This is a genomic window from Pleomorphomonas diazotrophica (assembly GCF_002844595.1).
GTDB classification, from domain to species: Bacteria; Pseudomonadota; Alphaproteobacteria; order Rhizobiales; family Pleomorphomonadaceae; genus Pleomorphomonas; species Pleomorphomonas diazotrophica.
In genome coordinates, this window is record NZ_PJNW01000002.1 from 1 (window position 1) to 224402 (window position 224402).

General features: G+C 66.1%; 213 protein-coding genes, 1 tRNA gene, 1 other RNA gene and 1 pseudogene. 123 read left to right on the forward strand and 93 right to left on the reverse strand.

The genetic code is table 11. The features are described 5' to 3' along the window. Positions 1-171: 171 nt before the first annotated feature. Positions 172-822 carry a DUF2306 domain-containing protein gene (locus CXZ10_RS00960; protein WP_210199818.1) on the forward strand — a complete coding sequence of 217 codons (651 nt, stop codon included), beginning with the start codon at positions 172-174 and terminating at the stop codon, positions 820-822. On the opposite strand, the gene CXZ10_RS00965 is transcribed toward CXZ10_RS00960, so the two are convergent. Further along, positions 819-1178: a response regulator gene (locus tag CXZ10_RS00965; RefSeq protein WP_180335817.1), complete on the reverse strand. Its 360-nt coding sequence runs from the start codon at positions 1176-1178 to the stop codon at positions 819-821. The two genes, CXZ10_RS00960 and CXZ10_RS00965, sit on opposite strands and share 4 nt — an antisense overlap. A gap of 142 nt (positions 1179-1320) precedes the next feature. Here CXZ10_RS00965 and CXZ10_RS00970 point away from each other — a divergent pair, with 142 nt between their 5' ends. Continuing rightward, positions 1321-2055: a Crp/Fnr family transcriptional regulator gene (locus CXZ10_RS00970; RefSeq protein WP_101287093.1), complete on the forward strand. Its 735-nt coding sequence runs from the start codon at positions 1321-1323 to the stop codon at positions 2053-2055. Positions 2056-2078: 23 nt separating this feature from the next. On the opposite strand, the gene CXZ10_RS00975 is transcribed toward CXZ10_RS00970, so the two are convergent. From CXZ10_RS00975 to CXZ10_RS01020, 10 genes are all read right to left on the reverse strand, one after another. Next, on the reverse strand, positions 2079-2768 hold the full coding sequence (locus CXZ10_RS00975) for a pentapeptide repeat-containing protein (RefSeq protein WP_180335818.1): 690 nt from the start codon (positions 2766-2768) through the stop codon (positions 2079-2081). A 28-nt stretch (positions 2769-2796) separates the two neighbouring features. Beyond that, entirely contained in the window at positions 2797-3324 is a 528-nt protein-coding gene (locus CXZ10_RS00980; protein WP_101287094.1) for an adenine phosphoribosyltransferase, read from the reverse strand. A 165-nt stretch (positions 3325-3489) separates the two neighbouring features. Further along, complete coding sequence (locus tag CXZ10_RS00985) at positions 3490-4347, reverse strand: cytochrome c1 (RefSeq protein ID WP_244617246.1); 858 nt, start codon at positions 4345-4347, stop codon at positions 3490-3492. Positions 4348-4367: 20 nt separating this feature from the next. Continuing rightward, positions 4368-5660: a cytochrome b gene (locus CXZ10_RS00990; protein WP_101287095.1), complete on the reverse strand. Its 1293-nt coding sequence runs from the start codon at positions 5658-5660 to the stop codon at positions 4368-4370. Positions 5661-5684: 24 nt separating this feature from the next. After that, on the reverse strand, positions 5685-6248 hold the full coding sequence (gene petA, locus CXZ10_RS00995; protein ID WP_101287096.1) for a ubiquinol-cytochrome c reductase iron-sulfur subunit: 564 nt from the start codon (positions 6246-6248) through the stop codon (positions 5685-5687). A 350-nt stretch (positions 6249-6598) separates the two neighbouring features. Then, complete coding sequence (locus CXZ10_RS01000) at positions 6599-7432, reverse strand: cytochrome c3 family protein (protein WP_101287097.1); 834 nt, start codon at positions 7430-7432, stop codon at positions 6599-6601. Then, positions 7429-8163, reverse strand: a complete 735-nt coding sequence (locus CXZ10_RS01005; protein ID WP_101287098.1) for a hypothetical protein — start codon at positions 8161-8163, stop codon at positions 7429-7431. The genes CXZ10_RS01000 and CXZ10_RS01005 overlap by 4 nt, the downstream gene beginning before the upstream one ends. Before the next feature lies 1 nt (position 8164). Next, a complete protein-coding gene (locus CXZ10_RS01010; protein WP_101287099.1) occupies positions 8165-9424 on the reverse strand; it encodes a 2Fe-2S iron-sulfur cluster-binding protein in 1260 nt (419 codons plus the stop codon). A gap of 86 nt (positions 9425-9510) precedes the next feature. Further along, positions 9511-10248 (reverse strand): DUF305 domain-containing protein, encoded by a 738-nt coding sequence (locus CXZ10_RS01015; protein WP_101287100.1) that lies wholly within the window; start codon positions 10246-10248, stop codon positions 9511-9513. A gap of 161 nt (positions 10249-10409) precedes the next feature. Continuing rightward, positions 10410-10730 (reverse strand): hypothetical protein, encoded by a 321-nt coding sequence (locus CXZ10_RS01020; protein ID WP_143741448.1) that lies wholly within the window; start codon positions 10728-10730, stop codon positions 10410-10412. A 237-nt stretch (positions 10731-10967) separates the two neighbouring features. Between CXZ10_RS01020 and CXZ10_RS01025 the strand changes: the two genes are divergently transcribed. Both CXZ10_RS01025 and CXZ10_RS01030 read left to right on the forward strand, forming a co-directional pair. After that, the gene (locus CXZ10_RS01025) at positions 10968-11327 is read left to right on the forward strand and encodes a hypothetical protein (RefSeq protein ID WP_143741449.1); all 360 of its coding nucleotides are present in this window, start codon (positions 10968-10970) and stop codon (positions 11325-11327) included. Between the two features lie 143 nt (positions 11328-11470). Then, positions 11471-12925 carry a multicopper oxidase family protein gene (locus CXZ10_RS01030; protein ID WP_101287103.1) on the forward strand — a complete coding sequence of 485 codons (1455 nt, stop codon included), beginning with the start codon at positions 11471-11473 and terminating at the stop codon, positions 12923-12925. 37 nt (positions 12926-12962) lie between these two features. Here CXZ10_RS01030 and CXZ10_RS01035 read toward each other — a convergent pair whose 3' ends face one another. The 3 genes from CXZ10_RS01035 to CXZ10_RS01045 all read right to left on the reverse strand — a co-directional run bounded on the left by CXZ10_RS01035 (position 12963) and on the right by CXZ10_RS01045 (position 15741). Continuing rightward, entirely contained in the window at positions 12963-13481 is a 519-nt protein-coding gene (locus tag CXZ10_RS01035) for a GNAT family N-acetyltransferase (RefSeq protein ID WP_101287104.1), read from the reverse strand. Between the two features lie 3 nt (positions 13482-13484). After that, positions 13485-13784: a type II toxin-antitoxin system TacA family antitoxin gene (locus CXZ10_RS01040; protein ID WP_101287105.1), complete on the reverse strand. Its 300-nt coding sequence runs from the start codon at positions 13782-13784 to the stop codon at positions 13485-13487. 64 nt (positions 13785-13848) lie between these two features. After that, positions 13849-15741: an ABC transporter ATP-binding protein gene (locus CXZ10_RS01045; RefSeq protein ID WP_244617247.1), complete on the reverse strand. Its 1893-nt coding sequence runs from the start codon at positions 15739-15741 to the stop codon at positions 13849-13851. 206 nt (positions 15742-15947) lie between these two features. Here CXZ10_RS01045 and CXZ10_RS01050 point away from each other — a divergent pair, with 206 nt between their 5' ends. Then, positions 15948-16448, forward strand: a complete 501-nt coding sequence (locus CXZ10_RS01050) for a GFA family protein (RefSeq protein WP_101287106.1) — start codon at positions 15948-15950, stop codon at positions 16446-16448. Positions 16449-16644: 196 nt separating this feature from the next. Here CXZ10_RS01050 and CXZ10_RS01055 read toward each other — a convergent pair whose 3' ends face one another. Then, positions 16645-17100 (reverse strand): MarR family winged helix-turn-helix transcriptional regulator, encoded by a 456-nt coding sequence (locus CXZ10_RS01055; protein WP_101287107.1) that lies wholly within the window; start codon positions 17098-17100, stop codon positions 16645-16647. A gap of 177 nt (positions 17101-17277) precedes the next feature. Between CXZ10_RS01055 and CXZ10_RS01060 the strand changes: the two genes are divergently transcribed. Both CXZ10_RS01060 and CXZ10_RS01065 read left to right on the forward strand, forming a co-directional pair. Further along, entirely contained in the window at positions 17278-17724 is a 447-nt protein-coding gene (locus tag CXZ10_RS01060) for a VOC family protein (protein ID WP_101287108.1), read from the forward strand. Positions 17725-17793: 69 nt separating this feature from the next. Beyond that, entirely contained in the window at positions 17794-19005 is a 1212-nt protein-coding gene (locus CXZ10_RS01065) for an MFS transporter (protein WP_101287109.1), read from the forward strand. Between the two features lie 78 nt (positions 19006-19083). Here CXZ10_RS01065 and CXZ10_RS01070 read toward each other — a convergent pair whose 3' ends face one another. Then, a complete protein-coding gene (locus CXZ10_RS01070) occupies positions 19084-20964 on the reverse strand; it encodes an ABC transporter ATP-binding protein (RefSeq protein WP_101287110.1) in 1881 nt (626 codons plus the stop codon). Between the two features lie 343 nt (positions 20965-21307). Between CXZ10_RS01070 and CXZ10_RS01075 the strand changes: the two genes are divergently transcribed. From CXZ10_RS01075 to hemF, 4 genes are all read left to right on the forward strand, one after another. Further along, a complete protein-coding gene (locus CXZ10_RS01075) occupies positions 21308-21772 on the forward strand; it encodes a tRNA (cytidine(34)-2'-O)-methyltransferase (RefSeq protein ID WP_101287111.1) in 465 nt (154 codons plus the stop codon). 89 nt (positions 21773-21861) lie between these two features. Continuing rightward, positions 21862-22515 (forward strand): glutathione S-transferase family protein, encoded by a 654-nt coding sequence (locus tag CXZ10_RS01080; RefSeq protein ID WP_101287112.1) that lies wholly within the window; start codon positions 21862-21864, stop codon positions 22513-22515. 74 nt (positions 22516-22589) lie between these two features. Beyond that, a complete protein-coding gene (locus tag CXZ10_RS21955; RefSeq protein ID WP_101287113.1) occupies positions 22590-23024 on the forward strand; it encodes a BA14K family protein in 435 nt (144 codons plus the stop codon). A gap of 109 nt (positions 23025-23133) precedes the next feature. Continuing rightward, positions 23134-24051 (forward strand): oxygen-dependent coproporphyrinogen oxidase, encoded by a 918-nt coding sequence (gene hemF / locus CXZ10_RS01090; RefSeq protein WP_101287114.1) that lies wholly within the window; start codon positions 23134-23136, stop codon positions 24049-24051. Positions 24052-24199: 148 nt separating this feature from the next. On the opposite strand, the gene CXZ10_RS01095 is transcribed toward hemF, so the two are convergent. Next, entirely contained in the window at positions 24200-24922 is a 723-nt protein-coding gene (locus CXZ10_RS01095) for an SDR family oxidoreductase (RefSeq protein ID WP_101287115.1), read from the reverse strand. A 75-nt stretch (positions 24923-24997) separates the two neighbouring features. Between CXZ10_RS01095 and CXZ10_RS01100 the strand changes: the two genes are divergently transcribed. The 4 genes from CXZ10_RS01100 (at position 24998) to CXZ10_RS01115 (ending at position 28124) form a co-directional block, all read left to right on the forward strand. After that, positions 24998-25693 (forward strand): TetR/AcrR family transcriptional regulator, encoded by a 696-nt coding sequence (locus CXZ10_RS01100; RefSeq protein ID WP_101287116.1) that lies wholly within the window; start codon positions 24998-25000, stop codon positions 25691-25693. A 115-nt stretch (positions 25694-25808) separates the two neighbouring features. Further along, positions 25809-26579: a DeoR/GlpR family DNA-binding transcription regulator gene (locus CXZ10_RS01105; RefSeq protein ID WP_101287117.1), complete on the forward strand. Its 771-nt coding sequence runs from the start codon at positions 25809-25811 to the stop codon at positions 26577-26579. Positions 26580-26593: 14 nt separating this feature from the next. After that, positions 26594-27733 carry an MFS transporter gene (locus tag CXZ10_RS01110; RefSeq protein ID WP_101288305.1) on the forward strand — a complete coding sequence of 380 codons (1140 nt, stop codon included), beginning with the start codon at positions 26594-26596 and terminating at the stop codon, positions 27731-27733. Between the two features lie 7 nt (positions 27734-27740). After that, positions 27741-28124, forward strand: a complete 384-nt coding sequence (locus tag CXZ10_RS01115; RefSeq protein WP_244617248.1) for a VOC family protein — start codon at positions 27741-27743, stop codon at positions 28122-28124. 4 nt (positions 28125-28128) lie between these two features. Here CXZ10_RS01115 and epmA read toward each other — a convergent pair whose 3' ends face one another. Further along, the gene (epmA, locus tag CXZ10_RS01120) at positions 28129-29178 is read right to left on the reverse strand and encodes an EF-P lysine aminoacylase EpmA (protein ID WP_101287119.1); all 1050 of its coding nucleotides are present in this window, start codon (positions 29176-29178) and stop codon (positions 28129-28131) included. Between the two features lie 107 nt (positions 29179-29285). Between epmA and efp the strand changes: the two genes are divergently transcribed. The 18 genes and pseudogenes from efp to ftsZ all read left to right on the forward strand — a co-directional run bounded on the left by efp (position 29286) and on the right by ftsZ (position 49887). Continuing rightward, entirely contained in the window at positions 29286-29855 is a 570-nt protein-coding gene (efp, locus tag CXZ10_RS01125; RefSeq protein ID WP_101287120.1) for an elongation factor P, read from the forward strand. A 300-nt stretch (positions 29856-30155) separates the two neighbouring features. Beyond that, entirely contained in the window at positions 30156-30317 is a 162-nt protein-coding gene (locus tag CXZ10_RS01130) for an entericidin domain-containing protein (RefSeq protein WP_101287121.1), read from the forward strand. Between the two features lie 606 nt (positions 30318-30923). Then, positions 30924-31379, forward strand: a complete 456-nt coding sequence (mraZ, locus tag CXZ10_RS01135) for a division/cell wall cluster transcriptional repressor MraZ (protein WP_101287122.1) — start codon at positions 30924-30926, stop codon at positions 31377-31379. Next, positions 31376-32386 carry a 16S rRNA (cytosine(1402)-N(4))-methyltransferase RsmH gene (gene rsmH, locus CXZ10_RS01140; protein ID WP_101287123.1) on the forward strand — a complete coding sequence of 337 codons (1011 nt, stop codon included), beginning with the start codon at positions 31376-31378 and terminating at the stop codon, positions 32384-32386. Before mraZ ends, rsmH begins: the two co-directional genes overlap by 4 nt. After that, complete coding sequence (gene ftsL, locus CXZ10_RS01145; protein WP_101287124.1) at positions 32383-32760, forward strand: cell division protein FtsL; 378 nt, start codon at positions 32383-32385, stop codon at positions 32758-32760. Before rsmH ends, ftsL begins: the two co-directional genes overlap by 4 nt. Next, positions 32757-34487, forward strand: a complete 1731-nt coding sequence (locus CXZ10_RS01150; RefSeq protein ID WP_210199819.1) for a peptidoglycan D,D-transpeptidase FtsI family protein — start codon at positions 32757-32759, stop codon at positions 34485-34487. Before ftsL ends, CXZ10_RS01150 begins: the two co-directional genes overlap by 4 nt. A gap of 121 nt (positions 34488-34608) precedes the next feature. Next, positions 34609-36030: pseudogene (locus CXZ10_RS21720) on the forward strand (UDP-N-acetylmuramoyl-L-alanyl-D-glutamate--2,6-diaminopimelate ligase); the annotation flags it as partial. A gap of 24 nt (positions 36031-36054) precedes the next feature. Continuing rightward, positions 36055-37482, forward strand: coding sequence for a UDP-N-acetylmuramoylalanyl-D-glutamyl-2,6-diaminopimelate--D-alanyl-D-alanine ligase (locus tag CXZ10_RS21725; protein ID WP_425298956.1), 1428 nt, complete (start codon positions 36055-36057; stop codon positions 37480-37482). A gap of 95 nt (positions 37483-37577) precedes the next feature. Beyond that, positions 37578-38681: a phospho-N-acetylmuramoyl-pentapeptide-transferase gene (gene mraY, locus CXZ10_RS01160; RefSeq protein ID WP_101287125.1), complete on the forward strand. Its 1104-nt coding sequence runs from the start codon at positions 37578-37580 to the stop codon at positions 38679-38681. Between the two features lie 13 nt (positions 38682-38694). After that, positions 38695-40104, forward strand: coding sequence for a UDP-N-acetylmuramoyl-L-alanine--D-glutamate ligase (murD, locus tag CXZ10_RS01165; RefSeq protein WP_101287126.1), 1410 nt, complete (start codon positions 38695-38697; stop codon positions 40102-40104). Continuing rightward, a complete protein-coding gene (locus CXZ10_RS01170) occupies positions 40104-41261 on the forward strand; it encodes an FtsW/RodA/SpoVE family cell cycle protein (RefSeq protein ID WP_101287127.1) in 1158 nt (385 codons plus the stop codon). The genes murD and CXZ10_RS01170 overlap by 1 nt, the downstream gene beginning before the upstream one ends. A gap of 2 nt (positions 41262-41263) precedes the next feature. Continuing rightward, the gene (murG, locus tag CXZ10_RS01175; protein WP_101287128.1) at positions 41264-42391 is read left to right on the forward strand and encodes an undecaprenyldiphospho-muramoylpentapeptide beta-N-acetylglucosaminyltransferase; all 1128 of its coding nucleotides are present in this window, start codon (positions 41264-41266) and stop codon (positions 42389-42391) included. Continuing rightward, positions 42388-43803 carry a UDP-N-acetylmuramate--L-alanine ligase gene (gene murC / locus CXZ10_RS01180; protein WP_101287129.1) on the forward strand — a complete coding sequence of 472 codons (1416 nt, stop codon included), beginning with the start codon at positions 42388-42390 and terminating at the stop codon, positions 43801-43803. Before murG ends, murC begins: the two co-directional genes overlap by 4 nt. Next, positions 43800-44744 (forward strand): UDP-N-acetylmuramate dehydrogenase, encoded by a 945-nt coding sequence (gene murB, locus CXZ10_RS01185; protein ID WP_101287130.1) that lies wholly within the window; start codon positions 43800-43802, stop codon positions 44742-44744. Before murC ends, murB begins: the two co-directional genes overlap by 4 nt. 53 nt (positions 44745-44797) lie before the next feature. Then, positions 44798-45721 carry a D-alanine--D-alanine ligase gene (locus tag CXZ10_RS01190; protein ID WP_101287131.1) on the forward strand — a complete coding sequence of 308 codons (924 nt, stop codon included), beginning with the start codon at positions 44798-44800 and terminating at the stop codon, positions 45719-45721. Continuing rightward, positions 45718-46626, forward strand: coding sequence for a cell division protein FtsQ/DivIB (locus tag CXZ10_RS01195; RefSeq protein WP_244617253.1), 909 nt, complete (start codon positions 45718-45720; stop codon positions 46624-46626). Before CXZ10_RS01190 ends, CXZ10_RS01195 begins: the two co-directional genes overlap by 4 nt. A 29-nt stretch (positions 46627-46655) precedes the next feature. Further along, positions 46656-47939: a cell division protein FtsA gene (ftsA, locus tag CXZ10_RS01200; protein WP_244617254.1), complete on the forward strand. Its 1284-nt coding sequence runs from the start codon at positions 46656-46658 to the stop codon at positions 47937-47939. Between the two features lie 127 nt (positions 47940-48066). After that, entirely contained in the window at positions 48067-49887 is a 1821-nt protein-coding gene (gene ftsZ, locus CXZ10_RS01205) for a cell division protein FtsZ (RefSeq protein ID WP_101287133.1), read from the forward strand. A gap of 73 nt (positions 49888-49960) precedes the next feature. Here ftsZ and CXZ10_RS01210 read toward each other — a convergent pair whose 3' ends face one another. The 5 genes from CXZ10_RS01210 to CXZ10_RS01225 form a co-directional block, all read right to left on the reverse strand. Continuing rightward, a complete protein-coding gene (locus CXZ10_RS01210; protein ID WP_101287134.1) occupies positions 49961-50260 on the reverse strand; it encodes an AzlD family protein in 300 nt (99 codons plus the stop codon). Next, the gene (locus CXZ10_RS01215) at positions 50257-50979 is read right to left on the reverse strand and encodes an AzlC family ABC transporter permease (protein WP_101287135.1); all 723 of its coding nucleotides are present in this window, start codon (positions 50977-50979) and stop codon (positions 50257-50259) included. The genes CXZ10_RS01210 and CXZ10_RS01215 overlap by 4 nt, the downstream gene beginning before the upstream one ends. Positions 50980-51104: 125 nt before the next feature. Next, the gene (gene pncA, locus CXZ10_RS01220) at positions 51105-51728 is read right to left on the reverse strand and encodes a bifunctional nicotinamidase/pyrazinamidase (RefSeq protein ID WP_101287136.1); all 624 of its coding nucleotides are present in this window, start codon (positions 51726-51728) and stop codon (positions 51105-51107) included. Between the two features lie 94 nt (positions 51729-51822). Next, a complete protein-coding gene (locus CXZ10_RS21730; protein ID WP_244617249.1) occupies positions 51823-52065 on the reverse strand; it encodes a GNAT family N-acetyltransferase in 243 nt (80 codons plus the stop codon). Further along, entirely contained in the window at positions 51974-52285 is a 312-nt protein-coding gene (locus CXZ10_RS01225) for a GNAT family N-acetyltransferase (RefSeq protein ID WP_244617255.1), read from the reverse strand. The genes CXZ10_RS21730 and CXZ10_RS01225 overlap by 92 nt, the downstream gene beginning before the upstream one ends. Positions 52286-52408: 123 nt before the next feature. Between CXZ10_RS01225 and CXZ10_RS01230 the strand changes: the two genes are divergently transcribed. Next, a complete protein-coding gene (locus tag CXZ10_RS01230) occupies positions 52409-53248 on the forward strand; it encodes a helix-turn-helix transcriptional regulator (protein ID WP_101287137.1) in 840 nt (279 codons plus the stop codon). A gap of 87 nt (positions 53249-53335) precedes the next feature. Here the strand turns inward: CXZ10_RS01230 and recN are convergent, their stop codons facing one another. The 4 genes from recN to CXZ10_RS01250 form a co-directional block, all read right to left on the reverse strand. After that, positions 53336-55000, reverse strand: coding sequence for a DNA repair protein RecN (gene recN, locus CXZ10_RS01235; RefSeq protein WP_101287138.1), 1665 nt, complete (start codon positions 54998-55000; stop codon positions 53336-53338). 9 nt (positions 55001-55009) lie between these two features. Further along, positions 55010-55837: an outer membrane protein assembly factor BamD gene (locus tag CXZ10_RS01240; protein ID WP_101287139.1), complete on the reverse strand. Its 828-nt coding sequence runs from the start codon at positions 55835-55837 to the stop codon at positions 55010-55012. Positions 55838-56066: 229 nt separating this feature from the next. Beyond that, a complete protein-coding gene (gene lpxC, locus CXZ10_RS01245; protein ID WP_101287140.1) occupies positions 56067-56996 on the reverse strand; it encodes a UDP-3-O-acyl-N-acetylglucosamine deacetylase in 930 nt (309 codons plus the stop codon). Between the two features lie 215 nt (positions 56997-57211). Next, complete coding sequence (locus tag CXZ10_RS01250) at positions 57212-59026, reverse strand: aminopeptidase P family protein (protein ID WP_101287141.1); 1815 nt, start codon at positions 59024-59026, stop codon at positions 57212-57214. Positions 59027-59355: 329 nt separating this feature from the next. Here CXZ10_RS01250 and CXZ10_RS01255 point away from each other — a divergent pair, with 329 nt between their 5' ends. Beyond that, complete coding sequence (locus CXZ10_RS01255) at positions 59356-59568, forward strand: hypothetical protein (protein WP_101287142.1); 213 nt, start codon at positions 59356-59358, stop codon at positions 59566-59568. 143 nt (positions 59569-59711) lie between these two features. Here CXZ10_RS01255 and CXZ10_RS01260 read toward each other — a convergent pair whose 3' ends face one another. From CXZ10_RS01260 to CXZ10_RS01305, 10 genes are all read right to left on the reverse strand, one after another. After that, positions 59712-60623, reverse strand: coding sequence for an ABC transporter permease (locus CXZ10_RS01260; RefSeq protein WP_101287143.1), 912 nt, complete (start codon positions 60621-60623; stop codon positions 59712-59714). Beyond that, the gene (locus tag CXZ10_RS01265) at positions 60620-61714 is read right to left on the reverse strand and encodes an ABC transporter permease (RefSeq protein ID WP_101287144.1); all 1095 of its coding nucleotides are present in this window, start codon (positions 61712-61714) and stop codon (positions 60620-60622) included. The genes CXZ10_RS01260 and CXZ10_RS01265 overlap by 4 nt, the downstream gene beginning before the upstream one ends. Continuing rightward, complete coding sequence (locus tag CXZ10_RS01270) at positions 61711-63219, reverse strand: ABC transporter ATP-binding protein (RefSeq protein WP_101287145.1); 1509 nt, start codon at positions 63217-63219, stop codon at positions 61711-61713. Before CXZ10_RS01270 ends, CXZ10_RS01265 begins: the two co-directional genes overlap by 4 nt. A gap of 6 nt (positions 63220-63225) precedes the next feature. After that, positions 63226-64323 (reverse strand): BMP family ABC transporter substrate-binding protein, encoded by a 1098-nt coding sequence (locus CXZ10_RS01275; RefSeq protein ID WP_101287146.1) that lies wholly within the window; start codon positions 64321-64323, stop codon positions 63226-63228. 26 nt (positions 64324-64349) lie between these two features. Next, positions 64350-65729: an amidohydrolase gene (locus CXZ10_RS01280; protein WP_101287147.1), complete on the reverse strand. Its 1380-nt coding sequence runs from the start codon at positions 65727-65729 to the stop codon at positions 64350-64352. Between the two features lies 1 nt (position 65730). After that, positions 65731-66393 (reverse strand): glutathione S-transferase family protein, encoded by a 663-nt coding sequence (locus CXZ10_RS01285; protein ID WP_101287148.1) that lies wholly within the window; start codon positions 66391-66393, stop codon positions 65731-65733. Further along, positions 66390-67235 (reverse strand): aromatic ring-hydroxylating oxygenase subunit alpha, encoded by an 846-nt coding sequence (locus CXZ10_RS01290; protein ID WP_101287149.1) that lies wholly within the window; start codon positions 67233-67235, stop codon positions 66390-66392. Before CXZ10_RS01290 ends, CXZ10_RS01285 begins: the two co-directional genes overlap by 4 nt. Further along, positions 67232-67861, reverse strand: coding sequence for a Rieske (2Fe-2S) protein (locus tag CXZ10_RS01295; protein WP_101287150.1), 630 nt, complete (start codon positions 67859-67861; stop codon positions 67232-67234). Before CXZ10_RS01295 ends, CXZ10_RS01290 begins: the two co-directional genes overlap by 4 nt. A gap of 201 nt (positions 67862-68062) precedes the next feature. Further along, positions 68063-68314 (reverse strand): acylphosphatase, encoded by a 252-nt coding sequence (locus CXZ10_RS01300; protein ID WP_101287151.1) that lies wholly within the window; start codon positions 68312-68314, stop codon positions 68063-68065. Between the two features lie 95 nt (positions 68315-68409). Then, entirely contained in the window at positions 68410-69282 is an 873-nt protein-coding gene (locus CXZ10_RS01305) for a 50S ribosomal protein L11 methyltransferase (RefSeq protein ID WP_101287152.1), read from the reverse strand. 156 nt (positions 69283-69438) lie between these two features. Here CXZ10_RS01305 and CXZ10_RS01310 point away from each other — a divergent pair, with 156 nt between their 5' ends. The 4 genes from CXZ10_RS01310 (at position 69439) to CXZ10_RS01325 (ending at position 75083) form a co-directional block, all read left to right on the forward strand. Beyond that, complete coding sequence (locus tag CXZ10_RS01310; RefSeq protein ID WP_101287153.1) at positions 69439-70077, forward strand: TetR/AcrR family transcriptional regulator; 639 nt, start codon at positions 69439-69441, stop codon at positions 70075-70077. A gap of 114 nt (positions 70078-70191) precedes the next feature. Next, positions 70192-71274, forward strand: coding sequence for an efflux RND transporter periplasmic adaptor subunit (locus tag CXZ10_RS01315; RefSeq protein WP_101287154.1), 1083 nt, complete (start codon positions 70192-70194; stop codon positions 71272-71274). Continuing rightward, a complete protein-coding gene (locus CXZ10_RS01320; protein ID WP_101287155.1) occupies positions 71271-74345 on the forward strand; it encodes an efflux RND transporter permease subunit in 3075 nt (1024 codons plus the stop codon). Before CXZ10_RS01315 ends, CXZ10_RS01320 begins: the two co-directional genes overlap by 4 nt. 66 nt (positions 74346-74411) lie before the next feature. Then, complete coding sequence (locus CXZ10_RS01325) at positions 74412-75083, forward strand: hypothetical protein (protein ID WP_101287156.1); 672 nt, start codon at positions 74412-74414, stop codon at positions 75081-75083. Between the two features lie 95 nt (positions 75084-75178). Here the strand turns inward: CXZ10_RS01325 and CXZ10_RS01330 are convergent, their stop codons facing one another. Then, entirely contained in the window at positions 75179-76813 is a 1635-nt protein-coding gene (locus CXZ10_RS01330; RefSeq protein ID WP_101287157.1) for a bifunctional metallophosphatase/5'-nucleotidase, read from the reverse strand. Positions 76814-76949: 136 nt separating this feature from the next. Next, positions 76950-79367: an ATP-dependent helicase gene (locus tag CXZ10_RS01335; RefSeq protein WP_101287158.1), complete on the reverse strand. Its 2418-nt coding sequence runs from the start codon at positions 79365-79367 to the stop codon at positions 76950-76952. 164 nt (positions 79368-79531) lie between these two features. Here CXZ10_RS01335 and CXZ10_RS01340 point away from each other — a divergent pair, with 164 nt between their 5' ends. Both CXZ10_RS01340 and CXZ10_RS01345 read left to right on the forward strand, forming a co-directional pair. Next, complete coding sequence (locus CXZ10_RS01340; protein WP_101287159.1) at positions 79532-80320, forward strand: RDD family protein; 789 nt, start codon at positions 79532-79534, stop codon at positions 80318-80320. A 236-nt stretch (positions 80321-80556) separates the two neighbouring features. Next, on the forward strand, positions 80557-80772 hold the full coding sequence (locus CXZ10_RS01345) for a hypothetical protein (protein ID WP_143741450.1): 216 nt from the start codon (positions 80557-80559) through the stop codon (positions 80770-80772). 202 nt (positions 80773-80974) lie between these two features. Here CXZ10_RS01345 and ligA read toward each other — a convergent pair whose 3' ends face one another. Beyond that, on the reverse strand, positions 80975-83131 hold the full coding sequence (gene ligA, locus CXZ10_RS01350) for an NAD-dependent DNA ligase LigA (protein ID WP_101287161.1): 2157 nt from the start codon (positions 83129-83131) through the stop codon (positions 80975-80977). 68 nt (positions 83132-83199) lie between these two features. After that, a complete protein-coding gene (locus CXZ10_RS01355; protein ID WP_101287162.1) occupies positions 83200-83769 on the reverse strand; it encodes a hypothetical protein in 570 nt (189 codons plus the stop codon). 148 nt (positions 83770-83917) lie between these two features. Between CXZ10_RS01355 and CXZ10_RS01360 the strand changes: the two genes are divergently transcribed. The 7 genes from CXZ10_RS01360 to CXZ10_RS01390 all read left to right on the forward strand — a co-directional run bounded on the left by CXZ10_RS01360 (position 83918) and on the right by CXZ10_RS01390 (position 92986). Beyond that, a complete protein-coding gene (locus CXZ10_RS01360; RefSeq protein ID WP_101287163.1) occupies positions 83918-87709 on the forward strand; it encodes an AsmA family protein in 3792 nt (1263 codons plus the stop codon). Continuing rightward, on the forward strand, positions 87706-88230 hold the full coding sequence (locus CXZ10_RS01365; protein WP_101287164.1) for a GNAT family N-acetyltransferase: 525 nt from the start codon (positions 87706-87708) through the stop codon (positions 88228-88230). The genes CXZ10_RS01360 and CXZ10_RS01365 overlap by 4 nt, the downstream gene beginning before the upstream one ends. After that, complete coding sequence (locus CXZ10_RS01370; protein ID WP_101287165.1) at positions 88227-88742, forward strand: dihydrofolate reductase; 516 nt, start codon at positions 88227-88229, stop codon at positions 88740-88742. Before CXZ10_RS01365 ends, CXZ10_RS01370 begins: the two co-directional genes overlap by 4 nt. A gap of 205 nt (positions 88743-88947) precedes the next feature. Further along, a complete protein-coding gene (gene hflK, locus CXZ10_RS01375) occupies positions 88948-90072 on the forward strand; it encodes an FtsH protease activity modulator HflK (RefSeq protein ID WP_101287166.1) in 1125 nt (374 codons plus the stop codon). Then, positions 90072-90986 (forward strand): protease modulator HflC, encoded by a 915-nt coding sequence (gene hflC, locus CXZ10_RS01380; RefSeq protein WP_101287167.1) that lies wholly within the window; start codon positions 90072-90074, stop codon positions 90984-90986. Before hflK ends, hflC begins: the two co-directional genes overlap by 1 nt. A 7-nt stretch (positions 90987-90993) precedes the next feature. Further along, entirely contained in the window at positions 90994-91182 is a 189-nt protein-coding gene (locus tag CXZ10_RS01385) for a DUF2065 domain-containing protein (protein WP_101287168.1), read from the forward strand. Between the two features lie 253 nt (positions 91183-91435). Further along, positions 91436-92986 (forward strand): Do family serine endopeptidase, encoded by a 1551-nt coding sequence (locus CXZ10_RS01390; RefSeq protein WP_101287169.1) that lies wholly within the window; start codon positions 91436-91438, stop codon positions 92984-92986. 79 nt (positions 92987-93065) lie between these two features. Here CXZ10_RS01390 and CXZ10_RS01395 read toward each other — a convergent pair whose 3' ends face one another. Then, on the reverse strand, positions 93066-94082 hold the full coding sequence (locus tag CXZ10_RS01395) for a DUF4424 domain-containing protein (RefSeq protein ID WP_101287170.1): 1017 nt from the start codon (positions 94080-94082) through the stop codon (positions 93066-93068). Next, positions 94079-94873, reverse strand: a complete 795-nt coding sequence (locus CXZ10_RS01400; RefSeq protein ID WP_101287171.1) for a thymidylate synthase — start codon at positions 94871-94873, stop codon at positions 94079-94081. Before CXZ10_RS01400 ends, CXZ10_RS01395 begins: the two co-directional genes overlap by 4 nt. Positions 94874-94980: 107 nt before the next feature. On the opposite strand from CXZ10_RS01400, the gene ssrA reads away from it, so the two are divergent. The 5 genes from ssrA (at position 94981) to CXZ10_RS01425 (ending at position 97377) form a co-directional block, all read left to right on the forward strand. Continuing rightward, positions 94981-95347: a transfer-messenger RNA gene (ssrA, locus tag CXZ10_RS01405) on the forward strand. Positions 95348-95493: 146 nt separating this feature from the next. Next, a complete protein-coding gene (locus CXZ10_RS01410) occupies positions 95494-96111 on the forward strand; it encodes an SspB family protein (RefSeq protein WP_101287172.1) in 618 nt (205 codons plus the stop codon). A 7-nt stretch (positions 96112-96118) separates the two neighbouring features. After that, positions 96119-96328, forward strand: a complete 210-nt coding sequence (locus CXZ10_RS01415; protein ID WP_101287173.1) for a DUF4169 family protein — start codon at positions 96119-96121, stop codon at positions 96326-96328. Then, positions 96325-96561 carry a ribbon-helix-helix domain-containing protein gene (locus CXZ10_RS01420; RefSeq protein ID WP_101287174.1) on the forward strand — a complete coding sequence of 79 codons (237 nt, stop codon included), beginning with the start codon at positions 96325-96327 and terminating at the stop codon, positions 96559-96561. The genes CXZ10_RS01415 and CXZ10_RS01420 overlap by 4 nt, the downstream gene beginning before the upstream one ends. A 27-nt stretch (positions 96562-96588) precedes the next feature. Beyond that, positions 96589-97377 carry a TSUP family transporter gene (locus CXZ10_RS01425; RefSeq protein WP_101287175.1) on the forward strand — a complete coding sequence of 263 codons (789 nt, stop codon included), beginning with the start codon at positions 96589-96591 and terminating at the stop codon, positions 97375-97377. Positions 97378-97542: 165 nt separating this feature from the next. On the opposite strand, the gene serB is transcribed toward CXZ10_RS01425, so the two are convergent. After that, positions 97543-98433, reverse strand: a complete 891-nt coding sequence (gene serB, locus CXZ10_RS01430; protein ID WP_101287176.1) for a phosphoserine phosphatase SerB — start codon at positions 98431-98433, stop codon at positions 97543-97545. Positions 98434-98447: 14 nt separating this feature from the next. Here serB and miaA point away from each other — a divergent pair, with 14 nt between their 5' ends. The 4 genes from miaA (at position 98448) to CXZ10_RS01450 (ending at position 102684) form a co-directional block, all read left to right on the forward strand. After that, positions 98448-99383 (forward strand): tRNA (adenosine(37)-N6)-dimethylallyltransferase MiaA, encoded by a 936-nt coding sequence (miaA, locus tag CXZ10_RS01435; protein ID WP_244617250.1) that lies wholly within the window; start codon positions 98448-98450, stop codon positions 99381-99383. A 249-nt stretch (positions 99384-99632) separates the two neighbouring features. Next, positions 99633-101399, forward strand: a complete 1767-nt coding sequence (locus CXZ10_RS01440) for an acetolactate synthase 3 large subunit (RefSeq protein WP_101287178.1) — start codon at positions 99633-99635, stop codon at positions 101397-101399. 60 nt (positions 101400-101459) lie between these two features. Next, entirely contained in the window at positions 101460-102017 is a 558-nt protein-coding gene (gene ilvN / locus CXZ10_RS01445; RefSeq protein ID WP_425298952.1) for an acetolactate synthase small subunit, read from the forward strand. A gap of 10 nt (positions 102018-102027) precedes the next feature. Next, complete coding sequence (locus CXZ10_RS01450) at positions 102028-102684, forward strand: VOC family protein (RefSeq protein WP_101287179.1); 657 nt, start codon at positions 102028-102030, stop codon at positions 102682-102684. On the opposite strand, the gene CXZ10_RS21310 is transcribed toward CXZ10_RS01450, so the two are convergent. Then, positions 102671-102973 (reverse strand): hypothetical protein, encoded by a 303-nt coding sequence (locus tag CXZ10_RS21310; RefSeq protein WP_143741451.1) that lies wholly within the window; start codon positions 102971-102973, stop codon positions 102671-102673. The genes CXZ10_RS01450 and CXZ10_RS21310 overlap by 14 nt on opposite strands. Before the next feature lie 168 nt (positions 102974-103141). Here CXZ10_RS21310 and CXZ10_RS01455 point away from each other — a divergent pair, with 168 nt between their 5' ends. Next, positions 103142-103891 carry a pyridoxine 5'-phosphate synthase gene (locus CXZ10_RS01455; protein WP_101287180.1) on the forward strand — a complete coding sequence of 250 codons (750 nt, stop codon included), beginning with the start codon at positions 103142-103144 and terminating at the stop codon, positions 103889-103891. A 76-nt stretch (positions 103892-103967) separates the two neighbouring features. On the opposite strand, the gene CXZ10_RS01460 is transcribed toward CXZ10_RS01455, so the two are convergent. Continuing rightward, positions 103968-104681: an aspartate/glutamate racemase family protein gene (locus CXZ10_RS01460; protein WP_101287181.1), complete on the reverse strand. Its 714-nt coding sequence runs from the start codon at positions 104679-104681 to the stop codon at positions 103968-103970. 163 nt (positions 104682-104844) lie between these two features. Here CXZ10_RS01460 and CXZ10_RS01465 point away from each other — a divergent pair, with 163 nt between their 5' ends. The 3 genes from CXZ10_RS01465 to CXZ10_RS01475 all read left to right on the forward strand — a co-directional run bounded on the left by CXZ10_RS01465 (position 104845) and on the right by CXZ10_RS01475 (position 107737). Then, positions 104845-105309 (forward strand): Lrp/AsnC family transcriptional regulator, encoded by a 465-nt coding sequence (locus CXZ10_RS01465; RefSeq protein WP_101287182.1) that lies wholly within the window; start codon positions 104845-104847, stop codon positions 105307-105309. A 114-nt stretch (positions 105310-105423) separates the two neighbouring features. Further along, a complete protein-coding gene (locus tag CXZ10_RS21675; RefSeq protein ID WP_188129108.1) occupies positions 105424-107109 on the forward strand; it encodes a methyl-accepting chemotaxis protein in 1686 nt (561 codons plus the stop codon). A 118-nt stretch (positions 107110-107227) separates the two neighbouring features. After that, complete coding sequence (locus CXZ10_RS01475) at positions 107228-107737, forward strand: DUF1993 domain-containing protein (RefSeq protein ID WP_101287184.1); 510 nt, start codon at positions 107228-107230, stop codon at positions 107735-107737. 4 nt (positions 107738-107741) lie between these two features. Here the strand turns inward: CXZ10_RS01475 and fumC are convergent, their stop codons facing one another. Then, positions 107742-109136, reverse strand: coding sequence for a class II fumarate hydratase (gene fumC / locus CXZ10_RS01480; RefSeq protein WP_425298953.1), 1395 nt, complete (start codon positions 109134-109136; stop codon positions 107742-107744). A gap of 217 nt (positions 109137-109353) precedes the next feature. Here fumC and CXZ10_RS01485 point away from each other — a divergent pair, with 217 nt between their 5' ends. The 4 genes from CXZ10_RS01485 (at position 109354) to CXZ10_RS01500 (ending at position 114301) form a co-directional block, all read left to right on the forward strand. Next, positions 109354-109977 carry a TetR/AcrR family transcriptional regulator gene (locus CXZ10_RS01485; RefSeq protein ID WP_101287186.1) on the forward strand — a complete coding sequence of 208 codons (624 nt, stop codon included), beginning with the start codon at positions 109354-109356 and terminating at the stop codon, positions 109975-109977. Positions 109978-110053: 76 nt separating this feature from the next. Continuing rightward, positions 110054-111073 (forward strand): ketol-acid reductoisomerase, encoded by a 1020-nt coding sequence (ilvC, locus tag CXZ10_RS01490; RefSeq protein ID WP_101287187.1) that lies wholly within the window; start codon positions 110054-110056, stop codon positions 111071-111073. 557 nt (positions 111074-111630) lie between these two features. Continuing rightward, on the forward strand, positions 111631-113304 hold the full coding sequence (locus CXZ10_RS01495; RefSeq protein ID WP_101287188.1) for a methyl-accepting chemotaxis protein: 1674 nt from the start codon (positions 111631-111633) through the stop codon (positions 113302-113304). Between the two features lie 286 nt (positions 113305-113590). Then, entirely contained in the window at positions 113591-114301 is a 711-nt protein-coding gene (locus tag CXZ10_RS01500) for a hypothetical protein (protein ID WP_101287189.1), read from the forward strand. A 75-nt stretch (positions 114302-114376) separates the two neighbouring features. Here CXZ10_RS01500 and CXZ10_RS01505 read toward each other — a convergent pair whose 3' ends face one another. Continuing rightward, positions 114377-114814, reverse strand: coding sequence for a BA14K family protein (locus tag CXZ10_RS01505; protein WP_101287190.1), 438 nt, complete (start codon positions 114812-114814; stop codon positions 114377-114379). A gap of 184 nt (positions 114815-114998) precedes the next feature. Between CXZ10_RS01505 and CXZ10_RS01510 the strand changes: the two genes are divergently transcribed. The 4 genes from CXZ10_RS01510 to CXZ10_RS01525 all read left to right on the forward strand — a co-directional run bounded on the left by CXZ10_RS01510 (position 114999) and on the right by CXZ10_RS01525 (position 117896). After that, on the forward strand, positions 114999-115910 hold the full coding sequence (locus CXZ10_RS01510; RefSeq protein WP_101287191.1) for a PhzF family phenazine biosynthesis protein: 912 nt from the start codon (positions 114999-115001) through the stop codon (positions 115908-115910). Between the two features lie 244 nt (positions 115911-116154). Next, positions 116155-116230 (forward strand) — tRNA-Lys (locus tag CXZ10_RS01515). 154 nt (positions 116231-116384) lie between these two features. After that, positions 116385-116936, forward strand: coding sequence for a TetR/AcrR family transcriptional regulator (locus CXZ10_RS01520; protein WP_101287192.1), 552 nt, complete (start codon positions 116385-116387; stop codon positions 116934-116936). Positions 116937-117110: 174 nt separating this feature from the next. After that, a complete protein-coding gene (locus CXZ10_RS01525) occupies positions 117111-117896 on the forward strand; it encodes an SDR family NAD(P)-dependent oxidoreductase (protein ID WP_101287193.1) in 786 nt (261 codons plus the stop codon). 128 nt (positions 117897-118024) lie between these two features. On the opposite strand, the gene CXZ10_RS01530 is transcribed toward CXZ10_RS01525, so the two are convergent. From CXZ10_RS01530 to CXZ10_RS01540, 3 genes are all read right to left on the reverse strand, one after another. Next, complete coding sequence (locus CXZ10_RS01530; protein WP_101287194.1) at positions 118025-119377, reverse strand: GGDEF domain-containing protein; 1353 nt, start codon at positions 119375-119377, stop codon at positions 118025-118027. Positions 119378-119451: 74 nt separating this feature from the next. Next, positions 119452-122262, reverse strand: a complete 2811-nt coding sequence (locus CXZ10_RS01535) for a cation-translocating P-type ATPase (RefSeq protein WP_101287195.1) — start codon at positions 122260-122262, stop codon at positions 119452-119454. Between the two features lie 169 nt (positions 122263-122431). Further along, entirely contained in the window at positions 122432-124126 is a 1695-nt protein-coding gene (locus CXZ10_RS01540) for a methyl-accepting chemotaxis protein (RefSeq protein WP_143741452.1), read from the reverse strand. Positions 124127-124483: 357 nt separating this feature from the next. Here CXZ10_RS01540 and CXZ10_RS01545 point away from each other — a divergent pair, with 357 nt between their 5' ends. Beyond that, positions 124484-124978, forward strand: coding sequence for a DUF305 domain-containing protein (locus CXZ10_RS01545; RefSeq protein ID WP_101287196.1), 495 nt, complete (start codon positions 124484-124486; stop codon positions 124976-124978). 47 nt (positions 124979-125025) lie between these two features. Here the strand turns inward: CXZ10_RS01545 and CXZ10_RS01550 are convergent, their stop codons facing one another. Continuing rightward, positions 125026-125481: a DUF411 domain-containing protein gene (locus CXZ10_RS01550; RefSeq protein WP_101287197.1), complete on the reverse strand. Its 456-nt coding sequence runs from the start codon at positions 125479-125481 to the stop codon at positions 125026-125028. A 91-nt stretch (positions 125482-125572) separates the two neighbouring features. Continuing rightward, complete coding sequence (locus CXZ10_RS01555) at positions 125573-125917, reverse strand: hypothetical protein (protein ID WP_101287198.1); 345 nt, start codon at positions 125915-125917, stop codon at positions 125573-125575. Between the two features lie 164 nt (positions 125918-126081). On the opposite strand from CXZ10_RS01555, the gene CXZ10_RS01560 reads away from it, so the two are divergent. Further along, positions 126082-127098: a 2-hydroxyacid dehydrogenase gene (locus CXZ10_RS01560; protein ID WP_101287199.1), complete on the forward strand. Its 1017-nt coding sequence runs from the start codon at positions 126082-126084 to the stop codon at positions 127096-127098. A gap of 4 nt (positions 127099-127102) precedes the next feature. On the opposite strand, the gene CXZ10_RS01565 is transcribed toward CXZ10_RS01560, so the two are convergent. Next, a complete protein-coding gene (locus tag CXZ10_RS01565) occupies positions 127103-128206 on the reverse strand; it encodes a M24 family metallopeptidase (RefSeq protein WP_101287200.1) in 1104 nt (367 codons plus the stop codon). A 153-nt stretch (positions 128207-128359) separates the two neighbouring features. Here CXZ10_RS01565 and pxpB point away from each other — a divergent pair, with 153 nt between their 5' ends. Both pxpB and CXZ10_RS01575 read left to right on the forward strand, forming a co-directional pair. Further along, positions 128360-129013: a 5-oxoprolinase subunit PxpB gene (pxpB, locus tag CXZ10_RS01570; RefSeq protein WP_244617251.1), complete on the forward strand. Its 654-nt coding sequence runs from the start codon at positions 128360-128362 to the stop codon at positions 129011-129013. Next, positions 129010-129966, forward strand: a complete 957-nt coding sequence (locus CXZ10_RS01575; protein WP_101287201.1) for a 5-oxoprolinase subunit C family protein — start codon at positions 129010-129012, stop codon at positions 129964-129966. The genes pxpB and CXZ10_RS01575 overlap by 4 nt, the downstream gene beginning before the upstream one ends. Here the strand turns inward: CXZ10_RS01575 and CXZ10_RS01580 are convergent. The 3 genes from CXZ10_RS01580 to CXZ10_RS01590 are packed head-to-tail and all read right to left on the reverse strand — an operon-like array spanning position 129951 to position 131535. Further along, positions 129951-130328, reverse strand: coding sequence for a biotin/lipoyl attachment domain-containing protein (locus CXZ10_RS01580; RefSeq protein ID WP_101287202.1), 378 nt, complete (start codon positions 130326-130328; stop codon positions 129951-129953). The two genes, CXZ10_RS01575 and CXZ10_RS01580, sit on opposite strands and share 16 nt — an antisense overlap. Beyond that, the gene (locus tag CXZ10_RS01585) at positions 130325-130756 is read right to left on the reverse strand and encodes an acetyl-CoA carboxylase biotin carboxyl carrier protein (protein ID WP_210199821.1); all 432 of its coding nucleotides are present in this window, start codon (positions 130754-130756) and stop codon (positions 130325-130327) included. The genes CXZ10_RS01580 and CXZ10_RS01585 overlap by 4 nt, the downstream gene beginning before the upstream one ends. Then, positions 130753-131535: a LamB/YcsF family protein gene (locus tag CXZ10_RS01590; protein ID WP_101287204.1), complete on the reverse strand. Its 783-nt coding sequence runs from the start codon at positions 131533-131535 to the stop codon at positions 130753-130755. The genes CXZ10_RS01585 and CXZ10_RS01590 overlap by 4 nt, the downstream gene beginning before the upstream one ends. Before the next feature lie 155 nt (positions 131536-131690). Here CXZ10_RS01590 and CXZ10_RS01595 point away from each other — a divergent pair, with 155 nt between their 5' ends. From CXZ10_RS01595 to CXZ10_RS01605, 3 genes are all read left to right on the forward strand, one after another. After that, positions 131691-133154, forward strand: coding sequence for an MDR family MFS transporter (locus CXZ10_RS01595; RefSeq protein ID WP_101287205.1), 1464 nt, complete (start codon positions 131691-131693; stop codon positions 133152-133154). A 40-nt stretch (positions 133155-133194) separates the two neighbouring features. Next, entirely contained in the window at positions 133195-133503 is a 309-nt protein-coding gene (locus CXZ10_RS01600) for a Dabb family protein (protein WP_101287206.1), read from the forward strand. Positions 133504-133650: 147 nt separating this feature from the next. Then, positions 133651-134427, forward strand: a complete 777-nt coding sequence (locus CXZ10_RS01605) for a trehalose-phosphatase (RefSeq protein WP_101287207.1) — start codon at positions 133651-133653, stop codon at positions 134425-134427. Positions 134428-134484: 57 nt separating this feature from the next. On the opposite strand, the gene CXZ10_RS01610 is transcribed toward CXZ10_RS01605, so the two are convergent. Both CXZ10_RS01610 and CXZ10_RS01615 read right to left on the reverse strand, forming a co-directional pair. After that, positions 134485-135312, reverse strand: a complete 828-nt coding sequence (locus CXZ10_RS01610; RefSeq protein WP_101287208.1) for a hypothetical protein — start codon at positions 135310-135312, stop codon at positions 134485-134487. A 36-nt stretch (positions 135313-135348) separates the two neighbouring features. Next, positions 135349-136275, reverse strand: coding sequence for a LysR substrate-binding domain-containing protein (locus tag CXZ10_RS01615; RefSeq protein ID WP_101287209.1), 927 nt, complete (start codon positions 136273-136275; stop codon positions 135349-135351). Between the two features lie 563 nt (positions 136276-136838). Here CXZ10_RS01615 and CXZ10_RS01620 point away from each other — a divergent pair. From CXZ10_RS01620 to CXZ10_RS01635, 4 genes are all read left to right on the forward strand, one after another. Continuing rightward, a complete protein-coding gene (locus tag CXZ10_RS01620) occupies positions 136839-137096 on the forward strand; it encodes a YjhX family toxin (RefSeq protein WP_101287210.1) in 258 nt (85 codons plus the stop codon). 398 nt (positions 137097-137494) lie between these two features. Beyond that, positions 137495-138151, forward strand: coding sequence for a ribulose-phosphate 3-epimerase (gene rpe / locus CXZ10_RS01625; RefSeq protein WP_101287211.1), 657 nt, complete (start codon positions 137495-137497; stop codon positions 138149-138151). Further along, positions 138148-138810, forward strand: coding sequence for a phosphoglycolate phosphatase (gph, locus tag CXZ10_RS01630; protein WP_101287212.1), 663 nt, complete (start codon positions 138148-138150; stop codon positions 138808-138810). Before rpe ends, gph begins: the two co-directional genes overlap by 4 nt. 66 nt (positions 138811-138876) lie before the next feature. Next, complete coding sequence (locus tag CXZ10_RS01635) at positions 138877-139686, forward strand: HAD-IA family hydrolase (RefSeq protein ID WP_101287213.1); 810 nt, start codon at positions 138877-138879, stop codon at positions 139684-139686. 9 nt (positions 139687-139695) lie between these two features. On the opposite strand, the gene CXZ10_RS01640 is transcribed toward CXZ10_RS01635, so the two are convergent. Next, complete coding sequence (locus CXZ10_RS01640) at positions 139696-140172, reverse strand: Lrp/AsnC family transcriptional regulator (RefSeq protein ID WP_101287214.1); 477 nt, start codon at positions 140170-140172, stop codon at positions 139696-139698. A 128-nt stretch (positions 140173-140300) separates the two neighbouring features. Here CXZ10_RS01640 and CXZ10_RS01645 point away from each other — a divergent pair, with 128 nt between their 5' ends. Then, the gene (locus CXZ10_RS01645) at positions 140301-140717 is read left to right on the forward strand and encodes a DUF2000 domain-containing protein (RefSeq protein WP_101287215.1); all 417 of its coding nucleotides are present in this window, start codon (positions 140301-140303) and stop codon (positions 140715-140717) included. A 4-nt stretch (positions 140718-140721) separates the two neighbouring features. Here the strand turns inward: CXZ10_RS01645 and CXZ10_RS01650 are convergent, their stop codons facing one another. After that, on the reverse strand, positions 140722-141276 hold the full coding sequence (locus tag CXZ10_RS01650; protein WP_180335821.1) for a DNA-3-methyladenine glycosylase: 555 nt from the start codon (positions 141274-141276) through the stop codon (positions 140722-140724). Further along, complete coding sequence (locus CXZ10_RS01655) at positions 141273-142169, reverse strand: LysR family transcriptional regulator (RefSeq protein ID WP_210199822.1); 897 nt, start codon at positions 142167-142169, stop codon at positions 141273-141275. The genes CXZ10_RS01650 and CXZ10_RS01655 overlap by 4 nt, the downstream gene beginning before the upstream one ends. Before the next feature lie 128 nt (positions 142170-142297). On the opposite strand from CXZ10_RS01655, the gene CXZ10_RS01660 reads away from it, so the two are divergent. Continuing rightward, positions 142298-143227 (forward strand): NAD-dependent epimerase/dehydratase family protein, encoded by a 930-nt coding sequence (locus CXZ10_RS01660; protein ID WP_101287217.1) that lies wholly within the window; start codon positions 142298-142300, stop codon positions 143225-143227. A 53-nt stretch (positions 143228-143280) separates the two neighbouring features. Here the strand turns inward: CXZ10_RS01660 and CXZ10_RS01665 are convergent, their stop codons facing one another. Then, positions 143281-144306: a zinc-dependent alcohol dehydrogenase family protein gene (locus tag CXZ10_RS01665; protein ID WP_101287218.1), complete on the reverse strand. Its 1026-nt coding sequence runs from the start codon at positions 144304-144306 to the stop codon at positions 143281-143283. A gap of 103 nt (positions 144307-144409) precedes the next feature. On the opposite strand from CXZ10_RS01665, the gene CXZ10_RS01670 reads away from it, so the two are divergent. Beyond that, positions 144410-145315: a LysR family transcriptional regulator gene (locus CXZ10_RS01670; RefSeq protein WP_101287219.1), complete on the forward strand. Its 906-nt coding sequence runs from the start codon at positions 144410-144412 to the stop codon at positions 145313-145315. 64 nt (positions 145316-145379) lie between these two features. On the opposite strand, the gene CXZ10_RS01675 is transcribed toward CXZ10_RS01670, so the two are convergent. The 6 genes from CXZ10_RS01675 to CXZ10_RS01700 all read right to left on the reverse strand — a co-directional run bounded on the left by CXZ10_RS01675 (position 145380) and on the right by CXZ10_RS01700 (position 151593). Beyond that, entirely contained in the window at positions 145380-146372 is a 993-nt protein-coding gene (locus CXZ10_RS01675; protein WP_101287220.1) for a peptide ABC transporter ATP-binding protein, read from the reverse strand. Then, positions 146369-147385: an ABC transporter ATP-binding protein gene (locus tag CXZ10_RS01680; protein ID WP_101287221.1), complete on the reverse strand. Its 1017-nt coding sequence runs from the start codon at positions 147383-147385 to the stop codon at positions 146369-146371. The genes CXZ10_RS01675 and CXZ10_RS01680 overlap by 4 nt, the downstream gene beginning before the upstream one ends. Continuing rightward, positions 147385-148269 carry an ABC transporter permease subunit gene (locus CXZ10_RS01685; RefSeq protein ID WP_101287222.1) on the reverse strand — a complete coding sequence of 295 codons (885 nt, stop codon included), beginning with the start codon at positions 148267-148269 and terminating at the stop codon, positions 147385-147387. The genes CXZ10_RS01680 and CXZ10_RS01685 overlap by 1 nt, the downstream gene beginning before the upstream one ends. A gap of 4 nt (positions 148270-148273) precedes the next feature. Beyond that, complete coding sequence (locus CXZ10_RS01690) at positions 148274-149284, reverse strand: ABC transporter permease subunit (protein WP_101287223.1); 1011 nt, start codon at positions 149282-149284, stop codon at positions 148274-148276. Positions 149285-149293: 9 nt separating this feature from the next. After that, positions 149294-149791, reverse strand: a complete 498-nt coding sequence (locus CXZ10_RS01695; protein ID WP_180335822.1) for a GNAT family N-acetyltransferase — start codon at positions 149789-149791, stop codon at positions 149294-149296. Positions 149792-150000: 209 nt separating this feature from the next. Further along, positions 150001-151593 carry an ABC transporter substrate-binding protein gene (locus CXZ10_RS01700; RefSeq protein ID WP_101287225.1) on the reverse strand — a complete coding sequence of 531 codons (1593 nt, stop codon included), beginning with the start codon at positions 151591-151593 and terminating at the stop codon, positions 150001-150003. 288 nt (positions 151594-151881) lie between these two features. Between CXZ10_RS01700 and CXZ10_RS01705 the strand changes: the two genes are divergently transcribed. From CXZ10_RS01705 to thiD, 6 genes are all read left to right on the forward strand, one after another. After that, on the forward strand, positions 151882-153396 hold the full coding sequence (locus CXZ10_RS01705; RefSeq protein WP_180335823.1) for a CYTH and CHAD domain-containing protein: 1515 nt from the start codon (positions 151882-151884) through the stop codon (positions 153394-153396). 252 nt (positions 153397-153648) lie between these two features. Further along, a complete protein-coding gene (locus CXZ10_RS01710; protein WP_101287227.1) occupies positions 153649-154527 on the forward strand; it encodes a dienelactone hydrolase family protein in 879 nt (292 codons plus the stop codon). Between the two features lie 100 nt (positions 154528-154627). Then, a complete protein-coding gene (locus CXZ10_RS01715; RefSeq protein WP_101287228.1) occupies positions 154628-155554 on the forward strand; it encodes a DMT family transporter in 927 nt (308 codons plus the stop codon). A gap of 213 nt (positions 155555-155767) precedes the next feature. Continuing rightward, entirely contained in the window at positions 155768-156793 is a 1026-nt protein-coding gene (locus CXZ10_RS01720; protein WP_101287229.1) for an FAD-dependent oxidoreductase, read from the forward strand. 28 nt (positions 156794-156821) lie between these two features. Further along, positions 156822-157430, forward strand: a complete 609-nt coding sequence (locus tag CXZ10_RS01725; protein WP_101287230.1) for a thiamine phosphate synthase — start codon at positions 156822-156824, stop codon at positions 157428-157430. Next, positions 157427-158224 carry a bifunctional hydroxymethylpyrimidine kinase/phosphomethylpyrimidine kinase gene (gene thiD / locus CXZ10_RS01730; RefSeq protein WP_101287231.1) on the forward strand — a complete coding sequence of 266 codons (798 nt, stop codon included), beginning with the start codon at positions 157427-157429 and terminating at the stop codon, positions 158222-158224. Before CXZ10_RS01725 ends, thiD begins: the two co-directional genes overlap by 4 nt. A 105-nt stretch (positions 158225-158329) precedes the next feature. Here thiD and CXZ10_RS01735 read toward each other — a convergent pair whose 3' ends face one another. Further along, entirely contained in the window at positions 158330-159187 is an 858-nt protein-coding gene (locus CXZ10_RS01735; RefSeq protein ID WP_101287232.1) for a LysR family transcriptional regulator, read from the reverse strand. Between the two features lie 86 nt (positions 159188-159273). Between CXZ10_RS01735 and CXZ10_RS01740 the strand changes: the two genes are divergently transcribed. The 5 genes from CXZ10_RS01740 to CXZ10_RS01760 all read left to right on the forward strand — a co-directional run bounded on the left by CXZ10_RS01740 (position 159274) and on the right by CXZ10_RS01760 (position 164795). Continuing rightward, positions 159274-159861 (forward strand): cysteine hydrolase family protein, encoded by a 588-nt coding sequence (locus CXZ10_RS01740; RefSeq protein ID WP_101287233.1) that lies wholly within the window; start codon positions 159274-159276, stop codon positions 159859-159861. A gap of 153 nt (positions 159862-160014) precedes the next feature. Further along, positions 160015-161658, forward strand: coding sequence for a glucose-6-phosphate isomerase (gene pgi, locus CXZ10_RS01745; RefSeq protein WP_101287234.1), 1644 nt, complete (start codon positions 160015-160017; stop codon positions 161656-161658). Between the two features lie 236 nt (positions 161659-161894). After that, the gene (pgl, locus tag CXZ10_RS01750) at positions 161895-162587 is read left to right on the forward strand and encodes a 6-phosphogluconolactonase (protein WP_101287235.1); all 693 of its coding nucleotides are present in this window, start codon (positions 161895-161897) and stop codon (positions 162585-162587) included. Positions 162588-162942: 355 nt separating this feature from the next. Further along, complete coding sequence (locus CXZ10_RS01755) at positions 162943-163746, forward strand: UDP-2,3-diacylglucosamine diphosphatase (protein ID WP_101287236.1); 804 nt, start codon at positions 162943-162945, stop codon at positions 163744-163746. Next, positions 163743-164795: a glycosyltransferase family 4 protein gene (locus tag CXZ10_RS01760; protein ID WP_101287237.1), complete on the forward strand. Its 1053-nt coding sequence runs from the start codon at positions 163743-163745 to the stop codon at positions 164793-164795. The genes CXZ10_RS01755 and CXZ10_RS01760 overlap by 4 nt, the downstream gene beginning before the upstream one ends. Before the next feature lie 31 nt (positions 164796-164826). On the opposite strand, the gene CXZ10_RS01765 is transcribed toward CXZ10_RS01760, so the two are convergent. Continuing rightward, positions 164827-165015: a putative motility protein gene (locus CXZ10_RS01765; protein WP_101287238.1), complete on the reverse strand. Its 189-nt coding sequence runs from the start codon at positions 165013-165015 to the stop codon at positions 164827-164829. Positions 165016-165059: 44 nt separating this feature from the next. Further along, positions 165060-166379 (reverse strand): protein phosphatase CheZ, encoded by a 1320-nt coding sequence (locus CXZ10_RS01770; protein ID WP_101287239.1) that lies wholly within the window; start codon positions 166377-166379, stop codon positions 165060-165062. Between the two features lie 151 nt (positions 166380-166530). Between CXZ10_RS01770 and CXZ10_RS01775 the strand changes: the two genes are divergently transcribed. Continuing rightward, positions 166531-167730, forward strand: coding sequence for an MFS transporter (locus tag CXZ10_RS01775; protein ID WP_101287240.1), 1200 nt, complete (start codon positions 166531-166533; stop codon positions 167728-167730). On the opposite strand, the gene dgcA is transcribed toward CXZ10_RS01775, so the two are convergent. After that, positions 167731-168711, reverse strand: coding sequence for an N-acetyl-D-Glu racemase DgcA (gene dgcA, locus CXZ10_RS01780; RefSeq protein WP_101287241.1), 981 nt, complete (start codon positions 168709-168711; stop codon positions 167731-167733). Positions 168712-169080: 369 nt separating this feature from the next. Between dgcA and CXZ10_RS01785 the strand changes: the two genes are divergently transcribed. From CXZ10_RS01785 to CXZ10_RS01800, 4 genes are all read left to right on the forward strand, one after another. After that, positions 169081-170196 carry an ABC transporter permease gene (locus CXZ10_RS01785; protein WP_244617098.1) on the forward strand — a complete coding sequence of 372 codons (1116 nt, stop codon included), beginning with the start codon at positions 169081-169083 and terminating at the stop codon, positions 170194-170196. Positions 170197-170199: 3 nt separating this feature from the next. Next, complete coding sequence (locus tag CXZ10_RS01790) at positions 170200-170994, forward strand: ABC transporter ATP-binding protein (protein ID WP_101287243.1); 795 nt, start codon at positions 170200-170202, stop codon at positions 170992-170994. Positions 170995-171002: 8 nt separating this feature from the next. After that, complete coding sequence (locus tag CXZ10_RS01795) at positions 171003-172655, forward strand: MlaD family protein (RefSeq protein ID WP_180335824.1); 1653 nt, start codon at positions 171003-171005, stop codon at positions 172653-172655. A 220-nt stretch (positions 172656-172875) separates the two neighbouring features. Further along, the gene (locus CXZ10_RS01800; RefSeq protein ID WP_180335825.1) at positions 172876-173496 is read left to right on the forward strand and encodes an ABC-type transport auxiliary lipoprotein family protein; all 621 of its coding nucleotides are present in this window, start codon (positions 172876-172878) and stop codon (positions 173494-173496) included. 19 nt (positions 173497-173515) lie between these two features. Here the strand turns inward: CXZ10_RS01800 and CXZ10_RS01805 are convergent, their stop codons facing one another. The 7 genes from CXZ10_RS01805 to CXZ10_RS01835 all read right to left on the reverse strand — a co-directional run bounded on the left by CXZ10_RS01805 (position 173516) and on the right by CXZ10_RS01835 (position 183704). Then, positions 173516-174151: an NrsF family protein gene (locus CXZ10_RS01805; RefSeq protein WP_101287246.1), complete on the reverse strand. Its 636-nt coding sequence runs from the start codon at positions 174149-174151 to the stop codon at positions 173516-173518. Further along, a complete protein-coding gene (locus CXZ10_RS01810) occupies positions 174138-174704 on the reverse strand; it encodes a sigma-70 family RNA polymerase sigma factor (protein WP_101287247.1) in 567 nt (188 codons plus the stop codon). The genes CXZ10_RS01805 and CXZ10_RS01810 overlap by 14 nt, the downstream gene beginning before the upstream one ends. A 125-nt stretch (positions 174705-174829) precedes the next feature. Next, positions 174830-175351: a DoxX family protein gene (locus CXZ10_RS01815; RefSeq protein ID WP_101287248.1), complete on the reverse strand. Its 522-nt coding sequence runs from the start codon at positions 175349-175351 to the stop codon at positions 174830-174832. After that, positions 175335-176141: an HvfC/BufC N-terminal domain-containing protein gene (locus tag CXZ10_RS01820; protein WP_101287249.1), complete on the reverse strand. Its 807-nt coding sequence runs from the start codon at positions 176139-176141 to the stop codon at positions 175335-175337. Before CXZ10_RS01820 ends, CXZ10_RS01815 begins: the two co-directional genes overlap by 17 nt. Beyond that, positions 176128-177036: an MNIO family bufferin maturase gene (bufB, locus tag CXZ10_RS01825; RefSeq protein WP_101288313.1), complete on the reverse strand. Its 909-nt coding sequence runs from the start codon at positions 177034-177036 to the stop codon at positions 176128-176130. Before bufB ends, CXZ10_RS01820 begins: the two co-directional genes overlap by 14 nt. 145 nt (positions 177037-177181) lie before the next feature. Then, a complete protein-coding gene (locus CXZ10_RS01830; RefSeq protein ID WP_101287250.1) occupies positions 177182-177496 on the reverse strand; it encodes a BufA1 family periplasmic bufferin-type metallophore in 315 nt (104 codons plus the stop codon). Between the two features lie 184 nt (positions 177497-177680). Beyond that, positions 177681-183704 carry an apolipoprotein A-IV repeat region-like domain-containing protein gene (locus tag CXZ10_RS01835; RefSeq protein WP_101287251.1) on the reverse strand — a complete coding sequence of 2008 codons (6024 nt, stop codon included), beginning with the start codon at positions 183702-183704 and terminating at the stop codon, positions 177681-177683. 680 nt (positions 183705-184384) lie between these two features. Here CXZ10_RS01835 and CXZ10_RS01840 point away from each other — a divergent pair. From CXZ10_RS01840 to CXZ10_RS01850, 3 genes are all read left to right on the forward strand, one after another. After that, positions 184385-184726 carry an Hpt domain-containing protein gene (locus CXZ10_RS01840; protein WP_101287252.1) on the forward strand — a complete coding sequence of 114 codons (342 nt, stop codon included), beginning with the start codon at positions 184385-184387 and terminating at the stop codon, positions 184724-184726. A gap of 229 nt (positions 184727-184955) precedes the next feature. Then, positions 184956-185276, forward strand: a complete 321-nt coding sequence (locus CXZ10_RS01845) for a 2Fe-2S iron-sulfur cluster-binding protein (protein ID WP_101288314.1) — start codon at positions 184956-184958, stop codon at positions 185274-185276. Positions 185277-185548: 272 nt separating this feature from the next. Next, on the forward strand, positions 185549-186694 hold the full coding sequence (locus tag CXZ10_RS01850) for an acyltransferase family protein (protein ID WP_180335826.1): 1146 nt from the start codon (positions 185549-185551) through the stop codon (positions 186692-186694). Here the strand turns inward: CXZ10_RS01850 and CXZ10_RS01855 are convergent. Then, complete coding sequence (locus CXZ10_RS01855; RefSeq protein WP_101287254.1) at positions 186640-188019, reverse strand: glutamine synthetase family protein; 1380 nt, start codon at positions 188017-188019, stop codon at positions 186640-186642. The genes CXZ10_RS01850 and CXZ10_RS01855 overlap by 55 nt on opposite strands. A 146-nt stretch (positions 188020-188165) precedes the next feature. Here CXZ10_RS01855 and CXZ10_RS01860 point away from each other — a divergent pair, with 146 nt between their 5' ends. From CXZ10_RS01860 to CXZ10_RS01885, 6 genes are all read left to right on the forward strand, one after another. Further along, complete coding sequence (locus CXZ10_RS01860; RefSeq protein WP_180335827.1) at positions 188166-188693, forward strand: SixA phosphatase family protein; 528 nt, start codon at positions 188166-188168, stop codon at positions 188691-188693. A 136-nt stretch (positions 188694-188829) separates the two neighbouring features. After that, on the forward strand, positions 188830-190293 hold the full coding sequence (locus CXZ10_RS01865) for a YcjX family GTP-binding protein (protein ID WP_244617097.1): 1464 nt from the start codon (positions 188830-188832) through the stop codon (positions 190291-190293). Next, complete coding sequence (locus CXZ10_RS01870; protein ID WP_101287256.1) at positions 190290-191285, forward strand: YcjF family protein; 996 nt, start codon at positions 190290-190292, stop codon at positions 191283-191285. The genes CXZ10_RS01865 and CXZ10_RS01870 overlap by 4 nt, the downstream gene beginning before the upstream one ends. Before the next feature lie 207 nt (positions 191286-191492). After that, entirely contained in the window at positions 191493-192995 is a 1503-nt protein-coding gene (locus tag CXZ10_RS01875; RefSeq protein WP_101287257.1) for a flagellar hook protein FlgE, read from the forward strand. A 77-nt stretch (positions 192996-193072) separates the two neighbouring features. Beyond that, entirely contained in the window at positions 193073-194971 is a 1899-nt protein-coding gene (flgK, locus tag CXZ10_RS01880) for a flagellar hook-associated protein FlgK (protein WP_101287258.1), read from the forward strand. A gap of 35 nt (positions 194972-195006) precedes the next feature. Then, positions 195007-196668: a hypothetical protein gene (locus CXZ10_RS01885; protein ID WP_101287259.1), complete on the forward strand. Its 1662-nt coding sequence runs from the start codon at positions 195007-195009 to the stop codon at positions 196666-196668. Positions 196669-196784: 116 nt separating this feature from the next. On the opposite strand, the gene flbT is transcribed toward CXZ10_RS01885, so the two are convergent. Together flbT and CXZ10_RS01895 are read right to left on the reverse strand one after the other, a co-directional pair. After that, a complete protein-coding gene (gene flbT, locus CXZ10_RS01890) occupies positions 196785-197198 on the reverse strand; it encodes a flagellar biosynthesis repressor FlbT (protein WP_101287260.1) in 414 nt (137 codons plus the stop codon). A gap of 24 nt (positions 197199-197222) precedes the next feature. After that, a complete protein-coding gene (locus CXZ10_RS01895; RefSeq protein WP_101287261.1) occupies positions 197223-198692 on the reverse strand; it encodes a flagellin in 1470 nt (489 codons plus the stop codon). 327 nt (positions 198693-199019) lie between these two features. On the opposite strand from CXZ10_RS01895, the gene CXZ10_RS01900 reads away from it, so the two are divergent. From CXZ10_RS01900 to flaF, 3 genes are all read left to right on the forward strand, one after another. Next, positions 199020-200849, forward strand: a complete 1830-nt coding sequence (locus CXZ10_RS01900) for a flagellin N-terminal helical domain-containing protein (protein ID WP_101287262.1) — start codon at positions 199020-199022, stop codon at positions 200847-200849. Positions 200850-201382: 533 nt separating this feature from the next. Further along, positions 201383-203179, forward strand: coding sequence for a flagellin N-terminal helical domain-containing protein (locus CXZ10_RS01905; protein WP_101287263.1), 1797 nt, complete (start codon positions 201383-201385; stop codon positions 203177-203179). Between the two features lie 350 nt (positions 203180-203529). Continuing rightward, a complete protein-coding gene (gene flaF, locus CXZ10_RS01910; protein WP_101287264.1) occupies positions 203530-203904 on the forward strand; it encodes a flagellar biosynthesis regulator FlaF in 375 nt (124 codons plus the stop codon). Positions 203905-203999: 95 nt separating this feature from the next. Here the strand turns inward: flaF and CXZ10_RS01915 are convergent, their stop codons facing one another. From CXZ10_RS01915 to CXZ10_RS01930, 4 genes are all read right to left on the reverse strand, one after another. Further along, a complete protein-coding gene (locus CXZ10_RS01915; RefSeq protein ID WP_101287265.1) occupies positions 204000-204377 on the reverse strand; it encodes a hypothetical protein in 378 nt (125 codons plus the stop codon). Positions 204378-204706: 329 nt separating this feature from the next. Then, positions 204707-205186: a flagellar protein FlgN gene (locus CXZ10_RS01920; RefSeq protein WP_101287266.1), complete on the reverse strand. Its 480-nt coding sequence runs from the start codon at positions 205184-205186 to the stop codon at positions 204707-204709. Beyond that, a complete protein-coding gene (locus CXZ10_RS01925; protein ID WP_101287267.1) occupies positions 205183-205503 on the reverse strand; it encodes a rod-binding protein in 321 nt (106 codons plus the stop codon). Before CXZ10_RS01925 ends, CXZ10_RS01920 begins: the two co-directional genes overlap by 4 nt. Then, complete coding sequence (locus CXZ10_RS01930; RefSeq protein ID WP_180335828.1) at positions 205503-206615, reverse strand: flagellar basal body P-ring protein FlgI; 1113 nt, start codon at positions 206613-206615, stop codon at positions 205503-205505. The genes CXZ10_RS01925 and CXZ10_RS01930 overlap by 1 nt, the downstream gene beginning before the upstream one ends. A gap of 235 nt (positions 206616-206850) precedes the next feature. Here CXZ10_RS01930 and CXZ10_RS01935 point away from each other — a divergent pair, with 235 nt between their 5' ends. Both CXZ10_RS01935 and dksA read left to right on the forward strand, forming a co-directional pair. After that, positions 206851-207273 carry a flagellar assembly protein FliX gene (locus CXZ10_RS01935; protein ID WP_101287268.1) on the forward strand — a complete coding sequence of 141 codons (423 nt, stop codon included), beginning with the start codon at positions 206851-206853 and terminating at the stop codon, positions 207271-207273. A 163-nt stretch (positions 207274-207436) separates the two neighbouring features. Further along, a complete protein-coding gene (gene dksA / locus CXZ10_RS01940) occupies positions 207437-207853 on the forward strand; it encodes an RNA polymerase-binding protein DksA (RefSeq protein ID WP_100078724.1) in 417 nt (138 codons plus the stop codon). 285 nt (positions 207854-208138) lie between these two features. On the opposite strand, the gene flgH is transcribed toward dksA, so the two are convergent. Genes flgH through flgF form a run of 4 tightly spaced genes read right to left on the reverse strand, consistent with a single transcriptional unit; the run spans position 208139 to position 211444 of the window. Continuing rightward, positions 208139-208882: a flagellar basal body L-ring protein FlgH gene (flgH, locus tag CXZ10_RS01945; RefSeq protein WP_101287269.1), complete on the reverse strand. Its 744-nt coding sequence runs from the start codon at positions 208880-208882 to the stop codon at positions 208139-208141. A 20-nt stretch (positions 208883-208902) separates the two neighbouring features. Then, a complete protein-coding gene (flgA, locus tag CXZ10_RS01950) occupies positions 208903-209892 on the reverse strand; it encodes a flagellar basal body P-ring formation chaperone FlgA (RefSeq protein WP_101287270.1) in 990 nt (329 codons plus the stop codon). Positions 209893-209895: 3 nt separating this feature from the next. After that, positions 209896-210684 carry a flagellar basal-body rod protein FlgG gene (gene flgG, locus CXZ10_RS01955; protein WP_101287271.1) on the reverse strand — a complete coding sequence of 263 codons (789 nt, stop codon included), beginning with the start codon at positions 210682-210684 and terminating at the stop codon, positions 209896-209898. Between the two features lie 16 nt (positions 210685-210700). Then, positions 210701-211444, reverse strand: coding sequence for a flagellar basal-body rod protein FlgF (gene flgF / locus CXZ10_RS01960; protein WP_101287272.1), 744 nt, complete (start codon positions 211442-211444; stop codon positions 210701-210703). 345 nt (positions 211445-211789) lie between these two features. Here flgF and CXZ10_RS01965 point away from each other — a divergent pair, with 345 nt between their 5' ends. The 5 genes from CXZ10_RS01965 (at position 211790) to CXZ10_RS01985 (ending at position 219400) form a co-directional block, all read left to right on the forward strand. Then, positions 211790-212299, forward strand: coding sequence for a flagellar basal body-associated FliL family protein (locus CXZ10_RS01965; protein ID WP_101287273.1), 510 nt, complete (start codon positions 211790-211792; stop codon positions 212297-212299). 11 nt (positions 212300-212310) lie between these two features. Further along, the gene (gene fliM, locus CXZ10_RS01970) at positions 212311-213528 is read left to right on the forward strand and encodes a flagellar motor switch protein FliM (protein ID WP_210199823.1); all 1218 of its coding nucleotides are present in this window, start codon (positions 212311-212313) and stop codon (positions 213526-213528) included. Then, complete coding sequence (locus CXZ10_RS01975; protein WP_101287275.1) at positions 213525-214001, forward strand: DUF6468 domain-containing protein; 477 nt, start codon at positions 213525-213527, stop codon at positions 213999-214001. Before fliM ends, CXZ10_RS01975 begins: the two co-directional genes overlap by 4 nt. Further along, on the forward strand, positions 213998-215359 hold the full coding sequence (locus CXZ10_RS01980) for a MotE family protein (RefSeq protein ID WP_143741454.1): 1362 nt from the start codon (positions 213998-214000) through the stop codon (positions 215357-215359). Before CXZ10_RS01975 ends, CXZ10_RS01980 begins: the two co-directional genes overlap by 4 nt. A 129-nt stretch (positions 215360-215488) precedes the next feature. Beyond that, positions 215489-219400 carry a hypothetical protein gene (locus CXZ10_RS01985; protein ID WP_143741455.1) on the forward strand — a complete coding sequence of 1304 codons (3912 nt, stop codon included), beginning with the start codon at positions 215489-215491 and terminating at the stop codon, positions 219398-219400. 66 nt (positions 219401-219466) lie between these two features. On the opposite strand, the gene fliP is transcribed toward CXZ10_RS01985, so the two are convergent. Together fliP and CXZ10_RS01995 are read right to left on the reverse strand one after the other, a co-directional pair. Beyond that, the gene (gene fliP, locus CXZ10_RS01990) at positions 219467-220144 is read right to left on the reverse strand and encodes a flagellar type III secretion system pore protein FliP (RefSeq protein WP_101288317.1); all 678 of its coding nucleotides are present in this window, start codon (positions 220142-220144) and stop codon (positions 219467-219469) included. Between the two features lie 271 nt (positions 220145-220415). Further along, complete coding sequence (locus tag CXZ10_RS01995; RefSeq protein ID WP_101287278.1) at positions 220416-221750, reverse strand: flagellar biosynthetic protein FliO; 1335 nt, start codon at positions 221748-221750, stop codon at positions 220416-220418. Positions 221751-222147: 397 nt separating this feature from the next. On the opposite strand from CXZ10_RS01995, the gene flgB reads away from it, so the two are divergent. The 5 genes from flgB to fliR are packed head-to-tail and all read left to right on the forward strand — an operon-like array spanning position 222148 to position 224395. Continuing rightward, positions 222148-222558: a flagellar basal body rod protein FlgB gene (flgB, locus tag CXZ10_RS02000; RefSeq protein ID WP_101287279.1), complete on the forward strand. Its 411-nt coding sequence runs from the start codon at positions 222148-222150 to the stop codon at positions 222556-222558. A 9-nt stretch (positions 222559-222567) separates the two neighbouring features. Next, positions 222568-222978, forward strand: coding sequence for a flagellar basal body rod protein FlgC (gene flgC / locus CXZ10_RS02005; protein ID WP_101287280.1), 411 nt, complete (start codon positions 222568-222570; stop codon positions 222976-222978). Between the two features lie 26 nt (positions 222979-223004). Further along, positions 223005-223343, forward strand: coding sequence for a flagellar hook-basal body complex protein FliE (gene fliE, locus CXZ10_RS02010; RefSeq protein ID WP_101287281.1), 339 nt, complete (start codon positions 223005-223007; stop codon positions 223341-223343). Positions 223344-223370: 27 nt separating this feature from the next. Beyond that, positions 223371-223634: a flagellar biosynthesis protein FliQ gene (gene fliQ, locus CXZ10_RS02015; protein ID WP_101287282.1), complete on the forward strand. Its 264-nt coding sequence runs from the start codon at positions 223371-223373 to the stop codon at positions 223632-223634. Continuing rightward, positions 223631-224395 (forward strand): flagellar biosynthetic protein FliR, encoded by a 765-nt coding sequence (gene fliR / locus CXZ10_RS02020; protein WP_180335829.1) that lies wholly within the window; start codon positions 223631-223633, stop codon positions 224393-224395. Before fliQ ends, fliR begins: the two co-directional genes overlap by 4 nt. Positions 224396-224402 lie beyond the last annotated feature (7 nt).

Below are 224402 nucleotides of genomic sequence, written 5' to 3' on the forward strand. Positions count from 1 at the left end.
GAAAACCGAGAGGGCTTTGGCGTATCTGAAAGCGACCTAATCATCGCTAGAGACCGGAAGGCCCATCGTGGGGTAAAACCGCTGATCGCGGGGCTCACCTGCAGGGCGAGGCGCTGTACATCCAAAAGCCTCCGCCAGGCGTATAATCAGAGAAACCGAAGAGAGTGGGTCATGATGCGATCTACCGTTCTCGCGAGCGGGTTTGTCCTGCTCTGGCTTCTCTGTCCGATCGTTGCCATCGCCACGTTCCGTTTTCTTGTCGGTGGTGTCGCCATCACCATGCCGGGGTTCCTCTATCAAGCCGAAATGCGCCCGCTCGCATTCTACGCCCACATCGTATTGGGCTCGGTTGCGTTGGGTCTCGTGCCGTTCCAGTTCTGGCAAGGGCTGCGGTTCAGGCAGATACGGGTTCACCGCTGGCTCGGTCGCGCCTATGGCGTCTCGGTTCTTGCAGGCGGAACCGGTGGTTTGTGGCTGGCAGTGACCAGCCGATCTGGCGACGTCGCCTCATGGGGGTTCGGCCTCCTTGCCATCGCCTGGGTTGGTGCGACGGTCTGTGGAATCCTACTCGCCATGGGGCGAAATGCCTCCGCGCACCGGGACTGGATGATCCGGTCTGCGGCGCTCACGATCGCTGCGGTGACGCTGCGGATCTATCTCGGCCTCGGGATGCTGCTCGGCTTCTCCTACGAAGATATCGCCGGCTTCCTCGCATGGAGTTGCTGGGTGCCGAATCTGATCGCCGCCGAGTTGATCCTGCGTCACGGCAGAGGGCGGCGGCGTAGCCCCGTAGCTGCCAGTCATCAAGCCGGAAGGCTCTAGCCAGTTGGTGCGGCAGCCAGGAAGGCCAGCAGTTCCTTCTCGTTGTAGGGCTTGAGGATGATCGGTGATCCCAGGAGGTCGGTCGGAAGAAGGTTCGGCGCCACGAGGCCGGTCATGAAGGCGAAGGGCATGCCCCTCCGCTTCAGCTCGCGCGCCAAGTCGAAGGACGTCTCGTTCATGAGATGGATATCGAGCAACGCCGCCTGGGGTTTGCCCTGATCCAGGCCGTCCGATGCCGCCGCCGCCGTGAAGAAGGGGCCGACGACCATGAAACCCTTGGAGGTCAACAAGTCTTCGAGGTCCATGGCAATCAGCGGCTCGTCCTCAAGGACGAGAATTTTCATGCCGCTGGTCATCTGCCACCTCGCGATCTTTGCAGCCGCTTGAATTCGCTTTTTCTTTGCTATTAAGGATATTAGTGGCGCGGGATGTTTCTGTATGTCCAATACTGAACATAACGGGAGAACTTCCGCGCTTTTTACATCCGCAGGAACACGCATGGCCGCAATTTCGACGTTCGAGGGCAAGACCGGCAACAATCTTGTCGACGCGTTGCGCCCCAGGGAGCGGGAACTTCTGGTCTCACATCTTCAGTCGTGGCCCGGCGAGGTGGGGCGGACGCTGCAAATGCCGGGCAGCCGAGTGGAGTGGGCCTATTTCCCGATCGGCAAGGCCATGGTCTCCTACCGCGTCACCTTTGGCGATGGGCGAGAGGTAGAAACGGCCCTCATCGGCCGTGAAGGCGCGGTTGGTGGTATCGTCAGTCAAGGTCATTTGCCGGCCTTCGCGCTGGCCGTGGTGCTGTTTGGCGGAACCTTCGCCCGGATCTCGCTCACCGACCTCGAGGCCATCAAGGCCCGGGAACCTGCCATCGACTCGCTGTTCAACCGCTATGCCGATTGCCTTCTGGCGCAGGTGTTTCAGGCAAGCGCCTGCAATGCCGCTCACAGCATCCAGCAACGGGCGGCCCGCTGGCTGGTGGCGGCCAGCGAGCGCACCGGATCGGACGAGTTGACGTTGACTCAGGACCAACTCGCGGGATTGCTCGGCGTCGGCCGCAGCTACACGACGCGCGTCATCGGGCGGTTCAAGGCGGAAGGCGTGGTCGACACGCAGAGAGGCCGGCTGACCGTGGTCGACCATGCTCACCTCGCCGCGATGGCGTGCGATTGCAACGACGTGGTGCGCAGCCACTTCAACACGGTGCTGAAGGGCGTCTATCCGGACCCGTGAGCGTTCCGGAGCTGTTTTGAGGTCTACAAGACCCGGAGGCCGAGCTCCTTCAGGAGGTCGGTCGCCTGGGCGCGGGAAATGATGGCGCCCCGGAAATGCGCCGCATCCCCCAGGCGTATGCCGCCGAGATCGGCGCCGCGCAGGTCGGCTCCCTCGAAGCGGGCGCGGATGAGCTGGGCGTCGCGCAGGCTGCAATCCTCGAACACCACGTCGCGGAAGTCGGCGCCTTCCAGGAGGGCGCCGGAGAGGTCCACCTGCCTGAGCGTCTCACCGCGGAAGGACACCTTGGGCAGGCGCGCGTCGACCGCCAACACTTCCTCCAGCGTGAGATCGACGGTGCGGGCATCGGTAAGGTCGGCGCCGGTCAGCTTGGAGCGGCGGAAGGCGGCGGAGGTCAGAACCGCTTGCCGGAACAAGGCGTTGTTGAAGTCCGAGGCGACGATCTCCGCGTCAACCAGGTCGGCACGGCTGAAGTCGGCGAAGGCGGCCTTGCAGGTCGACCAGCGGCTTTCGGAAAGGCGGGTGCGCGCGAGCTTGCAATGGCCGAGGTTGCAGTTGTCGAACTGCCAGCCGGAAAGGTCGACTTCGCCGAAGACGAGGCCGGCGAGGTCGGCACCGGCGAGGCGACGCGGCGCGCCGACGGCCAGCAGCCGATCGAGGGCCGCCTGATCGACGGCCTTGCCTGCAAGGTCGATGGCGGGGATGTCGGTCATGCGCTGCCTCCGCCACCCACCGGAACGGTCATTCGCCCTCGAAGGCGATCAGCGTGCGAACGGCGACGTTGAGGGCGCGGAGCTTGTCGGCGCCGCCGAGCGCCGGCAGGTCGACGATGAAGCAGGCCGCTTCGAGCTCGCCGCCCATCTGGCGGATCAGCTTGGCGGCGGCGCTGGCCGTGCCGCCGGTGGCGATCAGGTCGTCGACCAGGAGCACGCGCTCGCCGGGCAGGATGGCGTCCTTGTGCATCTCGATCTCGTCGACGCCATATTCCAGGCTGTAGACCATCGACACCGTCTCGTGCGGCAGTTTGCCCTTCTTGCGGATCGGCACGAAACCGGCGCTGAGCTGATGGGCGACGGCGCCGCCGAGAATGAAGCCGCGCGCTTCGATGCCCGCCACCTTGTCGATCTTGCCACCCGCCCAGGGCTGCACCAGCTCGTCGACGGTGCGCCGGAAGGCGCGGGCATTGCCGAGAAGGGTGGTGATGTCGCGGAAGATGATGCCCGGCTTGGGATAGTCGGGGATCGCGCGAATGGTATCGGCCAGATTCATGGAGGGGCTTCCCGAAGAAGTTACGGCTCGTTCTAGACGGCTCGCCCGCGGGCCGCAACAGTTTCGACCCGTCGGTGGCGTCCCGACGGCGGTTTTCCTGCGTTTGTCGGCAAACATGAAAAAGGGCCCGTCGGGGCCCTCTTCCTTGGCATCGATGAGAAACGGTCAGTGCGCGGTGCCGCGCCAGACCTGCCGCTTCACGAAGTAGAGGATGCCGGCAAAAACGAAGAGGTAGAGCATCACCTTGAGGCCCAGCTCCTTGCGGGCGTCGAGATGCGGCTCGGCGGCCCACATCAGGAAGGCCGACACGTCCTTGGCATACTGCTCCTTGGTCTGGGGCGTGCCGTCGGAATACTCGACGACGTCGTTGTCGAGCGGCGGCGGCATGCGCAGGGAAACGCCGTTGATGAAGTGCGGGTTGTAGTAGGTGCCTTCCGGCACCTCCACGCCTTCCGGCGGGTCCTGGTAGCCGGTGAGCAGCGCCGTGATGTAGTCCGGGCCCTGTTCCTGGTAGGGCCAGAACATGTCGAACACGAACCAGGGGAAGCCGCGATGGACGGCGCGCGCCTTGGCGATCAGCGACAGGTCGGGCGGCAGGGCGCCGCCGTTGGCGGCACGGGCCGCATTGTCGTTGGGGAAGGGCGAGGGGAAGGCGTCGGACGGCAGGCGCGGCCGCTCGAACATCTCGCCGGCGTCGTTGGGGCCGTCCTCAATGGCGTAGGTGGCGGCAAGCACCTTCACCGCGTCCTCGGTGAAGCCCGGCCCACCCTCGTCGGCGAGGTTGCGGAACTTGACCAGCTTCATCGAGTGACAGGACGAGCAGACGTCCTTGTAGACCTGATAGCCGCGCTGGAGCTGCGCCTGGTCATAATGGCCGAAGAAACCGGCGAAGGACCATTCCTGGCGGGCCGGCTTCAAAAGCGGGAACTCCACCGCCTTTTCCTCGGCGGACGCAACGGTGGCGGTCAGGGCGATGCCGGCGGCGACAGCGGCGGCGGCCCAACGGATCATCTTGGCAGTCATGATTTCTCTCCGTCGGGCGCTCAATGGGCAGAACTGGGAGCCGATTTTGCCAGGATGGCGTCGTTGATCGACACCGGCAGCGGCTTCGGCTTCTCGATGTAGCCCAGCACCGGCAGGATCACCAGGAAGTAGGCGAAGTAGTAGAAGGTGCTGAGCTTCGCCCAGACGACCGCCTGATAATCAAGCCCGGGGACATGGAACAGGATGTCGTCGGTCTTCACCGAGCCGAGGTAGCCGAGGAACAGCGCGTTGACGCCGAACAGCCAGAAGGCGACCTTGAAGATCGGCCGGAAGCGGCCTGACCGCACCTTGGAGGTGTCGAGCCATGGCAGGAAGGCCAGGACGGCGATGGCGCCGAACATGGCGAGCACGCCGCCGAGCTTCGAGTCGATCGGCCCGATGTTGAAGTCGATGGCCCGGAGGATGGCGTAGAACGGCAGGAAGTACCATTCCGGCACGATGTGGGCCGGCGTCGACAGCGGGTTGGCCTCGATGTAGTTGTCGGGGTGGCCGAGGAAGTTCGGCTGATAGAAGACGAACCAGCCGTAGAAGATCATGAACAGCACGATCCACATCACGTCCTTCGACGTGGCGTAGGGCGTGAAGGGCACGGTGTCCTTCTCGCTCTTGACGTCGATGCCGAGCGGGTTGTTCTGGCCGACCACGTGCAGCGCCCAGACGTGCAGCACCACGACGCCGGCGATCAGGAACGGCAGCAGATAGTGCAGCGAGAAGAAGCGGTTGAGCGTGGCGTTGTCCACCGAGAAGCCGCCGATCAAGAGCGTCTGGATCGGCTGGCCGACGATGGGGAGCGCGGTGAAGAAGTTGGTGATGACGGTGGCGCCCCAGAAGGACATCTGGCCCCAGGGCAGCACGTAGCCCATGAAGGCGGCGGCCATCATCAGGAGGTAGATGATGACGCCGAGGATCCACAGGATCTCGCGCGGCGGCTTGTAGGAGCCGTAGTAGAGACCGCGGAAGATGTGGATGTAGACGGCGATGAAGAACATCGACGCGCCGTTGGCGTGGAGATAGCGGATCAGCCAGCCCCAGTTGACGTCGCGCATGATGCTCTCGACCGACTGGAAGGCGATGCGGCTGTCGGCGGCATAGTGCATGGCCAGCACGATGCCGGTGACGATCTGCACCACCAGCATCATCGCGAGGATGCCGCCGAAGGTCCAGAGGGCGTTGAGGTTGCGCGGCGTCGGGTAGGAGACGGCGGTGTCGTGCAGGAGGCGGACGACGGGAAGGCGTGCCTCGAACCACTTCCCCAAGGCTGTCCTCGGGACATAGGTCGAATGACCGGACATGGATTACCTCTTCGGGAAGGACGATCAGCCGATGCGGATCTTGGTGTCGGTGAGGAAGGCGTAGGGCGGAATCGGCAGGTTCTCCGGCGCCGGACCACTGCGGATGCGGCCGGAGGTGTCGTAGACCGATCCGTGGCAGGGGCAGAACCAGCCGCCGAATTCGCCGGACTCGTCGAGCGGAATGCAGCCGAGATGGGTGCAGACCTTGGTCATGACGAGGATGTTCTCCTTGCCGGCCGCGGCGCGATTGGCGTCGGAGGCGTCGGCGGAGGCGTCGGCGTTGGCGTTGCGGGCCAGCGGGTCCTTCAGCTCCTCGAGCTTGACGGCCTTGCCTTCCTCGACTTCTTTCTCGGTGCGGTTGCGGATCACCACCGGCTTGCCGCGCCACATGACGGTGATCGCCTGACCGGGCTGAACGCCGGAAATGTCCACCTCGACCGATGCGAGCGCGCGGGTGGAGGCATCGGGGTTCATCTGGTCGATGAACGGCCAGGCTGCAGCCGCAACGCCGACTACGCCGAAAGCACCGGCAGCATGCAGGAGGAAATCGCGGCGGGTTGGTTCTGCCGGTGTATCACTCTCAGCCAAGATCGCTTCCTTTCGCGCGGGGAGCGGTCGCGGCAATCAGCCGGACGACCGCCTCACAGGCCCGCCGCCGCCACCCCGTCCGTGGCAGTTGATGCGGGCGTGAAGAAGAGGTTTCAACAACTTGCCCGGCGCCCGAAGCGGACGTGACTACGCCTTGCTACGGATGCCTTTCCGGCCCCCTTTATGCATCAACGCCAACCATTGTCCAGTTGGTCCGCCTGAGAATTTGGTCTGATTTTTGGATTTGTTCCAAAAAGATTGGGAGCCGTTACCGGCTCCCTACAGCGCGCTTGCCACCGGTCCGTTTCCGGACCAGTGCACTCCTGTTTTTGTTCGGGACGCAGCCTTGCTCAGTGGACCTTTTGCCATCCCACGCCGGGGATGTCGTTCCAGGAGTTGGTGAGGTGGCAGGCCTGGCAATCCTCCACCTTGGCATCGGGACGCTTCGCGATCGGCTGCGACATCATGGTGAAGTGCTCCATGTAGTGGCTGGGCGGCGCCTGATGGCACTGGTTGCAGTCGCGGGTATTGGGGGAGGGGTGGACGAACTCGGGAATGGACCAGACCTTGGTGCTGTGACAGGAAGCGCAGTCCGAGCCGAACTGGTTTTGATGCGGGTCCTGTTTGGCGTGGCAGGATGAGCACTGCAACACCTCCGCTTCGGGCGAGCCGCCCTTCGCCTTGCCGTGCTCGATGCCCGCGAGATAGCGTTGCAGGTCGGTGAGAAGCGGCGAGGTTTTCGCCGGCGCGCCGGACGCCCTGGCGGAAAGGTCGATGCCGGCCTTGGCGAGCACCTGATGATCCATGGCGATCGGCCGCCGGTCCTCTCCCTGGTGCTCGACGTGGCAGCCCGCGCAGGTGCCGATGTCGGCATGGAAGGCGGTGTCCTGCGTTTCCAGAAGGCGCGGGTTTTCCGCGTGGCAGGTCAGGCAGGCGGTAGCCTCCGGTCCCTTGTAGGGCGTGTGGCAGCTCTCGCACTTGTCGGTCAGGAAGGCATGTGCCTTGGACAGCGGGCCCGGATTGACCCAGCCCTTCCAATCCTTCCATGTCGCCGGCTTGGTGACGGCGGGCGCCGTCGGGGCCGGCTTGGCGCCGTCGAGCGCCGACTGGGCGTAGGCCATCTGGCCGAGCCAGTTGCCGGCGAGAAACATGAGAAGGGTGAGGATCTGAACGACGATTCTCATAGCGGCAGCCACCTCAGCCCGAAGTAGAAGGCCTGCCAGATGTGCAGGCCGAGCAGGATCATCAAAGCGATCGACAAGACGATATGCAGGATGAGCCAGCGCCGGAATGCCGCCCTGACGGCGGCATAGGCGGCGATGGCCGACTTGACGTCGGCGATGGCGGCGGCCACGTCATGGGGACGGGGCGGCCTTTCGCCATCGTGCCGGCGCCAGGGGGTGAGCTGCCAGCCGAGATAGACGAGGAAGTTGCGAGGTACCGGCTCCGCTGGCCGGTCGCTCTCCAGAAGCTCGTCGAAGTTCCGGCTCAGTCCGTGAAGCAGTTCCTTCTTGTCTCTCAGCTGCTCGGCCACCCGGCTCAGAATGTAGCGGCCTATGTAGCCGCTGAGCGCGGTTGCCAGCATCAGGGCGGTGAGGGCGATGCCGAGGCCGTGCTCGAAGCGCCGTCCGGTGTGGATCAGGCCGAGGATCGGCCCGATCAATCCGGCGTAGATGTGGAAGGTCAGGAAGGCCCGGAGGCCGCGCGGGCCGCCGAACAGGCGCTTGACAGCGCCTATTCGCCTGACCGGCGTGTAGAGCACGGACGCAAGCATCAGGAGCGCGCCGGCGATGCCGATCAGGCTGCCGCCCAGGCTGCCCGCGAAGCGCGGTTGCTCTTCGACGAGAAAGCCGAACGCCAGCGTGATGAGCAGGACGATCAGGCCCCAGGACAGGATGCGTTCGCGATCGCTCACCTCATGCCCTCACGATGACCTTGCCGCGCGGATAGGACTGGCAAGCGAGAACCATGCTGTCCTTGACCGCATGGGCGGTGTCCTCGCCTTCGGTCAGGATGTCTCCCTGAACGACCTTGATCTTGCATCCGTTACAGGTGCCGGCCAGACAACTGCCGCTGATCTCCACTTCGGCCCGTTCCGCCGCGTCGTAAAGGGTTTCTCCCGGCTCGAGAATAACCGTCTTTCCCGAGCGCGAGAACACCACTTCGGCAGGTCCTGGCTCACTCGTCGGGACTGGCGCCTTCCCGGGGCTGGCTCGCGACGTCGCCGCCTGCTCGGCCGGCTCGGCCGGAGGGGACGGGACGGGTGCAGCCGTGGGAGTGGTGGGAGGCGCGGCCGGTGCCCGGTGGGTCAGATGCGGCAGGTGGGCCGATATCCGCCGGACGAGCTGGGCGGCGGCACCCATGCGATAGATGTAGGCGGTCACCAGGGTGACGGAGGCGAGGATGAGCGCCACCATCACGGTGAGGTGGAACGGTGTCAGGCCATAAATCACCCACTCGTCGTTGGCTTCCACCAGGCTGGGCATGTTCATCTGCCGGCGAAACCAGCCGAGTGCCACTTGCTGGGGCGCTTCGCCGGCCAGGACGCGTTGCCCGGACAGCCCGGCCTCGGTGAGCGCGGCCCCCTGCTTGATGAGATTGAGGGCGTTGCGGACGGCGAGGGCGTCGGCCTCGGCCGTCCTGCGCGACAGTTGGACGAGGCCGTTCGTCATCAGGGCGGCTCCCGCCGAAATCGACTGACGGGATTGCATCTCAAGGGAGACGCGCTGCTCGGGGCCGACCTCAGGCATCGCCATCAGGCTGGGGTAGAAGGCCGGCTGCGGCATGCTCATTTCGCCCATCATGGCCATCATCTGGCCCGCGCCGGACGTTGACACCGTCGAACTGCCGGACATCGGTGGGGCGGACGGGGCGGAAGGAGACGGCATGGTGGCGAGCGCCGTCTTGGGAATGTCGGTCGGTGCCGCATATTGGCCGGCCCCGTAGGCCGGAGCATAGGTGAGGCCCTGCATCGGCCCAGTCTGGGGCATCGGCGCGGCCTGGGGCATCGCCTGGCCCGGATGATGGGCCGCGTGATCGGGTGGCGGGACATCGGCAAGGGCCGGCGATGTTCCGGACAGGACCATCGCCAGCGCGGCCGTCAGGGCTGCGTTCAGGAGCAAGCCGGCAGGTTTGGAGCGCACATGGGCACGCTTGCCGCCGCAAGCAATCGGCATCAGAGGCACGGGAGATTCCTCGATCGAAAGGGAAGGAAGGCGCCCGGAGCCCGACGCCGTGAGGGACGCCGGGCTCCGGACTCCGCTTACTTGATGACGTGCGAGTTATGCGTGCTCTGGTCGGCCGGCGCGGCCGGCGCGGCCGGATCGGTGATCTGGGCGGCGGCCTGTCCCCAGGCCAGGGTCTTCAGCGTCTGCAGCTCGGTTTCATGCGAGGCGAGCACCTGTTCGGCGATCTTGCGGATCTCCGGGTTGGTGCCGTGCAGGAGCTCGATCCGGGCAAGGTCGATGCCGGCCTCATGCTGGGCGATCATGCCCTGCAGGAAGTCCTTGTCCGGCGCGCCCGTGAGCGGCTGATTCAGGATGTTGACCAGCCGCGAGTAGGTCCAGGCCGTGGCCTGGGCGGCCGGCGTCGGCGGCACCTGAACCTGCGGCGCCGGGAACTGGTTCGCCTGCGGTGCGGCCGCTCCCGGCATGGCGTTCATCATCGGCTGGCCCATCATCTGGCTGGGCTGCATGCCCGGCATGGCCTGCTGCATCTGCTGCGGGGTCATCATCATGCCCGGTTGGGCCATCGGCTGCTGCTGGGCCTGCGGCGCCGGCATGCCGGGCTGCTGCATGCCTTGCTGGGGCATGTTGCCCATCTGCCCGCCGCTCGGCATCGGCATCTGCATCTGGTCCATCATCATGCCGCCCGAAGACGAGCCCGAGGGCATCGAGGAGCCACCGCCCATGGGCATCATCATCATGGCAAAGGACGGAGCGGCGAAGGCGACGGTGGCAAGGGCGACGGTCGCAAAGAGGGTGGAGTGAAGCTTAGTCATGGTTTTCCTCGGTTTCTGAATGCAGACCGGCGCGCCTCTCAGGGCGGCATGTTCGTCTGCGGATTTTCAGGATGTTCCGGCCGTGGCCGAAAAGCTGATCGTGCTTCAACCGGTCGGACGCTCGCGCCAGGCGCGGCCATTCCGACGGAGTGGTGGCAGGATCAGGACCGAGGGGGCTCCATGGGCGGCTCCGGCCCATAAAGCGCAACCGTCGCCTCGTTGGAGGGGACGGGACGAATGCCGAATGCCGCGCTGGCCGTCTTGGCGATCAGGGCGGCGGTGCCGGGCACGCATTTGGCCATGCAGCTTGCCGCGCCGACGCAGGCGATCTTGCCGCAGTCCATCTTGCCGGACGGATGCGTGGCGCAACAGGGATCGGCATCGAGAGAGGTCAGGACCGGACCCGGCTGGGCCAGATCCATGACCGTTGAGCCGTGCTCGGCATGCATGGCGCTTGCCGTCGCCAGAGGCAACGACAGCATGCCCAGGATCGCGACCCAGGCAAACAGCCAGCGAAAGTGAGACAAACGGCCCATGTATATAAGTTGGCACAGGTTCCGTGTGGCTGCCATTGATATAAAATACGTATCGAATCCCGGCCATGCCGCCGGGTTTCCGGGCGAAATGGAGTTGTTGGGGAGAGGTGACCGCCGGGCGAGGCCTTGACCGCGATGGTTGCCGAACCACATACTTGCCCATCTCTGAGCGGGTTAGGTCCCTTGGTACGCCCCTTCGTGTTGCTCATTGCGGTGCTTGCCCTGCTTCTGGCCGTCGCGCCGGGATCGCATGCCTATGGCGCCGTGATGGGGGCGGGTCCGACCATGTCCTCCTCGCACGGCGACCCCGATGGCTGTGCCTCGGCAATGGCTCTCAAGGGCCAGACGCAACAGCACGATGCTGGCGGCTGCGCCAAGATGAACTGCTGCCTGGGCGCGATGTGCGTCTTTGCCGGCCTGCCGTCGACGGCGGTCGTTGCTACGGCACCGGCAACGGCCGTGCTGTCCCTTTCGTCGGTGACCGCCGCCCTCAACGGCCGTGACGTCGCCCCACCTCTCGATCCTCCCAGATCATTCGTCTGACCGTTTGTCGCGGATTTCCGCCAACGCTTTCACTCGAAATCTCGCCTCCCGGCGAGCAGCGCGCCGTTGGCCGCTGGAACACTTCATTTCAACGCAGTTCCGAGCGCAAAAGACTTTCACTGGAACTGCTCTGGGGATCGATCATGAACCGCAGAACTCTCCTCAAGACCGCCCTCGGCGGCGCCGCCATCCTGTCGCTGCCGACGTTGCGTGCCTTTGCCGCGACGACGCAGACCCTGACGCTGGCCTCGCGGACCATCGAGGTGAACGGCCGCGCCGCCACCGTCTATTCGCTCACCGGTCCCGATGGAAAGCCGGGCCTTACCTTCGATGCCGGCGCCGATTTCGACGTGGCGCTGGCCAACACGCTCGGCGAGGATACCATCGTCCACTGGCACGGGCTGACGCCGCCGTGGGATCAGGACGGGGTGGCCGACGCGCCGAAGCCGATGCTCAAGGCCGGCGAGACGCGGGCCTATCGCTTCCCGGTGGGCAGCGGCGGCACCCACTGGATGCACGCCCATACGCTGCAGGAGCAGAACCTACTGGCGGCGCCGCTGATCGTGCGGCGCCCGGAGGAGACGGCCGCCGACGAGCAGGAAATCGTCATCCTGCTGCACGATTTCTCCTTCACGTCGGCGGCGGAGCTGCTGGCCAAGCTGAAGGGTAACACGTCGGGCGGACATGCCATGTCGGGCATGGGCCATGACATGCCGGCGATGGACATGTCGATGCAGGGCATGGATCACGGCGGCATGGACATGGGCTCGATGAAGGGCATGGACCACGGCGAAGCCATGGACCTCAACGACATCGAATACGACGCCTATCTCGCAAACGATCGTACGCTCGACGATCCGGAGGTGGTCAAGGTCGAGAAGGGCGGCAACGTCCGCCTGCGCATCATCAACGGCGCGACGGGGACAGCCTTTTCCATCGACCTCGGCAGCCTCGAGGGGCAGGTGATTGCCGTCGACGGCCAGCCGGTGCAGCCGGTCGACGCCCGGCGCTTTCCGATGACCATGGGGCAGCGGCTCGACATTCGCCTCCGTGTTCCTCAGGAAGGCGGGGCCTTCCCCATCCTGGCGCTCCGCGAGGGCGGGACGCAGCGGACCGGCATCGTCATCGGCACCGCCGGATCGACGGTGCCCAAGCTGTCGCCTGTGGGCGAGGTGGCGGGACCGGTGGTCGACATTGCCCAAGAGGTCGGCCTGCGGGCCATCGCGCCGCTGGCCGATCGGCCGGCCGATGTCCGCTATGTCGTCGATCTCAAGGGCGACATGGCGGGCTACACCTGGTCGATGCCCGGCAGCGAGGCGATCAGGGTGACGAAGGGACAGCGGGTCGAGATCGACATGCGCAATGCCTCGATGATGGCCCATCCGATGCACCTGCACGGCCATCATTTCCAGGTGGTCGGCCTCGACGGTGGCCCGCGCTTCTCTGGCGCGGTGCGCGACACCGTGCTGGTGCCGCCGAACAGGACCGTCACCATCGCCATCGACGCGGAAAACCCCGGCCGCTGGGCGTTTCACTGCCATCACCTCTACCACATGGCAGCGGGCATGATGGGGACCTTCGCCTACGACGACGTGTGACGATCAAACATGGCGCGAGGCGGCCTGCTGCCTCGCGCTATTCCACCTCTCGCAGGGAAGCGGCAATATCTGCCATCGAGCGGAACAGGAGCAGTTCATCGTCCCTGGAGGGCAGGAAGCCACGCCGGCGCCAGAAGGCAGCGGCGTCAGGATCTATGGCGTTGACCAACAGGGCTCGGCCGCCGATCAGGCCGGCGGCTGTCACGCAGCGCGTCAAGGCGTGCTTGACCAAACCCGTTCCGATGCCTTGGCCGACATAGGCGATATCGGTCGCCAACTGCCCGAGCAGCAGACAGGGAACAGGGTCTGGCGGCTGGCCGGTGCGGATCGATCGGGGCATGGCGGCCGGCATGACGGCGGTCGGCGCGAGACCATAATAACCGACCATCCGACCCACGTCGTGAACGACGATGACGGCGGTAAAGCCCTTCTGCTGATTGGAAAGGGCGCGTGTCTTCAGCCAGGTATCGAGGGCGGGCTTGCCGCAGGCAAAGGCTGAAACGTCATGCTCGGCCGTCAGAGGTTCGGGCGCTGACAGATGCGCTGACCGGGGCATTGATCAGGGCTCGTTGCTCTCGGATGCTTCCCAGGGCGCCGGACGCTTCAGCACCTCGACCATTTCCGAGACTGGCCGGGCCGGCTCCGACAGCACGTCGACGAAGGATTGAAACCCCTCCGGGCTCATGCGGATCGGCAGCGTTTGGAGCAGAACGTCTTCCGCTGCCTGCATGGCGGCCTCCCGGACGAAATCGGTTCTCGACCGGCCGCGCAGCCGCGCGGCGCGATCGATGATGGCGAGATCCGCTTCGGGCAGGCGCATCGACAGCGGATGGTCCTTGCGTTCGGCTTTGCCTGGCATGGTGTCTCTCCTCATCAGAGCGTAAGGTAACGCATGTAATGCAAAATGCAATACAACGAGCGACTCAAGCCGGCTCGTCCTCGTCGATGTTGAGGAAGCCGCCGGTCTGGCGGCTCCAAAGGCCGGCGTAGAGCCCGCCCTTGGCGACGAGGTCGGCATGGCTGCCCATCTCTATGATGCGGCCGCGATCCATGACGACCAGCCGGTCCATGCGGGCAATGGTGGAGAGACGGTGGGCGATGGCGATCACCGTCTTGCCCTCCATCAGCACGCCGAGGCTCTCCTGGATGGCCGCCTCGACATCCGAGTCCAAGGCGGAGGTTGCCTCGTCCAGCACCAGGATCGGCGCGTTCTTGAGGAGCACGCGGGCGATGGCGATGCGCTGCCTCTGGCCGCCGCTGAGCTTCACGCCGCGCTCGCCGACATAGGCGTCGAAGCCGGTCCGTCCCTTGTTGTCCACGAGGTCGGGGATGAATTCGTCGGCGTGGGCCATGCGGGCGGCGGCCAGCATTTCCTCGTCGCTGGCGTCGGGACGGCCGTATTTGATGTTGTCGCGGATCGACCGGTGCAGCAGCGAGGTGTCCTGGGTGACCACCCCGACAGCGGCGCGCAGCGAGTTCTGCGTGACCTTGGCGATATTCTGCCCGTCGATGCGGATGGCGCCAGTTTCAAGGTCGTAAAGGCGCAGGAGCAGGCTCACCAACGTCGACTTGCCGGCGCCGGAGCGGCCGACGAGGCCGATGCGCTCGCCCGGCGCGATATCGAGCGTCAGGTCGTCGATGGCGAGCCGCGCGTCCTTGCCCGTCCCGTAGCCGAAACTGACCCGGTCGATCTCGATGCCGCCGCCGGTGACGGCGAGCGGCTTGGCGTCGGGACGGTCGGTGATGAGCTGGGGCCGCGACAGCGAGCGCACCGTGTCGTCGAGCGTGCCGACGCTCTCGAACAGGTCGGAGAGGCTCATGGTGGCGAAGCGCGACAGTTGCTGGATCTGCATGGTCATGGCGATCACCGAGGCGATGTCGCCGGGGGTGGCAAGGCCATGGCTCCATAGCCGCACGCCGACAAGACCGCTGGCGGCGAGCAGCAGGCCGTTGACCAGGGTGAGCATGGCGGAGAGGCCGGTCATGAGCCGCATCTGCTTGCCGGTGGCCGTCACGCCGTTTTCCAGCGCCTCGCGCACATAGGCGTCCTCGCGCGTCGAAGCGGTGAACAGGCGCACTGTCATGTAGTTGGAATAGCCGTCGACGAGGCGGCCGGAGAAGATCGAGGCGGTGTCGGCCACCTCGCGGGCGGCGGCGCGACTCTTGGGCACGTAGGTGGAGACGAGGATGGCGTAGGCCACCGTCCAGACGATGAGCGGCGCGGCGAACAGCGGGTGCTTGACGAGGAGATAGCCGACGACGCCGACCATGTAGAGCACGACGAACAGCAACTGATCGGCGAACAGGCGGAGTAGCGAGCGGATCGCCTGGCCGGTCTGCGTCACCTTGGTGGCAATGCGGCCGACGAAGTCATTCTGGAAGAAGGAAATGTCGGCGCGGGCGACGAACTCGTGGGTTCGCCAGCGGACCAGCGTGCCGATGTTGCGCGACAGCACCTGATTGCGGACGAGTTGGGCGAGGAGGGCGATCAGCGGCCGTGCCGCCAGCAGCAGAAGCAGAAAGACGAGGATGACGCGTCCGTCGATGACGCGGTCGCCGCTCCTGTCGGCCTCGGTCACCGCGTCGATCAGCCAGCCGATGCTGATGGGCAGCGCCACCTCGATCAGCGACAACAGCAAGGTCAGCCCTGCCATCACGGCCAGCGGCCAGCCGGTCTCGCCGAGAAAGAAGCGAAGAATGCGCCACTTGGTCGTCGGCGGGGTCAGCGGATGGACGCCCGACGTTGGCTTGAAGGGATCGATCCGGGTCTCGAACCAGGCGAACAGGCGGGTTGCGGCGGATCGAAGAGAGGACATGCCACGAATGTGGCTGGATCTCCCGAGCGTGCAAGAGAGAAGCTGCGGCATCCCGAGAAATTTCTTGTGAAGCGGCTGGGGGAAGGGAGCGCCGTTGTTCGGAAGCCTGAAGGGCACGAAGGGCGGCGTGCCGTGCGATCGAGGTGGCGCAAAGTTCCACTTTCATGACAACCTGAGTTGCTCAGCCTGCCTGGAGGAGGAGAGACATGAACCGCATCGAGACCGAGGTGAGCGGCGGCTGCCAGTGCGGGGCCTTGCGCTATCGCGCCACCGCCGTGCTCGACAACTCGCACCTCTGCCATTGCCGCATGTGCCAGAAGGCCACGGGTAACATCTTTTCGGCGCTGGTCGCCGCGCCCGACGAGGCGCTCACCTGGACGCGCGGAAAGCCCAGTGTCTGGAAGAGTTCGGAGAAGGTCGAGCGCGGCTTCTGCGCCAACTGCGGCACGCCGCTGTTCTTCCACCACGTCGAGAACGGCCGCACCAACCTGATGCTCGGCACGCTCGACAATCCCAACGCCTTCCCGCCGCACGCCAACATCTGCACCGAAAACATGGTGACCTGGTTCGAGACGATCACCGACATCGAGAACACGGGCGCGACGGAGAACAACGGCCCCGCCTGGGCGGCGGCGATCAAGCAGAGCAACAATCAGCATCCCGATCACGATACCGATGGGTGGAAGGTGAAGGGGCGGGAGGGGTGATAGGAGCGAGCGCTATATCGGCCGATCGCCCTCTTCGGCCTGAGGTCCTCGCCTTCGCGAGGATGACAGTTAATCTATACAAAACAAGATATTAGTGCGCCGCTCGCGGTGCTATCTCCCCTTTATATCAGGCCGTCATCCTTGCGAAAGCGAGGACCTCAGGCAGAATGGGGCACGCGGTTCATATAGCGCTCCCTCACTCCCCCTCCTGCCTGCTCAGCACCATCAGCTCCCCACGCAGCACGTCAGGATCGGCCAGCCCCGTCTCGATCTCCGCATGCACCGCCTTCCAGATTGGCACGGCATCGGTCAGGACCGCCCGCCCCTCCGGTGTCAGCCGCAGCAATCTGGCGCGCTTGTCCGACGAGTCGGCTTCCGTTGCCACCAGCCCCCGCCGCTCCAGCGGCTTGAGGTTGGCGGTGAGCGTCGTGCGGTCCATGGCGAGCAGCGCTGCCACGCTGCCGACCTTCGGCGGATGCGGCCGGTTGAGCGACATCAGCAAGGAGAATTGACCGCTGGTGATGCCGACAGGCTTCAGCGCAATGTCGAAGCGGCGGGCCAGCGCCCGCGCCGCCCGCTGCGCATGCAGGCACAGGCAGGTGTCGCGCACCAGGATGGTCGTCTCGAAGCTTGGATTGACAGTCATTTGCATTTGAGGTTGACATCCGCTGCGTAATTACGTTGATATCAACATAGACGTGGAGGCGTCAACGGATATCGGCGGGGGAATGGGACGCCGGAGGCGGCATGACACCGCCCGACATAGCCAAGCCGGAGAAGCACCAGCGAGAAGAGCCTGCCGGTTTGCGCCTTACAAGAGGAGAACATCATGAAGATCGTCACCAGCTTGAGTTTCCGGGGCCAGTGCCGCGAGGCCTTCGAGTTCTACGCCAAGGTGCTCGGCGGCAAGATCACTGCTGCCTTTCCCTATGGCGACGGCCCGCCGGACATGCCGATGACCGACGAGAAGTACAAGACCTGGCTGATGCATTGCTGGCTCGAGGTGGGCGATCAGGCCCTGATGGGCGCCGACATGGACCTTCAGTGGGCCAAGAACATCGACAAGCCAAAGAACGGTTTCGATGTTACCCTGCACACCCAGGATAAGGCCGAAGGCGAGCGCTGGTTCAACGCGCTGTCCGAGGGCGGCACAAAGGTGATGCCGTTCCAGGAAACCTTCTGGTCGCCCGGCTTCGGCTCGCTGATCGACAAGTTCGGCATTCCCTGGATGGTCAACGTCATGCCCTCGGCCGATTGGAAGCCGCAGCAAGCCTGACCAGAACATATGTCCTATCAATAGGTTATTTGCGTAGTATCAGTCGGGCGCAAGCCCAGAGAGACAATCATGAGCCATTCCTATCGTTGGGTCATCGTCGCGGCAGGCGGCCTTCTGGGCTGCGTCGCCATCGGCGCCATGTTCTCGCTGCCCGTCTTTCTGCAGCCGATGTCCAAGGAGACCGGCTGGTCCGTCACCGGGATTTCCACGGCGATGACCATCGGTTTCCTCGCCATGGCCGTCGCCAGCATGATCTGGGGTGGCCTGTCCGACCGGTTCGGGCCGCGCCCCGTGGTGCTCACCGGCTCGGTGGTGCTCGCCTCGAGTTTGGCGCTTGCCAGCCGGACGACATCGTTGATCGAGTTCCAGTTCACCTTCGGCCTCCTGGTCGGTGCGGCCACCGCCGCCGTCTTCGCACCGATGATGGCCTGCGTCACCGGCTGGTTCGATACGCAGCGCAGCCTCGCCGTGTCGCTCGTTTCGGCCGGCATGGGCATGGCGCCGCTCACCATCGCGCCCTTCGCGGCCTGGCTCGTCACCATTCACGACTGGCGCACCTCCATGCTGATCATCGCCGGCATCACTGCCGCGCTGATGATCCCGGTGTCGCTGCTGGTCCGCCGGCCGCCGGCGCTGGAAGGCCACCATCCCGAAATGATGGCGAACGAGCCGCAGGCGGGCATGACGGTGCGGCAGGCGGTGGCTTCGCCGCAGTTCATCACGCTGATGCTGGCCAACTTCTTCTGCTGCGCCACCCACTCGGGCCCGATCTTCCACACGGTGAGCTATGCCGTCACCTGCGGCATCCCGATGATCGCGGCGGTGTCGATCTACAGCGTCGAGGGCTTCGCCGGCATGTTCGGCCGCATCGGCTTCGGCCTCGCCGGCGACCGGTTCGGCGCTCAGCGCATACTGGTGCTTGGCCTCCTGGCGCAGGCCTTCGGCGTGCTGTCCTACAGCTTCGTCAACCAGATCGGCGGCTTCTACGCCGTGGCTGTGGTGGTGGGCTTCATCTACGCCGGCACCATGCCGCTCTACGCCGTGATCATCCGCGAGAACTTCCCGCTGAAGATGATGGGCACCATCATGGGCGGCACCGCCATGGCCGGCAGCCTGGGCATGTCTACCGGCCCCTTGGTCGGCGGCATGATCTACGACCACTTCAACGGCTATGCCCTGATGTACATCGCCTCCTGTGGCATGGGCCTCGCCGCCGCGCTGATCCTGCTGTCGTTCCGGCCCTTCCCGTCAAGGCAGGAAGGGGCGCTTGCCGCGGCGTAGGACTTAAAGCCTCCCACTTGTGCATCCGCCCGGGAAGTCTTTCGACTTCCCGGGCGGATGATTTTGGACCATCTGCTTTCAGGCCTCGGCCGGAACCGAGAAGTCGGCGACCTTTCGGGCCTCGGCCTCGCTTTCGTCGACCAGGAAGCCGCCGGTCTGGCGGCTCCAGAGGCCGGCATAGAGACCACCCTTGGCGACGAGATCGGCGTGGCTGCCCATCTCGACGATGCGGCCCCGGTCCATCACCACCAGCCGGTCCATGCGGGCGATGGTGGAGAGGCGGTGGGCGATGGCGATCACCGTCTTGCCTTCCATCAGCGCCCCCAGGCTTTCCTGGATGGCCGCCTCGACGTCGGAGTCCAAGGCCGAGGTTGCCTCGTCCAGCACCAGGATCGGCGCGTTCTTGAGGAGCACGCGGGCGATGGCGATACGCTGCCGCTGACCGCCCGAGAGCTTCACACCGCGCTCGCCGACATGGGCATCGAAGCCGACGCGGCCTCGATTGTCGACGAGATCGGGGATGAAGCCGTCGGCATGCGCCATGCGGGCCGCCGCCGCCATCTCCTCGTCGCTCGCTTCGGGCCGGCCGTACTTGATGTTGTCGCGGATCGACCGGTGGAGAAGCGAGGTGTCCTGCGTCACCACGCCGATCGCCGCGCGCAGCGAGTTCTGCGTGACGCCGGCAATGTTCTGCCCATCGATGCGGATGGCGCCGCTTTCGATGTCGTAGAGACGCAGGAGCACGTTGACGAGCGTCGACTTGCCGGCACCCGAGGGACCGACGAGGCCGATCTTCTCGCCCGGCTCGATGGTCAGGCTGATGCCATCGAGCGCGCCCTTCGCCTTGCCGTAATGGAAGGCGACGCGGTCGAACTCGATGCCGCCACCGGTGACGGCGAGCGGCTTGGCCTCCTTGCGGTCGACGACCGTCTGCGGCTTCGAGATGGTGGTGATGCCGTCCTGGACGGTACCGATGTTCTCGAAGATGCCGGTCAGCTCCCACATGATCCAGCCGGACATGTTGATGATGCGGACGACCAGACCGCCGACCAGCGCGATGGCGCCGGTGGTGACTGCACCTTCCGTGAACAGCCAGACCGACAGGGCGCCGGTGATGGCGATCAGCAGGCTGTTGATGATCGTCAGCGACATGGTCATGCCGGTGATCAGCCGCTGCTGGGCATAGAACACCGCCGTATGGTCCTCCAGCGCCTCGCGGGCGAAGTCGTCCTCGCGCTCGGCGTGGGCGAACAGCTTCACCGTGTGGACGTTGGTGTAGCTGTCGACCACGCGGCCGGTGAGCAGCGAGCGCGCCTCCGACATCTCCTCCGACTTCCTGGCGACGCGCGGGATGAAGGTCCAGAGCACCAGGAGGTAGGCGCCGATCCAGATGACCAGCGGGATGGCAAGGCGCACGTCCGCCTCGACGAACAGCACCAGCGCCGACACCGTGTAGATCAGCACGAACCAGATGGCGTCCGCCGCCTGGGTGGTGGATTCACGCAAGGACGGACCGGTCTGGATGATCTTGTTGGCGACGCGGCCGGCGAAGTCGTTGTTGAAGAAGGCGATCGACTGGCGGAGCACGTAGCGGTGGTTCTGCCAGCGGATCAGGTTGGTCATGCCCGGCGCGATGGTCTGGTGGATCAGGAGATCGTGCAGCACCTGGAAGAAGGGCCGGCCGATCAGGATCACCAGGGCCATCCAGAGGAACTCCAGGCCATGGCGAACCATCACCTCGGCGGGCGGGGTGTTGCTGAGATAATCGACGATGGCGCCGATGTAACGGAACAGCGCGACCTCGATCAACGCGACGAAGAAGCCCACCACCATGACGGCGGCAAAGCTCGGCCAGACCTGGCGGAGATAGTGCCAGTAGAAGGGGATGAGGCGATCGGGCGGCTGGCCACCCGGCCCCTTGGCATAGGGGTCGATAAGGCGTTCAAAGAAGGCAAACATGACAGCACCGAAAGAAGGCGGTGAGCCGACGGCCGGATGGCCGCGGCTGAAAGCTGGAGGTTGAAATCAGGGGGCGAATGGGTTCGGGACGGCGCGCGCACTGCGGGCACGGTCCGAAACTGGCCACGGAACAGCGAGCCGGCAAAATCGGCCCGACCGGGTCAAGCTATGAGCAGAGAACCACCATTCGATCGCTCCTCCTTGTGACTGGAGCGGCTGCACGGTAGCAGAAGGAGTTTTCAGTGCAACCGTTCGGTGCCTCTGGCGCTAAGACGATTCAAGAAGGGTGGCAGAAAAGCCACTTTCCATCACTTCCACCGATCGAAATCCATCGGAAACGTTGATGATCGACCTCGCTCTCTACCAGCCGGACATCGCCCAGAACACCGGAACGCTGATCCGGCTCGCCGCCTGCCTCGGCACGACGCTGCATGTGATCGGCCCCGCCGGCTTCGACATGTCCGACCGTAACCTCAAGCGGGCCGGCATGGACTATATCGAGCTGGCGACGGTGGTGCGGCATGTCGGCTGGACGGATTTCGAGGCCTACGCGACCGGGGCAGGGCGGCGGCTGGTGCTGGCGACCACCAGGGGATCGGTTCCCTATGCCGACTTCGCCTTCCGCGATGGCGACATCGTGCTGATGGGGCGGGAATCAGCGGGCGTTCCCGAGGCGGTGCACGAGCGGGCGGATGGGCGGATCGTCATTCCGATGCGGCCGGAGGCGCGGTCCATCAACATGGCGCTGTCGGCCGGCATGATCCTGGGCGAAGCCCTGAGACAGACGGGCAACTTCCCGAAGCTTTAGGAAGACCGATCGTCGGCATCACCGAAATGCGTTGGACGAGCCGGCGGGTTTGGCCGATGCTTCACGCCTTCGGTTCGGGGAGAGACGAGATGAAACTGCTCATTGCCAACAAGGGATATTCCTCCTGGTCGCAACGCGCCTGGATCGTGCTCAGGCATTTCGGCATTCCCTTCGAGGAGACGGTGCAGCCGATGTATGTGGAGGGCTGGAAGGAAGCCCTCCTGAAGATATCGCCGACCGGCAAGGTGCCCTGCCTCGTCGATGACGACGTCACCGTCTGGGAAAGCCTCGCCATCATCGAGTATCTCGCCGAGAAATATCCCGACCTCGGCATCTGGCCGGCCGACAGGGCGGCGCGGGCGCATGCCCGATCGGTGGCGGCGGAGATGCACGCCGGCTTCCAGAATCTTCGGCGCGACTACGGCAGTAACTGGCGCCGGACCTATGCCTGGAAGGTGCGGGGCGATGGCTCGGCGCTGGAGGACGGCAAGCGGATCTTCGCGCTCTGGAAGGAGGCGCGGCGGCGCTTCGGTCAGGGCGGGCCCTTCCTCTACGGCGCCTTCTCGGCGGCGGACGCCATGTATGCGCCGGTGGTCGGCCGCTTCACCACCTATTCCTGGCCAGTGGATGCGGAGACGGAGGCCTACATGGAGGCAGTCAGGAAACTGCCCGCCTATGCCGAATGGGTGGCGGCCGGCCGGGCCGAGCCCTGGACGATCGCCCAGTACGAATACGACGAATAGCCGGGCGGGGCGGTCTGGAACCCCCTCGGGGCGTGCAGCGTTGATGCTCTATGCTTATTGAGGAGGCTCAAGCCATGATCAAGACCCTCACAGCAACCGCGCTCACCGCCGTCATGGTGATCACGTCGGTCATTCCTGCCGGGGCAACGTCCTTCTTCTTCGGCACAGGCCCCGCGTCGATCGAACGGGTGCAGTATCTCGACGCTCCGAGGCCCATCTATCGCGATCGTCACGGCTATTGGCACGGCCATCGCGGCTACCGCTACTACCGCCCGGGCTACCGCCGCCACGACGACGGCTGGTGGTATCCGCTCGCCGCCTTCGGCCTCGGCGCGGCGATCATCGGCGGCATGGCCGCCCAGGCGCCCCGCCCGCCGGTCGCCGTCGCGGTGCCGTCCAGCCACGTGCGCTGGTGTCAGGGGCGCTACCGCTCCTACGACGTCTACAGCAACACCTTCCAGCCCTATAACGGGCCGCGGCAGGTCTGCGTATCGCCCTATTATCGCTGACGAAAAAGCCGGGCGAGACGATGGTTGGCGCTCTCGTCTCGCCTCGGCGCTTGGCAAGGATGGGTGAAAGCGCCTAAACACGCTCCGTTAAAACCCGGAGTGTTCGCTCATGCCGACCAGCGCCGCCTCCCTTGCACCGACCGCGCTGCCGCCCGATCTGGAGGGCAAGAAGGCGCTGGCCACCGACTGGTTCGCCGACCTGCGCGACCGCATCTGCGCGGCGTTCGAGGAGATCGAAGCCGAGGGTGCGGTGGCAGCCGGAGTGGAGCCGGGCCGCTTCGTGCGCACGCCCTGGCAGCGCACCGACCACAGCGGTGCGCCGGGCGGCGGCGGCGTGATCAGCATGATGCGCGGCGCCGTCTTCGAGAAGGTGGGCGTCCACGTCTCGACCGTTCACGGCGAGTTCGCGCCGGAGTTCCGGGCGCAGATTCCGGGCGCCGAGGAGGATCCGCGCTTCTGGGCGAGCGGCATCTCGCTGATCGCCCACATGCAGAACCCGCATGTTCCGGCCGTTCACATGAACACGCGCATGGTGGTGACCACCCGCCAGTGGTTCGGCGGCGGGGCCGACCTGACGCCGATGCTCGATGCCCGACGCACCCAGGAAGATCCCGACACCATCGCCTTCCACGCTGCGATGAAGGCGGCCTGCGCCGCCCACCCGCACATCGATTATGCCGACTACAAGACCTGGTGCGAGGAGTATTTCTTCCTCAAGCATCGCGGCGAGATGCGCGGGGTCGGCGGCATCTTCTACGATTACCTGCATTCGGACGCCGGCTGGGCGGCCGATTTCGCCTTCACCCGCGACCTCGGCCTTGCCTTCCTCGACATCTTCCCGCGCCTCGTCCGCGCCAACATGCGGACGCCCTGGACGGCGGCCGAGCGCGACGAGCAACTGGTGCGGCGCGGCCGCTATGTGGAGTTCAACCTTCTCTACGACCGCGGCACCGTGTTCGGCCTGAAGACGGGGGGAAACGTCGACGCCATCCTGTCGTCCATGCCGCCCCACGCCAGATGGCCCTGAGAGCCTGACCTGAAACTCTACTGGGCCGGACATTTGGCTTAGTCTTCTGCGCTTCCGGTGCTCACGGACGTTAAGTCCGCTCCGCTCCGGTTCTCGAACCCGTCGCCATCTGCCTCGCTCCAGCGAGTTTCAGATCAGGCTCCGACGCTTACCAGGGCGTCTCTCCATCGGGCTCCACGAAGCGGCCGGATACCGCGTCCTCGCCGAGCAGGGCGTATTTGACCGGCAGACGCGCGCCTTCCTCCGGCGTCATGTAGCCGGTGTGGCCGGTGAGATCGGTCTTCACATAGCCGGGACTGACCGAGTTGACGGCGATGGGCGTGCCGCTGAGCTCCGCGGCAAGTTGCACGGTCAGCATGTTGAGCGCCGCCTTGGAGGCGTTGTAGCCGATGAGCCGAGCCGAATAGTAAGGCGAGGTGGGATCGCCGTTGACGGTCAGCGAGCCGAGCGAACTCGAGAGATTGACGATGCGCCCGGCCGGCGATTGACGCAGCAGCGGCAGCATCGCCTGCGTGACCGAGAGCGTGCCGATGAAGTTGGTCTCCATGATCCGCCGCGCCGCCTCGGGCGAGGCCATGGTCGGCGGGCCGTCCTCGGCGTCGACGATGCCGGCATTGTTGACGAGAATGTCGAGCCGGCCCTGACGGCCGCGGACCGCGGCGGCCGCCGTCGCGATGCTCTTGCCGTCGGTGACGTCGATCTGAATGGCCTCGACCTTCAGCCCCTTGGAGGCGAGGCCATCTGCCGCCGCCTGTCCCCGCCCGACATCGCGGGCGCCGAGGAGGACCTGGACGCCGGCCTCGGCGAGCTGGCGGACGATTTCGAGACCGATGCCCTTGTTGGCACCGGTGACGAGGGCGATACGCACCATTGAACTTATCCTTTCCATCTCGGGTTTGTGGTAGACCTGAAAATATGAAGGATCGTTCAGTTTGAGGATTCGCTTTTGCTGACCAGCCCGCCGCCGCATCTGTCGCCCCGGAAAAGGCCGCGTCAGGCCCGCGCGACCGTGACGCTCGACGCCATCTTCGAGGCGACCATTCAGGTTTTGATCGCCGATGGTCCGCGCCGGCTGACGACGACGCGGGTGGCCGAGCGGGCCGGTGTCTCGGTCGGCACTATGTACCAGTACTTCCCCCACAAGCAGGCGCTGTTCTACGCGCTCAACGAGCGCTACCTCGATCTCGTCGCCGACAAGGTGGAGGCCACCTGCCGAGCGCAGCAGGGAGGTTCCGTCCGAGACATGGTCAAAGCTCTGGTGGCGACCTATTGGGCGGCCAAGACCGAACGGGTCGAGGTGACGCAGGCGCTCTACAAATCGGTGGTGGAACTCGACAACGAAGCGATGATCGAGGCTTTTGCCTGCCGCGTCGACAGGGCGACGGCCACGATGTTCGCCAGCGCCGCCGACGCCGCCTTCGCCGATCTGCATACCGTGGTGCTGACGCTGCTCACCAGCATCTTCGGCACCGTCCGTAGCGTGTTCGAGCGCAACCTGCCGATGGATGAGGCTGAGGCGGTGCTGCGACAGCTCGTCGTGATGTGCGTCGCCTATCTGGACGCGGTCAAGCTGCCTTCGGATGGGGGCATGGCGCCGGATCGTAGCCGGACGGTTGAGGTACCCGTGCACGATGCCGCCTGATTATGAGATTCTTGGCACGACCAGATCCGTGCGCAGCTCATGTACCGATTCATAAAAACGATTCATACTTGTTTATGCGTGTTGTCGTTCTCGTTTATGCACGTTATAAGGCGATATGACCGATGAACTGCCGCTTGCCCGTCGTGATCTGATCGCCGCCCGTCTTGCCGACGGGCAGTCGGTGGCCTCTGTCCAGCTCGCCACCGAGTTCGGCGTATCCGAGGATGCCATTCGCCGCGATCTCCGGGCACTGGCCGCCGAGGGGCTGTGCCGCCGCGTCTATGGCGGCGCGCTGCCCTTGGCGGCGAGGCCGCTGTCGGCCCGGCTCGGCGAAGGGGTCGATGTCAAGCGGGCACTGGCGGCGCGCGCGGCGGCGCTGGCCGGACGGGGCGACCTGATCTTCCTTGACGCCGGCAGCAGCCACGTGGCGCTGGTCGACGCCCTGCCGGAAGACCATGGGCTGACGGTGGCGACCAACTCGGTGGACATTGCTGCCGCCGTGCTGGCCCGGCAGGACATCGATCTCCTGATGATCGGCGGGGCGGTGGACGCCACTGTGGGCGGGGCGGTGGACGCCGTGGCCGTCGAGGCGGTGACGCGCCTTGCCATCGATCTCGCCTTTGTCGGCGTCTGTGGCGTGTCGGCCGAGGAGGGCGTCGGCGCCCTCAACCACGCCGACGCCATCTTCAAGCGGGCGGTGATGGCGACGAGCCGGCGACGGGCCGCGCTGGTCACCAGCGACAAGTTCGAGGCGCGCGCGCCCTACCGGATCGCTCCGGCCAGCGCCTTTTCCCATTTCGTCGTCGAGCAGGACGCGCCCGAGACCGTTGTCGCCGACCTCAGGCGCACCGGCGCCGAGGTTCTTCAGGCCGGCGATCCCCCATGAACACTGGAGCCAACATGATATCCGCAGATCGGCCGGCCACCCGGCTGGCAACGCGCCTCGCCTTCCTGGTGGCCGGCTTCGGCGTCGCCTGCTGGGCGCCGCTCATTCCCTATGCCAAGGCGCGCCTTGCCGTCGATGACGGCGTGCTGGGATTGCTTCTCCTTTGCCTCGGCATCGGCTCGGTGGTCGCCATGCTGATGACCGGCATGCTGAGCGCCCGCTACGGCAGCAAGCCGATCATCATTGGCGGTGCCGTGGGCATGGTCCTGTTCCTTCCGCTTCTCTCGGTGGCGTCGACGCCGTTGACGCTGGGCTTGGTGCTGTTCGTGTTCGGCGGCTCGCTGGGTTCGCTCGATGTCGCCATGAACATCCACGCCGTCGAGGTGGAGAAGGCGGCGAAACGGCCGCTGATGTCGGGCTTCCACGGTCTCTACAGCGTCGGCGGCTTCATCGGCTCGATATTCGCCATCTTCCTGCTGTCGGTGCAGCTCGGGCCGCTGCCGACCACGCTGGTCGCCGCCGCCCTGATGCTCTTGGCGACGCTGGTGATCGCGCCGCGCCTTCTGACGGCGGTGAAGGCCGAGGGCGGGGCGCTGTTCGCCCTGCCGCGCGGCTTCGTGCTGCTGCTTGCCGTGCTCACGGCCATTGTCTTCCTGGTGGAAGGGGCGGTGCTCGACTGGGGCGCGCTCTATCTCACCGGTGCCGGCCTTGTCGGGGCGGAGCAGGGCGGCATGGGCTACATGGTGTTCTCCATCGCCATGACCGTGGTGCGGCTCGCCGGCGACGCGGTGGTCGGACGCATCGGCGATCGGGCCACGCTGTTCTGGGGCAGCCTGATCGGCATCGCCGGCTTTGCGCTGGTGCTGGTGGCGCCGGTCGTCGCCGTTGCCATGGCCGGCTTCCTCCTGGTCGGCATCGGCCTTGCCAACATCGTGCCGGTGCTGTTCCGCCGGGCCGGCAACCAGACGGTGATGCCGGCCGGGCTCGCCGTCGCCGCCGTCACCACTGCCGGTTACGCCGGCGTGCTCCTGGGGCCGGCCGGCATCGGCTTCGTCGCCAAGCTCACCAGCCTTCCGGCCTCCCTGTGGATGCTGACCGCGCTTCTGGCGCTGGTGACGCTGACCGCAGGCCGGGTGGCCGGCCGTCCGCACTGAGGAGGGAATGATGCGCCTTGCCCATGTCGCCCTTTGGACGCTCGACCTCGATGCCGCCGCTGCCTTCTGGCGCCGATGTTTCGACGCCGAGGTCGGCGATGTCTACGAGAGCCGCAACCGGCCGGGCTTCCGGTCGCGCTTCGCGAGATTGCCGGATGGCGCCGCCGTCGAGCTGATGACCGGTCCTTGGGTCGAGCCGATGGCGCCGGCCGAGCGCGTCGGCTGGGATCACGTTGCGGTGTCGCTGGAGAGCGAGGCCGCCGTCGATGCGCTGGCCGCCCGATGCAAGGCGGATGGCTGCCTGTTGTCCGGGCCGCGCTGGACCGGTGACGGCTACTATGAGGCGGTGATCGCCGCGCCGGACGGTACGCGCATCGAGATCACCAGCTAATACCTTATACGGGCGCCCAGACGACGTCGTCGATGGAGCGGGCGCCGCTTGCCAGCACCACCAGCCGCTCGAAGCCGAGCGCGATGCCGGAGGCCTCCGGCATATGGGCGAGGGCGGCGAGAAAGTCCTCGTCGAGCGGGTAACGCTCGCCGTAGATGCGCTCCTTGATCTCCATCTCCTCCTGAAAGCGTCGGCGCTGCTCCTCGGGGTCGGTCAGCTCGCCGAAGGCATTGGCGAGCTCGACGCCGCAGGCATAGAGCTCGAAGCGCTCGGCAAGGCGCGGGTCGCGGGCGACCGGGCGGGAGAGGGCGGCTTCGCAGACGGGATACTCGTAGAAGATGGTTGGCCTCCCCATGCCGAGGTTGGGCTCGATGCTCTCGACGAGGATGCGCGAGTAGATGTCGGTCCAGCTGTCATCGGCGACGACGCGGAAGCCGCGGGCCTCGGCTTGTGTCGCCAGGGCGTCGCGGTCGGGCGCGCCGGGGTCATCGGTGAGCGTCGCGAGCAGGTCGATGCCGGCGTAGCGGGAGAAGGCCTCGGCGACGGTGAGCTTCTCGGGCTCGGCGAAAGGATCGGCGGTGCGGCCGCGCCAGACGAAGGCGTCGCGGCCGAGCGTCTGGGCGGCGAGCCGCATCAGCGCCACGGCGTCGTCCATCAGTTGCTCATAGGGCTCGTTCGCCCGGTACCATTCGAGCAGCGTGAACTCCGAGGAATGCAGCGCCCCCTTCTCGCGGTTGCGGAAAACGCGGGCGAAGTCGAAGATGCGCGTTTCGCCGGCCGCCAGCAGCTTCTTGGCCGTGAACTCGGGCGAGGTATGGAGGTAGCGCGGGGCGCGGGTGCCATCGAGGCCGATCTTCTCGGTGGCGAAGGCGTGGAGATGCGCCTCGTTGCCGGGCGACACCTGCAGGGCAGGGCATTCGACCTCGGTGAAGCCCTGGTTCTCGAACCAGGCGCGGACCGCGCGCTTGATCTCGCCGCGCGCAATGAGGAACGGACGGCGGCCGAGGTGCCGTTCGACCGACCACCAGGGCGACTCTCCGGCCGTTTCGTGCATTCCGCCTCTTCCTTTTCCGCTTCAAAAATGTCAGGAGAGACGCGAAGCACGCCCGGAGCCAACGCTTCGAGGCCACGCCACCCTTTTGTCAGGATATCCGATACGTCATGGTCAAGGTCATCGCTAGCCAAATCCGCAAGGGCAACGTCGTCGAGCTGGATGAAAAGCTCCACGTCGTCCTGCTGGCCGAGAGTTTCCATCCGGGCAAGGGCACGCCCACCACGCAGATCGACATGCGTCGCATCAACGACGGCGTGAAGGTGTCGGTGCGCTACAAGACCACCGAAATGGTCGAGCGCGCCCAGATCGACGAGCGTCCCTACACCTTCCTCTATGAGGAAGAGCATGGCTTCGCCTTCATGCAGATGGAAACCTACGAGCAGATCTCCGTGCCCAAGGAGGTGGTCGGCGACCGCGCCGCCTTCCTGGCCGAGAACATGGAATGCCACGTCGGCGTCTACAACGACGTGCCGGTGTCGATCGAGCTGCCCGCCCGCATGACGCTGGAAGTCACCGAGACCGAGCCGGCCGTGAAGGGCCAGACGGCCGCCTCCTCCTACAAGCCGGCCATCCTGTCGAATGGCGTGCGCACCATGGTGCCGCCCTTCGTCTCCGTCGGCACCCGCATCGTGGTGATGACCGAGGACGCCTCCTACGTCGAGCGCGCCAAGGACTGATCTTGGCGATCGCCAAGATCAGTTTTTTTTACTGCCTCAAACGCCGGCGGGCTTTCGCTTCGCTTTCATCTTCGAGACGCTTCGTGTCTCGAAGACACGCTCCGCGCGCCGCCGCTTGGCGCCGGAAGCCGCCTGAGGCGGCTTCGGGAACAACCTGGGCTTTGTCGGCCTGAAAGACGAAACAACGCCCGGAAGAACGCTTCCGGGCGTTTTTCTTTGCAGCGATGGAACCGATGGCACGCTCCGCGCGTATCCAGCGCAGGCCTGCCCGGCCGTCACCTCAACAGGAAAGGCTCCCCCATGTCTGCCAAGTCCATCCTCAGCGTCGGTGTCATCGTTCTCTCGGTCGTCGCCCTGGGCGGTTGCGCCAACACGATCCGCGGCGTCGGCAAGGATACGGCCAATGCCGTCAACGCAACCCAGGCCGCCGGCAACAACGTCGGCAACGCCGCAGCGCGCTGACTGTTCGCCGGCGGGGCCGGCATGGGATGACATGGGCGGACAGGTCGTTTCCGGCCGCCGCGCCCGCTTTTTTCAAGGCCCCGCTCGTCCGTGAGGATGGCGGGGCTTTTGCGTAGGACGAAAAGACCGTCCTGTTCGTTGGAAGGAGTTCGCCGACAAGCGCGCTCCAGCACTTGGAAGGGCGGCGGCCGAAAGGGCAAAGCTAACGATCAAATCGCCCGGATATCCGCCTCGGCGCGGCCCGGTTCAATCCGTCCGGCGACCGCGCAACGACTTGTTAAGCCTAACGCCTCATAAATGTGGAGAGCTGCGTACAGGCAGTGCGTGACGCTTGGCTTTCGTTGACGCCCCACATGATCCCATGCTATCCCAAATCATCCCGGCAAGCAGGTGATCCGAGCCAGACGTCTCGCGAATTTCGAGAGTCAGGCAGGGCCAGAGGACCGGGTTCAGCCGCGACAGCCCGTTGCAGAATGCAACGACTGACCCGGCCGTGGGCCGTGTCCGCGCCATGCGAGCCGCCAGGTCGGGTTGCCTCCGAAGAGGCAGGGGTCCGGCCAAAGAAACGGGGATTGAAGCACCGCTCGTTGCGGGCTGCGGGGATCGATGAACGGCTTCGTATCGCGCGTCACCAACAGGATCGATCGGAAGGGGCGGGTGTCCATCCCGGCGCCGTTCCGTCAGGTTCTGGCGCGCGACGGCTACGAGGGGCTCTATTGCTATCCGTCGATCGACATGGAAGCGGTGGACTGCGGTGGCAACCAGTTGCTGGCCGAAATCGAGCGCAACCTGTCTCGCTACGCGCCCTTCTCCGAGGATCACGACCTCCTCTCGACCGCCTTCTACAGCTCGTCGGACCATCTGACGATCGACAGCGAGGGCCGCATCGGCCTGACGCCAAAGCTTCTGGAAGTCACGGGAATCACCTCCGAGGTGACCTTCGTCGGCCAGGGCTACAAGTTCCAGATCTGGGAGCCCACGCGCTTTGCGACCTACGAGCTGACGGCCCGGGAGCGGGCGCGGGCGCTCCGTCGCGGCTTGAAGCCGGAGGGAACCGCATGAGTGCGCTCGTCGACGCCGGCGCCGCGCCGCATGTGCCCGTTCTTCTTGCCGAAGTGCTGTCGGCGCTGTCGCCAATCGACGGCGCGACGATCATTGACGGCACCTTCGGCGCCGGCGGCTACAGCCGCGCCATTCTGGCCGGTGGCGCCGGCCGCGTCATCGCCATCGACCGCGATCCCACGGCAATCGAGGCGGGCGCTGCCGTCGTGGCGGAGAGCGCTGGCCGCCTGACGCTCGTGCCCGGCACCTTCTCCGAGCTCGACCGGCTGGCCAATGAGGCCGGCGAAGCCTCCGTCGACGCGGTGGTGCTCGACATCGGCGTCTCCTCCATGCAGCTCGACCGGGCCGAGCGCGGCTTTTCCTTCCGCGCCGACGGCCCGCTCGACATGCGCATGAGTCTTTCCGGCCCGACGGCGGCCGACGTGGTCAACACGCTGTCGGCCAAGGAACTCGCCCGTCTCTTCTGGATCTATGGCGAAGAGAAGCAGTCCATGCGCATCGCCAAGGCCATCGTGGCGCGGCGCGAAAATCAGCCATTCAGCCGGACGGCGGAGCTGGTCTCGACCATCGAAAGCGTGCTGGGCGCCAAGCGCTTCGGCGAAATGCATCCGGCAACTCGCGCCTTCCAGGCGATCCGCATCCACGTCAATGGCGAACTCGACGAGCTGTCCGACGCGCTGGCCGCCGCCGAGCGCGTGCTGAAGCCGGGCGGACGGCTGGTCGTCGTCACCTTCCATTCCCTTGAGGATCGCATCGTCAAGCGCTTCTTCGCCGACCGTTCGCGCGAGCGGGCCGGCGGATCGCGTCATCTGCCGGAGGCGTCGGTGCCGCCCGCCACCTTCAGCCTGCGGGGGCGGCAGCCGGTGGAAGCCGGCGAGGCTGAGCTTGCCGTCAATCCCCGCGCCCGCTCGGCCAAGCTCAGGTTCGGCATCCGCACCGAGGCGCCCGCCCGGCCGATCGACCGCGCCGCGCTTGGCGTGCCCAGCCTTTCGGGGGAGAGGTCATGACCCGCTATATCAACGCTCTCCTGGTGTTCCTGATGGTGCTGTCGGCCGCCGCCGTCTACGACATGAAATACGAAGCGGAGATCGCTGCCGAGAACATCAAGCAGAAGCAGGCGGAGATCGCCCAGGCGCATGAGGATATCTCGCTGCTCAAGGCGGAATGGGCGCTGCTGACGCGGCCCGCCCGCATGCGCGACCTTCTGGAGCGGCACAAGGACATCCTGAGCCTGACCCCGCTCTCTTCCGACCACATCGGCACGCTCGCCGACATTCCCGAAAAGCCGGTGGTGCCGCCGGTCGATGCGCCGGTCGAACAGTCGGCCGACGGTTCGGCCGCGCTGCCGCATATCCAAGACGACGCGAGTTTGGTGCAATGAACTTCCGGTTTGGTCCGTTCCGAAAGCCCGCCGAGCCGATGGCCGCCGCCACCGGTCCGGAGTTTCGCGCTTCGGCGCGGCGCGGTGCGGGCGACACCATGCGCGGCCGGCTCATTCTCGCCTCGGCCTGCTTCGTCCTGGTCTACGGCACCATCATCGGCCGCCTCGTCCAGATGGGCGTCAGCCTGCCGCAGGAATCGGTGACGCTGGGCAATGCCCAGGCGGCGGTGTCGGCCGCCCGTCCCGACATTCTCGACCGCAACGGCGAGATCCTCGCCACCGACATCAAGTTTGCCTCGCTCTACGCCGAGCCGCGGCGCGTCGTCGATCCGGACGAGGCGACGGAGCAGCTCGCCACCGTCTTCCCCGACCTCGGCACCGACGCGGTGCGCCAGCGCCTCGCCTCCAAGCAGGGCTTCCTGTGGCTGAAGCGCGAGATCACCCCGGCCCAGCAGGCGGCGGTGCATGCCCTCGGCATCCCCGGCATCGGCTTCCTTACCGAGAACAAGCGCTTCTATCCGTCGGGCCGGACCGTCGCTTTCGTCACCGGCCACGTCAACATCGACAACCAGGGCATCGCCGGCGTCGAGAAGTATATCGATGACCAGTGGCTCGGCGACCTGCAGCGCGCCGGCATGGCCTCCAACAACTTCGAGCCGATCAAGCTGTCGATCGACCTCCGCGTGCAGCAGGTGCTGCATGACGAGATCACGGCGGCCATGCAGCGCTACACGGCCAAGGCGTCGGCGGCGGTGGTGATGAACGTCAAGACGGGCGAAGTGGTCGGCATGACCTCGGCGCCCGACTATGACCCGATGAACCCGGCCGAAGCGCTCGATCCCAACAACATGAACCGCGCCTCGGCGGCGGTCTATGAAATGGGGTCGACTTTCAAGGTGTTCGCCACGGCCATGGCGCTCGATTCGGGCAAGGTGAGCATCACCGACAGCTTCGACGCGACGCGCGGCCTGACCATCGGCGGCTTCACCATCAACGATTTCCACGGCAAGCATCGCGTGCTGAGCGTGCCGGAGATCTTCATCTACTCGTCCAACGTCGGCACCGGTCGTGAGGCGCTGAAGGTCGGTTCGCAGGGGCAGCAGGAGTTCCTGAAGCGCATCGGCCTGATGGACAAGGTGCCGACCGAGCTGCCGGAAATCGCCCGGCCGATCCTGCCCAAGCGCTGGTCCGACCTCGTCACCGTCACCGTCTCCTTCGGCCACGGCATTTCGGTGTCGCCGCTCGCCACTGCCATGGCGGCGAGCGCGGTGATGAACGGCGGCATCCTGATCCCGCCCACCTTCTTCCCGCGCAGCGAAGAGGAGGCGCGCCTCATCGGCAAGCGGGTGCTGAAGCAGTCGACCTCCGAGCAGATGCGCTATCTGATGCGCCTCAACGTGCTGGCGCCCGGCGGCTCCGGCAAGTCGGCCGACATTCCCGGCTACCGCATCGGCGGCAAGACCGGCACCGCCGAGAAGGTGGAGAACGGCCGCTATTCCAGCAACAAGCGCTTCAACGCCTTTGTCGCCACCTTCCCGATCGACGACCCGCAGTATCTGCTGCTGGTGGTCCTCGACGAACCCAATCCCGAGCGGCCCGGCCTGCCGGCCACCGCCGGCATGAACGCCGGGCCGACGGCCGGCAACATCGTCGGCCGCATCGCGCCGATGCTGAACGTCGAGCCACGCTTCGACGACGTGGACGTGCCGCTGATGGCTGCCTACTGATCGAGCCGTCGCGGGTGATCCGCGAGGCAAAGGGCGGTGTGGAAAGTGTGAGTTGTCCTCATTTCGATCGCAAATCGAGGACAGTGTGCGGCGTCCCGCGATCAACACCATGGACGAACATATGAAACTCGCCGAACTTGCGCCCGACATCCTCACGCTCGATCCGGCTCTCCGCCGCATTTCGATCACCGGCGTGACCGCCGACAGTCGCGAGGTCGTCCCCGGTTCGCTGTTCGTGGCGCTGCCCGGCACCCGTGCCAAGGGCACCGACTTCATTCCCCAGGCCATCGAGAAGGGCGCGGCGGTGGTGCTCGCCGACACCGAGGACGAACTGCCCGACAGCCTCAGCGTGCCGGTGCTGCGCGACAACGACCCCGCCCGCCGCTTTGCCCGCATGCTGGCCCGCTTCTACGGCCCGCAACCGAAGACGGTGGTGGCGGTGACCGGCACCAACGGCAAGACCTCGGTCGCCGCCTTCGTCCGCCAGATCTGGCTGGCCGCCGGCTACGAGGCGGCATCGATCGGCACGGTCGGCGTGACGACCAAGGCCGGCAACGCCTATGGCAACATGACGACGCCCGATGCGGCGACGCTGCACCGCACGCTGCACGACCTCGCCGCCGACGGCATCGATCACGTGGCGATGGAGGCCTCTTCTCATGGCCTGATCCAGCGCCGGCTCGATGGCGTCGAGGTGGCGGCCGGCGCCTTCACCAACCTGTCGCGCGACCATCTCGACTATCACGGCTCGATGGAAGCCTACATGGCCGCCAAGATGCGGCTGTTCGACACCATCCTCACGCCCGGTTCCGGCGCCGTGGTCAACCTCGACGACGTCTATGGCGAGGCCTTCGCCTCGGCGGCGCGCATCTCCGGCCTCGATCTCCAGACGGTCGGCGCCGCCGGCGCCCGCATCCGCATTCTCGATGTCGCCCGCGATGGCTGGGCGCAGATCGCTACCGTCGACATCGGCGCCGGGCCGAGGCCCGTGCGCATTCCGCTGGTCGGCGCCTTCCAGGTGTCCAACGCGCTGGTCGCCGCGGCGCTCGCCGCCGCCGACGGCTCGGTGTCGCTCACCGACGCGCTCGACGCGCTCGACGGCATCAAGGGCGCCAAGGGCCGGCTGGAGCTGGTCGGCTACGCGCCGTCCGACGCGCCGGTCTTCGTCGATTTCGCCCATACGCCGGCCGCCCTCGAAGTGGCGCTGCAGACGCTGCGGCCCTTCACGGCCGGCCGCCTGATCGTCGCCTTCGGCGCCGGCGGCGATCGCGACAAGGGCAAGCGGCCGCAGATGGGCGAGGTCTGTTCCCGCCTCGCCGACGTCGCCATCGTCACCGACGACAATCCGCGCACCGAGGATGCGGCGACCATCCGCAAGGAAGTGCTGGCCGGCTGCCCCGGCGGCGTCGAGATTGGCGATCGGACGACGGCGGTGCGCGAGGGCATCGCCATGCTCGGGCCCGACGACGTGTTCCTGATCGCCGGCAAGGGCCACGAGATGGGCCAGACCATCGGCCGCGAGACGGTGCATTATTCCGACCACGAGGCGGTGCTGGCGGTGCCAGGCGTGACGCCGGCTGACCGGTCGCTGTGGCAGGCCGACGAACTCGTCAAGGCGCTGAACGGTCGCGCCGAGGGTGCGGTACCGCCGGTCGACAGCATTTCCATCGATAGCCGCACCGTCGAACGGGGCGGTGCCTTCTTCGCCATCGCCGGCGACCGGTTCGACGGACATGACTTCGTCGAGGCGGCGCTTCAGAGGGGCGCGGCGGTGGCCGTGGTGGCGAACGACAGGCGCGCCGCGCTGCCGGCGGATGTCGGACCGCTGGTGGTGGTGGACGACGTGCTCGCCAGCCTCGGGCGCCTCGGCATCCGGGCGCGCGAGCGTACGGCGGCCAAGGTGATCGCCGTCACCGGGTCGGTGGGCAAGACCTCGACCAAGGAGGCGCTGCGCGAGGCGCTGTCGCCGTCGGGCGCGGTGCATGCCTCGGCCGCTTCCTTCAACAATCATTGGGGCGTGCCGCTGACGCTCGCCCGCATGCCCTCGGGCAGCCGCTACGGCGTGTTCGAGATCGGCATGAACCATCCCGGCGAGATCACGCCTCTGGTCCGCATGGTGCGGCCGCATGTCGCCATCGTCACCACGGTGGCGCCGGTGCATCTCGAGCATTTCAGCTCCGTCGAAGCGATCGCCGAGGCGAAGGCCGAGATCTTCGCCGGCCTGGAGCCGGGTGGCACCGCCATTCTCAACCGCGACGGCGATTTCTCGGCGCTCTTGGCCGAGCGCGCCCGTGCCCGCGGCGCCCAGGTGGTGTTCTTCGGCGAACATCCCGAGGCCGAGGCGCGGCTTCTCAAGTGCTCGCTCAACGAGACCTGCACCGCCGTCACCGCCGACATCCTCGGCGAGACCGTCACCTACAAGCTCGGCGCGCCGGGCCGGCACATCGCCCAGAACTCGCTCGCCGTGCTCGCGGCGGTGAAGATCGTCGGGGGCGATCTCACCCGGGCGATGCTGGCCTTGCAGGCGCACCAGCAGCCGAAGGGACGCGGCAAGCGCCACGTGCTGCAGGTGTTCGGCGGCACGGCGCGGCTGATCGACGAAAGCTACAACGCCAATCCCACTTCGATGCGGGCGGCCATCGCGCTGCTTGGCTCGGCCTCGGTGGAAGGTCAGGGCCGCCGCGTCGCCGTGCTGGGCGACATGCTGGAACTCGGCCCCGAGGCGGCGGACCTGCACGCCGGTCTGGCCGAGCCGCTCAGGGCGGCCAAGGTGGACACGGTGTTCTGCGCCGGGCCGCTGATGCACAATCTTTGGCAGGAGCTGCCGCGCGGCATGCGCGGCGCCTATGCCGAGACCTCGAAGGCGCTGGCCGACACGCTGCTCGACGACGTCAGGGCAGGCGACGTGCTGATGGTCAAGGGCTCGCTCGGCAGCGCCATGGGGCCGCTGGTCGAGGCGTTGATCGGCCGCTTCGGCAGTGAAGCATCCGGGTAGGCAAGACGGGGAAGACGGACTAATACGGGGCCGCGCCGCCGACAGACAAGGGCGAGAATGCCCAGCGGCGGCGATGGAATGGAGAGCTTGTAAAAATGCTGGTCTACTTGGCCGATTGGGCGGGGCAGTTGTCGGTCCTGAACGTGTTTCGCTACATCACCTTCCGCACCGGCGCGGCGGTGATCACGGCGCTTCTGTTCGTCTTTCTGTTCGGGCCGGCCATCATCTCCTCGCTGCGCATCCGCCAGGGCAAGGGCCAGCCGATCCGCGACGACGGTCCGCAGAGCCACCTCGCCAAGAAGGGCACGCCGACCATGGGCGGCCTGATGATCCTCTCGGGCATCCTGGTGGCGACGTTGCTGTGGGCCGACCTCACCAGCCCCTATGTCTGGACCGTGCTGCTGGTCACCGTCGCCTTCGGCACCATCGGCTTCTATGACGACTACCTCAAGGTGACCAAGCAGTCCCACAAGGGCCTCTCCGGCCGCGCCCGGCTGATGCTGGAGGCGGTGATCGCCATGCTGGCCTGCCTCGTCATCATGTCGGCCGGCCAGGCCGCCGCCGTGCCCAGCGAGGAACATCTCGCCACCTCCTTGACCTTCCCCTTCGTCAAGGCGCTGATGATCAACCTCTGGTACTTCTACGTGCCGTTCGGCGCCTTCGTGATCGTGTCGGCCGGCAATGCGGTGAACCTCACCGATGGCCTCGACGGGCTCGCCATCGTGCCGGTGATGATCGCGGCCGGCAGCTTCGCGCTGATCGCCTATCTCTCCGGCAACTACGTCTTCGCCAACTATCTGCAGATCCACTTCGTGCCGGGCACCGGCGAACTCGCCGTCATCTGTGGTGCGGTGATCGGCGCCGGCATCGGATTCCTGTGGTTCAATGCGCCGCCGGCCGCCATCTTCATGGGCGACACCGGCTCGCTGGCCCTTGGCGGTCTGATCGGCACGGTGGCGGTGGCGGTGAAGCACGAGATCGTGCTGGCCATCGTCGGCGGTCTGTTCGTCCTGGAGGCGGTGTCGGTGATCATCCAGGTCACCTCCTACAAGCTCACGGGCAAGCGTGTCTTCAAGATGGCGCCCATCCACCATCATTTCGAGCAGCTCGGCTGGACCGAATCGCAGGTGGTGATCCGCTTCTGGATCATCGCCGTCGTGCTGGCGCTGATCGGCCTGTCATCCCTCAAGCTGCGCTGATGGAGGCCCGGCGATGATCCCAATCACCTCGATGAAAGGCAAGCGCGTCGCGGTGTTCGGCCTGGGCGGGTCCGGGCTGATCACAGCGGAAGCGCTGGTGGCCGGCGGGGCGGAGGTCATCGCCTGGGACGACAACGAGAGTGCCCGCGCGGCCGCCGAGGCGCGCGAGATCCAGGTGACCGACTGGCGGGGCAGCGAGTTCGGCGCCTATTCGGCGCTGGTGCTGGCGCCCGGCGTGCCGCTCACCCATCCCGAGCCGCACTGGTCGGTGAAGATCGCCCGCGAGGCCGGCGTCGAGGTGATCGGCGACATCTGCCTGTTCGCCCGCGAGCGCAAGTTCCGCGCCCCGACCGCGCCCTTCGTCGCCATCACCGGCACCAACGGCAAGTCGACGACCACGGCGCTGATCCATCACATTCTGAAGTCGGCCGGCAAGGATGTGGAGATCGGCGGCAACTTCGGCCCGGCCGTGCTCGGGCTCGATGACCTCGCTCCCGATCGCTTCTATGTCATCGAGTGCTCGTCCTTCCAGATCGATCTCGCGCCTGGCATCGACCCCACCGTCGGCATCCAGCTCAACCTCACCGAGGATCATATCGACCGTCATGGCTCGATCGAGGGCTACGCGGCGGTGAAGGAGAAGCTGGTGGACGGTGCCCAGGTGGCGGTGGTCGGCGTCGACGACGTCTTCAGCGCCGCCATGGCGACGCGCCGGGAGTCCAAGGGCCTGGAAACACTGCGCATCTCGACGCGGGGCTCGGTGGCGCAGGGCGTCTGGGCCGTGTCCGGCCGCATCATCGAGCCGATGGGCCTTGCCCAGACGGTGGTCTACGATCTGCATGGCCATCCGATCCTGAAGGGCGTCCACAACGCCCAGAACGTGGCGGCGGCGGTGGCGGCGACGCGCCGGCTCGGCCTGGGGCTCGATGAGGTGAGGAAGGGCATCGAGACCTTCCCGGGCCTTGCCCATCGCATGGAGCCGATCGGCCGCTCCGGCTCGGTCATTCTGGTCAACGACAGCAAGGCGACCAACGCCGACGCGGCCGCCAAGGCGCTCGCCAGCTACGACAACATCTACTGGATCGCCGGCGGCAAGCCGAAGAGCGGCGGCATCGCCCCGCTCAGCGGCTTCTTCCCGAAGATCGCCAAGGCCTACCTGATCGGCGTGGCGGCCGAAGAGTTCGCCGCCACCATCGGCGGCGCGGCACCGCATGCGATCGTCGAGACGCTCGACCGCGCCGTCTCCGAGGCGCTGACCGACGCGCTGGCCGCCACCGAGGCGAGCGGCCGCGAGGCGGTGGTGCTGTTGTCGCCGGCTTGCGCCTCCTACGACCAGTTCAAGAACTTCGAGGTGCGCGGCGACCACTTCCGCGAACTCGTGCTGACCGATCCCCGCGTCAAGCCATTCCAGGAGAAAGCCTGATGGTCTCGCGTGCCGAACGCAACCCGGTGGCCGATTGGTGGTTCACCGTCGACAAGCTCCTGCTCATCGCCTTCCTGGCGCTGATCTTCGGCGGCATCGTGCTGTCGCTGGCCGCGAGCCCCGCCGTTGCCGAACGCATCGGCATCGCCGACAGCTACTATTTCGTGAAGCGTCAGGCGCTGTTCGCCATACCCGCGGTCATCACGCTGATCGGCGTTTCCTTCCTGAACCCCAAGCAGATCCGCCGGGCGGCCCTGGCCGGCTTCGTCGTCTGCGTCATCCTCCTGATCCTGACGCTGCTGGTCGGCCCGGAGGTGAAGGGTTCGCGCCGCTGGATCACCATCTTGGGCATGTCGGTGCAGCCGTCGGAGTTCATGAAGCCGATGTTCGCCGTGCTGGTCGGCTTCCTGCTGGCCGAGGGCCAGAAGCGGCCCGACCTGCCCGGCCGCAGCTTCTCGCTGCTGCTGCTCGGCATCGTGGCGGCGCTGTTCGTCGCCCAGCCCGACTTCGGCCAGACCATGCTGATCTGTCTCACCTGGGCCGGCCTGTTCTTCATTTCCGGCATGAGCTGGATGTGGATCGTGGTGTTCGCCGGCGCCGGCGCCACCGGCATCCTCTCGGCCTATACGCTGGTGCCGCACGTGCGCTCGCGCATCGAGCGCTTCATGAACCCCGAGGCCGGCGACACCTTTCAGGTGCAGACGGCCCAGGAGGCCTTCATCAACGGCGGCTGGTGGGGGCAAGGGCCGGGTGAGGGCACCTTCAAGCGCATCCTGCCCGACAGCCACACCGACTTCGTGTTCGCGGTGCTGGGCGAGGAGTTCGGCCTCATTCTCTGCATGTGCCTCGCCCTGGTGTTCGCCTTCGTGGTGCTGCGGGGCATCAGCCACGCGATGAAGGAGAATGACGGCTACGTCCGCCTTGCCACCACCGGCCTCATCATGCAGTTCGGCCTGCAGTCCTGCATCAACATGGCGGTGAACCTGCACCTGATGCCGGCCAAGGGCATGACGCTGCCCTTCATCTCCTACGGCGGCTCGTCGCTGGTGGCGGTGGCCCTGTCCATGGGCATGCTGCTGGCGCTGACCCGCAAGCGGCCCGACCAGACCCGGTTCGTGGCGCCGATCGAATTTTCGCCGCTGCCCAGCCGAGGCTGACCATGACCCGCACCATCCTGATCGCCGCCGGCGGAACCGGCGGCCATCTGTTCCCCGCCGAATCGCTCGCCTATTCGCTTGCCCCGCGCGGCTTCGACGTCCATCTCGCCACCGACCACCGGGCCAACAACTACGGCTCGGAATTTCCGGCCACGGACATTCACATCATCGCCTCGGCGACCTTCGGCGACCGCTCGCCGCTCGGCCTGATGAAATCGGCCGCCAACCTTGCGCGCGGCGAAATGCAGTCGCTGTCGTTGGTCCGCCGGCTTGATCCCGCCGTCACCATCGGCTTCGGCGGCTATCCGACGCTGCCGCCGCTTCTCGCCGCCTGGCTGACCAAGCGCCCGACCATCGTCCACGAGGCCAACGCGGTGATGGGGCGGGCCAACCGCTTCCTCGCGCCGCGCGTCACGGCGATCGCCACCACCTTCAAGGACACCGGCCTGATGGGCGCCGGCGCGTCGCGCGCCGTCGTCACCGGCAATCCGGTGCGGCCGAAGGTGCTCGCCGCCGTGGCGCCCTATCGTGAGCCGGCCGAGGGCGGCAAGATCGACCTCCTGGTGTTCGGCGGCAGCCAGGGAGCCCGGGTGTTCAGCGACCTGATGCCGCCGACGCTCGAGAAACTGCCGGCCGACGTGGCGGCGCGGCTCCGCCTCGTGCAGCAGGTGCGGCCCGAGGATCTCAACCGGGTCGGCGAGATTTATGCCCGCCTCGGCCTCGACCACGAGATCGCTCCCTTCTTCGTCGACCTGCCGACCCGCATCGCCAACGCCCATCTCGTCGTCTGCCGGTCTGGCGCGTCGTCGGTGGCCGAGCTCACCGTCATCGGCCGGCCGTCGATCCTGGTGCCGCTGCCGCACGCCCTCGACAACGACCAGAAGACCAACGCGCTCGGCCTCGAGAAGGCCGGTGGCGCCATCATGGCCGAGCAGGCGTCGCTGACACCGGACAAGCTGGCCGATCTCATTGCCGGGCTGGTGCGCGAGCCGGCGCGCCTCACTGCCATGGCGGCCGCCGCCAAGGGCGAGGGCCGTCCCGATGCGGTGGCGCGGCTGGCCGATCTCGTCGAGTTCATCGCCTCCGGCGGCAAGGCCGCTGATTTTGCTTCTAGGGAAACACGTCCATGAAAATGCCCCGCGACATCGGGCCGGTTCATTTCGTCGGCATCGGCGGCATCGGCATGAGCGGCATCGCCGAGGTCCTGCAGAATCTCGGCTACCGCGTGCAGGGCTCCGATCAGGCCGAAAGCGGCAATGTCGAGCGCCTGCGCGCCTCCGGCATTCCGGTCATGATCGGCCACAAGGCGGAGAACCTCGGCGCCGCCGAGGTGCTGGTGGTCTCCTCGGCGATCAAGCGCGACAATCCCGAGCTGGTGGCCGCCCGCGAGCGGCACCTGCCGATCGTCCGCCGCGCCGAGATGCTGGCCGAGCTGATGCGCTTCAAGCAGGCGATCGCCATCGGCGGCACCCATGGCAAGACGACCACCACCTCGCTGGTGGCCGCGCTGCTGGATGCCGGCGGCTTCGACCCGACGGTGATCAACGGCGGCATCATCAATGCCTATGGCACCAACGCCCGCATGGGCGCCGGCGACTGGATGGTGGTGGAGGCCGACGAGAGCGACGGCACCTTCGTGAAGCTGCCGGCCGACATCGCCATCGTCACCAACATCGATCCCGAGCATCTCGATCATTACGGCACCTTCGACGCCGCCCGCGCCGCCTTCAGGCAGTTCATCGAGAACGTGCCCTTCTACGGCTTCGCCGTGATGTGCCTCGACCATCCGGAGGTGCAGGCGCTGGTCTCCAAGATCGAGGACCGGCGCATCATCACCTACGGGCAGAACCCGCAGGCCGACGCCCGCTTCACCGACCTCCGCATCGAAGGCGGCCACTCGCGCTTCTCGGTGGAGATCCGCGACCGGGTTACCGGCGAGGAGACGGTCATCCCGGCGCTGGAGCTGCCGATGCCCGGCCGCCACAACGTGTCCAACGCCACGGCGGCGATCGCCGTCGCCCATCGGCTGGGCATCTCGGCCGAGGCGATCCGCAAGGGCCTCGGTGCCTTCGGCGGAGTCAAGCGGCGCTTCACCCGCACCGGCGACTTCAACGGCGTCACCATCTACGACGACTACGGCCACCATCCGGTGGAGATCATGGCCGTGCTCAGGGCGGCGCGCGAAGGCGCGGCCGGCAAGGTGGTGGCGGTGATGCAGCCGCATCGCTACAGTCGCCTCCACTCGCTGTTCCCGGACTTCTGCAAGGCCTTCAACGACGCCGACACGGTGATCATCGCCGACGTCTATCCGGCCGGCGAGCAGCCGATCGAGGGCGCCGACAAGGATCATCTGGTCTCCGGCATCAAGGCGGCCGGCCATCGCGACGCCCGCGCCCTCGAAGGGCCCGACAAGCTCGCCGCCACCGTCGCCTCCGTGGTCAAGCCCGGTGACATGGTGGTCTGCCTCGGCGCCGGCAACATCACCCAGTGGGCCTATGCGCTGCCCGGCCAGCTCAAGGCGCAGGCGGGAGCTGAGGGATGACCTTGCGCGACCGCCTCGGCGACACCTCGCATATTCGCGGCCCGATCGAGGACAATCGATCGCTGAAGGACCTTGTGTGGTTCCGGGTCGGCGGACCGGCGGAAATCCTGTTCCAGCCGGCCGACGAGGCCGACCTCCAGGCCTTCCTGAAAATCCTGCCGCAGGATGTGCCGGTCACCGTCATCGGGCTCGGCTCCAACCTGCTGATCCGCGACGGCGGTATTTCCGGCGTGGTGATCCGCCTGTCGGTGCGCGGCTTCGGCGGCACCGAGGCGCTGTCGCCCACCCGCATCGGGGCCGGCGCGGCCATCCCTGACAAGTTCCTGGCCGCCAAGGCTCTGGAGCTCGGGCTATCAGGCTTTGCCTTCTACCACGGCATTCCCGGCGGCCTCGGCGGCGCGCTGACCATGAATGCCGGCGCCCACGGTTCGGAGACCGCCGAACGGGTGGTCGAGGTGCGCGGCGTCACCCGCGACGGCGAGGTGATGACACTGCCGGTCGGCGAGCTCGGCTACTCCTACCGCCATTCGGCGCCGCCGCCCGGCTTCATCTTCACCTCGGCGGTGCTGGAAGGCATTCCCGCCGACAAGGAGAGCATCTCCGAGGCGATGAAGGCGGTGACCGAGCATCGCGAGGCGTCGCAGCCGATCAAGGCGCGCACCGGCGGCTCCACCTTCAAGAACCCGCCGGGTCATTCGGCCTGGAAGCTGATCGACGCGGCCGGCTGCCGCGGCTTCCGGATCGGAGATGCGCAGGTCAGCGAGATGCACTGCAACTTCCTGATCAACACCGGCGAAGCCACGGCCCATGACGTCGAGCTGCTCGGCGAGACGGTGCGGGCGCGGGTCTATGAGACCAGTGGCATCCGTCTCGATTGGGAAATCAAAAGGCTGGGCGCCTTCGTGCCCGGCGCTGAGGTCGAGCCGTTTCTCGGCAAGTGACCCGAGGTCGGCCGGCCAAGTCTTGACGCGTGCGCGTCAGCAAGGGGACGGTCATGACCAAGCATGTGGCGGTACTGATGGGCGGTTGGTCGTCGGAACGGCCGGTCAGCCTCAACTCGGGCAAGGCCTGCGCCGACGCGCTGGAGGCTCGCGGCTACCGCGTCAGCCGCGTCGACGTCGACCGGACGATTGCCGCCGTTCTGGCGGAGCTCCGCCCCGACGTCTGCTTCAACGCGCTGCATGGCATCTACGGCGAGGACGGCACCGTCCAGGGCATCCTCGAAGTGATGGACATTCCCTATACGCACTCCGGCGTCCTCGCCTCGGCGCTGGCCATGAACAAGCCCAAGGCCAAGCATGTGATGAAGGCGGCGGGCATCCCCGTGGCCGAGCACAAGCTGGTTCATCGCCTCGAAGTGGTTAACGAGCACGTGCTCGAACCGCCCTATGTGGTGAAACCTCCGGCTGAGGGATCGAGCTTTGGCGTGATCATCGTTCCGGCTGATGCGGCCCGTCCGCCGCAGGAGCTCGCCGGCCCAGACTGGCGCTTCGGCGACATGGTCATGGTGGAAAAATACATTCCGGGACGGGAACTTACATGTGGTGTGATGGGGGATCGCGCCCTCGACATCATCGAAGTGGTGCCGCAGGGCGAAGCCTTCTACGACTATGACGCAAAGTATCGCCCCGGTGGATCGAAGCACGTTTTGCCGGCCGACCTTTCACCCTTTATTTACCAAAATATTCAAACATTGGCCCTCGAAGCGCACCGTTCGCTCGGCTGCCGTGGCGTCAGCCGGGCCGATTTCCGCTTCGACGACCAAGGTGACGGAACCGGGCAGGTGATCTGCCTCGAAGTGAACACGCAGCCGGGAATGACGGCGACCTCGCTCGTGCCGGAAATGGCCGCCCATGCGGGCATCGGTTTCGGCGAGTTGGTGAGCTGGATGGTGGAGGACGCAAGTTGCAGGCGATGACGACAGGCATGGCGAAGCCGGCGGGGCGCAAGAGGTTCTTCCTCTTCGGCCGTCGCGGTGTTTCGCGCCTGCGTCGCAAGCCCGTCTGGCGTCCGGCCGGCCTCCTCGCGGCGCTGCCGCGCGGCGCCGGCGTCGCCATGTCCGTCGCCTATCTCCTCGCCTGGGGCGCCTATGGCATGGTGCTGTCGGGCCGCACCGTCGAAGTGCTGAACGATACCTCCGCCGAGCTCGGCTTCCGCGTCTCCGCCGTCCGCATCACCGGCCAGCGCGAGATCGACGAGGCCGACGTGCTCGACACGCTGTCGATCCATTCGGGTCAGTCGCTGTTCTTCTACGATGCCGCCGCCGCCCGCGAGCGCCTGCAGTCCATTCCCTGGGTCGAGGACGTCTCGGTGATGAAGCTCTACCCCGGCACGCTCCGGGTGATCATCGAGGAGCGCGTGCCGGCTGCCCTGTGGCAGCCGACGATCGATGCGCCGGTGGTGGTGATCGACAGCGCCGGCAAGGTGATCACCGACCGGCTGGAGACCCGCTATTCCCGCCTGCCCCGCGTGGTGGGCGAGGGCGCCCAGCTCAAGGTCGCCGAGATCACCTCGCTGCTCGACGACGTGCCGGACCTGCAGAAGAAGGTGCGCGCCTCGATGCTGGTCTCCGATCGCCGCTGGGACCTGTTCCTCGACAACGGCGTGCAGGTGATGCTGCCGGAGGTGAACCCGCAGAAGGCGGTGACCGAGCTGCAGGAGACCGACAAGGACTCGGGCCTCCTCGATCGCGACATCACCGTCGTTGACCTGCGCCTGCCCGACCGGCTGGTGGTTCGCCTTTCCGACGACGCGCGCAAGGCTCGCGACGAGCTGGTGGCGGCGCGCAACAAGGCCCTCAAGAAGCGGGAGCAGGGCGCATGACCCACGCATCCGACGCCCGCGTTCAGCGCATGCGGCCGCTGCCGCCCAAGCGCCCGGTCATCGTTTCGGTGCTCGATGTCGGCACCTCCAAGATCTGCTGCGTCATTGCCCGCCTGACGCCGCGCCCGGTCGGCGACGTACTGCCCGGCCGCACCCACCTGATCGAGGTGCTCGGCTTCGGCTACCAGCGGTCGCGCGGCATCAAGGCCGGCGCCGTGGTCGACCTCGAGCAGGCCGAGAAGGCGATCCGCCTCGCCGTTGACGCCGCCGAGCGCATGGCGGGCCTCACCGTCGAGTCCCTGATCGTGTCGCTGTCCTGCGGTCGGCTGGGTTCGGAGACCTTCTCGGTCAAATACGATCTCTCCGGTTCGGAAGTCAGCGAGAACGACATCCAGCGAGTGCTGGAGATCGGCGCCTCCTACAAGGTCAAGGACGGCCGCACCATCGTTCATGCGCTGCCGATCGGCTACGCGCTCGACAACAACCGCGGCATCCGCGACCCGCGCGGCATGATCGGCTCGTCGCTGTCGGTCGACACACACCTCATCTCGGCCGACGCCGTGCCGCTCCGCAACCTCGAGATCTCCGTCAACCGGGCGCATCTCGAAGTCGAGACCATGGTTGCCACCCCCTATGCGTCGGGCCTGTCGACCCTAGTCGACGACGAGACGCAGATGGGCGTCGCCTGCGTCGACATCGGCGGCGGCACCACCAAGATTTCCGTCTTCGCCGACGGTCAGTGCGTCCATGTCGACGCCTTCGGCCTCGGCGGCCATCACGTCACCATGGATCTGGCGCGGGCGCTGTCGGCCCGGCTCGTCGACGCCGAGCGCATCAAGGCGCTCTATGGTTCGGTGATCGCCACCGACAGCGACGAGCGCGACATGGTCACCGTCGAGCCGGTGGGCGACGACGACGTGGCCCATCAGGTGACGCGCGCCCAGCTCGTCGAAATCATTCGTCCGCGTGTCGAAGAGACTCTTGAGGTGGTGCGCGATCGGCTGCATGCTTCAGGATTCGCCGGCCGGGTCGGCCGCCGCGTCGTTCTGACGGGTGGCGCCAGCCAGCTCACGGGTCTGCCGGAACTTGCCCGCAAGGTGCTCGGCCGCAATGTCCGGCTCGGGCGTCCGGTCGGCGTCGCCGGGCTGCCGGACGCGGCTCGCGGGGCTGCCTTCGCCACGGCGGTGGGTCTGATGATCTATCCGCAGGTGGCGCAGATCGAACAGTTTTCCGGCCGGCGCAAGTCGATGGCGCTGGCTGCCAACGGTGGCTTCGTCTCCCGCATGGGGGCGTGGTTCCGGGAGAGTTTCTGATCCGCGCCGGCAACGGGGCGGATCGGTGCGTAACAGGCGTAAAAGGAACGTGCGGTTGCAGCGGCGGCCGCTGATCTAGGACAGAGGACGTATCGGCGAGAGCCGCTTGCAGAATAACGAGGCAACCATGACGATTAATCTAAAGATGCCCGACCTCACGGAGCTCAAGCCGAGAATCACCGTCTTCGGCGTCGGCGGTGCCGGCGGCAACGCCGTCAACAACATGATCCAGTCCGGCCTGCAGGGCGTCGAGTTCGTCGTGGCGAACACGGATGCGCAGGCCCTGGCGTCCTCACGCGCCGAGCGCATCATTCAGATGGGCGTCGCGGTTACCGAGGGCCTTGGCGCCGGTTCGCAGCCGGAAGTCGGCCGCGCGGCCGCCGAGGAAGTGATCGACGAGATCAACGACCATCTCGCCGGCAGCCACATGGTGTTCATCACCTGCGGCATGGGCGGCGGCACCGGCACCGGTGCGGCCCCGGTCATCGCCCGCGCGGCCCGCGAGCATGGCATCCTCACCGTCGGCGTCACCACCAAGCCCTTCCAGTTCGAGGGTGCCCGGCGCATGAAGATCGCCGACGCCGGCATCAAGGAGCTGCAGAACTCGGTCGACACGCTGATCTGCATTCCCAACCAGAACCTCTTCCGCATCGCCAACGAACGCACCACCTTCGCCGACGCCTTCGCGATGGCCGACCAGGTGCTCTACTCGGGCGTCGCCTGCATCACCGACCTGATGGTCAAGGAAGGCCTGATCAACCTCGACTTCGCCGACGTCCGCTCGATCATGCGCGGCATGGGCAAGGCGATGATGGGCACCGGCGAAGCCTCCGGCGAGAAGCGCGCCATCCAGGCCGCCGAGGCGGCGATCGCCAATCCGCTGCTCGACGAAGTGTCGATGCAGGGCGCCCAGGGTCTCCTGATCTCGATCACCGGCGGCAAGGACCTGACGCTGTTCGAGGTCGACGAGGCGGCCACCCGCATCCGCGAGGAAGTGGACCAGGAAGCCAACATCATCCTCGGCGCCACCTTCGACGACAGCATGGAAGGCATGATCCGCGTGTCGGTGGTCGCCACCGGCATCGAGCCGGAGCTGGTCCGTCAGGAGTCGGTCGTTCGCAACTCGAGCGCCGATGCCATCGGCCGTGCCGCGCCGACCCGTCCGGCCCAGGTGACCACGTCCGCTGCTGCCGCCGTCGCGGCGCAGGAGGTGCGGCAGCCTTTTAGCCAGCCGGCCGTGCGTCCGGTGGTGACCCGCGAGGCCGCTCCGGCCGCGTCGATCGCCCCTGCGCCCGCGCCGGTTCCGAACTATGCCCAGGCCGCCGCTGCCGCTGCGCAGGTTGCCTCCGTCGAAGCCATCGAGGCGGCACTGGCGCTGCCCGAGGCCGCCATCGAGCCGGAACCGGTTCGCGCTGTCACCACGCCGCATGACCCGCGCGTGTCGATCGAGCCCTACGAGCCGGCGATGAACCACTATGACGCGCCCGCGCCGGCCGCCCAGCCGGTCCGCGCCGCCGAGCCGGCGCTGGTGCAGCAGCCCTACGTGCCGCCGGTCGCCGAGCGTCCGTCGGCCGTCGCCCAGCGCAGCCGCGTTCCGTCGATCGAGGAGTTCCCGCCGATCGCCCAGCGTCAGGCTGCCGCGTCGGTGCAGGTGCATCCGGAGGACCATGACGGTGAGCGCCGTCCGCTGGGTCTGCTCCGCCGCCTCGCCAACGTCGGTCTCGGCGGTCGCCGCGAGGAAGAGGCGCAGCCCGAGGCGCCGCGCGCCGCTGCTCCGCAGCCGGCCGTGCGTCCTTCGGCGGCGAGCGAGTTCGTGAAGCAGCGTCCCGCCGCCCCGATCCAGGGTGCTGCCGGCCGTCTCGACCCGCAGGGTCGCATGGCGCCGCAGCCGGCGCCGCGCGCCGCCGACGACGACATGGAGATCCCGGCCTTCCTGCGCCGCAAGTGATCGAGGCTTAAGCGTAAAGACAACGGGCCCGCGAAGGTGACTTCGCGGGCCCGCTGCATTTTGGGATGTATGGTCAGATAAAGGCCAGGCGCAGCAGTGCGGCGACGGCGACGCCGGCAACTACAGTGGCGATCAGCGGCAGCCTGAGCGCCAGAACCAGAACCACCAGACCGGCGACCGCCTCGATGGGGCCGGACATGACGATGGGCGCAACCACGGCCACCAGCACGGCGGGCGGCAGCGCGTCGAGGGCGACGCGGACCGGGCCGGACTTGGGCAGCCGGTCGGCGATCAGGAAGCCGAGGATGCGGGTGAAATAGGTGAGGACGCCCATCGCCAGGATGGCGGCGAAATTGACGGGATCGATGGTCATGGCGTCGCGTCTCCGGCGGCCTGATCTGCGGCGGGCGCCTCGCGCGGCGCGGTGACGACGGCGGCGGTGATGCCGGCAATGGCACCGGCGATGACATACCAGGCGCCAGGGACGACGGCATGAACGGCGACGGCCACCACGGCGCTCGCCACCAGCACCGGACCGGTGCGGCGGACGCTCTTCCAGAAGCCGAGGGCAAGCGCAATGAAGATGGCCGGGAAGGTGAAGTCGAGGCCATAAGTCTCGGGGTGCTCGAGATAGGCGCCGAACACCGTGCCGAGCACCGAGGCGATCTGCCAGCAAACGAACAGCGTCAGCGCCACCGTGAAGTAGAAGGTGCGGCTGATCGGCCGGTCGAGGGCGCGGCGTTCGCTGAGCGCCCAGGCCTCGTCGGTGAGCAGGAAGGCCGCCACCCAGCGCAGGCGGCCGAAATGGGCGATCTTGCCCGACAGCGAGGCGCCCATCAGCGCGTGGCGGAGGTTGACGAGGAAGGCCATCAGCGCCAGCGCGGCAACCGGCGCAGGCGTGCTCCACAGACCCACGGCGATGAGCTGCGAGGAGCCCGCGAAGACGATCGACGACATGGCGAGCATCTCGGCCGGCGTCAGACCCTTGGCCGTCGCCTGCTGGCCGAGAATGAGTGCAAAGGGCACGGCGGCGGCGACGGTCGGAAAAACCGCCACCAGACCGGCCCGGAAGTCGGCAAGGCGTGTTGTCATGTCCAGCTTTCCTTAGGTCAATATTTCTGACCTTTATAGGTCAGTGTGTATGACCTATTATTGGGGTGCTGTCCACCCGAAAACCGAAAGATCCGGAAATTTGACCGCTCGGCGTCGCAACAATCCTAAAGAACCGTCCCGCTGGTGGTTCGTTTGATGCCGGCGGCGGTCATGTCGGCCCAGGCGCGCTCCAGCGAGCCCGAAATGTCAATGGCGCGGCAGGCGTCCTCGATCACCGACACGCGAAACCCGGCGCCGGCGGCGTCCAGCGCCGTCCAGGCGACGCAGTAATCGGTGGCGAGGCCGACGACATGCACCTCCTCGACGCCGCGTTCGCGGAGATAGCCGGCAAGGCCGGTCAGCGTCTCGCGGTCGGCCTCGCGGAAGGCGGAGTAGCTGTCCACGCCCTGGTGCCAGCCCTTGCGGATGATCATCTGGGCGGATGTGACGCGGAGGTCCGGGTGCAGCTCGGCGCCGGGCGTGCCCTGTACGCAGTGATCGGGCCACAGCACCTGAGGGCCGTAGGGCATGTCGGTGGTGTCGAAGGGCTCACGGCCGGGATGGGCGGAGGCGAAGGAGGCATGGCCCTCCGGGTGCCAGTCCTGAGTGACCACCACCTGCTCGTAACGGGGCACCAGCGCATTGATCACCGGCACGATGGCATGGCCGCCGCCCACCGCCAATGCACCGCCGGGGCAGAAATCGTTCTGGACGTCGACGACGATGAGGGCGGTGGCGGGCGAGGGCATGGCGCGACTCCGGGGCAAGATGGTCGGGAGAATTTATTGCATCGGCGAGGGGAGGCGGCAAGCGTGGCAGGTGGCCACGCCGGCGCTTCGGTCCTCACAAGAGCTTGTGCATGGGGCGGCCGGATACGCTCCGCCGGAGGTCCGGTTCGCCCGCGTCCCCGTATCCCATGGCGAGGTAGAAGGCGTGGGCGGTCTCGGTGCTGGTCAGCCTGCACTCCGTATGTACGAGGTCGCGAAGATAGGCTTCAAGCGACCGGAGGATCGCCTTGCTGATGCCTCTGAAGCGGGCTTCCGGCGTCACATAGTTCAGGGGTGATCTCGCCGGCACCTGACGCACCGCCGACGCCGAGAATGGCGCCGTTGTCCTCCGCGACCACGATGAGCCGGTCGGGCGCCTTGATCCAGAGACGGACGTTGTCGGGCGTCTTGTTGGAGAGCCACTCACGAAGGATCTCGGCATCTCCGTGGTGATCGGCGATGCAGAGATCGCGAATGGACCGGCGCAGGACGGCGGCGGCCTGTTCGGCATCGGCGGGTATGGCAGGGCGGATCAGCATCCCGTCTCTCGCAAAGGGTTCCCGCCCGAGGATACGCTGGTTTGCCGCTCTCGATGAAGCGCGTTTCGTCCGGCCTCTTATCCAGGTAAGATGACGGCCTTATCCTGGTATAGGACGCGTCGCATGGATGTTCAGATCAGCACCGACAACGCGCTTGGCGCCTTCCTGCGCGACCGGCGCTGCCGTATGGACGCCACCGCTTTCGGCCTGCCGACGAGCCGGCGGCGGACGCCGGGCCTCAGGCGGGAGGAGGTGGCGCAGCGGGCCAACGTTTCCGTCACCTGGTACACCTGGCTGGAGCAGGGGCGCGGCGGCGCGCCGTCGGCCGACGTGCTCGACCGCATTGCCCGGGCCCTGATGCTGACCGACGTCGAGCGCGAGCATCTGTTCCTCATCGGCCTTGGCCGGCCGCCGGAGGTGCGCTATCGCGAGAGTGACGAGGTGTCGCCGCGCCTGCAGCGGGTGATCGACGCGCTGACGCTCAGCCCCGCCCTCATCAAGACCGCCACCTGGGACATCGTCGCCTGGAACCGGGCGGCCAGCGTGATCCTCGCCGATTATGGCGCCATGGCCCCGCGCGAGCGCAACGTGCTGCGCATGATGTTCTGCGACCCGGCCGTCAGGGCGCGCCAGACGGACTGGGAGAGCGTCGCCCGTTTCGTGGTGGCGACCTTCCGTGCCGAGGCAGTGCGGGCCGGTGCGTCGGGCAGCGTCGCCGCGCTGGTCGACGAACTCAGCCGGGCCAGCCCCGAGTTCGTCGCCATGTGGCGCGAGAAGGAAGTGGGACACCACGGCGAGGGCACCAAGACGCTGCGCCATCCGACGCTCGGCGTGCTGTCGCTCGAGTATTCGGCCTTCGCCGTCGACGGCCGCCCCGATCTCTCCATGGTGGTCTACAATCCCGCGGCGCCGGAGGCCGCAGCCGAGGTGAAGCGGCTGATCGAGGCGGCGAGCCTTGGGTAGCCCGATCGAATAAGGGTAGGATATGCGCCGCTGCCTTCTCAAGCATCCGCTTTGTCCGAAAAGTCTCACAACTTTTCGGGCGGATGCTCAGTGCCCCTTGAGCAGGCGCTCGGCGGCGGCGCGGGCTTCCTCGGTGATGCGGCTGCCGGCCAGCATGCGGGCGATTTCCTCACGGCGGTGGTTGTCGGGAAGCCGAGCAACCGAAGTGGCGACGCGGGCGCCATCGTCGACGCTGTCCTTGGCGATCAGGAAGTGGTGGTCGGCGCGGGCGGCGACCTGCGGCGCGTGGGTGACGGAGAGCACCTGCACCTTGCGGGCGAGCCGGGCGAGACGGGTGCCGATCGCCTCGGCCACCGCGCCACCGACGCCGGTGTCGATCTCGTCGAACACAAGCGTCGAGGCCGATCCCTTGTCGGCAAGTGACACCTTGAGGGCCAGCAGGAAGCGGCTGAGTTCGCCACCCGAGGCCACCTTCATCATCGGTCCGGGCCGGGTGCCGGGGTTGGTCTGCACCCAGAATTCCAGCGTGTCGATGCCGTCGGCGGTGCGCGTCTCGGGGTCGGCGAGCTGGTTGACGATGAAGCGGGCGCGTTCGAGCTTGAGCGACGGCAGCTCGGCGGCGACGGCGTCTTCCAACAGGCGGGCGGCCTTTTCGCGGGCGGCCGACAGTCTGGCCGCGAGCTTGTCATAGTCGGCGCGGGCGGTGGTGGCCGACTGGGCGAGCGCGTTGAGACGGTCCTCGCCGGCGTCGAGATCGGCAAGGTCGGAGGCCATGCGGGCGGCCAGCGCACCGAGCTCGTCGGGCAGAACCGAGTATTTGCGGGCGGCGGCGCGGATGGCGAACAGGCGCTCCTCGGTGCGCTCCAGTTCGGCCGGATCGAAATCGGCGGCGCGCAGGGCGGCCTCGAAGACAGAGCGGGCATCCTCCAGCGCATCAAGGGCGGTGGAGATCGATTGCAAGGCCGGGCCGGCCAGCGCCGCCACCTCGCCCTTGCGTTCGAGGCGCCGCAGCAGGCCGGAGAGCTCCGGCACCGGTGAGCCGGAACCGTTGAGATGGTCGTAGGCCTCGCGCAGGTCGACGGCGACCTTCTCGGCACGCATCATCTCCTGCCGGCGTTCGGCCAGCGCCGTCTCTTCGCCCGGCTCGGGGGCGAGCTTCTGGAGTTCTTCCACGGAGGCACGCAGATAGTCGCCTTCGCGGCGGGCGTCGGCGATGCGGCGCTCAAGGTCGGCCAGCGCCTTCTCGGCGTCGCGCCAGGCGCGATGGGCAACGGCGACCGCCTTCACGTCGGCCTCAAGGCCGCCAAAGGCGTCGATCAGGCCCCGGTGGATGGCCGGATCGACCAGGGCGCGGTCGTCGTGCTGGCCGTGGATCTCGACCAGAGCCGCGCCGAGCTGGCGCAGCAGGTTGGCCGAAACGGCGCGGTCGTTGACGAAGGCGCGGGTGCGGCCGTCGGCGGTCTGCACGCGCCGGACGATGACGTCGCCGTCGTCGTCGAGGTCGTTCTCGACGAGGAGGGTACGGGCAGGGTGGCCGACCGGCAGGTCGAAGACGGCGGTGACCTGTCCCTGCTCGGCGCCGTGCCGGACGAGGCCGGCATCGCCGCGCCCGCCGAGGGCGAGCGACAGCGCGTCGAGCAGAATGGACTTGCCGGCGCCGGTCTCACCGGTCAGCACCGTCAAACCTTCGGTAAAGGCGATCTCAAGCCGCTCGATCAAAACGATGTCGCGGATTGCGAGCGTCTGCAGCATGGCGTCCCGTCAGAGCAACGCGGCCTTGAATGCCTTGGAGATCCAGGATTGGGTGTTCTCGCGCGGCTCGAGACCGTTGGTGTTGAGGAGCTTATAGGCATCCTTGTACCAGCGGCTGTCAGGATAGTTGTGGCCGAGCACGGCGGCGGCCGTCTGCGCCTCGTCGACGATGCCCATGGCATAATAGGCTTCGGTGAGACGCTCCAGCGCCTCCTCGATGTGACGAGTCGTCTGGTACTCCTGCACCACGACCTTGAAGCGGTTGATGGCGCCGATGTACTGGTTGCGGTTCAGATAGTAGCGGCCGACTTCCATTTCCTTGCCGGCGAGCTGGTCCTTGGCGATGTCGAGGCGCTTGCGACCCTCGGCGGCATAGGGGCTGTCGGGATAGCGATCGACCAGCTCCTGCATGGCCTGCATGGCCTGCGTGGTCAGCTTCTGGTCGCGCGTGATGTCCGGCATCTGGTTGAAGTAGGATTGCGCGATCATCCACTGCGCATAGGCGGCGTCTTCCGAACCGGGATAGAGCGTCAGGTAGCGCTTACCCTGGGTGATGGCCTCGGTGAAGTTGCCGCGCGTGTAGTTGGTGTAGGTGGTCATGATGAGGGACTTGCGCGCCCACTCCGAATAGGGGTGCTGCTGGTCGACCTCTTCAAACTTCTTGGTGGCGTTCTTGTAGTCGCCCTGCTGCAGGTAGGCGATGCCCGCGTTGTAGGACTTCTCCGCCGGGATCTCCACGAAGGGTTCCAACGGCTCGTCGGAAGAACAGCCGACGAGGGCGGTGGCGCCTCCGAGGAGAACGAGCACGGCGGCCACACGAACGAAACTCTGCCTCATGAAAACCCCATCACCGTACGCAACCGCTCGCGGCCGCCATCCATCCCACGCGCACTGCCCGCCGGGCGCCGCCCGATGCCGAGCCTCCCAGGCCTCCGGCGCGAGTCGGGCGCGCTCCGGGCAGCAGGAAGCTCTTTTATCGTAAAGCCGTCGCGGATGCTACGTGCCCGTGATGTTCGGCCACATTATGGCGACAAGGCCGGAAAACCGCGGCGGAACGGAGGTGGGGTCAATCGCGCGACGGCGCCAGCGCCGCCGCCTGGACAATGCCGCCGGCCGGCTCGCGAGCCACCACGGGATCGTGGACGATCTCATAGGCGCCGGCGTCGGCGACGAGCGCCCTGACGGCCATCCAGTTGAGCTTGTGGCCGCCCTTGTAGGAGCGGAAATGGCCGATGAAGGGCATGCCGATCAGCGACAGGTCGCCCACCGCGTCGAGCGTCTTGTGGCGGACGAACTCGTCGGGCCAGCGCAAGCCTTCGGGATTGAGGATGCGGCCGTCGCCGATGGCCACGGAATTGTCCAGCGACGAGCCGAGCGCGAAGCCCATCTTCCAGAGCTTCTCGACGTCGGCCATGAAGCCGAAGGTGCGGGCGCGGGCGATGTCACCGGCGAAGGTCCGCGGATTGAGATCCAGCACGTAGGACTGGCGGCCGATCAGCGGATTGGAGAAATCGATGGTCACATCGTAGCGCGTGCCGTCATGCGGCAGGAACTCCAGCACGGCGTCGCCGACTTCGAGGCGCACCGGCTTGAGGACGCGCAGAACCTTGCGCGGCGCGGCGAGGCGGCGCAGGCCGGCCTCGGCGATCAGCTCGATGAAGGCGGCCGAGCAACCGTCGGCGATGGGCATTTCCGGGCCGTCGATCTCGACGACGACATTGTCGACGCCGGAGGCGGCCAGCGCGGCCATCAGATGCTCGATGGTGGCGACCGTGCGACCACCGATACCGATCATGGTGCAGAGCTCGGTGGCAACCACATTGTCGTGGCGGGCGGCGATTTCCACCTCCTCGCCATCGGTGCGAACGAAGACGATGCCGCGGTCGGCCTCGGCGGGATGCAGGACAATGGTCGCCGGCTTGCCGGAATGCACGCCGATGCCGGAGAACCGGACGCTTTCGCCGAGAGTGGTCTGCTTGCCGTAGGACGTTCGCATCGAATGTTTCCAAAAAAAAGACCGGTAAGCGCAGTACGAGCCAATCCGGCACATTTTTCATAAAACACATGGGGACGTCCCGGGAAAGTCACTCTTTCTTACCGAGTGTTACGCCGGCGAAGATGCTTTTTCTCCTTGAGTTTCAACGGGCTGTCGATGGCAGCAAAACGCGCGGCACATGAGCCGCGCGCAAGGCGTGAAAGAGGAGCCGGGCGTCAGGCGGGAATCGGCGCGGTGGCCGCAATGAGCCAGGCCCGATCGGCCTCGTCGGTCAGAAGCGGCAGGAGCTTGCCGCGCACCTCGGCGTGATAGGCGTCGAGCCAGGCGCGCTCGCGCTCCGTCATCAGCGCGGGGCGGACCAGACGGCGGTCGATGGGGCAGAGCGTCACCGTCTCAAAGCCCATCATCGGCCGTTCGCCGCCGTCGATCGCCTCTGGCGCGGTGACCACGACGAGGTTCTCGATGCGGATGCCCCAGGCGCCGGCCTTGTAGAAGCCGGGCTCGTTGGACATCAGCATGCCCGGCTCCAGCGGCACGTGGCCGGTCTTGGCGATGCGGGCCGGGCCTTCGTGGACGGAGAGATAGTGGCCGACGCCATGGCCGGTGCCATGGTCGAAGTCGAGGCCGGCTTCCCACAGCTTCTCGCGAGCGAGCACGTCGAGATGGGCGCCGGTGGTGCCCTTGGGGAAGCGGGCGAGCGTCAGGCGGATGTGGCCGATCAGCACGCGGGTGAAGCGGTCGGCCATTTCCTCGCTGGGCGTGCCGACGATCATGGTGCGGGTGATGTCGGTGGTGCCGTCCTGATACTGGGCGCCCGAATCGACCAGCAGGATGCCGTCCATCTCCACCTTGCGGTTGGAGGCGGTGCTGACGTGATAGTGCGGGATGGCTGCATTGGGGCCGGCGCCGGCGATAGTCTCGAAGGAGATGTCGCGCAGCGCGCCGGTCTCGCGGCGGAACTCTTCCAACTTCCTGGTGACGGCGATCTCGTCGAGGCCGCCCTTCGGCGCCTCGCGGTCGATCCAGGCGAGGAAGCGCACCATGGCGACACCGTCGCGGACATGGGCGGCGCGAATCCCTTGGAGTTCGGTGGGGTTCTTCAGCGCCTTGGGCAGCAGCACGGGATCGGCGCCGGCCACCACCTTGCCGCCGCCTGCTTCGATGCGGCGCACCACCTCGAAGGCGGCCGAGGCCTTGTCGACCAGCACGCTCCCACCCAGCGCCGTCAGTGCCGAAGCGAAGCCTGCGGGCGGCTCGACGCCGGCGATCTGCTCCAGCCGGTCGCGGACGACGTTGTCGAGCTTGGCGCCGTCGATGAACAGGGATGGCCGGCCGTCCTTCCGCAGGATGGCGAAGGACAAGGCCTCCGGCGTGTGCGGCACGTCCTGACCGCGGATGTTGAAGGCCCAGGCGATGGAATCGGGGCGGGTCAGCACGGCCGCTTCGGCGCCGGCCTTGCCGATCGCCTCGCCGAGGCGGGCGAGCTTCTGCTCGGCGCTTTCGCCGGCAAGGCTCTCGGGAAACAGCGATACGCGGCCCTTGGGAGGCTCCGGCCGGTCGGGCCAGACGGCGTCGACCGGGTTGGCGTCAACGGCGACGAACTCGGCGCCGATGGCGGCGAGCGCCGCCTCGAAGCGGCCGACTTCGGCGGCGGTCATCAGCCAGGGATCGAAGCCGATGCGATCGCCTTTCCGGGCCACCGTCTTCAGCCAGTCGTGCGGCGGTTCCTCGATCAGATGGTGCGGTTCGATCACCGTGAGATCGACCTGCTCGCGCACCTGAAGCGTATAGCGGCCGTCGACAAATATGGCGGCGCGGTCGTCGAGCACGATGGCAAGGCCGGCCGAGCCGGCGAATCCGGTCAGCCAGAGCAGGCGACGGGCGGCGGCGGGGATGTACTCGCCCTGATGCTCATCGGCGAGCGGCACCAGGAAACCCTTGAGGCCCTGGCGCTTGAGCTCACCCCTGAGGGCGGCGAGCCTTGCCTTGCCGTGGCTGGGATCGCTGACGTTGTCGAATGTCTGGAACACCTCTGTCACTCCGCCGTGCTCGAAAGAGGGAGAGTTGTGGCCCCTGGTTTCGGGTGCCGTCAAGGCGGGTGTTTGGCTTCGGGCAAGCTTTGGCGTTTATCCCACGTTCACGCCTTTGGCGGGAATCCGGCGGCAAGGGGCGGTTGCGGCGAAAGGGAGGCGGCAGCCATGAGTCACCTGCAAAGGTGGGCTGCGTTGCCGTCCGTTCATACTAAAGTCGTAGTCTGCTATTACAAGAGCAGTTCGGAGGGCTGGTTTCGCGTCCCATGAGGATAACGGCGCTTTTGAGAACCTTCGGTGGAAGCCGATGACATTCAAGAGGTGCTAAAATGAGCCGATTTGCCCCGACCACTGCCACATCCTACCGAAGTGGCGTTTTCCGCCGGACCTACGAAGCGACGCTCGGCACGCGCGAGCGGCAGGCGCAGCGCTATGTCGCGCCCTATCTTGCCTCGCTCGACGACCAGTCGGCGCGCGAGCACGGCTGCGGCCGCGCTTCCACTGGCATCATGCGGTCGCGCGCCGTGGATGCCGCGCTTTAATGCCAACTCGCGAAGATGCTGACGCATCCGCTCATTGAGAGCATTGCCGATTTCTCATTTGCATCAGAGGCACGAGAAATCGGCAAGCGGAATACCAAGCTGCATTTTCAATGCAGCTTGGTATGAGCCGCAACCGTCACGGTTCAGGGTTTGAAGGGCTCTCCGAGCGAGGCGACGCCGTTGAGCTTCAGAAGACGCCGGTTCGAGGAGATGACACCGAGAACGACGATCGTCACCAGATAGGGCATGCTGGCGAGCAACTGCGACGGCAGTTCGACGCCGCCGGCCTGCGCGGCAAGCCCAGCCAGTGAGACGGCGCCGAACAGACAGGCCCCCCAGAAGATGCGGAGGGTCAGCCAAGTGCCGAAGACGACGAGGGCGAGCGCGATCCAGCCCCGTCCGGCTATCATCCCGTCGGCCCAGAGAGGCGTATAGACCGTGGCGGCATAGGCGCCGGCAAAGCCGGACATCAGTCCGCCGAAGGCCACGGCTGCGACGCGAATGGCGATCACCGGATAGCCGATGGAATGGGCCGCCTTCGGGTTTTCGCCGACGGCCCTGAGCAACAGGCCGGTTTTGGTAAAGGCGAAGGTGGCCCAGATGGCCGGGGTGGCGGCCAGCGACAACCAGACGACGGGGTCCTGGACGAACAGCCCGCCCACCACCGGCAAATCGGCGAGACCGGGGACCGAGAGCTTCGGCAGGCCCTTTACCGTCAGGCTCTCGTAGGTCTTGCCGAACAGCGCCGAAAGACCCTGGCCGAGAATGCCGATGGCAAGGCCGGCCGCCACCTGATTGGCCTGCAAGCCCAGCGCCGCGAAGGCAAACAGCAGGGATAGCAGCGCGCCGGCAAGGCCCGCGCCGGCAAAGGCCAGCGCATGCCCGCCGCCATGATAGACGATGATGAAGGCAACCGCCGCGCCGAGCGCCATCAGCCCCTCGACGCCGAGGTTGAGCACGCCGGCGCGTTCACCGACGAGTTCGCCGAGTGCCGCCAGAAGGAAGGGCGTGGCCGCGGCCAGCATGCCGGACAGGATGAACTCCACCGCGATCATGCCGGCGCTCCGCTCATGGGGCGGGGAAAGGCGAGCCGGTAGCGCACGAAGGTCACCGCCATCAGGTAGGCCAGCAAGAGGCTGCCCTGGAACACCCTGACGGCGGCGATCGGCAGGTCGGCCGACACCAGCGCGTTGTCGCCGCCGATATAGATCGCTGCCATGACCACGGAGGAGAAGATGATGCCGATGGGGTGCAAGCCGCCGAGATAGGCGACAATGATCGCCGCGTAGCCATATCCGGTGGAGATCGAGCGTTGCAGCTGTCCGATCGGGCCGGCGACCTCGGCCGCTCCGGCAAGTCCGGCTGCAAAGCCGCCGATCAGCAGCGACAGCCAGATCGCGCGCCCCTCGGAAAAGCCGGCGTAGCCGGCGGCGCGCGGGGCAAGCCCGCCGACCTCCAGCTTGTAGCCGATGAAGCTCTTCTGCATGAACACATAGGCGGCGAGCGCCAAGGCGAGGGCGATCGGCAGCGACGCATTCACCCGCGTTCCCGGGATGATCAGCGGCACCATGGCGTCATACTGAAACATGACCGACTGCGGGAAGTTGAAACCGTTGGGATCCTTCCAGGGACCGAGCAGCAGGTAGTTGAGAACCTGGACCGCCACCAGGCTGAGCATCAATGAGACGAGGATCTCGTTGGCCCTGAGACGCACCCGCCAGAAGGCGGTGATCCCCGCCCACAATGCGCCGCCGACCGCACCGGCCAGAAGCATGGTCGGCCAGATCCATTGTCCCGTCGCCATCGGATACCAGACCGGCAGCGCGGAGGCGAAGATGGCGCCGATGATGAACTGGCCCTCGGCGCCGATGTTGAACACCTTGGCGCGATAGCCGATCGCCAATCCCTCGGCGATCAACAGCAGCGGCCCGGTCTTGAGCAGCACTTCGGAGAAGGACGAAAAGGAAATGAATGGCTCCAGGATCATGGCATGAAACACCGCCAGCGGATCCTTGCCCATGACCAGATAAAGCAGCAGGTTGATGAGCGTCGCCGCCACGAGCGCCAGAAGTGGGGCGAGGACCTTGAGGTACAGCGACGGCCGCTCGCGCCTGACGAGCGTCGGCCAGATGCGGGCGGCGCTCATGCCGCAGCCCCCGCGCCGATCATGTAGCGCCCGATGTCCTCCGGCCGCGTCTCACGCGTCTCCAGCGAGGGGCTCAGCCGTCCCTGGCTCAGAACCTGAATGCGGTCGCAGATGTCGAACAACTCGTCGATCTCCTCGGAAATCACCAGGATGGCAACGCCTTCGTTTCTGAGCGCCACCAGCTTCTGACGAATGGCGGTGGCGGCGCCGATGTCGACGCCCCAGGTGGGCTGGGCCAGAAAGAACAGCTTCGGCGCCAGCATCATTTCCCGGCCGACGATGAACTTCTGCAGGTTGCCCCCCGATAAGCCGCTCGCCTCGGCCTCCGCGCCGGAGGTGCGCACGTCGTGATCGGCGATGCAGCGCCGGGTGAACTCGGTAGCCTGCGCCATGGCGATCAGCCCGTGCCGTACCAGACCCAGCGGGTGGGCGGTGAGGAGGCTGTTGCGCGCAAGCGACATGCCTTGCACCGCGCCACGGCCGAGGCGGTCTTCCGGCACGAAGGCAAAGCCGAGTTGTCGCCGTTCGGCGGGGCCGAGATGGCCCACCGGCTCGCCCATCATCTGGACCTGCTCGCGGTTCTCGAAGGGCAGCCGGATCTCGCCGGAGATCAACTCGGAAAGCTCGGCCTGCCCGTTGCCGGAAATGCCGGCGATTCCCAGGATTTCGCCAGCCCTGAGGGTGAGCGCCACATCCTTGAGCGGCATGCCGAAGGGATCGTCCGGCGTGTAAGTCAGCCCGATCAACTCCAGCATGGTCTCACCCGGCTCCGATGGTGTCCTCGGCGGTGGCTCGGGCATGTCGCGGCCGATCATCATGCGGGCAAGGTCATGAGCGTCGTGTTCGCGGGGATCGACGTGGCCGGTGACCTTGCCGGCGCTCAGGATGGTCGCGCGGTCGCAGATGGCGCGGATTTCCTCGAGCTTGTGCGAGATGAACAGCACCGACACGCCACCGTCGCGCAGCCTCAGCAGCGTATCGAACAGCTTGTCCACCGATTGGGGTGGCAGCACGGAGGTCGGCTCGTCGAGGATCAACAGCTTCGGATCGGTCATCAGGCAGCGGATGATTTCCACCCGCTGGCGTTCGCCGACCGACAGTTCGTGGACATGGGCATGGGGATCGACCTCAAGGCCGAACTCGGTGCCCAGTTCCCGAATGCGCGCGATCAGCGCCCTTGTTTGCCCCGGCACCACGAGGCGGATGTTTTCAATGACGGTCAGCGTCTCGAACAGCGAGAAATGCTGAAACACCATGCCGATGCCCCGCCGGCGGGCCGCCGCCGGCGAGGCCAGTTTCAAGGGCACGCCCTGCCAGAGCATCTCCCCGCTGTCCGGCGTCTCCACGCCATAGATGAGCTTCATCAGCGTGGACTTGCCCGCGCCGTTCTCGCCCAGGATGGCGTGGATCGATCGTGGCGCGACGTCGATATCCACGGCCTGATTGGCCCGGACCTCGCCGTAACGCTTGGAGATGCCGCGCAATGATAGGAGGGGCGCCGCCATGGCCGGTTATTTCGGCAGTGGCGAGGTGACGCCCTTCACATGCCAGTCCATGGCAACGATGGCGGCGTCGTCCAACGTGGCGCCGGCCGCCACGCCCTCGCTGCCGTCGGCCTTGGCGATCGGACCGGCAAAGGGCGAGAAGCTGCCGTCGGCGATCTTGGCTTCGATCTCAGTGATCTTCGCCTTGGTTTCGGCCGGAATGGCCGGGTTCCAGTCGACGGTCTGCACCACCTTGTCGGCGACGCCAAGGAAGGCGCTGGCGCCGGTGAACTTGCCAGCCAGATGGGCATCGACCTGCGCCTTGAAGTAGGGCGACCAGTCGGTGGCGACGCAGCCGAGATAGGTTTTCGGCGCGTAGCTCTTCATCGAGGAGTTGAGATTGAAGGCATAGACGCCGGCCTCCTCGCAGAGCGAGATCACCGAGGGCGTATCCTGCGCGTTGGAGAAGATGACGTCGCAGCCTTGCGCGATCAGCGCCTTGGCGGCTTCCTGCTCCTTGGCGGGGTCGAACCAGGAGTTCACCCAGACCACCGACACCTCGATGGCCGGGTTGATCGCCTGGGCGCCCAGCGTGAAGGCGTTGATGGAGGTGATCAGCTCGGGGATGGCGAAGGCCGAGACCGAACCGAGCTTGCCGGACTTGGACAGCGCGGCCGCCGCCATGCCCATCAGATAGGTGCCCTGGTAGTATCTCGCCGCAAAGGGCGAGAAGTTCGGAGCCACCATGTAGCCGGAGGCATGCAGCACCGAAACGTCCGGATTGCGCTTGGCGATCTGCATCGCGCCGTTCTGGTAGCCGAAGGAGCCGGCGACCAGGAACTTGTTCCCGTCGGCGACCGTCTTGTTCATGATGCGGTCGGCGTCCGGGCCTTCGGGAATGTTCTCCAGCACGGTGATCTTGACGGCGTCGCCATAGGCGGCCTTCACCGGATCGAGCCCCGCCTTCAGCGCGTGGCCCCAGCCGACATCGCCGATGGGCGAGGGCACGACGAGCGCTATGCCCAGCGGCTCGGCGGCGACGGCGAAACGGCCGCCGACCGTGGTGGCGACGCCGGCGAGTGCCGCCGTCTTGATCAGGTTGCGACGGGTAATGCCTCTGGTCATTCTGGTACGCCCCTCTCTCGGCTGGATCAGAAGTCGATGGTTGCAAGCGTGGCCTCGGCATCGGCGGCCATTTCCGCCTCGTCGATGCCGGGGAACTCTCCGTTGGCCCAGACGATGCGGCCGTTGATCATGGTGAGGTCGGTGGCCATGCCGATACCGAGCTTGGCCGGCAGGCTCAGCGGGTCGTGGCGCGTGCCGACGTAATCCATGCGCCGCGTGTCGATGGCAAAGAGATCCGCCGCCATGCCCGGCACGAGGCGGCCGATGTCGGTGCGCCCGAGAAGGGCCGCGCTGCCGGTCGTCGCATAGCGAAGGAAATCGACGGGCGCCGGCACCGGATGGCTGCGGGACGACGCGACAAGGCATTGCAGCATGTAGGCCGAGTGGATGCAGTGCATCAGATTGGAGTTGTCGTTGGAGGCCGCTCCGTCGCAGCCGAGGCCGACGCGCACGCCGAACGCCGCCATGGCGGGAATGTCGGTCACCTCGGTGCCAACGAGATAGACCGGCTCCGGACAATGCGAGACGCCGGTCCCTGAGGCGGCCAGCTTGGCCAGTTCGGCATGGGTCAGTTCCCAGCAATGGGCGTAGAAGACGTCCGGGCCGGCGAAACCCATCTCTTCCAGATAGTCGACCGTTCGCTTGCCATGGCGGGCCTCGATCACCGGGCTTTCGCCCTCGCCGACATGGGTATGCAGGAGAACGCCCTTGTCGCGGGCCAGCGCCACGGATTCCACGAAAGTCTCGCGGTAGCTGTTGACCGGCTGGCAGGGCGAGACCACCACCTGCCTGAGGCTGAAGGGCGATCCGTCGTGGTAGCGGTCGATCAGCCGCTCGCAGTCGGCAAGGAACTCGTCGGTGGTCTCCAGCATCGCATCGGGGATGGTGGAGCCTTCGGATTTCGGCAGCGTGTTGCCGCCGCGCCCGGCGTGATAGCGGATGCCCAGCCGCTCGGCCGCCTCGAACTGCCGATCGACCAGATATTTTCCAGCATGGCGCGGGAAGCAGTATTGGTGGTCGAGCGCAGTGGTGCAGCCGTGCTTGATGAGTTCGGCCATCGCCGTCAGCGACGAGTGATAGAAGCAGTCCTCGGTGAGCTGCGAGAAGATCGGATAGATCCGATCCAGCCATTCCAGTACCGACAGTTTCGTCCAGTCGAGGTCGGCGCGATTGCGCACGAAGGTCTGGAAGAAATGGTGGTGGGTGTTGACGAGGCCCGGATAGACGAACCAGCCGGAGGCGTCGATCACTTCGGCGCCCTCGGCCTCCGGCGTTGCGCTGAGGTTGGGAGCGATGGCCTTGATGGCCGGGCCGTCGGTCAGAAGGTCGACGTCACGGCGAACGCGTGGGCCGGCGCCGTTGTCCACCATCACCGCCGCGCAGTTCCTGAGAAGATAGTTGCCCATGTCAAACCGTCTCCGGCATGTCGGAAACCGGTTCCGGCTTGAGCTCGTGCAGGCGATGGATGCCGGGCATCTCGATGAAGCCGGGCAGCATGCGGATGGCCCGCATCCACAGGCGGATCGACGGGTAGGGATCGAGCGACAGGCCGCCGTCCGGGGCGAGCGCCACATAGGGGAAACAGGCGATATCGGCGATCGTCGCCCGGTCGGCTGCCAGGAAGCACTGGCCGACGATGCGCCGCTCGGCGAGGGCGGCTTCAACTTCGCGGAGATCGACGGTGCCGGCCCTCTGCAAGCTTGGCAGGTCGCCGGGCTCCACCAGCATTTCCGTGGCGCGTGCGCCACCCAGGTGGTCGGTCAGCCGGCGCGAGAAGGAGAGCCATTGCTGGATGCGAGCCGCGTCCGCCGCGTCGTTTTCGCCGAGCCACTCGGGCGCAGCGAGCTTGGCCAGATAGACCAGCATGGCCGCGCTCTCGGTGAGGATCAGGTCGCCATCGACCAGGATCGGGATCGAGCCGGCCGGATTGAGTGCAAGCAAGGGCTCGGACTGGTGTTCGCGGCCGGGATGCATGTCCACCGCCCAGAGTTCCAGTTTCAGGCCGGTGAGCGCCGCCATCAGGCGCACCTTGTAGGCATCGGGCGAGAGTATGTAGTCGTAGAGGATCATTGGGCCACCAGCTGCGCGCCATAGGTGAACTGATGCCGCTTCAACCAGCGGCGATAGGCGACCGAGGTGAGGTCGGCGCGGGTGGGAATCTCCCGCCCCGGGTCCAGCGGCAGCAGGCGGGGGATCTGGTTTTCCAGGATCGAGCGGTCCTGCAGGAAGATCATCTGCTGGAAATGGATGAGATCGGTCAGCGCCGTCTCATCGTCGAACAGCGCCATCCACGGCCAGACGTCGCAGAGCTCTTCTGTGAGCGGCTGCACGAAGAGCGTGATCACGTCCCATTCGCCCGGCCGCGCCGGGCAGGTCTTGTAAAGCACCGTCGAGGTCGGTGCCGGCACCCGATACATGTAGTCGGTGGTGATGCCGCCGGTGGCCGATTTGGCGGCCTGCGGCTGGTAGAACTGTACCTTGGTCGCCCAGACCTCGTCCTCCTTCTCGCGGATCTCGACGTCATATTTGCCGACTTCGGTATGCGGTTCGGCGCCCAGGATGTCGGTGTGAACGAAGGGGAAATGGGCGATATCCAGGAAGTTCTCCACGGCCCTGAGCGGCGAGCAGCGCACCCGCACGACGCCCACCTCGACGAGACGACGGCCGGGCTGATCGGCTTCGGGGATGTCGAACAGGTCTTTTGACGGTTCGCCCAGCGACGTCCAGACGTGGCCGTAGCGGAGGGTGACCCTGAGGTCGCGGCCGTCGCCGGTGACGACGCGGACCGGATCGCCGGGAAGAACCCTGATCGCTGTGCCCATCAGCTGCGTGGTGCGGCCCTCTGGCGGCAGTTGGCTGGCGAGAGCCACCGGGTACCACTGGTCGATCATTGCGTGGTGGCCGATCGTCATGATGCGAGCTCCTTGACGCCGAGCTGTTCGCATTCGCGCCGCCATCCCTCGGCGGCTCGCGAGACGGTGACGCAGTCGCTCTCCGTGGCCGCTGCGTCGACCATGAGATGGGCGACCGTTTCGCTGCCGCTGATCCCGACGATCAGCAACAACACATCGACGCCGGCCAACCGCGTCCGAACATCGCCGGTCGCGGAGATGAGCTTGGCGTCTACCTCGAGAGTGATCGAACGGAGCGGCTTGAATCCCTCCAGCGCCGGCGGCGGCGCTTTGGGTTCGCCCAGCGCGATCCAGATCACGCCGTTCCGCTCCTCGGTCGGGTAGCTCGCCGCCTTGATCGCGGCCGGCGGGGTCAGGTCGGGGTGGGCGGGAATGCGCCGGCATTGGCCGTTCTGGCCGTAGCTCCAGCCGTGATAAATGCAGGACAGCGCCTCGCCGCGCACGAAGCCATAGGACAGGCGCATGCCGCGATGCGGGCAGCGATCTGCCAGGGTGGCGAGCTCGCCATTTGCGCTACGCCACAGTGCCAGGATGCCGGATGGCGTGTGCGCGGGAATTACCGTTGCGGCCGGCAGATCGGCAGAAAGGGCCACTGGGATCCAGTCGCGCAGCGTCACAACGGGCATGGATTCGTCTCAGATCAAAGCGGTCAAGAGGGGCGGAAATCGTAGGAGCGCTTCCGTCTCACCCTGATCTAAGTAGATATCCTATGCCCAATAAATTCTCATCTGCGAGGCAGGTGTAAATTTAGGCAGATGCATGGCTTGCCTGCTGATATCGAAGGCGAAAGCCTCAACAACGAGCATTCGCTTGATTTTGCCCGTTGGCTATCGCCACTCCGGATCGGAGGAGCGCTCGATGGCGTCCACCCAGACATCAATGGGGCCGAGCAGGCAGCCCATTTCCATGGCGTCGATCAAGTCGGCCGGGCCGCGAACGTCGATGTCCACCCGCTCGGCATCGGCATGGCGGATCTCGCCATCGAGGCCGAGACGGGCCGCGTGACGGGCGACCCACGGCAAAAAGCTGTCTGCGCCGAGGTTGCCGCGGATCGTCAGGCGTTCACGAGCGGTGGGCATTGGCAGGGCGTTCCCATTCAGTCGGCCCGGACGCTACCAGATGACCGACCATCGTTGCCAGTCCTGGCGATCCGCTCGTTCGCGATGTGTCGACCTCAGCCGGCGTAACGCAGCACCAGCGTGCTCCAGACGTCCTTGACGAGGTGGCGCTCGCGCACGAAGCCCTGCGCGCGGAAGGCGGCCAGCACGCTTTCGGCCTGCGTCCGCAGAATGCCCGAGAGAACCACGGCGGCGCCCGGCAGGGCGTGGGCGCGAAACTCAGGCGACAGCATCTTCAGGGGATCGGCCAGGATATTGGCGACGATCAGGTCGAACTTGCGGCCGACGATGGCCGGATGGGAGAAACCGGCGGCGGTGACGGCCGTGACGAGGTTGGCGGCGCCGTTGATCTCGGCGTTCTCCAGCGCGATCTCCACCGCCAAGGGGTCGATGTCGGAGGCGAGCACCGGCCGCTTGGTGGCGCGCGCAATGCCGATGGCGAGGACGCCCGATCCGGTGCCGAGGTCGAAGACGCTGTCGAAGCGGTAGACGGCGAGGAGGCGCGTCAGCGCCGTGAGGCAGCCCCAGGTGGTCGGATGATGGCCGGTACCGAAGGCCTGGTTGGCCTCGATCTGCAGGCCGATCAGTCCCCTGGGAATGCGGTCGCGGTCGTGGGCGCCGTGCACCACGAAGCGGCCGGCGATCACCGGGCTCAGTCCTTCGAGGCTCTGGGCCACCCAATCGACATCCTCGGGTACCGGCTCGACCGTCAGGGCACTGACATCGGCGATGCCTGCCAGCGCGGCGCGGGCGGGCGCCAGGATCTCCTCACCATCCTCGGCGAAGAAGAAGCCATCCACCGCCCAGCCGCCGTCGGTCTCATACCAGGATACCGGACCGGCCTCGACGAAGGCGGCCTCGATGGCATCGGCGATCGTCTCGGCGGCCGCCGCATCGGCGGCGGGCATGTGAAGCTGGTACTGGCGCATGGCGGTTCCTGAAAAGGGTTCCGGGAGGGTTCCTGCGCTTTAGTCGGTGGCCGGGGTCTTGTCAAAGCGCAACGGCCTCCGCGCGGCGGTACCGTGTTGCAAACCGCCTCGATCTGATATATGTACACGTGAACATATAGCAGATGGGTATCGAACATGGACAAACCGACAGCACCGCGCGGGCGGCGGACCAAGGACATGCCGAGCGGGCGCGAGGCGCTGCTGGCCGCGGCCGTTCGGCTGTTCGCGGCGCATGGCTATGACGGCACGGACATTCGCAGCGTGGCGTCGGCCGCCGGCGTCGGCGCCAACCTCGTCCGGGTGCATTTCGGCGGCAAGGCGGAGCTCTGGACGGCGGCCGCCGAGCGGATTCTGTCGCGCGCCGAGCCGATCATGGAGATGGTGGCGCAGCTCTCGGGCGATCACGGTCTGAAGGTCGAGGAGCGGCTGGCGATCATCATTCAGAAGACGGCGGACTTCTACCGGGACAACCCGGAGATCCGCGACTTTGCCTTCAGGTCGATTGCCGACGGCGGCGAGCGGGCCGACTTCATCGCCGAGAAGCTGCTGGCGCCCGCCTATGCCGCGGGGAAGGCCACCTTCGAGGAGGCGATCGCGGCGGGGCGCATTCGCAGCCGTCATCCGGCGCTGTTCTTCCTCATCCTGACCAGCGCGCTCAGCCAGCCGCACGGCTTTGCCGACACGCTGTCGAAGCTGGCGCCCGAAATACCGAGGGATGATGCCTATCTCTACCTGTCCATGTCCGTGACGGAGCTGTTCCTGCACGGCATTTAACATCTTTGCTGCTTGCAGCGTCAACGACTTGTCTCCGGGTGGCCGCGTGAGCTCCCCGGCAGGCGGAGCTTTGTTTTTTCGCGGGGCGTCACCCGCAACATGAAAGGTGCGACGATGCGTGGTTGGTCTTTGGCGGCGAGTGTCGCGACGGCGATGGTGGCCTGCCTGTTGGGTGGATGCGAACAGGACAAGCCGCCGGCGCCGGAGGTTCGTCCCGTCAAGTCGGTGGTGGTCGGTCAGCGGCCGGCCGGTGAGCCGGTGGCGCTGACCGGGCAGGTGCGGGCGCGCACCGAAATCAACCTGGCCTTCCGCCTGAGCGGGCACATGATCGATCGGCTGGTGCGCGTCGGCGACCAGGTGGAGCCGGGCCAGGTGGTCGCCCATCTCGACGATCAGATCCAGAAGAACACGCTGCTCCAGACCGAGGCACTGCTGTCGGCCGCCCGGGCGCAGCTCGTCGAGGCGCGCAACACCTATGCGCGGCAGAACGGCCTGCTCAGCAAGGGCTTTGCCAGCAACGCCCAGTTCGATCAGGCTCAGCAGGGGCTGGAATCGGCCGAGGCGCAGGTCGCCTCCGCCGAGGCGCAGGTGAAGAGCGCCGAGGAGCAGCTGAGCTATACCATCCTGACCGCCGACGCCGCCGGCACCGTCATCGCCACCGGCGCCGAGGCCGGGGAGGTGGTGGCCGCCGGCCAGCCGGTGGTGCAGATCGCCAGCGACGGCGGCCGCGACGCGGTGTTCGCGGTGTCCGGCCAGATCATGCGCGCCCTGCCGGCCGATCCGGCCTTCAGCGTCGCCCTCACCGAAGACATGGGTATCGTCGCCCAGGGCCACATCCGCGAAATCGCCCCGCAAGCCGATCCCGTCACCCGCACCTACACGGTGAAGGTGGCGCTCGACAATCCGCCGGAGGCCATGCAGCTCGGCTCGACCGTCTCCGGCACCACGCGGCTCGATGCGCCCAAGGGCATGGAAGTGCCGTCGTCGGCCATCGTCTACGGCGGCGCCGCCAGTGCCGTCTGGGTGGTGGACTCCAAGGAGCTGACCGTCTCGCTGCGCGAGGTGTCCGTCGCCCGCTACGAGCCGGCCAGCGTCATTCTCTCCGGCGGATTGCAGCCGGGCGAAACCATCGTCACCGCCGGCGTTCAGTCGCTGCATCCGGGGCAGAAGGTACGCCTTCTGGGGAGCTCGTCATGAACAAGGGCTTCAACCTCTCCACCTGGGCGATCGGCAACCGGTCGCTGATCCTCTACTTCATGCTGGTGATCTCGCTGGCCGGCGCCTGGTGCTACACCGGCCTCGGGCGCGGCGAGGATCCCTCCTTCACCATCAAGACCATGGTCGTCGTGGCACAGTGGCCCGGTGCAACCATCGAGGAGACGCTGAAGCAGGTCACCGAGCGCATCGAGCGCAAGCTCCAGGAGACGCCGCATCTCGACTACGTCAAGAGCTATACCCAGGCCGGTGTGACCACCATTTTCGTGACGCTCCAGGGATCGGCACCCAAGGACGAGGTGCCGGACATCTGGTACCAGGTGCGCAAGAAGGTCGGCGACATCAAGGACACGCTGCCGCAGGGCACCCTCGGCCCCTGGTTCAACGACGAGTTCGGCGACACCTACGGCATCGTCTACGGCTTCACCTCCGACGGTTTTTCCAGCCGCGAGCTGCGCGACCAAGTGGAGGATATCCGCTCCCGCCTGTTGCAGATCCCCGACGTGTCGAAGATCGAGATGCTCGGCGTGCAGGACGAGCGGATCTACGTCGAGTTCTCCAGCGATCAGATCGCCGGGCTCGGCCTCGACAAGACCTCGCTGATCGCCGCGCTGATGGCTCAGAACGCCATCGCCCCGGCCGGCGTGGTGGAGACGTCCGCCGAGAAGATCCTGGTGCGCACCTCCGGCGGCTTCAAGTCGGAGAAGGACATCCTGGCCGTCAACTTCGCGGCCAACGGCCGGCTGATCCGCCTCGGCGACATCGCCAAGGTGACGCGCGGGCCGTCCGATCCGCCGCAGCCGCTCTTCCGCGTCAACGGCAAGGAGGGCATCGGCCTTGCCATTTCCATGCGCGACGGCGGCGACGTGCTGGTGCTCGGCGAGAACATCCGCGCGGCGATGGCTGCCATCACGGCCGACCTGCCGGTCGGCATCGAGACGCATGAGGTGGCCGATCAGGCGGCCACCGTCGAGCACGCGGTGGGCGAGTTCACCGAGGCGCTGTGGGAGGCCATCGGCATCGTTCTCATCGTCAGCGTGGTCAGCCTCGGCTTCCGGGCCGGCTCCATCGTGGCGCTGTCAATCCCGCTGGTGCTCGCCATCGTGTTCATTGCCATGCAGATCCTCGGCATCGACCTGCAGCGCATCTCGCTCGGCGCGCTGATCATCGCCCTCGGCCTCCTGGTCGACGACGCCATGATCACCATCGAAAGCATGATCACCCGGCTCGAACGGGGCGAAAGCAAGGAGGCGGCGGCATCCTTCGCCTACCGGTCCACCGCCTATCCGCGCCTTGCCGGCACGCTGGTGACCATCGCCGGCTTCGTGCCGATCGGCTTTGCCAAGTCGATGGCCGGCGAGTACACCTTCTCGATCTTCGCCGTGGTGGGCATCGCGCTCATCGCCTCCTGGTTCGTGGCGGCCCTGTTCTCGCCGCTGCTCGGCGTGTGGATCCTGAAGGCGCCGAAGGGCGCGCATCACGAGGCGGGCAACGGGCCGATCCTCCGGGCCTTCCGCGGCGTCCTCACCGCCGTCATGACCTGGCGCTGGGCGACGATCGGCGTCACGCTCCTCGTGCTCGCCGTCGCCGTCTACGGCATGCGCTTCGTGCCGGAGCAGTTCTTCCCCTCGTCGGACCGCCCCGAACTGCTGGTCGACCTCAAGCTGCCGCAGAACGCCTCCATCGAGGCCTCGCGGGACATCTCGGCCCGGATCGACAAGATGCTGGCCGAGGATGACGACGTCGAGCACTTCAGCACCTACGTCGGCCGCGGCGCCGTGCGCTTCTACCTGCCGATGGACCTGCAACTGCCCAACGACTTCTTCGCCCAGTCGGTGGTGGTGACCAAGGGCCTCGCCGAGCGCGATCGGGTCAAGGCCAAGGTGGAGCGCGCGCTGACCGAGGACTTCCCCAACGTCATCGGCCGCGTCTATCCCTTGGAGCTCGGCCCGCCGGTCGGCTGGCCGATCCAGTACCGCGTCAGCGGCCCGTCGGAGGACAAGGTTCGCGAGATCGCCTTCCGCGTCGCGGCGGCGATGAACGCCGACGGGCGCGTTCAGAAGATCAACTACGACTGGATGGAGCCGGTGCGCACCCTGCAGATCCACGTCGATCAGGATCAGGCGCGGCTGCTCGGGCTCAGTTCGCTCCAGGTGTCGCAGGCGATCAACGCCACCGTCTCCGGCGGCACCGTCACCCAGGTGCGCGACGACATCTATCTAGTCAACGTCGTCATCCGGGCGAAGGCCGACGAGCGCATGTCGCTGTCGACCATCCGCACCCTGCAAGTGCCGCTTCAGAACGGCAAGTCGGTGCCGCTCAGCCAGGTTGCTCGGGTCGATTATGGCCTCGAAAGCCCGCTTATGTGGCGGCGCGACCGGCGGCCGACGCTGACCATCGAGGCCGATACGGCGCCGGGCGCCATGCCGGCCTCCGTGGTCGAAGCGCTGAGCGGGCCCATCCAGGACATCTCCGCCAGCCTTCCCCAAGGCTATCGCATCGACGTCGGCGGCGCCGTCGAGGAAAGCGGCAAGTCGCAGGCCTCGGTGATGGCCGTGGTGCCATTGATGCTGCTTCTCATGGTGACCATCCTGATGGTGCAGCTCCGCTCGTTCAACGGCGTGTTCATGGTGCTGAGCGTGGCGCCGCTCGGGGTGATCGGCGTGGTGATGGCGCTGTTCGTGGCGCAGAAGCCGCTGGGCTTCGTCGCCATGCTGGGCATTCTCGCCCTCGTCGGCATGATCGCCCGCAACTCGGTGATCCTGATCGACCAGATCGAGCAGGAAAAGCGGGCGGGTCTCGATCCGTGGAACGCGGTGATCGAGGCGGCGGTGGTGCGCTTCCGGCCCATCCTGCTCACCGCTTCGGCAGCGATCCTGGGCATGATTCCCATCGCACCGACCATCTTCTGGGGGCCGATGGCCTTCGCCATCATCGGCGGCCTCGCGGGGGCCACCGTGCTGACGCTGTTGTTCCTGCCGGCGCTCTATGTGGCCTGGCACCGGATCCGGCCGGTGCCCGCCATACCCGTCGGGCAGGCGGAAGCCACCTGACCAAAGGCGGCTCTCCGGCGAAACGGCCGGGGAGCTGCCTGCAACCTCGCTTGCGATGAGACCTTCGTGACCTCCGATCCACATCCATCCATCGGCCCGCCTTCGCGGCGCCCGCCGGTCCCTGCTTTCCTGTCGCGGCTTCTGGCGCTGTTGGCCGGCGCGCTCGCCGCCGATCGCGACAGACACGCCGACCGCTTTAGCGGTCCTGCCTGCTGGCGCCGGATGGTGGCGCTCGGCTCCATGCTGGCGGGGCTCGCCGGCATTCCCGTGGTGTCCTTCATCGCCTATGGGCTCAATGGCGGCGGCTATTTCCCCGGCATGGCCTCGATCTTCGGCGGCTTTCTGCAGATCATGCTGATCCTGAAGATCGCCAGCCCCGACATCTACCTCGACTGGCTCATCATGGGCGCCTTCGACGTGTTGATCGGCGCGCTGCTGCTCATCGACCCCGGCCTTGCCTCGGGCCTGTCGCTCGTGGCCTTCGCCCTGTGCCTTGCGGCGTCCTCGCTCAGCCGCCTCATGATCGGCGTCACCGTCCACGACGCCAGCGCCTTCACCTGGGTGGGGGCGAGCGGCCTCGTCGGCCTGTTCCTACTCGGCTGGTTCCTGACGGTGGTGTTTCTGACCAGTGACGGCCGGCTCGATCTTCCCATGGCGGCCGACCTGGTGCTGAGGGCCGACCTGACGCTGCGCGGGGCGGCCATCGTCGGCTTCGGGCTGTCGCTGCCGCGCGGCTGATCCCATCGGGCGTTTCTTCGAGCGTGCTTGCGTAAAAAACGACGGGCGGAGCCTGGAACCCCGCCCGTCGCTTCGATTGATGTGCGGCGCCGAACTTACTTCTTCGGCGGCACGTAGTCGGCCGGCGTCGCATCGGTGATGCGACCGTCGGTATAGGGCTTGTAGGGGTTGTGGGTGGTCAGGTACTCGGCCACGACCTCTTCGAGGTTCGGGCCGTAGTCGTAGGCATTGGCCGCCTTCTCGGCGAAGGTCTTGAAGCCGTCGCCGCCGCCGCGGACGTAGTTGTTGGTGACGACGCCATAGGTCTTGGCCGGATCGAGCGGCACGAATGCGTCGCCGTCCTTGACCTCGACGCTGGTGACGCGGCTGCCGACCGGCTTCGAGCGATCGAAGGTGTATTTCAGGCCCGAGACCTGCGGGAAGCGGCCGGCGCCCTCGTCGACCTGGCTGACGCCGTTCTCCAGCGCTTCCTTGATGCCGGCACCGTCGATCTGGAAGGTGGCCAGCGTGTTCTGGAAGGGCAGGACCGTCAGCACCTCGCCCATGGTGACGTCACCGGCGTCGATCGACGCGCGGAGGCCGCCGCCGTTGGCGATGGAAATGGTGACACCCTGGCTGGCGACGCGCTCGAGCGCCGCGTCGGCGACGAGGTTGCCCATGGAGCATTCGACGGCGCGGCAGGACTTGCGGTCGCCGTCGATGGCCTCGGCGGCCGAACCCACCACCTTGGCCTTCAGCTCTTCGAGCGGCTTGCCGAGCTCCTTGACGCGGGCGGCGTAGCCCTCGTCCGGCGTCACCGAGGCGTCGAGCAGGATCGGCGCGCCCTTGGTGGCGGTGACGACGCCCTGGTCGTTGAAGTTCACTGTAAGGTCGCCGAGATACTTGGAATAGGCGTAGGCGGTGACGATCGGCACGTCGACGCCCGATGGGTTCTTCACCAGCGTCGGATAGGGGCCGGACGCCTTCTCGTCGGTGGACGACAGGTAGGTGTGGCTGTGGCCGCCGACGATGACGTCGAGGCCGTCGACCTTGGCGGCGATCTCCTGGTCCTTGACGTAACCGACATGGGTGAGCGCGATGATCTTGTTGACGCCCTCAGCCTCGATCTCCTTCACCGCCTTCTGGAGATAGGTGACCTCGTCCTCGAAGGTGATGTCCTTGCCGGGCGATGACGTTTCGGACGTGTCGGTCGCCAGCACCGAGACGACGGCCACCTTCTCGCCGCCGAACTCCTTGATGACGTAACCCTTGTACTTGCCGTCGAGCAGCGAGCCCTTGGCGGCGACGGTGTTGCCGGAGATGATCGGGAACTTCACCGCGCCGATCAGCTTGTCGAGCTCGGCCGGGCCGTCGTCGAACTCATGGTTGCCGATGGCCATGGCGTCGAAGCCGATGCCGTTCATGAACTCGGCCACCGGCGCGCTCTTGAAGGTGCTGTAGTAGAGCGAACCCTGGAACTGATCGCCGGCATCGAGCACCAGAAGGTTGGTGGCTTCCAGTTCCTTGCGTTTGGCGTCGATGGCGCTCTTCACGCGGGCGATGCCGCCGAAGCACTCGCCGGCGTCGCTCTCCTTGGCCGAGCAGGTGGAGTCGAACTTGTTGATCGGCTCGATGCGCGAGTGAAAATCGTTGATGTGCAGGATGGTGAGCTGGAAGTCGGCCAGTGCCGTGCCGGCCGAAAGCGCCAGTGCGCCCGCCGCGAGAATGCCGACGGCAAGTCTATTCGTCATGCTTCTGTCTCCCCATTCACAAGCTGCCCATGGTCTGAGCCGCCTAAGCAATCTTGGCGTGTTCGGACGCCCGGCTTCAAGCGTTAATGCGCAGTTTTGCACGGTGAGGACAGGCTTTTATGACGATTGAGGCCAGTCACGCCTTGTCGAGGAAGCTGTCCACCACCCGTTTCTGGCCGGCCTTGTCGAAATCGACGGTGACCTTGTTGCCGTCGACGGCGGCAACCGAGCCCGGGCCGAACTTGACGTGGAACACCCGGTCGCCCACGCCGAACTTCGGCGCGCCGTCCACCACCGACTTGGCGATCAGCTCGCCCTCGATCAGTTTGGGCTGGGTGCGGCCATAGGATTGCTGGGCCGGCGAGGAGAAGCCTCCGCGGCCTCCGCCGGCTGCCTTCTGGGCCTTCTGCGCGCGCTGCCAGCCGGGTGTCTCGTAATTCGACTGGAAGCGCTCGACGCTGTCGAAGCGCGAGGCGCCGTAGGGGTTCTGGCGGCCGAAGGAGGAGCCGTAGCCGCCATAGGCGCTGCCGGTTTCCTTGATCTCCACATGGGCGGCCGGCAGCTCGTCGAGGAAGCGCGAGGGAATCGACGACTGCCAGGAGCCGTGGATGCGGCGGTTGGAGGTGAACCAGATCAGGCAGTGTTTCTTGGCACGCGTCAGGCCGACATAGGCGAGGCGGCGTTCCTCTTCGAGCCCGGCTCTACCGCCTTCGTCGAGGGCACGCTGGTGCGGGAACAGGCCCTCTTCCCAGCCGGGCAGGAAGACGGTGTCGAACTCCAGGCCCTTGGCCGAATGCAGCGTCATGATGGAGACGGCGTCGAGCTCCTCGCCGCTGTCGCGGTCCATCACCAGCGAGATGTGTTCGAGGAAGCCTTCCATGCTCTCGAACTCGTCCATGGAGCGGATGAGTTCCTTGAGGTTTTCGAGCCGGCCCGGCGCTTCGGCCGAGCGGTCGTTCTGCCACATGGCGGTGTAGCCGCTCTCGTCGAGGATCAGCTCGGCGAGCTCGGTGTGCTTCATGGCCGGCAGAAGATCGCGCCAGCGATCGACGCTGTCGAGGAAGTCGCGCAGGGCGGTGCGCGTCTTGCCCTTGAACTCCTCGGTGGCGACCAGTTGCCGCGTCGCCTCGGTGAGCGGCACCGTCTCGGCGCGGCCGTAGTCGTGCAGGGTGCGGACGGACGTGTCGCCGATGCCGCGGCGCGGCGTGTTGACGATGCGCTCGAAGGCGAGGTCGTCGGCCGGTTGCATGACCAGGCGGAAATAGGCGAGGGCGTCGCGGATCTCGGCGCGCTCGTAGAACCGCGGGCCGCCGATGACGCGATAGGGAATGCCCGAGGTGACGAAGCGGTCTTCGAACTCGCGCATCTGGAAGGAGGCGCGCACGAGGATGGCGATGTCGTTGAGCGGCGTGCCGCCCCGCTGGAAGCGCTCGATCTCATCGCCGATGGAACGGGCCTCTTCCTCCGAATCCCAGGCGGAGGCGACGAACACCTTGTCCTCGTCGTCGTCCTGCGGCAGGTCGGTGAACAGCGTCTTGCCGAGCCGCGCCTCGTTGTGGGCGATGAGATGCGAGGCGGCGCCGAGGATGTGGGCGGTGGAGCGGTAGTTGCGCTCGAGCCGGATCACCTTGGCGCCGGGGAAGTCGCGCTCGTAGCGCAGGATGTTGTCCACCTCGGCGCCGCGCCAGCCGTAGATCGACTGGTCGTCGTCGCCGACGCAGCAGATGTTGTGCGAGCCCTGGGCGAGCAGGCGCAGCCAGAGATACTGGACGACGTTGGTGTCCTGATACTCGTCGACCAGGATGAAGCGGAACCGCTTGTGATAGTCGGCGAGAACGTCGGGGTTCTGGCGCAACAGCGTCACCGCTTCGAGCAGCAGGTCGCCGAAGTCGACGGCGTTCAGCACCTTGAGCCGCGCCTGATAGGCGGCATAGAGCTCGCGGCCCCGGCCGTTGACATAGGCGCGCGCCTCGCCTTCCGGGATGTCGGCCGGGCGCAGGCCCTTGTTCTTCCAGCCGTCGAGCGCCGAGGCGAACTGGCGGGCCGGCCAGCGCTTCTCGTCGATGCCCTCGGCCTGGATCAGCTGCTTGATGAGGCGGATCTGGTCGTCGGTGTCGAGGATGGTGAAGTTGCTCTTGAGGCCGACCAGTTCGGCGTGCTTCCTGAGCATGCGCACGCCGATTGAGTGGAAGGTGCCGAGCCAGGGCATGCCCTCGACGACGCCGCCCACCAGATGGCCGACGCGCTCCTTCATCTCGCGCGCCGCCTTGTTGGTGAAGGTCACCGCGAGGATCTGCGAGGGAAAGGCGCGGCGCGTCGCCAGGATATGGGCGATGCGGGTGGTCAGGACGCGCGTCTTGCCGGTGCCGGCGCCGGCCAGCACCAGCACCGGACCATCCAGCGTTTCCACCGCTTCGCGCTGCTCGGGGTTCATGCCCTGCAGATAGCCGACGGCGCCAGCGCCGGGGCGGGCGGCAGCCATGGCACGGGCGGCGATGCCCAGCGAGGGAGAGGCGTCGAAGTCGGTCTGGTCGTGATTCTGGGAAGCAGTCATGATGAGAACAATAAAGCAACAGAGCGCCGGGCGCGAGAGTGTCGTGGCCTTTTGGAGATCCTGTCGTTCCCACCATCGGAAATAACGTTCTGGTTGTGTTTCTCCCGACTTGACCTTCTGCACTCCGTGTCCAGAAGCTGTGTGGGATTTCGTGGGAGGGGCGCATGGAGACGGATAGTCGGCCGAAAAGATATCTCTGGCTGCGCCTTGCTGCCTTTCTAGTTGATTTCGCGCTCGCCTACGCCTTGGCGGTAGTCATTCTCACAGCCGTTGATGCAGTCACAGGAGGGGACTTTTACTATTGGAAAGGGGTTTATAGTCAAACCGCTTGCGTGACTGCTCCCCCGTCTGCCCTTCTGGACGAACTCACCACGGCCCTTCCCCCTGTTCCAGACTGGCAAAGAACTGAGGTCGTCTGCCGAACCCTGCCCGCAGGTGGAAAGGCGAGTTACGTGCTCACTGTGAAAAATGAAGCACGGGAGGGTAAAACCGCTCGTTCCCAGTATGTTAGCGTTGGGGTTACCGCTTCGGGTGATCGGCTTGATACCAGTTTCAAGCTCGATCCAACGGTCTTTGTCGCCTATCTGTTTATGCTTGCTTGGGCGCGTTATTTCGGGCGTTCGCCTGGCAAACGTTGGCTCCGGCTCACTGTAATAGAGCGGGGAGGTGAGAATGGAACTTCTCCCCGGTTATTCCGGCGTGAGTTGTTACGTCTCGGGCCGCTAATGCTGTTCTCTATGGTCGGCGTTGTCGTCGCTCTGACCGCATGGTGTCTTGTTGGCTCAGATCCGATGCGGCTGATAAGGCAAATGCAGGCTGCTCCTATTGCATGGGCTGCCCCTAACGCTGTCCTGAGTTTGGCTCTTGCCGTCTATTATCTCTTTCCCTTTCTGCACTGGCGAGGCCAGTCCTTCTACGACAAGTTTGCGGGAACGATGGTGACGCGCGGTTGATGCTGCCGTTGGCCCTGGCTCAGTTAATAGGTGGTAATTCACTCGGCATTTCTAACTATAAAAGTGTGTTTTTGTGCGTCTCATAAGGAAAACATAGCACTTCGTTTTTACGTAATCTCTTTGTCTATCCCCAATGGCGAACGGGTTTATGCTCTGAGTTTACTTGTTGTTCAGAGGTCGGGTCTCAGATTGTCTTATCGGCCGCCAGTCACGCCTTTTCTTGGTGGGAATGAGACATGATCGCGACTTCAGACGGGATGCCTTCCGGGATCTACACCTATTTCGTCGCGCAGCCTTCGGTCGACGCAGGACTCGCTTTGGCGGCCTATACGAGCGACGCCGACAGTCCGGCCTGGCGGCTCGAACCCGGCGACTATCTCGACATGGCAGGTGGACTCGTCGCGGCGACTCCGGAGCTGGCGGCACTTGCCATCTCCTGGTCGCGCGGCTGAGATCCTAACCTGAAACTCTACTGGCGCGGGCATCCCTGGCGTCCACTTGGTCCGAAAAGTCTTCAACTTTTCGGGCGGATGCCCTTGCTTCGAGTTCTGGGCTTCCGGTGCTCACGAACCTCAACTTCGCTCCGCTCCGGTTCTCTTTCCTCTCGCCATCTGGCCCACGCCAGCGAGTTTCAAGTCAGGATCTGTGCTCGCGCTAAAGCCCCTTGATCCGCTCCAGCCAGGCGTCCTCGTCGATCACCTCGATGCCGAGTTCTGACGCCTTGGCGAGCTTCGAGCCTGCACCGGGACCGGCCACCACCAGATCCGTCTTCTTCGACACCGAGCCCGCCACCTTGGCGCCGAGCCTTTCGGCGGTGGCCTTGGCCTCGTCGCGCGTCATCTTCTCCAGCGAGCCGGTGAAGACCACCGTCTTGCCGGCCACCGGGCTATTGGTGGTCACCGGCGCCTCGGCGTCGAGCGGGGCGATTTCCTCAAGCAACGCGTCGATGGCGGCGCGGTTGTGGTCCTCGCCGAAGAAGTCGGTCAGCGCCTCGATCACCACGGCGCCAACGCCGTCGATGGCGTCGAGTTCGGCCAGCGTCTCCGGATCGCGGGCCGAGGTCTTCTTCATGGCGTCGTAGAAATGATCCCACGAGCCATAGGCGCGGGCGAGCAGCTTGGCGTTACCCTCGCCGATATGGCGGATGCCAAGGCCGAAGATCAGGCGGTGCAGGTCGATCCGCCGGCGCGCCTCGATGCTCTCGAAGAGGTTCCTCACCGAGGTCGCGCCGAAGCCGGGGAAGTTGGAGAGCCGGTTGAGGCCGGTAGCCTCGCGCTTGGCGAGGGTGAAGATGTCGACCGGCGTGCGGATGGCGAGGTGTTCATCTTCCAGCGCATGGAAGAACTCGATCTGCTTGTCGCCGAGGCCTTCGATGTCGAACGCATGGCGCGAGACGAAGTGCTTCAGGCTTTCCACCTGCTGAGCCGGGCAGATCAGGCCGCCGGTGCAGCGGCGCACCGCGTCGATCTTGCCGGTCTTCTCGTTGATCTCGCGGGTGGCGTGGCTGCCGCAGCGCGGGCAGAGGGTTGGGAAGACATAGGGCGCGGCGTCATCGGGACGCTTCTCGATCAGCACGTCGACCACCTGCGGGATGACGTCGCCGGCCCGTTGCACAACCACCGTGTCTCCGATGCGGATGTCGCGGCCGTCGCGCAGCGGCAGGCCGTCCTGGCCGATGCCCTTGATGTAGTCCTCGTTGTGCAGCGTGGCGTTGGAGACGACGACGCCGCCCACCGTCACCGGCTCCAGCTTGGCGACCGGCGTCAGTGCGCCGGTGCGGCCGACCTGGATCTCGATGGCCTTGACGGTGGTCGAGGCGCGCTCGGCGGGGAACTTGTGGGCGGTGGCCCAGCGCGGCGAGCGCGAGCGGAAGCCGAGCCGCTCCTGCAGCGCGAGGCTGTCCACCTTGTAGACCACGCCGTCGATGTCATAGCCGAGATCGGCGCGTTGGCTCTCGATCAGCCGATAGTGGGCCAGCAGTTCCTCTTCCGAATGGCATCGCACCATCAGCGGGTTGACGGGAAAGCCCCAGTCGGCAAAGCGCATCACCGTGTCATATTGGGTGCGGGCGAGCGGTTCGGAGAGATCGCCCCAGGCATAGGCGAAGAAGCTGAGCGGCCGGCCGGCCGTCACCTTGGGGTCGAGCTGGCGCAGCGAGCCGGCGGCGGCGTTGCGCGGGTTGGCGAACAGGCGGCCGCTCTCGTTCATCATCCGCTCGTTGAGGGCGGCGAAGTCGGCCTTCTTCATGTAGACCTCGCCGCGCACCTCGACGACATCGGGGGCGTCGGCCGGCAGCTCGTTGGGAATCTCGGCGATGGTTCGGATGTTGGCGGTGACGTTCTCGCCGGTGGTGCCGTCGCCGCGCGTCGCCGCCGTGACGAGGCGGCGGTCCACGTAGCGCAGGGACATGGAGAGGCCGTCGATCTTCGGCTCGGCGGTAAACACCGGCGTGTCGGTGGTGCCGAGGAAGCTCCTCACCTGGCGGACGAAATCGTGGAGGTCGGCCTCGCTGAACAGGTTGTCGAGCGACAGCATCGGCCTGACGTGACGGACCTCGGAGAACACTTCGGAGACGGGGGCACCGACCGTGAGCGACGGCGAATCGGAGCGGACGAGCTCGGGAAAGCGCGCCTCGATCTCGCGATTGCGGCCGCGCAACGCGTCATAGGCGGCGTCGGAAATCTCCGGCGCGTCCTTGGCGTGATAGAGCTCGTCGTGATGGGCGATTTCGGCGGCAAGGCGCTGGAGTTCGGCGGCGGCCTCGTCCTGGGTGAGGTCTTCGACGGGAATGGAGTTGGTTTCGGCCGACATCGCGCGTCTCTCGTTGAGGCTCGTTCTGAGGCTTGGTTAGACCGTAAGCCTCGGTGCCGTGCAAGATCTCAGAGGGCGGCGACAGCCGTCGTCACCGTCAGCGTGCCGGCGAAGGCGGCGAGCACGGCGGCGGTGGCCCGGTTGAGGGCGCCCGTGCCGACGTAGCGTCGACCGAGGCGGCCGATGACGAGGCCGGCAAGGCCCCAGACCACCGTCGCAAGAACAATGGATGCGGCTGTTCCCAGAAGCAGGACCGGCGGCGGCGGGCCGGGCGGCAGGATGGCGAAGGCCAGCACCAGCGCCTTGGGATTGATCAGCGTGATGACGAACACCCGGCGCGTCGGCACCGCCGTTCCGGCCGCTGGATCTGAGTGCCAGATTTTCACCGCCGAGAAGAGGAGCGCCACGGACGCCAGGAGCTTCAGAAGGGGAGCGGCGGCCGGTGCCGCCTCGACGAGCGTGCCAACGCCCACGCCGAGCAGCGCCAGTGCGATGCCATACGCGACGAGGACCGCGCCCACCACGCCAGGCAGCCGGCCGGCTCCGCCCGTCGCCGTGGCCGCGGCGACCAATGCGTTGGTTGGTCCGGGCAGCAGCAAGAGCAGCAAGGCGGCGGACAGCGTTGCGGCGAGGGTCATGACGGTTCACGGGTAACTCTGAAAAGATCACCCCGAATAGCATATTTAGGGCTCGCGAAAAGTGGTGGTCGCTGGCTTGGGAATGGTGAACTATGTCTTAATCCCCGTTTCCCAGCGGCCTTCCGATTTGCTAAGTCTTCGGTGAGGGGTGACGGCGCGGTGGTGCGAAGCTTGCACGGCGACGCGATGGTCTGAAGGGGCGGCGGCGCGGCGGGGCAGAGCGCCGCCATCGTCTCAAGATGGGTACACGGGAGCCAAGACGCTGAATTCGCTGTATTTCGGTATCGGATTCACGGTCATCCTGGCGCTCCTCGTGGCGCTGGTCGGGCCGCTGTTTGTCGATTGGACGGCCTATCGGGCCGCTTTCGAGACGGAAGCGGCGCATGTTCTGGGACATAAGGTGTCCGTTCGCGGGACGGCCGACGCCAATCTCCTGCCTTACCCTTCTCTGTCCTTTTCCGACGTGGTGATCGGCGACGACCCCAATGCGCCGCTGATGACCGTCGGCCGCTTCAACATGGAAATCGAGCTGTTTCCGCTGTTGTCGGGTGAGATCCACGTCACCGAGATGCAGGTGGTCCAGCCGCAGCTCAACGTTCGCGTCGACGAGAACGGTGCTTACGAGTGGATGTCTTCGGAAGAAGGCATAGGCATCAATCCCAGCCGGGTCATGCTGTCGGGCGTCGACATCGAGGACGGCCGCCTCGTCATCGCCGACGCGCGCCACAGCCAGCCGGTGGTGGTGGATGGCATCAAGGCCCGGCTCGACGCGCCGGCCCTGGCCGGTCCCTACAAGATGGAGGGCACGGCGCGGGTCGGCGGCGACACCTTGACCATCAAGGCGGCGACCGGCGCCGCCGACGGCAGTGGCGCCTTCGCGCTGAAAGCCAACGTGCGCTCGGCCGTTCATCCTGTGGCGGCGAGCTTCGACGGCCAGCTCAAGATCGCCAACCATCGTCCGACCTGGGCCGGCAAGGCAAGGCTCGATCGGGTGATCGCCAAGGAAGACCAGGCGACCTTGCCCTGGTCGCTCACCGCCGATCTCGACGTGTCCAACCGAGCGGTGCTGGCCAAGACGCTGGAGTTCCGCTACGGCGCCGAAGAGCGGCCGTTCACCATCTCCGGCGCCGCGACGCTCGACCTCGCGGCGGTGCCGAGTTTCGAGGCGGTGCTGTCGGCCCGCCAGATCGACCTCGACCGCACGCTGGGCGCCGGGCCGGACAAGCCCGTCTCGTTGGACGGCGCACTCACTGCCTTCGGCGCGGCCATCGCCGGCCTGCCGGTGCCGAGCGTGCCCGGCCGCATCGGCTTCGACATTCCCGGCGTGGTGGTCGGCGGCAGCATCATCGCCGATCTGCGGGCGGACCTCGTCACCGCCAACTCCGGCTGGACTATCGACACGCTGGAGGCGACGCTGCCGGGCAAGTCGTCCTTCACGGCACGCGGCCGGCTCGCCATCGCGCCGACCATCGGTTTCGACGGTGACGTGACGCTCGCCTCAGACCAGCCGGCGACGCTGATCGCCTGGTGGGCGCCCGCCGGGCCGAAGGTCGGGCTCGATCCCTTCCGCATCTCGGCCAAGGTGGCCGCCTCGGCGGACGGGCTGCGGCTCGACGAGGTCGACGCCCGCCTCGACGAGGGGCGGGTCAGCGGTTCGCTCGATTTCGCGCCCGGTGCGGCCGGCCGCAAGCCGCGCCTGACGCTGGCGCTCGACGCCGATCAACTGAGGCTCACCGACGTCCAGACGGTGGCCGGTCTTGCGACGGGGCAGGGCGCCGGCGCCGACATGGTGATCAAGGCGGCCGTCGGCACGCTGATCGCCGGCGACGCACGCGCCGAGGGCTTCGACGTGTCGGCATCGCTGGTCGATGCGACGCTGGATGTCGACCGCCTGTTCGTCCGCTCGCTGTCGGGCGCCCGCGTCACGGCGGCCGGCACCATTCGCGACGTGACGACGACGCCCGACGGCTCGATCCAGATGCGCGTTTCGGCGGAGAAGCTCGATGGCCTCGCCGATCTCGTCCGCGCCCTTTCGCCTAATGCGCCGGTGGCTGGTTTTCTGCGCGACGCCGCCCCGCATCTCGGGCCGGCGAGCGTCGAGGGCACCGTGCTCGCCAAGGCGTCGGGCGAGGGCACCGACATCAAGGTGGAGCTGAACGGGTCGGCCGCCGCCACCGATATCCGCGGCGAACTGGCTTTCAAGGGCCGCATCGACGCCTGGGATGCCGCCGACATTTCCACCGACATCAGCCTGACCGGTCCCGACGGCGCCGAACTGATGCGCCAGTTCGGCCTTGAAGTGCCCGAGGTCGGCAAGCCCGGCGCCGGCAGCCTGACGCTGTCGGCCATGGGCAAGTCGAAGGACGGCCTCGCGGTGGTGCTGCGCGGCGCCATGGGGCCGACGGACGTGACGCTCAACGGTTCGGCGACGCTCACGCGCGGCGCCGCGCCCAGCGCCGAGCTCGATCTCGACCTGAAATCGCCGGATGTCGGCTCACTGCTGGTGCTCTCCGGCAACATCGTCCAGGGCGTCATGGCCTCGACGCCGGCCGACGTGGCGGCCCACCTGTCGATCGGTAACCGCAAGGTCCTGGTCAACCGCATCGAGGGCAAGCTCGCCGAGGTGCCGACCGTCGGCGACATCACCGTCGACTTCGCCCCGGCGGTGCCGCGGGTGACCGGCGCGCTCTCCTTCGACGAGGGAACGCTGGCCGGCCTCGGCGAGGCCGTTCTCGGCCCGGCATCCCTTGACTTTCCGATCGTCCAGAGCCGCAATCCCTGGCCGGAGGCGCCGTTCGGCGCGGCGCTGATCGACGGCTTCGACACCGATCTGGCGCTGAAGTTCGGCCGGCTCGACATCGAGGGCGGACTGGTGGCCAAGGGCGTGGCGCTGTCGATTGCCAGCTCCGCCTCGGGTACGGGGATCGACGGCATCGAGGCGACGCTGGCCGGCGGCAAGCTCTCCGGCGACCTGATGATCAAGCGCGACCTCGACGGCACGGCCGGCGTGTCCGGCACCCTGCGCCTCGACGGCGCGGCGGCCGAGGAACTGTCGTGGCAGCGCGACGGTCGGCCGCTGGTCACCGGCGCCTTCAACATCGACGCCCAGGTCAACGCCACCGGGCGGACGCTGGCCGGCTGGATGTCGTCGCTGACAGGCGGTGGCAGCTTCTCGCTCCGGAGCGGCCGGCTCGCCCACATGACGACGCGCGCCTTCGGTCAGGTGATCCGGCTGGCCGACGCCGGCAAGGAACTCAGCGAGGACCGCATCCGGCAGGCCTTCACCGACAATGTCGACATGGGTGATCTCGCCTTCGACCGGCTCGATGCCGCCTTCACGCTGGCCGGTGGCACGCTTCGGGCACCCAACATCGTGGTGACGGCGAAAGACGGCGCCACCTCGGGCTCGGCGACAGTGGATCTCGGCCGCCTCAGCGTCGACAGCGAGTGGCAGCTGTCGCTCGATGCGGGCGACGCGGCTGCCGCCGGCGGCGTGCCGCAGGTGTCGGTGCTGTTCAAGGGGCCGGTCGCCGACCCGTCCCGGCGCATCGACGTTACCGCCTTCGCATCCTATCTCGGCATCCGCGCCCTCGAGAAGGAGACGCAGCGGGTGCTGACCATGCAGGCCGACATTCTCGAACGCGAGCTGCTGTCGCGGCAGGTGCTGCGCGACCGCGAGGCGCTTGAGCGCCGCAACCAACTGATGCTGGAGGCGCGCGAGCGAGCGGCTGCGGCGGCGCTGGCCGAGAAGGCCAAGGCGGCGGCGATCCTGGCTGCCCAGAAGGCACGGGCGGAGAAGGCGGCGGGCGACCCGCTCGATGCCATCGGCAAGATCCTGGAAAACGGCGCGGCGCCGGCGGAGCCGGGCACCAAGCTCAAGGAGCTGCCGCGGTCCGACGTCGGCCTGCCGCCCGGCGGCGTGACGGGGAGCGCGCCATGAGCCCGTCGTCCGACCGCCCCGGCCGTCATCGTCGCCCCAAGCCGACCACCCGCGCCGCCACGCCCGAGGATATCGAGGTGATCGCCGGCTTCGTCCGGTCGCTCGCCGCCTACGAGAACCTCTCCGAGAAGATGGTGGCGACGCCGGAGGATTATGCGGCCGCCTTCTTCGGCGACAATCCGCGCGTCTTCTGCGAACTTGGCTTCATCGGCGACAAGCCGGCCGGCATCGCCGTCTGGTTCTATTCCTTCTCGACCTTCCTCGGCCGCCACGGGCTCTATCTCGAAGACATCTTCGTCGACCCGGCGGCGCGCGGGCAGGGCGTCGGCAAGGCGCTGCTGGCCCGGCTGGCCCGGCGCTGCGTCGATGAGGGGCTCGGGCGCTTCGAGTGGACGGTGCTCGACTGGAACAAGTCGGCCATCGGCTTCTATGCCGCGATGGGCGCGCCGCTCAACGATGCCTGGGTGCCGGTGCGCATGACGCGGGAAGCCATCGAGAAACTGGCGAAGGAGTGCCCGTGACCGAGCCGTTCCTCGACATCGTCGTTGCCATGGCGGAGAACGGCATCATCGGCCGCGACGGCGACATGCCCTGGCACCTGTCGACCGATCTCAAGCATTTCAAGGCGCTGACGCTCGGCCGCCCGATGGTGATGGGACGCAAGACCTTCGAGGCGATCGGCAAGCCGCTGCCCGGGCGCGAGACCTTAGTGGTGTCGCGCGATCCGGCCTTCGCGCCGGATGGCGTCACGGTGCTTTCCGATCTCGACGCGGCGCTTGAAGCGGCAAGGGCGAGCGCCGTGGCGAAGGGCGTTCCGTCCTTCGTGGTGGCCGGTGGCGGCGTTCTCTATGCGGCGACGATTGAGCGCGCCGACCGTCTCTTCGTCACCCGCGTCGCCGCCGCGCCGGAAGGCGACACCCGATTCCCGCCGATCGACCCGGCGCGGTGGGAGCTCACGGCCAGCGAGCCTATGGTGCGCGGGCCGCGCGACAGCGCCGACGCCACCTTCGAGACCTGGACCCGGCGCCGCTGAGCTGCCGCGAAAGAATCGCTGGCGGACGGTTGATCGGCAGGGCTTCGCACCCCAAATGGCGTTTGATCTGTATGCGCATTGATGACAGGGGGCTGGCCTCCTATGATCGCCGCACCAGACAAGCCGGAGCGTTTCCCGGTCGGGCGATATTGCTCGGTCGATCAGGAAGCGCTCCAGATTTTTGCATTCGGAGGAAGGGACCCATATGCCCTGGAGCAATCAGAGTGGTGGCGGCGGCTGGAAAGGCGGCGGCAATGGACCGTGGGGGCAGCCGCCCCGTGGGCCGCAGGGCGGCGGAGGCAACGAGCCCCCCGACCTTGAGGAACTGCTCCGACGCGGACAGGACAAGATCCGCCGGCTTCTTCCCGGCGGTGGCGGTGGGCGCCCCGGATCGGGCGAGCCCACTGGTTTCCTGACGGCGCTGCCGCTGATCGCCGTGGCAGCCGTCGGCTTCTGGCTCTATCAGAGCATCTACGTCGTCCAGCCGGACGAGGTCGGCGTCGAGCTGTTCTTCGGCAAGGTGAAGCCGGAGCTCAACGAGCCGGGCATTCACTTCGCCTTCTGGCCGATCGAGCAGGTTGAAACGCCGGCCGTCCGCACGGAAAACCAGGAAGTGATGGGTGGGGGCGCATCGACGGGCGCCGATTCCATCATGCTCTCGGGCGACCAGAATCTGGTCAGCGTCGAGTTCTCGGTGCTGTGGAAGATCGAAGACCCCATCAAGTATCTGTTCCGGGTCGCCGACCAGCGTGAGCTGGTGCGCAAGGTGTCGGAATCGGTGATGCGTGAGGTGGTTGGCCGCACCCGTGCCGACGAGTTCCGCACCACCGGCCGCGAAGCTGCCCAGACGGCGGTGCGCGACCGCGTGCAGCAGACGCTCAACGCCTACGATGCGGGCGTGTCGATCACTGCCGTCAACGTCACCCGTGCCGACCCGCCACTCGAAGTGCAGGACGCCTTCGGCGAGGTGCAGCGCGCCCAGCAGGACCAGGACAAGTTCAAGCAGGACGCCCAGGCCTATGCCAACAAGCGGCTCGGCGAGGCGCGCGGCGAGGCGTCGCAGATCCGCGAGGCGGCGCTCGGCTATCGCGATCAGGTGATCGCCGAGGCGACCGGTGGCGCCCAGCGCTTCACCTCGGTCTACCAGCAATACATCAAGGCGCCCGACATCACGCGTGAGCGCATCTACCTCGAAACCATGGAGGGCGTGCTCTCCAAGACCAACAAGGTGCTGCTCGACAGCGGTTCGACGCAGGGCGTTCTGCCCTACCTGCCGCTGCCGGAAGTCGGGCGCCCGACGACCCCCTCGAGCACGGGAGCCGCCCAGTGATGCGCACGATCGCCTTGCCCTTCGTCCTGATCGTCGTCGCGGTTCTCGCGCTGGTGGTCTATTCGTCGACCTTCATCGTAACCGAACGCGATCAGGCCATCCAGCTGCGCTTCGGCGAGATCCAGAGGGTGATCACCGAGCCCGGCATCTATTTCAAGCTGCCGACCAACATGGTGGACAGCGTCCAGATCGTCGACAAGCGTCTCAACACCATCGAGATCGACAACAATGTCGTGCAGGTTCGCGACAGCCGCCAGTATGTGGTGGATGCCTTCGCCGCCTTCCGCATCGTCGATGTCCGGGCCTTCCGCGAAAGCGTGACCGGCAACATGGCGCTCGCCGAGACGCGGCTGACGACCCGGCTCGATTCGGCGTTGCGCCGCGTCTACGGCACGCGTTCCTTCGGCGACGCGCTGTCCGAAGAGCGTGGTGCCATGATGCGCGAAGTGGCCGACTTCGTCCGCCCGGAGGCGGCCAATCTCGGCTTCGACATCGTCGAACTCAGGATCCGCCGCACCGAGCTGCCGAACAACGTGCTCGAGCAGACCTATGACCGCATGCGTTCGGAGCGTCTCGCCGAGGCGGCCGAACTCAGGGCCGAGGGCACGCAGGAAGCGGCGCGCATTCGCGCCGAGGCCGACCGTCAGGCGACGGTGCTCCTGGCCGAGGCGCGGCGAGACGCCGACATCCTGCACGGCGAGGGCGATGCCGAACGCAACCGCATCTTCGCTGAAGCCTATGGCGCCGACCCGAGCTTCTTCGAGTTCTACCGCTCGATGCAGGCCTATGCGTCGTCGCTGGCCAGCGGCACGACCATGCTGCTGCGGCCGGACTCGGAGTTCTTCCGCTTCTTCGGCGGGCCGTCGGGCGCTGCGCCCGCGGCGTCGACTCCGGCCGCTCCGACCGCGCCGTGAGGTCGTCTTGAACGACTTCCTGGTTGCCATCGGTCTGATGGCCGTCATCGAGGGGCTGCTCTACGCGGCAGCCCCTTCATTGATGCGCAAGGGGCTTCGTCAAATGCTCGCGGCGTCCGACTTCTGGCTCCGAACCGGCGGTGTCGCCGCGATGGCGGTGGGTGTCGCCCTTGTCTGGGCCGTGCGGGGCGGGTGATCCTCTCCCAAGTGGCTTCCGGGTGGGGTTTGTCTCCATCCGGGAAACAGATTATGACTTCGCCGAATGCTTGGAGCGCCGGTCGATCGGGTTGATCCAACCTGGTCGGCCGGCGGCTCTGCTGAGAATGCGACAAGTGCGCGGTCGCCGGATCGCGCCGTTCGGGAACAGTGGGCCGTCGGCCTTTGTTTTCCGGCTCACGTTATCTGGCGTCCCGTTTCCAAAAGGACGCCCCAGGGGAGGAAGACCGGCTATGGTCTCATGGAACAGGACAGTGCCGGGCGTCGGAGGACGACGCGGACCCGGTCTTGCGGCACTGACGCTGGCGGCAACGCTCGCCCTTGCGGGCGTCGGACCGACCGCCGCCGAGCAGGGGCCGGATTCGGTGGCCGACCTCGCCGAGAAGCTCATCGGCGCGGTCGTGAACATTTCCACCACCCAGACGGTGGCCGAAACGCGGCAGGTGCCGCTGCCGCAGGTGCCGGAGGGTTCACCCTTCCAGGACTTCTTCGACGAGTTCTTCGACAAGAAGGGCGGCGGCAACGGCGACGGCATGGGCGAAGGCGGCGGGGACGAGGGCGGCTCCGATGAGGGCGGCTCAGGCGAGGGCGGCGACCCGCGCAAGGTGCAGTCGCTCGGTTCGGGCTTCGTGATCGATGCCACGGGCATCATCATCACCAACAACCACGTGATCGAGGATGCCGACGAGATCATCGCCAACTTCTCCGACGGCACCAAGCTGAAGGCGGAACTGGTCGGCCATGACGCCAAGACCGACCTCGCGGTGCTGCGCGTCAAGCCGGACAAGCCGCTCACCGCCGTCAGCTTCGGCGACAGCGAGCACATGCGCGTCGGCGACTGGGTGATGGCGATCGGCAATCCGTTCGGCCTTGGCGGCACGGTGACCACCGGCATCATCTCGGCCCGCAACCGCGACATCAACTCCGGTCCCTACGACAACTACATCCAGACCGACGCCGCCATCAATCGCGGCAACTCGGGCGGCCCGCTGTTCAACGAGAAGGGCGAGGTGATCGGCATCAACACCGCCATCATCTCGCCGTCCGGCGGTTCGATCGGCATCGGCTTCGCCATTCCCTCGGAGATCGCCGTCGGCGTCGTCGACCAGTTGCGCCAGTTCGGCGAGACCCATCGCGGCTGGCTCGGCGTCAACATCCAGGAAGTGACCGACGACCTGGCCGAGAGCCTGGGCATCGCCAGCCCGCAGGGCGCGCTGGTGGCCGGCGTCACCGAGGGCGGACCGGCGGCGGTGGCCAAGGTCGAGCCGGGTGACGTCATCGTTGCCTTCGACGGGCACGCCATCAAGACCATGCGCGAGCTGCCGCGCCTCGTCGCCAACACGGCGGTGGGCAAGGAAGTGTCGATCACGCTGATCCGCAAGGGCAAGGAACTGACGCTTCCCGTCAAGCTTGGCCGTCTTGAGGAGGGCGAAAAGGTCGCCGAGGCGCAGGGCGAGGAGCCCGCTGCCGAGCCGCCGAAGGACGAAACCAAGATCCTTGGCCTGACGCTCGGCGCACTCGATGACGCCGCCCGCGAGAAGTACAAGCTCAACGCCGAGGTTCGCGGCGTGGTGATCACCGGCGTGGAGCCCACAAGCACGGCGGCCGAAAAGGGCATCGCGGCCGGCGATCTCATCGTCGAGGTGGCGCAGGAAGAGGTGCTGACGCCCGAGGACGTCGCCAAGACCGTGGAGAAGCAGAAGACGATGGGCCGCAAGTCGGTGCTGTTGCTCGTCTCCAACGCCGGTGGCGACCTGCGCTTCGTCGCGGTGAAGATCAACTGACGGTCAATACCGTTCGGAAAGAGATGCGGCCGGTTCCCGAGGGGACCGGCCGTTTTCGTTGGAAAAGGGGAAGCGGCCGTCAGTCGGTCGGGCGGCGTATCAGGGCGATGTCGATGTTGCGCTCGGGGTAGAAGTCGGTCGCGGTGATCTCGAAGGTGGTCGGGCCGGTCTTCTTGACGCCGTCGCCACAGAAGGACACCAGCGTGTCCGGGTCGCCCTTGTCGACCGTCAGATGGAAGCGGCCGATGGTGCCGCCCCAGTTGGCGCCGGTGGTGAGCACGTAGGAAATCCAGCTCTGCTGCAGATAGCCGTCCTCGGCCCGCGTGGCGTCGAGGCGCTTGGCGACCGCCCGGACGAAGCCGTCGTCGAAGCAGAAGCGCTGCTTCTCGCGCTCGAAGTTCTCGCCGGAGAATGGAGCGTTCTCGTCGGGCCCGACGAAGTTGAGCCCTGCGGTGGCGCCGACGCTCGGCGTATAGCGATGGGCGACCTTGAGGTCGCGGCCGGCCGGGAAGGTGGTGCGCCACCAATAGGTGGTCTTGAGCTTCCACACCGGCACGTATTCCGTTTTCCAGCCCTTGCCGTCGTCATACTCCATGGGAATGACGATGCCGCGCTCGATCCAGTCGGTGATCAACTCCTTCGGGAGGGCGGCGAGGGCCTCGGCGGTAGCGACGCCGAACGGTAGCAGGGGGACGTCGTGCTCGACGAGCAGATCGGTGACGTCGACATCGACGGCAAAGGCGTGGCGATCGATCTCCGTTTTGACCGGTTCACCGTCGACGGTCACCGAGAAGTTCATGAAGTTGTTGGCGTCCGGATTGGGAACCGAGATCATGAAGTCGCCGCTGCCCTCGATGTCCGGCATGGGGAAGGCAACCACGGTGGTGCGATCACGGTCGCCACTGTTGTGGAAGACGTAATCGACGCGCACTTCCTTCGGCGAAATGTAGAGGTCCTCGCTCTGCATCTGGACGTTTTCGGCATAGACGAAGGTCAGCCCGCCGGCCGCCAGTTCCGCCATTGTGTCGTTGGCGTGAGCCAGCACCGGCATCCCTGTCAGTGCGGCGGCAATCCCGACGGCAGGCAGCGTCTTCATACGGCGACCTCGGCCTTGATGTGCGGGTGCGGATCATAGCCCTCTATGGCGACATGCTCGAATCGGAAATCCCGCACGTCATTTATCCCTTCGGCGAGCGTCAGCCGGGGCAGGGCGCGCGGCGCGCGGGTGAGCTGCAGCCGGGCTTGATCGAGGTGATTGCGGTAGAGATGGGCGTCGCCGAGCGTGTGCACGAAATCGCCCGGCTCGAGACCGGTCGCCCGCGCCATCATGGCGGTGAGCAGCGCATAGGACGCGATATTGAAGGGCACGCCGAGAAAGACGTCGGCCGAGCGCTGGTACATCTGGCAGGAGAGGCGGCCGTTCGCGACATAGAATTGAATGAGTAGGTGGCAGGGCGGCAGCGCCATCTTCGGCACGTCGGCCGGATTCCAGGCGGTGACGATCAGGCGCCGCGAGTCGGGATTGCGGCGGATCATATCTTGCACCTGGGCGATCTGATCGATGGTGCCGCCGTCCGGCGTCGGCCAGGAGCGCCACTGGTGGCCATAGATCGGGCCGAGGTTGCCGCGCTCGTCGGCCCATTCGTCCCAGATGGAAACGCCATTGTCCTTCAGGTACTTGATGTTGGTGTCGCCCTGAAGGAACCAGATCAGCTCATGGACGATCGACTTGATGTGCAACTTCTTGGTGGTCAGAAGCGGAAAGCCGTCGGCGAGATTGAAGCGCATCTGATGGCCGAACACCGACAGCGTGCCGGTGCCGGTACGGTCCTCCTTGGAGGCGCCGGTATCGAGGATGAGCTTCAGGAGGTCGAGATATTGCTGCATGACGGTCCGCTTGCTGGCGTGGGGCGAGAGAGATTAGCCGGAGTCGGGCAGCGAGTCAGCCGCCCCGAGTCGGTTGCAGGCTCCGATCTGGGGGCGATCGTTTGCCGCCTCTTCACAGGCGAGGCGCTTCACCCTATATGTCTTCCTGCCGGAGCAATCCGGCTATGGTGATAAACGGACTGCGTAATAAACCATTCGGACCCGGGGGCGGTACCCGGCGCCTCCACCCAAGGCCTTGCAAAGCCATCTGGCGCAAGGCTTTCGGCGGGGGCGAAATAGGATCGACGGGGGCGTAAAGGCGGCTCTTTCACTCGGCATTGTACCACCGTTATCGGGCTAAACCTATAGTTGCGAATGACAACTATGCTCCGGTGGCCGTCGCCGCGTAATGCGGTGCCCAAACTGGGAATCAAGCCCTAAGGGGTTGCACCTTTAGGCGGGGTTCGGAGGCACCTGGCAACAGAAGCCTCCACTCAATCTTCTCCCAACAAAGTCAGAGTTTCCCCGCGCTTTCGGCCATGCGCCGCGAGGGCGTTTACACTCTTGCGCCCGATGCTTTAGACTGGCGGCGACGACGCGGCCCGATCGGTCGCCCGCGACTTCCTCAAGGCGGAGCCTCAATGCCCAAGGACATGATCCGTTACGACGTTCTGGCTCAGGAAGCCTTCCGTGGCCTCGTGAAGAAGGTGCTGGCGGAAGTGGCTCACGCCGGCCTGCCGGGCGAGCATCATTTCTACATCATCTTCGATACCAGGGCGCCCGGCGTGCGCATTTCCACCCGGCTCAAGGAGCGCTATCCGGACGAGATGACCATCGTCATCCAGCACCAGTACTGGGAGCTGGTGGTCAACGAGACCAGCTTCGAGATCGGCCTGTCCTTCTCCGGCGTGCCGGAAAAGCTGGTGGTGCCCTTTGCGGCGGTGCGCGGCTTCTTCGACCCGTCGGTGGAGTTCGCGGTGCAGTTCCCGCTGGTCGACGAGAGCGGCAACGCCGCCGACATGCCCGAGGAAGGCCCGCTCAAGGCGATCGGTCCGGCCAGCGGCGGTCCCAAGGCGGCGCCACGCCCGGCGGCGAAGGCACCCGCCGCCAAGGAATCGGCCTCCAAGGACTCCAAGCCGGCGAAGCCCGCAGCGGAGACGGCTAGGACATCCGAAGAGCCGAAGCCGGACGCCAAGCCGGCCGATGACGCCAAGGGGCCGACGGTGGTCTCCCTCGACGCTTTCCGCAAGAAGCCCTGAGGCGGCGATGGGCGACCTTGTCAACCTCCGCCGGGCGCGCAAGGATCGCGACCGCCGTCGCCGCGAGGATGAGGCGGCGGAAAACCGCGTCAAGTTCGGCCGCAGCAAGGCGGAGAAGCAGACGGCCAAGGCGCAGGACGCGCTGGAGACGCGCCGCCTCGACGGTCACCGCCTCGACACGCCCGCCGATCCGGAGACACCGGACGCCTCGTCATGAACGTCAAGCGGTCGCTGTCGCTGGCCGGGCATCGGACCAGCCTGGCCCTCGAACCGGAGTTCTGGGGCGCGGCCGAGCGGCTGGCCGACCGGCGCGGCCAGAGCCTTGCGGCCTTCGTTCTCGACATCGACCGGACGCGCGGCGACCGCAACCTGGCGAGCGCCGTCCGCGTGGCCGTGCTGGCCGATCTCACCGCGTGCCTTGCCGATCCTGAGCGCGCCGCTTCCTCCTGAACTCCTCCCTCCAGATCCGGGCGCATCGTGGCCGACCTCTCCCTGCATATTCTGACGGCGCTGTTCTTTGCCGCGCTGCTCGCCGGTTTCATCGACTCGATCGCCGGCGGCGGCGGCCTCATCACGGTGCCGGCGCTGATGCTGGCAGGGCTGACGCCGATCCAGTCGCTCGGTACCAACAAGCTGCAATCGCTGTTCGGCTCGGCGTCGGCCACGATGGCCTATGCGCGGGCAGGGCAGGTGAACCTCCGCTCGCAGCTGCCGATGGCGCTGATGTCGGGCGGCGGCTCCATCCTCGGGGCGCTGCTCGCCACGGTGCTGCCGGGCGATTGGCTGCGCGTCGCCATGCCGGTGATGCTGGTGGCGATCGCCGTCTATTTCGCCTTCAAGCGCGGCCTCAACGATCAGGACCGTCAGGCGCGCATGACGCCCTTCCTGTTCACCCTCGTCTTCGTGCCGGTGATCGGCTGCTACGACGGGCTGTTCGGGCCGGGCACCGGCTCGTTCTTCATGCTGGGCTTCGTGTCGCTGGCCGGCTTCGGCCTTCTGAAGGCGACGGCGCATACCAAGCTGCTCAACTTCGCGAGCAACGTCGGCAGCTTCGTGGTGTTCGTGCTGTCGGGCGTGGTGATCTGGAAGGCCGGCCTCGTCATGGGCGCCGGGCAGTTCCTCGGCGCGCAGATGGGGTCGCGGCTGGCCGTTCGGGGCGGCGCGAGGATCATCCGGCCGCTCCTCGTCATCACCTGCATCGGTCTCGCCATCCGCTTGCTGGCCGATCCGGCCAATCCGGTGCGCGTGTGGGTGATGGGAATGTAGGAGACCTAGGTGTTGTGCCTCTTTCTGCCCGAGGTCCTGCGCCTTCGCGCAGGATGACAAAATTATGTAACAAAAACATATGCATAGATTGTCATCCTGCGCGAAGGCGCAGGACCTCAGGACGAGAAAGCGAAAGGCCGGTATAGGTCGTCCCGATAGGCAAGCCTAAACCGCCGCGAAGTCCTCGCGGGCGAAGCCTTGCAGATAGAGCACGGCGGTGAGATCGCCGTGGCGGATCGACACCTCTGCCGCCTCGGCCACCTTGGGCTTGGCGTGATAGGCGACGCCGAGGCCGCTCTCGTTGATCATGTCCAAATCGTTGGCACCGTCGCCGATCGCCACTGTTTCATGATGGGCAAGGCCGCGCGCCTCCCGGAGCTCGATCAGGGTGGCGAGCTTGGCCGCCTTGCCGAGGATTGGCTCGGCGACGAAGCCTGATAGCTTGCCGTCCTCGGTGAGCAGGCAGTTGGAGCGGTCTTCATCGAAGCCGATCCTGTCGCGGATGCGGTCTGTGAACAGGGTGAAGCCGCCGGAGACCAGCGCCGTGTAGGCGCCGTGCGCCCGCATGGTGGCGATCAGCTCGCGGCCGCCCGGCGTCAGCGTGATGCGCTCGCGCAGCACGTCGTTGACGACGCTGGTGTCGAGGCCCTTCAGGAGGGCGACGCGCTCGCGCAGCGCCGGCTCGAAGGCGATCTCGCCGCGCATGGCCCGTTCGGTGATGGCGGCGACGTGCTCCTTGAGGCCGACGAAGGCGGCGAGTTCGTCGATGCATTCCTGGCCGATCATGGTGCTGTCCATGTCGGCGACCAGCAGTTTCTTGCGTCGGCCCTCGGTGGGCAGCACCGCGAAATCGACGGCGACCTCGCCGACCACCTCGGCAACCCGATGCATCGCCTCGCTGCGGGAAAGATAGTCGCCGACGGCGATATCGGCGGCGATACCCTCGGCCAGCACCCTGTGGGCGTCGCCACCCAGCCGCCGCGACACGCTGGCAATCAGGCGATCTGTCACTTGCGGATCGGCCGGAGATGAGACAAGCGTTGCGACAAGCGACATGGGAGGCTCCGGGCGTGACGGCGACGGGAGAAAGACGCGCGGTTCTGATAGCCGGCCCGACGGCGAGCGGCAAGTCGGCTCTGGCGCTCGCCATTGCCGAACGCTGCGGCGGCGTGGTGGTCAACGCCGATTCCATGCAGGTCTATCGCGAGCTCAGCATCCTGACGGCACGCCCCACCGTGGAGGACGAGGCGCGGGCGCCGCACCGCCTCTACGGTCATGTCGCCAGCAGCGACGGCTATACCGTTGCGCGCTACCTCGACGATCTCGAAAAGACGCTGAAGGACATCGATGGCCGGCCAGCGGTGATCGTTGGCGGCACCGGGCTCTATTTCAACGCCATGACGCAGGGCCTCTCCGACGTGCCGCCCATCGACGAACGGGTCCGCGCCTTCTGGCGCGAGCGGGCACGGACGGCGAGCCCGGCAGCCCTGCACAAGGAACTGGCGGTGGTCGACCCGGTGCTCTACGGGCGGCTGCATCCCAACGACACGCAGCGGGTGCTGAGGGCGCTGGAGGTGGCCGACAGCACGGGACGGCCGCTGTCGGAATGGCAGGAACAGCGGTCGCGGCCGCTGATCTCGGGCGGGCATGTGTCGCATGTCGTCATGGCGCCTGAGCGCGACTGGCTGCACGCCCGCATCGACGAACGATTCCGCGCCATGGCGGCAGGTGGCGGGCTTGAGGAGGCACGGGCCTTTGCCGACCTTCATCTCGACCCGGCATTGCCGGCCATGAAGGCGATCGGCGTGCCGGAAATGATCGCGGCGGCGCGGGGAGAGATGACCGTCGAGGACGCCGTCGAAGCGGCGATCACCGCGACGCGGCAATATGCCAAACGGCAGGAAACCTGGTTCCGCAACCAGATGCCGGACTGGCCACGCCTCGATCCGGCGGCGACGCGACATTTTCTTGCTGTGGCCGACGATATCGCGCAACGAATGAAATAGGCTCTTGACCGACCCGCCGTGTGTCGGTAGTTTGCCGGCCATTCCGGGGTGTCCCGGCGTTCGAACCAGAGGGCGGCATGCGTTCCCTTCTCGTAGTACTTAGATGGCGCACCGTGTCGGAGGTCTCCTGCTGAGGCCTGCCGGTAAATCATGGTGCGCGGAAGTCGGGTCCCTAACGGGGCCTTTTTTATTACCCGAAAAACGCAATAGACCCCGGAACGACGGGACGAGAGCTTGAGGTAACAGGCGATGACACGGCAGATGACAGGCGCGGAAATGGTCATCCAGGCGCTGATCGACCAGGGCGTCGACACCATTTTCGGTTACCCCGGCGGCGCGGTGCTGCCGATCTTCGACGAGCTGTTCCAGCAGGAAGAGGTTCGCCACATCCTGGTCCGCCATGAGCAGGGCGCGGGACACGCCGCCGAGGGCTATGCCCGCTCGACTGGCAAGGTCGGCGTGGCGCTCGCCACCTCCGGTCCCGGCGCCACCAACATGGTGACGGCGCTGACCGACGCGCTGCTCGATTCCATTCCCATGGTCTGCATCACCGGCCAGGTGCCGACGACGCTGATCGGCACCGACGCCTTCCAGGAGGCCGACACCGTCGGCATCACCCGTCCCTGCACCAAGCACAACTGGCTGGTCCGCCGCATCGAGGACCTGCCGGCCATCCTGCACGAGGCCTTCCGCATCGCCACCACCGGCCGCCCCGGGCCGGTGCTGGTCGACATCCCCAAGAACATCCAGTTCCAGATGGGGACCTACGATAACTGCAAGGACAAGGCGCTGACGCAGTATCATCCGGCGGTGAAGGGTTCCGACGCCGCCATCCGCGAGGCCGTCGAGCTGATGGCCGCCGCCAAGAAGCCGATCCTCTACACCGGCGGCGGCGTCATCAACTCCGGCCCCAAGGCGGTGGCGCTGCTGCGCGACCTCGTCAAGATGACCGGCTTCCCCATCACCTCGACGTTGATGGGCCTCGGCGCCTATCCGGCCTCGGGCAAGAACTGGCTCGGCATGCTCGGCATGCACGGCACCTACGAAGCCAACCTCGCCATGCACGACTGCGACGTGATGGTCTGCATCGGCGCGCGCTTCGACGACCGCATCACCGGCCGCATCGACGCCTTCTCACCCAAGTCGAAGAAGATCCACATCGACATCGATCCGTCGTCGATCAACAAGAACGTGGTGGTCGACCTGCCGATCGTCGGCGACGTCGGATCCGTTCTGGAAGACATCATCGCCGCCTGGAACGCCCGCAAGCCGGTGCAGGACAAGGCGGCGCATGCCGCCTGGTGGAAGCAGATCGACGGCTGGCGGGCCAAGAAGTGCCTCGCCTACCGTCCGTCGGCCGAGGCGATCATGCCGCAATACGCCATCGAGCGCCTGCATGCGCTGACGGCGGGCCGCGACACCTATATCACCACCGAGGTGGGCCAGCATCAGATGTGGGCGGCGCAGTATTTCGGCTTCGAGGAGCCGAACCGCTTCATGACCTCCGGCGGCCTCGGCACCATGGGCTACGGACTGCCGGCGGCCATCGGCACCCAGCTCGCCCACCCCGGCGCGCTGGTCATCGACATCGCCGGCGATGCCTCGATCCAGATGAACATCCAGGAACTGTCGACGGCGGTGCAGCACAATGCGCCGGTCAAGGCCTTCATCCTGAACAACCAGTACATGGGCATGGTGCGCCAGTGGCAGCAGTTGCTGCATGGCAACCGGCTCAGCCATTCCTACGTCGATTCCCAGCCCGACTTCGTGCGTCTCGCCGAGGCCTATGGCGCGGTGGGCATTCGCTGCTCCAAACCTGCCGACCTCGACGACGCCATCGAGGAGATGATCCGCATCGACCGTCCGGTGCTGTTCGATTGCCACGTGGTCAGCCTTGCCAACTGCTTCCCGATGATCCCCTCGGGCAAGGCGCATAACGAGATGCTGCTCGGCACCGACGTTTCCGACGAGGAGATCGAAACGGCCATTGGCGCCGCCGGCAAGGTTCTGGTGTGAGGCGCGGCTGCTGACGCAGCCCCTCGCATCCCCACGCAACGCTTTATCGGAATTGACATCATGATGATCGTCGCAGGTCAGTCCCAGTCCGCCTACTTCCTCGAGGAAGAGCTACCCTCCACCGAGCGCAGCCACACGCTGTCGGTGCTGGTCGACAACGAGCCCGGCGTCCTCGCCCGCGTCGTCGGCCTGTTCTCGGGCCGCGGTTACAATATCGAAAGCCTCACCGTCTCGGAGATCGAGCATTCGAGCCACATGTCGCGCATCACCATCGTGACGACGGGCCGGCCGCCGGTCATCTCGCAGATCATGCATCAGCTCGGCCGCCTCGTGCCGGTGCACAAGGTGGTCAACCTTACCTGGGCCGGCGATGCGCTGGAGCGCGAGCTGGCCTTGGTCAAGGTGTCCGGCAGAGGCGAGATCCGCGACGAGGCGCTGCGTCTCGCCCAGGCCTTCAACGCCCGCATCGTCGATGCCACGCTCGACAGCTATGTGTTCGAGATCACCGGCGCCCCGGCCGACATCGACCGCTTCGTCGGCCTGATGAAGGACTGCGGCCTCGTCGAGCTGGCCCGCACCGGCCTCGCGGCGCTGGCGCGCGGCAAAGCCGGTATTTGAAGCGAGCGCGATGGCCGGCCTTGAGCTCGACCACGTCTTCGTCTTCGTCGATGAGGCGGAGACGAAACCCAAAGGTGGTTTGGTCGAGCGGCTTTCCGCGCTCGGTCTGGAGCCGTCGTTCATGCGCCGGCACATGGGGCAGGGCACGGCCAACCTCTGCTATGCCCTAGATAACGCCTATCTCGAACTGCTCCACGTCGTCGACGAGGATGAGCTGAAAGCCTCGCCGCTCGGCCGCGCCGGCTTTGCCGAGCGAGCCAACTGGCGGAAAACCGGCGCCTCGCCTTTCGGCATTTCTTGCCGGGGTGCGCTGCCGGGCGAGAGCTGGACGTATCGCAACCCGGATTTTCCGCCCGGCGTGTCGATCGCCATTTCCGTGGAGAGCGACGATCCCGCAATGCCCTTCGTCTTCTCTTCACCGGGCAAGGCGCAGCCGTCCGAATGGACCGACGGGCGGGCAGGGCGGCAGCAGACGGCGGCCGGCTTTACGCGCCTCACCATCGAACGCCTCACGCTGCCGAGACTGCCGGCGGCGGGCGGTGCGCTTGATGCTTTCCATCGCGCCGGTCTGATCAAGGAACTGGACATCGCCGAGGGCGAGCCGGAGCTGCTGATCGGCCTGGAGCCTGACCGTCGGCTCCGCCTGCCGTCGTTTATGACTGTTTAGTTGATGCATTGGCGGCCTGGGAGAGGCGCCACTTGGCCGCTTCAAAGACCGATTTAGAGAACTCATTCGAGAACAGTATTACAGCTTGCTCAATAGTGTAATCTTTTAGTCCAAGCTCGATTAAACGCCTAAATCCGCTTTGAACTTCCCCACTGGCGACAAGTCTTGATATGGCTGTTACGGTCCCATAGCGTTGGCGCATGCCGATGAACGTTGTCGGATGATATCCGTGCACACTGGATATGCGGATGGTTTCATCAATAAACGAATCTAGACTACGGCTCTCCATCTCGATCCTCCTCCATACTTTTAAAATTATACAGAAAGGTTGTAGGCTTTCGAAGCCCGACTTTTGAAATGTAGCTCTAGGATGAGACTGGATTCTCGACCTGAAGGTTGCTTGTGCCGCGAGGGTCACCGGACTATCGTCGCGCGTCCCAACTTCAGGCGCCTAGCGATGTCCCACACCAAGCTCTCCGTCAACGTCAACGCCATCGCCCACCTGCGCAATCGGCGCGACCTGCCGTGGCCGTCGGTCGTCGGCCTTTCCCGCATCGCGCTGGAAGCGGGGGCCGCCGGCATCACCGTGCATCCGCGCCCGGACGAGAGGCACATCCGCCGCACCGACGTGTTCGCCTTGCAGGAGATGCTGAGAACTGACTGGCCGGGCCGCGAATACAACATCGAGGGCTATCCGACCGAGGATTTCCTGAAGCTCTGCGAGGCGGCGCGCCCCGATCAGGTGACGCTGGTGCCGGACATGCCGGGGCAGAACACCTCCGACCACGGCTGGGACTGCGTCACCAACCAGGCCTTCCTGTCGGAGGTGGTGGGGCGCATCCAGGGCGAGGGCATGCGCGCCTCGATCTTCATCGATGCCGACCCCACGCAGGCGGCCGCCGCCGCGTTGACTGGCACGCGGCGCATCGAGATCTACACCGGCCCCTATGGCCACAGTTTCGATCCCGTGGAGCAGCGGGCTAGGCTCGAGGAGGTTGCGGTGACGGCCGACGCGGCGGTCAAGCTCGGCATGGCCGTCAACGCCGGCCACGACCTGACGCTCGACAACCTGCCGCCGCTGGTGAAGAGAACGCCGCATATCGCCGAGGCGTCGATCGGCCACGCGGTGATCGCCGATTGCCTTGTTTACGGCATGGCCGAGACGGTGCGCCGCTATCGCTGTGCGCTGGGGGATTCGGACGCGTAAGGGCGCCTGATATCTTCGTTGCACCTCAGGCAGGAGAAGGCAAGGGGCCGGTATAGGGCACCCTTGCGGAACCTGATTACTCCGCAGCTGCCTTCATTTCCCCCGCCAGCGCGAAATCCGCCGCCGCCGCCGCATGGATGGCCGTGCTGTCGAAGCCCGGCAATGGCAAGGCGTTCGGGTCGAGCAGCAGGCAGATTTCCGTGCAACCGAGGATGACGGCGTCGCAGCCCTCGTCCTTGGCCTTGGCGATCAGGTCGAGGAAGGCGGCGCGCGAGGCGTCGCGGACGGTGCCGGCACAGAGTTCGTCGAAGATCACGTTGTGAACGATGGTGCGTCCCGCCTCGCCGGGCGTGGTCATGGCAAGGCCGTGCGCGGCCATCCGGCAGGCGTAGAAGCCCTGCTCCATGGTGTAGCGGGTGGCGAGCAGCAGCGGCCGGCGGATGCCGGCGGCGCTCAGCACCTTGGCGGTCTCGTCGATGATGTTGAGAAGGGGGATGTCGACGGCGGCGGCCACCTCGTCGGCAACGAGATGCATGGTGTTGGTGCAGATCAGCACGCAGTCGGCACCGGCCCGCTCCAGCCCTTGCGCCGCCTTGCCGAGGCGGGCGGCGGCAGCGTCCCAGCGACCGGCCTTCTGCAGGTCGACGATCTCCTGGAAATCGACCGAATGTAGGACGATCTCGGCCGAGTGCAGGCCGCCGAGCCGGGTTCGCACCGCCTCGTTGATCATCTTGTAATAGATCGTGGTGCTCTCGAAGCTCATGCCGCCGATGAGGCCAATGGTGCGCATGACATATCCCCTTGTCGCGATGGCCGATGATAGCCTCGGCCATGCGCAAGGCGTTTGCGAGCATCGGCGCAAGATGACCCGGTGACGCAAGAATGTGGCGCTTATCGTCGATATAGTGCAAAATGGACGCGCTAACTCAACTGCGAGAAGGAATCGCAGGCGCATGCTCGACGAACGCGATCGCAAGCTCCTGGAACTGCTGCAATGCGATGCCGGCCTCTCGGTGGTCGATCTTGCCGACCGCGTGGCGCTGTCTGTCTCGGCCTGCTCGCGGCGCATCCAGCGGCTCGAAGCTGAGGGTTACATTGCCCGCCGCACGGTGGTGCTCGACCGCGGAAGGCTCGGCGTGCCGACCACCGTCTATGCGCTGATCCGCACCGCGCACCACTCGTCGGAGTGGATGGAGCGCTTCGCCGCCGTCATCGCCGACATCCCCGAGGTGGTGGAGGCGCACCGCCTCACCGGCAATGTCGACTACATCCTGAAACTCGCCCTGCCGCGCGTCGAGCACTACGACGTCATCTACAAGAAGATCATCCGCAAGGTGGAACTGTTCGACGTTTCGGCGTCCATTTCCATGGAAACGCTGAAGGATGGGGCGCCGCTGCCTGTCGATTATGCATCATAGCGCTGTTCACAAGGACAAAACGGCTATTTCTTGCGCATCGGGAAACATCTAGAGGGTTTCTTAACCGCAGTCATGCAAACAAAACCATATATCGGGCGTATGTGGGAGGAATGCATGGCCCTTAAAAATCTGCGAATTTCGCTGAAGATCGCGATTTCGCTCGTCTCCATCATCGTCTTTTCGCTGGCGGCCATCTTCTACGCCGCCGAAAGCATGATGAAGCTCAACGCCGAGCAGGCGCAGTTCATCGACCGGGACGCCCAGTCCAGCCTTCTCGGCAAGGACATCGAGGGCGCCGCCTACCGGCTCAACACCACACTCTACCGGCTGATCACCACCTTCGACAGCGAGCAGCTCGACAAGCTGACCGCCGAGGTGCAGAACGCCGAGCCCGAGTTCCGCGCGGCGATCGAGGATATCCGCGCGCGCCGGGCCGATCTGTCGACCGATCTCGACGCCGTTGCCGCGCCGCTCGACGAACTCGGCCCCAAGATCAAGGAGGTGATCGAGGCGGCCAAGCTGATGGACTCCGGCCACGGCCGCGAGGTGATCTCCGGCGAGGTGGAGCCGCGCATCGACGCCATGCTGCAGGCGACGGCCAAGCTGCAATCGACCATCGAAACGCAGCTCGTCGCCAACCGCACGGCGCTCGACGCCGAAGCCGGTTCCGCCGTCATCGTCATGGTGGCGATGGTGGCCGGCGGGCTGATGGCCGGCCTTCTGGTGGCACTGGCCATCTCGCAACGCGGCATCGCGGCGCCCATCCGGCGCCTGTCGGCCGCCATGTCGCTCTACGCCAAGGGCGAGTTTTCCGAAGTGCCGCAGGGCACGGAACGCAAGGACGAGATCGGCGCCATGGCGCGGGCGCTCGCCGTGTTCCGCGACAGCGGCATCGAGGCGGAACGGCTGCGCGCCCAGCAGCGCGATACCGAGGCGGCGCGCGAGCGCGATCGTCAGGCCTTGCTGGCCGAGCTTGCCAGCGACTTCGAGGGCACCATGGGCGGTGTCGTCGAGGCGGTGGGCAAGGCGGCCGCCCAGATGAACCAGGGTGCGTCGTCCTTGCAGACGGCCACCGAGCGGACGGCGTCGACGGCACGCAGCGTCTCGGCTTCGTCGCAGGTGATGTCGCAGAACGTGCAGGAAGTGTCGGCGGCCGCCGGCCAGATATCCTCGTCCATCGAGGACATCTCCCGGCAGGTGGAGAGCGCCAAGGGGATCGCCGAGGAAGCCGGCACCCAGGCGACGCAGACGGCGGCCATCGTCGGCGATCTCAGCCAGGCGACGCATCGCATCGGCGAGGTGGTGAGCCTCATCACCTCGATCGCCGACCAGACCAACCTCCTGGCGCTCAACGCCACCATTGAAGCGGCGCGGGCCGGTGAAGCCGGCAAGGGCTTCGCCGTGGTGGCCGGCGAGGTGAAGGCGCTGGCCGGCCAGACCGCCAAGGCCACCGAGGAAATCTCCGGCCATATCTCCACGGTGCAGGACGTGACCGACCGGGCGGTGAAGGCGATCAACCGCATCTCCACCACCATCGGCGAGATCAAGTCGGTGAGCGTCATCATGTCGGCGTCGATGCAGGAGCAGATGGCGGCGACGCAGGCGATCGTGCAGAACGTCACCTATGCCGCCTCCGGCGCGCAGGAAGTGTCGGCCGGCATCAACGGCGTCGCCGAGACGGCCCAGACCTCGGGCGCGGCGGTTGCCACCATCTGCGACATGTCCGGCGAGTTGCTCGGCACCGTCGATCGGCTGAAGTCCAAGTCGTCGGAATTTGCGACGCGCATCCGCGTCGGTTGAGCGGATCTCGCACCGTACAAGAGGGGCCGGGCGGCGCGGGCTGACCGGCCCCTTTCGCTTGCGCTGGTGACAGGTCTTGTCGGTTCTGGCGGCGATACTGCGGCCAAAGGAGCGCAAGATGATCCGTCTTCACGACATTTCCGTACCGGTGTTCGGCCGCTATCTGGAACGGCTCGACGGGCTCGTCATCATCGCCGCAGCCCATATGGCCGATCGCGGCCTGCCGGAGGCGGCGCTGCTTCAGTCGCGTCTTGCGCCGGACATGCTACCCTTCGAGGCGCAGGTCAGGATTGCCGCTCGCTTTCCGCTACGGGCGTTGCGGCCGCTGGTGCCACGCCTGCCGGACCTCCAGTTCGCGGAAGCCGAGTCCTTCGCCGCCCTCAGGGACGACGTCGCCGCCGCCCTCGACGCAGTGTCTAGGGTTGAGCCGGCCGATCTCGAAGGGCGGGAAGCGGAAATCGTCACCGACCGCGCTGGCCTCGCCGAGGTCGCCCTGCCGGCGGCCTGCTTCGTCGTCGACTACGCGCTGCCCAACATGCTGTTCCACCTCTCCATCGCCTACGCCATCGCGCGCTGGGAAGGCGTGAAGCTCGGCAAGGCGGACTTCGACGGCTGGCACAGGTACTGACGGCTCACTCCGGCCCGATCATCCGTTCGGGCCTGACCAGGGCATCGAACTCCGCGTCGGTGACGTAGCCGCCGCCGACGGCTTCCTCGCGCAGCGTTGTGCCGTTCTTATGCGCCGTCTTGGCGATCTTGGCGGCGATGTCGTAGCCGACCTTGGGGGCGAGGGCGGTGACAAGCATCAGGGAGCGGCCAAGGGCGGCCTTGATGTTGTCCTCGCGCGGCTCGATGCCGACGACGCAGTTGTCGGTGAAGGAGATGGCGGCATCGGCGAGCAGCGTCACCGACTGCAGGAAGTTGTAGGCCATCACCGGATTGTAGACGTTGAGCTCGAAGTGACCCTGGCTGCCGGCGAAGGTCAGCGCGGCGTGGTTGCCGAACACCTGGACGCAGACCATGGTCAACGCCTCGCACTGCGTCGGGTTGACCTTGCCCGGCATGATCGACGAGCCGGGCTCGTTCTCCGGCAGCGACAGTTCGCCGAGGCCGGAGCGCGGACCGGAGCCGAGCAGGCGGATATCGTTGGCGATCTTGAACAGGCTCGCCGCCACCGTGTTGAGGGCGCCGTGGCTCATCACCACGGCGTCGTGGGCGGCCAGTGCCTCGAACTTGTTGGGCGCCGAGGTGAAGGAATGGCCGGTCAGCTCGGCGACGCGGGCGGCGATCTTCTCGGCAAAGCCCTTGGGCGCGTTGAGGCCGGTGCCGACGGCGGTGCCGCCTTGGGCGATCTCCATCAGCATCGGCAGCGTCTGCTCGATGCGCTTGATGCCGTTCTCCACCTGCTTGGCGTAGCCGGAGAATTCCTGGCCGAGGGTGAGGGGAGTGGCGTCTTGCGTATGGGTGCGGCCGATCTTGATGATGTCGGCCCAGCTCTTCGCCTTGGCGTCGAGTGCCTTGTGGAGGTGGTGGAGCGCCGGCAAGAGCTTCTCGATCACCTCCGAGGCGGCGGCGATGTGCATGGCCGACGGATAGGTGTCGTTGGACGACTGGCTCATGTTGACGTGGTCGTTGGGATGCACCGGCTTCTTGGAGCCGAGCGTGCCGCCCAGGATCTCGATGGCCCGGTTGGAGATCACCTCGTTGGCGTTCATGTTGGTCTGGGTGCCGGAGCCGGTCTGCCAGACGACGAGCGGGAAGTGGGCGTCGAGCTTGCCGTCGATCACCTCTTGCGCGGCGGTGACGATGGCTTCGCAGAGCTTGGCGTCGAGCTTGCCGAGATCGCGGTTGACCTCGGCGGCAGCGCGCTTCAGGACACCCAGCGCCTTGACGATGGCCTTGGGTTGCTTCTCCCAGCCGATCTTGAAGTTGCCGAGGGAGCGCTGCGTCTGCGCGCCCCAGTAGACCGATGAGTCAACGTCGATGGGGCCGAAGGTGTCGGATTCGATGCGGGTGGACAAACGCAAACTCCCTGCTGTCTTGCCTGTCGTCCGGGGCGGCCGGACGTTAGGCGATTTTCATGAGGGATTCCACCCATGCCTAAGGAGAAAGGCGGAGGCTTCACCGAAATGTGGTCGGACCTCGCGGGCGCTTGACAAGACCGGACGCAAGACCTAAAACGTCGGAACCGTACCGTACGGTACATGAGATTTGGCCCGGCTGACAGAGAGCGAACGCAGGATCATGGAGCCCTTCACCCCCCGCCAGAATGCCGTGCTGGAGTGCGCGCTGCAGCTCCTGGTCGCCGGTGGCGAGCGGGCGCTGACCACCGCTGGTCTGGCGCGGGCGGCCAACTGCTCCAAGGAAAGCCTCTACAAGTGGTTCGGCGACCGTGACGGCCTGTTGGCGGCGATGATCACCTACCAGGCGAGCAAGGTGCGGACGCCCGGTCCGCGCGAGAGCATGCCGACGCTGGAGGATTTCAGTCGCAGCCTTGCGGTGTTCGCCGAGGATCTGATGGGTGTGCTCGCCGGCGAGGTGTCGCTGGCGCTCAATCGCCTCGCCATCGGCCAGGCCGACCGTGACGGTGCCCGGCTGGGCGCCCTGGTGCGGGAGCATGGCAGGCTGCCGATCGAGACGCGCGCCCGCGCCCTGCTTGAGCTCGGCCGGCGGCACGGCTATCTCAAGTTTTCCGACACGCATGAGGCCTATGAGACGCTCTATGGCCTCATCGTACGCGACAGTCACGTCCGCATGCTGCTCGGCGAGCCGCCTGTGGGCACATCCGACGACCTGCCGAGGCGGGCGCGGCTGGCGATCGCCCAGTTTTTCCGTCTCCACGGGCACGGCGCCCAGGACATCGACTAACCCAGGTTCATGAGTAAACCGACGACCGGCGGGGGCCGGCGTCCCACGAACGCCAGAGGCGAGGAAGGATACCAACATGCGCGTCTATTATGATCGTGATGCCGATCTCAACCTGATCAAGGGCAAGAAGGTCGTTGTCGTGGGCTACGGCTCGCAGGGCCGCGCCCATGCGCTGAACCTCAAGGATTCCGGCGCCAAGGACATCGTCATCGCCCTGCGTCCGGGCTCGGCGACGGCCAAGAAGGTCGAAGCCGACGGCCTGAAGGTCATGTCGGTGGCCGATGCTGCCAAGTGGGGCGACTTCCTGATGATCGCCACGCCGGACGAGCTGCAGGCCGACATCTACCGCGACGAGATCGCCCCGAACATCCGTGATGGCGCCGCCATCGCCTTCGCCCACGGTCTCAACGTCCACTTCGGCCTGATCGAGCCGAAGGCGACGCTCGACGTCGTCATGATCGCCCCGAAGGGCCCCGGCCACACGGTGCGCGGCGAGTACCAGAAGGGTGGCGGCGTGCCCTGCCTCGTCGCCGTGCAGCAGAATGCCTCGGGCAACGCCCTTGAGCTGGCGCTCTCCTACGCCTCGGGCGTCGGCGGCGGCCGGTCGGGCATCATCGAGACGACGTTCAAGGAAGAGTGCGAGACCGATCTGTTCGGCGAGCAGGTCGTGCTGTGCGGCGGCCTCGTCGAGCTGATCCGCAACGGCTTCGAGACGCTGGTCGAGGCCGGCTACGCGCCGGAGATGGCCTATTTCGAGTGCCTGCATGAAGTGAAGCTGATCGTCGACCTCATCTACGAGGGCGGCATCGCCAACATGAACTATTCGATCTCCAACACCGCCGAGTGGGGCGAGTATGTCTCCGGCCCGCGCATCATCACCTCGGAGACCAAGGCCGAGATGAAGCGCGTGCTGAACGACATCCAGTCGGGCAAGTTCACGTCGGAGTGGATGCAGGAATACAAGGCCGGCGCCGCCCGCTTCAAGGGCATCCGCCGCAACAACGACGCCCACCAGATCGAGGCGGTCGGCGAGAAGCTGCGCGCCATGATGCCGTGGATTGCCAAGAACAAGCTGGTCGACAAGGCCCGCAACTGATCGCCTCTGGCAATCCACGCTTTAGGCTATGCGCCGGGCGGCGAGCCGCCCGGTCGCGGGGTATCGCCAAGCCCAAGCTGGTCGACAAGGCCCGCAACTGATCGCCTCTGGCAATCCACGCTTTAGGCTATGCGCCGGGCGGCGAGCCGCCCGGTCGCGGGGTATCGCCAAGAACAAGTTGGTCGACAAGGCTCGCAACTGATCGATTTCGACGGTTGGAGCGTAAGGCTCGCAACAGCTAAGCGTGTCAGTCTTTAAGATGACAAAGCCGGAAAGCCACGAGGCTTTCCGGCTTTTTATTTTCTGAAGACACAGGGAACAGACGCAACCAAAGATAGAACAACGTTTCCCATAAACCAGTCATCGTTATCGACGGTGAGGATTGTACCGAAAGGTGTGCAACTTTGGTTCATGATCGCCCGTATTTGTCCAACTGTCCGATACAGTTCATTGGAAACAATCCACGCGTTAATCACTCGGCAATGGAAACATTTCTATTCTTCTGTTCAGTCAGCCCTCTCCCAATCAAGACTGACGACGTTTGCGGAAGCTAGAAAATGAAGATCCAAGGAAAGCTCTATTCGATCGTCGCCTTGCTAGGCGTGATCGCCATCGGCGTGGCCTTGCTCGGCATCCGTCTCATGCAGGGCTACAACGAACAGGTCGATGCCTTCCAGTTGGCCTCGCAGCGCGCCTATGACGGCGAGCATCTCAACCGGCTGATCACCGCCGTGGTGATGGATTCGCGCGGCGTCTATGCCGCGAAGGATGTCGAGAAGGCCAAGCCCTTCGCCGAAGGCATCGTCAAGAGCCTCAAGGCGATCGACGAGTTGCTTGTCGACTGGTCGGCACGCGTGCCGGATGACCGCAAGGCGGCGTTCGATGCAGTGGTGGCCAAGGCCAAGGAATTCAAGACCTTCCGCACCGAGACGGCCCGTCTCGGCACCGAGGAGTCGCCGGCCGCCGCCAACGAGCAGGGCAACAATGACGCCAACCGAAACAACCGAAAGCAGCTTCAGGCCGATGTCGACAAGCTGGTCGAACTCGATCGGCAGGATCTCGACGCGGTGCGTGCCTCGATCCAGGAATACTATGTCGCCGGCCGCCAGACCCTGATCATCTTCGCCGTCGTCGGCATCCTGGCCGGCATCGCCATTGCCTCGTGGATCGGAGCGGCCAAGATCGCCGGCCCGCTCAAGCGCGTCAACGGTGCCCTCGGCGACCTGACCCAAGGCAAGATGGACGTTTCCATCCCCGTCAAGATCGGGCGAGACGAGATCGGCCTCCTCTGGAGCACCGTCGGCACCTTCCGCGACACTCTGGTCGAGACCGAGCGGCTCAAGGCGGCGCAGGCCGAGACCGAGGCGCAGCGGCGCGCCGAACAGAAGGCGCTGCTCGATCGGCTTGCCCGCGAGTTCGAGACCGAGGTCGGCGAGGTGCTCGCCGCCGTGACTCAGACCGCGCAGTCGACGCTGAAGGCGGCCGAGGTGATGGTGACAGACGCCGAGGAAACCTCCGGCCGGTCGATCGCCGTGGCCAGCGCCTCCGAGCAGACGTCGGCCAACGTTCAGGCCGTGGCCGGTGCGTCGGAAGAACTGTCGTCGTCGATTTCCGAAATCGGCCGTCAGATCGGCGAAGCGTCGACGTTGATTGGCGCGGCCGTCGAGCAGGCGCGCCTCACCGATCACGACGTTCGCTCGCTGGCCGACAGCGCCTCCAAGGTCGGCACCATCGTCGCCATGATCCAGGCGATTGCCGAGCAGACCAACCTTCTGGCCTTGAACGCCACCATCGAGGCGGCGCGGGCCGGCGAGGCGGGACGCGGCTTTGCCGTCGTCGCCTCGGAAGTGAAGGCGCTCGCCAGTCAGACGGCCAAGGCGACGCAGGACATCGAGGCGCAGATGGGCACCATCCAGGGCGCCACCCAGCAGTCGGTGGAGAAGATCGCCGACATCTCCCGCCGCATTGCCGAACTCGACCACATCACCTCGTCCATATCGGGCGCGGCCACCCAGCAGAACGCGGCAACCGGCGAGATTGCCCGCAACATCTCGGAAGCGGCCGTCGGTGCCGCCGAGGTGGCGCAGACCATCGTCGGCGTCCGCACCACGGCCGAGAAGAGCGGCGCTGCTTCGCGAGATCTTCTCGATCGCATGTCGCACCTTGCCAAGCAGTCGGCGGTGCTGGAGCAGAAGGTATCGGCGTTCGTCGGCACCATCCGAGCCGCCTGAGAGCCTGACTGGAAATTCTACTGGGATGCGGCATCTAGCTTAGTCTTCTGCGCTTCCGGTGCTCACGGACCTTTAAGTCCGCTCCGCTCCGGTTCTCGAAGCCGTCGCTACCTGCCGCATCCCAGCGAATTTCAGCTCAGGCTCCATGCGATCCCTGGATTACTTCAATCCCTGCCGGCCTCCGGCGGGGATTCTCGTTTGATCGCTGAAGGCGTCTTCCTGTGGTCGTCTTGACGGCCTAGGGTTGATCGACTCAACCGATCGACCGGCCTTTCCGGAACCTCCCATGCTCCACGACATAACCGACGTCCGCCTTCGCCTCCGTTCCGGCGCGTGGCCCATCGACGACGACTTGCGCCCCAGGATCGAGGCGCATTGGGCGGCTTGCCTCGCCGCCAACCCGCATCTCTGGAACGGCCGGGTGCTCGGCACCATCGCGCCGGGCGAGCCGGGCGGCATTGCCATTGATGGCGGCGTGCTGACGGGCGAGGCGGTGGAGGGAGACTTCGCCGGCTTCCTGGCTTGGCGCGACTGGGGCTTTCCTGAGATCGGCATCCGCAACCTGTTCGGCTCGGCGCTGGTGATGTCGTCTGACGGCGCGCTGATCCTCGGCAAGATGGGGGCGACGACGGCCAATGCCGGTCGCATCTATCCGCCCGGCGGCAGCCTGGAGCCGTCCGACGTCGATGGCGATGGCAATGTCGACGTGATCGCGTCCATCGAGCGGGAGCTTCGCGAGGAGACCGGCCTTCTGGCCGCCGAAGCGGTCATGGAGGGCATGCTGGCGGCCTTCGACGGGCCGCGCGTGTCGATCGGCCGGGTGTTCCGCTTTCCGCTTCCGGCTGACGAACTGGTCGCCGTCATTATGGCGGAACTCGACCGGCAGGAGGACCGCGAGCTGGAGCAGGTCATCGCCTTCCGCACCGCCGCCGAACTCGACCGCCCGGAGGTGACCGCCTACAGCCGTGCCTTTGGGCGCCGGCTGCTCGCTGATTAATAGAAAAACCGCCCGCCGGGAGGTCACGGCGGGCGGATGAGGTACTGCGATCTGCCTGGGGTGGTGGCTTTCCGGTCAGCCGCCGAAATACGGCGACTGACAGGGGCGCAGGTTTCCGCGGTTGTCGACCCACGTATTGTCGTAAGAGTTGTAGGAGCGATAGCGGCCCGAGCACCACGCCTGGTGTTCAGCCGACATCGGCGCTGCCACATAGATCGGGGCCGGCTGGCGATAGACCGGAACCGGAGCCGGCCGGTAGACGACCGGCGGCGGGGGCGGCGCGTAATAGACCGGCGGGGCCGGCTCATAGTAGACCGGTGGGGACGGCGGCGAAGCTAGCGCGGCGCCGAGCAGGGCGCCCCCCAGCAGGCCGATCGCTCCGGCGGCCGCGACGTCGCCGCCATCGTAACGATGGTGACGATGATGGTAGCCATCCGCCATGGCCGGCAGTGCCAGCGTGGACAGGACGGCGGCAATGGCGACAGGGGCGGCAATCTTCGAGAGCCTGGACATTTCTCGTCTCCACGCCCGGTCCCCGAAGCTTGACGGACCGGTGCATCCTTTCCGTTAGTCATAGCTGGTAATTTTGGTCGCATTTTGGAAGGCCCGTGGTGAAATTCGGGTGATAACCGACGTGGACTAACGTCCGCGCCGTCTCTATGGTGGCCGGCACCCGTGTGCCTCAGGAGAGAACCAAGTGGCTCGTCGATATGCGATTCTTGATGTTTTCACCGCGAAGGGACTGACGGGTAACCCGCTGGCGGTCGTTCTGGACAGCGCCGGCCTCGACAGCGCTGCCATGCTGGCGATCACCAAGGAATTCAATCTGTCCGAGACCGTGTTCGTGGAGCCGCCGTCGCGGCCCGGCACGTCGGCCAGAATCCGAATCTTTACGCCCGGTCGTGAGCTGCCCTTCGCCGGCCATCCGACTGTCGGCACGGCGGTGCTGCTCGCCCATGAGCGCCTGCAAGGCATCGAGCGTGAGACGGACGCCATGGTGGTGCTGGAGGAGCAGGTGGGTGTCGTCCGCTGTGGCGTCACCATCTCGCCGGAGCGCTCTGGCCGCGCCGTGTTCGACCTGCCGAAGCTGCCGGAGGAGCGTCCGTTCCATGGCGACGTCGGCCTCGCCGCCTCGGCTCTGGGCCTCAATCGCGGCGATATCGGCTTCGAGAACCACGTGCCCTGCGTCTTCGATGGCGGCGGGCCGGTGTTCGTCTTCCTGCCGCTGGCCGGTCTTGACGCCATGCGCCGCATCCGCGTCGACAAGTCGCTGTGGGCGAGCGCCTTCGGTTCTGCCGAGCTCGACCTGTTCGTCTACACGCGCGACGTGGTGACCAACGGACATGATTTCCATGCTCGCATGTTCGCCCCCAACCTCGGCATCGGCGAGGATCCGGCCACCGGCTCGGCCGCCGCTGCCTTCTCGGCCGTGGTGCGCCGCTTCGACCGGCCGGCCGACGGCGAGCACAAGCTGATCATCGAGCAGGGTTTCGAGATGGGACGGCCGAGCCTCATCGAGCTGGAAATCATCATCGAGAAGGGCAAGCTCACCGGCGGCCGCATCGGCGGCGAGGCGGTGATCGTTGGTCGCGGCGAACTTTACGTCTGAGCCCAAGCAACCCCGTTGCAAGGCAACAGCGGCGGCCCTAACGGTGCCGCCGTTTGCTTTTGCATGGCCCGACGTCGGAACCTAGCTTCGTCTCCGGTGCAACGCGTATTCGTGGCTAGCCATTTGAAATCAAAGCGCATTCATTTTTTTCGCCTAAGGGGTCGAAAAGGGCTTGCGCCCAATCTCCGGCATGGTTATAAGCCGCCATCGCTTCCGGACGACACCAACGTCCGGCGAGAAAAGTGGGCGCGTAGCTCAGTTGGTAGAGCAGCTGACTCTTAATCAGCGGGTCACAGGTTCGATCCCTGTCGCGCCCACCACTTTTCCCAAAGACGATCAGACATGTGCCGCTGACTTGTGGTTGCCGAGTCATCAGCTGCCGCGACGTTCCCGCTGATTTGCTCTCAAAGCTTCAGTCTCCTATATTGATGACGGTCATCATCTATTGGATATGGCCGTGTCGGGAGAGGCGCAATGAAGGTCAGCCGTGAGCAGATGGCGGAGAACCGCATCCGGATTCTGGACGAGGCCGGTCGGCTGTTTCGTGAGAAGGGCTTCGAGGCGGTGACTGTCGCCGAGGTCATGAAAGCGGCTGGCCTCACCCATGGCGGTTTCTATGGTCATTTCGCCTCCAAGGACGACCTGATCGCGCATGCGCTCCAGCGTGACCTCAAGGCCAGTGTCGCCAAGACTTCGGATTTCAGAGCTTTCATCGACGGCTATCTGTCGCGGGCGCATCGGGACAATCCCGGCAACGGATGCCCGACCGCGGGATTGGCGGCTGAAACCCGCCATGAAGGTTTGTCCGCCCGGGCGGCGATGACGGTCGGGTTGCGTGAGCAGATCGATCATGTGAGCCGCCTGCTTCCGGAGGGCAACGACGCAGACAGGCGTCGGCGGGCAATCGGAAGCTGGGCGGCGATGGTCGGTGCCATCATTCTTGCCCGCGCCGTCGACGATGCCTCGCTTTCGGACGAGGTGCTGGAGCAGACGCGCGCCTGGATCGACGCCGGCCTGGACGACTGAGCCTCCCGCTCGCTCCACGGATCCAAAGGGCGCTCGGTTCTCCGGCAAACACGATCTCTTGAACCGGCGGGTGTCGGATCGCCTTCATCCGGCGTTGACATATTCATGATGTACGTCATATTTACGTTTATTGATGACGATCATCATAAATAGTCACCCAGCAAGAGACGCATTATGACCAAGCCCTCAGTTCTGATCACCGGCGCCTCCACGGGCATCGGCGCCACCTATGCCGACCGCTTCGCCCGGCGCGGTCATGACCTCATCCTCGTCGCCCGCGACAAGGCACGGCTGGAAACACTGGCCGCCCGCCTGCGCGGGGAGAACAAGGTGGCGGTCGAGGTCTTACAGGCCGACCTCACCAATGCCGACGAACTCGCGGTGGTGGAGACCAGGCTTCGCGATGACCGTCGGATCGGCATCCTCGTCAACAATGCCGGCATGAGCATCGGCAAGACTTTCGTGGATCAGGCGACCGACGACATCGATCGGCTGGTCGCCTTGAATGCGGTCGCCGTCGTCCGTCTGGCCAGCGCCGTGGCGCCTCGTCTGGCCAGTGCCGGGGAGGGGGCGATCATCAACATATCCTCGGTGGTCGGGCTGGCCCCCGAGTTCGGTTCGACGGTGTATGGCGCGACGAAGGCCTTCGTGACGTTCCTGTCGCAGGGGTTGAGCCTCGAACTCGGCCCGAAGGGCGTCTATGTCCAGGCGGTTCTGCCGGCGGCAACGCAGACCGAGATCTGGCAGCGGTCCGGACGGGATGCCGCCTCCCTTCCGCCGATGATGGAGGTGGGCGAACTCGTCGATGCCGCGCTGGTCGGTTTCGATCGCCGTGAAGCCATAACCATCCCACCACTGCCGGAAGCCGGAGGGTGGGACGCCTACCAGGCGGCACGCAAGGCGATGATCCCGGGCTTTGCCGAGATCCACCCGGCGACGCGCTATCGGGTGGCCGGCTGAGCGCTGCGAGACAGGCAAGGGCGCGGTCCGGTTCCGGGCCGCGCGACCTTCGGTCGTTCAGTGCCGTGACGGCGCGACACCGGCAAGGTCTCGCACAATCCGAGCCCGGATTGTTCCTCAGCGCGTGGTCATTGCATGTAGCTTTGATTTCGCCCGTTCTTCTTGGCGACATACATGGAATCGTCGGCTCGCTGGATGAGGTCCACCGCCAGATCCTCGGAGGAGAGGAAGGACACCCCGATGCTGATCGTGGCGCTTCTATCGAGCTGCTCGAGTTTGGTGTTCTCGGCGGCGATGCGAATACGCTCGGCGATCGACAGCGCCTCAAGCTTGTCCGTTTCGACGAGGATGACGGCGAACTCCTCGCCGCCATAACGGCAGGCGGCGTCGGTCGCCCTCAGCCCCTTTTTCAGAACGGACGCCATGGCTCTCAGCACCTCGTCGCCGACCACATGCCCGTGGCGATCGTTGACCTCTTTGAAGTGGTCGATGTCGATGAAAAGCAGGGAGAGGGGCCGATTGTAGCGTTGCGCTCTCTGGATTTCCTGATCGAGCCGCTCGTCGAAGGCCCGCCTGTTGAGCAGTCCGGTCAGCGAGTCCGAGTTGACGAGCCGTTCGAGCTGTTCGGTTCTCTGGGCGACCAGATGTTCCAGTGTCGCGGTCGTCTCCTTCATGGCGGTGACGTCGGTATCGGCTCCGATGAGGCCGACGAACCGGTTCTCGTCGAGCCGGGGCATGACCTTCTCCAGAACCCATTTCAAATGGCCGTCCTTGGCGCGAATCCGATACTCGATCAGGCCGGCGTCGTGTTGACGCAACCGCTCGTCCAGAAACGACCTGTAGCGCTCCCGGTCGTCGGTGTGCAGGAACGAACTCCAGTCCGCGGCCCGCATTTCGCCTTCCGTGAGGCCCATGAACTCCGACCACTCCCGGTTCACGAACTCGCGCGCGCCGGACGTTCCAGCAAACCACAGCATGGTCGGCGCCTGTTCGGCCAGCTGACGGAAGCGGCGCTCGGATTCGTTGAGCGCGGCGATCAGGATCTCCTGCACCGAGAGGGATGGGGCGTCTCCATCGTCGCGGTCCGGAAGGGCGTGAACCATGCGATGGTCGAGCTTCAGAATGTGGGTGACCAGCCAGTTGACGAGAAAGTTGAGAATCTCGTTCACCGCCTCGGCCTGCTCGAGGTCGGACTTGGCGGCAATCGCCTGGACGCGGCTGTCGAACGCCCGGTGCGCGCAGATGTGCTGTTGCTTTTTCGACGCCGTGAGCGACGAGCGGCACATCAGCTTCTCTTCATCGCAGAAGTGCGTTTTGGCATAGTCGATGAGTTCGGCCAGCAAGGCTGGAACGTCCGGCAGTGAGCCCTGTCCTGAAACCGCGTCGGCGATGTTGTTGGTCAGTTCAAAAAGCCGCTTGTGCTGGCCGTCGATCTGATGGTTTCCGGTTTCGAGATGCGTGTTCCAGTAGAAGAGTGCCATGCGTCACGTTCCGGCCTTCATGCCCGTCGATCCCGGCATTTATCGCGGTGAGGCGGATGCTTTCCATGTAGCCTTTAGGCGTTCTTGGTGAAGCTTCGGGTGATCAGCTTGACCGCCTCGCGCAGCCAGAGCACCGAGCTTGCGACGGCGGCACAAAGCAGCCAGTCGGCCGCGCTGAGAGGCGTGGTGGAAAAGGCCTGTTGCAGGAAGGGGATGTATACGACGAAGGCTTGCAGGAGGAGAGAGACGCCCACGGCGACCCACAGCCAGCGGTTCGCGATCACGCCCCGGAAGGCGCTCGCGTGGTCGGAGCGGGCGTTGAACACGTTGAAGAGCTGGAACAGGGTCAGCGTCGTGAAGGCCATGGTCTGGGCGTAACTTATGGTGCCGCTGCCTTCGATGAGGCCGCCGGGTAGCGAGGCGTCGAGCACGGCGAGCGTGCCCACGGCCATCACCAAGCCCACGAGCACGATGCCCGCCCACATGGCCGGGGTTATGACGCTCTCGTCCCGCGGGCGCGGCGGTTCGCGCATGACGGCGGTCTCCGCCGGGTCGACGCCGAGCGCCAGTGCCGGCGCGCCATCCGTGACAAGGTTGATCCACAGGATCTGGGTGGCGAGCAGCGGCAGGACGATGCCGTCGGCGCCCGACGGGGTGAGCCCGATCGTCCCGGCCAGCAGAACGCCGAAGAACATCGTCATGACCTCGCCGATGTTCGACGACAGGAGATACCGCAGGAACTTGCGGATGTTGGCGTAGATGGCACGGCCTTCCTCGACCGCCGCGACGATGGAGGCGAAGTTGTCGTCGGCCAGCACGATGTCGGCCGACTGCTTGGAGACGTCGGTTCCGGTGATGCCCATGGCGATGCCGATGTCGGCGGTCTTGAGGGCTGGGGCGTCGTTAACGCCATCGCCGGTCATGGCGACCGTCTTGCGATGCCGCTGCAAGGCCTTGACGATGCGGAGCTTGTGTTCGGGGCTGACGCGGGCGAAGACCGACACCTCCCGCACCGTCTCGTCGAGCGCGTCCTCGGTCATCGCCTCCAGTTCGGCGCCGGTGACGGCGCGGCCGTCGGAAAGGCCGAGCTCGGCGGCGATGACGGCTGCGGTGACCGGATGGTCGCCGGTGATCATGATAGGACGGATGCCGGCCGCCTTGGCCCTGACGATGGCCGCCTTGGCCTCGTCGCGCGGTGGATCGATCATGCCGACGAGGCCGAGAAAGACCAGGTCGCGCTCGACGCCGTCGTCGAAGGCCTCGGCCGGCGCACCCTCGTGGGGCAGGGTGCGGAAGGCAAGGCCGAGCGTCCTGAGCGCCTCGCCGGCCAGACTGTCGTTGAGAGCGGCGATCTCCTGGCGCCGTTCCTCCGACAGCGGCCGCGCCTCACCGGCTACCAGTTCGTGCGAACATCGTTCGAGCAGCACATCCGGCGCGCCCTTGGTGAGAACCCGGAGCCGCCCCGGCTTGTCGCTGTCGGTGTGGACCGTGCTCATCAGTTTGCGTTCGGAGGAGAAGGGCACCTCGCCGACGCGATCGAAGCGGGCGTCGAGCCCTTCCGGCTCCAGGCGGGCCTTGCGGGCGGCCACGATCAACGCCCCCTCGGTCGGGTCGCCCTCGATCGACCAGCGACCATCCCGCTCCAACAGCACGGCGTTGTTGGCGCGGTCGGCGGCGACCAGCGCCCGCAGCGTTTCGTCGAGATGATCGCCGGCGAGGGCATCGCCGTCATTGCCACTGAGGTCGCCTTCCGGGGCGTAGCCAGTGCCGCTGAAGGTGGCCCTGCCGCTCGCCGTGACCACCACGCGCACCGTCATCTCGTTGCGGGTGAGCGTGCCGGTCTTGTCGGAGGCGACGACATTGGCCGACCCCAAGGTTTCCACGGCGGCGAGATGGCGGACGATGGCGTTGCGCCTCGCCATCCGCTGGACGCCGATGGAGAGCACCGCCGTCACGATGGCCGGCAGCCCCTCGGGGATGGCGGCCACCGCCAGCGCCACGCCGAGGATCAGCACGTCGAAGATCGCCGAGAGGCCGCGCACGTGCTCGACCAGAAGGATGGTGCCGATCATCACGACGGCGATCACCACGACGATGGCTCCGAGGAGACGACCCACCTTGTCGAGCTCCCGTTGCAGTGGCGTGGCCTCCTCGGATGTGCCCTCCAGCATGCCGGCGATGCGGCCGATCTCCGTGGACATGCCGGTTGCCACGACCACGGCGCGACCACGCCCATAGGTCGCCGCCGTGCCCGAGAAGATCATGTTGGCGCGGTCCCCGAGCGGGACGTCGGAGAGGATCGGCGCGACGGTCTTCACCACCGGCAGGCTCTCGCCGGTCAGCGGCGCCTCCGCCATCTGGAGCGAGACGGCCTCGATCAGCCGGGCGTCGGCCGGGACCGTGTCGCCCTCCTCGATGAGGATGATGTCACCGGGAACGATGTCGGTCGCCGGCACGCTCTGACGCGTGCCGTCGCGCAGCACGGTGGCGTGCGCCGCCGACATCTTCTGCAGCGCGGCGACCGCCTGTTCGGCGCGGGATTCCTGGAGATAGCCCATGACGGCGTTGAGGATGACGATGGCGAAAATCGCCATGGCCTCGAAGGGCATGGCGGAGTCGCGCTCGTAGAGCCAGAGACCGGCCGACACCAGCGCGGCGGCGAGCAGCAGGGCGACCAGAACGTTGGCAAACTGTGCCAGGAACTTCTTCCAAGCGGGCACTGGCGCTTCCTCGGCGAGAGCGTTCGACCCGGCCTGCCGCAGTCGCTCCTCCGCCTCCTCCCCGGCAAGGCCGCGTCGTGCGTCGGTGCGGAGATCAGCGAGAACCTCATCGGCCGTCCGCATGTGGGGGACGGTGGCTTCGGTTCGAGACAATGCGCTGTCCATCCCCAGCTCCGATCTGCGACCGGCAGCGCCCGGTGCATCGGGCCTGTCCGCTCGGCTTCTCAACCCTATCGGGATATGGCGACGACAGCCATGGTTTCCAGGGGGCTGCCAAAGCAAAGCCCCGCGCTTTGGGCACGGGGGGCGTCACTGACCGGAGATTGCGTGGCCGTCAGGCGGCCTTGAGGTTCAGGACGAAGGTCTCGACCTCCCGCCGCAGCGTTGCCGAGTTGCCGTTCATGGCGTCCGACAGGCCCATCAGTTGGGTGGCGGCGGCGCCGGTCATCTCGGCGGCGGTGCCGACACCGGAGATGTTCTGGTTGACGGCAGCGGTGCCCTGAGCGGCGCGCTGGGTGTTCTGGGCGATCTCGCTGGTGGCCGCGCCCTGCTGCTCGACCGCGCCGGCGATCGCCTCGGCCGCCGTCTGGATGGTGTCGATGGTCCTGACGATCTTGGAGATGGAGTCGACCGCGACGCCGGTCGCCGACTGGATCTCGGTGATCTTGCTGTTGATCTCGGTGGTTGCCTTGGCGGTCTGATCGGCAAGCTGCTTGACCTCGGCGGCAACGACGGCAAAACCCTTGCCCGCTTCACCGGCCCGCGCCGCCTCGATGGTGGCATTGAGCGCCAGGAGATTGGTCTGGGCGGCGATGTTGCTGATCAGCTCGACGACCGTGCCGATCTGCTGGGCCGACACCGACAGCGACTGGACATTCTTGCTGGAGGCGGCCGCTTCTGCCGCCGCTTCCTGGGCGATCTTCGAGGAGTTGGTCACCTGTTGCGAGATCTCTCCGATCGACGCGGTGAGTTCCTCGGTACCGGCGGCCACGGTCTGGACGTTGGTCGATGCCTCTTCCGACGCACCGGCGACCGACTGGGCCTGCCGCGCCGTTTCCTCGGCGGTGGCCGAGAGATTCTTGGCGGCGTCGGCGACCTCGATGGACGATCCGGAGAAAGAAGCGGAGAGGTTTTCCATGCGCTCCACAAACTCGTCGGTCAGATCTGAGCGACGCTTCAGCTCCGCCGCTTCAGCCGCCTTGATCGCCTCGGCGGCGTGCCGGGCCTCCTCGGCCAGCTTGAGGGCGGAGCGGAACTCTTCGAGGCTGTTGGCGATCCGGCCGATTTCTTCCTTGCGATCCCGGTTCTCGATGATCACGCCATAGTCGCCGTCCTGCATCGCCCGCATCTGCCGCAGCAGAAGCGCCAGCGGCTGCACGACGGACCTCCGCATGCCGACGATCGCGATGCCGCCGATGATCAGCGTCGCAAGCAGAATGCCGGCGAGAGTGAACCAGATGGTCTGCGTGACCTTGGCGTGGTTGCTGGCGATCTGAGCGTCGACGTTCTTCAGGACCTCTTCGTTGAAGGCCACCGTATCCTGCTGGATCTTGTTGATGGCCGGCTGGCAATCGCTGATCAGCAGTTGGAGCGCCTTGGCGGTTACTTGAGGGTCGGTGCTGGCGGACAAGCTCACCACTTCAGCGCAGGTGCCGGTCAGCACGGTCTTGATCCGATCGGAGAAGCCATTGATCTCACTTGCTTGCTGGGGAAGACGCTCGGCCGCGTTGCCGAAGTTGGCCTGCGCGTCGGCAAGCGCCTTGTCACGAGAGGCGGCGGCATCGGCGTTGTCCTTTTCCGTGGTGGCCGCGGCGTTCTTGAACAGCGAGGCCACGACGTCGGACATGTTGCGGTTGGCCCGTGCCATCAGGAACGGCGCCTTGGCATTGTTCTGCAGCAACTCTTCGTAGCTCTGGCTCACCGTGTTGGTCTGCCAGCCGAAGTAGGTGGCTCCCGAAATGGCGACAAGCCCGATCGCGCTGGCGACCCAAACCACTTTGGCGAGCAGGGAAAGATTCTTCAGTGACATCGAGTTCTCCGGTCAAGTACGTACCCAAAAGGCCTGCCGGCGCTTAACAAGGGATAAAGTTGACCCTCTCAGACTCGATGCATTCTGCCGTTCATCCGTCTGCCGTCGGACGACGTGAACGGGGTCTTTCACCTCCTGACGAAAGTGCCAATGCCTCGCAATTTCATTTACTGCCGATTTTGGGTCCGGCAACCGTCGAGGCGCTTCAGAGCTGCGACCCTCTTCGAGAGACTGCCTTTTTGAGCGCTGGCGCGAACAAAGCGCCACGCCGGGTGTTGTAGCCCTCTCGCCGTCGTCTGGCGCCCCGTTTGCTCGGCTCACGCCTGCTCGCCGGCGATCAGACATAGGAGGCTCACGATGCAGAAACGCGCGATCTTGTTTGCCATGGTGCTCATCGCGCCCGCGTCCGCTTCATTCGCCCAGGAGGCGGCGAGCGGCGACGTGGCGGTTCTGCCGCAGGCTTGCCGCGCCGCCATGATGTCCGCCGACCACACGATGGCCGGACCCAGCGCGGCCGGCAACGGCGGCGCGGAGGCTTCCAAGGCCATGCCGGGCATGGACATGACCAAGCCAGCCGACGATGCGGCCATGGGCGGTGCCCAGCAGGAGGCCCTCGACGCCGTCAACCGCATGCACGAGCCTATGATGGCGGCGGCCAGGATCGCCGACCCCGATCTCGCCTTCAACTGCGGCATGCTCGTCCATCATCAGGGGGCGCTCGACATGGCGCGGATCCAGCTCAAATACGGCAAGGATGCCTGGAGCAAGACGATGGCCGAGATGATCATCAATGCGCAGACAAAGGAAATCACCGAGATATCGGCGCATGTCGAGGCGATGACCAAGCAGTAGGCCAGGAGTGGCGCGGCCGGCGGAACACCGCCGACCGCGCTCCTTTGTCAGCCCCGATCGGGCTCGACGCTGGCAAACACCGTGGTGCTGCCATCCTTGCCGATCAACAGCACGTCGTAGGGCTCGGCATCGGCGTCGGCGCCCATGCCGGGCGAGCCGAGCGGCATGCCGGGAGCGGCGAGGCCGACGGCGTCGGGCTTCTCGGCGAGCAGCCGATCGACCAGTGCGGCCGGCACGTGGCCCTCGATGGCGTAGCCACCGACCATGGCGGTGTGGCAGGAGACGGCATCGTCGGGAATGCCGACCTCCTTCTTCCTGGCGGTGATCGCGTCATAGTCCAGTTCGGTGGCGTTCACCTCATAGCCGGCGGCCTGCATGTGGCTGATCCACTCGTGGCAGCACATGCAGCCTTCGTTGAGCACGACGTCGACCTTCTGGCCGGCGGCGCCGGCAAGCGAGGTGGACGCGGCGAGGACGATGAGGGCGAGGAGTTGGGATTTCATGGTTTTGCCTGTGATGCTGTCTGAACGGTCGCGGCGCGCGGTCGGCGCCTGCGACGACAGGGAATATGGAAAATAGTGAACTGGAAGCCGCTCAGGCGCGCGGCGGTTCCAGCAGTGGCCTCGGCGACCGGCCTTCGAGTTCGCCCATGATGCCGGACGGGGCGGCAAAGAGCTCGGCGGTCTGGGCAAGGGCCGGCGAAGCCGGCAGCAGGGCGGGGGCGATCATCGGGCAACCCAGGCCGAAGCATTTGTTGCCCAGGCTCGCCTTGTCGGCCGTGACGCCTCGGTCCTTGTCGCAACAGTCATGTTCGCTATCGGCGGTCATCGCCATTTCCGCATGCGCAGCAGCCACGGGCAGCACGATGCTCCGGCCGGCCAGAAGGCCGATCAGGGCGGCGGCAACGAGAACGAGGCGGAGAGCGGCGAGAAAGCGCATGCTGGCAGTCTCGCATCCTTTGATGCATCTCGCCAGCATGGATTGATGCGGATGGCCAAGGCCATGCTTTTGCCGCAGAGGCGCTATCCGCCGCAATTTGCCCCTCTTTTCTTGGCCGTCGCTCCTGATAGGCTCGCGCTCAGACCATCGATCCGGAGAGCCCGATGCGCGTTGCCATCTTCAGCACCAAGCCCTACGACCGCACCTTCCTGAGCCGGGCCGCTGCCTCGCACGGCCACGAGCTTACCTTCTTCGAGCCGCGGCTCGACCGGACGACGGCGCGGCTTGCCGAGGGCTTTCCGGCCGTCTGCGCCTTCGTCAACGACACGCTGGACGCCGAGGTGATCGCAACGCTTTCCTCCGGCGGCACGCGCATCGTGGCGCTTCGGGCCGCCGGCTTCAACAATGTCGCCCTCGACGCGGCCGAGGAAAAGGGCGTCACCGTGCTGCGCGTGCCGGCCTATTCGCCGCATGCCGTTGCCGAGTTCTCGGTTGGGCTGCTGCTGGCCCTCGACCGACGCATCCACAGGGCCTGGGCGCGGGTGCGTGAAAACAACTTCGCGCTGGAGGGCCTGCTGGGCCACGACCTGCACGGCCGGACGGTGGGCATCGTCGGCACCGGCCGCATCGGTGCGCTGGTGGCGCGCGCCTATCGTCTCGGCTTCGGCTGCGAGGTGGTCGCCCACGACCGCTACGAAGTCGATGATCTCAAGGCGATCGGCGTCACCTACGTGGACCGCGACGAGTTGATCGAGCGCTCGGACATCATCAGCCTGCATTGCCCGCTGACGCCGGAGACGCATTACCTGATCGACGAGGCGGCGATTGCCCGTGCCAAGCAGGGCTTTCTCTTGATCAACACCTCGCGCGGCGCGCTGATCAATGCCGAGGCGGTGATCGGCGGCCTCAAGAGCGGCCGCATCGGTGGCGTCGCCCTCGACGTCTACGAGCAGGAAGCGGACCTGTTCTTCGAGGACCTTTCCAGCGAGATCATCCAGGACGACGTGTTCCAGCGCCTGCTGACCTTCCCCAACGTGCTGATCACCGGCCATCAGGCCTTCTTCACCGAGGAGGCGCTGCTGGCCATCGCCGAGACCACCATGGGCAACATCGCCGATGAGGAAGCCGGCAAGGTGTCGCCCAACCGCGTGCTCAGCGAGAAGGTGGCGGGCAAGGGCTGAGAGGTCAGCCCTTCGCCGTGAGGATGCTGCGGGGAAGGCCGGAGAGGATTTCCGGGCCGTCCTTCCTCAGGATGACGATCTCCTCGAGGCGGCAGCCGAAGCGGCCGGGCAGGTAGATGCCCGGCTCGATGGAAAAGACCATGCCTTCTTCCAGCACGGTTTCCGAAGTGGCGGTGATATAGGGCGGCTCGTGGCCGTCGATGCCCATGCCGTGGCCGGTGCGATGGGTGAAGAACTTGCCATAGCCGGCCTCGGTGATCACCGTGCGGGCGGCGGCGTCGACGTCGCGGGCGAGCGCGCCGGGCTTGGCAGCGGCAAGCGCCGCCTGCACGGCCCGTTCGACGATGGCGTGGATCTCGGCAAAGCCCTGCGGCGGTTGGCCGACCACGGCGACGCGGGTGATGTCGCTCGGGAAGGCGGACTTGATGCCGCCGATGTCGATCACCACCGCATCGCCCTCGGTGATATGGCGGTCGGAGGCGGTGTGGTGCGGGAAGGCACCGTTGGGGCCGCTGCCAACGATCCAGAAGCTCGGCGCCGCGCCTTCCTTGAGGAAATGGTTGCGGATGATGGCGGCGAGTTCGTTCTCCGTCATGCCCGGCTTGAGCGCGGCGACGGCTGCCTCGATCGCCCGGTCGGCGATGGTCGCATTCATCTTGAGGAGATCGTATTCCCGCTCGTTCTTGCGCATGCGCAGACCGCCAAGCGTGTCGGCGGTAAAGGTACGCAAGACGTCGGAGGGCAGGGCATCGAGCACCAGGAGCGCGAAGTCGGCACGCATGGTCTCGTCGATGGCGACTCGGTCGGGCGCGTTGGCGCCGATGGCGCCGAGTGCCTGGCAGAGGGCGACGTGCGGCCCCACTTCGTCGGACCAACGGAAAAAGTCGATGTCGGTGTGCTGGCGCACGTCGTCGGCGTTGAGGGCCGGCATCAGGAAGGCGGTGCCGCCTGGCGAAACGAGCAACAGGCAGGGGCGCTCGTCGGAGGCGGGGGTGAAGCCGAGCAGCCATTGCATATGCGAGCCCGGAGCCACGGCGACGAGGCCGGTTTCGGTCGCGACCATCCGCTCGCGCAGGGCGGCGAGGCGGGTCTGGGTCTCAGGGGTCATGAGGCGGTCCTTGGTGTCCGTCGGCGTCTTCCGGCCGGCTATCGGTCTGTGATTATAGACTTTCGGCGCACATCCACCAACTGCATTGCCGCGTGGCTCCCTTGCGCGGCGGGCATTGGCCACTGATAATCGCGGTTAATTAAGGGGATCCCGGTGGCCGACGAGTTCATCCTTTCCGACGCCGGAACCGGCGCGATGTTGCTGGATGTTGCCAAAGGCAGCGCCTTCGATGAGGGGCGACAGGCGCGGCTCTTGGCGCTCGCCGAGAGCCTTTCCGACGCCCATGGAGTCGAGGACGTCGTGCCGGGCATGAACAACCTGATGGTGACCTTCGATCCGCTTGCAGTCGATGCCGGCGAGATCGAGCGGCGCCTCCTTGAGGGGTGGCACCGCGCAACGCCAATCGAAGACAGTGGGCGGTCGCACGACATCGCCGTTGTCTACGGCGGACCGGATCTTCAGGAGTTCGCGGCCGGACTTGGCCTCTCCGCCGACGACGTGGTCAATCTGCATTCCGCTGGCGCCTACCGGGTGGCGGCGGTCGGCGCCATGCCGGGCTTTCCCTATCTCTCCGGCCTCGACCCGAGGCTTGCGACGCCGCGACGGGCGCTGCCGCGCCAGGGCGTGCCCAAGGGGGCGGTGATCGTCGGCGGCGGGCAGGCCGGCATCATGCCGATCACTGCGCCGTCGGGATGGCATATCCTCGGCCACACCGATTTCACGCTGTTCGATCCGCATCGCGCCTTTCCGGCCACGCTGAGGCCCGGCGACAGGGTGCGTTTCACCATCGCGGGGGTGGAGCGGTGATCGAGATCCTGTCCTCCGGCGCGCTCAACTCCGTGCAGGACCGCGGCCGGCGCGGCCTGTTGTCGAGCGGCGTCTCCCGCTCCGGCGCCATGGATATCCTAGCGCTCGATGCCGCCAACGCGCTTCTGGGCAACGACCGGGATGCGGCGGCGATCGAGGTGGCGGCCTTCCCGTTCCGGATGCGTTTCGACGTGGCGACGACGGTCGCCGTCACCGGCGCCCTTGCCGAGGCGCAACTGGCCGACCGCCGGCTGCCGCCCTGGTGGGCAACGGAAGTGCATGCCGGCGACGACCTGACGATCGCGCCGCCAACGGCCGGTGCCCGCGTCTATGTTGCGGTCGGCGGCGGCATCGACGTGCCATTGCTGCTCGGCGCCAGGGCGACCGAGCTCAAGAGCGGTTACGGCGGCCACGAAGGCAGGGGACTGAAGCGCGGCGACAGGTTGCCGTTGGGGCGTCGTCCCCCCGGAGGGCTGCCGGAGGGTGGCATCGGCGCACCGCCGCCGCCGGGGCGAACCGAGGCCGATGGGCCGTTGCGCGTGCTGCCGGCCGCGGAGTGGGCGGAGTTCTCCGAAGAGGCGCGTGAGCGGTTCGTGTCGGTGGGCTGGGGCGTCACCGCCGAAGCCGACCGGCAGGGGTGCCGGCTCGACGGACCGGAGCTCATGCGCGAGCGGCGGCGCGAGTTGCTGTCGCACGGCATCGTGCCGGGCACGGTGCAGGTGCCGCCTTCGGGACAGCCGATCGTCCAGCTCGCCGAGGCCAACACCTGCGGCGGCTATCCCAAGATCGCCACGGTGATCGAGGCCGATCTCTGGCGCCTCGGCCAGGCGATGCCGGGCGACGCGTTGCGCTTTGCCGTGGTGGGCCGCGACGAAGCGTTGGCGGCGCTGCGCGAGACGGCCCAATGGCTCGACGGGCTGCGAAAGGCGGCGTCGCTCTATCGCGTCTCGTAGAGGGATGCGCCCCAGCCGACGGCCTCGCCATCTGCCGCCAGGGGAGGGCCGAGCGTCAGGTCGGCGGCGGCGATCACCGGCAGCAACAGGCCGTTGGCCTCGACATAGGCGATGGTCTCGCCCTTCCTGACCCGGTCGCCCTCGGCAAAGCGCGGGTTGGTTTGCAATGGATGCCGCGACCGGAAGCGTCCGGGCGACGGGGCAGCGGCGAGCGCCGGCGGTGGCTCGAGTGGGGCCGCTTCGGTTGGCTCCTCGCCGGCGAAGCGGAGTTTCAGCCGGGCCGCGCCGATGCGGATGTCGGCACTGGCAATGCCCCTGTTATCGAGCCGGCGGACGATGGCTTCGATCTCATCGAAGGTCATGATGGATCATCCGGGGCGGCAAGGTGGATGAGCACGGCACCGCGCGTCACCAGCGCGCCGTTCTCGGCGGCAATGGCCGTGACGATACCGGCCCGGTCGGCCTCGACGGGGTTGAGCATCTTCATCGCTTCCAGAAGGCCGACGGTCTGCCCCTCCTCGACGCGGTCGCCGATCTCGACGAAGGGAGGAGCGTCGGGCGACGGCGATCGGTAGAAGGTACCGGTGAGGCCCGCGACGACGGCGTGGTCGTCCGGCAGGGTTGACTCGGGCATAGCGGCGGCTGGCTGGACCATCATGTCCGGCCGTACTTTTCCCTCGCCGTCCTTCACCAGACGAATGTGAATGTCGCCTTCCTCATAGTCGATCTCGTGAAGGCTGGAGTCGTGGAGGAGCGCCACGAGGCGGTCGAGAAGCGCGTCGTACATCATGGCTTGCCCGCAAAGGGGGCGAACGCGACGCCCTCGGCGGCGAGCCGTTCGGCGAGCAGCCGCGCCGTTACCACCGCCGTCGGGCTGTCGCCATGCACGCAGATAGAATCCACCGACGTCGGCAGCGTCTTGCCGCCGACCGAGACGATCTCGCCGGCCTCCACCATGCGGCAGGCCCGCTCCACCGCCTCCGCCGGATCGTGGATGAAGGCACCGGGGCGATTGCGCGGCATCAGGCTGCCGTCGTCCTGATAGCCGCGATCGGCGTAGACCTCGGAGTAGGTGTGAAGTCCGGCGTCGCGAGCGAGCCGCTCCTGCTTGCCGTGGGCGATGGCAAGGCAGGCGAGCGAGGCGTCGACGGCCTTGATGGCCCTGACACTGGCGGCGGCCACGTCGGGATCGACAACCGCGAGGTTGGCGAGCGCGCCGTGCAGCTTCACATAGGCGATGGGGTGGCCGGCCAACGCGGACAACGCTGCCGCCGCGCCGATCTGATAGGCGACGAGCCGCTCGATCTCGCCGGCCGAGTAGGGCAGGACGCGCCGGCCGAAGCCCCAAAGGTCCGGAAAGCCGGGATGGGCGCCGACCGTGACGCCGCCCGCCTTGGCGAGGCGGAAGGTCTCGGCCATGATTTCAGGGTCGCCGGCGTGCAGGCCGCAGGCGACGTTGGCCGAGGTGACCACGTCGAGCAGCGCGGCGTCATCGCCCATGCGATAGGCGCCGAAGCCTTCGCCGAGGTCGGCGTTGAGATCGACGGCGCGGGGTAGGACGGCGGTCATTGCGGCAGCTCCGGGTTCATCCGCGCCAGTATAGGGGCTCGGAGGCCGAACGGAAGGCGCAAGACCCAATCTACCGCTTGGATCGGTAGGAACCGCTGCTGGCATTCGCGCCGGACAGCGGATAGGGTGCGCCGCGCAATCCGCCGGACCCCATCATGACCGAAATGCCGCCGCCCGACCCGCAGGTCCTCACCGAGGACGACAAGACCAAGATTGTCGTGACCGCGCTGCTGTGCATGTTCCTGGCCGCGCTCGACCAAACCATCGTTACCCCGGCGCTGCCGGTGATGGGCGCCTCGCTCGGCGGCGGCGAGTGGGTGTCCTGGATCGTCTCGGCCTATTTCCTGACGGCGACGGCGGTGACCCCGCTCTATGGCAAGCTCGCCGATCTCAAGGGGCGGCGGCCGGTGCTTTACACAGGCGTCGGCATCTTCGTGGCGGGATCGCTGATCTCGGCCATGGCGCCGTCGATGGCGGTTCTGATCGCCGGCCGCGCGCTGCAGGGGCTCGGCGGCGGCGGGCTGATGGCACTCGTCCAGACCATCATCGGCGACGTGGCGCCGCCGCGCGAGCGCGGCAAGTACATGGTCTATATCGCCGGTATCTGGGCGACGGCGAGCATCGCCGGACCGGTGCTCGGCGGTGTCCTTGCCGAATACGTCCACTGGTCGGCCATCTTCTGGCTGAACCTGCCGCTCGGTGCGATGGCCGTGGGACTGTCGCTGAAGCCGCTGTCGCGCCTGCCGAACATTCGCCGCGACCACAAGCTCGACATCCTCGGCGCGCTGATGATCATGGCGGCGACACTGCTGTTCCTCTTGGCGCTGACGCTGGGCGGTCACAGCTATCCCTGGAGCTCGCCGCTCATCCTCGGCATGCTCGCCGTGGCGGCCGGGGCCTTCATTCTGTTCGCCTGGTACCAGTTCCAGCCCGAAGAGCCGCTGTTGCCGCCACGCATCTTCGGCGACCGGGTGATCGCGCTCACCTCGGCGACCGCCTTCCTGGCGGCAGCCGGTCTGTTCGGTTTTTCGGTCTATTATCCGGTCTATCTGCAGCTCATCGAAGGTTTCGGCGCCTCGGCGGCCGGTCTGGCCTTGCTGGGGCCGATGATCGGCTCGGTGGCCGGTTCGAGCATCTCGGCGCGGATCCTGCGCAAGGGCAGCCATTACAAGCGGTTGCCGGTGATCGGCAGCTTCCTGTCGTTGGCATCGCTGGCGGTGGTCGGCCTGCTGGTCGGCGATGTTTCCTTCTGGATGATCGAAGCGCTGGCCGTCCTCACAGCCTTCGGTCAGGGCACGCTGTTCCCGGTCGGCACGGTCATGGTGCAGAACGCCGCCGACCCGCGCGATCTCGGAACCGCCACCGGCGCCTACACCTTCGTGCGCTCGCTCGGCTCGGTCGTCGCCATTGCCGTGCTGGGCGCCATCGTCGGCAGCGCCGGCATCGGCGACCATATCAGCGTTGGCGCGCTGGATCCCGCGGCGAGGGAGACCGCCATTGCCGCCTTCCGCGCGCTGTTCTTTGCCGCCGCCGTGGCGCAGCTTCTGTCGCTGGCGCTCCTGATGCGCATCGAAGAGCGGCCGTTGCGCGGCCGTACGCCACCGCCGGTGGAAGAGTGAGATCCGGCCGGCGATGCCGGTCGGCGAGGGAGGAGTTTGAATGATCCTGCATTGCGTGTTCATGAAGATGCCGGCCGGCACTTCGTCGGCCGACATCCTGAAGCTCTATGGCGCCGTGGCGGCCCTGAAGTCGTTCGTCCCCGGCATGGTCGACTTCAAGGCCGGCCCGAACGCCTCGCCGGAGGGCCTCGGCCATGGTTTCCAGCACGGTTTCGTCGTCACCTTCACCGACGCGGCGGCGCGTGACGCCTATCTCGTCCACCCCGAGCACGTGAAGGTCGGCGACAAGATCGTGGCGGCGGCCGAGGGTGGGCTGGAGGGTATCCTCGTCTACGATTTTGAAGTGTGAACGGAGCATTTCCGCCTTTCCGACGGCTTTCATATCGATTCAACCGCCGAGGCATTGTCGGCGGGCGGCGTTGGCTGTAGAGCTAGGGAGTGTTGCGGACGATACTTTCGTCTGAGCGACCTCCCTTTCGCCCACCACAGCAGGCCCATGTCCTTCACCGATCCGCTCGACCTTGCCGCCCGTTTGCCCGCGCCCGACCGCCTCGCCCTGTTCCTCGATATCGACGGCACGCTGATCGGCCCGACCTACGCCGATCGCGAGCGCGGCATTGCCGCCGACCGCATCGCCCTGATCGGCCGGCTTTACGATCTCCTGAACGGAGCGCTCGCCATCGTCAGTGGCCGCTCGGTGGAAACCGTCGATCCCATGTTCGTGCCGCTGACGCTGCCGGTCGCGGCGCTGCAGGGTGCCGACCGCCGTTTCGCCGACGGCCGGCGCTTCACGCCGGTGCAGACTCCGGAGGAGCGCAAGGCGCTCGACGAGATCGCCAAGGTGGTGGTCGAGACCTATCCCACCATGGACGTCCAGTGGAAGATCGGCGCGCTGGCCATCGTCTATAACGAAGGCGAACCGCTGGCCGCCGAAGTGGCGGCATTGGCCGAACGCCATTCCGGCGGCCATGTGGCGGTGATCCCCGGTCGCGTGTCGATCGACGTGGTGCCGCAGGGCGCCAACAAGGGCTCGGGCATCGCCTTCCTGATGGAGCACAAGCCGTTTGCCGGCCGCGTGCCGGTGCATGTCGGCGACGACACGCCCGACGAGCCAGGCTTTACCAAGTCGCGCGACCTCGGCGGCTTCGGCATCACCATTGGCCGCAAGGTGGCGGGCGTCGACAGCCGCCTGCCCGACCACGAGGCGACCTGGGAGATGCTCGCCGCCTACGAGGCGCGCTGGCTGGACGACGAGCGCGCCGCCGCGCAGTAAGCGTGTTGTTTGCGCATCCGCTTTTCCGAAGAGTCTGCAATTTTTCGGGCGGATGCGTTACCCGATGGCGATCCTGAGATAGGTCGTATCGTCGAAGTAATCGCGGCCCGGCACGAAGGGCCGCGAGCCGGTGACCAGTTCCACCATCAGCGGGTCGTTCTCCCTGATGCGGGCGATTTCCGCCAGACCTTCGGCCAGCGTTGCAGGGGGCGAGAGGAAGCCGTCGGAGGCCAGCACGATCTCGCGGGCGTCCGCCGCCTCGAACACCTCGACGAAGCGGTCGGGCACGAAGGTGCCGGCGAGGCCGCCGTAGGCGAGGGGATCGTCGCTGTCGAGGTTGAGGAAGGCGTGCTGGGCGAGGACGAGCGGCCGGAAGGGTTGCTCCATGGTCGGCACGCGCAGTTCGGCATCAAGGCTGGTCATGCCGAGCCGGAGCCGCGCCCGGATGACGGCGCAACGGAACTCGTAGCCGATGCGGTCGATCTCCTTGCCGCCGGGATAGTCTTTCCTGTCGATGCGGACGTGGCAATCGCCCACCCGCCACACTTCGCCGCGCGCCCGCGACCAGACGGCGGCGACCGCCGAGGGACGCATGATCGTTTCGTCCGTCCAGTCGCCGATCGCCATGGCGATGGCGGCCGTGGCGCGGTCGACGAAGTCGCGGGCCGTGGCGTCCGGCGCCAGTTCCCTGACCGCTCGCTCCACCGCCTCGGCTGCGACGATGCCGCCTGGGCGGCCGCCGATCGGGCCGGAGGAGGTGGCGCCGTCGATGACGGCGGCGAAGTCGTCGGTCACGACCAGCCAGTCTTCCTTCTTGGCGTCGGAGTCCTTGCCGGAGGCGCACAGGCTTTCGATCACCCGGAAGGGGCGTGGGGTGGCTGTCATGGTGCTCTCCAAGGTGCTGCCTGGAACTGACTCTCGTCAGTCGACGTGACCGCTGATCTTCGGCAGGTATTCGCCGCCGTGCTCGACCCAGAAGCGATACATCGCCTCGGCCGACGGCAGCAGCCGCTTGTCGGTGCGGCGGACGACATTCCAGGTCTTGATGAGCGGCAGGCCGACCACGTCCATGATGACGAGGCGGCCGCTCTCCACCTCGGCGGCGATGGTGTGCGAGGAGATGAAGGAGATGCCAAGGCCGGCCATCACCGCCTGCTTGATGGTCTCGTTGGAGCCCATCTCGAACTCGCGGATGTCGCGTCCGCCGTCGTGCTGGCTGATCAGTTGGCCGAAGGAGTTGCGGGTTCCGGAGTTGACCTCGCGCACCAGGAATGTCTCGCCCATCAAGGCTTCGATGGGAATGTTGCGCTCATGGGCCAGCGGATGGTCGGGCGCGCAGATGATCACCTGCGGATGCTTGCCGATCGGCTTGGCCTCGACCTCGAACTCGACCGGCGGCCGGCCCATGACGGCGAGGTCGACCTCGTAGTTCCGGAGGCGCTGAATGGTCTCGTCGCGGTTGCCGACGATGAAGTCGATGTCGACCTTCGGGCGCACCTTGCGGAAGGCGGCGAGCACGGTCGGCGCAAAATAGCGGGCGGTGGAGACGACGCCGACGGCAACGCGGCCCGATCCGGCCTCGCGCATCTCGGCCAGCGCGCCCGAGCATTCGTTGAGCAGCGCCTCGATGCGATCGAGCGTGGTGGCGATCTCCTTGCCGGCCGACGTGGCGATGAAGCGGTCGCCGACGCGTTCGAGAAGCGGCAGGCCGACGAGGTCTTCCAGCGCCTTCACCTGGGCGGTGATGGCCGGCGGCGTGACGTTCATGGCGGAGGAGGCGGCGGTGACGGTGCCGGTCTTGATGACCGCCGACAGGAATCGCAGCTGCTTCAAAGTCGTGTGGCGCATGCTCGGATTCCCGTCTCTCCATGTCTTGCTGCCGGTGTGCCCGGCGAGGGTGCCCGCTCCGGAATCACAATGGTCTTCCGAAGCTTACCGCAAGCTCTCCTCGGACACCATTTGCCGGGCGGCGTTTCGACCATTGTCGCGGGGAAAAGTTCCGCGCCGATCGCGCGCCCTCGGTGCCCCTCAAAAGCGACGGGATCGTGACCGCGGGGCAACAATCGACAGACGACGAGCGGCGACAAAGGCGGATGCCGTTGACGGCTCACGGCGCGCCCGGCAGGATCGGTCCGTCGCAACAGGAGCGTGGATGTCACGTCTGTCTGAATCCCGGTGAGGGCCTGCCCCGGCATGGTGCCGGCAGAGCGGGCCAATCCCAATGTCGCCCCGGAAAGCCCTCTCGGCTTCCGGAACGCTTTGGTGTGCCCTAGAGCATTTGCCGACCAAATTGAAACATTTGGTCGTCGAGCGAATGCTCCAGTTTGTTTGCTGGAGCAGCCGCTTTTCGATCAGGTTGATTCAACCTGATCGGCGGGTGCTCTAGCGGCGCCATTCCCGGACTTCAGACGATGGATATTTCACGTGCCGAGCAGCGCATCCTGCACCTGCTCGCCCAGGGCGGACGCATCGAGATCACCCGCGACGATCGCGGCGACATCGAAGAGCTCGCCTGCTTCAGCCGCGACGGCTGGCTCTACACCGACTTCAATCTCACGATGTTCCGCAAGTTGAAGAACAAGCGGGCGATCGCCTCGCGCAACAGCAAGCCTTATCGCATCACACAGCGCGGGCTGGAGTTGGTGCGCTCGCAACCGGACAATCGCTAAGACAGTCGTAAATTCTACTCTGGCGGCCGTCTGATGCGACTTTCTCCGCTTCCGGTGCTCACGGACCTCTAGGCATTGGCGGGTCACCGCCAATGCCCTGTCTTCTGCTCGACGCAACTCCGGACGCAAAACCGCAAGGCACTTTTGCTGGAGTTGCTCAACGTCCGCTCCGCTCCGGTCCTCGAAAGCCACACCAGCCGACTCGCCGGAGCGAATTTCCAACCGCCTTTACGCGTCTTGCAGCTCTCGTAGCTTTCGGCGGCGGTTTTATCCGTCGCCGGCTCTTGATCGATTACGGTCGGATTTTCCCCCGGTCTTGGGAAACGGGGTTAGCGCTCGGCGGCGTCTTGCTTTAAGAACGTTTCACCTCGGATCCCTTTCAACGGACACGCCTTTCCATGACCGTCAAGATCGCCCCCTCCGTGTTGTCGTCGGATTTCTCGCGCCTAGGCGAAGAGCTCGCCGCCGTCGAAAGGGCGGGTGGTGATTGGGTCCACATCGACATCATGGACGGCCATTTCGTGCCCAACATCACCTTCGGCCCGGCGGTGGTGAAGGCGATGCGCCCGCATACCAAGCTGCCCTTCGACGTGCACCTGATGATCGAGCCGGCCGACCCGTTCATCGCCGCCTTCGCCGATGCCGGCGCCGACGTGATCAGCGTCCACAAGGAGGGCGGGCCGCATATCCATCGGTCGCTGCAAGTGATCCGCTCGCTCGGCAAGAAGGCCGGCGTTGTGCTCAACCCCGGCACCGACGTCGGCTGCCTTGAGTACATGCTCGACGAGATCGACCTGGTGCTGGTGATGACCGTCAACCCCGGCTTCGGCGGCCAGGCCTTCATTCCCGCCGTCATCGAGAAGGTGAAGAAGGTGAAGGCGCTGACCGGCGACCGGCCCATCCACATCGAGATCGACGGCGGCGTGTCCACCGCCAACGCCGGCCTTTTGGCCCGCGCCGGCGCCGACGTTCTGGTGGCCGGCACCTCCGTGTTCAAGGGCGGCACCGAGGCCGACTATCGCCGCAACATCCAGGCCCTGAGAGACAGCCTATGAGCATTCGCGCCCTGATCTTCGACCTCGACGGCACGCTGGTGGACAGCCTGCCGGACCTCGCCGAAGCGATCAACGAGCTGATGGCCAAGAATGGTCTCGCCCCACATGCCGAACGGGCTGTTTCCTCGATGGTCGGCAAGGGCGTGCCGGTACTGGTGCAGAAGGCTTTCGCCGCCCATGGGGTGGTTGTTGCCGGCGAGGTGCTCGACGCGCATGTGAAGACCTATCTCGGCTTCTACGAGCCGCGCGCCACTCGCCTGACGCGTCTCTTCCCGCATACCGCCGACATGGTGAAGGAGCTCGCCAAGACCTATCGCCTTGCCGTCTGCACCAACAAGCCGACGGCGGTGTCGCGCGAGATCGTCGACGGCCTCGGCATCGGCACGGACATCTCGGTGGTGGTCGGCGGCGACAGCGGCGTGACGCCGAAGCCGGCGCCGGACATGCTGTGGCTGGTGGCCGACCGGCTGGGCCTTCCCAAGGAGGAGGTGCTGATGGTCGGCGACAGCGCCAATGACGTCGCCTCGGCCAAGGGCGCGGGCATCAAGGTGGCGGTGGTGCGCTACGGCTATACCGACATTCCCGCCGACGAGCTTAACGCCGATTTCGTGATGGACGATTTCCGGGGTCTTCCGGCAGTATTGGAGCAACTCCAATAGACCGTATCGCTTGAGCGGAAAACCGATACTCACTTCTCCGCAGGATGCTCTGGCTGCGAGGGCGTAATGGCACCCCCGATCAAGGCGCTGATCTTCGATGTCGACGGCACGCTGGCGGAAACCGAAGAGGTTCACCGGCTGGCCTTCAATCGCGCCTTTGCCGAAGCCGGCCTGCCCTGGGTGTGGGAGTCGGAGTTCTACGGCGAGCTCCTGGCCGTCCACGGCGGTCGGGCGCGGCTTGCCCATTTCATCGAGCATCACGCGCCGCCGATGGCCGATGTCGGCCGGCAGAAGATCGACGAGCTGCATGCCGCCAAGACGCGGCTCTTTGCCAAGCTGGTCGATCGCCGGCTGGCCCGGCCGCGCCCCGGCATCGAGCGGCTCATCGAGGATGCCCGTTCGCAGGGGCTCGCCGTGGTGCTGGCGACGACGTCGAGCGTCGAGAATGCCGAGGCGCTGATCCTCGCCAACTTCGGGCTGGATGGGCTTGAAAAGATCAGCGCCATCGTCGGCGGCGCAGGCGCGGTGCGGCCGAAGCCGGCGCCCGACGTCTACGAGCTGGCGCTTTCCAAGCTTGGTCTCACGCCCCGCGCGGCGATCGTGTTCGAGGACAACGGGCCAGGTCTTGCCGCCGCCACGGCGGCCGGCATCCGCACCATCGTCACGCCCAGCCGCTATGCCGGCGGCGACGATTTCAGCACTGCCTTCGCCGTGCTGTCGCACCTCGGCGATCCCTTCGAGCCCTACCAGCATATCGCGGGCGTGGGCGACGAGGAGGGCACGGATATGGTGACAGTGGCCGCCCTGCAGCGCTGGGTGTCGGACGATGACGACATGCTGGGGCTGCTGACCATCGGCGGCAGGCCTGTTTATTGATCGTTCGGATCAGCCAAGCCCCACCGGGAAACCCTTGAACGGCTTGATTTCCTTCAACACGAAGGTGGTCTGCATCTCCTTGATGCGCGGCAGGCGGCGGATCACCGTCATGGCGAAATCGGCGTAGGTGTCGAGGTCGGGCGAGACCACCTGCAGCAGGAAGTCGGCGTCGCCGGCGATCGAGTAGCAGGCGATCACCTCGCGCAAGCGGGCGACGCTGTTCGAGAACTCCTCGGCCTCGGCCTCGCTGTGGCTGTCGATCTTGACGCGGACGAAGGCGAGTACGCCAAGGCCGATCTTTTGGCGGTCGAGCGTGGCGCGATAGCCACCGATGACACCGCTCTCCTCAAGCTGCCTTACGCGCCGCCAGCAAGGAGAGGTCGAGAGACCGACCTCGTCGGCGAGCGCTTGGTTGGTGAGGCGGCCATCGGCCTGGAGCGCATCGAGAATCTTGTTGTCGACTGGCTCTAGCGGCGAGTTCGGCATGTCCTACCCTCTCTTGATCTTTTGTGGGTAGATCCTACCGTATTCGGCAGTTCCGACGCAAACTTCGGTAAGAAGTATCCCGGCAGCGCAGATAACCTGCCGAGGTGTTCATTCGCTTCGGAGTTCTCATGTCGCCCGACCACCGCCTCGCCATCGTCGTCAATCCCGAGCTGCCGCTCGGTTTGCTCGCCAATACGGTCGGCGCCATCGGCATCGGCCTTGGCGCCCGCCTGCCGTGGCTTGGTAACCGACAGCTCAGCGATGCGGAGGGGAGGGTCATCGACGACAGCTCCATCCTGCCGGTGCCCATCCTGGCGGCCACTCCAGAGGCTATTGTCGCACTGATGCTGAAGGCCATGCCGCGCGGCGAGGACAGCGCGTTGGTGGTATTCCCCGCCTTCTCGCGGGCGCTGCACGACTATCGCGAATATGAGGCGCTGCTGCCGGGTAAACGTCTCGGCGACGAGGTGATCGATGGCGTCGGCCTGTGCGGGCCGACCAAGTGGGTGAAGTCGCTCACCGGCTCGCTGCGCCTTTTGAGATGACCGCTCAGCGGAACGGCCGGCTGACGAAGGGCGAGCCCTTAAGACCGAAGCGCCAGGGATGGTCGGCGGCCTTGGTGATGCCGATACGGGGACCATTGACGATATCGGGCGTTCCCTCGCGCGGTATCAACTCGAAGGGAGGCGCATCGAGTGGCAGGCCGTTGTGGGCGATGGTGATGCCGAGCGCCTCAGTCAGCCGGCCCGGCCCCGAGGCGAGAAGGCGCGGCTCAGCCGTCCTACGCCGCTCGGCCATCGCCGCCAGGCCGACGGTCGGTTCGATCGCCCTGAGCAGCACGGCGGCGCCATGGCCCACCGGACCGGTGACGATGTTGAAACACCAGTGCACGCCATAGGAGCGATAGACATAGGCGGTGAGCGGCGGTCCGAACATGGCCCGGTTGCGCGGCCGCTCGCCACTGAAGGAGTGCGAGGCGGGATCGTCGGCCTCGTAGGCCTCGGTCTCGACGATGATGCCGCCGACGCCGTCGACCAGGAAAGTGGCGCCGATCAACAGCGGCGCCAGCTCGACGGCGGGGAGGGGAGCGAGGGAAGCGATCACGGGGTTTTCCGGGCGAGGCGTTTTGTCAGGCCGTCGACGAGGCGATCGGCGACGAAGCGGATGCGGCGGCTCGGCTTGAGGTCCTCGTGATAGACCAGCCAGAGCGGCAGCGCAAAGCCGATGTCCTCGACCGGCAGTCGCACGACGCGCGGCTCGGCCTCGGCGATCGGCACCTGGGCGAAGCCGATGCCGGCACCGGCGATCACCATCTGCCAGCCGACGACGTGATCGTCGGAGCGGATCGGAAACCACTCGCGCGGCACCGGCAAGCCGGCACGGGCGAAGCCTTGCAGCAGGTCGTCGGCCCGGTCGAGGCCGATGACGTCATGGTCGAGGAGGTCGGCCAGCCGGGTTGGCGTGCCCCGTCGGGCGAGATAGGCGGGCGAGGCGTAGACGGCGAGCGGAACCTCGCCGATGCGGCGGCGGATGAGTTGCGGCTGGCGCGGCTCGTACATGCGGAGTGCGATGTCGGCGTCGCGGCGCAACAGGTTCTGCGTCTCATCGCTGGCGACGATCTCGATGTCGACGGCCGGCTCCTCGACATGCAGTGCCGCGATGATGTCTGGCAGCAGATAGGTGGCTACCATGCGGCTCGCCGTGACGCGCACTGTGCCGGCGAGGCTGTCGCCGGTGCCGCTCGCCTTGCGCTCCAGCGCCAACGCCGCCTCGCCCATGCGGCGGGCGTCCTCGACGAGGTCGAGCGCGGCGGGTGTCGGTTCGAGCCCGCGCGGCTGCCGGCGGAACAGCGGTGTGTCGAGTGTTTCCTCAAGCTCGCGGATATGCCGGCCGACGGTGGGCTGGACGAGGCCGAGCCTGTCGGCGGCAGCCGACAGAGAGCCGGTGTCGACCACGGCGAGGAAGGAGCGGAGAAGGGTCCAGTCGAGCATAGCCATGCAAAAATGAATGGTTCTTTGACAAACATAGCGAATTGATGTGCGAAATGAAACCATCCATTTTTCGGGGCACGGATTGCCTTCATCGAGCCAAGTTTGCCTCAAAGCGTTTTACCCAGGAGATCATCATGGCTGGACATGTTCTCATCCTCGGTGCCCTTGGCGGCGTCGGCCAGGCGGTTGCCGAAGAGTTCCATCATCAGGGCTGGCAGGTGTCCGGCCTCGTTCGCAAGGGGCGGGCTGGAGAGTTGCCGGATTGGGTTTGGCCGGTTGAGGCCGATCTCCATGATGCCGACGCGGTGGCCAAGGCGGTGAGCTCCGAGGTGGACGTAGTGTTCGACGGCCTTAACGCGCCCTATCATCGCTGGGCCGAACTGGCAAAGCCGCTCTACGCCGCTGCGCTCGCCATCGCCGAGCGGCTCGGGGCGCTGCATCTCTTTCCCGGCAATGTCTACGGTTTCGGCGAGGGAATGCCGGACCGGCTGACGCCCGACCTCGTGGCGGCGCCCACCTCGGAAAAGGGCAGGATCCGCGTCGAGATCGAACGAAGTTTCGCGGAAGCGGCGCGGGCCGGGCGCGTTCGCACCTGCATTCTCCGGGCCGGCGACTTCTTCGGCCCGACCATCACGGGACAGAGCTGGCTGTCGGCGCTGATCGCCACCAAAGCCGGGCAGGGTGTCATCCGCTCGCCAGGGCCGGAGGATGTGCCGCATGCCTGGGCCTATCTACCCGATCTCGCCCGCGCCTTTGTTCGTCTGGCCGAACGGCGCGACCGGCTCGGCGGCTTCGAGGTGTTCCACTTCGAGGGGCACACCGCGTCAATCGACGATATCGCCCAGGCGGCGGGTGTCGCCCATCGGCGGCCGATGCGGGTGCGGCGCGTGCCGGGCCTCGCCTTCACGCTGATCGGCCTGTTCGATCCGGTGATCCGGGCCTCGCGCGAGATGGCCTATCTCTGGCGCGTGCCGCACCGGCTTGTCGACCGCCGGCTTGAAACGGTAACGGGGCCACTGGTGGCGACCCCGCTGCCGCAGGCGCTGGCATCGATCCAGGTCTGACCGAAGACGAGACAGAACCCGCCGGCGCAAGCGAAGCGTCGGCGGCTTGCGGTTCATGGCATTTCGATCACGATCTTACCGAAAGCGCCTCGATCGAGATGGTCGAGGGCGGCCGGAACGTCCTTGAGCGGGTAGCGCTTGTCGATCACCGGCTTGAGACCGGTGCGCTCCACCTCGGCGACGAGCTCTTCCAGCGCCCGGCGATGGCCGACGCCGATACCCTGCACCGTGACGTTCTTCAACATCAGCGGCCCAGCGGGGGAGGCGATCTCGAAACCCTCCAGAACCCCGATCTGGTAGATCCGGCCGTCGACGGCGGCCGCCCGCACGGCCTTGGCTAGATGCGGCCCGCCGACGAGTTCGAGGATGTGGTCGGCACCGCGATCGGCCGTCAGGCGATAGACGGTCTCCACCCAGTCCTCCTGCGACCGGTCGATGCCGTGATCGGCGCCGAGCGCCTTGGCGCGCTCCAGCTTTTCCGCGCCGCTTGAGACGACGATGACGTTGGCGCCGCGCGCCTTGGCGATCTGCAAGCCGAACAGGGCGACGCCGCCGGTTCCTTCGATCACCACGCTTTCACCGGCGCGGAGGTGACCTTTCTCGATAAGCGCGAACCAGGCCGTCACGCCGGCGCACGGCAAGGTGCTGGCCTCGCCGTCGTCGAGCGACGCTGGGGCGCGCACAAACCAGTCAGCCGGGAAGGCGACATGTTCGGCGAGAACGCCGGGGTAATATCCGCCGAGCGTCTGATAAGGCGGGACGCGGCCATTGCCGCGCGGTGGGCCATCGGTCCATTCCGGCGAGAAGACCGAAATGACGCGGTCCCCTTTGGCAAAGCGCGTCACGCCGTCACCGACCGCCTGCACCACGCCCGCGAGATCGGAGGCGGGCGTGAACGGCAAGGTCAACTGCATGCCCATGCCGCTCTCGATCATCAGCTTGTCGCGGTAGTTGAGGGAGACGGCGGCCACCTTCACCAGCACCTCGCCCGGCTTGGACTCCGGGATGGGCGCATGCCTCAGGGCCAGCTTGTCGCGTCCGATCCCGTCCATTTCCCAACGTTGCATCGTGTCCGTCATTGTTTGCTCCTTGACGTGAGTGACGAGCACGCAGCATACCGTTGAGCAAATGGAGCCGGTGGTGACTTATGCTCCAAGCACTGGTTCCTTCAGGATGACAATCATGGGCGAGATATTGAACGGCGTGGATGTGTTCGTGGCGGCCGTGGAGACGGGCAGTTTCGCCGCGGCGGCAGAGCGGCTGCATGTGACGCGTTCGGCGGTTGCCAAGACGATCGCGCGGCTGGAAGCGCGGCTCGCCGTTCGCCTGCTGCATCGCACTACACGAAGCCTGGCGCTCACCGAGGACGGCCAGGGTTATTACGAGCACTGCCTGAGGGCCATGGAGGCGTTGCGCGCCGGTGAGTCGGCCCTGGAGTCAGGGCGACGCGAGGCGGTGGGGCGACTGCGCGTGTCGATGCCGATGCTGTTCGGCAAGCGCTGCGTCGCGCCGGTGCTGGCCCGGCTGGCCGCCGAGCATCCCCGGCTCGAACTCGATCTGTCCTTCAGCGACCGACGGGTCGATTTGATTGAAGACGGATTCGATCTGGCGCTCCGCAACGGTGACATCAGCGACGGCGCCGGTCTGATGATCCGGACGGTGAGCCTGCAACGCATGACGGTTTGCGCTTCGCCGGCCTATCTCGACCGCAACGGACGGCCGGAAAACCTCGACGATCTGGCCGCCCATCACGGGGTCGTCTACGGCCGTGCCGGCCATGTCAGGGCGTGGCAGTTCCCGGTGGGCGATGGTGCCTCACTCGAGGTGACGCCGCCGAGCCGAATGCGGTTTGACGACCTTGAGGCGATCGCCGATGCGGCGGAGGCGGGTCATGGGTTGGCCTGGCTGCCCTGCTGGCTGATCCGCGACAAGGTCAGACTCGGTACGCTCGTTCCCCTGCTGGGCAACGTGCCGCGCCGGGTGTTCAAGACGCACGCCATCTGGCCCGAAACGCCGCATCTGCCGTTGCGTGTCCGGCTTGCCATCGATGCGCTGGCGGCCGCGCTTCCGGGGAGTGCCGAGCTCTAGCCACAAAAAAGGGGCGCGGTACGGATCGATCGTGCCGCGCCCCGATTGTCATATTGCGGCGCTGTCAGAGCAGCTCGCCCTGCACCGCGAAGCAGGCGACCTTGGCGTTGCCACCGGGCGCCTGCAAGAGCTTCGGCTGGTCGACGTCGCAGGGCTCGTAGGCGAAGGGGCAGCGCGGATGGAAGGCACAGCCCCTGGGCGGACGCAGCGGCGACGGCAGTTCGCCGGTGAGGCGGATGCGCTCGCGCCGCTTCTCCGGCTCGGTGGTCGGCGTGGCGGAAAGCAGGGCGCGCGTGTAGGGATGGCGCGGCGTGTTGAAGATCTCGTCGGCCGTTCCGAACTCGACGGGGCGGCCGAGATACATCACCATCACCTCGTCGGCGATGTGGCGCACGACGGAAAGGTCATGGCTGATGAACAGGTAGGCGAGGCCGAACTCCTGCTGCAGGTCCATCAGGAGGTTCAGCACCTGCGCCTGGATCGATACGTCGAGCGCCGACACCGGCTCGTCGAGCACCAGGATCTTCGGGTTGAGCATCAGCGCCCGGGCGATGGCGATGCGCTGGCGCTGGCCGCCGGAGAACATGTGCGGATAGCGGTCGTAATGCTCGGGCCGGAGGCCGACCTTTTCCATCATCGCCCGCGCCTTCTGCTGTCGCTCGGAAGCCGACAGCGAGGTGTTGAGGCGCAGCGGCTCTTCCAGGATGGTGCCGACCTTCTGGCGCGGGTTGAGCGAGCCGTAGGGGTCCTGGAAGACGATCTGTACCTTTCGGCGCAGCTCGTGGCTCGGCGCCTCGGTGTGGTGGACCTGCTTGCCGTCGATGATCAGCTCGCCGGCGGTCGGCGGCTCGATCATGGTGACGAGGCGGGCGAGCGTCGACTTGCCGCAACCGGACTCGCCGACGACCGCGAGAGTCTTGCCGGCGCTGAGCTTGAAGGAAGCTTCCGACAGCGCGCGCACGGTGGCCGGCTCGGCGAACATGCCGCGCTTCAGGCTGTAGTGGCGGGCGAGGTGCTGGGCCTCGAGGACGACGTTTGGCGAAACGGGCGCGTTCATGCCGAAAGCCTCCGGTCGAGGATGGCGGCCGGGCCGGGATGGCCGACCGGCTTGCCCTGGTTGAGCGGATAGTGGCAGAGCGCGTAGCCGGCGGCCTGGCCCTGGGTGACCGGCGCCTTCTCGACGCAGCGCTCGGTGACGAAGGCGCAGCGCGGGCTGAACAGGCAGCCGCTGGGGCGATCGTACTGACCGGGCACCACGCCGGGGATCGACGGCAGACGGCGGGTGGTCGCCCGTTCCGGCAGCGCCGACAGCAGCGCCGCGGTATAGGGATGGTGCGGATCGGCGAAGAGTTCGCTGACCGGCTGCTCCTCCACCTTCTGGCCAGCATATTGCACCGAGACGCGGTTGGCGGTTTCGGCGACCACGCCCATGTCATGGGTGATCAGCACCAGCGCCATGCCGGTCTCGCGCTGCAGCTTGGCGAGCAGGTCGAGGATCTGCGCCTGGATGGTCACGTCGAGGGCGGTGGTTGGCTCGTCGGCGATCAGGAGCTTGGGATTGCAGGCAATCGCCATGGCGATCATCACGCGCTGGTTCATGCCGCCCGACATCTGATGCGGATAGGTGTCGAGGCGCTCGGCGGCCGAGGGGATGCCGACCAGCTCCAGAAGCTCGACGGTGCGGTCGCGCCGGGCGCGTTTGTCGAGCCCGAGATGAACCTTCAGCACCTCGCCGATCTGCCAGCCGACCGTGTAGCACGGGTTGAGCGAGCTCATCGGCTCCTGGAAGATCATGGCGAGGTCCTTGCCGACGATGCGGCGGCGCTCGCGCGCCGGGATCGTCAGAAGGTCCTTGCCGTCGAACATCATCTTGTCGGCGGTGATGGTCGCCGTCCAGGGCAGGAGGCCCATCAGCGCCAGCATGGAGACCGACTTGCCCGAGCCGCTTTCGCCGACGATGGAGACGATCTCGCCCGGCTCGACGGTCATCGACACGCCGTCGACCGCGCGGAACTGACCGCCCACGGTGCGGAAGTCGACCGAGAGGTTGCTGATTTCGAGAATGGGCATCACGACCTCTTCAGCTTCGGATCGAGGGCGTCGCGCAGGCCGTCGCCCATCAGGTTGATGGCCAGCACGGTGATCAGGATGGCAAGGCCCGGGAAGGTCACCACCCACCAGGCGCGGGTGATGAACTCGCGGGCCTCGGCCAGCATGGTGCCCCATTCCGGGGTCGGCGGCTGGGCGCCCATGCCGAGGAAGCCGAGGGCGGCGGCATCGAGAATGGCGCCCGAGAACGACAGGGCGGCCTGGACGATCAGCGGCGCCATGCAGTTCGGCAGGATGGTGACGAACATCAGCCACAGCGGGCCGGCGCCCGAAACGCGGGCGGCCGTCACATAGTCGCGGTTGCGCTCGGAGAGCACGGCGGCGCGGGTGAGGCGCACATAGTGCGGCTGCGCCACGATGGCAATGGCGATCATCGCGTTGGTGAGGCCGGGGCCGAGGATGGCGACCAGCGTCAGCGCCAGCAGCAGCGACGGGAAGGCCAGGATGACGTCCATGACGCGCATGATCGTGGTGTCGACCCAGCCGCGGAAGAAGCCGGCGAACATGCCGATGATGACGCCGCCGATCAGCGACACCGAGACGACGACGACGCCGATGAACAGCGAGAAGCGGGCGCCGTAGATCAGGCGCGACAGGATGTCGCGGCCGAGCGCGTCGGTGCCCAGCAGGAACAGGCCTTCGCTGCCGCGGGTCATCGGCGGCACCAGCAGGGCGTCGCGGAACTGCTGGTCGGGATTGAAGGGGGCGAAGAGCGGCGCGGCGAGGGCGACGAACACCAGCGCCGCGAACAGCACGAGGCCGGCGACGGCGCCGTGGTTTTCCGAGAAGTAGCGCCAGAATTCCTTGAGGCGCCCCGGACGGACGGAAGCGGAGACGGCGGTCATCGGGTTACCTCTGGTGCCGGATCTTGGGATTCACGAGGCCGTAGAGCATGTCGACCACGAGATTGACGCCCATGACGATGAGGGCGATCAGCACGAGGCCGCCCTGCACCGCCGGGTAGTCGCGGCGGAAGATGGAATCGACCATCCACTTGCCGATGCCCGGCCAGGAGAAGATCGTCTCCGTCAGGATGGCGCCAGCCATCAGCACGCCGATCTGCAGGCCGATGGTGGTGATTACCGGGATCAGGGCGTTGCGGAGCGCGTGCACGGCGACGACGCGGAACGGGCTGAGGCCCTTGGCCTTGGCGGTGCGGATATAGTCCTCGCCGAGCACCTCCAGCATGGCCGAACGCGTCTGGCGGGCGATGACGGCGAGCGGAATGGTGCCGAGCACGATGGTCGGCAGGATGAGGTGGCTCACCGCCGACTGGAAGGCGCCCGCCTTGCCGGACAGCAGGCTGTCGATCAGCATGAAGCCGGTCACCTTGGGGAAGAAGAACATCAAGGATATGCGGCCGGACACCGGCGTCCAGCCGAGCATGCCGGAGAAGACGATGATGAGCAGCAGCGCCCACCAGAAGATCGGCATGGAATAGCCGACCAGTGCGGTGGCCATCGCCGTGTGGTCGAACCAGGAATTGCGCTTGACGGCGGCGATGACGCCGGCCGGCACGCCGAGGACGACGGCGAAGATCACCGCGCAGAAGGACAGCTCCAGCGTCGCCGGGAACAGCGTGAAGAACTCGGTGAAGATCGGCTTCTTGGTCGAGATCGACGTGCCGAAGTCACCCTGCACCAAGTCGGTGAAATAGGTGATGAACTGCTGCCAGAGCGGCAGGTCGAAGCCGAAGCGGTGCATCAGCTCGGCATAACGCTCGGGCGATATGCCGCGTTCACCGGCCAGGAGAAGCACCGGATCGCCGGGCAGCAGGCGGATGAAGAAGAAGGCGACCAGACTGACGCCGATGAAGGTCGGGATCAACAGGCCGAGGCGTCGGAGAATGAAACCGAACATGGTGCGGGGTCAGTCCAGGCTCGAGAGTTGCTTGACGAAGATGTGGGTCGGATGCGTTTCATGGCGGCCGTCGGGAGTCCAGATCGGGGCTTGCCGGACGCCGCTGTCGCGCCAGCCGGCCCGCGCGTAGAACCGATGGGCCCGGTCGTTGCCGGCCGAACACTGGATCGCCGCGTCGCGTATGCCGCGCCGGGCGAGGCTCGTCTCGGTGGCAGTCAGCAGGGCAGCAGCAAGGCCCGTGCCGCGTGCCTCCCTGGCGACGTAGAGCTGGTCGATCTCGTTGCCCTCGATGGCCGAGAAACCCATGATGCGACCCTCCACCTCGGCGACGAGGCAGCCGGCCTCGAGCGGTTCGAGGCGCAGATCGAAGCTTTCCAGCGTCCGCTCGGCTACCACATGCGCCGGCAGCACCGTCCCGTGGCCGTCGTGCCAGGCGTCGTGCCATAGCCTGACGACCGCGGCGCGGTCGTCGGAACGGTAGGAACGGAGGGTGGGCGCGATAGGCATGGCGCTTCCAGTAGCCGCCGAAAACCCGGGCTGCAAGCGACAACGTCGACATTTGACCATTTTCGCGGCACCAAACGGCCGCGTTTCCCGCCAACCTATATGGTTTCACGCATGAGAGGCGGCTGGTCGGACGCTGCCAGCTTGGGTCCGAATGCGAAAACGGTTCCGGGGAGGGCTCCCCGGAACCGCATGCGTCTTGGCGGTATCGCTTACTCGGCGATGTCGACGCCGTCGAAGCGGTGCGAGCCGAGCGGATCAACCTTGTAGTCGATCACGGCCTTGGACATCGGCACGTAGGTGGTCGAGTGGGCGATGGTCGCCCAGGGCGCTTCCTTCTTGAAGATGACCTGCGCATCTTCATAGAGCTTGGTGCGCTCGGCAACGTCCGACACCTTGCTGGCCTTGACGACGAGGTTGTTGAACTCCTCGTTGCACCAGTTGGCGCGGTTGGAACCGCCGACGCCCGAGCAACCCAAGAGCACGGCGAGGAAGTTGTCCGGGTCGCCGTTGTCGCCCGTCCAGCCCTGGAGAAGGGCGCCGTCGCGCGCCTTGTCCTGGCCGCGCTTCAGATACTCGGCCCACTCGTAGGAGACGATCTCGACCTTGACGCCGACGTTGGCGAAGTCGGCCTGGATCAGCTCGGCCATGCGGCGGGCGTTCGGGTTGTAGGGACGCGACACCGGCATCGCCCACACCTTCATGCTGAGATCCTTGACGCCGGCCTCGGCGAGCAGCTTCTTGGCCGCTTCCGGATCATAGGGGTCGTCCTGGACGTTGTCGTTGTAGGACCACATGGTCGGCGGGATCGGGTTCTTGGCTTCCTGGCCGGTGCCCTGGAAGACGGCGTCGATGATCGCCTTCTTGTTGATCGCCATGTTCAAGGCCTTGCGGACGCGCACGTCGTCGAAGGGCTTCATCATGGTGTTGTAGGCGAGGTAGCCGATGTTGAGGCCGGCCTGGCTCATCAACTGGATGCTGTCGTCGGTCTGCAGGGCCTCGACGTCGGCCGGGTTCGGGTAGGGCATCAGCTGGCATTCGCCGGCCTTCAGCTTCTGAAGGCGGACAGAGGCGTCCGGCGTGATGGCGAAGACGAGGTCGTCGATCTTCTGCTTGCCGCCCCAATAGTCGGCGAAGGCCTGATAGCGGATGACCGCGTCCTTCTCATAGGCGACGAACTGGAACGGGCCGGTGCCGACCGGGAGCTGGTTGAGGTCGGGCTGCTTGCCTTCGGCGGCGAGCTTGTCGGCATATTCCTTGGAGAGGATCGACGCGAAGTCCATCGCGAGGTTTGCGAGCATCGGCGCGTTGGCGGCCGTCAGCGTCAGCTTGACGGTGTAGTCGTCAACCTTCTCGACCGACTTGACGAGGTTCGGCATATCCATGCCGGTCCAGTACTCCCAGGTGCCGCCGGCGTAGGAATACCAGGGGTCGTTCTTGTCGTTCTGGCGCTGGAACGAGAAGATCACGTCGTCGGCGTTGAAGTCGCGGGTCGGCGTGAAATACTCGGTGGTGTGGAACTTCACACCCTTGCGGAGGTGGAAGGTGTAGACCGTGCCGTCTTCGGAGATGTCCCAGCTCTCGGCGAGGCCCGGAACGACGTTGGTGGTGCCGCGCTCGAACTCGGTCAGGCGGCTGTAGACCGGCTTCGACGAGGCGTCGAAGGTGGTGCCGGCGGCGTAGGGCGCCGGGTCGAAGCCTTCCGGGCTGCCTTCGGAGCAATAGACGAAGGTCTTGGCGTGGGCGGCGCCGGCAAGGCCTGCCACGAGCATGGTGGCCGCCAGAAGGCGGGACATCGTTTTCATAAGGTATACTCCCCTGTTGCCGAACGAGGTCGGCGAACCCCGTGCCTGGTCAGACGGTCTTTTTGTGACTTATGCCCGTCAGCCGGCGAGCCCTTATCCGAGCCGACAATTGACGTGTTGGCAAGCCTTTTTTCCGTCTGGTCAGAAAAGAAGCATCCGGCTGGCTCCCGCGCCAATCGCTCAGCGGTTTCATGGAGCGGAATGACAACCGGCGCTCCGAATCGTCTGCAGTCGTCTCGTCAAAACCGTCCGGCAACGATAGGATCGGATGGACCGAGGGAGGATCAGATGGCGGACGGCATCGAGGCGGAGCTCAAGGTGGCCGTGGACTCAGCCGGCGCATCGCGTCTGGCGCGCCTTGCCGCCCTGCCGGGACTGACCGTGACCGCCAAGGGAGACAAGCGGCTCGTCAGCACCTATTTCGACACGCCCGACCTCGCCCTGCGCGACAAGGGCATCAGCTTGCGCCTGCGCCGCTCCGGCCGCAGCGGCGAACAGACGGTGAAGTTTTCCGGCAGCTTCTCGCTCGGCCTCGCCGAGCGGCCGGAGTTCACCGTGCCGCATGCCGGCCGGGTGCCGGATCTCTCCCGCCTGCCCGACGAGGCGGCGGTCGAACTGACCAAACTGGTCGACGGCCGGCCGCTGGTGCCGCTGTTCTCCATGCGGGTGACACGACGCCGCTGGGAGATCGCTACGCCGGGCGGCGACCGCATCGAAATGGCGCTCGACCGGGGCAGTGCGACGGCCGGCAGCCGGCGGGCCGACATCCGCGAGGTGGAGTTCGAGCTTCTCGCCGGCGATCGGCGGGCGCTGTTCGAGGTGGCGCGGCCGGCACTTGCCGGCATCCCCTTCCACTTCTCCATCGAAGCCAAGTCCGACCTCGGCTATTCGTTGCTGGAAGGAGAGGTTGGCGCCTGCGAGCCGACGACGGCGACCGACACGGACCTCGACGACGACATGTCGGTCGAGATGGCGCTGCAACAGGTGCTGCGATCCTGCGCCGTCCAGATTTCCGCCAACGTCGCGGCGCTCCGGGTGGGCGACGACCCCGAGGGGGCGCATCAGTTGCGTGTCGGGCTGCGTCGGCTTCGGACGGCGCTGAAGATCTTTGCGCCCGTCATGGCGCCTGGCGCCGCCGAGCCGCTGGCCGACGAGGCGCAGCGGCTGGCCGGCGAGGTGGCCGCGGTGCGCGACTTGGACGTGCTGATCGAGGAACTGGTGGCCCCGCTGGATGGTGGTGACGACATGGCCGTTCTGATCGCCCTCCTGGAAAAGCGCCGCAAGGCGGCGCGCACTCATCTTGCCACCGTCCTTGCCGACCGACGCACCGGGGACTTCCTGATCGATCTCCTCGCCTTCACCGAGGCGCGCGGCTGGCTGTCGACGGACGATGTCGGGCAGAGCGGCGATCTCGCCGCTCCGATCACGCCCTTCGCCGAACGCGTTGTCGGCCGCCTCCGGCGCAAGGTGGAAAAGCTGGGGCGCGATCCTGAAGCACTGAGTCCGGATGAGCGGCACGAACTCAGGAAGAGATTCAAACGGCTACGCTATGCCTATGATTTCTTTGAGCCTTTGATGCAGAAATCGGTGCGGCGCAAGTTGTTGCCGAGAGTCAAGGCGGCCCAGGATGTGCTGGGCGTGCTCAACGACATTCACATGGCGCATCTCCTGCTCGACGATGTCCATGCCGCAGGGCCCAAGGCGGGCGCGGTGGAGCGGGCCATCGGCTATTGCCTCGGCTGGCACAGCGCGCGCGCCAAGGCCATCTGGGAGCGCCGCTCCGACGATCTGTCGCTGGACTGACGGCCGCGACGGCAGAATTATGCGGTTTACATGTCAGTAAAAATACGTGACTGTCGGCGCGGGCGTTGGGGCGTCTTGCACCCGGGGAGCTGAGGCCGGCTTTTCAAGCTCGTCCTCATCAAGAGATTCAAATACTGAATCCAAAAGCTCCACCGAAACACCAGATCGTAAGTGGTTCGTTTTGCTACGATATTCGCTCTACGAGTCATGGCGGACGAACCTCGTAGCCGAACGGGCCCAGGGAGCATCGACATGAGCGAACGCATCGTCATCACCCAGGACATGATCCGTCTCTATGACGAGTACACCCACCTGACGCTGGACCGCCGAGGCTTCATGGAGAAGCTCGGCAAGCTTGCTGGGTCGAGCGCGGCGGCGGCGGCCATTGTGCCGCTGATCGAGGCGCGGCAGGCCCAGGCCGCAATCGTCGAAGCCGGCGATGACCGGCTGGAGACCTCGACGGTGGAGTTCCCCGGCGACGGCGGCACCATGAAAGGCTATCTCGTCCGTCCCAAGTCGGCCACCGGACCGCTGCCGGCGGTGATGGTCATCCATGAGAATCGCGGCCTCAACGGCCATATCGAGGACGTCGCCCGCCGTCTTGCCCTTGAAGGCTTCCTCGTGCTGGCACCGGACTTCCTGTCACCGGCCGGTGGTACGCCCACCGACGAGGATAAGGCGCGCGAGATGATCGGCGCGCTCGACAGGGTGAAGGCGGTGGGCAACGCCGTGGCGGCGGCCACCTTCCTGCGCGGGCATGAGGGTGGCAACGGCAAGTCCGGCAGCATCGGCTTCTGCTGGGGCGGCGGGCTGTCACTTCAAACGGCGGTGGCCGATCCCGGCCTCGGCGCGGCGGTGTCCTATTACGGCGCCCAGCCGGCGGCCGAACAGGTGGCGGCCATCAAGGCGCCGCTGCTCCTGCACTATGCCGGTCTCGACGACCGCATCAACGCGGGCATTCCGGTGTTCGAGGCGGCATTGAAGGAGGCGGGCAAGACCTACGAACTCCACACGTATCCGGGGGTCAATCACGCCTTCAACAACGATACCTCGGCGGCGCGTTACGACAAGGCGGCGGCCGATCTTGCCTGGAAACGCACGGTCGACTTCCTGAAATCGCACCTTGCCTGAAGCTGGGCCTGAGGTGTTGGCGGTCAAAAATATGACAAATCGGGACTTGGTCCCGCGGCAAATCGCTATATAAGCGGCTCAGCAAGGAGCTGTCCTTCCCATGTCGCCGACTGCCGCGGGCGTTCTTTTCAAGCTCGCCTCGACCATCGCCTTCGCCATCATGCTGACGCTGATCAAGCTGGTGTCAGGCCGCGTGCCGCCAGGGGAAATGCTGTTTTTCCGCTCCTTCTTCGGCATCGTTCCAGTCGTCGTCTATCTTGCGGCGCTCGGCGTCTTTCCGTCCTCGCTCGCCACGAGGCGCCCGCTCGGCCACGTGCGCCGGTCACTGGTCGGTACCGCCTCGATGTTCTGCTGGTTCACCGCGGTCGCCTATCTGCCGCTGCCGGACGCCACGGCCATCAGCTATTCGGGGCCGCTGTTTGGCGTCTGCCTCGCCGCCCTCTTGCTGCATGAGCGCGTCAGGGCCTTCCGCTGGGCGGCGGTCGGCATCGGCTTTCTCGGCGTTCTGATCGTACTGTCGGAGCAGATGGGCGACTTCGGCATGGCATTGCAGGGCGGGCGGTCGATCGGTGCAGCCTGCGCGCTGGCTTCGGCCATGCTCGGGGCGGTGGCCGCCGTCACCGTGCGCGAGCTGACGGCGACCGAGACTACCGGCGCCATCGTCTTCTACTTCCTGGCTTGCGGTTCCGCCTTCTCCTTCGTGACGCTGCCTTTCGGCTGGGTGGTGCCGAGCCTTGCCGATGCCGCCATGCTGATCGTGGCCGGCCTGTTCGGCGGTATCGGGCAGGTGCTGATGACGCAATCCTATCGGCTGGCGGAGGCGTCGGTGATCGCGCCCTTCGACTACATCAACATGATCTGGATCGTCATCATCTCCTACCTGGTGTTCGGCGACGTGCCGACGGCGGCGGTGATCGCCGGCTCGCTGGTGGTGATCGCATCCGGCGTGTTCGTCGTCTGGCGTGAGCGCCGCCTCGGCATTCTCGAAGCCAAGGCCAAGGCGAGAAGCGCCGACACGCCGACTTGACTTTCTGCCTCAGTCGCCGGCGGGCCTCCGGCCCTTGGCTTCCGCTTCGCTTTGCGCCTTTCGGGCTTCGCACGAAAGGCCCGCTCCGCGCGGCGCCGTTTGGCGCCGGAAGCCGCAGGGCGGCTTCAGCTGGTCGGTTGGCGTTGACACTGCAACGGGAGCGGGCTCATAAGGTCCGTCCGAGCCACGATAATTCGGCGCGAGAGACATCCAATGAGCGAAATTGCGAACGGCAAGCGCGATCATGTCGACGTGGCGATCGTCGGCGCCGGCCCCATGGGCCTCGTCACCGCCCTGATGTGCGCCCGCGCCGGCCTGAAGGTGGCGATCTACGAGCGCCAGAGCGACTTTTCCGCCTCGCCCGCCTGGAACGGCACCGGTGTTCTCGCCCCGGACAGCGAGGCGGATGCCGCCGACGCCACCATCGTCGATCTCGGCCGCCGGTCGATCGAGCTGTGGCCGACGCTCGCCGCCGGCCTCACCGTGAACGGCGCCCTGGTGCTGGGCAATAGGCGCACGCCCACCGCGCTCGACGATTACTCCAGCTTCGTCCTCAACTACGACTGGGTCGACGAGGAGCGCATCGCGTTCCTCGAGCCAGCGCTGGCCGGCGTCTACAGCCGAGGCATGTTCTTCCCACAGGCCGGCCACGCCGATCCGCGTACTCTGTTCAACAGCCTCAAGGATGTTCTCGAGGCCGGCGGCATTCGCATCCGCTTCGACTGGGTCGGTACCATCGAGAGCCTGCAAGCCGAGCGCATCGTCGATACGCGCGGGCTCGGCGCGCGCGACCGCTTTCCCGAGCTGAGGGCGGTCACGGCCGAAATGGCCATGGTGCGCAGCCACAAGATCGAGCTCAACCGGCCGGTCCGGCTCCTGCACAATCGCCACTCCCTCTATGTGACGCCGCGCGGCCAAGGCGTCTACGTCATCGGTGCCACCACCGTCGACGACGATCGCGGCGGCGTGTCGGTGCGATCGGCCGGCGAACTCATGATGCATGCGGTGTCGCTGCTGCCGGCCTTCGCCGATGCCGAGGTGCTGGAACTGCGCTCCGGGATGATGCCGGTGCTGATGAACGGCGTGCCGAAGGTGGTGGTCGGCGACCGGGTGATCGCCGTCAACGGCCTGTTCCGCTATGGCTGGATGGTGGCGCCGGCCATTGCCGAAGACCTCTTGCGCGTGATCTACACGCAGGCGACCAAGGTCATTCACGCCAGCCGACCGATACGCCACTGACCCCGGTTCGTTCCCAGACGGAAAACCCATGCTCGACCGCTTCTATCTCATCATCGATCGCGCCGCCTGGCTGCCGCGCCTGTTGCCGCTGAGGCTGAAGCTGGTGCAGATCCGCACCAAGGCGCCCGATATCGAGACGCGGCGACGCGAGATCCACGACTCGCTCGCCCTCTGCAAGGCGGCCGGCGCCATCTGCGTGGTCAACGATCACTGGCGGGAGGCGATCGAGTTCGGCGCCGAGTGGCTGCATCTCGGGCAGGAAGATCTCGATACCGCCGATCTCAAGGCCATCCGCGCCGCCGGCATCCGCTTGGGCGTGTCCACTGCCAACCGGGCGGAGCTCGATCGTGCCTTGGCCGTCGATCCCGACCACGTGGCGCTGGGGCCGATCTGGTCAACCGTTTCCAAGGACGATGCGGCGCCGGCCAGCGGCCCCGAGCTGCTCACCGAGTGGAAGCGCATCACCAAAAAGCCGCTGGTGGCGATCGGCGGCATCTCGCTCGACCGGGCGCCGATCTGCTGGGAGGCCGGCGCGGACAGCGTGGCGGTGATCTCCGACGTGCTGTCGGCGGCAAGCCCCGAGGCGCGGATGACCGAGTGGCTCGATGCGGCTAGGGCATGGGAGGCGCGGGCATGACGGCGATCGCAGTCACCATCGCGGGTTCGGACTCGGGCGGCGGTGCCGGCATCCAGGCCGATCTCAAAACCTTCTCGGCGCTCGGCGTCTACGGCGCATCGGTAATCACGGCGTTGACGGCGCAGAACACGCGCGGCGTGACGGCCATCCACGAGGCGCCAGCCGACTTCGTCCGCGCCGAGATCGACGCCGTCTTTTCCGACCTTGCCGTCAATGCGGTGAAGATCGGCATGCTGGCCAGCCCGGAGCTGATCCGCACCGTGGCCGGCGGTCTTCGCGATTACGGCCAGACCCGCGTCGTCCTCGATCCGGTGATGGTGGCGACCTCCGGCGACAGCCTGCTCAAGGGCGAGGCGGTGGCGACGCTACGCGAGACGCTGTTTCCGCTGGCCAGCCTGATCACGCCCAACCTGCCGGAAGCCGGCAAGCTGTTGGGGCGAACCGTCGGCGAGACGGCCGACGACATGCTGGCGGCGGCGCGCGAACTGCTGTCGCTCGGCCCCAAGGCGGTGCTCGTCAAGGGGGGGCACGGCACCGGCGCCGAAAGCACCGATCTCTATCTCGATGCGGATGGTGCGCGCTGGCTGACGGCGCCGCGCCATGCGACCCGCAACACCCACGGTACCGGCTGCACATTGTCGTCGGCGATTGCCGCCGGTCTTGCCAAGGGGCTCGACCTCGTCGCGGCGGTTACCGAGGGCAAGGCCTATGTGACGGCGGCCATCGTCGCGGCCGACCGACTGGAGATCGGCCACGGCCACGGCCCGGTGCATCACTTCCACGCCTGGTGGTGAGCTAGGAGCTTTTCCAGTGAACTCATGTTCACCGGAAAAGCTCCATCTCCCTGTTAAGACGCAACTCCGGATGCAAAACCGGTTCCCACTTTTGCTGGAGTTGCTCTAGGAGCTTTCGAGACGGCGGCTTATGGTCGCGTCGATCCAACGGGCGACGGCGCGGACTGCCGGCGCCTTGCTGCGCTCGGGATGGGCAAGGCGATAGAGATCGCGAAAGGCGCTGCCGCGCGTGCCTTCGACTTCGGAAAATCGCGCATCGGTGTCGCCCATCAGCGTCGGCAGCATCACCTCCGCGCCGGTCGACGCCGCTGCCTCGGCCAGCACGTCGAGGCGGTTGGAGCGCGCGATGATGCGGGCGTCCGGTCGAAGCGCCGTCAGGGCGATCATCTCGGGCATCTCGGCGTAGTCCTGACCGTAGGCGACGGCCATGCCGGACCGCGCGCCGATCTTCGGCCGATAGAGGGCGAAGGCAAGACGGCCCAGCCGGCGGATGGTTGCGTTGTCCTCGGGGCCGCGGCCGAGCCGCACGGCGAGGTCGGCTTCCCGCTCTTCGAAACTGATGCTGCGATCCTCAATCGAAAGCGCCACCTCGATCTCGGGATGCAGGGCCGTGAGGTCGCCGAGCGCTGGCGCCAGAATCAACCTGTGAACGAGCCCCAGGCTGGACACGCGGACGCTGCCGGCCGCTTCCTGGCGCGAGCGGCGCAGCCGGCTGTCGGCCTCCTCGGCGACTGCTGCCATGGCGGATAGTTGCGGCAGAACTGTCCTGAGGAGCGGGGTCGGCCTGAGCCGACGATCGATGCGGTCGAACAGCGCCGCCCCGAGCCGTGCCTCGATGCGACCGAGCCTGCGGGCGGCCGTGGTCTGATCGACGCCGAGGCGACGTGCTGCCTCGCTCAGCGTGCCGCCGGCGACGATCTCTGCCACCAGTTCCAGTTCGTCCCAACGCAGATCTGCGCTCATGCAGGTTAAACTCCGAAAATCGCGGGTTTTCTGCGTCAATGCAGAGCGTATCCTCGCTTTCAGTTCAAGCAGAAAAGGAGCTGACCATGCCGCGCACGCTCAATGAAATCTTCGGCCGCACCGTCAAGCCCGCCCGCCTCGGAACGGCGCCGCTGGTGCTGATCGATTGCCAGAACGACTATCTCTCAGGCCCGCTGGCGCTTTCCGGCATTGACGCTGCGGTGGAGGCAACCGGCCGGTTGCTCGACGCCGCGCGGGCACGTGGGTCGAAGGTGATCCACGTCGTTCAGCGCGGGGCGGCCGGTGGCCTGTTCGATCTCGGTGGCCCCGGTGGCGCCGTCATCGACCGTCTCGCGCCACTCGACGGCGAGAGCATCGTGGTCAAGGCACGGCCGAACGGCTTCTCCGACACCACACTGCTCGCTGAACTCGGGGAGTGCGGCGGCGAGATGATCATCGCCGGCTTCATGACGCACAACTGCGTTTCCTCGACCGCCCGCGCCGCCCTCGACCTCGGGATCCTGCCGACCGTCGCTGCCGATGCGACCGCCACGCGCGATCTACAGCTGTTCGGGAGAATCACGACTGCGGCCGAACTCCAGCGAGCGGAGCTTGCAGGACTCGCCGATCGGCACGCCGTGGTCGTCACCGTGGCTGACCTCGTGGCCGAATAGGCTGAGAGTTCAAGCATATTGTCACGGCAACGCTACCAAGTTCGCAATCAAACCTAGACGAAGGTACTAGCCTTGCTCCGCGCCTCTCCGTAATATCCCGCGCCAATCGGCGGAACAAAACGGGCAATGGCCCGGCATTGGGAGTGCGTGAACATGGTCGCGGAGCTGGATCCTATCTTCAAGCGTCTGGAAGCCAAGAAGGCCGAACTGGCTGACCGCCCGATGCGCAAGCTGTTCGCCGAGGATGCCGGTCGCTTCGACCGCTTCAGCGTTCGTCTCGACGACATGCTGCTCGACTTCTCGAAGAACCGCCTCGACAAGGATGCCTTCGCAACGCTGATCGAGCTCGCCAAGGCGGCGGGCGTCGCCGAGCGCCGCGACGCCATGTTCTCCGGCGCCATCATCAACAGCACCGAGAAGCGCGCCGTGTTGCATACGGCGCTGCGCAACCGCGCCAACACGCCGGTCATCGTCGACGGCAAGGACGTCATGCCCGACGTCAACGAGGTGCTCGGCCGCATCCGCGACTTCGCCGAGGGCATCCGCTCCGGCAAGATCGCCTCGTCGACCGGTGCCAAGTTCACCGACGTCGTCAATATCGGCATCGGCGGTTCCGACCTCGGCCCGGCCATGGCTACCATCGCGCTGTCGCCCTATTGGGGCAATGGCCCGCGCCTGCACTACGTCTCCAACGTCGACGGCGCCCATATCGCTGACACGCTGGCCGGGCTCGATCCCAAGACGACGCTGTTCGTCGTGGCGTCGAAGACCTTCACCACCTCCGAGACCATGACCAACGCCGGCACCGCCCGCGAGTGGATCAAGCAGCATCTCGGCGAGGCGGCGGTGGGCGCCCACTTCTGCGCCGTCTCTACCGCGCTCGACAAGGTGGCCGCCTTCGGCATGGACGTGAAGCGCGCCTTCGGCTTCTGGGACTGGGTGGGCGGCCGCTATTCGGTGTGGTCGGCCATCGGCCTGCCGGTGGCGATCGCCGTCGGCTTCGACAATTTCGTCGCCTTCCTCTCCGGCGCCCATGAGGTGGACAACCACTTCCGCACCGCGCCGCTCGAGAAGAACATTCCGGTCATCCTCGGCCTTCTCGGCGTCTGGTACCGCAACGTCTGGGGCTTCTCGACCCATGCCGTGCTGCCCTACGACCAGCGCCTTTCGCGCTTTGCCGCCTATCTCCAGCAGCTCGACATGGAATCGAACGGCAAGGGCGTGCGCACCGACGGCACGCCGGTGCCGCGCGCCTCGGGTCCGATCGTCTGGGGTGAGCCGGGCACTAACGGCCAGCACGCCTTCTACCAGTTGATCCACCAGGGCACCGACATCATCCCGGCCGACTTCCTGGCCGCCGCCGTGCCACACGAGCAGGTGGGCGATCATCATGCCAAGCTCTTGTCCAACGTGCTCGCCCAGACCGAGGCGCTGATGCTGGGCAAGACGGTGGAAGAGGCCGCTGCCGAGCTGAAAAAGGCTGGCAAGTCGGATGCCGACGTCGCCGCGCTGGCGCCGCACAAGGCCTTCCCCGGCAACCGCCCGACCAACACCATCCTCTACCGCACGCTCGACCCGAAGACGCTGGGCCGGCTGATCGCCATCTACGAGCACAAGGTGTTCGTGCAGGGCACCATCTGGGGCGTCAACTCCTACGATCAGTGGGGCGTCGAGCTGGGCAAGGAGCTCGCCAACCGTCTTCTGCCTGTCCTCAAGGGCGAGGCCGAGCCGGCGGCAAGCCAGGACGCCTCGACCAAGGGACTGGTTGCGGCCATCAAGGCGCTGCAGAAAGATTGATCTTTCCAACAAGGCCGGTGGCACCTTGCCACCGGTTGTTCCCCCGGCCGTTGCCGCCAAGGCGCAGCCGGCGGGGATTCCTGCAAGTGTTGTAAGTCGGCCGGTGCCAGCGCCGGCCGATTGTGTATAAGACAAGACAAGGGGAAAGCTGGCCGGCACGGCATCGTGCATGGACCCTGCCGCCGCGCAGCCGATGACAGCGGCGGCGTCACGGGGTCGCCGATCTGGAGGAAGGGATGTACGAGTTTCAGGAGTTCGAGAACGGCGCCGCGCTTGCCGATGCGTTGACCGTCGAGGTCGCCGGTGCGCTGGCCCATACCATCCGCCTGCATGGCAAGGCGGCGCTGGCGTTGTCGGGGGGCAAGACGCCGGTGCGCTTCCTTGAGGCGCTGTCGCGCTATCGCATGCCCTGGAACGACGTCGTGGTGACGCTGGTCGACGAGCGCTGGGTGCCCGAGACGCACGAGCGTTCCAATGCCGGCCTAGCTCGCCGCCATCTCCTGAAGGGGCCGCTCAGCAATATCGAGTTCGTGCCGCTCTACCGGCCGGTGCCGACGCCCGAGGAGGCGGTGGCCGAGGTGAACAGGGTGATCGCCGACCTGCCGCTGCCGTTCGCTGCCGTCGTGCTCGGCATGGGCGAGGATGGCCACACCGCCTCCTTCTATCCGGGTGGCGACAACCTTGCGGCCGCCAACTCGCCGGACTGCAAGGCGCAGGTGATGGCGATGAACGCCGACGGAGCGGGCGAGCCGCGCATCACGCTTACGCTGCCGCTGCTCTTGGCCGCCGACGAGATCCTGCTGCACATCGAGGGCGCCGAGAAGCGGGCCGCCTTCGAGAAGGCGGTGGCCGGCGACGACGTGCTGGAGATGCCGGTGCGCAGCCTCCTCAAGTCGGAGAAGTTGGTGAAGGTTCTCTGGTGCCCTTGAAATCTGATCCGAAACTCTACTGAGGCGGGCATCTGGCTTCGAGTTCTGCGCTTCCGGTGCTCACGAACCTCAAGTTCGCTCCGCTCCGGTGCTCGAACTCATCGCCATCTGCCTCACCTCAGCGAGTTTCAAGCCAGATTTTCAGCGACTCGAACTGATCCCCCTGCGGCCCGGTTTCGACCGGGCCGTTTTGCATTTGCAGCGGGTTGAGTGGTTCCACCGACCTTCATTGGGAGGCAAGCGGGCGTCTCTGTCATAAAACTGAGAAGCTGTCGGGACAAAAGGAGGTAACGGGAAAGGCGAGTTGCCATCGATTCCCGCTCCGGAGAAGATGCGACGAGCATCTTTGTTTGCCATGACGGACGCCAATACTACCCGTAGCCTGAGAGCGTTGTTCCTGTCCGACATTCATCTCGGAACGCGCGACTGTCAGGCCGATCTTCTGCTGGATTTCATGCGCGTCCACGAGGCGGAGACGATCTATCTCGTCGGCGACATCGTCGATGGCTGGCGGATGCGCCGCTCCTGGTTCTGGACGCAGAGCCACAACGACGTGGTCCAGAAACTGCTGCGCAAGGCCCGCAAGGGCGCACGCGTCGTCTACATCCCCGGTAACCATGACGAGTTCCTGCGAGACTATCTCGGCACCCATTTCGGCGGCGTCGAGGTGATGGACCGTTGCCTGCACGAGGCCGCCGACGGGCGCCGGTTCCTGGTGATCCACGGCGACCAGTTCGACGTGGTGGTGCGGCACGCCCGCTGGCTGGCCTATCTCGGCGACTGGGCCTACGAGACGGCACTGTGGATCAACACCTGGCTGAACAGGGCCAGGCGTTCGATCGGCCTGCCTTACTGGTCGCTGTCGGCCTGGGCCAAGCTCAGGGTCAAGAATGCCGTCAACTTCATTGGCGCCTTCGAGGATGCGCTGGCCCACGAAGCAAAGCGTGTCGGCGCCGATGGCGTCATCTGCGGCCACATCCACCACGCCGTCATGCGCGACATGAACGGCATCGCTTATGTCAACACCGGCGACTGGGTGGAAAGCTGCACGGCCATCGCCGAGAACCACGACGGCAGCCTCGAAATCATCCGTTGGACGCGCCTCGAGCATGAGCGTCAGCAGCCCCTGCTGCTGCCGCGCGCCGAGGCCGCGGAATGACGCGCATCACCGTTGTCACCGATGCCTGGCATCCTCAGGTCAACGGCGTGGTTCGCTCGATCGAGCGGACCAATGCCGAACTCATTGCCATGGGCGCCGAGGTCACCATGGTGACGCCCGACCTGTTCCGGACCATTCCGCTGCCGAGCTACCCGGAGATCCGGGTCGCCATCTCCACCTACCGACGCGTGGCGAGGGAGATCGAACGCGGCCAGCCGTCCTACGTTCATATCGCCACAGAGGGGCCGCTCGGCCTCAAGGCGCGTAAATGGTGCCGCCGGAACGGCATGCCCTACACGACGAGTTACCACACCCGCTTTCCCGAGTATGTGGCGGCGCGGCTGCCAGTGCCCGAGTCCTGGCTTTATGCCCTCGTGCGCCGCTTTCACAACGGCGGCGCCGGCTGCATGGTGGCGACCGACACGCTGGCCGCCGAACTGTCGGCCCGTGGCTTCCGCAACCTGATGCGCTGGGGCAGGGGCATCGACGCCGATCTCTTCCGCCCGCGTCCGGCCGAGCCCGGGATGTTCGACCATCTGCCGCGGCCGATCTTCATCAATGTCGGGCGCGTCGCCGTGGAAAAGAACCTCGAAGCCTTCCTGGCGCTCGACCTGCCGGGCTCCAAGGTGGTGGTGGGGGACGGTCCGCAGCGGGCCAGCCTCGAAAAGCGCTATCCCCAAGTCCATTTCGCCGGCATCATGATTGGCGAGGAACTGGCCCGTGCCTATGCCTCGGCCGACGTCTTCGTCTTTCCGTCGCGCACCGACACCTTCGGAAACGTGCTCCTGGAAGCCCTGGCCTCGGGCCTGCCGGTCGCTGCCTATCCAGTGATGGGGCCGCTCGACATTCTCGGCGACAGCGACGCCGGCATTCTCGACGAGGATCTTCGGGCCGCCTGCCTCGGCGCTCTCGAAATCGATCCGGCGGCGGCGCGGGAGCTCGCGCTGTCCTTCAGTTGGCGACGGGCGGCCAAGCAGTTTCTCGACAATGTCCGGCTTGCCAACGGCGAAACGCTGGACGAGGCGCCTCTCGCGCCGGCGACGGCCTAGCGCTTTCAACGCGTCTCGCAGCGAGCTGCCGTCAGACGGTCATGTCCACTTGCCTGCCCATGCCGGGTGGGGGAGGGGCGGATGCGGCCGACTCGACGGCTTTGCTGAGAAGGGCCGCTGCCGATTGTTCCGACTTCAGCGCCATCTTCAACGCCGCGATGCCGATCTCGCTCTTGGCGCCAGACTGCATCATGGTGGCGGCGGTGGTCGCAACGTCCATTTCCGGTACTCGCCTTCCGCTCTGGATGCCAAAGTCCTGTTCTCTCAGGAGAACAGCGCCTGCCGTTCCGCCTTGGTCATCTGGTCAAAGGGATCGTCGGTGTCCTTGCCCTGGCGGACGGTATCCGAGACTTCCTTCAGCGCCTCGATGGCCGTGTCGACGGCTTCAGAGGCGATAGCCAGCGCTTCGTCGCTCGGCTCGTCGCCGGCCTCCGGCTCGTCCGGCGCAGCTTGGACGGCGTCGAAGTCGATGCTGTCGGCCAGTTCCGCCGCCGTCTTGGGCTGGTCCTCGGCGGGTTCGATGGCGTCGAAGTCGATGCTGTCGGCGAGGGCAGCAGCGTCCTGCGGCGCGTCCTCGGGTTCGATGGCGTCGAAGTCGATGCTGTCGGCGAGGGCAGCAGCGTCCTGCGGCGCTTCGTCGGTTTCGATCGTGTCAAAGTCGATGCTGTCGGCGAGGGAGGCAGCGTCTTGCGGCATGTCCTCGTCGGTCGGAATGGCGTCGAAGTCGATCTGGCCGTCGGCGCCGACCATCGACGGCGCCGTGTCGAGCGCGGTCATGGCGTCGATGCGGTCGAAGTCCATCTCGTCGATGGCATGATGGGCCACGGCGTCGAGCGCCGCCCGGTCGGCATCGGCATCCTCGACCAGGAGGTCATCGACGATATGCTGCTCGATGCCTTCGCCGGCCAGCGCCGGGCCGTTGAGCAGGTGGGCGTCGGGACGATGATCGTGGGCATTGACGGCGACGCGCCGGTCGGCCGAGGACTTGTGCACCTCGTCGTCGTCCATGCCCCAGATCTCGATCATCGCATTGATGCGGTTTTCAAGATAGCGCAGGACCTGCACGACCTTCTGCGTCCGCTGGCCGGTGAGGTCCTGGAACGAGCAGGCCATGTAGATATTGGTGGTGAGGTTCTCGATCTCGTCGCATAGGGCGTTATCGACGCCGGCCTCGCGCATCGTCCAGGCGAACTCCTGGATCTTCTCGGCCGAGCCGAGGATTTCCGACGTTGCCGCCTCGGTCTGCTCGACAATGGCGTCGAGCTCGCTGGATGCACGGTCGAAGCGGCTCAGCGGGGTGCGGCCGTCACTCTTGATCTGGGCGATTTCGAGCTTGGTGCGCTCGATGGCATCCTTCATCTCGCCGATGTCGAGGCGAATGCGATCGGCGTCGGGGCGACGCTCGCGTCTCAAGAGGGTTTCCAGGCGACCGATGGCCCCCATCACCTGATCGGTATCGGCCGATCGATGGCGCCGGGCGTATTCAAAGAGGAACCAGCGGCCCTTTTCCGTCTCCATGACGGCGGCCTCGATCGCCTCGTAATCGGATTCGCGCAAGGGCGAGAGGGCTTGCGAATTTTCCATATTTTCGCCGCAGACCCCTTTGTAGACTAATCGGACCAAGCTACAGGTAAAGTGCCGGCCGAGGACAGGCAAGCGATTCAAATCCGCGAGCTGCCATCATCGGTGCGAATCCTTCACAACGAGTTTATTCCGAGTTGCTCCGTTGACAAGAATGATCGGGCGCTTTGCCCCCGCCTATTTGATGAGCGCCTTCTACGCCATCGCCTTCTTCGTCAATGGAGTGATGACCCCGTTCTTTCCGGTTCTGTTGCAGGTCAAGGGACTGAGCGGCGAACAGATCGCCTTCGTGCTGGCGACGCCGCAGGTCATGCGCATGTTCACCATGCCGGTGGTCAGCGGCCTGTCGGACCGGGCGGGCGACCGGCGCCACGTGATGGCCGGCGTCATCGGCCTGACGCTCGGCTTCGCCCTGCTGTTCGGCATCGCCAAGGGCGACGTCACGGTCATGGCGGTCGGCGCAGTCCTCCTGGTGCTGTCCTACTGCGTCGGACCGCTTGCCGACGCTTTCGCCATGATCATGGACCGCCACGGCCTCGGTGAATACGGCAAGATGCGGCTCTGGGGCTCGGTTTCCTTCATCCTGGGCAATGTCGTCGGCGGCTATGCCATGGATCATTCCGGGTCGATGGCGGTCTATCTCCTGGTGCTGTTCGGCTTTGCCATCGCCATGGTGTCGACGGTGGCTATTCCACCACCGCCGCCGGCCGCCGCCCAATCCTCGGCCGCGGCGCTCACCGTGCTGCGCAAGCCGGCCTTCCTCGCCGTTCTGCTCGGGCATGCGGTCAACCAGGCGGGGCATGCCGCGCTCTACAGCTTCGGCACCATCCTCTGGCGCGCCAACGGCTTTTCCGACTTCACCATCGGCATCTTTTGGGCCATTGGCGTCATCGCCGAGATCATCCTGTTCGCGCTGGCTGGGCGAATGTTCCGCGTCGTCTCGCCGCTGAAGCTGATGGCCGGCGGCGCGACGATTGGCTGCCTGCGCTGGCTGCTGTTCTCGCTGGATCTGCCGCTGTTGCCGACGCTCGTCTTGCAGGTGATGCACGCCGGCTCCTTCGCGCTCGCCCATATCGGCCTGATGCGCTTCCTGCGCGAGGTGGTGCCGACCGAGCGCGCCGCCTCGGCGCAGGGCACCTTCGTCATCTTCAACGGGCTCGCCATGGCGCTCGGCACGGCGCTGGCCGGACGCTTGGTGCCGGCGCTCGGCTCGGACGTCTATGTGGTGATGTCGATCTTCCCCATCCTCGGCCTGATCATCCTGACGGCGGCCGGCGGTGGCGCAAGGCGCCTGCCGGCCCATGATGCGACGATCACCGTCACCGCTGGAGGCGAAGCCGCTGCCCGGGGGTGATCAGCCCCAGAGGTCGGGGTAGGGCGGGTGGACGATCGAGCCGGAGAACATCAGGCCCGGCAGGCGGTCGCGGGCCAAGAGAAGCGGGCCGTCGATGTCGGCATATTGGGCGCGCTGGGCGGCGACGAAGGCCGGTGCCATGGCGAGCGAGCTCGATACCATGCAGCCGACCATGACGATCAGCCCTTCCTCCTCGGCGGCGGCGATCATGTCCAGTGCCTCGGTGAGGCCACCGGTCTTGTCGAGCTTGACGTTGACGGCGTCATAGCGGCCGACCAGCCGCTTGATGTCGGCCGAGGTATGGGCGCTCTCGTCGGCGCAGACCGGCACCGGCCGCTTGGCTTCGATGAGATAGTCGTCGGAGTCGGCCGGCAGCGGCTGCTCGATCATGGCGACGCCGAGTTCGATGCAGGCCTCCATCATGTCGGGGAACATCTCCGGCGTCCAACCTTCGTTGGCGTCGACGATGATGCGGCTCCTCGGCGCGGCCCGGCGGATGGCGACGAGACGCTCGCGGCCGCCGTCGCCCCCGAGCTTCACCTTCAGCGTCGGCCGGTCACTGGCCGACCTGGCGGCCGCAGCCATGGCCTCGACGCTGTCGAGCGAGATGGTGAAGGCGGTGTTGACCGGTTCGAGCGGCGGCAAGCCGAGAAGATGGGCGACGCCGCGCTGGGTCGCCTTGGCTTCGAGGTCGATCAGCGCACAGTCCAGGGCGTTTCGAGCGGCGCCGGGGGCGAGCGTGTTGCGCAACGCAAAGCGGTCGCCGCCCTTCTCGATGAAGTCGCGGGCGCTTTCAATCTCAGCGATGACGCTGTCGACGGACTCGCCGTAATGGGCGTAGGGGACGCCTTCGCCACGCCCCGATACGGCGCCCTCGCTGATGCTGGCCACCACCACGACCGCCTCCGTCTTGGAGCCGCGGGAGATGGTGAAGGTGCCGGCGATGGGAAACCTCTCGACGGCTATGCTGAGCTTACGCAAGGCGACCTCACATTGATTTCCGCGCGGATAAGGCGGCTTTGGCCGGTGCCACCGGCGACAGGCCGGGAAACGCCATATCATGGGGACCGAACAACTGTCCGTTTCGGTCAACTTTGTCCATCAGTTGCTCCACGGACGCCTGGCTGACGCGGTGCGATCATTCTCCCAGAGTAGAGATATCAAGGCGACATGGGAATCCTTAAAGGGGGACCGCTATGTCGAAACCCTTATCTTTGGTCTAGGGTGATGTCACGACTTTGGGAGCGCGCGGACTGCCTTTGAAGGCTGGCGCCGGCAGGCGAGGCTGATGTATCGTGCACGAGGATGCGGCGCTTCCGGGCGTGGCGCGGGTGTTCGAGGAGCGGCGGCGTGCGGTCGGCGGATGGGGCGCGGGACGATGTGACGGTGCTCGGCATTGCCGGCGACTGGACGGTGGAGACCGTCGGAACGGTGCTGCCCACTGTGGCCGGCAAGGTGGCGGCTGGGCGGCACCTCGTGTTCGATGGCAGCGAACTCGGGCGGTTCGACACCGCAGGCGCCTGGGCACTGGTCGGTCTGATGCGCCAGCAGGAGGAGGCCGGCGGCTCGTCCGAGCTCAGGTCCTTTTCCAAACCGGCGGCGACACTGATCGCCGAGATCGATCCGCTCGGCCGCGAGCAACTGCCGGCGCCGGTGCGCGTCAATCCCATCACCTGGACGCTGGAGGAGATCGGACGCGGCGCGGCCGGCATCATCGACGATGCCTATCTGCTGCTGGCCACGCTGGGCGAGGCATCGGTGAGCTTCCTCGACATGCTGTTGTTGCGGCGGCGCATGCGCTGGGCAGCCCTGTTCAACAACATAAGCCGCGCCTCCATCCAGGCGGTACCGATCATCGGCCTGATGAGCTTCCTGATCGGCATGATCATCGCCCAGCAGGGTGGCTTCTACCTTTCCACCTATGGCGCAGACGTCCTGGTGGTCGACCTTGTCGGCGTTCTGACCTGCCGCGAGATCGGCGTGCTGCTCACCGCCATCATGATCGCCGGCCGTTCGGGTGCCGCCTACACGGCCGAGATCGGATCGATGAAGATGCGCGAGGAGGTCGACGCGCTGAAGGTGCTCGGCCTGTCTCCGGTCGAGGTGCTGGTGCTGCCGCGCCTCCTGGCGCTGATCATCGCGCTGCCGATCCTGACGCTGGTCGCAGACCTTGCGGCGCTGGCCGGTGCCTGGGTGGTGAGCCTCTTCTACATCGGCATCCCCACCGACGTGTTCCTGGACCGTCTCAAGGCGGCGCTGACGGTCACCTATGTGATGATCGGCTTGGCCAAGGCGCCGTTCATGGCGGCGATCATCGGCCTCATTGCCGCCATCGAGGGCATGAAGGTGAAAGGCTCGGCCGAATCGCTCGGCGAGCACACCACCGCTGCGGTGGTGAAGGCCATCTTCATGGTGGTGGTGACCGACGGCGTTTTCGCCATGATCTTCGCGACGATCGGAATCTGAGCAATGAACGGCGAGACGGCGCGACGGGATGACGAAGAGCGGGAGGCGGTGATCGCCGCTCGCGGTCTGGTCGTCGGCTTTTCCGGCGAACCGATCCTGGACGGCCTCGACATCGACGTCTGGCGTGGCGAGATCCTTGGAATCGTCGGCGGATCGGGTACCGGCAAGTCGGTGCTGCTTCGGACGATCATCGGCCTCAACAGGCGTTCGTCCGGCACGATCAAGGTGTTCGGCAAGGATTTCGATGCCATCTCCGGCCAGGAGCGGCAGGATATCGGCCGCCGCTGGGGCGTGCTGTTCCAGCAGGGCGCGCTGTTCTCCTCGCTCACCGTACTTCAGAACGTGGCCGTGCCGCTTCGCGAGCACATGCGGCTGCCCGATGGCCTTGCCGAGGATCTGGCGCGGCTGAAGATCGAGATGGCCGGCCTGCCGGCCGATGCTTGCGCCAAGTATCCGGCCGAGTTGTCGGGTGGCATGATCAAGCGCGCGGCGCTGGCGCGGGCCTTGGCGCTCGATCCGGACATCGTCTTTCTCGACGAGCCGACCGCCGGGCTCGACCCGATCGGCGCTGCCGAGTTCGACCAGTTGATCCTGAAACTGCGTGACACGCTCGGCCTGACCGTGTTCATGGTGACGCACGACCTCGATAGCCTCGTCACCATCACGGACCGCATCGCCGTGCTGGGCAACCGCCGCGTTCTAGTGGATGGAACGTTCGCCGAGCTCAAGTCCTTCGACCACCCATGGGTGCGCGCCTACTTCAACGGCCCGCGCGCCGAGCACTTCACCTTCGGATAGGAAACGCCATGGAATCTCGGGCCAACTATGCGGTGATCGGCGGCTTCGTCCTGGTCATGCTGACGGTCGCCCTCGCGTTCCTCGGCTGGCTCGGCAACGCCGGCGAGAGCCAGCGGCAGGCCGAGGTGCGGGTGGTGTTCTCGGGCGCCGTGACTGGTCTTTCCACGGGATCGGCGGTGCTGTTCAACGGCATCAAGATCGGCGAGGTGCGGGAACTCCGGCTCGACGAGAAGGATCCGCGCACCGTCATCGCCCTGATCCGGGTGAACCGCGACGTGCCGCTCAAGACCGATACCCGGGCCATGCTGTCCTATCAGGGCCTCACGGGCGCGGCGACCTTGCAGCTCGAAGGCGGTTCGCGCAATGCGCCGGGCCTGTTCGATGCGGCGCCAGACGGCATGCCAACCATGCTGGGCGAGATCTCGCCCTTCCAGGACATTCTCGAAAGCGCCCGCAACGTGCTGACACGCGCCGACAGCGCCATGGCGGCGATCGATGACTTCATCACAGAAAATGGTCCGGCCTTCAATCGCACCGTCAACAACGTCGAGAAGTTCTCGGCAGCGCTGGCCGACAATTCCGACAACATTTCCAAGGCGATGGTGTCGATCTCGTCGGCTGCCGACTCGATCGGGCAAATCGCTCAGGACTTGAAGGGCGCGGCGGCGCAGGTGACGCGCATCCTCGACGCCGTCGATCCCAAGCGGGTGACGGAGATCACAGAGCGACTGGCCAAGTCGTCGGAACAGCTCAACGCCGTGCTGGAGCGCGCCAACGTCATCGCCGAGGGTATCGATCCGGCCACGGTGAACGGCGTCGTCCAGAATGTCGCCGACGCGGCGCGGACGCTCGACGAGACCATCGCCCAGGCGAAGACCATCCTGGGCGCCGTCGACCCGCAGGAGGTCGACCGTCTCGTGGCGAGCCTCACCGAAACGTCGGACGAGTTGCGCGCCACGGCCGCCCGCGCCGATGCCCTGCTGGCGGCTGTTGATACCGACAAGGTGCGCTCTGTGGTATCGGCGGTCGACACCGCCTCACAGAATATTGCGGCGGCATCCGGTTCTCTCGGCATGGTGGTGGAAGACACACGTCAGACGCTCGGCGCGGCGCGCAGCGTCGTCGAGGCGGTCGATCCGGCGAAGATCCGCTCGACGGTGACCGACGTCAGCGACTTCGCGGCCATGCTCAAAAGCTACAAGCCGCAAATCGACTCCATCATGGCCGACGTCAACCGCGCCTCGGCCAGCCTCGCCAATCTCGGCGATACCATCGATGCGCGCACTCCCGACGTTGATCGCATCGTCCGCGACACGCGCACCCTGGCCGAACAGCTGAACGGCATCGCGGCGCGCGCCGACGGCATTCTCCAGAAGGTGGACGGCTACGTCACTGGCGATGGGCAGGGCCTTGTCGCCGAGGCGACGGCGGCGGCGAAATCGATCCGCGAGGTGGCCGACAAGCTCAACCAGCAAGTCGGGCCGATTGCCGACAATGTCTCGAAGTTCTCGAGCCGGGGGCTCGACAGCGTGGTGGCGCTCGCAGATCAGGGCCGGCAGGCCTTGGCGCGTCTTGACCGTGTGCTGCAGGGCGTTGAAAGGAATCCGCAACAGTTCATCTTCGGTGGGCAGGGCGTACCGGAGTACGCGCCGCGCAGATAGAAAAGGGCCAGGGTTCGCAACGATACTCGCGGTCGCGCGTTGCTTTTCACGCATCTGCGCCTTCCGAGAAGTCTGCAACTTCTCGCGCAGATGCTCTAGGGTTTACGCATTTGCGCCTTCCGAGAAGTCTGCAACTTCTCGCGCAGATGCTCTAGGTTTTACGCATTTGCGCTTTCCGAAAAGTCTGCAACTTTTCGGGCAGATGCTTTAGGAGGCTATGTTGGTTTCAGTTCGTTCGGGCCGGCGCACGGCCTCTTTGGCGACGGTCCTCCTTGTTTTCAGCCTTGCGGGCTGCTCGACGCTCGGTCTCGGGTCGACGCCCAAACCCGACGACATTTTCGACCTTGCCGCGCCAACCGCTTTCGACGGCTCGACCAGACGATCCTCGGCGCAAATCCTGGTGCCGCTGCCGAACGCCAGCGATGCCCTGTCCTCGGCGCGCATTGCCGTTCGCGCCGATGGCGGGTCGATCTCCTATCTGCCCGGTGTCTCCTGGTCGGACGAGTTGCCGCCGCTGATCCAGACGATCATGGTGCGCGCCTTCGAGAACTCCGGCCGGGTGAAGGCGGTGGGCAAGCCGGGCGAAAGCCTCGCCATCGACGATCAGGTGATCGTCGACATCCGCGCCTTCGAGCTGGACGTCACTGGTTCGCCGGCCGCCCATGTCACGCTCGGCGTCAAGCTGCTCGACGAGCGCAACGGCAAGGTGCGGGCCAGCAAGGTATTCGATGTCAGCCGTCCCGCCGCGTCGGATCGGCCGAAGGACGCCATCACTGCCATCGATCAGGCCGCGTCGGCGGCGGTGGCCGAGGTGGTGGTCTGGACGGCCGGGGCGCTGTAGCTCCTCGGCGTCACGCTCCTCACCAGCGGAGAAAGCGCCGGCCGATCAGGAAGCCGGCCGCCGTCACTATGGCTATGGCGATCGTGTACCAGGTCGCCACGAACAACGGGCTGTCGTCGGGGCAGTGCCAGGCATAGATGGCCGCCGCGATGCCACCGGCCGCAAGGCCCGCGGCGGCGCCGGCCATGCCGGGGTGTTCCGGAGCGCCCTGGCGGACCGAGTAGAGGAGGGCGGCAAGCGGAGCGATCGACAGGGTGGGCACGAAGACAAGGCAGAAGCTCCAGTGCAGCCCCTTCATGCTCGCCCCCCACGCCTCCCGCGGCAAGACGAACAGCTCGGTCGCAATGCCGGCCAGCAAGAGGACAAGCGGCAAGATCAGGGACATGCTCGCTGAGCGCAGCGACACCCCCGGTTTGCCGATACGGAAGGCGAGGCGCGTGGCGGTGGTTGCCAGAAGCAACGTCAGTCCGAGCTTGAAGGCGACACGCGGCGTGCCGATCGCCTCGCTCATGTTATCGCGGACGCCATAGGTCGACAGCAGCAGCCCGGCGGAGAGCACCACGCCGATTGCCAGCGCGCTCAGGAACAGCGGGCCGAAGCGGACCCGAACCCGCGCATCCCTGGCCAGGAGTGTGATGAGGTCATCCGTTTGCACGTCTGTCGCTCCGATAGAGGGCCGCCAGTCCTTTGAGCGCCCGATGCAGGGCCACCCGCACGGCGCCTTCGGTCATTTGCAGCCGCTCGGCCGTTTCGCGAATGCCGGCGCCGCCGAGCGAGATGGACCGCACGATCTCACGCTGCGGATCCCGCAGGCTGTCGACCATGCGATCGACGTCGACCTGATCGGCGCCCTCATCCTGGCGTGTGGCTTCCAGCGTTTCCATAACGTCTTCGATCCGTACGCTGACTTGGCGGCCGCGTCGACGCAGGCTATCGACCAGTTTGTTGCGCACGATGGCCGACAGCCACGGACCAACCGGCCGAGACATGTCCCAGGTGCCGCGCTTCAGATGAACAGCCAGCAGGACTTCCTGTACCACGTCTTCCACGTCGCTCGCCGGGGCGCCGAACTGATCGCAGCGCCGGCGGGCAATCGACCGGAGATAGGGCGTAACGGCCTTCAGGAAACGATGATAGGCCAGCGTATCGCCGGCCATCGCAGCCCGCATCCAAGCCGCCCATTCCTCTTCACGGGCCGAGTGGTCCATCCGCCGCCATCCCCCGATGCGGGCCGTCGTCAACTCGGCAGCGCCGGAGTTGAGATGGGAGATGAGCCTATCGTCGGGCAAAAGGCAAGAGAACGCGCCACCTCGGTGGGGTGTTGTGACGTCGGTCATGACGGGCGCAAGGGGAGGCCCGCGACTCTGGTAGCCAGGTGGTCGAGCGACAGACGGCCCTGCCCATGCCGCATGACCGCAAGCGCCATCGCCGCCCAGGTGATGTGGATCGGCCAACCATCGGGAACGGTGAGCTGGACGACGGCCGTCATGACCAGGAGACCAAGACCTGCGAACCGGGTGGCAAGGCCCAGAACGAGAAGCGCCGGAAGGACGATCTCGCCGCAGCCGGCGAGGAAGGCCACTACCGCCGGGGCGGGGAAGGGATAGGGGCCGCCCGGCAGGTGCAGCATGAACTCCTGGCTGAACAGGTCGACTGCCGTTTCGTTCAACTGCAGGAAGCCCTGCCATTTCAGAATGCCGGAGCGCCAGAAGGGAACGGCAAGTGCCACGCGCAGGACGAGTTGCACCAGGTCCGGCTGCGCGGCGGCGCGGATCAGTTGGCTGGCTGCCGCCACGACGCCCGCCAGTCCGAGGCGGGCGTTCGTGTGCGGTACGGTATCAGGCGTGCTCGACATGATCGGCCTCTGTCCGGATGTGAGAGAAGGCCCCGGCGGAGATCATCTCGCCGATCGCCCCAGGAAGATCGAAAGCGGCGTCGGCGTCGAGTGCGGTTGCGGCGGCTGCCGCAAGTGGGTCTCCGTCGAAGAGGGCCCGAAGAAAGGCGAAGACGCCCGAGTGCAGGCGGCGGACCGTCACCTCGTCATCGATCCGGGCAATCAGCCCGTGTTCGGACTGGTTCTCCACGCGGCCGACGGGACCGCTACCGCGGTTCATGGCGAAGATGGTGATGGCAGGATGGGGCGAGGACACCAGACGCGCCGCCGGATGCGGCTGGAACCTCAAGGCGGGCAGGTCGTCCGGCGGTACGGCCGCCAGCGCCTCGGCCGCAAGGACTGGTGCGTCGGCAGCGTGGTAGCTGTCGAGCCACAGGCGCTCGATGCGAGCCACATCGGACAGCCAGGGCATGTCCTGCGCGTAGGCATAGCGGTCGATGAAGTCGGCAAAGTTGCGTCCATAGTCGAACAGCAATGGCGAGGTCGGCGGCGTCTCGCGGATGTGGAAGCGGGCCATGGCGCGGAAGAAATCCGGCCCGGTGATGCGCTCGACCGCCGGGAAGATCGAGGCGAGAGCGGCGATCAGGCTGACCGTGACGTTGTTTCGATAGACGTCGTAGCGCTTCTCCGCCCGCTTGCCGCGCGGGCCGGTCACCAGCGCCGGCGTTTCGGCGTCGGGGAAGAGTAGGGCGGCCGAAAACGGGCCGGCGAAGTCTGCCCGCGGCAGCGGCAGGATGTCAGCCGTGGGCATGGGAGGCCTCCCTATGGCCCGCGTGTCGATCCAGAATGGCCTGGGCGGCCAGCGCCTCGGCGCGAAGCACCGGCCAGTCGGGGATCTGGCTGTCCCATTCGATCAGCGTGGGAGCCGGTCCGCGACGGGCGATCACGATTTCATAAAGGCGCCAGACGGCATCGGCGACCGGTCCGTCGTGGCTGTCGATCAGCAGCAGGTCGCCTTCGTCATCCGCCTGTTCGGCATGGCCGGCGAGATGGATCTCGCCCACCTTCGACAGCGGGAAGTCGCGGAGGTAGTCGAGCGCCGAGAAGCCGTGATTGGTGGCGGACACGAAGACGTTGTTGACGTCGAGCAGCAGGCCGCAGCCGGTTCGCCGCGAAATCTCGCTGATGAACTCGGTCTCGCTCATCGAGGAGTCCTTGAACAGCACATAGGTAGAGGGATTTTCCAGCAGGATCGGCCGGCCGATGGCAGTCTGCATCTCATCGATGTGGTCGCAGACGTGGGACAGCGTCGCCGCGGTATAGGGCAGGGGCAAGAGGTCGTTCAGATAGGTGTCGAGGTGGGTTGACCAGGCTAGATGCTCGGAGACGAGAGCCGGCTCGTAGCGGTCGACCAGGGTCTTGAAGCGCGCGAGATGCTCCCTGTCGAGCGGCTGCGGGCCGCCCAGCGACATGCAGACGCCGTGCAAGGAGACGGGGTAGTCGCGGCGTATGCGTTCGAGCGCCCGATGCGGCGGGCCGCCGGCGCCCATGTAGTTCTCGGCGTGCACCTCGAAGAAGCCCTGCGGGCCGCTCTCGGCGATGATCGCTGCGAGGTGTTCCGGCTTGAAGCTGGTGCCGGCCTGCCCGGCTGGCGAAATCCTCGGAAAGCGGAGCGCCGCGCCCGTTTCCAAAAGGCTGGACGTCATTTCGGCTTTGGCCATGGTCGCCTCCACTTTCCGAACGCTTGGGTCAGAGCATCATCCGACCGGAGTGAAACGAGGATCGGCAAGATGATGCTTCACAAACAAGAACCTAGAGCGCCGATCTGATTCAGTCAGATCGAACAGCGCTCTAGATGTCGCGGTCGAGCGGCATGAGCGAGCCGTGGCGACCGCCCGGCAGCTCAAGCGAGGCGCAGGTGCCGCCCTGAACGAATTTCCAGGCGTTGCCCTGGAAGTCCTTCATCGAGGTGCCCTGGCAGGTCGTGCCCGGACCGGCGGCGCAGTCGTTCTGGCCCTTGAGTGCCACGCCGTAGCACTTCTCCTTCTTGGCGGCCATCGCGGCGTCGGCCTCCGCCTGGGTCAGCGGGGCGGCGCTCGCGAGGGTGGCGAGGGCCGTGGTGACAGCGCCGGCGAGAAGGGCGGTGGTGACGGAAGTCCTCAGCATGATGTTCTCCGTGTTTCGAGACGCGCCCTTTGTCCTGGGCACGTAGGGAACTCGGAGGCGGACTACGTTTTGTTACAGATGCGTTGATCACGAAGGCGTGATCGCGTGAAGGCAAGGATATACGCCAACGAAAAAAGGGCGCCGCGTGGCGCCCTTTTCCGTGATGGCTCTTATACCGTCAGGCTCAGCCGAGCTTGCCGCTGGCATGGGCCAGAAGCGTGTAGACCTTGCCGGTGTCGGAGTTCAGGTAGTTCTCGGCAAGGCGACCGTTCGGATCCTTCTGAACCGCCTCCTCGTAGAGCGCGCTGAAGTGGTCGATGTAACGATCGACGGCCTCGCGGAAGTCGGCTTCGCGGCCATAGCGGCGGCGCACCTCGTCGAAGGTCTGCTGACCCTGCAGCGTGTAGACGCGGCGCGTGAACACGTTGCTCTCGCCGCGGCGATAGCGATCCCAGAGGTCGGCATAAGCATCGGGGTCGATCGAGCGGGCGATGTCGGAGGTCAGCGACCCCAGACCGTCCAGCGGGTTGCCAGCCTTGGTGCGGTCGGACGAGGGCAGGCGCGGCGACGGAGCGTCGTCGTCGTTGACGCGGCGCAAGAGGTCGGAGATCCAGCCGCTCGACCGCTCGCCGCGCTCATCGGCGGCCGGCTGACGGGTCGGCTCCTGGCGCCTCTCGGCGACGGCCGGGCGGGGCGGCTGGTTGGCCGGCTGGCGGCTGAAGGCGCGCGGTGCCTCCACAGGCTGCGACGGCTTCTGGGCCGGCAGGCTGCGGCTTGCCTGGGCCGACGCCTGGGCACGCACCGGCATTTCCGCCGTGACGCTCTCGCCGGGCAGCTGACGCGAGACGATCTCGGAGAGCTCGTTCAGGGCGCGGATCTGCTCGCTGACCACGCGGCGCATGGCGGCGGTGTGCTGGCTGGTCTCTTCCGGCAGGTCGAGGACACCACGGCTCAGATCCTCGCGGATCTGCTCCAGCTCCCGGCCGACGGCGCGGGTGGCCTTGCGCATTTCCTCGGTGGCGCCGGCGAAGCGGTCGACCGCCGAACCGATGGAGGCGTTGATCTCGGAGATCAGCTCGCCGCGCACCCGCTCGATGGTCACCTGCGTCTTGCGGCCCTCCTCTTCGGCGCTGACCGACAGCTGCTCGAGCTGCTGGGTGACGCCGTTCATGGCCGTTTCGGCGTTGCGGGCCAGCTGATAGCCGACGTCGCGGGCGCGGCGCTCGGCGTTGGACAGCGTGTCCTGGATCTGGCCGGCGATGGACTGCAGGCTTTCGGACATCGTCTCGGTGCGCTCCTGCAGCGTGGAGACCACGCCGTCGAGGGCGGCGAGGCGATCGCCGATGACGCCCTGGAGCGTTCCGCCGACCGACGACAGCGCGCGGGCCGACGACTGCAGGTCGCCGGTCTGCTCGGCGAGCGAGGAGGCGATGGTGCCGATGTCGGCCAGCACCGTCCGCGACACCTCGCGCAACACCTCGGTCGTCTCGGCGACGGTGGTGCTGGAGGCGGTCGTGTCGGCGACGACGCGTTCGAGCGACAGGCGCAGGTCGCCGGTCTGCTGCTCCAGACCGCGCTCGATGCGGGAGAGGTTGCCGGCCGCCTGATCGACGATGGCACGGAGGTTGCGGTTGGCACCGTCCACCTGTTCCAGAACCGAGACGACGTCGGTCTTGACGCGCGACGCAGTGTCGTCGAGCGACTGCAGGACGTCGCGGCCCTGTTCGTCGAAGGTGGCCATCAGCGACAGCGTCGCCTGCTTCAGGGCATCGGCCGCCTCGTTGCCGCGCAGGGTGATGGCGCGGCTGACGCCCTCGCCACCCTTGGCCAGCGCCGACAGCACGTCGTTTGCGGCATTGCGGACCAAGCCGGCCACTTCCTCGCCACGGCTGCCGACGGCCTCGTCGAGGGCGCGGGTGCCGGACAGGAAGGCGTTGGCAAGATCGCCGCCACGGCCATCCACCAGCTCGGCCAGTTCGGCCATGCGGCGGGTGAGCAGGTCGACCACCTTCTCGGCGCGGCCATCCATGGCGCTCGCCGCGGCTTCGGTGCGGGCATCGAGCACAGCCTCGAGGTCGCGCGTCGCGTCGGCAAGGCGTTCGGTGGCCGCAGCGATGGCGGCCGCCAGGATCTCGCCCGACCGCTCGGTCTCGCCGGCGATGCGGCCGGTGACCGCCTCGGCAGAGCCGATGAGGTTGGAGCGCGCGCGGGCAGTCTCTTCCGAAAGACGGTCGGTGACCTCGTCGATGGCGCCGATCAGGCCGGCACGCGCCCTCTCGCTCTCGCTGACGAGGCGGCCTTCGACGGCGGTGATCGCCTCGTAGACGTTCTCGCGGGCCTTCTGGCTCTCGGTGGAGAGCACGTCGGACAGGGTGGTGATGAGCTCGTTGAGGGTCCCGTGCGTTTCATCGCGCAGGCCGGCAAGGCGATCCTCGGCGCCGGCCAGCGACTGGCTGACGGCGAGCGACACACTCTCGCCCTCGGTGGCAAGCCGTGTCGCGGCGCCGTCGATGGCGGCGACCACCACGCTCCGGACCTGCTCGCTCTCGCCGGCGAGACGTTCGGACATGCCCTCCAGCACGCTGGAGACCACGTCGCGTGCCCGGACGGAGCCGCTTTCCATTTCGTGGGCGATGGCGGTCATGGCCTCGGTCACGATGGCCTTGGCGCGATCGGCCTCGACACGCAGCTTGTCGGCAGCCGCTTCCACGGAACCGGTGAGGTCTTCGCGGGCACGGGCGCTTTCCTTCTGGAGCACCGACGCCGCGTTGATGAGGGCGCGGGCCAGTTCCTCGCGGGCCGTCTCGGTCTGGCTGCCGAGCATGTCGACGATGGAGGCGAGGCGCTGGGTGAGCGACACCTCCAGCGAGCTGGCGCGGCTGTCGAGCGTCTCGGCGACCTCGAACACCTTGGAGCCGAGCGACACGTTGATCTCGGCCACCTTGTCGGCGAGCGTCTCGGTGAACTCCTCGGTCTTGCGCTGCAGCGAACGGCCGACGGCGTCGAGGCGCCCTTCGATGGCGTCGACCATTTCCGACTGGCCGGCCGAGAAGGCCTGGGCCAGATCGCGGGTGCGGGCCATCAGGGTTTCAGTGATCTGGCGGGCACGGCCGTCGAGGGCGTGGTCGATCAGCTCGATGCGGTTGTCGAGGGTGCCAGTCAACGCATCCGCCTTGTCGGCGAAGGTGCGGGTGGCGTCCTCGAGGCGCTTGCCGACGCTGCCGTCGAAGGCGGCGAGCTGGCCTTCCAGCGCTTCACCGAAGCTGCCGGCGCGGCCTTCCAGCGAGGCGAGCACCGCCTGGGTGCGCCCGTCCAGCGTCTCGACAAGAGCGCCGGAGCGCTTGTCGAACTCCGCGCCCAGCCGTTCGACGCGCTCGTCGATGAGGCCGGTGATGGCGCCGGAGCGGCCGCTGAGGGTCGCCTCAAGGGCGTTGGTGCCTTCGGAAAGGGCGTTCTGGATGGTGAGGGTACGCTCGGCCAACGCCGCTTCGATGCGGGCGATCTGCTCTTCGAGCGAGCCGTCGAGCATCGACGTACGGCTGACGAGGCTTTCCACCAGTTCGGCGGCGCGGCCGTTGATGATTTCGTCGAGCACGCGGATGCGCTCGGCGAAGCTCACCGACATGCTGTCCGAACGATCGTCGAGCAGGTTGGCGATCTGGCTGCCGGCGGCGAGGATGGTCTCGGCGACGCGCTCGCCACGGGCGTTGACCGCGCGGGCGATCTCGGCGCCGATGGTCGACAGGCGCTCGGAGAACAGGCTGCCGCTGTCGGCGAGCAGCGTCTCCACCGACAGCGTGGCGCCGTCGATGATGCCGCGGATCGACGTGGTGCGGTCGTCCATCATGCGGGCCACTTCGTGGCCGGTGGCGGCGATGCGATCGGCAAGATCGACGCCGTTGACGTTGATCGCCGTGTGGACGGCTTCGCCGGTGACGGCCAGCTTGTTGACGAGGTCGGTGCCGCGCTCGGTGATCGTCGAGGTGATGAGGTTGCCGGTCTGGTCGAGGCGGTCGGTGATCTCGCTGCCGCGGATCGACAGATCGAGCAGCACGCCTTCGGACGTGGAGCGCAGCGTTTCGTTGATGGTCTCGATCTTCTCGGCCATCGCCTTGGAGGCCTCGTCCGTGGTGCGGGCGACCTGCTCGCTGACGGCAAAGGCACGCTGGGAGATGTCCTCGGCGAAGGTCTGGCCGGAGCGGGCCAGCGTTTCGTCGATCTCCTTGGTACGCAGAGAGAGGTTCTCTTCAAGCGCCGCAACGGTGGTGTCGATCGAGAAGATGATGGCGTCGCTGCGGTCGCGCAGCAGCGTTTCCAGCGAGCCGGTGCGACTTTCGAGGGTGGAGGCGATCTCCTGCGACCGCTCGGTCAGCACCTTGTCGAGATTGTCGGTGCGGGTGAGAAGCTGCGTCTCCATGACCGACGTCGAGGTGGCGACGGTCGAGACCAGTTCGTTGACGCGATGGCCGATGGTGCGGTCGAAGTTGGCCGACTGCTCGGCAAGGGTGGCGCCGAACAGCTCGGCGCGCGTTGCCAGCGTCTCCGCGAGTTCGGCGGTGCGGCCGGAGATCGTCCGGTCGATGAGGTCGGTCTTGTCGGTCAGCTCGGCGCTGAGCTCGCCGGTGCGCGCCTCGATGGTGCTGGCGAGCTGGGCAGAACGCAGGGCCAGCGTGCTTTCCAGCGCCTCGCTCTTCTCGGTAAGGGCGGTGGAGAACTCGGCGGTGCGGCTTTCCAGCGTGCTGCCGATTTCCTGGGCCTTCTCGCCCAGCGCCTTGCTGAGCTCGAAGGTGCGGACGGACAGCGTCGACGACAGTTCGTCGGACCGGGCGGCGATGGAGGAGACGATCTCTTCGGTGCGGGCCGACAGGGTGAAGGCGATGTCGCCGGTGCGATCGGTGAGCGTCGACGACAGCTCCTCCGAGCGGGCAGCCAGCGTCGAGACCAGTTCCTCGGTGCGGGAGGCCAGCGTGAAGGCCAGCTCGCCGGTGCCGTCGCTGAGGGCCGCCGACAGGTCGGCTGCGCGGGTGGCAATGGTGGAGACGAGTTCGTCGGACCGCTTGGCGAGTTCGCTGCCGAGCTGCTCGGTTTCCTTGCCGATGGCGGAGGTGAGGCGGCCACCCTCCTCGGTGATGGTGCGCGTCAGCGCTTCGCTGCGGCTGGAGATCGCCTCGTTGATGGCAGTGCCGGTCTCGGCAAGGCCGCCGATCAGGCTTTCGCGCTCGGTGCTGAGCGTCGCCAGGAAGTCGGCGCCGCGCTTGGCTACGGTCTCGGTCACCGAGTTTCCGGCAGCCTCGAAGGCCAGCGCCAGTTCCTCGGCCTTGGAACCGAAGGTCCGCGTGACGTTGCGGCCGGTCTCGTCGATACGGTTGGTCAGGAGATCGCCAGCGGTGCGCAGCTCCTCCGAAAGGTTCTGATGGGCACCGGAAATGGCGACGCGCGCCTTCTCGGCGTTGGCGATCACGCTCTCGCGCTGGCTGACCAGTTCCTCGACCAGGCTGCGGATGCGCATCTCGTTTTCGGCATAGGACCGTTCGAGCGAGGACACCTCGTTGTGGACCAGCACTTCAAGCTCGCTCGCACGGGCGAGGGCCCGCTCGATGCCGTCGCCCATGGCGGCGACTTCGCGGCGAATGGCCTGACCGACGGTGACCACGTTTTCCTTGGCCGACATCTCGGGCTCGGCGAGCTTGATGGCGACTTCAGTGAGCGAACGGGCGGCGAGCCTGAGATCCTGGGCGCGCCAGACCATGGTGGCAATGGCGAAGAACAGCACCACCGGCGCAACGATGCCGCCGACCAGCGCGAAGCCATCGGGACGGGCGAACAGGGCGGCCGGGTCGGCCAGCACCGAGAAGTCGCCAAAGGCTGCGCGGGCGACATAGAAGCCGCCGGCAACCCAGACAACCGAGGCGAACAGGGCGATCCAGAAGGGAAGGGCCGACGGCCGGCGCTGCATCTGATAGAGCAGCGTCGCAACGGACCGACGGTCGTCATTGGCCGGGGCGCGGCCGGGGCGCGCGGAGGCGCGCGGTGCGTCGGCGGGCTCGGCAAGCGACTGGCGCGAGGCGGTGTCAGAGCTTTCGTTGAAGGTATCCTGGTCGGGCGATGTCGGCGCATCGGCCGAGACGCCGAAGTCGATCTTCAGGGCCTCCTCGACGGCGGAGAGAGCGGCCTCCGCCGGATCCGATGCCTTGGTGCTTTTTACCATGATACCCTCATGTCCGCATACTTGAAGCCGGACGGTATCGGAAGCGTACTCCCGGTTGCCGTCCCGGTCGAACCATGTGCTCACCCGGCCTAGGCGAGACACATGAACTCGGGCTTTCTCGACCGCCACGCCGCCTCCAGGAGACAGCAATGGCTACGCCGGCCGAGGATTGCCTATCAAAACGTAATGGCACAACAGGCTCTTCCGGACAAGGAAAGCTCCCCCGGTGGCCCATATTGTTAACAAGCCGCTAATAGGCGTTGTACATTGTGACTCATCTTCTGGTTGTTATTTCCGGGCCCGAGGGCGGATGTTCAGAATGGCTGGCGATCCCTCGCCGTCGACGCGCAAGCCGGCTTCCATGGTGGGGGAGATGCCGGGCGGACACAGTCAAGACGCTAGGCCATCGAGTTGAATATTGGCTTAAAACATATGGTTACCGGCTGCCTTGCCGCCTGTCGCGATCCTGGCGGGCGTTCGGTCTGCACCCTCGATGTCCTCCTGAGACCGGCAGGCCTTGCTTCACGGCGACAACAGGCTTGGATTGCATCAGCTGAATTAACCATATCTTCAGAATTCCAGCCGCTCCTCAAGGCCGACGGAGCGTCATCGAGCCCCATCCGGCAACAGGATGGAAGGCGCGGAGGACCTCGCCGAGGGGCGAAAAGAGACGATCTGCGATGAGCAACGACAAGCCAAGTCCTGCCTTTCCCATCGACCTCGAACATCTTGCCGAGCAGACGTTCGGAAGCGCCGCTCTCGAGGCCGAAGTGCTGCGCCTGTTCCTGACACAGAGCCGCGACTGTCTCGACCGGCTCTCGACGGCGCCTGACGCCCGTGACGCCCATCTTCTGCTCGGTTCGGCGCGAGGCATCGGGGCGAAGGCGGTGGCCGACGCCGCATCGGCCCTGGAAGCCGCCCTGTTGCGCGGTGACGGCGGCGCGTCCGAACTGGCGCGGCTGAAGGCGGCAGTGGTCGCGGCCAATGCCTTTATCGAGGCGCATCTCGGCGCTGGGGGTTGACGCCGCCGGACGCTGCTATATGTGCAGTTGGCTCCGACGGAGCGAGTTCGGCGCTTGAATTCCGGCGGGCCACGGCCCGGTCGAGCGCCGAGTTCAAAAAGCGACATCGAAACAACAAACTGCCGATGGCTCTGTGAAGGCCCGCGTTGCGTCCCGTTTGTCGGGCGATGCGAATGCCGAGTCCGAACCATCGGCCGAGAGGGGCACCGCCCCGCAGCCGCAGGTTTCCATGCCCAAGATCACCTACATCTCCCACGACGGCAGCCGCTACGAGGTGGAGGCCGAGCTCGGCACCACGGTGATGGAAAACGCCGTCAAGAATCTGGTTCCCGGCATCGAGGCCGAGTGCGGCGGCGCCTGCTCCTGCGCCACCTGCCATGTCTATGTCGACGAAGCCTGGGTGGCGGCTACCGGCGAGCCCGACCCCATGGAGGAGGACATGCTGGATTTCGCCGCCGACCCTCGGCCGACGTCGCGCCTCTCCTGCCAGATCAAGGTGAAGGACGAGCTTGACGGTCTGGTGGTACATATTCCCGAGCGCCAAGCCTGACGCTAGAGCCTTCGCCGACCAAGTTGAACCATTTGGTCGTCCAGAGAAGGCTCCAGTTATTTGCTGGAGCAGCCGCTTTTCGATCAGGTTGAGAAAACCTGATCGGCGGGTGCTCCAGGCAGGGCGTCGTTATCCTTAATTCCTTGTTTAGATTGCTTCCAGCCGCAGATCGGCATTAAAGATGAGCGTACCCGCGGACTTTTGCCGTTGGGTTGTCGCCGCAGCGTGGCCGGACCGGTTCCGGCATGCGGGCCGCGAACTGGAGCGTCATCATGCGCATGAAGGCACTCGACGGCTGGAGAGGCATCGGAGCGCTCGCCGTCTGCTTCATTCACTTGCAGCTCAACGGGTACCTGACCTCGGTACCCTCGCTCGATTCCTGGATCCTTGCGGTCGACTTCTTCTTCGTGCTCTCCGGCTTCGTCATCGCCCGCGTCTATGCCGATGAGTTGACCGACCGCGAGCATGCCGCCGTCTTCGCAGTGCGGCGCCTCGGCCGCCTCTGGCCGTTGCATCTCTTCATGCTGGCCCTGTTCGTCGCGGTGGAACTCGCCAAACTGGCCGTGGAGCGCGAGACGGGCTCGCCAGTGGGGCAACCCGCCTTCGGCACCGCCCGCGATCCGTCAGACATCCTGCCGATCGCCCTTTTCCTTCAGACGGTTCGCCTCGGCCCCGAGCTGAGCTGGAACTTCCCGAGCTGGAGCATTTCGGCGGAGATCTGGACCTATGCCGTCTTTGCGCTGGTCGCCTTGTCCACGGCCGGCCGTTCCGGCCGCCGGGCGGCCGCTGCGGCTGCCATCGCCATCGCGGCCTGGATCGTCCTCTTCGTGGACGTTACCGGCCGAGGCATGATCAGCACCGACGTGTTCGGCATCGTCCGTTGCTTCCTGGGCTTCTTCACCGGCGTGGTGGCGGAGTGGCTGCACCGGCGGGGCACCTTCCGGGCGCTTGCCGGCGGAGGAGCCGAGATCCCCGCGATGCTGGCCGGCATCGTCCTTCTCTGGGTCACTGCCTCGCAGCCGGCGGCTCGCTACGCCGCGCCGCTGGTCTTCATGCTGCTGGTGTTCGCCCATGCCAGCGATCGTGGCCCGCTGTCGCGCATCATGGCAACCGCGCCGATGCAACTGCTCGGCCGGCTTTCCTATTCGATCTACCTGACCCACCTGTTCCTGGTTGCCTATGTCGTTCCTCGCCTGTCGCAAACCGTCGGCAAGTTCCTGCCGGATGCTCTTGCGCTGCGCGAAATGGCGGTGGCAGCGATCTACATCGGACTGGTGCTGGTCATGTCGTCAGTGACGTGGCGGCTTATCGAGCTGCCGGGGCAGCGTCTTGCGGCAAAGATCGCCGCCCGCATCGGCGGAGCTCAGACGTTGAGCAGCAGGTACTCGCGCTCCCAGCTCGAAATGACACGGTTGTAGAGCCGGAGTTCGAGCTGCTTGACGTCAATGTAGGCCTCGACGAAGCGAGAACCAAGCACGGCCTTCAGCCGCTCGCACTCGCCAAGTTCGATCAGAGCGTCCGACAGGTGGATGGGTAGCGTCACGCCGAGCGTCTTGGCGTCGACCGTCACCATTTCGTCCGGCTTCACCTTGTCTTCGAGGCCGATCAGGCCGCAGGCCAGCGTCGTCGCCATGGCAATGTAAGGATTGCTGTCGGCGCCGATCACCCGGTTCTCGACGCGGCGGGATTCCGGACCGGAATCCGGCACACGCAGGCCGCAGGTGCGGTTATCGCGGCCCCAGTGGACATTGATCGGCGCGTCGCTCTCGAGACGGATGCGGCGATAGCTGTTCACGTTGGGGCAGAACAGGCTCATCGACTTCGGCACATAGCGCTGCAGGCCGCCGATGTAGTGGCTGAGCTCATCGGTGTCCGTGCCGTCGGGGTTGGCGAAGATGTTGCCACCGTCGCCAACGCGCACCACCGATTGGTGGATATGGGTGGCCGACCCCGGCATTTCCTGATGCGGCATGGCCATGAAGGTGGCGACCATGCCGAACTTGCGGGCGGCGAGGCGGGCGGTGCGCTTGAACAGGAAAGTCTGGTCGGCGAGTTCGATCGGGTCGCCGTGGCGGAAGTTCATCTCGAGCTGCGCCGGGCCGGCCTCGTGCGCCATGGTGGCGATCTCGATGCGCGAAGCTTCGCAGTAGTCATACATCTGGTTGACGACGTGGTCGTAGTCGTTGGCATGCTCGATGCCATAGGCCTGACTGCCGCTTTCCTTGCGGCCGGACAGGCCGATCGGCACTTCCAGCGGCAGGTCTGGGTCGTCATTCTGACCGGTGAGGTAGAACTCCACCTCCGGCGCCACCACCGGGCGGATGCCGCGGGCGGCGTAGAGCTCGACGACATGGCGCAACACCGAGCGCGGCGCGAAATCGACGTGGCGTCCGTCGGCGAAATGGCAGTCGCAGATCACCTGGGCCGTCGGTTCGTCATACCAGGGGACGAGGCGTAGGGTCGAGAGATCGGGCACGCAGCGGATGTCGCGGTCGAGCGGGTTGACGATCTTGCTTTCGACGGCGCTGTCGCCGGTCACCGCCTGGAAGAACACGAACTCCGGCAGCCGTACGCCGGCCTCGATGATGCGGATGAAATCCTCGCGCGGCACGATCTTGCCGCGCATGATGCCGTTCATGTCCGGGATGATGCACTCGACCTCGTTGATACGACGGTCGCGGAGCCAATGAATGGCGTCGGCCTGGTTGGAAAAACGCGGCGCGACGTCTGAAGCGGTGGGCATGAAATGATCCTCGGCGACCCGGACCGACCGGATTCGCGAGCCCCATGGGGCAGCGGATCGTCGAGGCCGCGTCGGCAGCCCGGAATCAGGTTAGAATGATTGAACATTACGCCAAGTCCGGCGCGATGGGAGTCCGGAGGCCGCCAATGCCACGCCTTTTTCTTCTCCGCCACGCCAAGTCGCCTCCGGCCGTTGCCGGACAGAAGGACTTCGACCGGCCGCTCGCCGAGCGGGGCAGGGCGGCGATGACGGCGGTAGGGCGCTACATGACCAAGGAAGGCTATGTGCCCGACCTGGTGCTTTGTTCCCCGTCAGCACGGACGCGCGAGACGTTCGAGGAACTGAGGCCGTTTCTGCCCGATCATGTGGCCGTCGACTATGTGCGGGAGCTCTACGAAGCCTCGCTGGGCACCATGCTCAGGGTGATCACCAGCCACGCCGACAGTTCCGAACGGCTTCTGGTCGTCGGGCACAATCCTTCGATCCACAGGCTGGCGGCAACCTTGCCGGGAGAGGGCGATCCTGCCCTGCTTGCCGAGGTCGAGGCGAAGTATCCGACGGCATCGCTGGCCGTCATCGATTTCTCGGTGAGTTGGCGGGAGGTCCGGCCAGATGGCGGGCGGCTCGTGGCCTTCGTCACGCCGGCCGATCTTGGCGGTCCGGCCGGCGACTAATTCTTTATTTGTGCATCGGATTTTCCGAAAACCGGATTCCACTTTTCGGTCCGATGCGCTGGGCCATTGTGGCGGCGCGGGCGGTGCCTACATAGAGGCGCGGCGCCTTTTGCGCCGAACGAGGTTCGACGAGGCCGTGAGCTTCACCACGCTTTCCGACGAAGCGCGCATCGCGCTCGACAACATGGCCGATTTCGCCTTCAGCCTCGGTTCGCCGTCGCTCAGGCTCGGCGTCACCGGCCTGTCCCGCGCCGGCAAGACCGTGTTCATCACGGCGCTGATCCACAACCTGACCCACGGTGGCCGGCTGCCGATGTTCGAGCCCTGGCGATCCGGCCGTCTGCAAGGCGCCGACATCCGGCCTCAGCTCCACCCGGACGTGCCGACCTTCGACTACCGCGGCCACGTGCGCAAACTGACCGACGCGCGCGTATGGCCGGAGTCGACGCGCCAGATTTCCGAGCTCAGGCTGACCATTGCCTATGAGAGCGCCACCTTCCTGGGGCGGTCGCTGGGGCGCGGCAAGCTCGATCTCGACATCGTCGACTATCCCGGCGAGTGGCTGTTGGATCTGCCGCTGCTCTCCAAGGACTATCGCGCCTTTTCCCGTGAGACTCTGGAGCGGGCGCGCGAGCCGCGCCGCACCGCCATTGCCGCCGACTGGCTGACCCATACGTCCGGCGTCGATCCGCTGGGGCCGGCCGATGACGAGGTTGCGGGACGCCTGCACGCGCTGTTCTCGACCTATCTCGGCGCGGCGCGCGGCGGCAGCCTGTCGCTTTCCATGGTGCCACCGGGCCGCTTCCTGATGCCGGGCGACCTTGCCGGCTCGCCGGCGCTGACCTTTGCGCCGCTCGATCTGCCTGATACGGGCGAGGCGCCGCGTGACAGCCTGTGGGCGCTGATGGAGAGCCGCTTCGAGGCCTACAAGGACGTAGTCGTCAGGCCCTTCTTCCGCACCCATTTCGCCCGCCTCGACCGGCAGGTGGTGCTGGTCGACGTGCTTGCGGCGCTGAATGGTGGCCGGGAGGCGCTCCTTGATCTGGAAGTGGCGCTGGGCGAGATCCTTGCCTGTTTCCGGCCGGGCCATTCCTCCTGGTTGGGGCAGGTGCTGACGCGGCGCATCGACCGCATCCTGTTCGCCGCCACCAAGGCCGACCACCTCCACCACGTCAGCCACGACAGGCTTGAGCTGATCCTACGGCGCCTCACCGATCGGGCGATCGCCCGCGCTTCCTTCTCTGGTGCCGAGGTGGATGTGAAGGCGCTCGCCGCCGTGCGGGCGACGCGCGAGGCGACGGTCAGGCGCAATGGCGAGAGCCTGCCCTGCATCCTCGGCGTGCCGCAGGAGGGCGAACTGCTTGACGACCATCTCTATGATGGCAAGGAAGAAATCGCCCTGTTCCCCGGCGATCTTCCGGAGAACCCGCAGGCGCTGTTCCGCGAGCCCGAGGTCGGAGAGCCTGCCTTCGACGCGCTGCGCTTTTTGCGCTTCCGGCCGCCGCCGGTGGAGGTGACGGCCGAGGGCGTCAGCCTGTCGTTGCCGCATATCCGCCTCGACCGCGCCCTGGACTTCCTGATCGGAGATCGCCTGGCATGACGCGCCGCCCCACCGCTTTCGATCTCAAGGCCGATGACGTCAGTCACGTCCGCCCCGGCGAGGCGCCACTGCCGGATGCGGCCGTCATCGTCGAGGAAGCCGCCGAGACGGAGGATCTGCCCGTTCCGCTGCCATCTGCCCGCCGGCGCTTCCCTTGGTCGCGGCTGTTCTTCGGCGCTGTTGCCGGCATCCTGTCCCTGGCGATCGGTCTGTGGCTCGACCAACTGGTTCGCGAGCTGTTCGCCCGTGACGACTGGCTCGGCTGGCTGGCGATCGGGCTGATCGCGCTGGCGGTTCTCGCCGTCGTCGCCATCGCTGCCCGCGAGATCGCCGGTCTCATCTGGCTGAGGCGCATCGACCGGATGCGCAAACGCGCCGACCTTGCCGCCGTCCGCGACGACCGGCCGGAGGCCGAGGCGGTGGTCGGCGAACTGATGACGCTCTACGCCGACCGGCCCGACCTTGCGCCGGGGCGGCGGGCCACCGAGGCGCGCGTTCATGACGTCATCGATGGCCGCGACCGGTTGGTGTTGGCCGAGGCCGACCTTCTTGCCCCGCTGGACGCGGCGGCGCGCCGGCTGGTGTCGGATGCCGCCGCCCGTGTGTCGGTGGTGACGGCGGTGTCGCCGCGCGCCGCCATCGACGTCATCTTCGTCGTGGTGGCGACGCTCGGCCTGATCCGCCGCCTCGCCGCGCTCTACGGCGGCCGGCCCGGTTTCATCGGGCTGGCGCGGCTGACCCGGCTGGTCCTCACCCACCTGGCGGTGACCGGCTCGATCGCCATAGGCGACGGCCTCGCCCAGCAACTGATCGGCCATGGCCTTGCCGCCAAGCTGTCGGCGCGCCTCGGCGAAGGGGTGATCAACGGGTTGCTCACCGCCCGCGTCGGCGTCGCGGCCATCGACGTCTGCCGCCCCCTGCCGTTCCTCGAACGACGCCGGCCGCAGCTCTCCGAGATCATGGCCGGCATCCGCGCACCGCGCGCCAAATAATGCCGGGTGGCCGGTTCGGCCCGGCAGGATTTGCCGGATGAGCCGAACCTTGCCGGCGCGTTAACTTCTTGTTCACCAGGGACAAACGCCTGTTTCCTGAAAACAAACGGAAAAAATCGGAGCGGCCGTTTGGCACGCCCGTTGCCCTTAGATCGGTAGCGGCCAATCGTCCGGCCGACCGCGTTGCAGATCGTAAGGGAAACGAGCATGGGTATCCTGACCGCAATGAACTCGGCCGTTGGCGGCCTCGGAGCGCAGTCCTTCGCCCTCGAGAATATCTCGGGCAACATCGCCAACTCCTCGACCACCGGCTTCAAGCGCAAGGACACCAGCTTCGGCGACCTCGTGCGCTCCAACACCTCCAATGCAGCCCGCGTCACCTCGGGTGGCGTCACGGCCAACTCGCGTTCGACCATCACGCTCGACGGCGACATCCAGGGCTCGAAGGTCGACACACACCTTGCCATCAACGGCACCGGCTTCTTCTCGGTGTCCGCCGACCCGCTCGATAACACGCTGGGTACCCGATATACCCGCGCCGGCGACTTCGAGCAGTATTACGACTCGCGCAACGGCCAGACCTACCTGCGCAACGCGTCCGGCTACAGCCTGATCGGCGTCAATCTGACGCCGGCTGTCGGTGAGGACCCGAAAGGCCCGATCACCATCGACAAGACGTCGCAGAGCGCCAAGGCCAGCACCCAGATCACCTACAAGCTCAACCTGCCGACCGAGCCGGTGACGACCCATTCCGCCGCCAACAAGACGGTTGCCGGTGCCAACATCTACAATCCCGACTGGCCTAGCGGCGCCGCTGCGGGTCCAATTCCCTACCAGATCGCCAATACCGGCAGGGTGGTCGGTACGCAGGTCTCGGACTTCATGGACAACTCGATTTCCGGCGGCACGGTCACGGTTTACGATGCCCAGGGCACTCCCGCCGTCGTCCAGCTCCGCTGGGCGAAGTTCGAGGAAACCAGCACGGGCCGCAGTGAATGGGGACTGTTCTATCGCAACCTGGAGACCTACAACTCCGCCAACACGACCGATGCCGTCTGGACGCAAATCCCCTCGGGCACCACGATCACCGACGGTACGCTGGGACGCCAGGCGATAACCGACGGAACCAACGCGCCTGGCAATGCTGCCTGGGTCGAGACCTACGCCAGCCCGGTTGCCAATCCCACCGGGTTCTTCTTCGACAAGAACGGCAAGCAGCTCGACTCCACGTCGTCGTTGGCGATCACCAACCTCACCGTTGGCGGCAAGAACTTCGGCACCATGACGCTCGACATGGGCGCTACCGAGTTCGCCGACAAGAATGGCCTCGCCTCCACCAGCCAGCTGACGCAGGACGGCTATTCGACGGGCGCTTTCGAGGGGGTATCGATCGACGATAACAGCGGTATCGTCAGCTACAACTACTCGAACGGCCAGACTGTCGAGAAGTGGAAGATCCCGATCGTCGCCTTCAACGGCGCGAGCTATCTCAAGGCGGAAGACGGCGGCGCCTATACCGAAACCATCCAGAGCGGCAGCCCGATCGATATCGACGGCGCTCTCTCGAGCTCGGCCCTCGAGGCGTCCAACGTGGACATCTCCGAAGAGTTCACCAAGCTGATCGTCACGCAGCAGGCCTTCTCGGCCAACTCCAAGGTCATCACGACGGCCGACCAGATGATGTCGGACATCCTGCAGATCATCCGCTGATGCCTCTGGCGGCGGTCGCGCTCGCTGCGTGACGGCCGCCTCCCCAATCCGCGACGATTACCGACTGCGAGACGGATATGGCTGTATCGAGTGCCCTTTCCACGGCTTTGTCCGGCATCAGGACGACCCAGCAACAGTTGGGCGTCACGTCGGCCAATATCGCCAACGCCAAGAGCACCGGCTACAGCCGCCTGTCGACCTCGTCGTCGGCACAGGTTGCCAACTCGCGGGTCTACGGTGTCGAGGCCAACCAGGTCACGCGCGAGATCAACCTTCTCGTGCAGAAGCAGTGGCGGGTCTCGCAGGCCAACTCCGCCTATGCCGAGACGCGCGTCACGGCGCTGTCGGCACTGGACAACTACTGGGGCGCCCCCAACAGCGCCAGCTCGCTCAACTCGGTCTACAGCAGCTTCACGACCACGCTGCAGAAGCTGGCGACCACGCCCGGCGACACGGCGCTGCAGGGCAGCGCGGTGTCGGCGTCGCAAAACCTCGTCACCCGCCTCAACCAGCTGTCGGGCGACGTGCAGTCGCTACGCCAGGAGGCGGAATCCAACATCGGCAATGCCGTCAGCCGCGTGAACTCGCTGCTGGAAACCATCGCCGAACTCGACAAGCAGGTGGTGGCGGTTGGTGCCGGTGGCGTCAACAGCACCGCCGCCTTGCAGGACAAGCGCGACGCTGCCATCGACGAGCTGTCCGAGTACATGGACATTCGGGTCACCGATCAGCCGGGCGGCGCCATCGCTATCTCGCTGACCGACGGTACCCAGCTCTACGACGACGTGGCGGTGACGCTGAGCTTCGACCAGCAGGGCGTGGTCGATGCCTCGCGTGTCTACTCGACCGACGACAGCCAGCGCTCGCTCGGCACCATTCGTATCAGCTCTGGCCCTGGTTCGGGTGTCGACCTCTTCAAGAGCGGATCGATCCGCTCGGGCAAGATCGCCGCCTACAAGGAACTGCGCGACGAGACGCTGGTCGACGCCCAGGCCCAGCTCGACACCATTGCCGCGACGCTGTCGAGGGCGACGTCGACGCGCCAGGCAGCCGGCACGACCGTGACTGGCGCCGGTACGGCCGGCTATACGCTGGACGTCTCGGGCCTCACCGAGGGCAACACCCTCAAGGTTGAGTATACCACCGCCGCCGGCACCAAGGGGTCGCTCACCTTTGTCGCCCACAATGGCGGCACCGCCCCCGGCAATGGATTCACGCCAGATCCCAACGACACGGTCGTCGGTCTCGATCTGTCGAGCGGCACCGATATCGGCGCCCAGATCGCAGCGGCGCTCAATGCCGCGAATGGCGGCGGCACCGACTTCACCGGGGCGGCGTTGCCTGCGCCGCCGGCCGCTCCGACCTCGGTCACGATCAATGCGACGACGGCTGCGGGAGCCCACGGCGTCGTCAACAGCCTGTCCGGCGAGATCTCCGTGCCGTCCGAGCAGGCGGGATACCAGGAATATCCGCTGTTCATCGACGGCTCCACCGGCAAGCCCTATACCGGCCTGACCGGCGGCGCCGACACCATCACCGGTCTTGCCTCGCGCATCTCGGTCAATCCCAAGGTGGTAGCCGATCCGTCGCTGACGGTGAAGTACAGCGGCAGCACCTTGTCGGGCGACGGCACGCGGCCGCAGGCGATCCTCGACGCGCTCGACAGCCGTGTCTTTTCCTATTCCTCCTCGATCGGCATCGGCTCGGTCACCACACCGTTCAAGGGCACCTTCGAGGGGCTGCTGTCCCAGGTGGTCAACACCCAGGGCTCCATCGTCGAGGACGCCAAGAATGTCGCCGACGGCCAGAAGGTCGTCACCTCGAATCTCAAGGAACGCTACGACAACAGCCGTGCCGTCGACCTCGACACCGAGCTTATGTCGCTGATCCAGCTTCAGAACTCCTATTCGGCCAACGCCCGGGTTCTATCCGTGGCGCAGGAGCTGATGGATGTTCTGATGGCCACGTTCAAGTAGGCGGCCTCGCGCCGCCAAGTCACGGGTAGAATGCCATGTCGATCAACAGCGTGCTCGTCAGCCCCAACATGTCGCTTCTCTCGACCATGCGGGAGCAGCTCGAGGACATGCAGCGCCAGCTCTCCACCGGGCAGAAGGCGGCGACCTACGGCACGCTCGGTCCCGGGCGGACCCAGTCGATCACCTTCCGCTCGAAGATTTCCGAGATCAACGGCTACCTTCAGAACACCGACGTCCTGAACATGCGCATCTCGCTGCTGGACAAGGCGATGGGGCGTCTTGAGGACATTCCCAGCGAGGCGTCGGCCGCCATCGATCCCAACACCTACAACATCGATTCCACCGGCACCACCACCGGCCAGAAGGGCGCCAAGATCGCCTTGAACGAGGTGATCGGCTTGCTCAACTCCGAGGCCGACGGCCGCTATCTGATGTCGGGCAAGACCACCGACACCAAGCCGGTGGTCGGCATGAACGAGATGCTCTACGGCACCGGCAGCAAATACGGGCTTCAGAAGGTCGTCGCTGAGCGCTACACGGCGGACCTTGGCACCGGCAAGCTCGGCCGCCTCAACCTCGACAATCCCGTGGCCACTCCCGACACGGTGACGATCACCCGTCAGGGTACGCCGCCCTCCGCCGAGTTCGGCTACAAGATCGCCTCGGCGTCGGCCTCGACCACCGATACCACCCATATCGCGGTGACGCCGACCACGGGCCTCGACAGCGCCGGCGACACCGTCAACACCGCCTATGGCGTGCAGTTCGGCGCCAACCTGCAGGCCGGCGACAGCGTCTCGCTGGAGCTCGAAAACCCCGATGGCACGAAATCGACCGTCAAGCTGACGGCGACGCTGACCAGCCCGCCCGGCGAGGGCCAGTTCACCATCGCCCAGGATACCAGCACCACGCCGCCCACGGTCGACGTCAACGCGACCGCCGCCAACTTCAAGACCCGTCTTGAAGACAGCCTCAAGATCGAAGCGAAGACCACCTTCCATGCGGCGTCGATGATGCGGGCGTCCGAGACCTTCTTTGAAACGGCCAGTGGCGGCAAACCGCAGCGGGTCGACGTCCTCGATCCCACCGACAACAGCCAGTTGGCTACCGCCACAGGGCTGCGCGACGGTACCGACACGGACACGGTTGACTGGTATGTGGGCTACAACGCGACGATCGACCCCGCCGACAGCGCGACGTCGCCGCGCAACGACGTGACGGCGCGCGTCGACACCAACATCACCGTTGGTTACGGCGTCCGGGCCAACGAGGCCGCCTATACGGAAATGGTGCGCTCGCTCGCCGTCATGACCGTTGCCGAGTTCGACCCGAAGGCCGGCACGCTGGGCGACCCCAACGCGACAACCGACGCTGAGCGGCAGCAGAACCTCAAAGTCGAGAAGGCTCGCTACTCGGCCTTGGCCTCGCGGGTGGACGGTGTCCTCGCCTTCGCCGACGGCAGCCAGAAGCCGACCGACATCCACACGGAAATCGCCGTGTCCGGCAATGTCGCCAAGAGTGCGGCCGAGCGGCAGACCAACTCCAAGACGACGCTGCAGGTGATGCTGGACGGCGTCGAGGGCATCAACAAGGAAGAGCTGACGGCGCAGATCCTGACGCTGCAGACCCGGATGGAAGCGAGCTACACCACGTCGATGATGCTCAACAACCTCAGCCTTCTCAACTACATGAAGTAAGGGACGCTGGCGGCTTTATCCGCTTGCCGCAAACGAAACCGCCGACCGGGCTGCGACCTGGTCGGCGGTTTGCATTTGCGGACGCCATCTCGGGGGAGTGAACTTGTCGCTCGGCCTTACTTCTCCTCGCCGGCCATCGCGCCGGGATTGAGGGCGGCGAAGATTTTCTTCTCGTGCTCGATCAGCGCGCGGGCTTCCTTCAGCGCCTTGTAGAGCTGGTCGGCGATGATGTGATTGCTGATCTTCGTCACGAAGGGAATGGTGCTCGGTGCCGCCTGCATGATGTCCTGGATGAGCGCGAAATAGTTGTCCTGGAACTTGGTGACCTCGCGCGACAGGTACATGAGCTGCACGGCGAGGTAGATCCGCTTCGCCGGCGTGTCGGCCGACTCGACGGTCAGGATGTCCTTTTCGCGCAGGATAGGGGCATTGCCCTCGATGTAGAGACGCGTGCGCTGGTCGTCGTTGGTGATCATCGACTCGCCGATGATGATGCGCTCGCCGGGCTTCAGTTCAACCTTTAGGGTCATCTCTTCGCAATCCTGTCAGGGGGGTCAGCTACTTCCGCCTCCCAGCAGGCGGAGAATGCCGTTGTCGGCCGTCTGGGTGATCGAGAAGGAACTGATGGCGAGCTGCTGCTGGGTGCTGAGCGCCAGCATGATCGCCGCTTCCTCGTCCTTGTCGGAGGCGCGCATCGATTCGGCCGTCGAACTCAACACGTCGGAAAAGCCGCCGACATATTCGGCGCGGCTTTTCAGCAGCGTCAAGCCGATGCCGATGTTGGTGGCGTGCTTCTCGGCGGCGTGGCGGGCGTCGGTGACCGTCTGCTGCGCGGCCTCGGCATCGGTGCGCTTCACCCAGGATGATGCGGTGCCGGTGGTCAGATCGGCGGAAATCGAGGACTTGTCGATGGCGAAAGCGACCGAGGCAGAGTCGACGGTCAGGACGCCGGCAGCGTCGAGCGAGGCGCTGAGGCCGGAGGCCGGAATGGTGAAGGCGTTGACGAGGTCGTCCACCGTGGTGGCGGGGCCGACCGTCAACGATCCGACGACGGTATTGCCCTGGCGGATGGAGATGACGTCGCCCTGCTTGTACTGGCCCGTCGCCGTCAACAGGTCGGTGCCGGTGGCCGGCGTTGCGCCGATCATCAGCGGGCTGGTCGACGCGGAGGGCGGCGCACCGGCGGACGATATCGTATCGGCGGCGCGGGTGATGTTGACGGTCATCTTGTCCGCCGCCTCGACGTTCAGGACACCGTCGCTGCCGAGCGTGGCGCGCAGGCCCTTGTCGGGCTGGGAGAGGGCGGTGACCAGATCGCCGGCGGTGGTGTCTGCGGTGATCTTCAACGTGCTGATGATGGTGCCGGACGCATCCTTGACGGCGATCTCGTCGCCAACCGCGTACTCCGGGGACTCCACGAGCTTGCTGGTGGACTTCAGCGGCTTGGCGGGCGCGCCGCCGTCGGTCAGCTTGGTCTCGTAGGTGGCGAGCTTGCCTTCGTCGAGCTTCTTGAGACCGAGCGTGTTGAGAAGATCGGTGAAGTCCACCGCCTCGATGGTGACGGACTCGTTCTGGTCGGACGACAGGTAGAGCGTCAGGTCGTTGCCGTCGCCGAGCAGCAGGTTCTTGCCGTTGTAGGACGAGTCCTTGGCGGTATCGACGATCTTGTCCAGGATGTCGTTGTATTCCTTGACGAGGTCGGCGCGCTCGAAGGCGTTCTTGCTGGCGGCGGCCCGCGATACCACGCCCTTCAGCGTGTTGATGCTGTCGCTGATCGAGGAGAGACCGTTGTCGGCGGCGTTGATGACGCCGAGCCCCTGATCGAGGCGCTCGAGATACTTGTCGAGCGCGGCGGCGTGCAGCGACAGGCTTTTCGCTGAAATATAGGTGCTGGGGTCGTCGAGCGCCGTCTGGACCTTGATGCCGGTCGTCAGGCGCTGGCTGGCAGCCGCCGATTCATTGCTCACCCAGTTCAGCGCCGAGACGGTGCTGCGCAGCGATTTCGTGAGGGAAATGTCGACCATGCGCGTGCCTCTGGTGGATGCCTTTCGGGGCGGCTCGTTGCATTTTGAGAATCATACCATCCAACTCGTTAAAAATAGCTGTTCGCCAGACGATGAAAAGACGGGAACAGTCCGAAAAATCGGCCTAATTTTCGATTTTCCGCCATTAACCTTTGGATCGGTCGCTGTGGCTCCGCATGTACGACCAAAGACGTACTTGGGCGGAATTCGGTGGCGAAGACGGCATTTGAACCAATGCATTAACGGGTCGGCAACACCTCGGCGCTAGGGTCGGCGCACTTCCTCAGAAAGGGGAAGACCAATCACCCAAGGAATGGGATACAAGAAATGTCTGAGATCAACCTGACCAAGGCCGTCCGTCAGAACCTGCTCACGCTGCAGGGCACCGCCTCGATGATGGCGAAGACGCAGAACAAGCTGGCCACCGGCAACAAGGTCAACTCTGCCCTCGACAATCCCTCGAACTACTTCACCGCCGCGTCGCTGAACTCTCGTGCCAGCGATCTCGGCAACCTGATGGATTCGATGGCGAGCGGCATCAAGACGATCGAAGCCGCCGACAACGGCCTCTCCTCGATCACCAAGACCCTCGAGTCGATGCAGTCGACGCTGCGTCAGGCCCGCCAGGACAAGTCCTTCGAGACCGCGTCGTTCAGCCTCGACCCGGCCAACGTCGCACTCGGTTCTTCGCCGCAGCTCAAGTTCGTTGGCGGTGCGTTCGGTACGACGACGCCGGCTGTCGATCTGACCACGACTGGCTCCGGCCAGGCTGTGACCGGCAATGTTGCCTACGCGGCGCCGGTTGCTGCGACCAAGGCTTCGGCCAGCGGTAACGTCAATCTGTTGACGAATGCCGGCGGTGTCACCGGCGGCTCGCTCAGCATCACCTACGCTGGTAAGACCGTTACGTCGACCATCGGCGCTTTCGCTGCGGCGGCCGACGCGAGGAGCGTGGCCACAACCATTCAGCAAGCGATCGACGGCAGCGATCTCGCCGGCAAGCTGACTGCCACGATCGACGGTTCCAACCAGCTGAAGATCGAAGCCACCGACACCCAGAACAGCGATATCACGTTCGGCGGTACGGCTGGCTTGGCTGCTGAACTGGTGGGTGCCGGTGCGTCGGGTGCGGCATCGGATGCCGTGGCAGCTGCAGGCGTGAACCACAAGGGCCATTCGGGCAAGACCGAGTTCTCCGTCAATGGTACGGCGATTTCGCTTGACACCACGACTGGCTCGAACCTCACGACGGCTGTCGACAACATCAACAAGACGCTTGCGGCATCCGGATCCAAGTTCAAGGCCGTTGCAAGCGCCGGTAAGCTTGCGATCCAGGCGGCAACCACTGATGCCGGCAGCCTGCAGATCACAGGTAATGACGCCGACATCTTCTCCGCGACTGCCGATGTCACCAGCGTTGCCGGTGCTGCGACCAGCGGCCTCAACCTGCTGAAGACCGTCGACACGCTTGTGTCGGAGATCAATAGCGGATCGGGAACGACCGGTCTGGTGAAGGCTTCCAACGACAACGGTAAGCTGCGTGTGCAGAACCTGTCGACGCAGGATCTGCAAATCCAGGGTACCAACTCGTCGGGTAAGATCACCGGCAGCAACAGCAACAGCTCGACCGTGGACGGCAACTCCGTTCGTTCGGGCCTCGCTGACCAGTTCAACGAACTTCGCGACCAGCTCGACAAGCTGGCTGACGACGCCTCGTTCAACGGTATCAACCTGCTGCGTGGCGACAAGCTGACGATCACCTTCAACGAGACCGGCACCTCGTCGATCGATATCCTGGCCAAGGACGGCAAGTCCGTCGACTCCACCACCCTCGGCGTGCCCACCACGCTGACGGCCAAGGACCTTGACTCGGATAGCGATATCGACGTCACGCTGGGCAAGGTGAAGACGGCCCTCAATACGGTCCGTTCGCAGTCTTCGGCCTTCGGCTCGAACCTGTCGGTCGTCGAAAACCGCCAGAACTTCTCGAAGAGCATGATCAACACCCTGCAGACGGGCGCCGGCAACCTGACGCTCGCCGACATGAACGAGGAAGCGGCCAACATGGTTGCGCTGCAGACCCGCCAGTCCCTGGCGACCTCCTCGCTCTCCATGGCCAACTCGGCCGACCAGAACGTGCTTCAGCTTCTCCGCTGACGCCAAGTCTGGCCGAATCAAACGACAGATGTGGGGGCGGGCCAGAAGGCCCGCCCCTTCTTTTTGCGCTCTTTCATTTTGCACCCGCCGGTTTGGGGCGAGCGGCGCTCCTTTCCATGTTCTTAACGAACTGTTTCGATCTCCTTGCTGGGCAATGGCGAGGCTTTGCCCGCTATGCTGGGCCGGCGTTTGTCGCGTCTATGTGAAATAAGTAATTAAATCAATATTTTGCATCGTATCGATGCGGTGTGGCTGACGCTTGTCCATCGGATTGGGCGAGCCGGTGCGCGCGATAGAAGCCGTTCCGGCCATTGTGGATCGGATGCCTTGGTTTGCTCCGGTTAACAAGGGTTTATCCGAATTAATTCCGCTTCGTTGCAAAACGCCACTGAGAAACTTTTTGTTAACCATGTCGGGTGTTAACTCGCATCCGAAAGGCACCGCCGCGTCCGCCGTTCTTGATGGTCGACGGTCAGGTCCGGTTCGTTTTCGGGTGAAAGAAACCCGTCAGCCCAAGGAAGTGGGATGCAGAAATGAGCGAGATCAATCTGACCAAGGCAGTTCGCCAGAACCTTCTGTCTCTGCAGAACACCGCCTCGATGATGGCGACGACACAGAATCGTCTGGCAACCGGCAACAAGGTCAATACGGCCCTCGACAACCCAACCAATTTCTTCACAGCATCCTCGCTTAACTCGCGAGCCGGCGAACTCGACGCCCTGCTCGACTCGATGAACAACGGCGTGAAGACGCTGGAAGCGGCGGACAACGGCCTGACTTCGATCACCAAGACGCTGGAATCGATGCAGTCGACACTACGTCAGGCTCGCCAGGACAAGACATTCGAGACGGCGTCCTACACGCTCTCCCCGGCCAATGTGTCGCTGACCTCTGGTGCGGCGAAGCTGACCCTGGTCGGTGGCGCCTTCGGAACGTCCACCCCGAGCATCGATCTGACGACGACTGCTTCCGGCCAGAAAGTGGTCTCGAACGCCGCCTACGCGGCACCGGCGGCGACGGCCGCCAAGGCCACGCTGAACAGCGCCGAAGACCTCACCGCCGCTCGTGCCACTCCGATCACCGGCAACGGCGTCTCCACCATCACCTACGAAGGCAAGTCGGTTTCGGTCACGCTTTCCGACTACGCGGCGGGTGTCGATGCGACCGGTGTCGTGACGACGATCAACCAGGCGATCGCCGGCAGTGATCTTAACGGCAAGCTGGAAGCCAAGCTGGTCGGCGGTACCCTGCAACTGCAGGCCAAGGACACCTTCAACAGCAACATCACCACCACCGGCAACATCTCGAACTTCCTGACTGGTGGCCCGGCGGACGTAAACGGCGCTTCTGGCAAGTATGAGTTCTCGGTCAATGGCGTGCCGATCACGCTCGACGCCACCACCGGCTCGGACGTGACGACGGCCGTTGAGAATGTCAACAGCCAGCTCGCGGCGGCCGGATCGAAGTTCAAGGCGATCATCGGGCCCGGCTCGACGCTGCAGATCCAGGGCGCCACAACCAACGCAGGCGCGCTGCAGATCACCGGCGCTGACGCAGACATCTTCTCCGGCACTGCCGACGTCACCAGTGTCGCCGGTACGACGGACGCGGCTCTGGTCGTGATGAAGACGATCGACACGCTGGTCGCCGAGATCAACAACAACGCCACGACCAAGGGCATCATCAAGGCCTCCAACGACGACGGCAAGCTGCGCATCCAGAACCTGTCGACCCAGGATCTTACCGTCCAGGGCACCGACAGCTCGGGCAAGGCGACGGGCGATGCCAGCGATAGCTCGGTGGTCGACGGCAACTCGGTCCGCTCGGGCCTCGCCGACCAGTTCAACGTGCTGCGCGACCAGCTCGACAAGATGGCCGACGATGCCTCGTTCAACGGCGTCAACCTGCTGCGTGGCGACAAGCTGAAGATCACCTTCAACGAGACCGGTACGTCGTCGATCGACATTCAGGTGAAGGACGGCAAATCCGTCGACTCGACCGAGCTCGGCCTGCCGACCACCATGGTCGCCAAGGATCTCGATACCGACAACGGCATCGATGCCCTTCTTGACGATGTGAAGGCCGCCATCACCCAGGTTCGCGCGCAGGCGTCGACCTTCGGCTCCAACCTGTCGGTCGTCGAAAACCGCCAGGACTTCACCAAGAAGATGATGAACACCCTGCAGGGCGGCGCCAGCAACCTGACGCTCGCCGACATGAACGAGGAGGCGGCCAACATGGTTGCGCTGCAGACCCGCCAGTCGCTGGCGACCTCCTCGCTCTCCATGGCCAACCAGGCCGATCAGAACGTGCTTCAGCTTCTCCGCTGACGCCGACTCCGGAGAGGGCAAGAACGAAATGCAAGGGCGGGCCGAAAGGCCCGCCTTTTTCGTTCGCTGGTTGCGACAACTCTTCCGTTATTTGCAGAACGAAGCATATTTGGGGATCGTTAACTTCGTTTGATTGCAAAGGTCTTTGGCGAAACTTGTTGTTAACCGTGATGGGTGTCTAATCAGGGTGATGGGAGGAGTCGGCTTGGGCCGGTTTCCGAACACCGGAACGCGACGAGCGATACCGCCCTCATGAAAACCAACAGGTTTCCTGACGGGATGGAACGATAATAGGCCCGAAGGCGACAGGTAAGGCCACGGGTACGAGAACACTGGGGAGTGTTTGTTCGATGAACGGTTATGGAGCGTCGGCGTACCAGCGGGTCCAGACGACATTGGGACCGCGCGATCTGGAAGCGCACCTGCTGCTCAAGGCAGCGGCGCAGTTGCAGTCGTTCAAGGACAACTGGTCTTACGACGAGAGTGCCGTCGCAGAGGCCCTGATGCTCAACCGCAAGCTCTGGACCATCCTCGGCACGTCGGCGACCGACGAGACCAACCCCTTGCCGGCGGCGATCAAGGAGAACATCGGCAATCTCACCGTGTTCGTCCTGAAGCGCACGCTGGAGATCATGGACGATCCGTCGCCCGAGAAGCTTTCGGCGCTGATCTCCATCAATCGCTCGCTGGCTCAGGGGCTGCGTGGACAGGCCGACGAGGAATAGGCGAGGGGGGAGGTACCCCAGAACAGCAAAGGCGCCCAGAAGGCGCCTTTTGTCGTTTGTGGGCTCATCGGTCCGGGCGCGGTCGCACGGGGAGCTCAGGCGAAGGTGCTCGCCGCCGACGTCGTCGGGCTGTGCGCCGCCTCGGTCCATGCATTGATCATCGCCCTGAGGCGCAGACGGCTCTCATCGGGAATCTGGTCGACAACGTCGCCCGTCACCTTGTCGATCTGGCGATAGACGATGATGTCGGCTTCCTCGTCTCGGGTGACCGTGGACTTGAGGTTCTGCGAGTAGACGGAGGATTGGCTGGCGTTGCCGCGCGTGTCATTGCCGGCGTAGGCCGTATCGCCGGACCTGACGATTGCCGATCCGACGGGCAGGTCGGTGCTCGCCGCCTGTTCCGCCGCCGCCGGCGCTCTCGGCACCGGCGCGTTCATGCCGGTTATCACCGGTCTCACGCTGCCGATATCCATGACCAATATCCTTTTCCGCGAATCCCATGGGGTTCGCCTGAAAAGGACGTTAGCATTGAAAAATGAAAGCGGCGTTTAGGAAACTGGTAAAGTTTTATCGATCCGGCGTTTTCCGCAGGTTACTGAATGGTCGAATTGTCTGGGAGAGTACGGGCTGTCGCTCCTCCGGCCGCTTCAGATAAGGGCTCAAGTCTTAACAAAGCGCCAACGGATGGGGCCGCCGACCATGGAAAGATTGACAATCCGCGACAACACGTAGGTCGCATCCGTTCGGCGGGCTGCGCCGGTCATGCGGTGACGCTGATGTCAGCGAAACGGGACGAAGCGGGTCAAAGGCTACGGTTGACGGCGACGCCCCGGGCGCTCATGGCGTAGGCCGCCTGGGCATGGCCGCTGCGGCCGTAGACGGCGGGCGTTTCGGCCTGGCCGACCTCGGTCGCCACGGTGCGCAGAATGTCCTCGGCGACGTCGCGGGCCGTGTCGAGCACGGCGAGGTTGATCTGCACTTCCGAGCGGAACAGCTCGTGGCGCTTGAGAAGGGCGGCCGTGGCGTCGGGCACGTAGCCCTTCAGCGTTTCGATCTCGTCGCGGGCGGCGAGCATCAGCCGGGTGTAGAGGGCGGCCTTCTCCTCCTTGTCCATGGCGAGTTCGCCGGCCTGCCTGAGCTTGCCGGCCTTGACCAGCGCCGTCTCCTCGCGGAGCAGCACGAGGAGGTCTTCCATGGCGTTGCCGAGCTTCTCGACCAGCTTGCCGGCGATTTCCGGGCTCGTGACGAGCCTCGGACGGTTCTCTTGCAGTGCTACGCTCATTCGGCGCGCCCTTCCTGTATCTTGATCAGTTGCGCGGCGATGCCGTCGGCGATGCCGATGCCGCCCTTCTTGACGAAATCCATGGCGTATTGATCCAGCAGCATGTCGCGCCAGGTTTCGTTGGACGTATTCGAGGTGCCGGTCAGCGGGTCGACCGACACGTCCTTGAACATGGCCTTGAAGGCGTCGGCGACATAGATCGACTCGAAGTCGGCGGCGACCTCGTGGGCCTTCCTGGCCACGGCGTTCCTGTCCATGCCGGCATAGGCCTTCGAGGCGAAGGCGGAGGCGACCGAGGAGAGACCGTTGGTTTCCATCACATCACCTCCACGTCGGCCTGCAGCGCGCCGGCCGCCTTGATTGCCTGGAGTATGGAGATGAGGTCACGCGGGCCGAGGCCGAGCGCGTTGAGCCCGTCGACCAGTTCCTGCAGCGTCACGCCGGAGCGGACAACGGCGAGCTGGTGCTCCTTGCCGTCGGCGACCTGGATCTGGGTCCGTGGCGTCACAGTGGTTTCGCCGTCCGACAGCGGCGCCGGCTGCGACACCTGCGGGTCCTCGGTGATCATCACCGTGAGGTTGCCCTGGGCGACGGCCACCGTCGACACGCGCACTTCCTGGCCCATGACGATGATGCCGGTGGCCTCGTCGACGACAACCTTGGCCGGCAGGTCCGGCTCGACGATCAGTTGCTCGACGTCGGTCAGGAGGTCGACGATGTTGCCCCGGAACTTGGGCGGCATCGACAAGCGAACGGTGGAGGGGTCGGTCGGCTCGGCCACCGGCGAGCCGTAGAGGTCGTTGATGGCGAGGGCGATACGACGCGAGGTGGTGAAGTCAGGATTGCGCAGCGACAGGCGTACGGCGCCGAGCTGCGCGAGATTGAACTGCAACTCGCGCTCGATGACGGCGCCGTTGCTGATGCGCCCCTGGGTCGGCACGCCGCGGGAAATCTTGGCGCCTTCGCCCTGGATGTCGAAGCCACCGACGGCGATGGCGCCTTGGGCGATGGCGTAGACTTCGCCGTCAGCGCCCATCAGCGGCGTTACCAGGAGTTGGCCGCCCTGAAGGTTCTTGGCGTCGCCGAGCGCGCTGACCGACACGTCGATGGCGGTGCCCTGGGCGGCAAAGGCCGGCAGCTTGGCAGTGACCATGACGGCGGCCGTATTGGCGGTGCGCATGGTGGAATCGCGCACGTTGACGCCGAGCCGCTCCAGCATCGCCTGCAGGCTCTGCTTGGTGAAAGGCGAGTTGTTGAGGCTGTCGCCTGTGCCTTGAAGGCCGACGACCAGGCCGTAGCCGATGAGCTGGTTCTCGCGAACACCCTCGACGTCGACGATATCCTTGATGCGCGAGGCGGCAACCGCCGCTTCGGCGCCCATCAGGATGAGCATGAAGGCGCCCAGTGCGCCGAGAATCCTAATCCGCATTGTCATCATCCCCGTGTTTCCCGACACGGCTTCCCAACGAACGGTTCGCAATCGGCGTGCCAAGCTATGGGGAAATGGGGATTCTATGTAAGTATTTGAAATATAATATATTCTCTAGGGGTTTGTGAGATCGGACCGGCGCCAGTGTTTTTGGGGCGGCATTTCTTGCCGGGCCGGCGGGGAAGCGGTAACCTTGGCGGGTCGAAACTGCCGGGTCAGCTTCAGGGAACGAGCGATGCGCATTCAGGGTCCGAACCGCCTCGGTGGCGTCTCCACGGGGTCGCCGACCAAGCGAACCGATGGGTCGGGATTCGCGCTGCCGTCCGAGGGCGAGGGCGGCGCGCCGAAAGCCGCCACCGCCACGGCGACCCACGCGCTCGCCGGCCTCGATGCGCTGATCGCCCTGCAGGCGGTCGATGCCGATGCGCCGCGCAAGAAACGCAAGGCCGTCAAAAGAGGGCGCGACCTTCTGGATCGGCTCGACGAGATCCGCATCGGCCTCCTGTCCGGACAGTTGTCGGGCGAGGCGATTGCCCGCATCCTGAACCTTCTGGACGAAGCGGAGCCAACCGGCGATCCGCGTCTCGACGGCCTGATGGAGGACATCGCGCTGAGGGCGGAAGTGGAACTTGCCAAGCTCGGCTACTTCAGAAATTGAGCAGCCCGCCCCTGGGTGATGACACGAAGTTAAGCTTAAATGATTGATATGTATGGCTAATCGCCTGCCCTACAAGGTTTGGTGATTTTCTTGCATTTGCCGTTGTCGGGCGGGGGTCAGATAGCTATATTCCGCCCGCCTTTGTGGTGTATGAGGACCGTCGATGTCGATTGAGCTTGCCGATGACTACCGGCCGTCCGACGACGAGCCGTTCATGAACGACCGCCAGCGCGAGTACTTCAGGCGCAAACTGCTTCAGTGGAAGGAGGACATCCTGCGCGAAAGCAAGGAGACCCTCCAGAACCTTCAGAACGAAAACACCAACCTGCCCGACATCGCCGATCGCGCGTCGTCGGAGACCGACCGGTCGATCGAGCTTCGGGCGCGCGACCGCCAGCGCAAGCTGATCTCCAAGATCGAGGCAGCCATCAAGCGGATCGAGGATGGTTCCTATGGCTATTGCGAGGAGACCGGCGAGCCGATCTCGCTGAAGCGCCTCGACGCCCGTCCGATCGCCACGCTGTCGATTGAGGCGCAGGAGCGGCACGAGCGGCGCGAGAAGGTCTATCGCGACGAGTGATGCTGCCGTCTTGAGCGGAACTGACGAAGGGGCGTCCTAAGGGCGCCCCTTTTTCGTTGGTCTTGGTCGCTGGTTCCCGGCAGTTCGGATGTCTCCCTGGGCGCGACCTCCGTGATGACTTGGGAAGGGAGGTCGCGCCGCTCGGGGAAAGCCGGCCCGGACTTGGGGAAGGGGCCGGCGGGATCGCGTCGGGCCATTTGGGGAGCGGCCTTCGGCGATACGGCTCGCTTGGGATGCTTGGGGAGCGCGAGCCGATCTCTTGGGGGCTTGGAGCCGTGGCTTCCGTCAGAAGGGCAGCAGGATATCCAGCACCTGCTGGCCGGTGCGCGGCTGCTGCACGTCGGAGATCTGGCCGCGGCCGCCGTAGGAAATGCGGGCCTCGGCGATCTTCGTGCTCTCGATGGTATTGTCGGCGGCGATGTCTTCGGGGCGGACGACGCCGGCCACCACCAGTTCGCGGATCTCGTAATTGACGCGCACCTCCTGGCGGCCCTCGATGACGAGATTGCCGTTGGGCAGGAGCTGGGTCACGACGGCGGCGACGTTGGTCGACAGCTTTTCCGAGCGGTCGATCGAGCCGGTCCCCTTGTAGGACGAGGCGCCCTCGGTCGAGGCGAGATTGCTGGCCGCCATGCCGGCCGGCAGGGCGATGGTGTCGATGGCCGTGCCGAGCGCGCCGCCGACACCAGTCGAGTCGCTGGAGTCGCGCGAGCGTTCCGACGAGTTGTCGAAGGCGGCCTTGTCGGAGATCGACACCTTGACGGTGAGGATATCGCCGACATTGCGGGCGCGCTGGTCCTTGAAGAAGGTGCGCGAACCGGACTGCCACAACGAGTTGGGGCTGTAGGCCACCGGCTCGATGACGGGCATCGGCATCTGCACCGGCTTGTAGCCGGGCTGGGCGGTGGGGTTCTCGATGGCCGTCAGCTTGGGCGTCTGACCGACCTGCGACAGGCGGTCCATGGTGCTGCCGCAGGCGGAAAGGCCGATGCCGAGGAGGGCGATGGCGAGGGTGGTGGAGAAACGCATCGGATGATCCTCGGTTCTTCTCAGTTCATTGCCGTCTTGACGACGGTCGGGCTCGACGCCGTGACGGCAACGGTGCCGGCGCCGGTGACGATGCCCTGAATGGTGCGCTTGGACTGCTCGTTGAGCACGGAGACGATGTCTCCCTTGGCACCGTCACCGAGCGCGCGTCCGCGGGCGGAGAGCGTCAGGCCGGGGCGCGAGTACTGCAAGGTGATGAGGTCGCCGCGCAGGACGACGCGGGGCGGCTCGACGTCAGCAGTGGCGATCAACTCGCCGGCCCGGAGCGGGCGCTTGGCGGCCATGTCGACGAGTTCGTCTGTGTCGATCGCCGCCGTTCCCGGCACGCGCCGCTTGTCGATGCGGACGATGGTCACGTCGGACGCGTGGATGACGGCGCGGCGGTCGATCGGTCGGTTCAGCACCGGCACGGCCATGGTCTCGACGGCCCGGCCGGAGAGCGCAATCGGGCGGCTGCTGCCCCCGACATCGATGGCGATGATGGCGTTGAACCGGCCCGATGCCGACTGCAGGACGAAGTCGGAGAGAACGGCCGGAGCTACGGCGGTCGCCGCGGCGGCAACCGGGGCGACGGTTCCGTCGATGGTCACCTCGACGTTTTCGGTCGCGGCGCCCAGGCGGGTGGCGGCGGCTTCGGCGACCAGCATCCTGAGGGCTTCGGCGTCGACCATGACGGCGCGGCGGACGACGGTCACGCTGGCGAAGGTCGGCAAGCGATCGACGGCGAGGCCGGCGGCGACGGCGGCCTTGACGGCGTCGGCGGCGGGCAGGGCGCCGGTGACGCCGAGGTCGGGCGCCCGGAACACGGCGCGGTCAGTAAGATCGCCGGCTCCGTCGAACAGGTCGCCGAGCGTGACGATGGCGCCGTCGATCTCGATGCGCGGCCGAAGGTCGGCCGCCGACGCCGGGTGGGTGGCGATGAAGCCGGCTGCGAGCGTGGCGAGCGCGGCGGCGAGAACGATCCGGAGGAGGAGGGCGTGCATCGTGGCCATGCCTTACTTGCCGAGGTTGGACGTCGTCTGCGACATCTCGTCTGCGGCCGTGATGATGCGAGAGTTCATCTCATAGGCGCGCTGGGCCGAGATGAGCGACGACAGTTCGCTCACCGACTCGACGTTGGAGGATTCGAGGTAGGACTGCAGCAGCGTGCCGTAGCCGGCATCGCCCGGATTGCCAGTCTGGGCGGCGCCGCTCGACGCCGTCTCGAGAAACAGGTTGTCGCCCATGGGCTCTAGACCGTTCTTGTTGACGAAGCGGGCGAGCTCGATCTGGCCGAGTACCGTCGCGGTCGTGTCGTTGCCGATCTTGGCCTGTACCTGGCCGGTGTTGGAAATGCTGAGGTCGCTGGCGTTCTGCGGCACGGTAATGGCCGGATTGACGGTGTAGCCGTCGGCGGTGACCAGCGTGCCGGTGGAATCGAGCTCGAAGGAGCCGTCGCGGGTGTAGGCGGTCCGGCCATCGGGCAGGGTGATCTGGAAGAAGCCCTCGCCACGGATGGCGATGTCCTTGTCATTGCCGGTGGACTCGGGGTCGCCCTGCGTCATGTTGCGCGGCGTTGCGACGACACGTACGCCCGAACCGAGCTGCACGCCGGCCGGCACCTGGGTGCCGGCGTCGGACGTGGTGGCGCCCTGCCGGCGCAGCGTCTGGTAGAGCAGATCCTGGAAGTTGGCGCGCTGGCTCTTGTAGCCGGTGGTGCGCATGTTGGCGATGTTGTTGGAGATAACGTTGACGTTGGTCTCCTGGGCCTTCATGCCGGTGGCGGCGATGGTCAGGGCTTTCATGTTCTATCGCTCCGGATCAGGCGTTGACGGAGCCGAGGCGCTCGATCGCCCTGGCGCTGAGGTCGTTCTGCTGCTTGACCATGTTGGAGATGCGCTCGTAGGCGCGCTGGACGCCCAGCATGGCGGTGAGTTCCTGAACGCCCGAGACGTTGGACTTCTCGAGGGCGCCCTGGCGGACGCGGACAAAGGCAGGGGGCGTGGGTGCGGCGCTGGCCGAATAAAGGTTGTCGCCGTCCTTGGAGAGCACGCTCGTGTCGGTGAAGGCGGCGATGCGGAGCCTGCCCTTCAGGCCGGCACTGGAGGAGATGGTGCCGTCGCGGGCGATGGCAATGTTGGTCTCTTCGTTGCCGAAGACGATCTCGCCGCCGTCGCCGAGCACGGGCTTGCCGTCGGCGGTCACCAGACGGCCGGTGTTGTCGATGGCAAAATCGCCGGCGCGGGTATAGCGCTCGCCGGCCGGCGTTCCCACGACGAAGAAGCTGTCCTCGGCTTCGATCGCCACGTCGAGCTCGTTGCCGGTCATCTCGACCGAGCCGGCCGAGAAGTCATGAACCGTGGCCAGCTCGCGGACGAAGCGGTTGTCGCGGTCGCGGCGAGGAAAAAGCGTTGCCGACGCCTTCGGCATCGTCGTCTCCTCGAAGTCGAGCGAAACGCGCTTGAAGCCGGCGGTGTCCATGTTGGCTACGTTGTTGGCGATGACGTCCAGCTTGCGCCTCAGCGCAACCTGACCCGACAGCGCCACCAGAGTTGCATTCTGCATGGCAAATCGTTCCCAAGTCCCAGTCGGACGGCGTCACGCTCCCCAGCGTCGCCGCCCGAGACATTCATCGCAGGGAACGTGCCAACTTGGTATGTAAGGTATTTCAATTGGTTATCGGCTCTTTGTCGGCGAAGACCCATGGCGTTTCTTGCCGACCGGCAAGCCGAGGGCGGCAACTTTTGCCGGGCCGTTAACCAATTATCAACCAATCGTTAACTATCCTGACCATCAATGAATGGGCTGTGGGCGCCGGCAAAGAATCGTTGTCGCTGACTTGGGGCCGACCCATAGCTTTGTGGTGGAGGCGCTTGGCTTCCCCCGATTCCGGAACAGGCGCCAGAGGCCATGGCCAAGACCCCGAAAACAGACGGCGAGCAGGAAGGCGGCGAGGCCGGCGGCGGCGGCTCGAAGAAGAAGCTGATCATCATCGGCGGCGCTGCCGCGGCGGTGGTACTGGTCGGTGGCGGCGCGGCCTTCTTTCTGATGGGCGGCACGCCGGCGACGCCGGCGGTGACCGATGTCGCGGCGGTCGAGGCGGCCTCTCAACCGCACGCCTATTACTATGACCTGCCGATGATGATCCTCAACCTGTCGACGGCCGACGAACGGCCGACTTTCGTCAAGATGGAGATCGCGCTCGAGGTCAGTGACGACAAGATGCTGGAGGTGATCAAGCCCAACCTGCCGCGCGTGCTCGACGCCTTCCAGACCTACATGCGCGAGCTCAGGGCTTCCGACCTGCAGGGCTCGGCCGGCCTGTTCCGCCTGAAGGAAGAGCTGCAGCGGCGCGTCAACATCGCGGTCTATCCGGCCCGTGTCGACGACGTGCTCTTCAAGAACGTCATCGTGCAATAAGGATGTCGAGCATGGCTGACGACGACGATCTCTCGGCGGACTGGGGCGCGGCACTGGCCGAGCAGCGGGCCGACAGCGGCGACGACATGGACGACCTGGCCGCCGAATGGGGCGCCGCGCTTGAGGAGCAGGGCGTCGAGAATGCCGACGCGGTGGCCGCCCAGTGGGCGGCGATGATCGACGACAACGACGCCGAGCTCGACGCATCGAGCCGCGGCGCCGACCGCGTGCTGAACCAGGAGGAAATCGACAACCTCCTCGGCTTCAACGTCGAGGACCACGTGTCCAGCGACCAGAGCGGCATCCGTTCGCTGGTCAACTCGGCGCTGGTTTCCTACGAACGTCTGCCGATGCTGGAAATCGTCTTCGACCGCTTCGTGCGGGAGACGACGACCACGCTCCGGAACTTCACCTCCGACAATGTCGAAGTGTCGCTCGACGGCATCTCCTCGGTGCGCTTCGGCGACTATCTCAACTCCATTCCGCTGCCGGCCATCCTCGCCGTGGTCAAGGCCGAGCAGTGGGACAACTATGGCCTGATGACGGTCGACTCGTCGCTCATCTATTCGATCATCGACGTTCTGCTGGGCGGCGGACGGGGTACGACGGCAATCCGCGTCGAGGGCCGGCCCTATACGACCATCGAGATGAACCTCGTGCGGCGGATGATCGACCTTTTGCTCGCCGACTGCGAGAAGGCCTTCGCCCCGCTCACCCAGATCAACTTCACCCTTGAGCGCCTCGAAACCAACCCGCGCTTCGCGCCGATCTCCCGGCCGGCCAACGCCTGTATCCTGATCCAGTTCCGCGTCGACATGGAAGACCGCGGCGGCCTCGTCGAGATGCTGCTGCCGTACGCCACCATCGAGCCCATCCGCAACCTTCTGTTGCAGATGATCATGGGCGAGAAGTTCGGCCGCGACAACATCTGGGAAGGCCACCTCGCCACCGAGATCTACAATGCCGGCATCGAGGTCGACGCCGTGCTGGTGGAGGAAGAGCTGCCGCTGTCCATGGTGATGGATCTCGAAGTCGGGCAGACGTTGCTGTTCGGCGTGTCGCCGGAGGATCCGGTGGCGATCAAGTGCGGCGACGTCCACATCACCTCCGGCAATATCGGCCGGCTTGGCGACAAGGTATCGGTGAAGATCAACAGGAACCTGAAGCGGCCGCGCATGACGCTGGCCGCCTTCGAGCGCGCGGTCCAGAAGGAGATGCAGAACACATGATTTCCGGCCTCAATCTCGGCGTGGCGATTGAGATCGTCGTTGCCATTCTCCTCGCGCTCACCATCGTCTATTGCGCCATTCTCAATCGCCGTCTGACGCGTCTCAGGGCCGATGAAGAGGTGCTGCGTGCCACCATCTCCGAGCTGATCACCGCCACCGAGATCGCCGAGCGGGCGATCCTGGGTCTCAAGGCGACGGCCTCCGAATGCGAGCGGGCGCTGGGCGGCCGCATGCTGGCCGCCGAGACGCTGCTCGGCGACCTCGATCAGCGGCTGACCGCGGGCAACGAGATCGTGAAACGCATCGGCGCCATCGTCGGCGCGGCCCGTAGCGGCGCAGTCGCGCCGATTGCCGAGGTCGAGGCTGAGCCGGTGGCACGCGAGAGCACGGCGCGCAATCTCAAGGCGGCGGCCGAGGCGGCGGCGGAACGTCTGTCGGCGCTTCGGCGCGGCAAGCGGGAGGCCGCTGCGTGAAACGAATCCGCCTGCTTCCATTGGTGCTGATTGCGATCACGGCGCTGCTTGCCGTGAAAGTGCTCGGCTTCGTGATGGGGGTGGAGCCGCTTGCCGTGGGGCCGCGTTCGGCAGTTGCCTCGGGTGCCGAGCCGGCGGCGGAACACGGCGAAGCGGCAGCCGAGACGGGGGGCGGGGCCGACACGTCGACCGTCGACCGTCTGACGGCGCCGATCAACCTGGCCGATGAATACAAGAAGCTGAAGGCCGAGCAGGAAAAAGGCGGCGGACATGGGGCGGCGCCGGCCGGGGGGCATGGCGAGGCGACCGCGCCGGCCGACGGCGCCGGGCACGAGGCTGCGCCTGCTGCCGAACCTGGGCACGACGCGCCGGCCGCCGAGACGCCCGCCGACGCCGGGCATGAGGCTGCGCCCGCCGCCGAGACCGGGCACGATGCGCCGGCTGCCGAGACGCCTGCCGATGCCGGGCATGAGGCAGCGCCCGCTGCCGAGACCGGGCACGACGCGCCGGCGGCGGAGAAGCCCGCCGACGCCGGGCACGAAGAAGCGCCGGCCAGCGATGCCGGTCATGGTGCGCCGGCGGCGGCCGAGAAACCCGCCGATGCTGGCCACGGCGCGCCTGCTGGGGGCGAGCATGGCGCCAAGACGCCTGCCGACCTCTATACCGAGCGCCCCAAGGAGTATTCGCCGCCAATTGGCTCGTCGGAACGGGCGATCCTCGAAGGCCTCGCCGTGCGCCGGGATGCGCTCGACAAGCGCGAGCATGATCTCGATCTGCGTGCCAAGCTGCTTGAGGCAACGGAAAAGCGGCTCAACGAACGGCTCAACCAACTCCAGTCCATCGAATCCCAGCTCGGCGGCGCCGGCGCCGCGCCTCTGGCGGCAGGGGAAGCAACTCCCCCGCCGGCTTCGGCGCCTGCAGCAGGCGGCGCAGCCCCCTCGCCGACCGCCGGAGCTGCACCGGCGGCCAGCGCAGCGACGCCCGGAGGGGCTCCTGCACCCGGCGCAGCGGCGCAGCCGGCCGTTGACGAGCGGCTCGCGGCGCTTGTTTCGCTTTACGAGGGCATGAAGCCAAAGGCCGCCGCCGCCGTGTTCGACAAGCTCGATACCGGCACGTTGCTCGAACTGGCCGGCCACATGAGCCCGCGCAAGCTGTCCCCCATCATCGCGGCCATGGACCCGGAAAAGGCCAGTCGCATCACCAGTCTGATGGTTGGCGCCCAGCAGGCGCAGAAGCGCGTGGTCGTCCAGGTGGAACAGGTCGCGCCGCAGGTCGGCCCGACATCCGCCGAGGGCGCGGTGGCGCCGGAAGACGCCTCGCAATTGCCGCAGATCATGCCGGCGCCAGCGGCGCCGTGACAGGCGGCGGACGCTACGGTATTTCCCTGAAAACCCGACCGTTTTCCAAACGGAAGTAACGTCAAATTAAGCGCATGCCGCCTAGGCTATTCGATGCGCCGGTGTGTCCGGCGTCATCGGGGTGTGTTCATGCGTTTGACCCGGTTGGTGCGTGAGGTTTTGTTGCGTGTTCGGTCGTCGGTTCGCCTTGTGGCCGTCGCCGCGACGCTATGCCTTGTCACGATCGGAGCGGCGAACGTCGTCAGGGCGCAGGACGCCGCCGAGCCGGTGACCGTCGACTTCCGGTCAGGCCCCGATTTCGGCCGCATGGTCCTCACCTTTCCCAATCTCAATCTTCTGCCCACGCACAAGGTGACGTCGGACAGCGGCGTGCTGGTCATCCAGTTCGATCAGCCCGTCAACCTTGATGCCGAGGCGGCGGTAACCCGGCTTGCCGACTATGTGCTGATCGTGCGCACCGATCCCGACGGTTTCGGCGTGCGTATGGCGCTGGCCCGCTCGGTCAAGGTCAACGTGATGGAGGCCGGGCCGCAACTCTTCGTCGACTTCCTGCCGGGCACATGGAAGGGCGAACCGCCGCGCCTGCCCGACGAGGTCGTAACGGCCCTTGCCAAGAAGGCCGACGAGATGGCCAAGGCGGCCGCGGCTGCGCAGCGGCTCATCGCCGAGACCGAGAAGCCGATCCGGATCGACGTGTCGGCCGCGCGGGCGCCGACCTTCAGTCGCCTGAACTTCAAGTGGAACGTGCCGTTCGACGTCGACTTCCGCCGCACCGATCTCGGCGTCGACCTGCGTTTCAACCGGGTGTCGATGCCGGATCTGACGGCCATCCGTTCCGATCCTCCGCCCTTCGTCAACGACATCACCGCCGAGCAGGGCGATGAAGGACTGGTCGTTCACATACTGACCGACAGCGTTGCCGATGTCCGCGCCTACAAGGACGACGACAGCTATGTCGTTGACGTGCGCGGCCCGGACAACCCGGCCGCCATGACGCCGCTTGATCGTGCGTTGCAGGCGGCCGTCGCGCCGCTGCCGGCCGTTCCCGCCGGTGCGACGCAAGCGGTCAGCGCCGGCGGCGGCGATGCTTCAGGTCATGCCGTGCCGAAAGCCGACCATGGCGCGCCGACGACGTCGCACGAAGCCACCGGACCGGCTGCCGGCGATGCGCCGCATGCCGCGCCCGCTGCTGCCGATCACGTTGCGGCCGCGCCGGATCAAGCCACGCCGTCAGCTTCGCATGAGGTCGCGGCACTGGCCGCCGGTGAGGCACCGCATGCCGCGCCGGCCACTCCCGATCACGCTGCGCCTGCGCCGGATCAAGCCGTGCCAGCCGCCTCCCATGAGGTCGCAGCGGCCACCCATGCCGAAGCGACGCCCCCTAGCGAAACACCTCCGACGGCGAGTGAGGTCGCCGCCGCAACGCCGCCAACGGACTCCCCATCCGAGCACACGGCCCAAGCCTCGCCGGCGCGGCCGGTGATCGTTTCGTCTGCCGACAAGCCGCGTGCCGACATTGCCGAGCTGCCGGAGAACGCCGTGGCGCGAGCGCTGGTCGACGGCGTCATCCGCGTCGAGTCCGAGCGCGTCGGTCAGGCCGTTCACATCACCTTCCCCTACAAGAAGGAGGTCGGCGCGGCGCTGTTCATGCGCGACAGCACGCTCTGGATGGTGTTCGACGACACGGCGCCCATCGATGCCGCCACGTTGCAGGATGCCTTTGTGGGCTTTGCCCGCAGCATCGAGCCGACGACGATCGACGGTGCCCAGCTCATCCGCATTGAGATGACCGACCGCTTCGTCTCGACCATGAGCCCGGACGGGCCCAAGTGGATCGTGACGATCGGCGAACTGGTCACCGATCCGACCCGGCCGCTGTCGATCGGCCGGCAAGTTCATCCCGATGGCTCCAAGTCGCTCGACATTCCGTTCGGTCCTGTTTCTCGCATTCACAAGCTGACCGATCCCCACAGCGAGGACGCCGTCATCGTCGTGACCGGCAAGGGGCAGGCGCGCGGTTTCGTCAAGCCTCATGCCTTCGCCGAACTGGACGCGCTGGCCTCGATCCACGGCCTCGCCCTGTTGCCGAAGGTTGACGATCTCACGGTGACGTCCGACGGCATCCTGGTCTCGATCGGCCGGCCCGGAGGGCTGGCCGTGTCGACGCTGGCCGAGGAGAAGAAGGCCACCCTCTTCGATCTGCCGGCCGCGCTCGGTTCCTCGGTCGCCCGCAAGGCGGCCGTCATCGATTTTGGCGACGCCCGCAATGTCGATGCGGCCAGCTACTGGCAAACCCGCCACAAGTTGATGACCGATGTCGCCCAGGCGCGCGACCTGCCCGAGCGCGTCGATCGCTGGTACAAGGCGGCGACCTTCGCGCTGGCCCAGGGCCTCGGCCCCGAGACCACCGGCATACTCGACCTCGTCGGCAAGCTTGCGCCGGAGGAAACCGTCTCCAACCGCATGGCCGCGTTGAGGGCGGGCGGGGAGTATTTCACCTATCGCCCCGACCGGACGCTGAAGCTCCTGGAACGGCGCGAGCTGGAAGACAGCCCGGACGCGGCGGTCTGGAAGGCGATGGCGCTCAGCGATCTCGGCCGGCACGCCGACTCCGTACCAGAGTTCGCCAAGGGCGATGCAGTGATCGGCAGCTTCCCGCCGGTCATCCAACGGCGCTATGCGCTGAGCCATATCGCATCGGCCATTGATCTCAAGGACTACACGACGGCGCGCGACCTCCTGGCACGGCTCGATCCGAGCAGCGTCAGCGCCAGCGAGCGCGCCCGGCTCGATCTGCTGAACGCCCTTGCGCGCGATGCGGCCGGTCATGCTCTCGACGCCGTGACGCTCCTGTCCAACATCGTGCGCGAGAACAAGGGACCGATCGCCGCCGAGGCTACCTATCGTCTGGTCCAGCTCCAGCGGCGCGAAGGCCTCATCACGCTCGATCAGGCGATCGATCGGCTGGAGCAACTGGCCGTCACCTGGCGCGGCGACGAGATGGAGCTCAAGACACTGCGTCTGCTGGGGCAGTACTCGATCGAGCGCGGCAACTATCGTCGTGCCTTCGAGGTGATGCGCGTTGCCGAGCAGGTCAATCCCGACTCGATCACCTCGCGGCAGATGACCGAGGAGATGCAGGCCGCCTTCTCGCAGGTGTTCCTCGACAAGAGGAACTCCGATCTCAGCCCGGTACAGGCGCTGTCGCTCTACTATGACTATCGCGAACTGACTCCGAGCGGACGCCGGGGCGACGCCATGGTCCGCAAGCTGGCCGACCGCCTCGTCGAGGTCGACTTGCTGCCGCAGGCGGCGTCCTTGCTTGAGTATCAGGTGAAAAACCGTCTTCGCGGCGCGGCGCGCGCCCAGGTGGCGGCTGATCTGGCGCTGGTCTATCTCTTGGATGATCGGCCGGACAAGGCGCTGTTCACGCTGTCGACCACGCGCCAGGCGTCACTGCCGGTGGCGATCGAGCGGCAGCGACGCACCGTCGAAGCCAAGGCGATGGCCGAGTCCGGCAACCCCGACGGCGCGCTCGAGGTGCTGATGCCGCTCGATGGCGTGGAGATCGGGCGCCTCAAGGCCGACATCATGTGGTCGGCCGATCGCTATGCCGAGGCGGGAGCGGCCTATGAGCGGACGCTCGGCGCCCGCTGGACCGATGCCATGCCACTCAGCGACAGCGAGCAACTGGCCGTGCTGAAGGCAGGTATCGCCTATACTCTGTCCGGCGATCGCATGAGCGTCGACCGGCTTCGCTCCAAGTATACGGAGAAGATGGCTCCGACCGCCAACGGCTCGGCCTTCGACGCCGTGACCGGCCCGATCGTGGCGAGTGGCAGCGATTTCCAGAGCATCGTCAAGTCGATCGCTGACGCCGACACCATGAAGAGCTTCCTCGCCGATTATCGGAAGCGCTATCTCGACGTCGAAACCGGCGACAAGCCCGATATGGTCGCGCCTCCCGAGGGGGGCGCCGCGCCGACGCAGCCCGAGTCCAACGCGTCGGTGGATGCGGGCGGCGCAACCAGCGCCGGCTGAAAGCCTCGAGCTTGTCAAGACGCAACTCCGGACGCAAAACCGGTTCCCACTCTTGCTGGCGTTGCTCTAGCCACCGTAACTGCGCACCAGGCTGCCGGCCAACATGGCCCAGCCGTCGACCAGCACGAAGAAGATCAGCTTGAACGGCAGCGACACCACCTGCGGCGGCAGCATCATCATGCCCATGGCCATCAGGATCGAGGCGACGACCATGTCGATGATCAGGAAGGGCAGGTAGATCAGGAAGCCGATCTCGAAGGCACGACGCAGCTCGGAGATCATGAAAGCCGGAATGATGATGCGCGTTTCGAGATCTTCCTGGCTTTCCGGCTGCGGCAGGCCGGCGAGATCGACGAAAAGCCGCAGATCGACCTCGCGGGTGTGGGCCAGCATGAAGGTGCGCATCGGCTGCATGGTACGGGCGAAGCCCTCGGTCAGCTCGATCTGATTGTTGACCACCGGTTCGATGCCGTTGGTGTAGGCGTCCTGAAAGGTTGGCGCCATGATGAAGGCGGTCAGGAACAGCGCCAGCGAGATCATCACCGCGTTGGGCGGGGCCGTCTGCAAGCCAATGGCCGATCTCAGGAGCGAAAGGACCACGACGATGCGCGTGAATGAGGTCATCATCACGGCGATCGACGGAGCAAGGCTGAGAACGGTGAGCAGGCCGACGAGCTGGACGGCCCGTTCCGTCAGCGTCGATCCCTCGCCGAGCGAGATGCTGACGTCCTGGGCGAGGGCCATGCCGGCGGAAAGGCCGAGCCAGAGCAGGCAGAAAAAGAGCGGGCAAAGCAGAGCGAGGATCAACCGCCAGCCGTGAGAGCGGCCCTGCGCGTCGGCTTTCTTGGTTTCAGTCTCGCCCGTTCCGCCATTGTCCGTGGTCATCGCGCCCATCCGAGAGGCCGGCGCACGCTGCGCCGGTCACGGCCGGACACGAATCATCCGGCTTCCCGCGACACTGTCGCCCCGGCTGGCGGAGGGCTCAAGGCGACAGCCGTCGAAAGCGGAGAAGCGCTCAGCGTTTTCCCTTGGAATCGCCGGCCAGATCGTCGAGCAGGCGAGCCATCTCGCTTTCCAGCGAGGAGAACTCGGAGTTGTCGCGGCCGTCTTCTTCCGGCGCCTCTGCCGGTCTGCCTGACGGGCGGGGCGTCGCCACCGGTTCCGGCGCGGCAGCCGGTTCCGGGGTTGGCTCGGCCGCGCGGGGCTCGGCGACAGGCGGCCGGATCGGCGAGCGAGCCGGTGCGGCCGGGACGACCGGTTCTCGAGGAACCATGGGCTCTCGGGCGACGACGGGCTCGCGTACGGTAGCCGGCTCACGCGGAACGATCGGCTCGCGCGGGGCAATGGGGCGTGGCGCCTGGGTGGCGCGCGGCCGAAGCCAGGCGGAAGCGGCGGCGGCAGCCGGCTTCGGCGGCTCAACCTTGGGCGCCGGCTCCGGGGCGGGGGGCGCGGCGGGCGTCTCGGCCGTCGGGGTCGCGGCCTCGATCTTCATTTCCTCGATTTCGCTTTTCAGCGCCTCATCGAGCTGACGGGCGAGGTCGTCGAAACCGAGGGCATCGTCGGGCTCGGAAACGGCCGGCTCACTGACTGGCACAGGACGCACCGGCTCGACCCTGCGTTCGACCTTCGCCTCCTGGGCGGGCTCGAATCTGTCGGCGGCCGGCCTGTCCGTTCCCGGCTTGTCAGGCACAATCGGCGAGATGGCGGCCACCGTCGGCTCGACGCGATGGGCTTCCGGTGGAATATAGGGCGAGGTCGGCGCGGGCCGGGGGGCTTCCGGGGTGCGGGGCTGGGCGCGGTTGAGACGCGCCTGGATCGATGTGGCCTTCGGGTGCTCGCCAGCGACATGCGAGGGGAAGGCGGGGCGGACCGGCTCGGCGGTCGACGGCCGCGCAACCGGCGCGGGCCGGATGGCAGCGGCAGCTTCGACCATCGGAACGACGGAAGCCGTTGCCGCGGCGGGCGTTTCAACCGCGTGGGACTCGCCATCCTCGGCGACGGTCGGCGCGGTTGGAGCCGGACGGGCGGCCCGTCCAAGGCTGCCGACCGGGACGCCCCTGATGATGGTCGGCTCGACCACGAGATCGTTGCCACCGCCTACCAGGATGAGATGCTCGACGCCGTCGCGCCGGACGAGCAGGAGCCGCCGGCGCTGGTCGAGGGCGACCTGCTCGACGACGGTCAGCCTGTTCTGGCGGCTCCGGCCGATCGAGAGCTGGCCGCCGGTGGCATAGGTCCGGAGCACCCAGCGGAGCAGCAGCAGCAGTCCGACCACCACCGTCAGGGCTAGGACATAGCGCACGACGGTTGCTCCCGTGTCGCCAAACCAGGTTACCAGCAAATCCTGCATCTTACTTTTCCACTCAAGACCCGTTTCGTCGAAGGCGCCAGTTCGTCAAGTCGATAGCCGGTTTATCTCGAAATGGGAAATTAATCGGAAACGTCTTCCGCCAATGTCGGCATCGCCCCGCTTGGCTCCGAAATTCCTCCACCCGGCAGCCGTTGCAGAGCGCAACCATAAGCTCATTCGGCACTTTTTCCCAGCTATCAGCCAAATCAGGCGTTTTTCAAGTCTCTAGGCGGGCAGAAGAAAGGATTGTTAACCATTCATTAACCGTGAGGTCGGCAAATATTGCCTATGGTTTTCAAGTTGCGAATCCTTGTGCCGGATTGTGACTTTCAGGGCGCCGCTCCCCAGGCGGTGTATCAGCCGGCCGGTTCGGCCGCCATCTGCGGTGAGTTGTTCGATGTCGATGACCGATCTGCCGGTATTGCAGGCCATCAAAGGGAAACTGCGTTTCCACGAGACGCGGCAGAAGGTGCTCGCCGAAAACGTCGCCAACGCCGAGACGCCGGGCTACACGGCGCGTGACCTCAAGGCGCCGGATTTCTTCCGCATGGCGGTGGACGGCGATCGCGAAGTCGGCGTTTCAACCGTGCTGACCAACCCGATGCATATCGCCGGGCCGCGCATCAGCACCGGCACGCCCTTCCGGTCCGAGAAAGTCGGTGGCTACGAGGTGACGCCCGACGGCAATGCGGTGTCGCTCGAAGACCAGATGATGAAGGTCACAAGCAACCAGATGGACTTTCAGACCGTGACTTCGCTCTACCAGCGCAGCCTCGGCCTTCTCAAGACCGCCGTCGGCAAGAAGTGAGGTGAGGCCATGGACTTTCTGAAGACCCTGATGATCTCTTCCGCTGGCCTCAAGGTGCAGACCGGCCGCATGCGGATCATTGCCGAGAACGTCGCCAACTCCGACTCGGTGGCGTCGACGCCGGGCGGCGATCCCTACCGGCGTCAGATTCCCACGGTGACCTCGAAGTTCGACAAGGAACTCGGCGCCGAGATGGTGCGGCTCGGCAAGGTGGTGCCCGACCGCTCGGATTTCGAGCTGAAATACGAGCCGAACAGCCCCGCCGCCGATGCGAGAGGCAACGTCAAGTATCCCAACGTGTCGCCGCTCATCGAGATGGTGGACATGCAGAGCGCCCAGCGCACCTACGAGGCCAATCTCAACGTGGTCTCCTCGACGCGCGCCATGCTCCAGAAGACCATCGACATCCTGCGCGGCTGAGCGCGTAATCTAGGAGGACCCTGACCATGGCGCTCACCACCACCGCCCTCAACGCCAGCAGTGTGTACGGCGCCATGTCGAGGCTGGCGAATCGCGGCCAGGCGGGGCAGGCTGATGGCGCAGCCGCCGGGGCTGCCGGGGTGACGGCGTCCGACTTCGGCGCCATGCTGCGCGACCAGGTGCAGCAGGTGGTCGATCAGGGCAATGCCTCGGAAGTCAAGCAGGCGAGCTACATGGCCGGCAAGGGCGACATCATCGACGTCGTCACGGCCGTGTCGGAAGCCGAGGTGGCGCTCGATACGATGGTGTCGGTGCGCGACAAGGTGATCTCGGCCTATGAGGAAATCATGCGCATGGCGATCTGACGCCAGCGCCGGTTCGGAGCGGACGGTATGGGTGGCGCTGAGGTTCTCGACCTGGCCCGGACCGCCATCTGGGTGACCATCAAGATCGCGGCGCCGGTGATGCTGGCCGGTCTCGCGGTCGGCTTTGTCGTGTCCCTGTTTCAGGCGCTGACCCAGATCCAGGAACAGACGCTGGCCTTCATCCCGAAGATACTCTCAATCTTCATCGTGCTCATGCTGACGCTGCCCTTCATGGCAGACTCGCTCAACAGCTTCATGGTGACGCTTTCCGAATGGATCATCCGAGGATGACCATCCGGATCCTCCCCGACGTGACGGTGCTGTTTCTCTTGCTGTTCGCCCGCGTCGGCACGCTCTGCATGCTGATGCCCGGCATCGGTGAGCCGACGATCTCGGCCCGCGCCCGTCTCACTTTCGCGCTGCTCTTGACGCTGGTCTTCTACCCCGTCCTGTCGAACCGGCTGCCATCAGGGCTTGCCAACGACATGAACCGGCTGATCTTCGCGCTTGTCGCCGAGGTGATCATCGGTCTCGCCATCGGCCTCACCGCCCGCCTGCTGATGAGCGTGATCCAGACCGCCGGCACCGCCATCGCCTCCGACATCGGTCTCGGCTTTGCTCAGAGCGTCGATCCCACCATGGGCCAGCAGGGCGCGATCATCTCGTCCTTCCTGTCGGTGACGGGCATGACCGTCATCTTCATGACCGACCTGCATCACGTGGCGCTGGCCGGCATTGCCGGCAGCTACACCATGTTCCCGCCCGGCGAGATGGTGCCGGTCGGCGACTTCAAGGACGCCGCCATCCTGACCATCGCCGAATCCTTCAAGACGGCCCTGCAAATCGCCGCGCCCTTCATGGTCTTTGCCCTGGTCTACAACCTCGGTCTCGGCGTGCTGCAGAAGCTGATGCCGCAATTCCAGGTCTATTTCCTGGCGATGCCGCTGACCATCATGATCGGCCTCGCCATCCTTGCCTCGTTGATCGCCACCATTCTCGGCCTCTACCGGTCCTTCATGGAAACCGGTCTGATGCGCCTCGTTCCCACCTGAGGGCAGC

Excerpts from the sequence above, each read along its gene's own strand:
- CXZ10_RS01295 (WP_101287150.1), bottom strand. The coding sequence starts at position 67,861 with ATGCCCGTTGTGACGCTGCGCGACTGGATCCCAGTGGCCCTTTCTGCC.
- CXZ10_RS01500 (WP_101287189.1), top strand. The coding sequence starts at position 113,591 with ATGCTCCACGACATAACCGACGTCCGCCTTCGCCTCCGTTCCGGCGCG.
- recN (WP_101287138.1), bottom strand. The coding sequence starts at position 55,000 with ATGCTGCAGACGCTCGCAATCCGCGACATCGTTTTGATCGAGCGGCTT.
- hemF (WP_101287114.1), top strand. The coding sequence starts at position 23,134 with ATGCCGACCAGCGCCGCCTCCCTTGCACCGACCGCGCTGCCGCCCGAT.
- CXZ10_RS01915 (WP_101287265.1), bottom strand. The coding sequence starts at position 204,377 with ATGGATATCGGCAGCGTGAGACCGGTGATAACCGGCATGAACGCGCCG.
- flgA (WP_101287270.1), bottom strand. The coding sequence starts at position 209,892 with ATGGCCACGATGCACGCCCTCCTCCTCCGGATCGTTCTCGCCGCCGCG.
- CXZ10_RS01590 (WP_101287204.1), bottom strand. The coding sequence starts at position 131,535 with ATGACCGCCGTCCTACCCCGCGCCGTCGATCTCAACGCCGACCTCGGC.
- hflK (WP_101287166.1), top strand. The coding sequence starts at position 88,948 with ATGCCCTGGAGCAATCAGAGTGGTGGCGGCGGCTGGAAAGGCGGCGGC.
- CXZ10_RS01830 (WP_101287250.1), bottom strand. The coding sequence starts at position 177,496 with ATGCTGAGGACTTCCGTCACCACCGCCCTTCTCGCCGGCGCTGTCACC.
- CXZ10_RS01605 (WP_101287207.1), top strand. The coding sequence starts at position 133,651 with ATGTCCTTCACCGATCCGCTCGACCTTGCCGCCCGTTTGCCCGCGCCC.
- fliP (WP_101288317.1), bottom strand. The coding sequence starts at position 220,144 with ATGGCCCTCGCCCAGGACGTCAGCATCTCGCTCGGCGAGGGATCGACG.
- CXZ10_RS01415 (WP_101287173.1), top strand. The coding sequence starts at position 96,119 with ATGGGCGACCTTGTCAACCTCCGCCGGGCGCGCAAGGATCGCGACCGC.
- CXZ10_RS01450 (WP_101287179.1), top strand. The coding sequence starts at position 102,028 with ATGGCCGGCCTTGAGCTCGACCACGTCTTCGTCTTCGTCGATGAGGCG.
- CXZ10_RS01495 (WP_101287188.1), top strand. The coding sequence starts at position 111,631 with ATGAAGATCCAAGGAAAGCTCTATTCGATCGTCGCCTTGCTAGGCGTG.
- CXZ10_RS01335 (WP_101287158.1), bottom strand. The coding sequence starts at position 79,367 with ATGACTGCTTCCCAGAATCACGACCAGACCGACTTCGACGCCTCTCCC.
- CXZ10_RS01965 (WP_101287273.1), top strand. The coding sequence starts at position 211,790 with ATGGCCAAGACCCCGAAAACAGACGGCGAGCAGGAAGGCGGCGAGGCC.
- CXZ10_RS01440 (WP_101287178.1), top strand. The coding sequence starts at position 99,633 with ATGACACGGCAGATGACAGGCGCGGAAATGGTCATCCAGGCGCTGATC.
- CXZ10_RS01530 (WP_101287194.1), bottom strand. The coding sequence starts at position 119,377 with ATGGCACTCTTCTACTGGAACACGCATCTCGAAACCGGAAACCATCAG.
- CXZ10_RS01225 (WP_244617255.1), bottom strand. The coding sequence starts at position 52,285 with ATGCTGATCCGCCCTGCCATACCCGCCGATGCCGAACAGGCCGCCGCC.
- CXZ10_RS01920 (WP_101287266.1), bottom strand. The coding sequence starts at position 205,186 with ATGAGCGTAGCACTGCAAGAGAACCGTCCGAGGCTCGTCACGAGCCCG.
- CXZ10_RS01195 (WP_244617253.1), top strand. The coding sequence starts at position 45,718 with ATGACGACAGGCATGGCGAAGCCGGCGGGGCGCAAGAGGTTCTTCCTC.
- CXZ10_RS01065 (WP_101287109.1), top strand. The coding sequence starts at position 17,794 with ATGAGCCATTCCTATCGTTGGGTCATCGTCGCGGCAGGCGGCCTTCTG.
- murB (WP_101287130.1), top strand. The coding sequence starts at position 43,800 with ATGACCTTGCGCGACCGCCTCGGCGACACCTCGCATATTCGCGGCCCG.
- fliE (WP_101287281.1), top strand. The coding sequence starts at position 223,005 with ATGGCGCTCACCACCACCGCCCTCAACGCCAGCAGTGTGTACGGCGCC.
- flgC (WP_101287280.1), top strand. The coding sequence starts at position 222,568 with ATGGACTTTCTGAAGACCCTGATGATCTCTTCCGCTGGCCTCAAGGTG.
- CXZ10_RS01520 (WP_101287192.1), top strand. The coding sequence starts at position 116,385 with ATGAAGGTCAGCCGTGAGCAGATGGCGGAGAACCGCATCCGGATTCTG.
- CXZ10_RS01610 (WP_101287208.1), bottom strand. The coding sequence starts at position 135,312 with ATGACAGCCACCCCACGCCCCTTCCGGGTGATCGAAAGCCTGTGCGCC.
- pncA (WP_101287136.1), bottom strand. The coding sequence starts at position 51,728 with ATGCCCTCGCCCGCCACCGCCCTCATCGTCGTCGACGTCCAGAACGAT.
- CXZ10_RS01645 (WP_101287215.1), top strand. The coding sequence starts at position 140,301 with ATGTCGCCCGACCACCGCCTCGCCATCGTCGTCAATCCCGAGCTGCCG.
- CXZ10_RS01505 (WP_101287190.1), bottom strand. The coding sequence starts at position 114,814 with ATGTCCAGGCTCTCGAAGATTGCCGCCCCTGTCGCCATTGCCGCCGTC.
- murG (WP_101287128.1), top strand. The coding sequence starts at position 41,264 with ATGACCCGCACCATCCTGATCGCCGCCGGCGGAACCGGCGGCCATCTG.
- CXZ10_RS01150 (WP_210199819.1), top strand. The coding sequence starts at position 32,757 with ATGAACTTCCGGTTTGGTCCGTTCCGAAAGCCCGCCGAGCCGATGGCC.
- CXZ10_RS01550 (WP_101287197.1), bottom strand. The coding sequence starts at position 125,481 with ATGAAATCCCAACTCCTCGCCCTCATCGTCCTCGCCGCGTCCACCTCG.
- CXZ10_RS00960 (WP_210199818.1), top strand. The coding sequence starts at position 172 with ATGATGCGATCTACCGTTCTCGCGAGCGGGTTTGTCCTGCTCTGGCTT.
- CXZ10_RS00990 (WP_101287095.1), bottom strand. The coding sequence starts at position 5,660 with ATGTCCGGTCATTCGACCTATGTCCCGAGGACAGCCTTGGGGAAGTGG.
- flbT (WP_101287260.1), bottom strand. The coding sequence starts at position 197,198 with ATGACCCTAAAGGTTGAACTGAAGCCCGGCGAGCGCATCATCATCGGC.
- CXZ10_RS01715 (WP_101287228.1), top strand. The coding sequence starts at position 154,628 with ATGTCGCCGACTGCCGCGGGCGTTCTTTTCAAGCTCGCCTCGACCATC.
- CXZ10_RS01685 (WP_101287222.1), bottom strand. The coding sequence starts at position 148,269 with ATGACCGCCGTCTCCGCTTCCGTCCGTCCGGGGCGCCTCAAGGAATTC.
- pgl (WP_101287235.1), top strand. The coding sequence starts at position 161,895 with ATGTACGAGTTTCAGGAGTTCGAGAACGGCGCCGCGCTTGCCGATGCG.
- fliR (WP_180335829.1), top strand. The coding sequence starts at position 223,631 with ATGACCATCCGGATCCTCCCCGACGTGACGGTGCTGTTTCTCTTGCTG.
- CXZ10_RS01475 (WP_101287184.1), top strand. The coding sequence starts at position 107,228 with ATGATCCGTCTTCACGACATTTCCGTACCGGTGTTCGGCCGCTATCTG.
- CXZ10_RS01720 (WP_101287229.1), top strand. The coding sequence starts at position 155,768 with ATGAGCGAAATTGCGAACGGCAAGCGCGATCATGTCGACGTGGCGATC.
- CXZ10_RS01015 (WP_101287100.1), bottom strand. The coding sequence starts at position 10,248 with ATGACTAAGCTTCACTCCACCCTCTTTGCGACCGTCGCCCTTGCCACC.
- CXZ10_RS01355 (WP_101287162.1), bottom strand. The coding sequence starts at position 83,769 with ATGACCCTCGCCGCAACGCTGTCCGCCGCCTTGCTGCTCTTGCTGCTG.
- hflC (WP_101287167.1), top strand. The coding sequence starts at position 90,072 with ATGCGCACGATCGCCTTGCCCTTCGTCCTGATCGTCGTCGCGGTTCTC.
- CXZ10_RS01105 (WP_101287117.1), top strand. The coding sequence starts at position 25,809 with ATGACCGATGAACTGCCGCTTGCCCGTCGTGATCTGATCGCCGCCCGT.
- CXZ10_RS01560 (WP_101287199.1), top strand. The coding sequence starts at position 126,082 with ATGCGCGTTGCCATCTTCAGCACCAAGCCCTACGACCGCACCTTCCTG.
- CXZ10_RS01870 (WP_101287256.1), top strand. The coding sequence starts at position 190,290 with ATGACGCGCCGCCCCACCGCTTTCGATCTCAAGGCCGATGACGTCAGT.
- CXZ10_RS01115 (WP_244617248.1), top strand. The coding sequence starts at position 27,741 with ATGATGCGCCTTGCCCATGTCGCCCTTTGGACGCTCGACCTCGATGCC.
- CXZ10_RS01275 (WP_101287146.1), bottom strand. The coding sequence starts at position 64,323 with ATGACCAGAGGCATTACCCGTCGCAACCTGATCAAGACGGCGGCACTC.
- CXZ10_RS00970 (WP_101287093.1), top strand. The coding sequence starts at position 1,321 with ATGGCCGCAATTTCGACGTTCGAGGGCAAGACCGGCAACAATCTTGTC.
- CXZ10_RS01585 (WP_210199821.1), bottom strand. The coding sequence starts at position 130,756 with ATGATGTACGACGCGCTTCTCGACCGCCTCGTGGCGCTCCTCCACGAC.
- CXZ10_RS01905 (WP_101287263.1), top strand. The coding sequence starts at position 201,383 with ATGAGCGAGATCAATCTGACCAAGGCAGTTCGCCAGAACCTTCTGTCT.
- CXZ10_RS01580 (WP_101287202.1), bottom strand. The coding sequence starts at position 130,328 with ATGACCTTCGATGAGATCGAAGCCATCGTCCGCCGGCTCGATAACAGG.
- ilvN (WP_425298952.1), top strand. The coding sequence starts at position 101,460 with ATGATGATCGTCGCAGGTCAGTCCCAGTCCGCCTACTTCCTCGAGGAA.
- murC (WP_101287129.1), top strand. The coding sequence starts at position 42,388 with ATGAAAATGCCCCGCGACATCGGGCCGGTTCATTTCGTCGGCATCGGC.
- CXZ10_RS01535 (WP_101287195.1), bottom strand. The coding sequence starts at position 122,262 with ATGGACAGCGCATTGTCTCGAACCGAAGCCACCGTCCCCCACATGCGG.
- pgi (WP_101287234.1), top strand. The coding sequence starts at position 160,015 with ATGGTCGCGGAGCTGGATCCTATCTTCAAGCGTCTGGAAGCCAAGAAG.
- flgF (WP_101287272.1), bottom strand. The coding sequence starts at position 211,444 with ATGCAGAATGCAACTCTGGTGGCGCTGTCGGGTCAGGTTGCGCTGAGG.
- CXZ10_RS01760 (WP_101287237.1), top strand. The coding sequence starts at position 163,743 with ATGACGCGCATCACCGTTGTCACCGATGCCTGGCATCCTCAGGTCAAC.
- CXZ10_RS01615 (WP_101287209.1), bottom strand. The coding sequence starts at position 136,275 with ATGCGCCACACGACTTTGAAGCAGCTGCGATTCCTGTCGGCGGTCATC.
- fliQ (WP_101287282.1), top strand. The coding sequence starts at position 223,371 with ATGGGTGGCGCTGAGGTTCTCGACCTGGCCCGGACCGCCATCTGGGTG.
- ilvC (WP_101287187.1), top strand. The coding sequence starts at position 110,054 with ATGCGCGTCTATTATGATCGTGATGCCGATCTCAACCTGATCAAGGGC.
- CXZ10_RS01420 (WP_101287174.1), top strand. The coding sequence starts at position 96,325 with ATGAACGTCAAGCGGTCGCTGTCGCTGGCCGGGCATCGGACCAGCCTG.
- flaF (WP_101287264.1), top strand. The coding sequence starts at position 203,530 with ATGAACGGTTATGGAGCGTCGGCGTACCAGCGGGTCCAGACGACATTG.
- CXZ10_RS01820 (WP_101287249.1), bottom strand. The coding sequence starts at position 176,141 with ATGCCCACGGCTGACATCCTGCCGCTGCCGCGGGCAGACTTCGCCGGC.
- CXZ10_RS01230 (WP_101287137.1), top strand. The coding sequence starts at position 52,409 with ATGGATGTTCAGATCAGCACCGACAACGCGCTTGGCGCCTTCCTGCGC.
- CXZ10_RS01770 (WP_101287239.1), bottom strand. The coding sequence starts at position 166,379 with ATGGAAAATTCGCAAGCCCTCTCGCCCTTGCGCGAATCCGATTACGAG.
- CXZ10_RS00975 (WP_180335818.1), bottom strand. The coding sequence starts at position 2,768 with ATGACCGACATCCCCGCCATCGACCTTGCAGGCAAGGCCGTCGATCAG.
- ftsL (WP_101287124.1), top strand. The coding sequence starts at position 32,383 with ATGACCCGCTATATCAACGCTCTCCTGGTGTTCCTGATGGTGCTGTCG.
- CXZ10_RS01340 (WP_101287159.1), top strand. The coding sequence starts at position 79,532 with ATGGAGACGGATAGTCGGCCGAAAAGATATCTCTGGCTGCGCCTTGCT.
- CXZ10_RS01665 (WP_101287218.1), bottom strand. The coding sequence starts at position 144,306 with ATGACGGACACGATGCAACGTTGGGAAATGGACGGGATCGGACGCGAC.
- CXZ10_RS01845 (WP_101288314.1), top strand. The coding sequence starts at position 184,956 with ATGCCCAAGATCACCTACATCTCCCACGACGGCAGCCGCTACGAGGTG.
- CXZ10_RS01755 (WP_101287236.1), top strand. The coding sequence starts at position 162,943 with ATGACGGACGCCAATACTACCCGTAGCCTGAGAGCGTTGTTCCTGTCC.
- CXZ10_RS01365 (WP_101287164.1), top strand. The coding sequence starts at position 87,706 with ATGAGCCCGTCGTCCGACCGCCCCGGCCGTCATCGTCGCCCCAAGCCG.
- CXZ10_RS01285 (WP_101287148.1), bottom strand. The coding sequence starts at position 66,393 with ATGATCCTCTACGACTACATACTCTCGCCCGATGCCTACAAGGTGCGC.
- CXZ10_RS01075 (WP_101287111.1), top strand. The coding sequence starts at position 21,308 with ATGATCGACCTCGCTCTCTACCAGCCGGACATCGCCCAGAACACCGGA.
- CXZ10_RS01280 (WP_101287147.1), bottom strand. The coding sequence starts at position 65,729 with ATGGGCAACTATCTTCTCAGGAACTGCGCGGCGGTGATGGTGGACAAC.
- CXZ10_RS01390 (WP_101287169.1), top strand. The coding sequence starts at position 91,436 with ATGGTCTCATGGAACAGGACAGTGCCGGGCGTCGGAGGACGACGCGGA.
- CXZ10_RS01640 (WP_101287214.1), bottom strand. The coding sequence starts at position 140,172 with ATGCCGAACTCGCCGCTAGAGCCAGTCGACAACAAGATTCTCGATGCG.
- mraZ (WP_101287122.1), top strand. The coding sequence starts at position 30,924 with ATGAACGGCTTCGTATCGCGCGTCACCAACAGGATCGATCGGAAGGGG.
- dksA (WP_100078724.1), top strand. The coding sequence starts at position 207,437 with ATGTCGATTGAGCTTGCCGATGACTACCGGCCGTCCGACGACGAGCCG.
- CXZ10_RS01900 (WP_101287262.1), top strand. The coding sequence starts at position 199,020 with ATGTCTGAGATCAACCTGACCAAGGCCGTCCGTCAGAACCTGCTCACG.
- CXZ10_RS01485 (WP_101287186.1), top strand. The coding sequence starts at position 109,354 with ATGGAGCCCTTCACCCCCCGCCAGAATGCCGTGCTGGAGTGCGCGCTG.
- CXZ10_RS21675 (WP_188129108.1), top strand. The coding sequence starts at position 105,424 with ATGGCCCTTAAAAATCTGCGAATTTCGCTGAAGATCGCGATTTCGCTC.
- CXZ10_RS01840 (WP_101287252.1), top strand. The coding sequence starts at position 184,385 with ATGAGCAACGACAAGCCAAGTCCTGCCTTTCCCATCGACCTCGAACAT.
- CXZ10_RS01410 (WP_101287172.1), top strand. The coding sequence starts at position 95,494 with ATGCCCAAGGACATGATCCGTTACGACGTTCTGGCTCAGGAAGCCTTC.
- CXZ10_RS01060 (WP_101287108.1), top strand. The coding sequence starts at position 17,278 with ATGAAGATCGTCACCAGCTTGAGTTTCCGGGGCCAGTGCCGCGAGGCC.
- flgG (WP_101287271.1), bottom strand. The coding sequence starts at position 210,684 with ATGAAAGCCCTGACCATCGCCGCCACCGGCATGAAGGCCCAGGAGACC.
- CXZ10_RS01850 (WP_180335826.1), top strand. The coding sequence starts at position 185,549 with ATGCGCATGAAGGCACTCGACGGCTGGAGAGGCATCGGAGCGCTCGCC.
- ftsZ (WP_101287133.1), top strand. The coding sequence starts at position 48,067 with ATGACGATTAATCTAAAGATGCCCGACCTCACGGAGCTCAAGCCGAGA.
- CXZ10_RS01565 (WP_101287200.1), bottom strand. The coding sequence starts at position 128,206 with ATGACCCCTGAGACCCAGACCCGCCTCGCCGCCCTGCGCGAGCGGATG.
- bufB (WP_101288313.1), bottom strand. The coding sequence starts at position 177,036 with ATGACGTCCAGCCTTTTGGAAACGGGCGCGGCGCTCCGCTTTCCGAGG.
- CXZ10_RS01305 (WP_101287152.1), bottom strand. The coding sequence starts at position 69,282 with ATGCGCCAGTACCAGCTTCACATGCCCGCCGCCGATGCGGCGGCCGCC.
- CXZ10_RS01460 (WP_101287181.1), bottom strand. The coding sequence starts at position 104,681 with ATGCGCACCATTGGCCTCATCGGCGGCATGAGCTTCGAGAGCACCACG.
- CXZ10_RS01545 (WP_101287196.1), top strand. The coding sequence starts at position 124,484 with ATGCAGAAACGCGCGATCTTGTTTGCCATGGTGCTCATCGCGCCCGCG.
- thiD (WP_101287231.1), top strand. The coding sequence starts at position 157,427 with ATGACGGCGATCGCAGTCACCATCGCGGGTTCGGACTCGGGCGGCGGT.
- CXZ10_RS01790 (WP_101287243.1), top strand. The coding sequence starts at position 170,200 with ATGAACGGCGAGACGGCGCGACGGGATGACGAAGAGCGGGAGGCGGTG.
- CXZ10_RS01240 (WP_101287139.1), bottom strand. The coding sequence starts at position 55,837 with ATGAGGCAGAGTTTCGTTCGTGTGGCCGCCGTGCTCGTTCTCCTCGGA.
- flgH (WP_101287269.1), bottom strand. The coding sequence starts at position 208,882 with ATGCGTTTCTCCACCACCCTCGCCATCGCCCTCCTCGGCATCGGCCTT.
- CXZ10_RS01000 (WP_101287097.1), bottom strand. The coding sequence starts at position 7,432 with ATGAGAATCGTCGTTCAGATCCTCACCCTTCTCATGTTTCTCGCCGGC.
- CXZ10_RS01995 (WP_101287278.1), bottom strand. The coding sequence starts at position 221,750 with ATGCAGGATTTGCTGGTAACCTGGTTTGGCGACACGGGAGCAACCGTC.
- lpxC (WP_101287140.1), bottom strand. The coding sequence starts at position 56,996 with ATGCGAACGTCCTACGGCAAGCAGACCACTCTCGGCGAAAGCGTCCGG.
- CXZ10_RS00985 (WP_244617246.1), bottom strand. The coding sequence starts at position 4,347 with ATGACTGCCAAGATGATCCGTTGGGCCGCCGCCGCTGTCGCCGCCGGC.
- flgK (WP_101287258.1), top strand. The coding sequence starts at position 193,073 with ATGGCTGTATCGAGTGCCCTTTCCACGGCTTTGTCCGGCATCAGGACG.
- ftsA (WP_244617254.1), top strand. The coding sequence starts at position 46,656 with ATGCGGCCGCTGCCGCCCAAGCGCCCGGTCATCGTTTCGGTGCTCGAT.
- CXZ10_RS01310 (WP_101287153.1), top strand. The coding sequence starts at position 69,439 with ATGGACAAACCGACAGCACCGCGCGGGCGGCGGACCAAGGACATGCCG.
- serB (WP_101287176.1), bottom strand. The coding sequence starts at position 98,433 with ATGTCGCTTGTCGCAACGCTTGTCTCATCTCCGGCCGATCCGCAAGTG.
- CXZ10_RS01855 (WP_101287254.1), bottom strand. The coding sequence starts at position 188,019 with ATGCCCACCGCTTCAGACGTCGCGCCGCGTTTTTCCAACCAGGCCGAC.
- CXZ10_RS01635 (WP_101287213.1), top strand. The coding sequence starts at position 138,877 with ATGGCACCCCCGATCAAGGCGCTGATCTTCGATGTCGACGGCACGCTG.
- CXZ10_RS01400 (WP_101287171.1), bottom strand. The coding sequence starts at position 94,873 with ATGCAGCAATATCTCGACCTCCTGAAGCTCATCCTCGATACCGGCGCC.
- CXZ10_RS01330 (WP_101287157.1), bottom strand. The coding sequence starts at position 76,813 with ATGACGAATAGACTTGCCGTCGGCATTCTCGCGGCGGGCGCACTGGCG.
- CXZ10_RS01020 (WP_143741448.1), bottom strand. The coding sequence starts at position 10,730 with ATGCTGTCGTTGCCTCTGGCGACGGCAAGCGCCATGCATGCCGAGCAC.
- CXZ10_RS01860 (WP_180335827.1), top strand. The coding sequence starts at position 188,166 with ATGCCACGCCTTTTTCTTCTCCGCCACGCCAAGTCGCCTCCGGCCGTT.
- CXZ10_RS01465 (WP_101287182.1), top strand. The coding sequence starts at position 104,845 with ATGCTCGACGAACGCGATCGCAAGCTCCTGGAACTGCTGCAATGCGAT.
- CXZ10_RS01030 (WP_101287103.1), top strand. The coding sequence starts at position 11,471 with ATGAACCGCAGAACTCTCCTCAAGACCGCCCTCGGCGGCGCCGCCATC.
- CXZ10_RS01045 (WP_244617247.1), bottom strand. The coding sequence starts at position 15,741 with ATGTCCTCTCTTCGATCCGCCGCAACCCGCCTGTTCGCCTGGTTCGAG.
- CXZ10_RS01925 (WP_101287267.1), bottom strand. The coding sequence starts at position 205,503 with ATGGAAACCAACGGTCTCTCCTCGGTCGCCTCCGCCTTCGCCTCGAAG.
- CXZ10_RS01680 (WP_101287221.1), bottom strand. The coding sequence starts at position 147,385 with ATGCCCATTCTCGAAATCAGCAACCTCTCGGTCGACTTCCGCACCGTG.
- murD (WP_101287126.1), top strand. The coding sequence starts at position 38,695 with ATGATCCCAATCACCTCGATGAAAGGCAAGCGCGTCGCGGTGTTCGGC.
- CXZ10_RS01190 (WP_101287131.1), top strand. The coding sequence starts at position 44,798 with ATGACCAAGCATGTGGCGGTACTGATGGGCGGTTGGTCGTCGGAACGG.
- CXZ10_RS01540 (WP_143741452.1), bottom strand. The coding sequence starts at position 124,126 with ATGTCACTGAAGAATCTTTCCCTGCTCGCCAAAGTGGTTTGGGTCGCC.
- rpe (WP_101287211.1), top strand. The coding sequence starts at position 137,495 with ATGACCGTCAAGATCGCCCCCTCCGTGTTGTCGTCGGATTTCTCGCGC.
- CXZ10_RS01985 (WP_143741455.1), top strand. The coding sequence starts at position 215,489 with ATGCGTTTGACCCGGTTGGTGCGTGAGGTTTTGTTGCGTGTTCGGTCG.
- CXZ10_RS01660 (WP_101287217.1), top strand. The coding sequence starts at position 142,298 with ATGGCTGGACATGTTCTCATCCTCGGTGCCCTTGGCGGCGTCGGCCAG.
- efp (WP_101287120.1), top strand. The coding sequence starts at position 29,286 with ATGGTCAAGGTCATCGCTAGCCAAATCCGCAAGGGCAACGTCGTCGAG.
- CXZ10_RS01130 (WP_101287121.1), top strand. The coding sequence starts at position 30,156 with ATGTCTGCCAAGTCCATCCTCAGCGTCGGTGTCATCGTTCTCTCGGTC.
- ligA (WP_101287161.1), bottom strand. The coding sequence starts at position 83,131 with ATGTCGGCCGAAACCAACTCCATTCCCGTCGAAGACCTCACCCAGGAC.
- rsmH (WP_101287123.1), top strand. The coding sequence starts at position 31,376 with ATGAGTGCGCTCGTCGACGCCGGCGCCGCGCCGCATGTGCCCGTTCTT.
- CXZ10_RS01740 (WP_101287233.1), top strand. The coding sequence starts at position 159,274 with ATGCCGCGCACGCTCAATGAAATCTTCGGCCGCACCGTCAAGCCCGCC.
- CXZ10_RS01315 (WP_101287154.1), top strand. The coding sequence starts at position 70,192 with ATGCGTGGTTGGTCTTTGGCGGCGAGTGTCGCGACGGCGATGGTGGCC.
- CXZ10_RS01255 (WP_101287142.1), top strand. The coding sequence starts at position 59,356 with ATGAGCCGATTTGCCCCGACCACTGCCACATCCTACCGAAGTGGCGTT.
- CXZ10_RS01035 (WP_101287104.1), bottom strand. The coding sequence starts at position 13,481 with ATGCCCCGGTCAGCGCATCTGTCAGCGCCCGAACCTCTGACGGCCGAG.
- CXZ10_RS01775 (WP_101287240.1), top strand. The coding sequence starts at position 166,531 with ATGATCGGGCGCTTTGCCCCCGCCTATTTGATGAGCGCCTTCTACGCC.
- CXZ10_RS01070 (WP_101287110.1), bottom strand. The coding sequence starts at position 20,964 with ATGTTTGCCTTCTTTGAACGCCTTATCGACCCCTATGCCAAGGGGCCG.
- CXZ10_RS01620 (WP_101287210.1), top strand. The coding sequence starts at position 136,839 with ATGGATATTTCACGTGCCGAGCAGCGCATCCTGCACCTGCTCGCCCAG.
- CXZ10_RS00980 (WP_101287094.1), bottom strand. The coding sequence starts at position 3,324 with ATGAATCTGGCCGATACCATTCGCGCGATCCCCGACTATCCCAAGCCG.
- CXZ10_RS01040 (WP_101287105.1), bottom strand. The coding sequence starts at position 13,784 with ATGCCAGGCAAAGCCGAACGCAAGGACCATCCGCTGTCGATGCGCCTG.
- fliM (WP_210199823.1), top strand. The coding sequence starts at position 212,311 with ATGGCTGACGACGACGATCTCTCGGCGGACTGGGGCGCGGCACTGGCC.
- CXZ10_RS01455 (WP_101287180.1), top strand. The coding sequence starts at position 103,142 with ATGTCCCACACCAAGCTCTCCGTCAACGTCAACGCCATCGCCCACCTG.
- CXZ10_RS01080 (WP_101287112.1), top strand. The coding sequence starts at position 21,862 with ATGAAACTGCTCATTGCCAACAAGGGATATTCCTCCTGGTCGCAACGC.
- CXZ10_RS01215 (WP_101287135.1), bottom strand. The coding sequence starts at position 50,979 with ATGACAACACGCCTTGCCGACTTCCGGGCCGGTCTGGTGGCGGTTTTT.
- CXZ10_RS01975 (WP_101287275.1), top strand. The coding sequence starts at position 213,525 with ATGATTTCCGGCCTCAATCTCGGCGTGGCGATTGAGATCGTCGTTGCC.
- CXZ10_RS01675 (WP_101287220.1), bottom strand. The coding sequence starts at position 146,372 with ATGAACGCGCCCGTTTCGCCAAACGTCGTCCTCGAGGCCCAGCACCTC.
- CXZ10_RS01670 (WP_101287219.1), top strand. The coding sequence starts at position 144,410 with ATGGGCGAGATATTGAACGGCGTGGATGTGTTCGTGGCGGCCGTGGAG.
- CXZ10_RS01345 (WP_143741450.1), top strand. The coding sequence starts at position 80,557 with ATGATCGCGACTTCAGACGGGATGCCTTCCGGGATCTACACCTATTTC.
- CXZ10_RS01210 (WP_101287134.1), bottom strand. The coding sequence starts at position 50,260 with ATGACCATCGATCCCGTCAATTTCGCCGCCATCCTGGCGATGGGCGTC.
- CXZ10_RS01010 (WP_101287099.1), bottom strand. The coding sequence starts at position 9,424 with ATGCCGATTGCTTGCGGCGGCAAGCGTGCCCATGTGCGCTCCAAACCT.
- CXZ10_RS21955 (WP_101287113.1), top strand. The coding sequence starts at position 22,590 with ATGATCAAGACCCTCACAGCAACCGCGCTCACCGCCGTCATGGTGATC.
- CXZ10_RS01395 (WP_101287170.1), bottom strand. The coding sequence starts at position 94,082 with ATGAAGACGCTGCCTGCCGTCGGGATTGCCGCCGCACTGACAGGGATG.
- gph (WP_101287212.1), top strand. The coding sequence starts at position 138,148 with ATGAGCATTCGCGCCCTGATCTTCGACCTCGACGGCACGCTGGTGGAC.
- CXZ10_RS01835 (WP_101287251.1), bottom strand. The coding sequence starts at position 183,704 with ATGGTAAAAAGCACCAAGGCATCGGATCCGGCGGAGGCCGCTCTCTCC.
- CXZ10_RS01875 (WP_101287257.1), top strand. The coding sequence starts at position 191,493 with ATGGGTATCCTGACCGCAATGAACTCGGCCGTTGGCGGCCTCGGAGCG.
- CXZ10_RS00965 (WP_180335817.1), bottom strand. The coding sequence starts at position 1,178 with ATGACCAGCGGCATGAAAATTCTCGTCCTTGAGGACGAGCCGCTGATT.
- CXZ10_RS01555 (WP_101287198.1), bottom strand. The coding sequence starts at position 125,917 with ATGCGCTTTCTCGCCGCTCTCCGCCTCGTTCTCGTTGCCGCCGCCCTG.
- CXZ10_RS01885 (WP_101287259.1), top strand. The coding sequence starts at position 195,007 with ATGTCGATCAACAGCGTGCTCGTCAGCCCCAACATGTCGCTTCTCTCG.
- CXZ10_RS01815 (WP_101287248.1), bottom strand. The coding sequence starts at position 175,351 with ATGTCGAGCACGCCTGATACCGTACCGCACACGAACGCCCGCCTCGGA.
- CXZ10_RS01270 (WP_101287145.1), bottom strand. The coding sequence starts at position 63,219 with ATGGCGGCGCCCCTCCTATCATTGCGCGGCATCTCCAAGCGTTACGGC.
- CXZ10_RS01765 (WP_101287238.1), bottom strand. The coding sequence starts at position 165,015 with ATGGACGTTGCGACCACCGCCGCCACCATGATGCAGTCTGGCGCCAAG.
- CXZ10_RS01655 (WP_210199822.1), bottom strand. The coding sequence starts at position 142,169 with ATGGCTATGCTCGACTGGACCCTTCTCCGCTCCTTCCTCGCCGTGGTC.
- mraY (WP_101287125.1), top strand. The coding sequence starts at position 37,578 with ATGCTGGTCTACTTGGCCGATTGGGCGGGGCAGTTGTCGGTCCTGAAC.
- CXZ10_RS01525 (WP_101287193.1), top strand. The coding sequence starts at position 117,111 with ATGACCAAGCCCTCAGTTCTGATCACCGGCGCCTCCACGGGCATCGGC.
- flgB (WP_101287279.1), top strand. The coding sequence starts at position 222,148 with ATGTCGATGACCGATCTGCCGGTATTGCAGGCCATCAAAGGGAAACTG.
- CXZ10_RS01935 (WP_101287268.1), top strand. The coding sequence starts at position 206,851 with ATGCGCATTCAGGGTCCGAACCGCCTCGGTGGCGTCTCCACGGGGTCG.
- CXZ10_RS01705 (WP_180335823.1), top strand. The coding sequence starts at position 151,882 with ATGGCGGACGGCATCGAGGCGGAGCTCAAGGTGGCCGTGGACTCAGCC.
- CXZ10_RS01930 (WP_180335828.1), bottom strand. The coding sequence starts at position 206,615 with ATGCGGATTAGGATTCTCGGCGCACTGGGCGCCTTCATGCTCATCCTG.
- CXZ10_RS21310 (WP_143741451.1), bottom strand. The coding sequence starts at position 102,973 with ATGGAGAGCCGTAGTCTAGATTCGTTTATTGATGAAACCATCCGCATA.
- CXZ10_RS01050 (WP_101287106.1), top strand. The coding sequence starts at position 15,948 with ATGAACCGCATCGAGACCGAGGTGAGCGGCGGCTGCCAGTGCGGGGCC.
- CXZ10_RS01695 (WP_180335822.1), bottom strand. The coding sequence starts at position 149,791 with ATGCCTATCGCGCCCACCCTCCGTTCCTACCGTTCCGACGACCGCGCC.
- CXZ10_RS01595 (WP_101287205.1), top strand. The coding sequence starts at position 131,691 with ATGACCGAAATGCCGCCGCCCGACCCGCAGGTCCTCACCGAGGACGAC.
- CXZ10_RS01300 (WP_101287151.1), bottom strand. The coding sequence starts at position 68,314 with ATGCCCACCGCTCGTGAACGCCTGACGATCCGCGGCAACCTCGGCGCA.
- CXZ10_RS01735 (WP_101287232.1), bottom strand. The coding sequence starts at position 159,187 with ATGAGCGCAGATCTGCGTTGGGACGAACTGGAACTGGTGGCAGAGATC.
- CXZ10_RS01260 (WP_101287143.1), bottom strand. The coding sequence starts at position 60,623 with ATGATCGCGGTGGAGTTCATCCTGTCCGGCATGCTGGCCGCGGCCACG.
- CXZ10_RS01810 (WP_101287247.1), bottom strand. The coding sequence starts at position 174,704 with ATGGACCACTCGGCCCGTGAAGAGGAATGGGCGGCTTGGATGCGGGCT.
- CXZ10_RS01095 (WP_101287115.1), bottom strand. The coding sequence starts at position 24,922 with ATGGTGCGTATCGCCCTCGTCACCGGTGCCAACAAGGGCATCGGTCTC.
- epmA (WP_101287119.1), bottom strand. The coding sequence starts at position 29,178 with ATGCACGAAACGGCCGGAGAGTCGCCCTGGTGGTCGGTCGAACGGCAC.
- CXZ10_RS01895 (WP_101287261.1), bottom strand. The coding sequence starts at position 198,692 with ATGGTCGACATTTCCCTCACGAAATCGCTGCGCAGCACCGTCTCGGCG.
- CXZ10_RS01320 (WP_101287155.1), top strand. The coding sequence starts at position 71,271 with ATGAACAAGGGCTTCAACCTCTCCACCTGGGCGATCGGCAACCGGTCG.
- CXZ10_RS01600 (WP_101287206.1), top strand. The coding sequence starts at position 133,195 with ATGATCCTGCATTGCGTGTTCATGAAGATGCCGGCCGGCACTTCGTCG.
- CXZ10_RS01290 (WP_101287149.1), bottom strand. The coding sequence starts at position 67,235 with ATGACGATCGGCCACCACGCAATGATCGACCAGTGGTACCCGGTGGCT.
- CXZ10_RS01110 (WP_101288305.1), top strand. The coding sequence starts at position 26,594 with ATGATATCCGCAGATCGGCCGGCCACCCGGCTGGCAACGCGCCTCGCC.
- CXZ10_RS01710 (WP_101287227.1), top strand. The coding sequence starts at position 153,649 with ATGAGCGAACGCATCGTCATCACCCAGGACATGATCCGTCTCTATGAC.
- CXZ10_RS01170 (WP_101287127.1), top strand. The coding sequence starts at position 40,104 with ATGGTCTCGCGTGCCGAACGCAACCCGGTGGCCGATTGGTGGTTCACC.
- CXZ10_RS01055 (WP_101287107.1), bottom strand. The coding sequence starts at position 17,100 with ATGCAAATGACTGTCAATCCAAGCTTCGAGACGACCATCCTGGTGCGC.
- CXZ10_RS01795 (WP_180335824.1), top strand. The coding sequence starts at position 171,003 with ATGGAATCTCGGGCCAACTATGCGGTGATCGGCGGCTTCGTCCTGGTC.
- CXZ10_RS01725 (WP_101287230.1), top strand. The coding sequence starts at position 156,822 with ATGCTCGACCGCTTCTATCTCATCATCGATCGCGCCGCCTGGCTGCCG.
- CXZ10_RS01690 (WP_101287223.1), bottom strand. The coding sequence starts at position 149,284 with ATGTTCGGTTTCATTCTCCGACGCCTCGGCCTGTTGATCCCGACCTTC.
- CXZ10_RS01700 (WP_101287225.1), bottom strand. The coding sequence starts at position 151,593 with ATGAAAACGATGTCCCGCCTTCTGGCGGCCACCATGCTCGTGGCAGGC.
- CXZ10_RS01265 (WP_101287144.1), bottom strand. The coding sequence starts at position 61,714 with ATGAGCGCCGCCCGCATCTGGCCGACGCTCGTCAGGCGCGAGCGGCCG.